This window comes from Streptomyces spiramyceticus, assembly GCF_028807635.1.
Lineage (GTDB): Bacteria > Actinomycetota > Actinomycetes > Streptomycetales > Streptomycetaceae > Streptomyces > Streptomyces spiramyceticus.
The window spans coordinates 3,278,228-3,502,838 of record NZ_JARBAX010000001.1; the positions used below are offsets into that span (position 1 = coordinate 3,278,228).

Annotated in this window: 216 protein-coding genes, 1 tRNA gene and 8 pseudogenes (2 of these 225 cut by a window edge); 105 read left to right on the forward strand and 120 right to left on the reverse strand. The window is 69.3% G+C overall.

Annotation, left to right across the window (positions count from 1 at the left end; all coding sequences use genetic code 11):
* From PXH83_RS14780 to PXH83_RS14805, 6 genes are all read right to left on the reverse strand, one after another.
* Window positions 1–147: the start of a bacterial proteasome activator family protein gene (locus tag PXH83_RS14780; protein ID WP_274560633.1), read on the reverse strand. 393 nt of this gene lie to the left of the window's left edge; 147 of the gene's 540 nt are visible here — the first part of the coding sequence; the start codon lies at window positions 145–147; its stop codon lies off the left edge, out of view.
* A gap of 101 nt (window positions 148–248) precedes the next feature.
* Entirely contained in the window at window positions 249–3,080 is a 2,832-nt protein-coding gene (locus PXH83_RS14785) for an ABC transporter permease (protein ID WP_274560635.1), read from the reverse strand.
* Window positions 3,077–3,817 carry an ABC transporter ATP-binding protein gene (locus PXH83_RS14790; RefSeq protein WP_274560637.1) on the reverse strand — a complete coding sequence of 247 codons (741 nt, stop codon included), beginning with the start codon at window positions 3,815–3,817 and terminating at the stop codon, window positions 3,077–3,079. The genes PXH83_RS14785 and PXH83_RS14790 overlap by 4 nt, the downstream gene beginning before the upstream one ends.
* Before the next feature lie 41 nt (window positions 3,818–3,858).
* Window positions 3,859–4,566, reverse strand: coding sequence for a PadR family transcriptional regulator (locus PXH83_RS14795; protein ID WP_274560639.1), 708 nt, complete (start codon window positions 4,564–4,566; stop codon window positions 3,859–3,861).
* An 84-nt stretch (window positions 4,567–4,650) separates the two neighbouring features.
* On the reverse strand, window positions 4,651–5,385 hold the full coding sequence (locus PXH83_RS14800) for a hypothetical protein (protein ID WP_274560640.1): 735 nt from the start codon (window positions 5,383–5,385) through the stop codon (window positions 4,651–4,653).
* Window positions 5,386–5,525: 140 nt separating this feature from the next.
* On the reverse strand, window positions 5,526–7,229 hold the full coding sequence (locus tag PXH83_RS14805) for a protein kinase domain-containing protein (protein WP_274560642.1): 1,704 nt from the start codon (window positions 7,227–7,229) through the stop codon (window positions 5,526–5,528).
* A gap of 307 nt (window positions 7,230–7,536) precedes the next feature.
* Here PXH83_RS14805 and PXH83_RS14810 point away from each other — a divergent pair, with 307 nt between their 5' ends.
* Window positions 7,537–9,177 (forward strand): protein kinase domain-containing protein, encoded by a 1,641-nt coding sequence (locus PXH83_RS14810; protein WP_274560644.1) that lies wholly within the window; start codon window positions 7,537–7,539, stop codon window positions 9,175–9,177.
* Window positions 9,178–9,215: 38 nt separating this feature from the next.
* Here the strand turns inward: PXH83_RS14810 and PXH83_RS14815 are convergent, their stop codons facing one another.
* From PXH83_RS14815 to PXH83_RS14825, 3 genes are all read right to left on the reverse strand, one after another.
* Window positions 9,216–10,274, reverse strand: coding sequence for a phosphotransferase (locus PXH83_RS14815; protein ID WP_274560646.1), 1,059 nt, complete (start codon window positions 10,272–10,274; stop codon window positions 9,216–9,218).
* Between the two features lie 15 nt (window positions 10,275–10,289).
* Window positions 10,290–10,706 carry a pyridoxamine 5'-phosphate oxidase family protein gene (locus tag PXH83_RS14820; protein ID WP_274560648.1) on the reverse strand — a complete coding sequence of 139 codons (417 nt, stop codon included), beginning with the start codon at window positions 10,704–10,706 and terminating at the stop codon, window positions 10,290–10,292.
* 130 nt (window positions 10,707–10,836) lie between these two features.
* On the reverse strand, window positions 10,837–11,502 hold the full coding sequence (locus tag PXH83_RS14825; protein ID WP_274560650.1) for a response regulator: 666 nt from the start codon (window positions 11,500–11,502) through the stop codon (window positions 10,837–10,839).
* Between the two features lie 325 nt (window positions 11,503–11,827).
* On the opposite strand from PXH83_RS14825, the gene pdhA reads away from it, so the two are divergent.
* The 3 genes from pdhA to PXH83_RS14840 are packed head-to-tail and all read left to right on the forward strand — an operon-like array spanning window position 11,828 to window position 15,431.
* The gene (pdhA, locus tag PXH83_RS14830) at window positions 11,828–12,991 is read left to right on the forward strand and encodes a pyruvate dehydrogenase (acetyl-transferring) E1 component subunit alpha (protein WP_274560654.1); all 1,164 of its coding nucleotides are present in this window, start codon (window positions 11,828–11,830) and stop codon (window positions 12,989–12,991) included.
* A 2-nt stretch (window positions 12,992–12,993) separates the two neighbouring features.
* Window positions 12,994–13,974 (forward strand): alpha-ketoacid dehydrogenase subunit beta, encoded by a 981-nt coding sequence (locus tag PXH83_RS14835; protein WP_274560656.1) that lies wholly within the window; start codon window positions 12,994–12,996, stop codon window positions 13,972–13,974.
* A gap of 14 nt (window positions 13,975–13,988) precedes the next feature.
* Window positions 13,989–15,431 carry a dihydrolipoamide acetyltransferase family protein gene (locus tag PXH83_RS14840; RefSeq protein ID WP_274560658.1) on the forward strand — a complete coding sequence of 481 codons (1,443 nt, stop codon included), beginning with the start codon at window positions 13,989–13,991 and terminating at the stop codon, window positions 15,429–15,431.
* 88 nt (window positions 15,432–15,519) lie between these two features.
* On the opposite strand, the gene PXH83_RS14845 is transcribed toward PXH83_RS14840, so the two are convergent.
* Complete coding sequence (locus tag PXH83_RS14845) at window positions 15,520–16,440, reverse strand: D-alanyl-D-alanine carboxypeptidase family protein (protein WP_420803170.1); 921 nt, start codon at window positions 16,438–16,440, stop codon at window positions 15,520–15,522.
* Between the two features lie 199 nt (window positions 16,441–16,639).
* Here PXH83_RS14845 and PXH83_RS14850 point away from each other — a divergent pair, with 199 nt between their 5' ends.
* Both PXH83_RS14850 and PXH83_RS14855 read left to right on the forward strand, forming a co-directional pair.
* Entirely contained in the window at window positions 16,640–17,311 is a 672-nt protein-coding gene (locus tag PXH83_RS14850; protein WP_274560663.1) for a GntR family transcriptional regulator, read from the forward strand.
* Complete coding sequence (locus PXH83_RS14855; protein ID WP_274560665.1) at window positions 17,308–18,618, forward strand: MFS transporter; 1,311 nt, start codon at window positions 17,308–17,310, stop codon at window positions 18,616–18,618. Before PXH83_RS14850 ends, PXH83_RS14855 begins: the two co-directional genes overlap by 4 nt.
* A gap of 33 nt (window positions 18,619–18,651) precedes the next feature.
* On the opposite strand, the gene PXH83_RS14860 is transcribed toward PXH83_RS14855, so the two are convergent.
* Complete coding sequence (locus PXH83_RS14860; RefSeq protein ID WP_274560668.1) at window positions 18,652–19,476, reverse strand: maleylpyruvate isomerase family mycothiol-dependent enzyme; 825 nt, start codon at window positions 19,474–19,476, stop codon at window positions 18,652–18,654.
* Between the two features lie 196 nt (window positions 19,477–19,672).
* On the opposite strand from PXH83_RS14860, the gene PXH83_RS14865 reads away from it, so the two are divergent.
* Both PXH83_RS14865 and PXH83_RS14870 read left to right on the forward strand, forming a co-directional pair.
* Complete coding sequence (locus tag PXH83_RS14865) at window positions 19,673–20,470, forward strand: carbon-nitrogen family hydrolase (RefSeq protein WP_214920630.1); 798 nt, start codon at window positions 19,673–19,675, stop codon at window positions 20,468–20,470.
* 62 nt (window positions 20,471–20,532) lie between these two features.
* On the forward strand, window positions 20,533–22,332 hold the full coding sequence (locus PXH83_RS14870; RefSeq protein ID WP_274560671.1) for an NHL domain-containing thioredoxin family protein: 1,800 nt from the start codon (window positions 20,533–20,535) through the stop codon (window positions 22,330–22,332).
* Here the strand turns inward: PXH83_RS14870 and PXH83_RS14875 are convergent.
* The 4 genes from PXH83_RS14875 to PXH83_RS14890 all read right to left on the reverse strand — a co-directional run bounded on the left by PXH83_RS14875 (window position 22,323) and on the right by PXH83_RS14890 (window position 26,663).
* On the reverse strand, window positions 22,323–22,550 hold the full coding sequence (locus tag PXH83_RS14875; RefSeq protein ID WP_214920628.1) for a DUF6458 family protein: 228 nt from the start codon (window positions 22,548–22,550) through the stop codon (window positions 22,323–22,325). The two genes, PXH83_RS14870 and PXH83_RS14875, sit on opposite strands and share 10 nt — an antisense overlap.
* A 106-nt stretch (window positions 22,551–22,656) precedes the next feature.
* Window positions 22,657–23,955, reverse strand: coding sequence for a M18 family aminopeptidase (locus PXH83_RS14880; RefSeq protein ID WP_274560676.1), 1,299 nt, complete (start codon window positions 23,953–23,955; stop codon window positions 22,657–22,659).
* 69 nt (window positions 23,956–24,024) lie between these two features.
* Window positions 24,025–24,738 (reverse strand): hypothetical protein, encoded by a 714-nt coding sequence (locus PXH83_RS14885; RefSeq protein WP_274560679.1) that lies wholly within the window; start codon window positions 24,736–24,738, stop codon window positions 24,025–24,027.
* Window positions 24,739–24,836: 98 nt separating this feature from the next.
* Window positions 24,837–26,663: an acyl-CoA dehydrogenase gene (locus PXH83_RS14890; RefSeq protein ID WP_274560681.1), complete on the reverse strand. Its 1,827-nt coding sequence runs from the start codon at window positions 26,661–26,663 to the stop codon at window positions 24,837–24,839.
* A 160-nt stretch (window positions 26,664–26,823) separates the two neighbouring features.
* On the opposite strand from PXH83_RS14890, the gene PXH83_RS14895 reads away from it, so the two are divergent.
* From PXH83_RS14895 to traJ, 4 genes and pseudogenes are all read left to right on the forward strand, one after another.
* On the forward strand, window positions 26,824–27,558 hold the full coding sequence (locus tag PXH83_RS14895; RefSeq protein WP_274560683.1) for a nucleoside/nucleotide kinase family protein: 735 nt from the start codon (window positions 26,824–26,826) through the stop codon (window positions 27,556–27,558).
* Window positions 27,559–27,675: 117 nt separating this feature from the next.
* A complete protein-coding gene (locus tag PXH83_RS14900; RefSeq protein ID WP_214920623.1) occupies window positions 27,676–28,137 on the forward strand; it encodes an SseB family protein in 462 nt (153 codons plus the stop codon).
* Between the two features lie 120 nt (window positions 28,138–28,257).
* A pseudogene (locus PXH83_RS14905) lies at window positions 28,258–28,491 on the forward strand (cupin domain-containing protein); the annotation flags it as partial.
* A gap of 500 nt (window positions 28,492–28,991) precedes the next feature.
* Window positions 28,992–29,363: a conjugal transfer transcriptional regulator TraJ gene (gene traJ, locus PXH83_RS14910; RefSeq protein ID WP_008832110.1), complete on the forward strand. Its 372-nt coding sequence runs from the start codon at window positions 28,992–28,994 to the stop codon at window positions 29,361–29,363.
* A 430-nt stretch (window positions 29,364–29,793) separates the two neighbouring features.
* On the opposite strand, the gene aac(3)-IVa is transcribed toward traJ, so the two are convergent.
* The 5 genes and pseudogenes from aac(3)-IVa to PXH83_RS14940 form a co-directional block, all read right to left on the reverse strand.
* Window positions 29,794–30,570, reverse strand: coding sequence for an aminoglycoside N-acetyltransferase AAC(3)-IVa (gene aac(3)-IVa / locus PXH83_RS14915; protein WP_001199192.1), 777 nt, complete (start codon window positions 30,568–30,570; stop codon window positions 29,794–29,796).
* A 1,267-nt stretch (window positions 30,571–31,837) separates the two neighbouring features.
* A complete protein-coding gene (locus PXH83_RS14925) occupies window positions 31,838–32,632 on the reverse strand; it encodes an APH(3')-II family aminoglycoside O-phosphotransferase (RefSeq protein ID WP_274560690.1) in 795 nt (264 codons plus the stop codon).
* Window positions 32,633–32,676: 44 nt separating this feature from the next.
* Window positions 32,677–33,600, reverse strand: a complete 924-nt coding sequence (locus tag PXH83_RS14930; protein ID WP_011005909.1) for a catechol 2,3-dioxygenase — start codon at window positions 33,598–33,600, stop codon at window positions 32,677–32,679.
* A 905-nt stretch (window positions 33,601–34,505) separates the two neighbouring features.
* A pseudogene (locus PXH83_RS14935) lies at window positions 34,506–34,712 on the reverse strand (hypothetical protein); the annotation flags it as partial.
* 42 nt (window positions 34,713–34,754) lie between these two features.
* Window positions 34,755–36,596 carry a recombinase family protein gene (locus tag PXH83_RS14940; protein ID WP_107426086.1) on the reverse strand — a complete coding sequence of 614 codons (1,842 nt, stop codon included), beginning with the start codon at window positions 36,594–36,596 and terminating at the stop codon, window positions 34,755–34,757.
* A 28-nt stretch (window positions 36,597–36,624) separates the two neighbouring features.
* Here PXH83_RS14940 and PXH83_RS14945 point away from each other — a divergent pair.
* A pseudogene (locus PXH83_RS14945) lies at window positions 36,625–37,362 on the forward strand (pirin family protein); the annotation flags it as partial.
* A 102-nt stretch (window positions 37,363–37,464) separates the two neighbouring features.
* Window positions 37,465–37,655, forward strand: a pseudogene (locus PXH83_RS14950) (DDE-type integrase/transposase/recombinase); the annotation flags it as partial.
* 222 nt (window positions 37,656–37,877) lie between these two features.
* On the opposite strand, the gene PXH83_RS14955 reads toward PXH83_RS14950, so the two are convergent.
* On the reverse strand, window positions 37,878–38,156 hold the full coding sequence (locus tag PXH83_RS14955) for a hypothetical protein (protein ID WP_274560706.1): 279 nt from the start codon (window positions 38,154–38,156) through the stop codon (window positions 37,878–37,880).
* 74 nt (window positions 38,157–38,230) lie between these two features.
* Entirely contained in the window at window positions 38,231–39,046 is an 816-nt protein-coding gene (locus PXH83_RS14960; protein ID WP_274560707.1) for a hypothetical protein, read from the reverse strand.
* A gap of 548 nt (window positions 39,047–39,594) precedes the next feature.
* Between PXH83_RS14960 and PXH83_RS14965 the strand changes: the two genes are divergently transcribed.
* The 4 genes from PXH83_RS14965 to PXH83_RS14980 all read left to right on the forward strand — a co-directional run bounded on the left by PXH83_RS14965 (window position 39,595) and on the right by PXH83_RS14980 (window position 41,822).
* Window positions 39,595–40,077: a hypothetical protein gene (locus PXH83_RS14965; RefSeq protein ID WP_274560709.1), complete on the forward strand. Its 483-nt coding sequence runs from the start codon at window positions 39,595–39,597 to the stop codon at window positions 40,075–40,077.
* Between the two features lie 221 nt (window positions 40,078–40,298).
* Window positions 40,299–40,589: a hypothetical protein gene (locus tag PXH83_RS14970; RefSeq protein WP_274560711.1), complete on the forward strand. Its 291-nt coding sequence runs from the start codon at window positions 40,299–40,301 to the stop codon at window positions 40,587–40,589.
* Between the two features lie 318 nt (window positions 40,590–40,907).
* Entirely contained in the window at window positions 40,908–41,204 is a 297-nt protein-coding gene (locus PXH83_RS14975) for a hypothetical protein (RefSeq protein ID WP_274560713.1), read from the forward strand.
* A gap of 318 nt (window positions 41,205–41,522) precedes the next feature.
* Window positions 41,523–41,822, forward strand: coding sequence for a hypothetical protein (locus tag PXH83_RS14980; protein ID WP_274560715.1), 300 nt, complete (start codon window positions 41,523–41,525; stop codon window positions 41,820–41,822).
* A gap of 173 nt (window positions 41,823–41,995) precedes the next feature.
* Here PXH83_RS14980 and PXH83_RS14985 read toward each other — a convergent pair whose 3' ends face one another.
* From PXH83_RS14985 to PXH83_RS15000, 4 genes are all read right to left on the reverse strand, one after another.
* On the reverse strand, window positions 41,996–42,337 hold the full coding sequence (locus tag PXH83_RS14985; protein WP_274560717.1) for a hypothetical protein: 342 nt from the start codon (window positions 42,335–42,337) through the stop codon (window positions 41,996–41,998).
* 503 nt (window positions 42,338–42,840) lie between these two features.
* Complete coding sequence (locus tag PXH83_RS14990) at window positions 42,841–43,122, reverse strand: hypothetical protein (RefSeq protein ID WP_274560718.1); 282 nt, start codon at window positions 43,120–43,122, stop codon at window positions 42,841–42,843.
* A gap of 499 nt (window positions 43,123–43,621) precedes the next feature.
* Window positions 43,622–43,972: a hypothetical protein gene (locus PXH83_RS14995; protein ID WP_274560719.1), complete on the reverse strand. Its 351-nt coding sequence runs from the start codon at window positions 43,970–43,972 to the stop codon at window positions 43,622–43,624.
* A gap of 493 nt (window positions 43,973–44,465) precedes the next feature.
* Window positions 44,466–44,708: a hypothetical protein gene (locus PXH83_RS15000; protein ID WP_274560720.1), complete on the reverse strand. Its 243-nt coding sequence runs from the start codon at window positions 44,706–44,708 to the stop codon at window positions 44,466–44,468.
* A gap of 98 nt (window positions 44,709–44,806) precedes the next feature.
* Between PXH83_RS15000 and PXH83_RS15005 the strand changes: the two are divergent.
* Window positions 44,807–45,136: pseudogene (locus PXH83_RS15005) on the forward strand (pirin family protein); the annotation flags it as partial.
* A gap of 101 nt (window positions 45,137–45,237) precedes the next feature.
* On the forward strand, window positions 45,238–46,344 hold the full coding sequence (locus PXH83_RS15010) for an AI-2E family transporter (protein ID WP_274560721.1): 1,107 nt from the start codon (window positions 45,238–45,240) through the stop codon (window positions 46,342–46,344).
* Here the strand turns inward: PXH83_RS15010 and PXH83_RS15015 are convergent.
* Window positions 46,269–48,467, reverse strand: a complete 2,199-nt coding sequence (locus PXH83_RS15015; RefSeq protein ID WP_274560722.1) for an ATP-binding SpoIIE family protein phosphatase — start codon at window positions 48,465–48,467, stop codon at window positions 46,269–46,271. The genes PXH83_RS15010 and PXH83_RS15015 overlap by 76 nt on opposite strands.
* 156 nt (window positions 48,468–48,623) lie before the next feature.
* Between PXH83_RS15015 and aspS the strand changes: the two genes are divergently transcribed.
* The gene (aspS, locus tag PXH83_RS15020) at window positions 48,624–50,399 is read left to right on the forward strand and encodes an aspartate--tRNA ligase (RefSeq protein ID WP_274560723.1); all 1,776 of its coding nucleotides are present in this window, start codon (window positions 48,624–48,626) and stop codon (window positions 50,397–50,399) included.
* 76 nt (window positions 50,400–50,475) lie between these two features.
* On the opposite strand, the gene PXH83_RS15025 is transcribed toward aspS, so the two are convergent.
* The gene (locus PXH83_RS15025; RefSeq protein ID WP_274560724.1) at window positions 50,476–52,545 is read right to left on the reverse strand and encodes a hypothetical protein; all 2,070 of its coding nucleotides are present in this window, start codon (window positions 52,543–52,545) and stop codon (window positions 50,476–50,478) included.
* Window positions 52,546–52,824: 279 nt separating this feature from the next.
* Window positions 52,825–54,429, reverse strand: coding sequence for a methionine--tRNA ligase (gene metG / locus PXH83_RS15030; protein WP_214920609.1), 1,605 nt, complete (start codon window positions 54,427–54,429; stop codon window positions 52,825–52,827).
* A 114-nt stretch (window positions 54,430–54,543) separates the two neighbouring features.
* On the opposite strand from metG, the pseudogene PXH83_RS15035 reads away from it, so the two are divergent.
* Window positions 54,544–54,897, forward strand: a pseudogene (locus PXH83_RS15035) (response regulator transcription factor); the annotation flags it as partial.
* Window positions 54,898–55,032: 135 nt separating this feature from the next.
* On the opposite strand, the gene PXH83_RS15040 reads toward PXH83_RS15035, so the two are convergent.
* Both PXH83_RS15040 and PXH83_RS15045 read right to left on the reverse strand, forming a co-directional pair.
* Window positions 55,033–56,973 carry a VWA domain-containing protein gene (locus PXH83_RS15040; RefSeq protein ID WP_274560725.1) on the reverse strand — a complete coding sequence of 647 codons (1,941 nt, stop codon included), beginning with the start codon at window positions 56,971–56,973 and terminating at the stop codon, window positions 55,033–55,035.
* Between the two features lie 113 nt (window positions 56,974–57,086).
* The gene (locus PXH83_RS15045) at window positions 57,087–57,425 is read right to left on the reverse strand and encodes a barstar family protein (protein ID WP_274560726.1); all 339 of its coding nucleotides are present in this window, start codon (window positions 57,423–57,425) and stop codon (window positions 57,087–57,089) included.
* Between the two features lie 181 nt (window positions 57,426–57,606).
* On the opposite strand from PXH83_RS15045, the gene PXH83_RS15050 reads away from it, so the two are divergent.
* The gene (locus PXH83_RS15050; RefSeq protein WP_274560727.1) at window positions 57,607–59,667 is read left to right on the forward strand and encodes a PhoX family protein; all 2,061 of its coding nucleotides are present in this window, start codon (window positions 57,607–57,609) and stop codon (window positions 59,665–59,667) included.
* A gap of 24 nt (window positions 59,668–59,691) precedes the next feature.
* On the opposite strand, the gene PXH83_RS15055 is transcribed toward PXH83_RS15050, so the two are convergent.
* Together PXH83_RS15055 and PXH83_RS15060 are read right to left on the reverse strand one after the other, a co-directional pair.
* A complete protein-coding gene (locus PXH83_RS15055; RefSeq protein WP_274560728.1) occupies window positions 59,692–60,669 on the reverse strand; it encodes a hypothetical protein in 978 nt (325 codons plus the stop codon).
* A 74-nt stretch (window positions 60,670–60,743) separates the two neighbouring features.
* Window positions 60,744–62,219 (reverse strand): APC family permease, encoded by a 1,476-nt coding sequence (locus PXH83_RS15060; protein ID WP_274560729.1) that lies wholly within the window; start codon window positions 62,217–62,219, stop codon window positions 60,744–60,746.
* A gap of 185 nt (window positions 62,220–62,404) precedes the next feature.
* On the opposite strand from PXH83_RS15060, the gene PXH83_RS15065 reads away from it, so the two are divergent.
* Complete coding sequence (locus PXH83_RS15065; protein ID WP_274560730.1) at window positions 62,405–62,848, forward strand: RNA-binding S4 domain-containing protein; 444 nt, start codon at window positions 62,405–62,407, stop codon at window positions 62,846–62,848.
* A gap of 435 nt (window positions 62,849–63,283) precedes the next feature.
* Here the strand turns inward: PXH83_RS15065 and PXH83_RS15075 are convergent, their stop codons facing one another.
* The 4 genes and pseudogenes from PXH83_RS15075 to PXH83_RS15090 all read right to left on the reverse strand — a co-directional run.
* On the reverse strand, window positions 63,284–63,649 hold the full coding sequence (locus PXH83_RS15075; RefSeq protein ID WP_274560732.1) for a cupin domain-containing protein: 366 nt from the start codon (window positions 63,647–63,649) through the stop codon (window positions 63,284–63,286).
* Between the two features lie 76 nt (window positions 63,650–63,725).
* A complete protein-coding gene (locus PXH83_RS15080) occupies window positions 63,726–63,977 on the reverse strand; it encodes a DUF2630 family protein (RefSeq protein WP_274560733.1) in 252 nt (83 codons plus the stop codon).
* Between the two features lie 87 nt (window positions 63,978–64,064).
* On the reverse strand, window positions 64,065–65,087 hold the full coding sequence (locus tag PXH83_RS15085; protein ID WP_274560734.1) for an endonuclease/exonuclease/phosphatase family protein: 1,023 nt from the start codon (window positions 65,085–65,087) through the stop codon (window positions 64,065–64,067).
* A 168-nt stretch (window positions 65,088–65,255) separates the two neighbouring features.
* A pseudogene (locus tag PXH83_RS15090) lies at window positions 65,256–66,005 on the reverse strand (alpha/beta fold hydrolase); the annotation flags it as partial.
* 287 nt (window positions 66,006–66,292) lie between these two features.
* On the opposite strand from PXH83_RS15090, the gene PXH83_RS15095 reads away from it, so the two are divergent.
* Window positions 66,293–67,690, forward strand: a complete 1,398-nt coding sequence (locus PXH83_RS15095; protein WP_274560735.1) for an aminotransferase-like domain-containing protein — start codon at window positions 66,293–66,295, stop codon at window positions 67,688–67,690.
* Here PXH83_RS15095 and PXH83_RS15100 read toward each other — a convergent pair.
* On the reverse strand, window positions 67,593–68,501 hold the full coding sequence (locus tag PXH83_RS15100; RefSeq protein WP_274560736.1) for a hypothetical protein: 909 nt from the start codon (window positions 68,499–68,501) through the stop codon (window positions 67,593–67,595). The two genes, PXH83_RS15095 and PXH83_RS15100, sit on opposite strands and share 98 nt — an antisense overlap.
* 55 nt (window positions 68,502–68,556) lie before the next feature.
* Window positions 68,557–68,718, reverse strand: a complete 162-nt coding sequence (locus tag PXH83_RS15105; protein ID WP_274560737.1) for a hypothetical protein — start codon at window positions 68,716–68,718, stop codon at window positions 68,557–68,559.
* On the opposite strand from PXH83_RS15105, the gene PXH83_RS15110 reads away from it, so the two are divergent.
* The 3 genes from PXH83_RS15110 (at window position 68,717) to PXH83_RS15120 (ending at window position 71,152) form a co-directional block, all read left to right on the forward strand.
* Complete coding sequence (locus PXH83_RS15110; RefSeq protein WP_274560738.1) at window positions 68,717–69,136, forward strand: hypothetical protein; 420 nt, start codon at window positions 68,717–68,719, stop codon at window positions 69,134–69,136. The two genes, PXH83_RS15105 and PXH83_RS15110, sit on opposite strands and share 2 nt — an antisense overlap.
* A 142-nt stretch (window positions 69,137–69,278) precedes the next feature.
* Entirely contained in the window at window positions 69,279–70,289 is a 1,011-nt protein-coding gene (locus tag PXH83_RS15115) for an ATP-binding cassette domain-containing protein (protein ID WP_274560739.1), read from the forward strand.
* A 41-nt stretch (window positions 70,290–70,330) separates the two neighbouring features.
* Window positions 70,331–71,152: an ABC transporter permease gene (locus tag PXH83_RS15120; protein ID WP_420803224.1), complete on the forward strand. Its 822-nt coding sequence runs from the start codon at window positions 70,331–70,333 to the stop codon at window positions 71,150–71,152.
* 1,054 nt (window positions 71,153–72,206) lie between these two features.
* On the opposite strand, the gene PXH83_RS15125 is transcribed toward PXH83_RS15120, so the two are convergent.
* Complete coding sequence (locus PXH83_RS15125; protein WP_274560741.1) at window positions 72,207–73,388, reverse strand: methyltransferase domain-containing protein; 1,182 nt, start codon at window positions 73,386–73,388, stop codon at window positions 72,207–72,209.
* Window positions 73,389–73,639: 251 nt separating this feature from the next.
* On the reverse strand, window positions 73,640–73,840 hold the full coding sequence (locus PXH83_RS15130) for a hypothetical protein (protein WP_274560742.1): 201 nt from the start codon (window positions 73,838–73,840) through the stop codon (window positions 73,640–73,642).
* Window positions 73,841–74,596: 756 nt separating this feature from the next.
* On the opposite strand from PXH83_RS15130, the gene PXH83_RS15135 reads away from it, so the two are divergent.
* The 3 genes from PXH83_RS15135 (at window position 74,597) to PXH83_RS15145 (ending at window position 77,841) form a co-directional block, all read left to right on the forward strand.
* Window positions 74,597–75,853 carry an NsdA family TPR-like regulatory protein gene (locus PXH83_RS15135; RefSeq protein ID WP_274560743.1) on the forward strand — a complete coding sequence of 419 codons (1,257 nt, stop codon included), beginning with the start codon at window positions 74,597–74,599 and terminating at the stop codon, window positions 75,851–75,853.
* Window positions 75,854–75,868: 15 nt separating this feature from the next.
* Window positions 75,869–76,234, forward strand: a complete 366-nt coding sequence (locus PXH83_RS15140) for a hypothetical protein (RefSeq protein WP_274560744.1) — start codon at window positions 75,869–75,871, stop codon at window positions 76,232–76,234.
* Between the two features lie 662 nt (window positions 76,235–76,896).
* Window positions 76,897–77,841, forward strand: a complete 945-nt coding sequence (locus tag PXH83_RS15145; protein ID WP_274560745.1) for a hypothetical protein — start codon at window positions 76,897–76,899, stop codon at window positions 77,839–77,841.
* A 108-nt stretch (window positions 77,842–77,949) separates the two neighbouring features.
* Here PXH83_RS15145 and PXH83_RS15150 read toward each other — a convergent pair whose 3' ends face one another.
* From PXH83_RS15150 to PXH83_RS15160, 3 genes are all read right to left on the reverse strand, one after another.
* Window positions 77,950–78,405 carry a tellurite resistance TerB family protein gene (locus PXH83_RS15150; protein ID WP_214920587.1) on the reverse strand — a complete coding sequence of 152 codons (456 nt, stop codon included), beginning with the start codon at window positions 78,403–78,405 and terminating at the stop codon, window positions 77,950–77,952.
* Window positions 78,406–78,468: 63 nt separating this feature from the next.
* Window positions 78,469–78,633 (reverse strand): hypothetical protein, encoded by a 165-nt coding sequence (locus PXH83_RS15155; protein WP_274560746.1) that lies wholly within the window; start codon window positions 78,631–78,633, stop codon window positions 78,469–78,471.
* Between the two features lie 51 nt (window positions 78,634–78,684).
* Window positions 78,685–79,071, reverse strand: a complete 387-nt coding sequence (locus PXH83_RS15160; RefSeq protein ID WP_274560747.1) for a hypothetical protein — start codon at window positions 79,069–79,071, stop codon at window positions 78,685–78,687.
* A 156-nt stretch (window positions 79,072–79,227) separates the two neighbouring features.
* Between PXH83_RS15160 and PXH83_RS15165 the strand changes: the two genes are divergently transcribed.
* Complete coding sequence (locus PXH83_RS15165; RefSeq protein ID WP_274560748.1) at window positions 79,228–79,794, forward strand: DM13 domain-containing protein; 567 nt, start codon at window positions 79,228–79,230, stop codon at window positions 79,792–79,794.
* A 51-nt stretch (window positions 79,795–79,845) separates the two neighbouring features.
* Here the strand turns inward: PXH83_RS15165 and PXH83_RS15170 are convergent, their stop codons facing one another.
* On the reverse strand, window positions 79,846–80,199 hold the full coding sequence (locus PXH83_RS15170) for a VOC family protein (protein ID WP_274560749.1): 354 nt from the start codon (window positions 80,197–80,199) through the stop codon (window positions 79,846–79,848).
* Between the two features lie 146 nt (window positions 80,200–80,345).
* On the opposite strand from PXH83_RS15170, the gene PXH83_RS15175 reads away from it, so the two are divergent.
* Entirely contained in the window at window positions 80,346–81,770 is a 1,425-nt protein-coding gene (locus PXH83_RS15175; RefSeq protein ID WP_274560750.1) for a DUF1254 domain-containing protein, read from the forward strand.
* Between the two features lie 88 nt (window positions 81,771–81,858).
* Here the strand turns inward: PXH83_RS15175 and PXH83_RS15180 are convergent, their stop codons facing one another.
* Entirely contained in the window at window positions 81,859–82,506 is a 648-nt protein-coding gene (locus tag PXH83_RS15180; protein WP_274560751.1) for a TetR/AcrR family transcriptional regulator, read from the reverse strand.
* 113 nt (window positions 82,507–82,619) lie between these two features.
* On the opposite strand from PXH83_RS15180, the gene PXH83_RS15185 reads away from it, so the two are divergent.
* The 8 genes from PXH83_RS15185 to PXH83_RS15220 all read left to right on the forward strand — a co-directional run bounded on the left by PXH83_RS15185 (window position 82,620) and on the right by PXH83_RS15220 (window position 89,643).
* Complete coding sequence (locus tag PXH83_RS15185) at window positions 82,620–84,065, forward strand: MFS transporter (RefSeq protein WP_274560752.1); 1,446 nt, start codon at window positions 82,620–82,622, stop codon at window positions 84,063–84,065.
* A gap of 188 nt (window positions 84,066–84,253) precedes the next feature.
* The gene (locus PXH83_RS15190; RefSeq protein WP_274560753.1) at window positions 84,254–84,472 is read left to right on the forward strand and encodes an acyl carrier protein; all 219 of its coding nucleotides are present in this window, start codon (window positions 84,254–84,256) and stop codon (window positions 84,470–84,472) included.
* Window positions 84,472–85,713, forward strand: coding sequence for a beta-ketoacyl-[acyl-carrier-protein] synthase family protein (locus PXH83_RS15195; protein WP_274560754.1), 1,242 nt, complete (start codon window positions 84,472–84,474; stop codon window positions 85,711–85,713). The genes PXH83_RS15190 and PXH83_RS15195 overlap by 1 nt, the downstream gene beginning before the upstream one ends.
* Window positions 85,714–85,733: 20 nt before the next feature.
* Entirely contained in the window at window positions 85,734–86,630 is an 897-nt protein-coding gene (locus PXH83_RS15200) for an alpha/beta fold hydrolase (protein WP_274560755.1), read from the forward strand.
* Window positions 86,631–86,919: 289 nt separating this feature from the next.
* A complete protein-coding gene (locus tag PXH83_RS15205; RefSeq protein WP_274560756.1) occupies window positions 86,920–87,261 on the forward strand; it encodes a hypothetical protein in 342 nt (113 codons plus the stop codon).
* Between the two features lie 290 nt (window positions 87,262–87,551).
* Window positions 87,552–87,959, forward strand: a complete 408-nt coding sequence (locus PXH83_RS15210; protein ID WP_274560757.1) for a hypothetical protein — start codon at window positions 87,552–87,554, stop codon at window positions 87,957–87,959.
* A gap of 335 nt (window positions 87,960–88,294) precedes the next feature.
* Complete coding sequence (locus tag PXH83_RS15215; RefSeq protein WP_274560758.1) at window positions 88,295–89,056, forward strand: chaplin family protein; 762 nt, start codon at window positions 88,295–88,297, stop codon at window positions 89,054–89,056.
* A gap of 254 nt (window positions 89,057–89,310) precedes the next feature.
* Window positions 89,311–89,643, forward strand: coding sequence for a hypothetical protein (locus tag PXH83_RS15220; protein ID WP_274560759.1), 333 nt, complete (start codon window positions 89,311–89,313; stop codon window positions 89,641–89,643).
* 446 nt (window positions 89,644–90,089) lie between these two features.
* Here the strand turns inward: PXH83_RS15220 and PXH83_RS15225 are convergent, their stop codons facing one another.
* A complete protein-coding gene (locus PXH83_RS15225) occupies window positions 90,090–90,590 on the reverse strand; it encodes a DUF5949 family protein (RefSeq protein ID WP_274560760.1) in 501 nt (166 codons plus the stop codon).
* A 186-nt stretch (window positions 90,591–90,776) separates the two neighbouring features.
* On the opposite strand from PXH83_RS15225, the gene PXH83_RS15230 reads away from it, so the two are divergent.
* Entirely contained in the window at window positions 90,777–91,571 is a 795-nt protein-coding gene (locus PXH83_RS15230) for a VOC family protein (protein ID WP_274560761.1), read from the forward strand.
* A 135-nt stretch (window positions 91,572–91,706) separates the two neighbouring features.
* Window positions 91,707–91,928, forward strand: coding sequence for a LuxR C-terminal-related transcriptional regulator (locus tag PXH83_RS15235; RefSeq protein ID WP_274560762.1), 222 nt, complete (start codon window positions 91,707–91,709; stop codon window positions 91,926–91,928).
* 9 nt (window positions 91,929–91,937) lie between these two features.
* Here the strand turns inward: PXH83_RS15235 and PXH83_RS15240 are convergent, their stop codons facing one another.
* Window positions 91,938–93,326 carry a hypothetical protein gene (locus PXH83_RS15240; protein WP_274562836.1) on the reverse strand — a complete coding sequence of 463 codons (1,389 nt, stop codon included), beginning with the start codon at window positions 93,324–93,326 and terminating at the stop codon, window positions 91,938–91,940.
* A 116-nt stretch (window positions 93,327–93,442) separates the two neighbouring features.
* Here PXH83_RS15240 and PXH83_RS15245 point away from each other — a divergent pair, with 116 nt between their 5' ends.
* Together PXH83_RS15245 and PXH83_RS15250 are read left to right on the forward strand one after the other, a co-directional pair.
* Window positions 93,443–94,717: a molybdopterin-dependent oxidoreductase gene (locus PXH83_RS15245; protein WP_274560764.1), complete on the forward strand. Its 1,275-nt coding sequence runs from the start codon at window positions 93,443–93,445 to the stop codon at window positions 94,715–94,717.
* Complete coding sequence (locus PXH83_RS15250; protein ID WP_420803171.1) at window positions 94,714–95,181, forward strand: hypothetical protein; 468 nt, start codon at window positions 94,714–94,716, stop codon at window positions 95,179–95,181. The genes PXH83_RS15245 and PXH83_RS15250 overlap by 4 nt, the downstream gene beginning before the upstream one ends.
* Here the strand turns inward: PXH83_RS15250 and PXH83_RS15255 are convergent.
* The 4 genes from PXH83_RS15255 to PXH83_RS15270 form a co-directional block, all read right to left on the reverse strand.
* Window positions 95,090–95,887 carry a class I SAM-dependent methyltransferase gene (locus PXH83_RS15255; RefSeq protein ID WP_274560766.1) on the reverse strand — a complete coding sequence of 266 codons (798 nt, stop codon included), beginning with the start codon at window positions 95,885–95,887 and terminating at the stop codon, window positions 95,090–95,092. The genes PXH83_RS15250 and PXH83_RS15255 overlap by 92 nt on opposite strands.
* Window positions 95,884–96,558, reverse strand: coding sequence for a TIGR04282 family arsenosugar biosynthesis glycosyltransferase (locus PXH83_RS15260; protein ID WP_274560767.1), 675 nt, complete (start codon window positions 96,556–96,558; stop codon window positions 95,884–95,886). Before PXH83_RS15260 ends, PXH83_RS15255 begins: the two co-directional genes overlap by 4 nt.
* The gene (locus PXH83_RS15265) at window positions 96,555–97,253 is read right to left on the reverse strand and encodes a glycosyltransferase family 2 protein (RefSeq protein ID WP_274560768.1); all 699 of its coding nucleotides are present in this window, start codon (window positions 97,251–97,253) and stop codon (window positions 96,555–96,557) included. Before PXH83_RS15265 ends, PXH83_RS15260 begins: the two co-directional genes overlap by 4 nt.
* Before the next feature lie 65 nt (window positions 97,254–97,318).
* Window positions 97,319–98,419, reverse strand: coding sequence for an NAD-dependent epimerase/dehydratase family protein (locus PXH83_RS15270; RefSeq protein ID WP_274560769.1), 1,101 nt, complete (start codon window positions 98,417–98,419; stop codon window positions 97,319–97,321).
* Window positions 98,420–98,626: 207 nt separating this feature from the next.
* On the opposite strand from PXH83_RS15270, the gene PXH83_RS15275 reads away from it, so the two are divergent.
* Window positions 98,627–100,714, forward strand: a complete 2,088-nt coding sequence (locus tag PXH83_RS15275; RefSeq protein ID WP_274560770.1) for a SpoIIE family protein phosphatase — start codon at window positions 98,627–98,629, stop codon at window positions 100,712–100,714.
* Between the two features lie 170 nt (window positions 100,715–100,884).
* Here PXH83_RS15275 and PXH83_RS15280 read toward each other — a convergent pair whose 3' ends face one another.
* The 9 genes from PXH83_RS15280 to PXH83_RS15320 form a co-directional block, all read right to left on the reverse strand.
* Window positions 100,885–101,565: a fused DSP-PTPase phosphatase/NAD kinase-like protein gene (locus PXH83_RS15280; RefSeq protein ID WP_274560771.1), complete on the reverse strand. Its 681-nt coding sequence runs from the start codon at window positions 101,563–101,565 to the stop codon at window positions 100,885–100,887.
* 174 nt (window positions 101,566–101,739) lie between these two features.
* The gene (locus tag PXH83_RS15285; RefSeq protein ID WP_274560772.1) at window positions 101,740–102,657 is read right to left on the reverse strand and encodes a hypothetical protein; all 918 of its coding nucleotides are present in this window, start codon (window positions 102,655–102,657) and stop codon (window positions 101,740–101,742) included.
* Window positions 102,654–104,765, reverse strand: coding sequence for a PEP/pyruvate-binding domain-containing protein (locus tag PXH83_RS15290; RefSeq protein WP_274560773.1), 2,112 nt, complete (start codon window positions 104,763–104,765; stop codon window positions 102,654–102,656). Before PXH83_RS15290 ends, PXH83_RS15285 begins: the two co-directional genes overlap by 4 nt.
* Window positions 104,766–104,947: 182 nt before the next feature.
* Entirely contained in the window at window positions 104,948–105,679 is a 732-nt protein-coding gene (locus PXH83_RS15295; RefSeq protein WP_274560774.1) for a flavodoxin family protein, read from the reverse strand.
* 113 nt (window positions 105,680–105,792) lie between these two features.
* Window positions 105,793–107,742: an ABC transporter permease gene (locus PXH83_RS15300; RefSeq protein WP_274560775.1), complete on the reverse strand. Its 1,950-nt coding sequence runs from the start codon at window positions 107,740–107,742 to the stop codon at window positions 105,793–105,795.
* On the reverse strand, window positions 107,739–108,524 hold the full coding sequence (modA, locus tag PXH83_RS15305; protein ID WP_274560776.1) for a molybdate ABC transporter substrate-binding protein: 786 nt from the start codon (window positions 108,522–108,524) through the stop codon (window positions 107,739–107,741). The genes PXH83_RS15300 and modA overlap by 4 nt, the downstream gene beginning before the upstream one ends.
* Window positions 108,525–108,554: 30 nt before the next feature.
* The gene (locus tag PXH83_RS15310) at window positions 108,555–108,950 is read right to left on the reverse strand and encodes a TOBE domain-containing protein (protein WP_274560777.1); all 396 of its coding nucleotides are present in this window, start codon (window positions 108,948–108,950) and stop codon (window positions 108,555–108,557) included.
* Between the two features lie 70 nt (window positions 108,951–109,020).
* On the reverse strand, window positions 109,021–110,391 hold the full coding sequence (locus tag PXH83_RS15315; protein ID WP_274560778.1) for an FAD-dependent oxidoreductase: 1,371 nt from the start codon (window positions 110,389–110,391) through the stop codon (window positions 109,021–109,023).
* A gap of 28 nt (window positions 110,392–110,419) precedes the next feature.
* Window positions 110,420–111,214 carry a DUF72 domain-containing protein gene (locus tag PXH83_RS15320; RefSeq protein WP_274560779.1) on the reverse strand — a complete coding sequence of 265 codons (795 nt, stop codon included), beginning with the start codon at window positions 111,212–111,214 and terminating at the stop codon, window positions 110,420–110,422.
* A gap of 329 nt (window positions 111,215–111,543) precedes the next feature.
* Between PXH83_RS15320 and PXH83_RS15325 the strand changes: the two genes are divergently transcribed.
* From PXH83_RS15325 to PXH83_RS15345, 5 genes are all read left to right on the forward strand, one after another.
* Window positions 111,544–112,293, forward strand: coding sequence for a PP2C family protein-serine/threonine phosphatase (locus tag PXH83_RS15325; RefSeq protein WP_274560781.1), 750 nt, complete (start codon window positions 111,544–111,546; stop codon window positions 112,291–112,293).
* A 99-nt stretch (window positions 112,294–112,392) separates the two neighbouring features.
* A complete protein-coding gene (locus tag PXH83_RS15330) occupies window positions 112,393–112,932 on the forward strand; it encodes a hypothetical protein (protein ID WP_274560782.1) in 540 nt (179 codons plus the stop codon).
* 90 nt (window positions 112,933–113,022) lie between these two features.
* Window positions 113,023–113,859: a DUF4097 family beta strand repeat-containing protein gene (locus tag PXH83_RS15335; RefSeq protein WP_274560783.1), complete on the forward strand. Its 837-nt coding sequence runs from the start codon at window positions 113,023–113,025 to the stop codon at window positions 113,857–113,859.
* A gap of 91 nt (window positions 113,860–113,950) precedes the next feature.
* The gene (locus PXH83_RS15340) at window positions 113,951–114,919 is read left to right on the forward strand and encodes an ATP-binding cassette domain-containing protein (RefSeq protein WP_274560784.1); all 969 of its coding nucleotides are present in this window, start codon (window positions 113,951–113,953) and stop codon (window positions 114,917–114,919) included.
* Window positions 114,916–115,707 (forward strand): ABC transporter permease, encoded by a 792-nt coding sequence (locus PXH83_RS15345; RefSeq protein WP_274560785.1) that lies wholly within the window; start codon window positions 114,916–114,918, stop codon window positions 115,705–115,707. Before PXH83_RS15340 ends, PXH83_RS15345 begins: the two co-directional genes overlap by 4 nt.
* Before the next feature lie 102 nt (window positions 115,708–115,809).
* Here the strand turns inward: PXH83_RS15345 and PXH83_RS15350 are convergent, their stop codons facing one another.
* The 19 genes from PXH83_RS15350 to PXH83_RS15440 all read right to left on the reverse strand — a co-directional run bounded on the left by PXH83_RS15350 (window position 115,810) and on the right by PXH83_RS15440 (window position 132,588).
* Window positions 115,810–116,523, reverse strand: coding sequence for a nucleotidyl transferase AbiEii/AbiGii toxin family protein (locus PXH83_RS15350; RefSeq protein ID WP_274560786.1), 714 nt, complete (start codon window positions 116,521–116,523; stop codon window positions 115,810–115,812).
* On the reverse strand, window positions 116,490–116,660 hold the full coding sequence (locus PXH83_RS15355) for a hypothetical protein (RefSeq protein WP_274560787.1): 171 nt from the start codon (window positions 116,658–116,660) through the stop codon (window positions 116,490–116,492). Before PXH83_RS15355 ends, PXH83_RS15350 begins: the two co-directional genes overlap by 34 nt.
* 18 nt (window positions 116,661–116,678) lie before the next feature.
* Window positions 116,679–117,035, reverse strand: coding sequence for a PRC-barrel domain-containing protein (locus tag PXH83_RS15360; protein ID WP_274560788.1), 357 nt, complete (start codon window positions 117,033–117,035; stop codon window positions 116,679–116,681).
* Between the two features lie 288 nt (window positions 117,036–117,323).
* Window positions 117,324–117,596, reverse strand: coding sequence for a hypothetical protein (locus tag PXH83_RS15365; protein ID WP_274560789.1), 273 nt, complete (start codon window positions 117,594–117,596; stop codon window positions 117,324–117,326).
* 208 nt (window positions 117,597–117,804) lie between these two features.
* Window positions 117,805–118,350 (reverse strand): hypothetical protein, encoded by a 546-nt coding sequence (locus PXH83_RS15370; protein ID WP_274560790.1) that lies wholly within the window; start codon window positions 118,348–118,350, stop codon window positions 117,805–117,807.
* A gap of 53 nt (window positions 118,351–118,403) precedes the next feature.
* Window positions 118,404–119,273, reverse strand: a complete 870-nt coding sequence (locus tag PXH83_RS15375; RefSeq protein WP_274560791.1) for an SCO2400 family protein — start codon at window positions 119,271–119,273, stop codon at window positions 118,404–118,406.
* 174 nt (window positions 119,274–119,447) lie between these two features.
* Window positions 119,448–121,052 (reverse strand): sodium/solute symporter, encoded by a 1,605-nt coding sequence (locus PXH83_RS15380; protein ID WP_274560792.1) that lies wholly within the window; start codon window positions 121,050–121,052, stop codon window positions 119,448–119,450.
* On the reverse strand, window positions 121,049–121,309 hold the full coding sequence (locus PXH83_RS15385; RefSeq protein ID WP_274560793.1) for a hypothetical protein: 261 nt from the start codon (window positions 121,307–121,309) through the stop codon (window positions 121,049–121,051). Before PXH83_RS15385 ends, PXH83_RS15380 begins: the two co-directional genes overlap by 4 nt.
* A 225-nt stretch (window positions 121,310–121,534) precedes the next feature.
* Complete coding sequence (locus tag PXH83_RS15390) at window positions 121,535–122,875, reverse strand: PucR family transcriptional regulator (RefSeq protein WP_274560794.1); 1,341 nt, start codon at window positions 122,873–122,875, stop codon at window positions 121,535–121,537.
* A gap of 227 nt (window positions 122,876–123,102) precedes the next feature.
* The gene (locus PXH83_RS15395) at window positions 123,103–123,978 is read right to left on the reverse strand and encodes a class I SAM-dependent methyltransferase (protein WP_274560795.1); all 876 of its coding nucleotides are present in this window, start codon (window positions 123,976–123,978) and stop codon (window positions 123,103–123,105) included.
* A gap of 52 nt (window positions 123,979–124,030) precedes the next feature.
* Window positions 124,031–124,534, reverse strand: a complete 504-nt coding sequence (locus tag PXH83_RS15400) for an FBP domain-containing protein (RefSeq protein WP_274560796.1) — start codon at window positions 124,532–124,534, stop codon at window positions 124,031–124,033.
* Window positions 124,535–124,819: 285 nt separating this feature from the next.
* Entirely contained in the window at window positions 124,820–125,302 is a 483-nt protein-coding gene (locus tag PXH83_RS15405; RefSeq protein ID WP_274560797.1) for a pyridoxamine 5'-phosphate oxidase family protein, read from the reverse strand.
* A 62-nt stretch (window positions 125,303–125,364) separates the two neighbouring features.
* The gene (locus PXH83_RS15410) at window positions 125,365–127,257 is read right to left on the reverse strand and encodes a serine/threonine protein kinase (RefSeq protein ID WP_274560799.1); all 1,893 of its coding nucleotides are present in this window, start codon (window positions 127,255–127,257) and stop codon (window positions 125,365–125,367) included.
* Window positions 127,258–127,376: 119 nt separating this feature from the next.
* A complete protein-coding gene (locus tag PXH83_RS15415) occupies window positions 127,377–128,219 on the reverse strand; it encodes a Crp/Fnr family transcriptional regulator (protein WP_274560800.1) in 843 nt (280 codons plus the stop codon).
* Window positions 128,220–128,254: 35 nt separating this feature from the next.
* A complete protein-coding gene (locus PXH83_RS15420; protein ID WP_274560801.1) occupies window positions 128,255–128,743 on the reverse strand; it encodes a hypothetical protein in 489 nt (162 codons plus the stop codon).
* Between the two features lie 116 nt (window positions 128,744–128,859).
* Window positions 128,860–129,651: a class I SAM-dependent methyltransferase gene (locus PXH83_RS15425; protein ID WP_274560802.1), complete on the reverse strand. Its 792-nt coding sequence runs from the start codon at window positions 129,649–129,651 to the stop codon at window positions 128,860–128,862.
* Window positions 129,648–131,264 carry a radical SAM protein gene (locus PXH83_RS15430; protein ID WP_274560803.1) on the reverse strand — a complete coding sequence of 539 codons (1,617 nt, stop codon included), beginning with the start codon at window positions 131,262–131,264 and terminating at the stop codon, window positions 129,648–129,650. Before PXH83_RS15430 ends, PXH83_RS15425 begins: the two co-directional genes overlap by 4 nt.
* A gap of 133 nt (window positions 131,265–131,397) precedes the next feature.
* Window positions 131,398–131,862, reverse strand: a complete 465-nt coding sequence (locus PXH83_RS15435; protein ID WP_274560805.1) for a MauE/DoxX family redox-associated membrane protein — start codon at window positions 131,860–131,862, stop codon at window positions 131,398–131,400.
* A gap of 117 nt (window positions 131,863–131,979) precedes the next feature.
* Entirely contained in the window at window positions 131,980–132,588 is a 609-nt protein-coding gene (locus PXH83_RS15440) for an SRPBCC family protein (RefSeq protein WP_274560807.1), read from the reverse strand.
* A 137-nt stretch (window positions 132,589–132,725) separates the two neighbouring features.
* On the opposite strand from PXH83_RS15440, the gene PXH83_RS15445 reads away from it, so the two are divergent.
* Window positions 132,726–133,388, forward strand: coding sequence for a CDP-alcohol phosphatidyltransferase family protein (locus tag PXH83_RS15445; RefSeq protein ID WP_274560809.1), 663 nt, complete (start codon window positions 132,726–132,728; stop codon window positions 133,386–133,388).
* 31 nt (window positions 133,389–133,419) lie between these two features.
* Here the strand turns inward: PXH83_RS15445 and PXH83_RS15450 are convergent, their stop codons facing one another.
* Window positions 133,420–133,953 carry a hypothetical protein gene (locus PXH83_RS15450; RefSeq protein WP_274560812.1) on the reverse strand — a complete coding sequence of 178 codons (534 nt, stop codon included), beginning with the start codon at window positions 133,951–133,953 and terminating at the stop codon, window positions 133,420–133,422.
* On the reverse strand, window positions 133,950–134,168 hold the full coding sequence (locus PXH83_RS15455; RefSeq protein ID WP_274560814.1) for a hypothetical protein: 219 nt from the start codon (window positions 134,166–134,168) through the stop codon (window positions 133,950–133,952). The genes PXH83_RS15450 and PXH83_RS15455 overlap by 4 nt, the downstream gene beginning before the upstream one ends.
* A 78-nt stretch (window positions 134,169–134,246) precedes the next feature.
* Here PXH83_RS15455 and PXH83_RS15460 point away from each other — a divergent pair, with 78 nt between their 5' ends.
* Entirely contained in the window at window positions 134,247–134,870 is a 624-nt protein-coding gene (locus PXH83_RS15460) for a TetR/AcrR family transcriptional regulator (RefSeq protein ID WP_338054714.1), read from the forward strand.
* 290 nt (window positions 134,871–135,160) lie between these two features.
* On the opposite strand, the gene PXH83_RS15465 is transcribed toward PXH83_RS15460, so the two are convergent.
* From PXH83_RS15465 to PXH83_RS15475, 3 genes are all read right to left on the reverse strand, one after another.
* Entirely contained in the window at window positions 135,161–135,790 is a 630-nt protein-coding gene (locus tag PXH83_RS15465; protein WP_274560816.1) for a DUF305 domain-containing protein, read from the reverse strand.
* 88 nt (window positions 135,791–135,878) lie between these two features.
* Window positions 135,879–136,304, reverse strand: a complete 426-nt coding sequence (locus PXH83_RS15470) for a DUF6153 family protein (RefSeq protein ID WP_274560819.1) — start codon at window positions 136,302–136,304, stop codon at window positions 135,879–135,881.
* Between the two features lie 118 nt (window positions 136,305–136,422).
* Window positions 136,423–136,953 (reverse strand): hypothetical protein, encoded by a 531-nt coding sequence (locus PXH83_RS15475; protein ID WP_274560821.1) that lies wholly within the window; start codon window positions 136,951–136,953, stop codon window positions 136,423–136,425.
* Window positions 136,954–137,151: 198 nt separating this feature from the next.
* Between PXH83_RS15475 and PXH83_RS15480 the strand changes: the two genes are divergently transcribed.
* Window positions 137,152–139,527: an LAETG motif-containing sortase-dependent surface protein gene (locus PXH83_RS15480; RefSeq protein WP_274560823.1), complete on the forward strand. Its 2,376-nt coding sequence runs from the start codon at window positions 137,152–137,154 to the stop codon at window positions 139,525–139,527.
* 769 nt (window positions 139,528–140,296) lie between these two features.
* Window positions 140,297–140,578: a hypothetical protein gene (locus tag PXH83_RS15485; RefSeq protein WP_274560826.1), complete on the forward strand. Its 282-nt coding sequence runs from the start codon at window positions 140,297–140,299 to the stop codon at window positions 140,576–140,578.
* Between the two features lie 388 nt (window positions 140,579–140,966).
* Here PXH83_RS15485 and PXH83_RS15490 read toward each other — a convergent pair whose 3' ends face one another.
* Together PXH83_RS15490 and PXH83_RS15495 are read right to left on the reverse strand one after the other, a co-directional pair.
* Window positions 140,967–141,194: a hypothetical protein gene (locus PXH83_RS15490; RefSeq protein ID WP_274560827.1), complete on the reverse strand. Its 228-nt coding sequence runs from the start codon at window positions 141,192–141,194 to the stop codon at window positions 140,967–140,969.
* Window positions 141,195–141,252: 58 nt separating this feature from the next.
* Window positions 141,253–141,399: a hypothetical protein gene (locus PXH83_RS15495; protein ID WP_198944102.1), complete on the reverse strand. Its 147-nt coding sequence runs from the start codon at window positions 141,397–141,399 to the stop codon at window positions 141,253–141,255.
* A 724-nt stretch (window positions 141,400–142,123) separates the two neighbouring features.
* Between PXH83_RS15495 and PXH83_RS15500 the strand changes: the two genes are divergently transcribed.
* From PXH83_RS15500 to PXH83_RS15510, 3 genes are all read left to right on the forward strand, one after another.
* Window positions 142,124–143,275 (forward strand): urease accessory protein UreH domain-containing protein, encoded by a 1,152-nt coding sequence (locus tag PXH83_RS15500; protein WP_274560831.1) that lies wholly within the window; start codon window positions 142,124–142,126, stop codon window positions 143,273–143,275.
* A complete protein-coding gene (locus PXH83_RS15505; RefSeq protein ID WP_274560833.1) occupies window positions 143,272–143,541 on the forward strand; it encodes a heavy-metal-associated domain-containing protein in 270 nt (89 codons plus the stop codon). Before PXH83_RS15500 ends, PXH83_RS15505 begins: the two co-directional genes overlap by 4 nt.
* Before the next feature lie 135 nt (window positions 143,542–143,676).
* Window positions 143,677–143,901, forward strand: coding sequence for a hypothetical protein (locus PXH83_RS15510; protein ID WP_274560834.1), 225 nt, complete (start codon window positions 143,677–143,679; stop codon window positions 143,899–143,901).
* A gap of 83 nt (window positions 143,902–143,984) precedes the next feature.
* On the opposite strand, the gene PXH83_RS15515 is transcribed toward PXH83_RS15510, so the two are convergent.
* Both PXH83_RS15515 and PXH83_RS15520 read right to left on the reverse strand, forming a co-directional pair.
* Window positions 143,985–146,198, reverse strand: coding sequence for a heavy metal translocating P-type ATPase (locus tag PXH83_RS15515; RefSeq protein WP_274560835.1), 2,214 nt, complete (start codon window positions 146,196–146,198; stop codon window positions 143,985–143,987).
* A 19-nt stretch (window positions 146,199–146,217) separates the two neighbouring features.
* On the reverse strand, window positions 146,218–146,928 hold the full coding sequence (locus PXH83_RS15520; RefSeq protein ID WP_274560836.1) for a tRNA-dependent cyclodipeptide synthase: 711 nt from the start codon (window positions 146,926–146,928) through the stop codon (window positions 146,218–146,220).
* A gap of 77 nt (window positions 146,929–147,005) precedes the next feature.
* Here PXH83_RS15520 and PXH83_RS15525 point away from each other — a divergent pair, with 77 nt between their 5' ends.
* Together PXH83_RS15525 and PXH83_RS15530 are read left to right on the forward strand one after the other, a co-directional pair.
* Window positions 147,006–147,419: a heavy metal-responsive transcriptional regulator gene (locus PXH83_RS15525; RefSeq protein WP_274560837.1), complete on the forward strand. Its 414-nt coding sequence runs from the start codon at window positions 147,006–147,008 to the stop codon at window positions 147,417–147,419.
* A gap of 108 nt (window positions 147,420–147,527) precedes the next feature.
* Entirely contained in the window at window positions 147,528–148,391 is an 864-nt protein-coding gene (locus PXH83_RS15530; protein ID WP_274560838.1) for a F510_1955 family glycosylhydrolase, read from the forward strand.
* 482 nt (window positions 148,392–148,873) lie between these two features.
* Here the strand turns inward: PXH83_RS15530 and PXH83_RS15535 are convergent, their stop codons facing one another.
* Together PXH83_RS15535 and PXH83_RS32470 are read right to left on the reverse strand one after the other, a co-directional pair.
* A complete protein-coding gene (locus PXH83_RS15535) occupies window positions 148,874–149,455 on the reverse strand; it encodes a TerD family protein (RefSeq protein ID WP_138906042.1) in 582 nt (193 codons plus the stop codon).
* Window positions 149,456–149,645: 190 nt separating this feature from the next.
* Complete coding sequence (locus PXH83_RS32470) at window positions 149,646–149,777, reverse strand: Sec-independent protein translocase subunit TatA/TatB (protein ID WP_420803172.1); 132 nt, start codon at window positions 149,775–149,777, stop codon at window positions 149,646–149,648.
* Window positions 149,778–149,794: 17 nt separating this feature from the next.
* Between PXH83_RS32470 and PXH83_RS32475 the strand changes: the two genes are divergently transcribed.
* A complete protein-coding gene (locus PXH83_RS32475; RefSeq protein WP_420803173.1) occupies window positions 149,795–150,019 on the forward strand; it encodes a DUF6256 family protein in 225 nt (74 codons plus the stop codon).
* A gap of 346 nt (window positions 150,020–150,365) precedes the next feature.
* Here the strand turns inward: PXH83_RS32475 and PXH83_RS15545 are convergent, their stop codons facing one another.
* Window positions 150,366–152,411 carry a PA14 domain-containing protein gene (locus tag PXH83_RS15545; RefSeq protein WP_274560840.1) on the reverse strand — a complete coding sequence of 682 codons (2,046 nt, stop codon included), beginning with the start codon at window positions 152,409–152,411 and terminating at the stop codon, window positions 150,366–150,368.
* Window positions 152,412–152,459: 48 nt separating this feature from the next.
* Window positions 152,460–152,783, reverse strand: a complete 324-nt coding sequence (locus tag PXH83_RS15550; RefSeq protein WP_274560841.1) for a helix-turn-helix domain-containing protein — start codon at window positions 152,781–152,783, stop codon at window positions 152,460–152,462.
* A 131-nt stretch (window positions 152,784–152,914) separates the two neighbouring features.
* Between PXH83_RS15550 and PXH83_RS15555 the strand changes: the two genes are divergently transcribed.
* A complete protein-coding gene (locus tag PXH83_RS15555) occupies window positions 152,915–153,415 on the forward strand; it encodes a DoxX family protein (RefSeq protein ID WP_274560842.1) in 501 nt (166 codons plus the stop codon).
* Window positions 153,416–154,196: 781 nt separating this feature from the next.
* Here PXH83_RS15555 and PXH83_RS15560 read toward each other — a convergent pair.
* Complete coding sequence (locus tag PXH83_RS15560) at window positions 154,197–154,355, reverse strand: hypothetical protein (protein WP_274560843.1); 159 nt, start codon at window positions 154,353–154,355, stop codon at window positions 154,197–154,199.
* Between the two features lie 788 nt (window positions 154,356–155,143).
* Here PXH83_RS15560 and PXH83_RS15570 point away from each other — a divergent pair.
* The 7 genes from PXH83_RS15570 to PXH83_RS15600 all read left to right on the forward strand — a co-directional run bounded on the left by PXH83_RS15570 (window position 155,144) and on the right by PXH83_RS15600 (window position 160,187).
* Window positions 155,144–155,494 carry an ANTAR domain-containing protein gene (locus PXH83_RS15570; protein ID WP_274560846.1) on the forward strand — a complete coding sequence of 117 codons (351 nt, stop codon included), beginning with the start codon at window positions 155,144–155,146 and terminating at the stop codon, window positions 155,492–155,494.
* A gap of 421 nt (window positions 155,495–155,915) precedes the next feature.
* Window positions 155,916–156,359, forward strand: coding sequence for an STAS domain-containing protein (locus PXH83_RS15575; RefSeq protein WP_274560847.1), 444 nt, complete (start codon window positions 155,916–155,918; stop codon window positions 156,357–156,359).
* Window positions 156,349–157,080 (forward strand): ANTAR domain-containing protein, encoded by a 732-nt coding sequence (locus PXH83_RS15580; protein WP_274560849.1) that lies wholly within the window; start codon window positions 156,349–156,351, stop codon window positions 157,078–157,080. The genes PXH83_RS15575 and PXH83_RS15580 overlap by 11 nt, the downstream gene beginning before the upstream one ends.
* A gap of 5 nt (window positions 157,081–157,085) precedes the next feature.
* Window positions 157,086–157,835 (forward strand): GAF and ANTAR domain-containing protein, encoded by a 750-nt coding sequence (locus tag PXH83_RS15585; protein ID WP_274560850.1) that lies wholly within the window; start codon window positions 157,086–157,088, stop codon window positions 157,833–157,835.
* Between the two features lie 66 nt (window positions 157,836–157,901).
* Window positions 157,902–158,036, forward strand: a complete 135-nt coding sequence (locus tag PXH83_RS15590; RefSeq protein WP_274560851.1) for a hypothetical protein — start codon at window positions 157,902–157,904, stop codon at window positions 158,034–158,036.
* 219 nt (window positions 158,037–158,255) lie between these two features.
* Window positions 158,256–159,242 (forward strand): YihY/virulence factor BrkB family protein, encoded by a 987-nt coding sequence (locus PXH83_RS15595; protein WP_274562841.1) that lies wholly within the window; start codon window positions 158,256–158,258, stop codon window positions 159,240–159,242.
* Window positions 159,243–159,698: 456 nt separating this feature from the next.
* Entirely contained in the window at window positions 159,699–160,187 is a 489-nt protein-coding gene (locus tag PXH83_RS15600) for an Asp23/Gls24 family envelope stress response protein (protein ID WP_274560853.1), read from the forward strand.
* Between the two features lie 305 nt (window positions 160,188–160,492).
* On the opposite strand, the gene PXH83_RS15605 is transcribed toward PXH83_RS15600, so the two are convergent.
* On the reverse strand, window positions 160,493–161,893 hold the full coding sequence (locus PXH83_RS15605) for a diacylglycerol kinase family protein (RefSeq protein ID WP_274560855.1): 1,401 nt from the start codon (window positions 161,891–161,893) through the stop codon (window positions 160,493–160,495).
* Window positions 161,894–162,257: 364 nt separating this feature from the next.
* Here PXH83_RS15605 and PXH83_RS15610 point away from each other — a divergent pair, with 364 nt between their 5' ends.
* Window positions 162,258–163,061, forward strand: coding sequence for a SigB/SigF/SigG family RNA polymerase sigma factor (locus PXH83_RS15610; protein WP_274560857.1), 804 nt, complete (start codon window positions 162,258–162,260; stop codon window positions 163,059–163,061).
* A gap of 91 nt (window positions 163,062–163,152) precedes the next feature.
* On the opposite strand, the gene PXH83_RS15615 is transcribed toward PXH83_RS15610, so the two are convergent.
* From PXH83_RS15615 to PXH83_RS15640, 5 genes are all read right to left on the reverse strand, one after another.
* Window positions 163,153–163,869, reverse strand: coding sequence for a GAF and ANTAR domain-containing protein (locus tag PXH83_RS15615; protein WP_274560859.1), 717 nt, complete (start codon window positions 163,867–163,869; stop codon window positions 163,153–163,155).
* Window positions 163,870–163,953: 84 nt separating this feature from the next.
* On the reverse strand, window positions 163,954–164,712 hold the full coding sequence (locus PXH83_RS15620; protein WP_420803225.1) for an ANTAR domain-containing protein: 759 nt from the start codon (window positions 164,710–164,712) through the stop codon (window positions 163,954–163,956).
* Window positions 164,712–165,317 (reverse strand): hypothetical protein, encoded by a 606-nt coding sequence (locus PXH83_RS15625; protein WP_274560864.1) that lies wholly within the window; start codon window positions 165,315–165,317, stop codon window positions 164,712–164,714. Before PXH83_RS15625 ends, PXH83_RS15620 begins: the two co-directional genes overlap by 1 nt.
* A 56-nt stretch (window positions 165,318–165,373) precedes the next feature.
* On the reverse strand, window positions 165,374–165,799 hold the full coding sequence (locus tag PXH83_RS15630) for an STAS domain-containing protein (RefSeq protein WP_274560866.1): 426 nt from the start codon (window positions 165,797–165,799) through the stop codon (window positions 165,374–165,376).
* A 625-nt stretch (window positions 165,800–166,424) separates the two neighbouring features.
* On the reverse strand, window positions 166,425–166,607 hold the full coding sequence (locus PXH83_RS15640) for a hypothetical protein (protein ID WP_274560868.1): 183 nt from the start codon (window positions 166,605–166,607) through the stop codon (window positions 166,425–166,427).
* 74 nt (window positions 166,608–166,681) lie between these two features.
* Between PXH83_RS15640 and PXH83_RS15645 the strand changes: the two genes are divergently transcribed.
* Entirely contained in the window at window positions 166,682–166,981 is a 300-nt protein-coding gene (locus tag PXH83_RS15645; protein ID WP_274560870.1) for a hypothetical protein, read from the forward strand.
* Here the strand turns inward: PXH83_RS15645 and PXH83_RS15650 are convergent.
* From PXH83_RS15650 to PXH83_RS15660, 3 genes are all read right to left on the reverse strand, one after another.
* On the reverse strand, window positions 166,957–167,160 hold the full coding sequence (locus PXH83_RS15650; protein ID WP_274560872.1) for a hypothetical protein: 204 nt from the start codon (window positions 167,158–167,160) through the stop codon (window positions 166,957–166,959). The genes PXH83_RS15645 and PXH83_RS15650 overlap by 25 nt on opposite strands.
* Window positions 167,161–167,293: 133 nt before the next feature.
* A complete protein-coding gene (locus PXH83_RS15655; protein WP_274560874.1) occupies window positions 167,294–167,467 on the reverse strand; it encodes a CsbD family protein in 174 nt (57 codons plus the stop codon).
* A 92-nt stretch (window positions 167,468–167,559) separates the two neighbouring features.
* Complete coding sequence (locus PXH83_RS15660) at window positions 167,560–167,739, reverse strand: hydrophobic protein (protein ID WP_274562842.1); 180 nt, start codon at window positions 167,737–167,739, stop codon at window positions 167,560–167,562.
* A gap of 949 nt (window positions 167,740–168,688) precedes the next feature.
* On the opposite strand from PXH83_RS15660, the gene PXH83_RS15665 reads away from it, so the two are divergent.
* The 3 genes and pseudogenes from PXH83_RS15665 to PXH83_RS15675 all read left to right on the forward strand — a co-directional run.
* Window positions 168,689–169,045, forward strand: coding sequence for a PRC-barrel domain-containing protein (locus tag PXH83_RS15665; protein ID WP_274560876.1), 357 nt, complete (start codon window positions 168,689–168,691; stop codon window positions 169,043–169,045).
* Window positions 169,046–169,104: 59 nt separating this feature from the next.
* Complete coding sequence (locus tag PXH83_RS15670) at window positions 169,105–169,248, forward strand: hypothetical protein (protein WP_338054715.1); 144 nt, start codon at window positions 169,105–169,107, stop codon at window positions 169,246–169,248.
* Between the two features lie 222 nt (window positions 169,249–169,470).
* A pseudogene (locus PXH83_RS15675) lies at window positions 169,471–169,953 on the forward strand (tyrosine-type recombinase/integrase); the annotation flags it as partial.
* A gap of 51 nt (window positions 169,954–170,004) precedes the next feature.
* Here the strand turns inward: PXH83_RS15675 and PXH83_RS15680 are convergent.
* Window positions 170,005–170,078, reverse strand: a tRNA-Gly gene (locus PXH83_RS15680).
* A 444-nt stretch (window positions 170,079–170,522) separates the two neighbouring features.
* Between PXH83_RS15680 and dcd the strand changes: the two genes are divergently transcribed.
* Window positions 170,523–171,098 (forward strand): dCTP deaminase, encoded by a 576-nt coding sequence (dcd, locus tag PXH83_RS15685; protein ID WP_214921527.1) that lies wholly within the window; start codon window positions 170,523–170,525, stop codon window positions 171,096–171,098.
* Window positions 171,099–171,105: 7 nt separating this feature from the next.
* A complete protein-coding gene (locus PXH83_RS15690) occupies window positions 171,106–171,603 on the forward strand; it encodes a phosphoribosyltransferase (protein ID WP_274560880.1) in 498 nt (165 codons plus the stop codon).
* A gap of 97 nt (window positions 171,604–171,700) precedes the next feature.
* Here PXH83_RS15690 and PXH83_RS15695 read toward each other — a convergent pair whose 3' ends face one another.
* From PXH83_RS15695 to PXH83_RS15715, 5 genes are all read right to left on the reverse strand, one after another.
* Window positions 171,701–172,615, reverse strand: a complete 915-nt coding sequence (locus PXH83_RS15695; protein WP_274560882.1) for a Yip1 family protein — start codon at window positions 172,613–172,615, stop codon at window positions 171,701–171,703.
* Window positions 172,616–173,091: 476 nt separating this feature from the next.
* The gene (locus PXH83_RS15700; protein WP_274560884.1) at window positions 173,092–174,567 is read right to left on the reverse strand and encodes a VCBS repeat-containing protein; all 1,476 of its coding nucleotides are present in this window, start codon (window positions 174,565–174,567) and stop codon (window positions 173,092–173,094) included.
* 166 nt (window positions 174,568–174,733) lie between these two features.
* On the reverse strand, window positions 174,734–175,843 hold the full coding sequence (locus PXH83_RS15705) for an FG-GAP repeat domain-containing protein (RefSeq protein WP_274560887.1): 1,110 nt from the start codon (window positions 175,841–175,843) through the stop codon (window positions 174,734–174,736).
* Window positions 175,844–176,024: 181 nt separating this feature from the next.
* The gene (locus PXH83_RS15710; RefSeq protein ID WP_274560889.1) at window positions 176,025–178,295 is read right to left on the reverse strand and encodes a (Fe-S)-binding protein; all 2,271 of its coding nucleotides are present in this window, start codon (window positions 178,293–178,295) and stop codon (window positions 176,025–176,027) included.
* 140 nt (window positions 178,296–178,435) lie between these two features.
* Window positions 178,436–178,927 (reverse strand): sugar transferase, encoded by a 492-nt coding sequence (locus PXH83_RS15715; protein ID WP_274560891.1) that lies wholly within the window; start codon window positions 178,925–178,927, stop codon window positions 178,436–178,438.
* 215 nt (window positions 178,928–179,142) lie between these two features.
* Here PXH83_RS15715 and dnaK point away from each other — a divergent pair, with 215 nt between their 5' ends.
* The 4 genes from dnaK to PXH83_RS15735 are packed head-to-tail and all read left to right on the forward strand — an operon-like array spanning window position 179,143 to window position 183,384.
* Entirely contained in the window at window positions 179,143–180,996 is a 1,854-nt protein-coding gene (gene dnaK, locus PXH83_RS15720; protein WP_274560893.1) for a molecular chaperone DnaK, read from the forward strand.
* A complete protein-coding gene (gene grpE, locus PXH83_RS15725; protein ID WP_274560895.1) occupies window positions 180,993–181,679 on the forward strand; it encodes a nucleotide exchange factor GrpE in 687 nt (228 codons plus the stop codon). The genes dnaK and grpE overlap by 4 nt, the downstream gene beginning before the upstream one ends.
* A gap of 54 nt (window positions 181,680–181,733) precedes the next feature.
* Window positions 181,734–182,936 carry a molecular chaperone DnaJ gene (gene dnaJ, locus PXH83_RS15730; protein WP_274560896.1) on the forward strand — a complete coding sequence of 401 codons (1,203 nt, stop codon included), beginning with the start codon at window positions 181,734–181,736 and terminating at the stop codon, window positions 182,934–182,936.
* Window position 182,937: 1 nt separating this feature from the next.
* Window positions 182,938–183,384, forward strand: a complete 447-nt coding sequence (locus PXH83_RS15735) for a heat shock protein transcriptional repressor HspR (RefSeq protein ID WP_274560898.1) — start codon at window positions 182,938–182,940, stop codon at window positions 183,382–183,384.
* A 93-nt stretch (window positions 183,385–183,477) separates the two neighbouring features.
* On the opposite strand, the gene PXH83_RS15740 is transcribed toward PXH83_RS15735, so the two are convergent.
* Window positions 183,478–185,502: a PA14 domain-containing protein gene (locus PXH83_RS15740; protein WP_274560901.1), complete on the reverse strand. Its 2,025-nt coding sequence runs from the start codon at window positions 185,500–185,502 to the stop codon at window positions 183,478–183,480.
* 112 nt (window positions 185,503–185,614) lie between these two features.
* Window positions 185,615–186,598 carry a helix-turn-helix transcriptional regulator gene (locus tag PXH83_RS15745; protein ID WP_214921539.1) on the reverse strand — a complete coding sequence of 328 codons (984 nt, stop codon included), beginning with the start codon at window positions 186,596–186,598 and terminating at the stop codon, window positions 185,615–185,617.
* Window positions 186,599–186,728: 130 nt separating this feature from the next.
* Between PXH83_RS15745 and PXH83_RS15750 the strand changes: the two genes are divergently transcribed.
* Entirely contained in the window at window positions 186,729–186,959 is a 231-nt protein-coding gene (locus tag PXH83_RS15750) for a hypothetical protein (protein WP_274560907.1), read from the forward strand.
* Window positions 186,956–187,276, forward strand: a complete 321-nt coding sequence (locus PXH83_RS15755; RefSeq protein ID WP_214921540.1) for a Rieske (2Fe-2S) protein — start codon at window positions 186,956–186,958, stop codon at window positions 187,274–187,276. Before PXH83_RS15750 ends, PXH83_RS15755 begins: the two co-directional genes overlap by 4 nt.
* 161 nt (window positions 187,277–187,437) lie before the next feature.
* On the opposite strand, the gene PXH83_RS15760 is transcribed toward PXH83_RS15755, so the two are convergent.
* The gene (locus PXH83_RS15760) at window positions 187,438–187,854 is read right to left on the reverse strand and encodes a pyridoxamine 5'-phosphate oxidase family protein (protein WP_274560909.1); all 417 of its coding nucleotides are present in this window, start codon (window positions 187,852–187,854) and stop codon (window positions 187,438–187,440) included.
* Window positions 187,855–188,010: 156 nt separating this feature from the next.
* Between PXH83_RS15760 and clpB the strand changes: the two genes are divergently transcribed.
* Both clpB and PXH83_RS15770 read left to right on the forward strand, forming a co-directional pair.
* A complete protein-coding gene (gene clpB, locus PXH83_RS15765; RefSeq protein ID WP_274560912.1) occupies window positions 188,011–190,662 on the forward strand; it encodes an ATP-dependent chaperone ClpB in 2,652 nt (883 codons plus the stop codon).
* Window positions 190,663–190,777: 115 nt separating this feature from the next.
* Complete coding sequence (locus PXH83_RS15770; protein WP_274560914.1) at window positions 190,778–191,320, forward strand: type III secretion system chaperone family protein; 543 nt, start codon at window positions 190,778–190,780, stop codon at window positions 191,318–191,320.
* A 70-nt stretch (window positions 191,321–191,390) separates the two neighbouring features.
* Here PXH83_RS15770 and PXH83_RS15775 read toward each other — a convergent pair whose 3' ends face one another.
* On the reverse strand, window positions 191,391–192,581 hold the full coding sequence (locus tag PXH83_RS15775; protein WP_420803174.1) for a hypothetical protein: 1,191 nt from the start codon (window positions 192,579–192,581) through the stop codon (window positions 191,391–191,393).
* A gap of 287 nt (window positions 192,582–192,868) precedes the next feature.
* Complete coding sequence (locus tag PXH83_RS15780) at window positions 192,869–194,059, reverse strand: pyridoxal phosphate-dependent aminotransferase (protein ID WP_274560917.1); 1,191 nt, start codon at window positions 194,057–194,059, stop codon at window positions 192,869–192,871.
* A 126-nt stretch (window positions 194,060–194,185) separates the two neighbouring features.
* Between PXH83_RS15780 and PXH83_RS15785 the strand changes: the two genes are divergently transcribed.
* From PXH83_RS15785 to PXH83_RS15855, 15 genes are all read left to right on the forward strand, one after another.
* Complete coding sequence (locus tag PXH83_RS15785) at window positions 194,186–194,377, forward strand: hypothetical protein (protein WP_274560919.1); 192 nt, start codon at window positions 194,186–194,188, stop codon at window positions 194,375–194,377.
* 344 nt (window positions 194,378–194,721) lie between these two features.
* A complete protein-coding gene (locus tag PXH83_RS15790; RefSeq protein WP_274560922.1) occupies window positions 194,722–195,240 on the forward strand; it encodes a DUF2617 family protein in 519 nt (172 codons plus the stop codon).
* 63 nt (window positions 195,241–195,303) lie between these two features.
* Entirely contained in the window at window positions 195,304–196,914 is a 1,611-nt protein-coding gene (locus tag PXH83_RS15795) for a polyamine aminopropyltransferase (RefSeq protein ID WP_274560924.1), read from the forward strand.
* Between the two features lie 128 nt (window positions 196,915–197,042).
* The gene (locus PXH83_RS15800) at window positions 197,043–197,921 is read left to right on the forward strand and encodes an SRPBCC domain-containing protein (protein WP_274560926.1); all 879 of its coding nucleotides are present in this window, start codon (window positions 197,043–197,045) and stop codon (window positions 197,919–197,921) included.
* Between the two features lie 67 nt (window positions 197,922–197,988).
* Window positions 197,989–198,771, forward strand: coding sequence for an aldose epimerase family protein (locus PXH83_RS15805; RefSeq protein ID WP_274562845.1), 783 nt, complete (start codon window positions 197,989–197,991; stop codon window positions 198,769–198,771).
* Window positions 198,772–198,795: 24 nt separating this feature from the next.
* Window positions 198,796–199,335, forward strand: a complete 540-nt coding sequence (pyrE, locus tag PXH83_RS15810; RefSeq protein WP_274560929.1) for an orotate phosphoribosyltransferase — start codon at window positions 198,796–198,798, stop codon at window positions 199,333–199,335.
* 197 nt (window positions 199,336–199,532) lie between these two features.
* A complete protein-coding gene (gene fbaA, locus PXH83_RS15815; protein WP_214921550.1) occupies window positions 199,533–200,555 on the forward strand; it encodes a class II fructose-bisphosphate aldolase in 1,023 nt (340 codons plus the stop codon).
* A 110-nt stretch (window positions 200,556–200,665) separates the two neighbouring features.
* Entirely contained in the window at window positions 200,666–202,159 is a 1,494-nt protein-coding gene (locus PXH83_RS15820) for an MFS transporter (protein ID WP_274560933.1), read from the forward strand.
* A 19-nt stretch (window positions 202,160–202,178) separates the two neighbouring features.
* Complete coding sequence (locus tag PXH83_RS15825) at window positions 202,179–202,592, forward strand: DUF3151 domain-containing protein (RefSeq protein ID WP_274560936.1); 414 nt, start codon at window positions 202,179–202,181, stop codon at window positions 202,590–202,592.
* 252 nt (window positions 202,593–202,844) lie between these two features.
* Window positions 202,845–203,687 carry a tryptophan 2,3-dioxygenase family protein gene (locus PXH83_RS15830; protein ID WP_274560938.1) on the forward strand — a complete coding sequence of 281 codons (843 nt, stop codon included), beginning with the start codon at window positions 202,845–202,847 and terminating at the stop codon, window positions 203,685–203,687.
* Window positions 203,680–204,912 (forward strand): kynureninase, encoded by a 1,233-nt coding sequence (kynU, locus tag PXH83_RS15835; RefSeq protein WP_274560940.1) that lies wholly within the window; start codon window positions 203,680–203,682, stop codon window positions 204,910–204,912. The genes PXH83_RS15830 and kynU overlap by 8 nt, the downstream gene beginning before the upstream one ends.
* A gap of 62 nt (window positions 204,913–204,974) precedes the next feature.
* Window positions 204,975–205,847 carry an alpha/beta hydrolase gene (locus PXH83_RS15840; RefSeq protein WP_274560943.1) on the forward strand — a complete coding sequence of 291 codons (873 nt, stop codon included), beginning with the start codon at window positions 204,975–204,977 and terminating at the stop codon, window positions 205,845–205,847.
* A 150-nt stretch (window positions 205,848–205,997) separates the two neighbouring features.
* Window positions 205,998–207,290, forward strand: coding sequence for a sensor histidine kinase (locus PXH83_RS15845; RefSeq protein WP_274562846.1), 1,293 nt, complete (start codon window positions 205,998–206,000; stop codon window positions 207,288–207,290).
* Window positions 207,287–207,946, forward strand: a complete 660-nt coding sequence (locus PXH83_RS15850; protein WP_274560945.1) for a response regulator — start codon at window positions 207,287–207,289, stop codon at window positions 207,944–207,946. Before PXH83_RS15845 ends, PXH83_RS15850 begins: the two co-directional genes overlap by 4 nt.
* A 43-nt stretch (window positions 207,947–207,989) precedes the next feature.
* Window positions 207,990–209,198 (forward strand): cytochrome P450, encoded by a 1,209-nt coding sequence (locus PXH83_RS15855; RefSeq protein WP_274560947.1) that lies wholly within the window; start codon window positions 207,990–207,992, stop codon window positions 209,196–209,198.
* A 375-nt stretch (window positions 209,199–209,573) separates the two neighbouring features.
* Here the strand turns inward: PXH83_RS15855 and PXH83_RS15860 are convergent, their stop codons facing one another.
* The gene (locus tag PXH83_RS15860) at window positions 209,574–211,199 is read right to left on the reverse strand and encodes an ABC transporter permease (RefSeq protein WP_274560949.1); all 1,626 of its coding nucleotides are present in this window, start codon (window positions 211,197–211,199) and stop codon (window positions 209,574–209,576) included.
* Complete coding sequence (locus PXH83_RS15865; RefSeq protein WP_274560952.1) at window positions 211,196–212,095, reverse strand: ABC transporter ATP-binding protein; 900 nt, start codon at window positions 212,093–212,095, stop codon at window positions 211,196–211,198. The genes PXH83_RS15860 and PXH83_RS15865 overlap by 4 nt, the downstream gene beginning before the upstream one ends.
* A gap of 92 nt (window positions 212,096–212,187) precedes the next feature.
* Here PXH83_RS15865 and PXH83_RS15870 point away from each other — a divergent pair, with 92 nt between their 5' ends.
* The gene (locus PXH83_RS15870) at window positions 212,188–212,760 is read left to right on the forward strand and encodes a GbsR/MarR family transcriptional regulator (RefSeq protein ID WP_274560954.1); all 573 of its coding nucleotides are present in this window, start codon (window positions 212,188–212,190) and stop codon (window positions 212,758–212,760) included.
* A gap of 5 nt (window positions 212,761–212,765) precedes the next feature.
* Here PXH83_RS15870 and PXH83_RS15875 read toward each other — a convergent pair whose 3' ends face one another.
* Window positions 212,766–213,602 (reverse strand): diacylglycerol kinase family protein, encoded by an 837-nt coding sequence (locus PXH83_RS15875; RefSeq protein ID WP_274560957.1) that lies wholly within the window; start codon window positions 213,600–213,602, stop codon window positions 212,766–212,768.
* Between the two features lie 165 nt (window positions 213,603–213,767).
* Here PXH83_RS15875 and PXH83_RS15880 point away from each other — a divergent pair, with 165 nt between their 5' ends.
* Window positions 213,768–215,051 carry an adenylosuccinate synthase gene (locus PXH83_RS15880; RefSeq protein ID WP_274560959.1) on the forward strand — a complete coding sequence of 428 codons (1,284 nt, stop codon included), beginning with the start codon at window positions 213,768–213,770 and terminating at the stop codon, window positions 215,049–215,051.
* Between the two features lie 179 nt (window positions 215,052–215,230).
* Here PXH83_RS15880 and PXH83_RS15885 read toward each other — a convergent pair whose 3' ends face one another.
* The 3 genes from PXH83_RS15885 to PXH83_RS15895 all read right to left on the reverse strand — a co-directional run bounded on the left by PXH83_RS15885 (window position 215,231) and on the right by PXH83_RS15895 (window position 218,969).
* Window positions 215,231–217,732, reverse strand: coding sequence for a serine/threonine-protein kinase (locus PXH83_RS15885; protein ID WP_274560961.1), 2,502 nt, complete (start codon window positions 217,730–217,732; stop codon window positions 215,231–215,233).
* Window positions 217,733–217,908: 176 nt separating this feature from the next.
* On the reverse strand, window positions 217,909–218,373 hold the full coding sequence (locus PXH83_RS15890; protein ID WP_274560963.1) for a MarR family winged helix-turn-helix transcriptional regulator: 465 nt from the start codon (window positions 218,371–218,373) through the stop codon (window positions 217,909–217,911).
* A complete protein-coding gene (locus PXH83_RS15895; RefSeq protein WP_274560966.1) occupies window positions 218,370–218,969 on the reverse strand; it encodes a DJ-1/PfpI family protein in 600 nt (199 codons plus the stop codon). The genes PXH83_RS15890 and PXH83_RS15895 overlap by 4 nt, the downstream gene beginning before the upstream one ends.
* A 184-nt stretch (window positions 218,970–219,153) precedes the next feature.
* Between PXH83_RS15895 and PXH83_RS15900 the strand changes: the two genes are divergently transcribed.
* The 4 genes from PXH83_RS15900 to PXH83_RS15915 all read left to right on the forward strand — a co-directional run.
* Window positions 219,154–220,554, forward strand: a complete 1,401-nt coding sequence (locus tag PXH83_RS15900) for an aspartate aminotransferase family protein (protein ID WP_274560968.1) — start codon at window positions 219,154–219,156, stop codon at window positions 220,552–220,554.
* Between the two features lie 127 nt (window positions 220,555–220,681).
* Window positions 220,682–221,398, forward strand: a complete 717-nt coding sequence (locus PXH83_RS15905) for a GntR family transcriptional regulator (protein WP_274560971.1) — start codon at window positions 220,682–220,684, stop codon at window positions 221,396–221,398.
* The gene (locus PXH83_RS15910; protein ID WP_274560973.1) at window positions 221,395–223,857 is read left to right on the forward strand and encodes a dolichyl-phosphate beta-glucosyltransferase; all 2,463 of its coding nucleotides are present in this window, start codon (window positions 221,395–221,397) and stop codon (window positions 223,855–223,857) included. The genes PXH83_RS15905 and PXH83_RS15910 overlap by 4 nt, the downstream gene beginning before the upstream one ends.
* 118 nt (window positions 223,858–223,975) lie before the next feature.
* Window positions 223,976–224,611, forward strand: the 5' portion of a protein-coding gene (locus tag PXH83_RS15915) for a hypothetical protein (protein WP_214921588.1). 15 nt of this gene lie beyond the right edge of the window; only the first 636 of its 651 coding nucleotides appear in the window; it begins with the start codon at window positions 223,976–223,978; its stop codon lies beyond the right edge, outside the window.

Here is a 224,611-nt window from a genome sequence, read left to right on the forward strand (position 1 = left end):
GCGCATGACCTTTGCGGGCTGTTCGACCATGTCCGTCACTGGCACCTCGCGCGACTCGTCGTCACCGCCGCCGAGAGCCATTCCGTCCTGTCCCACGACAAGAATCTGGGGGTTCTCCTGCGACCGTTCACTCCTCGGCATCTCCATGCCGCCATTCTCTCGTACACCGGCGTCACAACACGGTGTGCCCCCGTACAGAGGTGATCCACCCTGTACGGGGGCACGGGAACCAGTCGCTCAGATGAGCGCTATCCCGCCGCGCGCCGGGCCACCGCGGTACGGGACCTGGTGACCAGCGCCGCCAGCAGCGCCGCGCCCACGGGTACGGCGACGAGCAGGGCCGCGAGGGTCTCCCAGGGAATGACGATCGGGACGTACGGCAGGTCTCTCACGCCTATGCCCTGGTCCAGGGCCTCCTCGTACCACTTCAGCTGTGCCCGCTCCTCGGTCAGCCGCAGTCCGACCGCGGGCAGGACGCCCGCCGCCGAGCCGAGGACCACGCCCATCGCGGCAACCACTCCGCACTGGAAACCGCTCAGTGTCCTGCGCACCCGCGGAGGTGCGCCGACCGCCGCGAGGGTCTTCAGGTCGGGCTCGGCGTCGGTCTGGGCGAGGCCCGTCGCGATGCCGGCCGCGCCGATGGTGACCAGTCCGGCGAAGACGGTGAGGGCCAGCAGGACGATGCTGTTTTCGCTGGTGTAGCCCTTTTCGAGGTACAGACCGCCCTCGGCGCCCAGCGCGTCGAGCGCCCCGTCGAGCTCCTGGCGCTGCGTGTCGCTCGGCAGCTTGTCGGTCGAGAAGTACGCACCGTACGGGGCGGTGGTGAGTCCGGCGGCCTTCGCGGCCTCGCGGGGCAGGATGACCTTCACGCCGTACGCCTTGACCGATGCGGCGGTCTGGTGGACGGCGAACGACTTGACCGCGCCTGGTGCGTCCTTGCCGTCCTGGGCGAGGAGATCCGCCTTCTCGACGTCGGTGATCACCTTGATGCCGATCTTCCCCTTCACGACATTGCGCCGGTCGAAGGAGACGGCCTTGCCGCTCTTGAGGGCATTGACGGCCCCCGGATCGTCGATGGCGAGGACCGCGAGCAGCTTCTCGTCGGCGATGAGGGTGTCCTGCTCGGCGTAGTGCCCGGTCTCCTCGCAGCGCCAGTCCTTGGCCAGCTTGCGGCGCTCCGCCGCCGAGAAGTCGTCCATGCCGGTCGACGTCCACAGGGGGCAGCGGTTGGCCTTGGGCGTGAAGATCTCGTACCGCCCGCAGCTCTTTCTGCTGCTGTACGGCTCGCAGTTGGCGTCGCCCACGACGATCCTGTCCACATCGGCGCGTACGTCGACGGGAAAGTGTTTCTGGACGGCCGCGCGCACGGCCGGGACATCGCGGCCGCCGCCCTCGGTGTTCAGGATGGTCACCGCCCCGTGCGGCAGCGCCGCCTGGTACTCGGTGCGCCGCTGGAGATCGTCGCTCGCGGCGTACGTCGCCACCGCGACCGTGCCCGCGACGGCGGCCAGCACCGCGGCGACGGCGGGGGCCGTACGGCCCCGGTTGCGTACGGCGTCGCGCAGGGCGAGGCGCGGGGACAGCGGCAGATGGCCGCCCAGCCGGCCGAAGAGGCCGACCAGCGCGGGGGTGAGCGCGACGACGCCCAGTTCGGCGAGGGCGCTGCCGCCCGCGACGATGGTGACGCTGTCGGTGGCCGTGGCTCCGTACAGGACGATGGCGACGCCCAGGCCGGTGGCGATCAGGCCGATGACGGGCAGGACGCGGCTGGAGCGGCGTACACCACGACGGCCGGTCAGCGAGGCCAGCACGGTCTGCCGGGACGAGGTGATGGCCGGGACGATCGCGGCAAGCAGGCCGGTGAGAACGGCGAGCAGGCCGATGCCGAGCAGTTCCAGCGGGCGGATGTCGAAGCTGCCGAACCGCTTGCCCATGTAGTCCTCGAGCAGCGGCCGCAGCGCGAAGGTGAGGACCACGCCGAGCAGCGTTCCGACAACGGCCGCGGCGACGCCGATGACCAGGCCGCCGGAGAGCACGATGGCGCGGATGTGGCGGCGGTCGCCGCCGTTGGCGCCGACCAGGCCGAGCTGGCGGCGGGAGCGCCGGGCGCCGACCGCGAAAGCGGGTCCGGCCAGCAGGCAGATCTCCAGCATGGCGAGGCCCACGACGGTGCCTACGGCGGCGAGCGCCGCGGCCTTGGAGGCCGCGCTCTCCTCGTAGTCACCCCAGCCCTCCAGCTCGTAGAGCGGCACCTCGGAGTCGGCGGGCGGGTTGAGGGCCACGGTCCGCGAAACAACGGCGATGCCACGGGTGTTGGCCTTCTTGACCATGTTCCACGTGAAACCGTCGCCGCCGACCGAGACCAGGTAAGTGGTGCTGGTCTCCGTGCCGTTGAGGCCGTCGGCCTTCAGCGCCTTGTCGAGCGGTGCCAGGAATGTGCCGGGCAGCGCATTGACCTCGTCGGCCTTCAGCGAGTCGGGGAGTTCGTACGCGCCGACGATCCGGAATTCGGTGTCGAGCCCGCGAGCGGCGAGCGTGGAGCCGACCTTCAGGCCGCTGGATTCCAGGAAGTGGGTGGTCGCCGCGACTTCGCCGGCCTTCTCGGGGAAGCGGCCCTGGTCGAGGGTCATGATGCCCCTGGCCATGGGGTTGTTCGCGTCCAGCTCACGGATCGTGGTGTTGAGCAGGCCGTGCTCGGTACGGAGCTTGCCGCTGCCGTTGGAATCCTTGAGCGTCTTCGCACCGGCGGGGATTGCTGCCGGGATGTCACCGCTCCCGCTCGGCCAGACCTGGTCCTCGAAGTCCTTCACCGGCGCGTTGTTGATGCCGTCGGGGGCCTGGTAGATCGGCTCGCCGCCCATGCCGGGGTCGGTCATCCGGGCGTCAGCCGCGCCCAGTTGGCGCTCCAGCTGCTGCTCGGTGGAGAGCTCGGCGCTGCGCAACGTCAGATCGGCGGCGCTCACACCGAGGATCGGCAGGGCGATCATGGCGAGTACGAGGGAACTGCGTCCCTTGAAGCGCCAGGCGTCGCGGCGGGCGATGCGCACCGCCGCCACCCATGAGTTGTACCAACGGTTCACTGTGCGGCCGCCTGCCCCGAGAGCAGCGAGTCGGCCTGGCTGCGCAGGGTCTCGTCGACGACGGAGCCGTCGCGCAGGAAGACGACCCGGTCGGCCCAGGCCGCGAAGCGCGGTTCGTGGGTGACGAGGATGCCCGCCGCGCCCGCGTCGCAACGGGCGCGCAGCAGGGCGAGCACGGACTCGCCCGTCTCGGAGTCCAGGGCGCCGGTCGGTTCGTCGGCGAGGACGAGGCGGCGGTCGCCCACCAGGGCGCGGGCGATGGCGACGCGCTGCTGCTGACCGCCGGACATCTCGTCCGGGAAGCGGTCGGCGAGCTCGCCGAGGCCCATCTCCTCCAGCGCTGCGACGGCCGTGATGCGGGCCTTGCGCGCGGATATGCCGTCCAGCTCGCGCGGCAGGGCGACGTTCTCGGCGGCGGTCAGGGCCGGGATGAGGTTGTAGTCCTGGAAGACGTAGCCGATGCTGCGGCGGCGCAGCGTGGCGAGCTCCTTGCGGCCCGCGGTCGTGATGTCCGTACCTTCGACGACGACCCGCCCGGAGGTGGGGCTGTCGAGGCCGCCCGCGATGGTGAGCAGCGTGGACTTGCCGGAGCCCGACGGGCCCATGACGGCCACGAGTTCACCGGGGAACACGGAGAGGTTGACGCCGCGCAGGGCGTGTACTTCGGTGGCGCCGCTGCCGTGGACACGGGTCAGCTGCTCAAGTTGCAGCACAGGCTGCTGTGACTGGTCGGGCATGGAGAAGGTCCCCCCTGGGATGGGTGGTTCGTGCGCCGCGCTTATCGCCGTGCGCTGCGAGCGGTTGAGGCAGTACGTGCGGTACGTGATGCGGTACCGCCGGCAAGGTCTGCCGGGTCTGTGGGTGCACCAGGTGCGGGAGATGCAGCAGGTGCAGCAGGTGCGGACGGAGCGTCCACGGCCCTGCGCGCGGCCGCCGCGGAGAGCCGGGCCAGCCGGGATTCGGAGTGGTCGAGCCAGCGTGCCTCGGCCTCCGTCTGGAAGATCAGCTGCTCCAGTACGAGCAGCCAGGCGACGTCGTCTCGCCCCTCGTCGCCGCTGCCATCACCGCTTTCGACGGCGACCAGGGCCTGGGCCTTGAGGCGCGTGTAGTCCTGCATCGCCTTGAGGGTGGCGTGGCGCTGCGCCTGGATGACGGCCCGGATGTCGACGCCGGGGGCACCGACGGCCATGGCGAGCTTGATGGCCAGCTCGTCACGGGGCGGACTGGTGCGGTCGACGGGCCTCTCGAACCAGCTCCTCAGCTCGCTCCGGCCCACCTCCGTGATCGCGTACAGAGCGTGTCCCGCGTCGTCCTCGCCATCCTGGGCGACCATGCCGTCGCGCTCCAGGCGGCTGAGGGTCGTATAGACCTGGCCGACGTTGAGCGGCCAGGTCGCGCCGGTGCGCGACTCGAACTCGGTACGGAGCTGGGAGCCGTAACGGGGGCCGTGCTCAAGGAGGGCGAGTAGCCCGTGGCGGATCGACATACTGAGTATGTATACCGAGTATGCCGCCGAGGGCAACCGACCTGAGATGGACGTCGCGCGTAGGTCTTGAGGGGGACGGGCGCTTCAGTTACGCCGCAACCTCAGCCCCAGAAACCCCACCCCGAGCCCCACCAGCACCACCCCCGCGCCCAGCGGCAGCACATGGATGCCCAGCGGGTCGGTCTCCCCCATGGCCTGGTCGGAGGCCTGGGGCGCGGCGTCGTCCGAGGGTGGGGAGGACGAGGCGACCGGCCCCTGTACGTGCTCCTCCCCGGCCTCTTCGTGTACGGGCGGAGGCTTGGTCGCGTACGACTTACGGGGGGCGGCCGAGGCGCTCCCGGACGCCGACGCGGAGGCAGAAGCAGAGGCGGACACCGATGGCCCGGCCGTATCGCCCGGACTGCCCGAAGGGCTCGCGCTCGCACTGGGCGATTCCGGCTCCTCAGTCGCCGACCCGCTCCTGCCCGGCGTCGCCGACCCGGGCGCACTGTCCCCCGGCTCCCTCCCCGGCCGCGTACGCCCCTCCCCGGCAGGCCGCCCCGCCAGGCTGCCCGTAGGAGCCGGTGCGGACACGAAGGGGTGTTCAGGGGCGCTGAACACCGGCTGCGGCTGGTCGCTGGGCCTGGGCTCGGCCGCGTACTCCCCGCCGGGCGTGGGCTCGACGGCGTACTTCCCACCGGGCGTGGGCTCGACGCCTTGGGTCCCGCCGGGCGTGGGCTCGGCGGCGTACGCCCCGCACGGCGGCAACATCAGCACGCCCATCACCCCCACTGCCACCACCTGGACCGCCCCACGCCGTGGGCGGAGCCTAGGAGCCATGGGATGCCGCCTCCCGTACTCGCCGAGATACCAGGATCAGGTTCACATAGCGGCATATTTCCGGCACGCCGAGTCACACGAAAGGGGGCCCGCCGCGCGATACGCGCAGCGGGCCCCGATCCTCGGGCTCAAAACGTGTTCTAGTCCTGCGGCGCGTCGCCCGTGGAGATCTCCACTTCGAGCGTGAAGTCGTCCGGGTCGATGTCCGAGCCGCTCTTCGGATACTGGTTGACCACGAGGTCCTCGCCCCAGGTGGGGTCGTCGACCTTGGTCTCCTTGATCTTCCAGCCCGCCGCCTGGAGACACTCCTTCACGGAGAGGAGGTCCTTGTAGAGGAAGCTCGGCACCACGACCTTCTCCGGGTCCGTGGAGGACTCGCGACCCGGGGAGCACTCGGTGGTCTTCATCGTCCTGGAGCGGTCCGGACCCTTGTGGTCCTCGGAATCGGCGCCGGTCTCGGTCTGACTGGTCTCACCGGTGCCGCCGGCCTCGGTGTCGTTGTCGTCAGGGTCCTTGTTCATCGAGATCGCCGCGATCAGACCGCCGAGCGCCAGCAGCACGACCGCGATCGCGCCCACGACCACCGGCATGTTGGTCCGGCTGCCACCGCCGCCCCCGCCGTGACCGGCCGAAGTGGGCGACATCGTGTACGGCGGCGGAGTCTGCGCACCCTGCATGCCAGAACCCTGCATGCCGGAGCCCTGCATGCCGCCCTGCACGCCGCCGCCCTGCATCCCGTGCGTCGCGTACGGCATCGGCGCCGGAGTCGGGTAGCCGTACCCCTGCGAAGGAGACGGAGCCGGCGTCGGCGGACCGTACGGGCCCGGCGTCGGCTGGTACGGGCTCTGGACGGCGCCCGGCTGGGGGTGGCCCGTCTGGTCGACCGGCGGGAAGACCGCCGAGCCGACCCCGGAGCCGCTCTGCGCAGGGCCCCCGGCGACGATCATCGGCGCCGCGCCCGTCTGGCCCGACCCGGACACCCGCGCGCACTCGTCGCGCATCGCCGCAGCGTTCGGAAAACGCTCGTTCGGGTTCTTCTTCAGGGCCCGCGCGACCAGCGCGTCGACCGCCGGCGGAATCGACCGGTTGATCGACGAAGGAGCCACCGGCTCCTCCTGGACGTGCGCATAAGCGATGGCGAGCGGCGAATCCGCGTCGAACGGCAGCCGTCCCGTGACCAGTTGGAAGAGCATGATGCCGACCGAGTAGAGGTCGGAACGCGCGTCCACGCCGCGCCCCAGCGCCTGCTCGGGGGAGAGGTACTGCGGCGTACCGACGACCATGCCGGTCTGTGTCATCGACGTGACACCGGACTGCATGGCGCGCGCGATGCCGAAGTCCATGACCTTGACGACGTTGCGCTTGTTCATCATGACGTTGCCGGGCTTGATGTCGCGGTGGACCAGGCCCATCTCGTGGCTGGTCTCCAGCGCCGCCAGCACGTCCGCCGTGATCTTCAGCGCCTTGTCGGCCGGCATCGCGCCGTACTGCGCGATGTCCGCCTGGAGTACGGAGCCGAGCGGCTGCCCCTCGACGTACTCCATGACGATGTACGGCATCAGCGCGCCGTCAAGCTCGTCCTCGCCGGTGTCGAAGACGGAGACGATATTGGTGTGGGAGAGCTTGGCGACCGCCTGCGCCTCGCGCCGGAACCGTTCGCGGAACGACTGCTCCCGCCCCAGCTCCGTGTGCAGCGTCTTGATGGCCACCTGGCGGTCCAGCGCGGAGTCGTACGCGAGGTACACCGACGCCATTCCGCCTTCACCGAGCAGGTCGCGCAGCTGGTACCGCCCGCCCGCGACCGAGCCGCCCGCGTAGCGGCCCTGTCCGCCGTCCTGGCTCATTACTGTGCTTCCCCCTCAGCGCAAGATTTACGGGCCAAGTCTGCCCGAGGGCACTGACACGTCAAGCGCGGTGCCCGTTCCGTGACCGTACGCGCAAGAAGCGTCGCGGAAGCGTTACAGCACGGGTCCGGAATTTGCATGGGTACATCGGCAACGGGTTTGATGGCCGGTCCATCTCGAACCGGAGCGTCGCGCGGAGGCTGTAGCGTGGCGTGGCGGAGCACCTAGGCCCACCAATTGGCCCAACAGGACCGACTGGGGCCCCCAGGACCACCGCAGACGCGGACAGAAACGACGGCGAGGACTGATGGCACCCGAACCCGAACCCGAGGGAAACGGCGGCGGTGTGTCGGACGCGCCTGAAGCGTGGGGTAAGGGCGGATTGGTCGGTGATGGCCGCTACCGGCTGACGCACCGTCTCGGCCGCGGCGGCATGGCGGAGGTCTTCGCCGCCGAAGACGTACGGCTCGGCCGTACCGTGGCCGTGAAGCTGCTGCGCTCCGACCTCGCCGAGGACCCGGTCTCCAAGGCCCGCTTCACTCGTGAGGCACAGTCGGTCGCCGGCCTCAACCACCACGCCGTCGTCGCCGTGTACGACTCCGGCGAGGACCAGGTCGGCCCGAGCGTTGTCCCCTACATCGTGATGGAGCTCGTCGAGGGCCGCACGATCCGCGAGCTGCTGCAGAACGCGGAGGCCCCCGGCCCCGAGCAGGCGCTGATCATCGTCTCCGGCGTCCTTGAGGCGCTCGCGTACAGCCACCAGCACGGCATCGTGCACCGGGACATCAAGCCCGCGAACGTGATCATCACGCACAGCGGCGCCGTCAAGGTCATGGACTTCGGCATCGCCCGCGCCCTGCACGGCGCGCAGTCGACGATGACGCAGACCGGCATGGTCATGGGCACGCCCCAGTACCTCTCCCCGGAGCAGGCGCTGGGCAAGGCCGTCGACCACCGTTCCGACCTGTACGCGACCGGCTGCCTGCTGTACGAGCTGCTTGCCCTGCGGCCGCCTTTCACCGGTGAGACACCGTTGTCGGTGGTCTACCAGCACGTCCAGGACATCCCCGTACCGCCGTCCGAGATGTCGGACGTGGCGCCGCCCGAGCTCGACGGGCTCGTCATGCGCTCTCTCGCCAAGGACCCGGACGACCGGTTCCAGAGCGCCGAGGAGATGCGCGGACTGGTCCAGTACGGCCTGTCGATGCTCCAGGAGCAGGGCAGCCACACCGGCGTGTGGAACACCGGCCCCGTCGAGATGCACGAGGGCGGCGCCACCCCCGCCGGCGGCACGTACCCGACCACGGCCCTCGGCCACCCGAACCACGGCGAGACCTCCCAGATGCGGGCGGGCGGCGCGATGCTGCCGCCGATGAACCCGGACGACGGGGCGTACGACGGCGGGCGCGGCGGCGGCAGGGGCGGGCGCGGCAAGATGTGGATCTTCGCGGTGCTCGCGATCATCGCGATCGCCGCCGGTGTCGCTTTCGCGCTGGACCGGGCGGGCACCGGAACGAAGAACGACAAGGACGACACCCCGACGGTCTCCCCCAGCCCGACCAAGTCGGACAAGGAGACCCCGACGCCCTCGGACGACGAGACCTCCGCGGACACCGACCCGGGCACCTCCATCGGCGGCCACGAGCAGTCGCCGAGCTACCCCCCGTCGTACCCGCCGTCGAACACCCCCAGCAGTACGCCGTCCCACACGCCCAGCGACACACCGTCGACGCCGACGGAGACCGACCCGGGCACCACCGACGGTGGCAGCACCACCGACGGCGGCACGGACACGGGTGGTACGGACACGGGTGGTACGGACACCGGTGGTACGGACACGGGTGGCACGGACACCGGTGGTACGGACACGGGTGGCACGGACACCGGTGGTACGGACACGGGTGGCACGGACACCGGCGGTACGGACGCGGGCGGCACCGCGCCCTGACGCCGAGAGGGACACCAGGCCGGGCCACCGGGAGGCGGTCACCCCGCGAACGCCTCGCACACCGCCTCGTACTCCCTCGTCCACCAGACCGCCAGGGCCGACGCCGCAGGAAACTGCGGGTCGGCCCTTCGGTCGTGCAGCTGGTAGCGCCAGCGCAGTATCCAGAAGTCGTTGAGCCGCTCCCACCACACCCGGTGCACCGCGGCGGCCAGCTCCTCCGCCCCCGCCCCGGCCGCGCGCCGGTACGCGCCCGCGTACGCCCGTACCTTCGCCAGCTCCAGCTCCCCGTCCGGCCGTACGAAAAAGATGGCCGCGGCCCGTACCGCCTCCTCCGCGCGCGGCTGCACGGCGAGCCGGTCCCAGTCGACGATCGCGGCGGGCTCGGCGCCCCGGTACAGCAGGTTCAGCGGGTGGAAGTCGCCGTGCACCCACCCCGTGGCGGGCTCGTCGACGGGCGGGGGCCGCCGGTGGGCGTGCCGCTCCAGCAGGGTGCGCCGCTCCAGGAGCCGGTGTTCCGCCAGTACGTCGAAGGTGTCCCGGGGCCGCCGTCCGCGTGCCAGCGTCAGCAGCTCGTCGATCAGCGCGTAGGTGTCCGCGGGGTTGGCCGAATCGGTGGGTCCGGCCGCGTCGGCGGGGTCGGTGAGGTCGGTGAGGTCGGTCGCGCGGTCGACCATCACGCGGTCGAGGCAGGTGTGCACGCGCCCCAGTAGTGCCCCGAGCCGCCGGGATTCCGCGGTCGTGAGCTGCGCGCCGTCCCGGTGCCGGCCCTCGATCCAGGGGTGCAGGGCGTAGCAGCGGCCGCCGATGACCGTGACCGTGCCGCCGTCCGCGTCCTCGACGGGAGGGGCGACGGGCACGCCGAAAGCCTGGAGGTGGCGGGTGGCGCGGTGCTGGCGCCTGATCGTTTCGCGGTCGCTGTCGAGGTGGTGCTTGAGGAAGAAATCGCCGCGGGTGGTGACGAGGCGGTAGCCGTGGTTGAGCAGGCCCTGGGTCACGGGCTCGCAGGAGAGCGGTTCGCCCTTGTTCGCATAGCGGCGCAGAAGGGCGCCGACGGGCGGCGGGGGTGCGGGGGCGGAGGCCGCAGATGAGCGTGGCACCCGCCAGATGTTAGATCACAGGGCGTACTCGAACCGTCGCTCGGGGGCGCCATTCAGTGAGTGCACGGTGACGAACTGCGGCTCGATGCGCATGTGGACGGGCTCGAAGGGCTCGCCGTCGACAGAATGCGGACCCCGTCCGAACAGCTCCAGCTCGGCATGGGAGGGCTCGAAGACCTCGGCGGTGCCGGTGAACTGCACGGACCACATGTCGGCGGCACCGGAGTTGAAGTTGTCCGCCCCGTACGCCACCACGCTGCCGTTGCAGGCCTGGTGGTGGTTGAAGCCGGCGTGCGTACGCAGCAGCACGCGGCCGTTCACCACGATGTGCCGGGCGACGGCCAGGAAGGGCAGGGCCCGCATGCTCGTCGCGACCCGGCCGTACGGGACGCGGCGCAGGAGTTCGATGGCGCGGAGTTCCTCGGAGGACATGCGTCTTACCTTCGGCCACCGGCAGGTGGCAGAAAAGGGACGGAAGTCCCGAATAAGGTCCCGGTTCGGTCAAGGCGGGCCGTGGATCGGCAAGGCGGTTCCGCGGCCCGGCGGTCGTCGGTGCCGTTCGTCAGCGCCGCTCCTCCGCCTGCTTGCGCGCGACGTACGCCGCGGCCTGCGAGCGGCGCTCCATGCCCAGCTTGGACAGCAGACTGGAGACGTAATTCTTGATCGTCTTCTCCGCGAGGTGCAGCCGCTCGCCGATGACCCGGTTTGTCAGGCCCTCGCCGATCAGGTCGAGGATCTTGCGCTCCTGGTGGGTGAGGTTTGCGAGCCTGCTGTCGCCCTCCTTGGAACTGTCGCCCGAGCGCAGCCGCTCCAGGACGCTCGCCGTCGCCACCGGGTCGAGCAGCGACTTGCCCGCGGCTACGTCGCGTACGGCCGCCAGCAGCTCATTTCCGCGGATCGCTTTGAGTACGTAACCCGAGGCACCGGCCATGATCGCGTCGAAAAGTGCCTCGTCGTCGGCGAACGAGGTCAGCATGAGGCATTTGATGTCCTCATTCTGTGATCTGACCTCGCGGCACACCTCCACACCGCTTCCGTCCGGCAGCCGTACGTCGAGCACGGCGACGTCGGGACGCGTCGCAACGATCCTGACCTGGGCATCTTCGGCCGTACCGGCTTCGCCGACCACCTCGATGTCGTCCTCGACGGAGAGGAGCTCATGGACACCGCGTCGGACCACCTCGTGGTCGTCAACGAGAAATACAGTGATTTTTCCGTCTTCGTGCACGCCGTTATCGTCACACAAGAACTCTTCCCGTGCCGTAGGTCGCCGGGATAACGTGCCGTTGTTCCGGCGGCCTGCAAGGCTGTGACCAGTGGTTGTTCCCGAATTCTTCGATTTACTTGGAAATCCAAGCAAAATCGCAGGTCAAATGGGGTTTCGCAGTTATGCGAAGCACTGGGTAACGTGCCTTTGTCAGGGCGTTCGCCGGGGCACCTGACACGCCTGTTCCAGGCCGAGTCGCACCCACCCCGTGCACGAGGACGCAAACAGGTGAGCCGCACTGGCCACCGGCAGACCCCGGGGGCCGGACAGACGGAGGAGCACGCACGTGACCGTGGAGAGCACTGCCGCGCGTAAGCCGCGACGCAGCAGCACCAAGCGCGTCAGCGCCAAGAAAGCCCAGCCTTCCGAGCCGGAGCTCGTACAGCTGCTCACCCCCGAGGGCGAGCGTGTCGAGCACCCGGACTACGCGATCGACCTGACCCCGGACGAAATGCTCGGCCTGTACCGGGACATGGTTCTGACCCGTCGCTTCGACGCCGAGGCCACCTCACTCCAGCGCCAGGGCGAGCTGGGCCTGTGGGCCTCGCTGCTCGGCCAGGAGGCGGCCCAGATCGGCTCCGGCCGCGCCCTCCGTGACGACGACTACGTCTTCCCGACGTACCGCGAGCACGGTGTCGCCTGGTGCCGGGGCGTCGACCCGACCAATCTGCTGGGAATGTTCCGTGGCGTGAACCACGGTGGCTGGGACCCCAACACCAACAATTTCCATCTGTACACGATCGTCATCGGCTCACAGACGCTGCATGCGACCGGTTACGCGATGGGTGTCGCCAAGGACGGCGCGGATTCCGCGGTCATCGCGTACTTCGGCGACGGTGCCTCCAGCCAGGGCGATGTCGCTGAATCGTTCACCTTCTCCGCGGTCTACAACGCCCCGGTCGTCTTCTTCTGCCAGAACAACCAGTGGGCGATCTCCGAGCCCACCGAGCGGCAGACCCGCGTCCCGCTTTACCAGCGCGCGCAGGGCTTCGGCTTCCCCGGCGTCCGCGTCGACGGCAACGACGTGCTGGCCTGCCTGGCCGTGACCCGTTCCGCACTGGAGCGGGCCCGCCGGGGCGAGGGCCCGACGCTGGTCGAGGCCTTCACGTACCGGATGGGCGCCCACACCACCTCCGACGACCCGACCAAGTACCGGGCCGACGAGGAGCGCGAGGCGTGGGAGGCGAAGGACCCGATCCTGCGCCTTCGTACGTACCTTGAGAACGAGGGCTTCGCCGACGAGGCGTTCTTCACCGAGCTCGAAGCCGAGAGCGAGACCCTCGGCAAGCGGGTCCGCGAGGCGGTGCGCGCGATGCCCGACCCGGACCAGATGGCGATCTTCGAGAACGTCTACGCGGACGGCCACGCCCTCGTCGACGAGGAGCGCGCACAGTTCGCCGAGTACCAGGCGTCCTTCGCCGAAGCCGCTTCGTCCGAGAAGGGCAACTAGTCATGTCCGTACAGAAGTTGCCGCTCGCGAAGGCGATCAACGAGTCGCTGCGCAAGGCCCTCGAAACCGACCCCAAGGTCCTCATCATGGGCGAGGACGTCGGCAAGCTCGGCGGAGTCTTCCGTGTGACGGACGGCCTCCAGAAGGACTTCGGCGAGGAGCGGGTCATCGACACCCCGCTCGCCGAGTCCGGCATCGTCGGCACGGCGATCGGTCTCGCGCTGCGCGGCTACCGGCCGGTCGTGGAGATCCAGTTCGACGGTTTCGTCTTCCCCGCGTACGACCAGATCGTCACGCAGCTCGCGAAGATGCACGCCCGCTCGCTCGGCAAGATCAAGCTGCCGGTCGTCATCCGCATTCCGTACGGCGGCGGGATCGGCGCGGTCGAGCACCACAGCGAATCCCCGGAGGCGCTGTTCGCGCACGTCGCCGGCCTCAAGGTGGTCTCGCCGTCCAACTCGTCCGACGCGTACTGGATGATGCAGCAGGCCATCCAGAGCGACGACCCGGTGATCTTCTTCGAGCCGAAGAGGCGCTACTGGGACAAGGCCGAAGTCGACGTGGAAGCCATCCCGGGCCCGCTCCACAAGGCCCGCGTCGCGCGGGCCGGGTCCGACCTGACCCTTGCGGCGTACGGTCCGATGGTGAAGGTCTGCCAGGAGGCGGCAGCGGCGGCGGAGGAGGAGGGCAAGTCCCTCGAAGTCCTCGACCTGCGGTCGATGTCCCCGATCGACTTCGACACGATCCAGACGTCGGTCGAGAAGACCGGCCGCCTGGTCGTCGTCCACGAAGCGCCGGTCTTCTACGGTTCGGGCGCGGAGATCGCCGCTCGCATCACGGAGCGGTGCTTCTACCACCTTGAGGCGCCGGTTCTGAGGGTCGGTGGCTTCCATGCGCCGTATCCGCCCGCGCGCCTGGAGGAGGAGTACTTGCCGGGACTCGACCGGGTACTCGACGCCGTCGACCGCTCGCTTGCGTACTGAGGAGAGCCGTGACGATGACTGATTCTGCGACTTCCCAGCGTTTTCGCGAGTTCAAGATGCCCGATGTGGGCGAGGGGCTCACCGAGGCCGAGATCCTCAAGTGGTACGTCCAGCCGGGCGACACCGTCACCGACGGCCAGGTGGTGTGCGAGGTCGAGACGGCGAAAGCCGCCGTCGAACTGCCCATCCCCTTCGACGGTGTCGTGCACGAGCTTCGCTTCGGCGAGGGCGTGACGGTCGATGTCGGCCAGGTGATCATTACGGTCGATGTGGCGCCGGGCACGGAAGCGCCGGCCCCCGCACCGGCGGCGGCGCCGGAGCCCGCCCCTGCACCCTCCGCCCCTGCACCCTCCGCCCCCGCTGAGGAAGCCAAGCCCGCGGCCCGCCAGCCCGTGCTGGTCGGCTACGGCGTGTCCGAAGCGAGCACGAAGCGTCGTGCGCGCAAGGGCGCGGCGGCGTCCCCGGAAGCCGCCAAGGCGGCGGCCGCGGTGCAGGTGGAACTCAACGGCCACGGCGAGACGGCGGCCGTACCCGAGTTCCGCCCGCTGGCCAAGCCCCCGGTCCGCAAGCTCGCCAAGGACCTGGGCATCGACCTGGCCACGGTCACGCCGACCGGCCGTGACGGGATCATCACCCGCGAGGACGTCCACGCGGCGGCAGCCTCCGTACAGCCGGAGCCGGTCGCGGCACCCGCCCCGGAGCCCGCCCCCGTTGCTGCGGCCGCTGCGCCGGAGCCGGCCGCCGTGACCCCGGGCGACCGGGAGATCCGTACACCCATCAAGGGCGTACGGAAGGCGATCGCGTCGGCCATGGTGAACAGTGCGTTCACCGCGCCGCACGTCACGGAATTCATCACCTTCGACATCACGCGCACGATGAAGCTCGTCGAAGAGCTGAAGTCCGACAAGGACATGGCGGGCCTGCGGGTCAACCCGCTCCTCCTGATCGCCAAGGCGCTCCTCGTGGCGATCAAGCGCAACCCGGCCGTCAACGCGGCCTGGGACGAGGCGAACCAGGAGATCGTGCAGAAGGAGTACGTGAACCTGGGCATCGCCGCCGCCACCCCGCGCGGCCTGATCGTCCCGAACATCAAGGACGCCCAGGCCAAGACCCTGCCGGAACTGGCCGCCGCGCTCGGCGAGTTGGTGGCGACGGCCCGCGAGGGCAAGACGTCGCCGGCGGCGATGCAGGGCGGCACGGTGACGATCACCAACGTCGGCGTCTTCGGTGTCGACACGGGTACGCCGATCCTCAACCCGGGCGAGTCCGCGATCCTCGCGGTCGGCGCGATCAAGCTCCAGCCGTGGGTCCACAAGGGCAAGGTCAAGCCCCGCCAGGTCACCACCCTCGCCCTCTCCTTCGACCACCGGCTGGTCGACGGCGAACTGGGCTCCAGGGTCCTGGCGGACACGGCGGCCGTACTGGAACAGCCGAGGCGCCTGATCACCTGGGCCTGATCACCTGGGCCTGATCCGGCCTTACGTATGACAGTGCCCCGCCGGGATCCCCCGGCGGGGCACTGTCATTACGTCATCAGTCCTGTGATCAGTCCTGCTGTGCGCCCGAGGGCAGGGTGCGCAGCTTCATGGTCGTCGTGGTGCTGGTGCCGAAGCCGTAGTTCAGCATCTTGCCGGCGTCGTTGTAGCGGTCGGTGACCGTGGTGCTGTTCAGGACGACACCGACGAGGGTCTTCGTACCGCGGGTGGCGGCGAAGACCAGGCAGGGGCCGGCCGACGTGCCGGTGCCGGTCTTGATGCCGATGGCGCCGCTGTAGGAGCCCAGCAGCTTGTTGGTGTTGTACCAGGTGTACGTGCGGGTGCCGCCGGTGCTGGTCGTCGCGGTGCTCTTGTACGACGTCGCCTTGACGACGGCGCGGAAGTTGCTGTTCTTCATCGCGTAGCGGGCGATCTTCGCCAGGTCGCGCGGGGTCGTGTAGTTGTTGCCCGTCGTCGAGATGCCGTCGAAGGAGTCGAACTTGGTGTTCGTCAGGCCGAGGGACTTGGCCTTCGCGTTCATCTTGGAGATGAAGGACGTCTTGCGTGCCGAGACGGTGGTGCCGGTGCCGAAGGCGTCGGCCAGGGCGTACGCCGCGTCGCAGCCGGACGGCAGCATCGTCCCGTACAGCAGCTGACGGACTGTCACCTTGTCGCCGGTCTTCAGGTCGGCGGTGCTCGCGCCCTGCGCGGTGACGTAGTCGCGGTAGGCCTGCTTGACCGTCACCTTGCGGTTGAGGTCGACGCCGCTCGTGCTGAGGACCACGGCGGCCGTCATGATCTTCGTCGTGCTGGCCATCTGGCGCTTGGTGTCCGCGCCCTTGCTGTAGACCGTGGCACCGGTCGCGTTGTTGAGCATGAACGCGCCCTTGGCGGTGACGGACGGCGCGGTGGCCGCCTGCGCAGGCGCGGCCAGGGGCGAGACGGTCAGCAGTGCGCCGGTGGTGACGAGGACCGCGGTGGCTCTGCGCACGCCCGAGAGGCTGGTTATCAAGGAAACGCTCCGAGTTCGCGAATGCGTTGAAAGGGGGCCACCCAGGAAAGGGCGCCCCGATACCAGACTCATGAGTACGCGAAAGGGTTGTACGTATCTGCGCGCCCTGCACAAGTGCGCCGTTTCGCGATGCGGACGCCGCTTTCTGTTGCACCTCTGTTGTATCTATGCTGTGCGCATGCCTGCCGCGCCCACCGCCTCCGCCGCCCCCGTGAAGATCCCCGCCGCCGCCGAGCGCGTCTACGCGCACATCAAGAAGGCCGTCCTCGACCGGCGTTACGAAGGCGGCACCCTCCTCACCGAGGGCGACCTCGCCGAGGCCGTCGGCGTGTCCAGGACTCCCGTGCGCGAAGCGCTGCTGCGGCTGGAGGTCGAGGGGCTCATCAAGCTCTACCCGAAGAAGGGCGCCCTCGTCCTCGCCGTCTCCGCGCAGGAGATCGCCGACGTCGTCGAGACCCGGCTGCTGGTCGAGGAGTTCGCGGTACGCCGCGCCGTACCTGCAGCCCCCGCCCTGATCGCCCGCCTCGAAGAGCTCCTGGAGGAGCAGAAACAGCGCGCGGAGGAAGGCGACCTCGCCGAAGTCGCCGTCACCGACCGGTGCTTCCACGCCGAGATCGTCCGGAACGCCGGCAACCAGATCCTCTCCCGGCTGTACGACCAGCTCCGCGACCGCCAGCTGCGCATGGGCGTGACCATCATGGAGGCACACCCCGACCGCATCGCCAAGAACATCACCGAGCACGCCGAGATGCTCGACGCCATCAGGGCGGGCGACGTGGAAGCCGCCGCGCAGTGCGTACGCCGCCACGTCAGCCGGGTCAAGGTGCTGGTCAGGGGTGAGGAGCGGTGAGGGATCCCGCCGCGCCCGCCGCCTCCCTGCCCGGCGATCCACCGGGCGGCCGCCGGGCCGCCGCCGTCTGGGGCATCGGTGTCGCCGTCTACTTCGTCGCCGTCATCTTCCGTACGAGCCTGGGTGTGGCGGGCCTCGACGCCGCCGACCGGTTCGACGTCAACGCGTCCGCACTGTCGACGTTCTCGATCCTCCAGCTCCTCGTGTACGCCGGGATGCAGATACCCGTCGGCCTCATGGTCGACCGCTGGGGCACGAAGAAGGTCCTGACCCTGGGCGTCGTGCTGTTCACGCTCGGGCAGCTCGGCTTCGCCTTCTCCCCCTCGTACGGCATGGCTCTCGCCGCCCGCGCCCTTCTCGGCTGCGGCGACGCGATGACCTTCATCGCCGTACTGCGGCTCGGCGCCCGGTGGTTCCCCGCCCGGCGCGGCCCGCTGATCGCGCAGGTCGCGGCGTTGTGCGGGATGGCGGGCAACCTCGTCTCGACGCTGGTGATCGCGCGGCTGCTGCACGGCGTCGGCTGGACAGCGACCTTCGGCGGCAGCGCGGCCGCCGGAGTCCTGGTCCTCGTACTGCTCCTGCTCTTCCTCAAGGACCACCCCGAAGGGCACGAGCCCGCGCCCGCCGAGCACGCCGGCACGTCGTATGTCCGCAAGCAGATCGCCGCCTCGTGGCGCGAGCCCGGGACGCGGCTGGGTATGTGGGTCCACTTCACGACGCAGTTCCCGGCGATGGTGTTCCTGCTGCTGTGGGGGATGCCGTTCCTGGTGGAGGCGCAGGGGCTGTCGCGCGGGACCGCGGGGGAGCTGCTGACCCTGGTCGTCGTGTCGAACATGGCGCTGGGCCTGGTCTTCGGGCAGGTCGTCGCCCGCCACGGCGCGGCCCGCGCGCCGCTCGCCCTCGGCACGGTCGGCGCGACCGCCCTGCTGTGGGCGACGACCATCGCGTACCCGGGCGACCACGCCCCGATGTGGCTGCTGATCACGCTGTGCGCCGTGCTCGGGGCCTGTGGCCCGGCGTCCATGATCGGCTTCGACTTCGCCCGCCCCGCGAACCCGCCGGAGCGCCAGGGCACGGCGTCCGGGATCGTCAACATGGGCGGCTTCACCGCCTCGATGACGACGCTGCTCGCGGTGGGCGTCCTGCTCGACGCCACCGGCGACAACTACCGGATCGCGTTCGCCTCCGTCTTCGTGCTGGAGACGCTCGGCGTCGTACAGATCCTGCGTCTGCGCACGCGGACGGCCCGCCGCGAGCGGGACCACCTGGTCGCCAGCCGCGTCGAGGCGGTGCACGTCCCCGCCTGACGGCGCTGAATTACCACGGCGTGATGCGAACTACTAGGGCGTGACGGCGAAGTTGCGCAGGATCGCGTCCGCCAGGTCGCGGTCGCCCTCGACCTTGACGCGGTCGGCGACCGTCTCGTAGCGCACCCGCCCGCAGGCCAGGCGCAGATACGTCTCCCAGTCCAGGGCGACCGTCGCCAGCGGGCCCAGCGAGGGCGTGCCGTCGACGGTGCCGCGGCCTTCCCCGTCCACCCGGACCGTACGCATGAATTCGAGCGGGCCGTGAACGTCGAAGACGACAGCGGAGTTGACCGGTGCGCCCGCGTTCTTCGCGACGACCTTCGGCAGGCCCTGGACGAGAACGTCGCGGGCGACGTGCGCGCCGGGGGAGTCCAGGTTGCCGGGCACGCCGAAGGTGGCTCGCAGGTCCTGCTCGTGCACCCAGGTGTCGAACGCCCGCATGCGCAGTGCCAGTTCCAGGGTCTGCTCGGCGCCGAGCGGGGCGCGGACCATGGTGTCGGGGGCGCGGTTCTCGTTACGGAGCTGACGTGCGCGGCGGATGATCGTGTATTCGAGCTCGGAGGTCATCTCCGGCGCCGTGTGGTGGCGCCGTACGTCGACCTGCATCTCCATGTACCGGGCGAACTCCGAGGTCACGTGGTAGAGATCGCGCGGCAGCGTGTGGATCGGCCGCGGGTCGCCGAGCATCTCGCACTCCATGCCGATGATGTGCGAGACGATGTCGCGCACCGACCAGCCGGGGCAGGGCGTACGGCGGTTCCACTCGCCTTCGACGAGCGGCGTCACCAGCTCGGATATGGCTTCGATGGAGTGGGTCCAGGCGTCGGCGTAGGTCTGGAGGCTGGGATGGACGGTCACGGGACCCCTCGTGCGGTTCAGTGGCGGTGGAGCTGGAGCTGGGCTTGGCTGGCTTTGGCTTGGCTGCGCGGGCTTACTACTGGGCTGCGTGGGAGGTTCGCACGCTAAGTTACGCTGCCCCGTGGCACCCTGGCAGTGCTTTGGTGTGACGATCGTAGGCCCGTGTTGACGACTCGAATGCCAGGACGGTGGTAGTGTGCGCGCCTCCCTCATCCAGATCGCAGTAGACCCGGACGAACCGGTCAATTCCCGCCGCCAACGCGTGGCTTCACTCGTACGCGACCAGCGCGACGTCGGCGCCGATCTGGTGATCCTCCCCGAGCTCTGGCCCGTCGGGGCTTTCGCCTACGAGTCCTTCGCGGACGAGGCCGAGCCCGTCGAGGGCCCGACGTACGACGCGATGTCGAAGGCGGCGAGCGACGCGGGGGTGTGGCTGCACGCGGGGTCGATCGTCGAGCGTGACGACCTGGACCCGGACGGCCCCCTCTACAACACCTCCCTGGTCTTCTCCCCCTCCGGCGACCTCGTCCGCACGTACCGCAAGATCCACCGCTTCGGCTTCGACAAGGGCGAGGCCGTGATGATGAGCGCGGGCGAGGACCTGGTCACGGTCAGGGCCGCGGGCCTGACCTTCGGCCTCGGCACGTGCTACGACCTGCGCTTCCCGGAGCTCTTCCGCGGCCTCGTCGACGCCGGGGCGGAAGCCTTCGTGATCCCGGCCGGCTGGCCCGCCCGCCGCCGCGCCCACTGGACGCTGCTGGCGCAGGCCCGCGCCGTCGAGAACCAGGCGTACGTCCTGGCCTGCGGCACCGCGGGCACGCACGCCGGCGTGGAGCAGGCGGGGCACAGCATCGTCGTGGACCCGTGGGGCGAGGTGCTCGCCGAGGCGGGCGCGGCGGAGGAAGTCCTGACGGTCGAACTCGACCCGGCGAAGGTGACGGAGACGCGGGAACAGTTCCCGGCCCTGAAGGACCGCCGCCTGCGCCTGCCTTGACGACGGCCGCCGGACGCGCCCTGGTGGAGCCCTGCCATGAACAGGGGTGGCACCCTGGGTCCATGAACGATGCGTCCCCCGCTCAGCGTCATGCCCGTGTCCGCGGCCCCGAGCTCGTCGGCAAGGGCGGCTGGCTGAATACAGGTGGCACCGACTACACCCTCGCTGACCTGCGAGGGCGCATCGTGATCCTGGATTTCTGGACCTTCTGCTGCATCAACTGCCTGCATGTCCTCGACGAGCTCCGCGAGCTGGAGGAGAAGCACCGCGACACCGTGGTGATCATCGGCGTCCACTCCCCGAAGTTCGTGCACGAGGCCGAGCACCAGGCCGTCGTCGACGCCGTCGAGCGCTATGAGGTGCACCACCCGGTCCTCGACGACCCGGAGCTCGCCACCTGGAAGCAGTACGCCGTACGGGCCTGGCCCACGCTCGTCGTGATCGACCCCGAGGGTTACGTCGTCGCCCAGCACGCGGGCGAGGGGCACGCGCACGCCATCGAGAAGCTCGTCGAGGAGCTGGAGGCGGCGCACGAAGCCAAGGGCACACTGCGGCGCGGTGACGGGCCGTATGTCGCGCCCGAGCCGGTCGCCACCGATCTGCGCTTCCCCGGCAAGGCGGTGGTGCTGCCCGGCAGCGGGAACTTCCTGGTCTCGGACTCGACGCGGCACGAGCTGGTCGAGCTGGACCCGGACGGCGAGACAGTCGTACGGCGCATCGGCGGCCCCGGTGTCCTCAAGGAGCCGCAGGGGCTCGCGCTGCTCCCCGACGGCAGGGTCGTCGTCGCCGACACCGTCAACCACCAGCTCCGTACCTTCGACCCGGCCACCGGCGCGATCGAGACCGTCGCCGGCACGGGAAAGCAGTGGTGGCAGGGCGAGCCGACCGCCGGACCGGCCCGCGAGGTGTCGCTCTCCTCGCCGTGGGACGTCGCCTGGTGGCAGGGCAAGGTGTGGATCGCGATGGCCGGCGTGCACCAGCTGTGGACGTACGACCCGGAGAGCGGCACCGTCGAGGTCGCCGCCGGGACGACCAACGAGGGGCTGGTGGACGGCCTTGCGGCCGAGGCGTGGTTCGCCCAGCCCTCGGGGCTCGCGGCGGACGGCGACCGGCTGTGGGTGGCCGACTCCGAGACGAGTGCGCTGCGGTACGTCGACAAGGAGATGGTGGTGCACACCGCCGTCGGGACCGGTCTCTTCGACTTCGGGCACCGGGACGGAGCCGCCGGGCAGGCGCTGCTTCAGCACCCGCTCGGTGTGACCGCGCTGCCGGACGGGTCGGTGGCCGTGAGCGACACGTACAACCACGCGCTGCGGCGATTCGATCCGGCCACGGACGAAGTGACCACCCTGGCAACGGACTTGAGGGAGCCCAGCGGCGCCGTACTCGTCGGCGAGGACATCGTCGTCGTCGAATCCGGCCGCCACCGGCTGACCCGGCTGCGACTGCCGGACGAAGCGGTACGGGTGGAGGCCCGCGCCCACCGCACCCAGCGGGCGGCGACCGACGTGGCCCCCGGGGAGCTTCGGCTGGACGTCATCTTCCAGGCGCCGGCCGGGCAGAAGCTGGACCTCAGGTACGGGCCGTCCACCAGGCTGCTGGTGTCGTCGACCCCGCCGGAGCTGCTGGTTTCGGGTGAGGGCGCGGGGACCGACCTGAGCCGGGACCTGGTGCTGGCCGACGGCGTGACCGAGGGCGTCCTGCATGTCTCGGCCATGGCGGCGTCCTGCGACGACGACCCGGCGAACGAATACCCGGCCTGCCATGTGCACCAGCAGGACTGGGGCGTCCCCGTCCGCGTCACTGCGGAGGGAACGGCCCGGCTGGGTCTGGTACTTGCCGGTATGGACGATCAGTCGTAGTGCCGGTAGCGCTCTTCGACCAGCGGCGCGTCGGCAGGTGGCAGATGTGTGGTGCGGCGCCGCTTGAGGACGCTCGTGTACACCGCGATGCCGATGATGCCGACGAGCATCATGATGAGACCGACCAGGTCGAGGTTGACGCTTTCCATCTCCCAGTCGGTGGCGAATGTGAGGATCGCCCCCACTGCGACGAGGACGATGCAGCCGCCCATGCCCATGGATCTCGCCTCCGGAGTATTGGCTGTTCCGGGCTGGTAGGTACGCGAGTACCCGGACCCGGAACAGCCATGCTTCAAGGCGCAGTTGGCGGTTCGGCCGACCCGCTCAGCTCTCCAGGAACGCCTTCATCGCGTTCGCCAGCATGTGAGGGTCGTCCGCCCCGCACAGCTCACGCGCACTGTGCATGGAGAGGATCGCGACGCCGATGTCGACGGTCTGGATGCCGTGCCTTGCCGAGGTGATCGGCCCGATCGTCGTGCCGCACGGCATCGAGTTGTTCGACACGAAGTTCTGCCACGGTACGTCCGCCTTCTCGCACGCTGCCGCGAACACGGCCTGCCCGCTGCCGTCCGTCGCGTACCGCATGTTGACGTTGACCTTGAGGATCGGGCCGCCGTTGGCGCGCGGCTGATGCGTCGGGTCGTGGCGCTCCGTGTAGTTGGGGTGGACGGCGTGCCCGGTGTCGGAGGACAGGCAGATGGTCCCGGCGAAGGCGCGCGCCCTGTCCTCGTAACTGCCGCCGCGCGCGAACACCGAGCGCTCCAGGACGGTGCCGAGCAGCGGCCCGTCGGCGCCCGTGTCCGACTGCGAGCCGTTCTCCTCGTGGTCGAAGGCGGCGAGCACCGGGATGTACGGGAGGGAGGCATCGTCCGCCGCGCTGACGGCCGCCAGCGCCGCCACGCCCGCGTGCACGGACAGCAGGTTGTCCATGCGCGGCCCGGCCAGCAGTTCGCGGTCACGGCCCAGGTAGGACGGGCGCTCGATGCTGTGGGCCATCAGGTCCCAGCCGGCGACCTCGCCCTCCGCCAGGCCCTCTTCCTCCTCCAGGAACCGGATCAGGTCCCCTTCGTTGACGTCGCCGAGGCCCCAGATGGGCTGCATGTGGCGCTGCCGGTCGAGCTTGAGGCCGTCGGTGTTCACCGACCGGTCCAGGTGCACGGCAAGCTGCGGCACGCGCAGCAGCGCCCGGTCGATGTTGACCAGCCGGTACGAGCCGTCGCGCAGCGTCAGCCGCCCGGCGATGCCCAGGTCCCGGTCGAGCCAGGTGTTGAGCAGTGTCCCGCCGTAGATCTCGATGGCGATCTGGCGCCAGCCCTCCGCGCCCATGTCGGGCAGCGGCTTCACATGCAGATGCGGTGAGTCGGTGTGCGCGCCGACGATCCGGAACGGGGTGTGCGCCCCGGCACCCTCCGGCACGTACCAGGCGACGATCGCACCGCCGCGCAGCACGAACTTGCCGCCTGCTGTGCCGTCCCAGGTGTCGGTCTCCGCGACCTGCCGGAAGCCGGCCTTCTCCAGCCGCTCGGCGGCGTTCGCCACCGCGTGATACGGCGACGGGCTGGCCGCCAGGAAGGACATCAGGTCGTCGGTGTGGCCGCGGTCGAAGCGGGGGGGTGCGCTCATGGGGTTCACCCTAACGACGCGCTTGTACGGAGCGCCTCATGGTTGCGGAGGTCAGACCGGATGCGGGCATTACAGCCCGGGCGGCCGTTCGAAGCGCCGCTGTATCGTCCGGCGCTCGCCCCTGCGCACCTGCGGAAGCATCTGCGGGGCGCCCGGCGGACGCTGCTGCTGACGGCGCCTGCCCACACAGAACAGGCAGCCCTCGCCGGGCGGAGCGGTCGGGTCGATGGGCGAGCCGGGGTGGTCGGCGCAGCCCGACGCGTTGCGCGGACGGGACAGCTCGCGGGCCACGATGAAGGCGCGGTGCAGGGTGTCTGCGAGCTCCACGAACTCCTCGGCGGGGGAGGAGACGGTGACGGAGAACGCGCGGTCGTTGACTCCCTGGAGGTAACCCTTGAGCACATCCAGCGTGTACGGCGGGTCCGGCACGGGATAGCCCAGGCGCCGCTGCTCGGCCGGCGCGGGCACGCTGCGCTCGCCACGGCGGCGGCGGTCGTTGCACAGGAGACAGCGGCCCCAGCCCGTCGGGGCCTCGGGGTCGATGGCGCCGTTGGGGTGCAGGGGGCAGCCGGTGTAGCTCTTGACGGGGGCGAGGTCGGCGGCCGTCTTGAAGGCGACGTACAGCGAGTCGGCGACCGGTTCGTACTCCAGCGGGTGGGAGCCGTCGTACAGGTCGCCGATCCGGTCGCCCAGCGAGCCGAGCTTTCCGCGCAGCTCATTGAGCGCGTACGGCCGGCCGGCCGGGACGGAGTAGCCCCCCCTGCGGGGTTCCATGGAACTCATGCCAACAGAGTCGCACGGTGCACTGACAACGGGCCGGGCACCAAGTGCCCGGCCCGTCGCCAGAGGGTTTTCCAGAGGTGGAAAGTGGGTCGGACCGCCTAGAAGGCAGCCTCGTCCAGCTCCATCAGGGACTGGTCGACCGACTCGGCCAGCGCACGCTGGACGCCCACACCCGGCAGCACGTTCGCGGCGAAGAACTTCGCGGCCGCGATCTTGCCCGTGTAGAAGGGGACGTCCTTCGCGGAGGCGTTCGGCAGCTTCTCGGCCGCCACGGCCGCGCCCTTGAGCAGCAGGTACGCGACGACGACGTCACCGGAGGCCATCAGCAGGCGGGTGGTGTTCAGGCCGACCTTGTAGATCGACTTGACGTCCTTCTCGGTGGCCGCGAGGTCGGTCAGCATCGCGCCGACGATCGCCTCCAGGTCCACGGCCGCCTTGGCGAGCGTGTCGCGGGCCTCGGCCAGCTCCTCGCCGCCGGTGCCGACCGCGAGGAACTTCTTGATGTCCTCTGCCAGCGAGTTCAGCGCCGCGCCCTGGTTGCGGACGATCTTGCGGAAGAAGTAGTCCTGGCCCTGGATGGCGGTGGTGCCCTCGTAGAGGGTGTCGATCTTCGCGTCGCGGATGTACTGCTCGATCGGGTACTCCTGGAGGTACCCGGAGCCGCCGAACGTCTGGAGCGACTGCGCCAGCTGCTCGTACGACTTCTCGGAGCCGTAGCCCTTGACGATCGGCAGCAGCAGGTCGTTCATGGCGTGCAGCGCCTTGACGTCCTCGCCCGCGGCCTCCTTGACGGCGATCTCGTCCTGGACGGACGCGGTGTACAGCACGAGGGCGCGCATGCCCTCGGCGTACGACTTCTGCGTCATCAGGGAGCGGCGTACGTCGGGGTGGTGCGTGATGGTGACCTTGGGCGCGGTCTTGTCCATGAAGTTCGCCAGGTCGGGGCCCTGGACGCGCTCCTTGGCGTACTCAAGGGCGTTCAGGTAACCCGTCGAGAGCGTCGCGATGGCCTTCGTGCCGACCATCATGCGGGCGAACTCGATGATGCGGAACATCTGGCGGATGCCGTCGTGCTTGTCACCGATCAGCCAGCCCTTGGCGGGGTGCTGGTCGCCGAAGGTCATCTCGCACGTGTTGGAGGCCTTGAGGCCCATCTTGTGCTCGACGTTCGTGGCGTAGGCGCCGTTGCGCGCGCCCAGCTCGCCGGTCTCCCAGTCGAACTCGTACTTCGGGACGAGGAAGAGAGACAGGCCCTTGGTGCCGGGTCCCGCACCCTCCGGCCGCGCCAGCACGTAGTGAAGGATGTTCTCCGACATGTCGTGCTCGCCGGACGTGATGAAGCGCTTCACGCCCTCGATGTGCCAGGAGCCGTCCTCCTGCTGGATGGCCTTCGCACGGCCCGCGCCCACGTCCGAGCCGGCGTCCGGCTCGGTGAGCACCATGGTGGAGCCCCACTGCTTGTCGACCGCTATCTGCGCGATCTTCTTCTGCGCCTCGTTGCCCTCGTTGAAGAGGACACCGGCGAAGGCCGGGCCCGAGGAGTACATCCAGACGGCCGGGTTCGACCCGAGGATGAGCTCGGCGTACGACCAGATCAGCGTCGCGGGGGCGGTGGTGCCGCCGATGCCCTCGGGGATGCCCAGGCGCCAGTACTCGGAGTCCATGAAGGCCTGGTAGCTCTTCTTGAACGTGGCCGGGATCGGCGCGGTGTTGGTCTCCGGGTCGAAGACCGGCGGGTTGCGGTCGATGTCGGTGAAGGAGGCGGCGAGGTCGTTCTCCGCGAGGCGGTTGAGCTCGTCGAGGATGCTCTTGGCGGTCTCGACGTCCATCTCCGCGAACGGGCCGGTGCCGTACAGCTTGTCGCGGCCGAGGACCTCGAAGAGGTTGAACTCGATGTCGCGGAGGTTCGACTTGTAGTGACCCATGGCAACGGCTCCGTTAAGGATCGGGAGGCAGGTTCCTCGTACATCTACTACTAGCAAGTAGCTAAGATGATGCTACCCGCCGGTAATAAGAGCAACCCCTATCGGGCGATCTGTGACGCGTGCAATGCTCCGGCGGCTGTCGAGGGGACGGGTGAACGCAGTGGGTACAGAGCGTGCAGGCGTACGGCATTCGGCTTCCACCTGGCACCAGCCGCACCCGCCGGCGGCCTCCCCCGAGCGGGACGCGCTGGTCGACGACACCGTGAAACGCATCCTGGCCCTGGGCGGCGGCCGGCTCATGGTCGGCATCGACGGCTTCACCGCCGCCGGGAAGACCAGCTTCGGGCACGAGCTGGCCGAGCGGATCAGCGCCGAGGGGCGGCCGGTGCTGCGGGCCACACTCGACGACTTCAAGAAGCCGTGGAAGGACCGCCACCTGTACGACCGCGAGTCGGGCGAGGGCTACTACCGCAACGCGTACGACTACGAGGCGGTCAGGCGCCTGCTGCTGGACCCCTGCCGGTCGCCGGAGGCCGCGAGCTGTGCGCTGTGCGGCATCGACCCGCTGACGCAGCGGGACCACTCGTCCGAGGCGACCCCTCTCGCGCACGACTCCGTCCTGATCGTCGACGGCGTCTTCGCCTTCCGGCCGGAGATCGACGCGTACTGGGACTTCCGCGTCTGGCTGTGGGTGGATGCGGAACTGTCCGTCCTGCGGGGCGCGGAACGGGATCAGAACTGGGCGGGCTCCGACGCGGAGTCGATCCACCGGGACCGCTATCTGGTGGCGGAGCGCCTCTACCTGCGGGAGGTCGATCCTCTCCCGAGGATGGACCTGGTGATCGACAACTCGACGTTCGCGGCCCCGCGCGTCGTGGGCCGGCTCCAGGGCTGACCGGCGGCCCTGCCCGGGGTCCCGGTCAATCGGCGTCCCAGCCCCTCCCGCGATCCAGGACGCCGGTGATCGGGTGGGCGGCCCACGAGGGGGGTCGTACTCAGTACGCTGTTGGCCATGTACGGGTACGAGCAGAATCAGGGCGCCCAGCAGCAGTACGCCCCGCCGCAGCCCCCGCCCCAGGGCGGCTACGGGGAGCAGCCGCTCTACCCCGAGCCGTCGCCGCCCTCGCTCGCCGACGCGGTGCGCGCCTTCACCACCGGGTCGCTGTCCGCCGAGGACTTCCAGCAGATCTTCGCCACGTCGAAGGTCTACTGCCCGCGCGGCGACAACCCCGGATTCCTCGCGCTGCACAACACCCAGCAGCCGGTCATCCCGATGTTCACCTCGCTGAAGGAACTGCGCAGGTACGCGGGCAAGGAGTCCAAGTACTTCGTGATCACCGGCGCCGAGGTGATCGACCTGCTGCCCACCGGGTACGGCTTCGTCCTCGACATGGAGGGCGAGCACCGGATGGTCTTCGACGCGAAAGCGGTGGAGCAGATGGTCGACTTCGCGATGCGCCGGATGTATGGCTAGCCGCCACTGCTTCGCAGGCGGCTGACGGAAGCCGCTCGGACCAATCGGGGAATATCGCCCGCCTTGCAGGAAGTTCACCCTTCAACTAAGTTGAATGATGAACAACCCGAGGAGGCTGTCGTGCCCGCAGTGACCGTCGAGAACCCGCTGACCCTTCCCAGGGTCGCCGCACCCGGTGACGCCGTGGCGCGTCCCGTGCTGGCTGTCACGACCGCGCCGGGCGGTCTCGAAGGGGAGGGCTTCCCGGTACGCCGTGCCTTCGCCGGCATCAACTACCAGTACCTCGACCCGTTCATCATGATGGACCAGATGGGTGAGGTGGAGTACGCCCCCGGGGAGCCCAAAGGTTACCCCAGTTGGGGCACTACTCCCGAAAACCGCTTCTGACCTGGGAAAACGTGAAGCCCCGGGGCATCCGCTGAGGGTTGCCGCCGGGGCTTCGGTGTGTCCGTCAGTACGGGCCATAGAGGGGCGTCGTGTAACCCACCCAGGGCGATTGCTCCGGCACGGGGAAGCCGCGCCACGCCTTCGGGACGTCTGGAATCGCTAGAGCTTGCATGCCTGCAGGTCGACGGATCTTTTCCGCTGCATAACCCTGCTTCGGGGTCATTATAGCGATTTTTTCGGTATATCCATCCTTTTTCGCACGATATACAGGATTTTGCCAAAGGGTTCGTGTAGACTTTCCTTGGTGTATCCAACGGCGTCAGCCGGGCAGGATAGGTGAAGTAGGCCCACCCGCGAGCGGGTGTTCCTTCTTCACTGTCCCTTATTCGCACCTGGCGGTGCTCAACGGGAATCCTGCTCTGCGAGGCTGGCCGGCTACCGCCGGCGTAACAGATGAGGGCAAGCGGATGGCTGATGAAACCAAGCCAACCAGGAAGGGCAGCCCACCTATCAAGGTGTACTGCCTTCCAGACGAACGAAGAGCGATTGAGGAAAAGGCGGCGGCGGCCGGCATGAGCCTGTCGGCCTACCTGCTGGCCGTCGGCCAGGGCTACAAAATCACGGGCGTCGTGGACTATGAGCACGTCCGCGAGCTGGCCCGCATCAATGGCGACCTGGGCCGCCTGGGCGGCCTGCTGAAACTCTGGCTCACCGACGACCCGCGCACGGCGCGGTTCGGTGATGCCACGATCCTCGCCCTGCTGGCGAAGATCGAAGAGAAGCAGGACGAGCTTGGCAAGGTCATGATGGGCGTGGTCCGCCCGAGGGCAGAGCCATGACTTTTTTAGCCGCTAAAACGGCCGGGGGGTGCGCGTGATTGCCAAGCACGTCCCCATGCGCTCCATCAAGAAGAGCGACTTCGCGGAGCTGGTGAAGTACATCACCGACGAGCAAGGCAAGACCGATCCCCGGGGACCTGCAGGTCGACTCTAGCTAGCTGGCCAGGGCCCGATACGTCGCGGTGAGTTCAGGCTTTTTCATATCTCATTGCCCCCGGACGAGCGTCTGCTCCGCCATTCGCCGTCCGCCGTGCCAATCGGATCAGCCGTCCAAATGCGGGATTTTCGTTAGTCGGAGGCCAAACGGCATTGAGCGTCAGCATATCATCAGCGAGCTGAAGAAAGACAATCCCCGATCCGCTCCACGTGTTGCCCCAGCAATCAGCGCGACCTTGCCCCTCCAACGTCATCTCGTTCTCCGCTCATGAGCTCAGCCAATCGACTGGCGAGCGGCATCGCATTCTTCGCATCCCGCCTCTGGCGGATGCAGGAAGATCAACGGATCTCGGCCCAGTTGACCCAGGGCTGTCGCCACAATGTCGCGGGAGCGGATCAACCGAGCAAAGGCATGACCGACTGGACCTTCCTTCTGAAGGCTCTTCTCCTTGAGCCACCTGTCCGCCAAGGCAAAGCGCTCACAGCAGTGGTCATTCTCGAGATAATCGACGCGTACCAACTTGCCATCCTGAAGAATGGTGCAGTGTCTCGGCACCCCATAGGGAACCTTTGCCATCAACTCGGCAAGATGCAGCGTCGTGTTGGCATCGTGTCCCACGCCGAGGAGAAGTACCTGCCCATCGAGTTCATGGACACGGGCGACCGGGCTTGCAGGCGAGTGAGGTGGCAGGGGCAATGGATCAGAGATGATCTGCTCTGCCTGTGGCCCCGCTGCCGCAAAGGCAAATGGATGGGCGCTGCGCTTTACATTTGGCAGGCGCCAGAATGTGTCAGAGACAACTCCAAGGTCCGGTGTAACGGGCGACGTGGCAGGATCGAACGGCTCGTCGTCCAGACCTGACCACGAGGGCATGACGAGCGTCCCTCCCGGACCCAGCGCAGCACGCAGGGCCTCGATCAGTCCAAGTGGCCCATCTTCGAGGGGCCGGACGCTACGGAAGGAGCTGTGGACCAGCAGCACACCGCCGGGGGTAACCCCAAGGTTGAGAAGCTGACCGATGAGCTCGGCTTTTCGCCATTCGTATTGCACGACATTGCACTCCACCGCTGATGACATCAGTCGATCATAGCACGATCAACGGCACTGTTGCAAATAGTCGGTGGTGATAAACTTATCATCCCCTTTTGCTGATGGAGCTGCACATGAACCAAAAGGATCTAGGTGAAGATCCTTTTTGATAATCTCATGACCAAAATCCCTTAACGTGAGTTTTCGTTCCACTGAGCGTCAGACCCCGTAGAAAAGATCAAAGGATCTTCTTGAGATCCTTTTTTTCTGCGCGTAATCTGCTGCTTGCAAACAAAAAAACCACCGCTACCAGCGGTGGTTTGTTTGCCGGATCAAGAGCTACCAACTCTTTTTCCGAAGGTAACTGGCTTCAGCAGAGCGCAGATACCAAATACTGTTCTTCTAGTGTAGCCGTAGTTAGGCCACCACTTCAAGAACTCTGTAGCACCGCCTACATACCTCGCTCTGCTAATCCTGTTACCAGTGGCTGCTGCCAGTGGCGATAAGTCGTGTCTTACCGGGTTGGACTCAAGACGATAGTTACCGGATAAGGCGCAGCGGTCGGGCTGAACGGGGGGTTCGTGCACACAGCCCAGCTTGGAGCGAACGACCTACACCGAACTGAGATACCTACAGCGTGAGCTATGAGAAAGCGCCACGCTTCCCGAAGGGAGAAAGGCGGACAGGTATCCGGTAAGCGGCAGGGTCGGAACAGGAGAGCGCACGAGGGAGCTTCCAGGGGGAAACGCCTGGTATCTTTATAGTCCTGTCGGGTTTCGCCACCTCTGACTTGAGCGTCGATTTTTGTGATGCTCGTCAGGGGGGCGGAGCCTATGGAAAAACGCCAGCAACGCGGCCTTTTTACGGTTCCTGGCCTTTTGCTGGCCTTTTGCTCACATGTTCTTTCCTGCGTTATCCCCTGATTCTGTGGATAACCGTATTACCGCCTTTGAGTGAGCTGATACCGCTCGCCGCAGCCGAACGACCGAGCGCAGCGAGTCAGTGAGCGAGGAAGCGGAAGAGCGCCCAATACGCAAACCGCCTCTCCCCGCGCGTTGGCCGATTCATTAATGCAGCTGGCACGACAGGTTTCCCGACTGGAAAGCGGGCAGTGAGCGCAACGCAATTAATGTGAGTTAGCTCACTCATTAGGCACCCCAGGCTTTACACTTTATGCTTCCGGCTCGTATGTTGTGTGGAATTGTGAGCGGATAACAATTTCACACAGGAAACAGCTATGACATGATTACGAATTCGAGCTCGGTACCCCCGAACCCCAGAGTCCCGCTCAGAAGAACTCGTCAAGAAGGCGATAGAAGGCGATGCGCTGCGAATCGGGAGCGGCGATACCGTAAAGCACGAGGAAGCGGTCAGCCCATTCGCCGCCAAGCTCTTCAGCAATATCACGGGTAGCCAACGCTATGTCCTGATAGCGGTCCGCCACACCCAGCCGGCCACAGTCGATGAATCCAGAAAAGCGGCCATTTTCCACCATGATATTCGGCAAGCAGGCATCGCCATGGGTCACGACGAGATCCTCGCCGTCGGGTATGTGCGCCTTGAGCCTGGCGAACAGTTCGGCTGGCGCGAGCCCCTGATGCTCTTCGTCCAGATCATCCTGATCGACAAGACCGGCTTCCATCCGAGTACGTGCTCGCTCGATGCGATGTTTCGCTTGGTGGTCGAATGGGCAGGTAGCCGGATCAAGCGTATGCAGCCGCCGCATTGCATCAGCCATGATGGATACTTTCTCGGCAGGAGCAAGGTGAGATGACAGGAGATCCTGCCCCGGCACTTCGCCCAATAGCAGCCAGTCCCTTCCCGCTTCAGTGACAACGTCGAGCACAGCTGCGCAAGGAACGCCCGTCGTGGCCAGCCACGATAGCCGCGCTGCCTCGTCTTGCAGTTCATTCAGGGCACCGGACAGGTCGGTCTTGACAAAAAGAACCGGGCGCCCCTGCGCTGACAGCCGGAACACGGCGGCATCAGAGCAGCCGATTGTCTGTTGTGCCCAGTCATAGCCGAATAGCCTCTCCACCCAAGCGGCCGGAGAACCTGCGTGCAATCCATCTTGTTCAATCATGCGAAACGATCCTCATCCTGTCTCTTGTCAGCTACTTAGAATTCTCAGGTCAGCACGGTCATGAATCGTTCGTTGAGAATGCGGTCGTGGTAAAAGATCGCCTTGCCCAGCTGGTCGGTGGTCCAGGTCACCGGTTTGTGGTCCGGGTAGTTGTAATCTCCCCCGCAGAACACTTCGTTGCGGTTACCGGACGGGTCGAAGAAGTAGATGGTCTTGCCGTGAGTGAGGCCGTGGCGGGTTGGGCCGATATCGATAGATGTGTCGGTCATGGAGATCAGGTCGGCGGCGCGAAGCAAGTCTTCCCAGGTTTCGAGGTGGAAGGACACATGATGGAGGCGGCCTTTTTCCGGATGGTGAATGAAGGCCACGTCGTGGGCCTTGGTCGACAGACTGAGAAACTGGGCGACGCGCGTGCCATTTTCGTCCAGCACCTGTTCGGCCAGATAGAAACCGAGCACCTTGGTGAACAGGTCATAGGTCGCCGGCAATTCGTCGCCATACATGAGGGCGTGGTCGAAACGCACAGCCGCCATACCTTTCAGATCGCGCGGCCATGCCTCGGGATTGACGTCATTCAAACCCCACTTTCCAGTATATTCCTTGTCTGCATACAACTCGAAGTGATGCCCGGAGGGGGCCTGGAAGCGCACGCGCCGGCCACAACTGTTCAGTTCACCTGCGGGTAGCTGCTCAACGGCACAGCCATATGCCATCAGATCCCGCTCCAGTTGCCGGAGAGCATCCTCATCCACAACCTTGAAACCCATAAAATCCATGCCCGGCTCGTCAGCCTCGCGTAGCACCAGGGAAAACTTATCCACTTCGGTCCAAGCCTTCAGATAGACACGGCCCTGGTCGTCACGGTCCATCTCGATCAGGCCCAGCAACTCGACGTAGTGTTCCAGGGCCTTGCTCATGTCCAGTACACGCAGCTGCACATGGCCCGGTCGCATTACACCTTTGTTCATGACGTCACCTCTTCAACTCAGATATCATCGCGCGCGGCCGCTCGTCATTCCTGCGAGTGGACTCGGACCAGCATCGCGAATTCACCCCGACCGCCCCAGGTACACCGGGCACACTCATTCCGCTTCGCTCCCCCACCGACGCACCCTCGGCGCGGACCGCTCCCACCGCTCCGAAACGTGAGGGGAAACCCACCACGAGCGCCCCACGAGTGGTGCCGGGGCACCACGACCGACCACTCCACGAGATCGCTCCACAACGCGACGTGATCACCTCACCGCCGATCACCCCCAGAAGGTGACATGCCATCAGAAACACGTCGCGCCGGCCGCGTCCGCACAGCCCCCGGAACACCCCGCGGGACGCACCATCGCCACGGCTGTGTGGGCCGACGCCCCCTTGACGGACACGAACCCAAATGGCCTACCTGCCAAGGGAGAGTTTGCGGTCGGCGGGCGCATCCGAGGGACCTGCCGCCTGCCGGACACCGCGGCGGGTATACGGCACCACGCGAAAACTCCCCCTGACCTTTCCAGGGCTTCTACGGCACTGCCCAGGCGGCCGCGGATATAGTTCCTCCTTTCAGCAAAAAACCCCTCAAGACCCGTTTAGAGGCCCCAAGGGGTTATGCTAGTTATTGCTCAGCGGTGGCAGCAGCCAACTCAGCTCTAGAGTCGACCTGCAGCCCAAGCTTGGCACTGGCCGTCGTTTTACAACGTCGTGACTGGGAAAACCCTGGCGTTACCCAACTTAATCGCCTTGCAGCACATCCCCCTTTCGCCAGCTGGCGTAATAGCGAAGAGGCCCGCACCGATCGCCCTTCCCAACAGTTGCGCAGCCTGAATGGCGAATGGCGCCTGATGCGGTATTTTCTCCTTACGCATCTGTGCGGTATTTCACACCGCATAAATTCCCCAATGTCAAGCACTTCCGGAATCGGGAGCGCGGCCGATGCAAAGTGCCGATAAACATAACGATCTTTGTAGAAACCATCGGCGCAGCTATTTACCCGCAGGACATATCCACGCCCTCCTACATCGAAGCTGAAAGCACGAGATTCTTCGCCCTCCGAGAGCTGCATCAGGTCGGAGACGCTGTCGAACTTTTCGATCAGAAACTTCTCGACAGACGTAGATCAGGCTTCCCGGGTGTCTCGCTACGCCGCTACGTCTTCCGTGCCGTCCTGGGCGTCGTCTTCGTCGTCGTCGGTCGGCGGCTTCGCCCACGTGATCGAAGCGCGCTTCTCGATGGGCGTTCCCTGCCCCCTGCCCGTAGTCGACTTCGTGACAACGATCTTGTCTACGAAGAGCCCGACGAACACGCGCTTGTCGTCTACTGACGCGCGCCCCCACCACGACTTAGGGCCGGTCGGGTCAGCGTCGGCGTCTTCGGGGAACCATTGGTCAAGGGGAAGCTTCGGGGCTTCGGCGGCTTCAAGTTCGGCAAGCCGCTCTTCCGCCCCTTGCTGCCGGAGCGTCAGCGCTGCCTGTTGCTTCCGGAAGTGCTTCCTGCCAACGGGTCCGTCGTACGCGCCTGCCGCGCGGTCTTCGTACAGCTCTTCAAGGGCGTTCAGGGCGTCGGCGCGCTCCGCAACAAGGTTCGCCCGTTCGCCGCTCTTCTCAGGCGCCTCAGTGAGCTTGCCGAAGCGTCGGGCGGCTTCCCACAGAAGCGCCAACGTCTCTTCGTCGCCTTCGGCGTGCCTGATCTTGTTGAAGATGCGTTCCGCAACGAACTTGTCGAGTGCCGCCATGCTGACGTTGCACGTGCCTTCGTGCTGCCCAGGTGCGGACGGGTCGACCACCTTCCGGCGACGGCAGCGGTAAGAGTCCTTGATCGATTCTTCCCCGCGCTTCGAAGTCATGACGGCGCCACACTCGCAGTACAGCTTGTCCATGGCGGACAGAATGGCTTGCCCCCGGGAAAGCCCCTTGCCGCGCCCCCTGCCGTCCAACCACGCCTGAAGCTCATACCACTCAGCGGGCTCGATGATCGGTCCGCAATCAAGCTCGACCGGCCGGAGCGTGATCGGGTCGCGCTGAATGCGGTAACCCTCAATCTTCGTGGTCGGCGTGCCGTCCGGCTTCTTCTTGTAGATCACCTCAGCGGCGAAGCCCGCAATACGCGGGTCCCGAAGGATTCGCATAACGGTTGCCGGGTCCCAGGCGCTTGAAGCGGTCTTCTTCCCAATCGTCTCGCCCCGGGTCGGCACGGCGTCAGCGTCCATGCGCTTACAAAGCCCCGTGATGCTGCCCGGGTGAATGGCGGCTTGACTGCCCGGCTTGAAGGGAAGGTGTTTGTGCGTCTTGATCTCACGCCACCACCACCGGATTACGTCGGGCTCGAACTCGAAGGGTCCGGTAAGGGGAGTGGTCGAGTGCGCAAGCTTGTTGATGACGACATTGACCATTCGGCCGTTGCGCGTGATCTCCTTCGTCTCCGAAACAAGCTCGAAGCCGTAAGGCGCCTTCCCGCCGACGTACCCGCCCAATTCGCGCTGAAGGTTCTTCGTGTCGAGAATCTTCGCCGACTTCAGCGAAGATTCTTTGTGCGACGCGTCGAGCCGCATAATCAGGTGAATCAGGTCCATGACGTTTCCCTGCCGGAAGACGCCTTCCTGAGTGGAAACAATCGTCACGCCCAGGGCGAGCAATTCCGAGACAATCGGAATCGCGTCCATGACCTTCAGGCGCGAGAAGCGCGACACGTCATAGACAATGATCATGTTGAGCCGCCCGGCGCGGCATTCGTTCAGGATGCGTTCGAACTCCGGGCGCTCCGCCGTCCCGAACGCCGACGTGCCCGGCGCTTCGCTGAAATGCCCGACGAACCTGAACCGGCCCCCGTCGCGCTCGACTTCGCGCTGAAGGTCGGCCGCCTTGTCTTCGTTGGCGCTACGCTGTGTCGCTGGGCTTGCTGCGCTCGAATTTTCGCGCTCGCGCGACTGACGGTCGTAAGCACCCGCGTACGTGTCCACCCCGGTCACAACCCCTTGTGTCATGTCGGCGACCCTACGCCCCCAACTGAGAGAACTCAAGGGCACCCCCTGGCACCCCCACCGCGGCTTCGAGACGGTCACGTACCTGATCGACGGCACCTTCGTCCACCAGGACAGCAACGGTGGCGGCGGCACCATCCAGAACGGCGACACCCAGTGGATGACCGCCGGGTCCGGCATCCTCCACATCGAGGCGCCGCCGGAGGCGCTGGTCACGTCCGGCGGGCTCTTCCACGGCCTCCAGCTGTGGGTGAACCTTCCCGCCAGCGACAAGATGATGGACCCCCGCTACCAGGACATCCGTGGCGGCCAGGTCCAGCTGCTCACCTCCCCCGACGGCGGAGCGCTGCTCCGGGTCATCGCCGGTGAGCTGGACGGCCACGAGGGCCCCGGCATCACCCACACCCCGATCACGATGATCCACGCCACGCTGGCCCCCGGGGCCGAGGTCACCCTGCCCTGGCGCGAGGACTTCAATGGTCTCGCGTACGTGCTGGCCGGGCGCGGCAGTGTCGGTGCGGAGCGCCGGCCCGTGCACACCGGTCAGACGGCCGTCTTCGGTGCCGGCTCCTCGCTGACCGTCCGCGCGGACGAGCGGCAGGACTCCAACACCCCGGCCCTGGAGGTGGTCATCCTGGGCGGGCAGCCGATCCGCGAGCCGATGGCGCACTACGGGCCGTTCGTGATGAACAGCCACGCCGAACTGGTCCAGGCTTTTGACGACTTCAAGGCGGGGCGGCTGGGAGAGGTGCCCGCAGACGAGTCCTAGGGGGACCGTACCCCGTTCCCGGCAAGGGGCTCTCGGCCAGGCACCTCGGCCCCTAGGGTCAGGTGATGCTGCTCAGACAAGAGGGCGGCGCCCGCGCCGGTCCTGATGAACAGGGACTCCACCGCGTCGGCGCTCAACACCAAGTGTGCGGCGACATCACGTACATAGCCGTCGGACCGACGTGGCTGTCTCTGGCCACGGTCATCGACATCTGCTCGCGCCGGATCGTGGGCTGGTCGATTGCCGACCACATGCGCGCCGAACTCCTCACCGATGCCAACGAGATGGCCGTCGGCTACGACAACGCCCTGGCTGAGTCGTTCTTGACGGCGGCACCGGTCGGACCTCTCATCACGTGTCCACGGAACCTCTCGGGCCCGGTGACACCACCCCCGGCCATCCGATCGCCAGGGGGAGCAGTCATGCCGGGCCCGAGAGGTCAGCGGCCCTCTTGCAGGACCGCGAAGAACATGAAGACGGGAGGGACTTGGGGGAGCAGCGTGTAGCGCGGCTGCTCAGAACGCCTGACTGTTGCAGCCCATGTCCGAACCGAGGTGGTTGGGCTGTGCACCCGGGTGGCCCTCGCCGTTGAGCGCGCCGCCCAGCAGGCCGTTGACGGCGCCGATGCTGCCGAGCACGTCGATGTTCATGTCGTGCGAACGACACTCGATGCCCTGCCTGACGTCGAAACCGTCGTGCCCCCGCTCGCCGTGTGCGAGGGCGGTGCCGGCGCCGAAGGATCCGACACCGCCGAGGACGGCGCCCACGATGACGGCCTTCTGAAGCTTGCGCATTTTTTCTCCGTTGATCGAGCGGACGTGATCTGCAGCAGATCGAGTTGGGACGGTGGACAACTGCGGGGAGGCCATCAGCCGAGTCGGGGCAGACCGAGTTGGCCCACGGGAGGCGACGCGACCTGTCCGAGGCCGAGCCCCGGTACCTGCGGCGGGCCGGCCGGCGTGATCAGCGGGTTGACGAGCGGGTTCACCTGAGGGTTCACCTGCGGGTTCACCTGAGGGGCGACACGCGGCGCGGGCTCCGGGTTGAAGACCTGAGGTGCGGCGACCTGCGGGGCGACCTGCGGCATGACCTGCGGCGACGTCTGCGGGGTGACCTGCGGCATGACCTGCGCCGGCGGTTGGGGGGCGGGCTGCTGCGGGGCGGAGTGCTGTGGGGCGTGTGGCGAGTTGGAGGCCTGCGCGAAGCCCCCCGACGAGGCCGAGGCGGAGGCGTAACCGCTCTGCTGCGGGGCGGGCGCCGGGGGAGCGGCCGGCTGCGGGGCGGGCGCCGGGGGAGCGGCCGGCTGCGGGGCGGGCGCCGGGGGAGCGGCCGGCTGCACCGGCTGGGGGTAGGACTGCGGATGGGCGACCTGTGCGGCGCCCGCCGAACCGGACGCTGCCGTGGCCTGCGGACCACTCGGCTGGGGCGCCGGGTACTGGGGAGCAGGTGCGGGGGCTGCGGCCTGGGGCGCCGGATAATAGGGAGCAGGTGCCGGGGCTGCGGCCTGGGGCGCTGGGTACTGGGGAGCAGGCACTGGGGCTGCGGCCTGGGGCGCCGGATAATAGGGAGCAGGCGCCGGAGCACCGCTGTACCCGGGAGAGTCGGCATGGCTGACGCCGACGCCGATGGCGGACAGACCGCCGGCCGCTGCTACGACGAGCGCGGCCTTGTGAAGCTTTCGCATGGAACCCTCGGCCCTTCAATACCTTGCAGGGAAATCCGTTGTATTCAGTGCAGTCTTGCGTGCGCCCAGCTGATATTCGTATTGCGCCCTAACAGGGGCAATCCTGGGCTGTCACGTGGACTTCACGCCGGAGCCGACAGCCCCTCTCTCAATTCATGATCGCTGCCCTCTCCCAGTTGGCAACGACATTTCCTCCGGCTCGGTCACGGGATCCAAAATTCCGTCACCCATTTGCCATCGATCGGATTACCGGTTTTTATTCCCGTCCGATGTGGCCCCGGTTGACCGGCAACCGCGGGTGAGTGAGGAATTGTCGCCCCGTCAAGAACGAGTGCGAGGCCCGCACTCCTCCGTTGATTCACGCCCTCTGGCAAATGGGTGACCAGGCCCCGGATCCCGTGACTGGGCCCGTACTTATCTCGTTCCCCACTGGGCTAGAACGATGGTCCATCACAGCCGCACAAGGAAGCAAAAACAGCAACAACTGCACTGGCTCATCAGCATTTCAGTACGTTCCATGCACAGGTCAATGAAGGGCCGAGGGTTCTATGCGCAAGTTTCAGCAGGTCGCGCTCGTCTTCGCAGCTGCCGGCGGTCTGTCCGCCATCGGCGCCGGTCCCGGTGTCGCCGCTCCCGCTGCATACAACGGTGCTGTTCCGCCACCCATTGGGCAGCAGGACGCCCAGGCCGCCTCGTGGACCAACTCGCAGGCCACCGCGCACACCAACGGCTTGCCTGCCGCGCAGCGGCAGGCAGCACCACAGCAGGGCGCCGACGTCAGCCCGCAGGTCAACCCCCAGCTGAGCCCCCAGATCAGCCCACAGGTCTCCCCCCAGCCGGCCCCGGCGCAGGGTGGTACCGGTGGTACCCCGCCGAACCAGAACAACCTCTTCCGTCCGGACCAGGAGTGCAGCCCGCAGTCCCTGCTCAACGCCAATGCCCCGGTTGCCCTACTCGCCGCCTCCGAGACCCGGGGCATCAACTGCACCCAGGCCAACAGCCAGTCGAACGCCCTCGCGAGCGCCCGCTAGGGCCGCCGGACGGCCGGACATCGACGCCCAGCACCGGCCCTTCGAGGATCGCCCCCAAGGGCCCGTTCGTATGCGATGGGGCTTCAGGATGCTTCCGGAACAAGATCACGAAATTCCGGCGTGCCGCAGGGTTTTTTGAGGGTATTTCGTACTAATCTTCCGTAACTGCACGAAGTCGATCTATTGCAGATCGCATTCAGCTCACTTCCACCGGAGATGACATGTACAAGCTTCGCAAGGCTGCCGTCCTGGTCGCTGCCCTCACCAGCGTCGGACTCCTGAGTGCCGGCACTGCCCAAGCCGACGGGGGTGGGCGCGGCGGCAAGGGTGGCGACCGCTTCAACATCCAGCAGAGCACCAACTGCAAGTCGCACGACCTGAACCTCGACATCCTCGGCCAGGTCGGGCTGCTCGGCGGCCTGCTGGGCAGCGCGCTCAACGGCGAGGGCGACCCGGGCAAGCAGGACACCCACATCGGTTCGACCATGGGCTGCAACAACACCGCCTTCTAGGCGCGTGACGGTCGCATAGACGGCCGAGAGCGGGAAAGTGGTCCCGGCACCGAGCCCCAGGCCCGGCGCCGGGGCCGTCTTTTGTATCGAAATGGCTATCCGATCGGCATCGTCGGCGGCGGCCGAGCCGCCGGGGCCAGGCGCCGATGTCGCGATTCGCTCACGCACGGTATTCCCCGACCATCGGCCAAGGTGGTGAGGATTCCCCGAATTCGGCGCGCCGCAGGGTGTTGTCGGGATATTTCTTATTAGCCTCCCGTAACTGTAGGAAGTCGATCTATTGCAGATCGCATTCACCTCACTTCCACCGGAGATGACATGTACAAGCTTCGCAAGGCTGCCGTCCTGGTCGCTGCCCTCACCAGCGTCGGACTCCTGAGTGCCGGCACTGCCCAAGCCGACCAGGGTGGGCACGGCCGCGGCGGCAAGGGTGGCGACCGCTTCAACATCAATCAGAGCTCCACCTGCAGGTCGCACGACCTGAACCTCGACATCCTCGGCCAGGTCGGGCTGCTCAACGGCGCGCTGGGCAGCGCGCTCAACGGCGAGGGCAACTCGGGCGCACAGGACACCCACATGGGTTCGACCATGGGCTGCAACAACAGCGCCTTCTAGGCGCGTGACGGTCGCATAGACGGCCGAGAGCGGGAAAGTGGTCCCGGCACCGAGCCCCAGGCCCGGCGCCGGGGCCGTCTTTTGTATCGAAATGGCTGTCCGAACGGCATCGTCGGCGGCGGCCGAGCCGCCGGGGCCAGGCGCCGATGTCGCGATTCGCTCACGGGGCACGGTATTTCCCGACCATCGGCCAGAGTGGTGAGGATTCCCGAATTCGGCGCGCCGCAGGGTGTTGTGGGGATATTTCTTATTAGCCTCCGTAATCGTAGGAAGTCGATCTATTGCAGATCGCATTCACCTCACTCCACCGGAGATGAAATGCACAAGCTCCGCAAGGCTGCCGTCCTGGTCGCTGCCCTCACCAGCGTCGGACTCCTGAGTGCCGGCACTGCCCACGCCGGGGGTTCGGGCGGCTGGGGTTCGGGCAAAGGCGGCAGTAGTTTCAACATCATGCAGAGCAGCACCTGCAGGTCGCACGACGCCAACATCGACGTCCTCGGTCAGGTCGGCATCCTCGGCGGCCTGGGCGGCAACCTGCTGAACGGCGAGGGCAACGCGGGCGCACAGCAGACCCACATGGGCTCGACCATGGGCTGCAACAACAGCGTCGGCAAGTAAGACAGAACCTTCCTCGGTGCCCCGGCCAGAGGCCGGGGCACCGAGGCCTTTATGTCGCCGGAAAGCCCTGTCCGATACGTCGAGGTACGGGACAGTTCCGGTCGAACGTCACCCCAGAAAGCCGAAATGCCGGACCGGGAGCGGATCCCGGTCCGGCATTCGCCGATCGCGCCTCAGAACTCGAAGTGTGGCCGCTTGAAGCCCTTGGGCAGCTGCGCTTTGTTGGAGCAGTCCAGAGCCGGCCCGACCTTCTTGGACCCCGTGCTCAGCGCGTTGTCCCTGGGCAAGCGCGGCCGGAAGGTCGTCGAGCATTCCTGCGTCTGCTTGATGACATACCTGCCGTGCTTGTCGGTGTGGACGATCTCGCTCTTGCTGATGCAGGTGGTTTCACCCACGGCGGAGGTCTTGCAATCGCCCGGGCGTTCACCGGCGTACGCCGGCGCGGCGCCGACGTAGATGACGGCGAGACTTCCGAGGAGCCCCGAGACGGTTGCGATCTTCTGCCGACTGAACATGTGCTGCGTTCCTTTGCAATCGAGGTCCGGGCGCCTGTGCCGTTGGGCGGCGTGCGCCCGAGCCTTGGAGAAGTCCGAACTACGGGACCCAGCGCCTGACGCGTCTTCAGCTGCGTCCGGCGACGGCATTGATGCAGCCCGGGCGCGCACCCTGGTGGGTTTGCTGCGCGTCCGGGCTGCCTTGCCGTTGAGGGTGTTGTCCAGCACACCGTTGAGCAGCCCGAGCTGATCCAGGACATGGGTTCAGATCGTGCGACTTGCATACGGTGCATACGACGACGGATGTTGATGCGCCTGTTGTGGTGCTTCGAGGCGATGTGCGACGCGATGGTCCGCGAGGCGGCAGGTTGCTGGGCCGACCAGTGTGCGGGCTGCGGCGCGACCACCTGCGAAGCGGCCTATGGGGCCCACCGCGGCGTGGAGTACGGAGCCACTCGCCCCGCGACCGCTGCGGCTACGACCGCAGCCCGCTGAAGCGTGCGCATCGAGCCATCGGCGCTTCTTTACATGTGGCCCTCCGGACCACCGTGACCGTGCGGACCACCGTGACCGTGCTCCGGCGTGAAGCTGACACCGTTCTGCGGAGCGAACCACGGAGCCCCGTGCGGGCCGCCGTGCGGGTGACCGTGCGGGGCGCCCCAGTTGGCCACGGCGTTGGCCTGCGAGGAAGCAATCGCGGTGACCCCACCGTCGTAGCCGTCGTTGGCGAAGCTGACGCCGGCGCCCAGAGTGGACAGCCCCGCGATCGCTGCGGCTACAACTGCGGCCCGCTGAAACTTGCGCATAGTTTGACCCTTTCTTAGCTGGGCGTGATGCCCTTGCTTGACTACTTAATGTGAGCATATACACACGAAACGTAGTCATTTGGGATCTTGGGCCCTTCTATGCGCCGTGTCGGCTTATGGCGAGGCACCCTTCCTCCGCTCCTCCACGGACTTGAAGGGGGATGAGGGGGCTGGTAATGCGGTTGATCGTGGGCTCACCGTTCTCTCCTTGAAACGACGCTTCCCCGGGGCCGAGTCACGGGCGGTGAGGGGCCGTCACCCGTTTGCCCGCCGACGCGCGCCATGCGCGGTCCTGGAATGCACGGTGTCAGGGCGGCCGCACATGGTGTCAGGTCGGCCGGTCGGAGGGACTGACGTTCCGCCCTTCTTTGGCCGTATGAGCTGCGCGAGCGTGCACTCGCGTAGACGCGGAAGCAGCGGATGGCCGGCCCAGGTTGCCCCGGTCCGGCCATCCGCTGCTTGAAAGGTGAGGAAGGTGTCGGAAGGTCCCGCCCGGGGCTCAGGTCAGCAGGCCAGGCAGGTCCAGACCGTTGTCACTGTTGTCGGGTGCCGACGTCGTGTTGGGGGCACAGGTGACCTCGGGCCCGATCCGCTTCTTCCCCTTGTTCACAATGCCGATGACGGGAAGCGACAAGGGCTGCAGTGGCACACAGCTCTGCGTCTGGCGGACGACGAACCCGTCACCCTCGGGCGTGCCGACGGTCCGTTGGATGCAGGTGGTGTTGCCCTGACTGTCGACAGTGCAGGTGCCCTGGGTGCCTGCGGCATACGCCTGGATGCCGCAGGTGCAGGTCACGACGAGGCTGCCAAGAAGCCCCGAGACGGCCACGATCTTCTTCCTACTGAACATGTGATGCGTTTCCTTTGTGGGGGGTGCCCCAGGCGCCGTGCGCCGCGAACCGGCCACGCCGGGCCCTGGGGATGTCGGAGAGACGGGCTCCGGCGTCCGACCCATGTCCCGGACGTTCGGGTCCGTTTCGCTTACGAAGTGAAGGGCTGACGTGCTGAAGGCACTGTTGCCGCAGGCGGTACCGGCGCCGAGGAATGCGACGCTGCCGAGGGCGACTGCCGCGACGTCCACCGTGCGAAGCATGTGCGCATCGTCTTCAGCGATTTGAACGAACGGATGCGATCTGTGATTGACCGGCTCCTTATGGCTACGGGCAAGCCAATCCGAAATGCCGGCAACCGACCATCGACGCGCCGGATTTCAAAGCCGTCGCGAACGCATGCAGGCCGGAGGAGCAGCCTCGCGCTCCGGGCGGCCACACGTGAACGGGCCCCTTCGGGGGGTGACCCCGAGGGGCTCGCGGAAAGCATCGTGCACGATTACGCCGCCGACCTCAGTGAGTGAAGGCCTTGTTGTACTGGCCGCAGGTGGTGTCGAAGGTCTCGGCGAGACCGAGCGCGGCGATCGGGAGGTCGCTCTGGGCCACCGTCTGCGGACTGCACTCCTGGTAGGGGCGGTAGAGGTCGGTCACCCGCGGCCCGCCGTCATGGGCGTAGGCGGTACCGGCGGCGGCGCCGACGGCGGACAGACCGCCGGCCGCCACCGCTGCGATCATGGCCTGCTGAAACTTACGCATGGAACCCCGGTCCTTCATTTCCTGTACGTTGAGGCTGATTGCCTACCGTGACGGAACGAACACTAGCAGTAGTCGTCCGGGGGATTCCATGCTGGTGGATGCAGGTGTGGGTGAACCTGTCGGCCAAGGGCAAGAAGATGGCGCCGAAGTGCCAGGACATCCGCGACGGCAACATGCAGCTGCTGACGTTTCCGGACGGCGGTGCGCTCCTGCGTGTCATCGCCGGCGAGCTGGACGGCCGCCAGGGTCCCGGCATGACCCACACCCCGATCACCATGATCCACGCGACGCCGGCGCCGGATGCGGAGATCACGCTGCCGTGGCGTGAGGACTTCAACCGCGTCGCGTACGTGCTGGCGGGGCGGGGCTCGGTGGGAGCGGAGCGCCGCCCGGTCCACCTGGTCCAGACGGCGGTCTTCGGCGCCGGTGAACAGCCACGCCGGCGCCCAAAGCGCCCCACGGGCTGGACTCTCACTCGGGCGGGTCCCCACCAAGGGCCCCGCCCCGGCGGGCGTGGTCGGGTGGGGACGTGGTCCCGACCCGAACACCCCTCCTGCCCGACTTCGCCCGGCGCATCGCCGCCTGGTGCGCCGTCGTGCTGCTCGTCAGCGGGGTCATCGCCGTGGGGGTCGCGCTGTGCGTCACTTTCCAGGCCGCCGTGACGCCCGTACTCATCGCCATCCTCGGCGCCGCGCTCCTCGGACCCCTCCACCGCCGCCTCATCAAGATGAAGGTCCAGCGGTCGCTCGCGGCCGGGCTGACCTGTGTCGCCGTGGTCGCCGCCGTCGGCGGGGCCGCATACATCATCGTCCGCGCGCTGATCGACAGCGGCGACCAGATCATCGCCTCCGTCAAGCGAGCGGCCACCGATGTCGTCGAACGCTTCGGCGCCAGGGGGACCTCCCTGGACGACATGTCGTCCAGCCTCAAGGAACTCGTCTCCAAGTTCGGCGGAACCGCCGCCTCCGGCGTGATCACGGGGATCGGCATTGTCGGCGGCGTCATCGGCACCGCCGTTCTCGCGCTGCTGCTGATCTTCTTCTTCCTGCGGGACTCGGACCGCGCCGCCGACGCTCTGCGCTCGCTCGGGCCGCCCTCCGCCGGTGACACCGTCGAGGCGGTGGCCCGGCGGGCGTACCAGGCGGTCGAGGGCTTCATGCGCGGGACCACGTTCATCGCGCTCATCGACGCCGTCTGCATCACCGTCGGGCTGCTCGTGCTGCGCGTGCCCGGCGCGGTCGGGCTCGGCGCGCTGGTCTTCATGGGGGCGTACATCCCCTACCTCGGCGCGTTCCTCTCCGGCGCCGTCGCCGTCCTCGTCGCGTTCGCCGACCGGGGGTTCGCGATCGCGGTGTGGGTGCTGGCGGTGGTCCTCGCCGTACAGGTGCTGGAGGGGCACGTCCTCCAGCCGGTGATCCAGAGCCGTACGGTCCAGATGCACCCGGCGGTGGTGATGCTGGCCATCACGGCGGGGGCGTCCGTCGCCGGGATTCTCGGCATGCTGCTCGCCGTACCGGCCACCGCGGCCGCCTTCGGGGTGATCGCCGAGATCCGGTCGCGCTACGAAGCCGGGCCTGCGGAGCCGCCTCCGAACCCCGCAGAAACTCCCGAACCCCCGGAAGCGCCCGCCTCGTAGAGCTCGAACCAGATGCACTTGCCGTCGCCCCTGGGGTCCACCCCCCACGTGTCCGCGAGCATCTCCATCAGCACCAGGCCACGCCCGCTGGACGCCATCTCGCCGGGGCGCCGCTTGTGCGGCAGTTCGTCGCTGGCGTCCGCCACCTCGACCCTGAGCCGGCGCTCGCCCGGCTCGCCCGTCGCCTCGACGACGAGCAGCGCGTCCCCGTCGGTGTGGACCAGGACGTTGGTGACCATCTCGGAGACCATGAGCACGCCCGCGTCGACCTGCTCCTCGTCCGCCCAGTCGTGCAGCAGGTCCCGCAGCTGCTGCCGGGCGACCGCGATACGTTCCGGCTCGGCCTGGGCCACGGTCATCGCGGTACGCCGGGCGGGCGCGAGCAGCGTCGTCGACGAGCCCGCCCCGCAGCCGCATCCCGCGCCTTCGCGGCAGAGCAGCAGCAGTGCGATGTCGTCCTCGCGGCGGTCCACGAGGGGGCCGGTGGTGTGGTGCGAGGAGGGGCCGTGGACGGCGGCGACCAGGGCGTCGGCGAGCTTCTCCAGGTTGTCGCCCGAGTGCTCCTCCATGATCCTGCGGAGCCTGGCCCATCCCGTGTCGAGATCATGGCCGCCGGTCTCTATGAGCCCGTCCGTACAGATCATGATCGTCTCGCCGGGTTCGAGGACGAGCCGCGTCGTCGGATAGTCCGTGTCCGGGTCGATGCCCAGCGGCAGCCCGCCCGCGGTGGGCCGAACCAGCACCGTCCCGTCGCTCATCCGTACCGCCGGGTCGGGGTGGCCGGCGCGGGCGATGTCGAGGAGGCCGGTCGCGGGGTCGGCTTCGATGTAGAGGCAGGTCGCGAAGCGCGGACTGGAGTGGTCGCCGGGGCTGTAGGTGTCCGCCCCGGGAAGATCGTGCAGCCCGTGCAGGAAGCGGGAGGCGCGGGACAGGACGGCGTCGGGACGGTGCCCCTCGGAGGCGTACGCCCGCAGCGCGATCCGCAGCTGGCCCATCAGCCCGGCCGCCCGTACGTCGTGCCCCTGTACGTCGCCGATGACCAGCGCGATGCGCCCGCTGGGCAGCGGGATCATGTCGTACCAGTCGCCGCCGACCTGGAGCCCGCCGCCGGTCGGGACGTACCGCGCGGCGACCGTCATTCCGGGGATCTCCGGGCCCAGCGTCGGCATCATCGACCGCTGGAGGCCCTGCGACAGCTCGCGCTCGGTCTCGGCCACTCCGGCCCGCGCGAGGGCCTGCGCGACCATCCTGGCGACCGTGGTCAGGACGGAGCGCTCGTCGGGGGTGAAGGCCACGGGGTGCGCGAAGCCCGCCATCCAGGCGCCCAGGGTGCTGCCGGCCACGGTCAGCGGGACAAAGGCCCACGACCGGGGTGACCGGGGAGCGCGCGGTGTGCGGGGTTCTGTGTCCGCGGCGAGGGGGCGGCCCGCGGGGTAGCGGCGGCTGTACTCCTCGGGTGACGGGAGGTAGATGGCCCGCCCGGTACGTACGACCTCGGCCGCCGGATGGTCCGTACCCAGCAGCATGTCGGCGAACGGAGGGTCTTCCTCGGGGCTGTAACCGTGCTGCCCTATGACCGTGATCCGGCCGCCCGACGAGCCGAAGACCGCGAGGCTGTCCGGCGAGAATCCCGGCATCGACAGGGACGCGGCGACCCGCAGCACCTCGGCGGTGGACCGGGCCTCGGCCAGCGCGCGGCCCGCGTCGAGCAGGAACGCCTCGCGGGAGCGGCGCCAGTCGCCGGTGACGGGGGTGTGGGCGGCGGTGCCGGGCTGGGGTTCGGCGACCTCCTGGATGGTGCCGAACAGCTGGTAGTCGCTGCCGTCGACGACCGGCTTGGAGCGGCTGCGTACGGTCCTGAGCAGCCGCCCTTCCACATCCATGATGCGGAGCCTGGCCTCGGCGAGGGTGCCTTCGGCGACCGCGAGATTCACGACCCCGTTGATCTCGTTCCAGTCGACGGGATGAAAACGGGAGCGTACGGCCGCCTCGGGCAGGCACACCTTCTCGGCGGGCAGCCCGAGCAGCCGGGCGGCCTCCGCGTCGAGCGTGACCGTCCCGGATGCGTTGTCCCAGCGCCACAGGCCGGTCGCGACGGCGGCCAGGATGTCCTCGGTACGCATTGGTTCATCTTTACAGGTCGCGGCCGGTCCGGCCTCTGCGGGCCTTGGAGGGCCTTGGAGAGCCTCCGAAGGCCTTGCAAAGAAAAGGGTGTGCGCCTGGGCGGTAACCTGGGGTGGCTGTGACAACCCCGAATCCCGAAGGCTGGATGAACGACGATGCATCGGTACAGGTCCCACACCTGCGGCGAACTCCGCGCCTTTGACGTCGCCGCAGACGTCCGGCTGAGCGGCTGGCTGCACAATCGCCGAGACCTGGGCGGCATCCTCTTCATCGATCTGCGCGATCACTACGGCATCACGCAGCTCGTCGCCCGGCCCGGCACCCCCGCGTACGAGGCCCTCGACAAGGTGAACAAGGAGTCGGTCGTCCGCGTCGACGGCAAGGTCGTCTCGCGCGGCGCCGACAACGTGAACCCCGAGCTGCCCACCGGCGAGATCGAGGTCGAGGTCTCCACGGTCGAGCTGCTGGGCGCCGCGCAGCAGCTGCCGTTCCAGATCAACACCGACGACGGGGTGGGCGAGGAGCGGCGTCTTGAGTACCGCTTCCTCGACCTGCGCCGCGAGCGCATGCACCGCAACATCATGCTGCGTACGGCCGTCATCTCGGCCATCCGGCACAAGATGACGGCGCTGGGCTTCAACGAGATGGCGACCCCGATCCTGACGGCGACGTCCCCCGAGGGCGCCCGCGACTTCGTGGTGCCGTCCCGCCTGAACCCGGGCAAGTTCTACGCGCTGCCGCAGGCGCCGCAGCAGTTCAAGCAGCTGCTGATGATCTCGGGCTTCGACCGCTACTTCCAGATCGCGCCGTGCTTCCGCGACGAGGACGCCCGCGCCGACCGCTCGCCGGGCGAGTTCTACCAGCTCGACGTGGAGATGAGCTTCGTCGAGCAGGAGGACGTCTTCCAGCCGATCGAGAAGCTGATGACCGAGCTCTTCGAGGAGTTCGGCAACGGCCGCCACGTCACGTCGCCGTTCCCGCGGATCCCGTTCCGCGAGGCGATCATGAAGTACGGAAACGACAAGCCGGACCTGCGCGCCCAGCTCGAACTCGTCGACATCTCGGACGTGTTCGAGGGCTCGGAGTTCAAGGCCTTCGCAGGCAAGCACGTCCGCGCGCTGCCCGTGCCGGACACGGCGGGCCAGTCGCGGAAGTTCTTCGACGGCCTCGGCGACTACGCCGTCGAGCACGGCGCGAAGGGCCTGGCCTGGGTGCGCGTCGGCGAGAAGGGCGAACTGACCGGCCCGATCGCCAAGTTCCTCACCGAGGAGAACGTCAAGGTTCTCACCGAGCGTCTGTCGCTGGCCCCCGGCCACGCGATCTTCTTCGGCGCGGGCGAGTTCGACGAGGTCTCCAAGATCATGTCGGCGGTCCGTGTCGAGGCCGCCAAGCGCGCCGGCCACTTCGAGGAGGGCGTCTTCCGGTTCTGCTGGATCGTCGACTTCCCGATGTACGAGGCGGACGAGGACACCGGGAAGATCGACTTCTCGCACAACCCGTTCTCCATGCCGCAGGGCGGCCTGGAGGCCCTTGAGACCCAGGACCCGCTGGACATTCTTGGCTGGCAGTACGACATCGTCTGCAACGGGGTCGAGCTGTCCTCCGGTGCCATCCGGAACCACGAGCCCGAGATCATGTTCAAGGCGTTCGAGATCGCGGGCTACTCGAAGGAGACCGTCGAGCGCGAGTTCGCGGGCATGCTCCGCGCCTTCCAGTTCGGCGCCCCGCCGCACGGCGGCATCGCCCCGGGCATCGACCGCATCGTGATGCTGCTGGCCGACGAGCCGAACATCCGCGAGACGATCGCCTTCCCGCTCAACGGCAACGCGCAGGACCTGATGATGGGTGCGCCGACCGTGCTGGAGGAGGCGCGTCTGCGGGAGCTGAACATCTCGCTGCGCAAGCCGCCGGCCGCCAAGTCCGGCGAGTAGTTACGAGCTGTGCTTGAAAGAAGGCCCCCGTACCGCGCGCGGTACGGGGGCCTTCTCGTCCCGGATTCGCTCCGGTTCAGCCGATCGATTCGGCTTCTGCCTCGGTCTCGGTCTCGGCCTCGAACCCGGTCCGGCGCTGGCCCGGGATGCCCGGGAGGAGGCGGCGCGTCATGTGATCGCGGCGGTCGTCGGCCTTGGCGCACAGGGCGAGGGCGGCCGCGTTGAAGCGGACCAGGGAGGGCGGATCGGACGGGCCGAGGAGGTGCTCCTTCAGCTCGGCGCGGGCCTGCTTGTACGGGTCCTTCTCCGGGGCGCGTACGGACTCCAGGAGCTCCGGGATGCCGGACGCGTCCGGGGTGAGGACGGCGGCGGCCCGTACGGTCGGGAAGGCGGCACGGAACTCCTCCTCCGGCATGCCGGAGGTGTTGGCCACGGCGTACGGCTTCTCGCTGTGCAGGTAGTCCGAGACGACGCTCGACACATCGCTGATCAGCAGGTCGGCCTGGTTGAAGCAGCTGTAGATGCCGGGGCGCGCGGTGACGACGATCTGGTGCTCCCACTCGGGGAACGACGCCCAGTAGGCCGCCTCCCAGGCCTCCGTGGCCGCCGCGACGACCGCCGCGCGGTCCTCCTCGGGCGTGCCCTGCCGCATCATCCGCTCCAGCTCGTCCGCGCCGGTGCGGAAGTCGCTGCTGGTGAGCCGGTCGAGCTCGGCCGTGCGGCGGGCGAGTTCGGCAACGGCCCCGAGGTCGGGGCGGGGGCCTGAGCGCCCGGCGGCGGCCTCGGCGATCATCGCCCGGATGCGCCGGTCGGCGGCGCCGGCCTCGGGGTCGACGGAGCCGGTCATCGGGTGCGGCTTGTACAGCAGCCGTACGCCGTCGTCGTCCAGGAGCGCGCGGACGAGGTTCTCGCCGGCCAGGACGACCGAGGTGTTGCCGGGGTTGCCGTCCCAGCCTTCCCAGGTGGGCGCGTACAGCACAGTCGTGTACGTGCCCTCGGGGGCGCCCGTCCAGGGCTGGATCGGGGCCAGCTGGGGGCGGCCCACCTCCACCACGTCCTTGTCCGCGACGCCTATCTCGGCGAGCTGGTAGCGCTCGCGCGCGGCCGGGCCGGCCACCCAGACCTCGTCGTACGCCTTGGCATACGGGTTGCAGCTGGAGAGCTTGTCGCTCTCGCCGTGGTTGGTGAAGGCGTGCTTGATGGAGGGGATGCGCAGGACCTGGGACGTCTTGCCGGAGTTCGCCGGGTGCAGCATCATCCGCAGCGTCGAGTCCTCGAGGGCGAACATGTGCGCGACTTTGGGGATGCAGATGATCGGCACGTCCGTGGCCTGGATTTTCTGCACCATGAAGCGCTCACGCAGCACGATGAGCGGCTTGCCGTCCAGCGCGGACAGCGTGGAGAGCCACATGTTCGCCTGGTACGCGGAGGTGGTGCCGCCGGAGAAGTACATGGCCACCGTCGGCCGGTACTCCGCCAGCCAGCCGTCCAGCCACTCCAGGGCCTGCTCATTGTTCGCGGGCCGCTTCTTCGGCAGCAGCCAGGTGGCCAGACGGGCGGTGCCGACGGCCATCAGCACGATGGAGACACCGACGCCGACAGCGCCGGCGTACACGTCACCGGTGACCGCCGTGACCAGCAGGCCCGTGGTGGCGGGCACCGAGAAGGTCAGCAGCCGGTGGCCCGGGCGGCGGGCCAGGATCCGCGGCGGAGCGGCGGAGGGCCGCAGCGCCGAGGCGTCGATGTTGCGGGTGACGAGAGGCAGCGTGCGGGTGCGCCGGACCAGTACGGCGACCGCCTGGCAGGCGAAATGCAGTCCGTAGACGCAGAGCAGCGCGCTCGTCAGCGGGGCTTGCTCACGCAACGGGTGGACGTCGTCGATGCGCAGCAGGCCGACCACGATCAGCATGTCGCGCAGCAGCTGCCGGACGGTGACGTCGAAGCGGACCTTGTTCAGCATCGAGAGCAGCAGGGGCTGTCTGTGCTGCAGATACAGATCGAGTGCGAGGCCTGCGGCGGAGGCGACGACGAACATCGGAAGCCAGGCCAGCAGCGCGCTGACCAGCTGGGCTGTGAATGCCGCGAACATCGCGAGCAGCGCGGACAGCTGCATGATGCGGCGTGGGATGCGTCCGGCAAAGGGCACGGTTGCGGGGCTCCTGGCGGGGAGGGGCGATCGGCTCGGGGGAAGCCGTCTTGGGGACGCCGGTCTCGTCGCTCCGCGTGGGGGTGTGCGACGGCGAAGAGGCTCGGCGGCTGACCGTATGACGTGAGCCGCCTCCACCGCAATCGGTCGTGACATGAAACTCTGTAAAAAGCGCATATGACGGCGGTATGTGGCACCTGATGCGAGGACTTGAACGACGAAGGGCCGGGACCTGCCCAGGTCCGGCCCTTCGTCGTCCGTACGGTCAAGGTCCGTACGTCAGGCCTTCGGCTCCTCCAGGCGCGGGAACAGCACCGCGCCCTTCGTCACCGTCGCGCCCGCCGGGAGCTGCCCCCACGTGCCCGCGTCCTGGACCCGCTGGTCGGCGAGGGCGCCCAGCGGGGCCTCCGCGCCGAGGGAGTCCCACAGCTTCTGGGAGGTCTCCGGCATGACGGGGTTGAGCAGGACGGCCATGGCGCGCAGCGACTCGGCGGCCGTGTAGAGGATCGTCGCGAGGCGGGCCTGGCCCTCCGGCGAGTCGTCCTTGGCGACCTTCCACGGCTCCTGCTCCGTGATGTAGCCGTTGACCTGCTTCACGAAGTCGAAGACCGCCAGGATGCCGCCCTGGTAGTCCAGCTCCTCGCCGATCTTCCGGTCGGCCTCGGCAACCGCCTTGGCGAGCCCGTCGTGGACCGCCTTCTCCGCGTCACCGGCCGCCGTCGCCGCGGGCAGCGCGCCGCCGAAGTACTTGCCGACCATGGCGGCCACGCGCGAGGCGAGGTTGCCGTAGTCGTTGGCGAGCTCGGAGGTGTAGCGGGCGGTGAAGTCCTCCCACGAGAAGGAGCCGTCCTGGCCGAAGGCGATGGCGCGCAGGAAGTACCAGCGGTAGGCGTCGACGCCGAAGTGCGACGTGAGGTCCTGCGGCTTGATGCCGGTCAGGTTCGACTTCGACATCTTCTCGCCGCCGACCATCAGCCAGCCGTTGGCCGCGACCCGGCCGGGGACCGGCAGGCCCTGCGCCATCAGCATGGCGGGCCAGATGATCGCGTGGAAGCGCAGGATGTCCTTGCCGATGAGGTGCACGTCGGCCGGGAACGTCTCGTCGAACTTCGCCGGGTTCTCGTTGTAGCCGACGGCCGTCGCGTAATTGAGGAGCGCGTCGACCCACACGTAGATGACGTGCTTCTCGTCCCACGGGATCGGGATGCCCCAGTCGAACGTGGAGCGCGAGATCGAGAGGTCCTGCATGCCCTGCTTGACGAAGTTCACGACCTCGTTGCGGGCGGACTCGGGCTGGATGAAGCCGGGGTTCTGCTCGTAGAACTCCAGCAGCTTCGGGCCGTACTCGCTGAGCTTGAAGAAGTAGTTCTCCTCCTTGAGGATCTCCACCGGCTTCTTGTGGACCGGGCAGAGCTTCACGCCCTGCTCGTCCTCGATCAGATCGCCGGGGAGCTTGTACTCCTCGCAGCCCACGCAGTACGGGCCTTCGTACCCGCCCTTGTAGATCTCGCCCTTGTCGTACAGGTCCTGCACGAACTCCTGCACACGGTCCGTGTGCCGCTTCTCCGTCGTACGGATGAAGTCGTCGTTCGCGATGTTGAGGTGCTCCCAGAGGGGCTTCCAGGCCTCCTCGACGAGCTTGTCGCACCACTCCTGCGGGCTGACGCCGTTCGCTTCGGCAGTGCGCATGATCTTCTGACCGTGCTCGTCCGTGCCGGTGAGGTACCACACCTTCTCGCCGCGCTGACGGTGCCAGCGCGTGAGCACGTCCCCTGCAACGGTCGTGTAGGCGTGGCCCAGGTGAGGAGCGTCGTTGACGTAGTAAATCGGGGTCGTGACGTAGAACGCCTTCGTCCCCTGCTTCTCGGATCCAGTGGCCGCCATGGGCGAAATCCTAACGGCCCGCGGGTGATCCACTCACACGCATAAATCCCGAGGAGACCTTTGCGAAACCTGTGATCGCGTAGCAAGGACAGATCCTGGGAGGAGTCGGTCAAGATGCGGGTACTGGTTGCCGAGGACGAAGAGGTACTGGCCGAGGCGGTGGCCACCGGACTGCGGCGGGCTGGTTTCACCGTCGACACCGTCTACAGCGGAGACGCCGCCCTTGCCTACCTGGCGCTGCACGACTACGAGGTGATCGTCCTCGACCGCGATCTGCCGCGCGTCCACGGGGACGACGTCGCGCGCAAGCTGGTCGCCGGGGCCTCCCGGACTCGGATCCTGATGCTGACCGCCGCCAGTGCCATGGAGGACCGGGTGGCGGGGCTGGACCTGGGGGCCGACGACTATCTGGGCAAGCCGTTCGGGTTTCCCGAGCTGGTCTCGCGGGTCCGGGCGCTCGGCCGCCGTTGCGGTGAGCGGGGCTGAGGGGCGAGAGGCGAGATGACAGTGACGGCGGTGCCCGCCCGGAGGGGGGCACCGCCGTCACTGTGAAGCTGCCGACCGGCTGATGTGCGTTTGTGCGTTTGCGGGTGCGGGTTTGCGTTAGCTGGTCAGACCGGTGACGAGCTGTGCGTACAGCTCGTCGTCCGCGACCTCGCGGGGGGCCGGTCCCGCGTGGAAGAACGCGGCGTTCGGGACGTCCAACTTCCTGAGGAAGTCGAAGCCCTTCGCGTCGTGCTCGCCGAACGCGACGAACTGCCAGAACAGCGGCTTGTCGGCGACCTCGGCGAGCGCCTGCTTGGCGGGCTGCTTGGCGTCGGGAGGGCCGTCCGTCTGGAAGACGACGAGGGCGGGCCTGTCGCTGCCGGACTTCTCGTAGTGCGTGACGACTTCCTCGACGGCACGGTGGTAGCTCGTACGCCCCATGTGCCCGAGCTCGGCGTGGACGGCGTCGATGCGGCCCTCGTGGTCGGTGAGGCTTACGTCGGCGGTGCCGTCGATGTCGGTCGAGAAGAAGACGACGTGCACGGCGGCGTCCTCGGTGAGGTGCGCGGCGAGTGCGACCGTCTGGTCGGCGAGGTGTTGGGCGCTGCCGTCCTTGTAGAACGACCGCATGGATCCGGAGCGGTCGAGCACGAGGTAGACGTCGGCCCGGACGCCGTCCAGCTCCTTGGCCTTGAGGGCGGCCCCGGCGGCCTCGTAGTGAGCAACGAGCCGAGGCGCACGCGCTGCGACGTCACCTTGCGCGGCAGCGACCCCGGGCCCGCCCGGGGCGGTCGCGGCTTCGCCGACGGTGACCGGCTGGGGCTGTGCGGTGGCGTCGACCTCCGCCACGACGACCGGCTTGGCGGTGTCTACTGCGGCGGCTACCGGCTCGACCTCGGCCTCGGTTTCTGCCGCAGCGACCGGCTCCGCCTGGGCGGTGACTTCGGCGGCGACCGGCTCGGGCTCGGCTTCGACGATCGGCTCGGGCTCGGCGGGGGCAGCGGCAGCGACCGGCTCGACCTCGACGGTCGACTCGACTTCTGCTTCTGTCGCGGCGGCTACGGCGTCGACCTCCGCCACGGCGACGGGCTCGGTCTTGCCCTCAGGCTCGGCTTCGCCTGCCGCGGCGACCGGCTCGGCGGTGACTACCGCGGCGGGTACCAGCTCGACCTCGGCCTCGTTCTCCGCCGCAGCGACCCGCTTCGTCTCGGCGGGCGCCTCGGCGGCAAGCGGCTCGGGCTCTACGTCAGAGGTCGGCTCGGCCTCGTCTTGCCCCTCCGACTCGCCGTCGGTGGCGGCTACGGGCTCGGCCTCGGCCTTCGGCTCGGCGTCGCCTGCTACCGGGGCTGTCTCGGGCGCGGCTTCGGCGGCGACCGGCTCGGTGTGGGCCTTCGGCTCGGCAACCGGCTCCGCCTTGGCCTCCGGCTCCCCAACGGAGGCGGCTACGAGCTCTGCCTCGGTCTCGCCTGCGGCGGCGACCGGCTCGGTGGTCGCAACCGTTTCTGCGGCGGCGACCGGCTCCGCCTCCGCCCTCGGGGCCGTCTCAGGCGTGGCTTCGGCCGCGGTCGGTTCCGGCTTCGCCGTCGGTTCCGGGTGGGGGTCGTCCCTTGTCGGGGTTGCCTGGGCCGGGACCACCGGGGTTGGCGGTGGGGTGACCGGGGTGGACTGGGCCGGGACGTTCGGGGTTGAGGGGGGTGTCTGTGCGCGGGGCGGGGTCGGGTTGTCGAAGGCCGCCGCCACCAGGTCCGATGCGATGCCCGGCTTCGAGGAGTTCGTCACCCGCTCCGGTGACTTGTCCGTGGAAGTCGGGTTCTCGGGCGCCGGCGAGTCCTTGTCGGCCGCCGTTTCGTCCTTCTTGGCCGGAGCCGGGACCGAAGCCACCGTCTCCTTGGTCCGTTCCGGCGCAGATTCCGCTTCCGGCGCGGAGGCCGGTTCCGGCGTACGTTCGGCCTGGGACGGAACGGAAGCTGCCGCCGAGGTCTCCCGTGCCGGCGGCTGCTCGTTGCTCTCCGCTCGATCGCGTCCGAACACCTTGCGCAGCAAGCTCCGAATGCCCATGGGCGAGGCCTTTCGCATGAGTTGGGTGCGATGCACGTCCGCACCCGGGGGATGATCCCTGGCCAGGGCGGACACGTAAGGTTAGCGGCCGCTCCCGCTGATCTTCGGGAGGGTCAGGCGTGCCGCGCCAGTTCCAGGCGCGCGCGGCTCGCGTCGGCGAACACCGATGCCAGATGCGCCCCCTCAGGGCGCCCCGGCGCGAAGATACCGGCCGCGTCAGCGCGTACCACCAACATGGCATGTGCGTCGATCACTTCCGAGACGCCACGCGACTCGATCGTGTCCCACCAGGCGTCCAGATTCCGGCCGAACCACTCGGGCAGCCCGCACGGCCCGGCCACCGCGTCCCAGAAGTCGTCCAGTGAGTCGAGCGGCACGCCGCGCAGATCCACTGTGAGGGAGTTGGGAGGGAGGGGGTCCGGTGGGTCCACGTCGTTCGCAGCGTCGCGCATGGATGTGGAGCCTAACTGGCCGGTCAACTCCCGCTCGGCCCTCGCGCATTCACCCCGCGTTAACCCATTGTCCGCCGGATCGCGGGCGTACGCCCCTAACGTCTCGCCCGTACACATTCCGACACGATGTCGGCGCAGGGCGCGCCGAGAAACAGCCCGTACAGCACCTTTGGAGGGGTCCGTGCGCAATCTGCTGCCGCTGCTCAACTCGCCGCACTCGGGTGGGCGCTCCGCGCTGACCTGTCGTTACCGCTGCGGAGACGCCTGCTTCCAGGAGGTCCCGAACACCAGCGACAACGAGTACGTCGGCGACGTCATAGCCGGCGCGCTGTCAAGACGCTCGATGATGCGCGCCGCCGCCGTCGTGACCGTCGCCGCTGCCGCCGGCACCGCGGCAGTCGCCGGCCCCGGAGCCCCGAAGGCCGTGGCCGCCGAAGCCGACCTCCGCAGCAGGCCCCAGGCCGGCGCGACCTCCACCTCCGCCCGCGGGCTGCGCTTCGCCGCCGTCGCGCCCAACACCACCGACGCCGTGACCGTCCCCGACGGCTACGCGCAGAACGTCGTCATCCGCTGGGGCGAACCGATCCTGCGCGGGGCGCCCGCCTTCGACGCGGACAACCAGACCGCCAAGGCGCAGGCCGGCCAGTTCGGCTACAACAACGACTTCCTCTCCCTGCTCCCGCTGCACAGCGAGCACGGCCGCCAGGTACTCGTCGCCAACCACGAGTACACGGACGAAATCCTGATGTTCAAGGGATACGACCCGGCCAAGCCGACCCGCGAGCAGGTCGAGATCGCCTGGGCCGCGCACGGCCTGTCCGTCGTGGTCGTCCAGGAGGAGCGCAAGTCCGGCAAGCTCACGCCGGTCACCTGCCACCACCTGAACCGCCGCCTCACCGCGACGTCCGAGTTCAAGCTGACGGGCCCCGCCGCGGGCAGCGCGCTGCTCAAGACGTCCGCCGACCCGACCGGCACCAAGGTCCTCGGCACGCTCAACAACTGCGCCGGCGGCACCACCCCGTGGGGCACGACCCTGCACGGCGAGGAGAACTTCAACCAGTACTTCGCCAACGGCTCCAGCGCCACCGACAAGCGGTACGGCATCTCCACCGGCGCCACCGAGCGCAAGTGGGAGCTGTTCGACAAGCGCTTCGACGTCAAGCAGGAGCCGAACGAGCCGCACCGCCAGGGCTGGGTCGTCGAGCTCGACCCGTACGACCCGGACGCGGTGCCGCGCAAGCACACCGCGCTCGGCCGCTTCAAGCACGAGGCCGCGCAGCCCCGCCTGACCGCTGACGGCCGCCCGGTCGTCTACATGGGCGACGACGAGCGCTTCGACTACTTCTACAAGTTCGTCTCGTCGAAGCGGATGAAGAAGGGCAGCTCGCGGGCCGCTCGCGAGCACAACCTGACCCTCCTCGACGAGGGCACGCTGTACGTCGCCAAGATCACCGGCGACTCCCCCGGCGAGATCGACGGCACCGGCAAGCTCCCGAACGACGGCGAGTTCGACGGCAGCGGCGTCTGGATCCCGCTCGCCACCGGCACCACCTCGCACGTCCCCGGCATGACCGCCGAAGAGGTGTACGTCTTCACCCGCCTGGCCGGGGACAAGGTCGGCGCCACCAAGATGGACCGCCCCGAGGACGTCGAGCCGAGCCCCCGCACGGGACGCGTGTACGTCGCGCTGACGAACAACACCGACCGCGGCAAGCCCGGCAAGGCGGGCGCCGACGAGGCCAACCCGCGCAACCTCAACAAGCACGGCCAGATCCTGGAGCTCGCCGAGCACTGGGACGACCCCGCCTCGGACGGCTTCGCCTGGCGGCTCTTCCTGGTCGCGGGCGACCCGGAGGACCCGGCGACGTACTTCGCGGGCTTCCCCAAGGAGAAGGTCAGCCCCATCTCCTGCCCGGACAATGTCGCGTTCGACCCGCACGGCAACCTGTGGATCTCGACGGACGGCAACCAGCTCGGCTCGCACGACGGCCTGTTCGGCGTGGCGACGCGGGGCGAGCGGCGCGGTGAGCTGAAGCAGTTCCTGACGGTGCCGAAGGGCGCGGAGACCTGCGGCCCGATCGTCCAGGACCGCCGGGTGCTCGTCGCGGTGCAGCACCCGGGCGAGATCGACGGCGCGTCCGTCGAGAAGCCGGCGTCGGCGTGGCCGGACGGACCGGGCAAGCTCGTGCGCCCGTCGGTCGTCGCGGTCTACCGCAAGGACGGCCGCAACATCGGCGTCTGATCCCAGCTGTCCTTCAGCAGGTCATCAAGAGGTGGCGCCCGTCTGCCGGCGCCACCTCTTGAACTGTTCCGCCGCATCCCCCGTGTACGACCACGGAACCCGCGCCGCCCGCCGGCCCAGCAGCGTGAAGACCTCCCGCGCCTCGTCCGGCAGGCCCGCGTAACAGGCGGCATGGGCAAGGTAGTTGAGCTCGCCGACCTCCTCGGGGGCGACGGGGCTGCCCGGTGTGCGGCCGCCCAGCCAGCGCTCCCGCGTCCGGCGCACCTCCGTCACCGCGAGTTCGTGGTGCCAGTGCTGGTCGAAGCCGCGCACCGGGCGTCCGCGCGCCGCCGCGGCGACGTACCGGTACTCCTCCACCCGCGCGATCTGCACCAGCACCGGCAGCGGCGACCCGGCCGGGGCCGCGCCCGCCGCGTCGCGGGCGAAGTCGTACATACGGCCGTGCGTGCCGTGCCAGCGCGCCGAGTGGTAGCGCAGGAGCTGCACATGGGCCTCGATGTTGTACGGGTCGCGGCGTCGCAACTCCTCCCACCAGTCCCGCAGTTCGGCCCGCCCCACCCCCTCCCCGTACAGCCGAGCCACGGTCAGCAGTGACACCCACGGCATCGGGTCGGCGGGGCGCGCGTCCGCCGCGCTCAGGCAGGCCATGACGGCAACGTCGATACGGGCGCGGTCGACGCCGGCGCCGCGGCCCGCGTCGATGGCCTGGTTGAAGACACGTACGACCTCGGTCGCGGCCCGTAGCACCGCCGCGTCCGGATTGTCCGACTCGGCGGCCCGCCAGGCCTCCGCCACCGTGCTGCCCGCGGCCACGTGCGAGAGGAGGCGCAGGCGGTGCGTGCGCAGGGGCCAGTTGTCGCCCGTCGCGTGCAGCAGATCGCGCACGCCCTGCCAGCGGCCGATAACGATGTCATGGCGGGCCTCGGTCAGCGGGCGGTCGCCGAAGTCCGGGTCGAAGTCGGGCTCGGAGCCGGACGATGAGAAGCGGCGGCGTACAGCCATCGGAGCGTCTCCTGCTCAGAGTGCGGTGAGAAGTCGGTTCAAACGTCGGTTCAACCGTCGGTTCAAACGTCGGTTCAGAAGTCGGTGGGGAGTCCGGCGTCGGCGTAATCCTTGCGTTCCGAACCGGAGTTGACGTGCGCGTCGTCGACGTGGATGGCTTGGGTGGCGTCGAGTCTGGCGGGGCTGTAGTACGCGCTGCCGCGGCGCCAGTACCAGAGCATCGGGAAGATTCCGGCCGCCAGGCCGCCGAGGCCGATCGCGATGGCCGCCGCGTTGAGCTCGGTGAGGGAGGCGGCGAAGACGCAGAACATGAAGAGCGAGCCGAGCAGCGGCCAGGCGCCGCCGAGGACGAAGTCCTTGACGGAGGTCAGCAGCGTCTTGCGGTACGCGACGACTGCGGCGAGGCCGGCCAGCCCGTAATAGAGGGTCGTCTGGAGGCCGATCGCGGCGAGGGCGTCGGCCATGATCTCCTCGGTCGAGCCGAGCGCGTTCGAGGCGACGAAGAGGAGGAGCGCGACCGTACCGACGACGGCGATCGCCACCCAGGGCGTGTTCCAGCGGCGGTGTACGACGCCGAGTGCGGCCGGCATCGTGCGGTCGCGGCCCATCGCGAAGAGTGAGCGTGTGACCTGGAGCAGGGTGGTTTCGAGGGTGGCGATGGTGGAGAGCACCACGGCCAGGACCATCAGCTTGCCGCCGACACCGGGCCAGATCGCACTGCCGAGGAGGGCCAGCACGTTCGTGTCGTGCGCCGAGATCTGCTTGCTGGTGAGGATGACATTGACGGCGATCGTGAAGACGACGAAGAGCAGGAAGACGACGCCGACGCCGACGAGCGAGGCGAGTCCGGCGGTCCTGCGGCTGTTGCGGGTCTCTTCGCTGAGGTTGCTGGTGACGTCCCAGCCCCAGTAGTAGAACGCGGCGATCAGCGTGCCGGCGGCGAAGCCGGAGAAGCCGTCGAAGTGGCTGAAGCCGAGCCAGGACCAGTCGAAGGTGGTCGCGGCGCCCTTGTGGAGGAGCGCGCCGAACGCGAAGAGGACGAGGATCGCGAGCTCGACGCCGGAGATGATCAGCTGGGCGCGGGCGGAGAGCCGTGCGCCGCCGAGCACGACGCCGAGCATCAGCAGGAACCATCCGGCGCCGGCGGCGGTGGCGAGCGCGGTGTTCGACGCGAGGTCCGGGTCGAAGAGGGAAAGCGTCATCTGACCCGCGGGAAGCGATCCGGCGACCATGAAGATCGTCGCGGCGACGACGAGGGCCCAGCCGCTGATGAAGCCGAGGAAGGGGTGCAGGGTGCGGCCGACCCAGGAGTAGGTGGCGCCCGCATTGACGTCGATACGGCCGAGGCGGCCGAAGGCCAGGACGATGCCGAGCATGGGTATCGCGCAGTAGAGGAGGGCGGCCGGGCCGGCCAGGCCGACGGCGCCGACGAGAACAGCGGTGGTGGCGGCGAGCGAGTAGGCGGGGGCGCTGCCCGCCACGGCCATCACGATCGTTTCGAAGGTGCCGAGGACATTGGGCTGGAGCCCTCTGCCGGAGTTGTTGTTCATGCCTGTTTCTCAACTGCTTCCGGAGGTGTGCCGCACACAATTGGAGCCCCCGACTCCCCTTGTGTGGCACGACATTTGGCGACAATCAGAGACGATTCCCGGTCCGGAGGTGGTCACTCCGTACGGGAAGAACGTGCGCATAGTAAGGCGGGCGTGGAGCGGCGGCACGTTCTACCCTCGGGGGTATGGCTTCAGCACACGAGGGGACACGCGGGGGGACGCGCGAAGGGACGGCCACGGCCGGGACCGGGACCGTACGGATCGACGTCTGGATCTGGTCCGTACGCCTCACCAAGACCCGCGCGCAGGCTGCGGCGGCCTGCAAGGCGGGGCATGTACGGGTGGGAGGGGAACGGGTCAAGCCGGCGCACGCGCTCAAGGCGGGCGACGAGGTACGGCTGTTCCACGCGGGGCGCGAGCGGATCGTGGTCGTCTCGCGGATCATCCGCAAGCGGGTGGGGGCTCCGGCGGCGGCCGAGTGCTACGTGGACAAGAGTCCGCCGCCTCCGCCGCGCGAGTTCGTCGCACCGGTCGCGGTGCGTGACCGGGGCGCGGGGCGTCCGACGAAGCGGGACCGGCGGGAGATGGAGCGGCTGCAGGGGCCGAGGCCGGGGGCGGGGCCGGGCTGAGGCGGTGGCAGAGTGAGCGCATGCCATCGATCTCGCCGCGCCGTCCCTGCCCGATGTGCGGCCGTGAGGTCGCGGTCGTGGCGGGCAAGTTCGTGCGCCACGACCCGCGCACGAGGGCGTCTACGGAGCTGACCCTCTGCGCGGGCTCGAAGCGGACGGCACCGCGGGCGGCTTCGCAGCGGACGCTGGACGGGTATGAAGTGGCGCCGTTTCCTGGGCAGTTGCCGCTGTTTTAGGTGGGTTGGGGTGGAGGCTTTTCTTTCCCCTCACCCGCCCCTTTCCCGGCTATGACATTTGCGGCTGCCGGCGCGTGGGGGCTCCGCCCCAGACCCCGCTCCTCAATCGCCGGAGGGGCTCCATTGGACTGATCCGGCGAGTAGTAGGGCCTGTTGTTGACGGAGTCCCTGGTCCGCCGGACCGGGGCCGGGGGCTTCGTCAGCTCATCTGTGCCTTGATGTGGTCGAGGACCTTGTTGAACTCCTCCATCGGCGCGAATTCGACGAACTCGACGTCTTCGAGCGCTTCCGGGACGTGACCGGGCGACCAGTAGTAGGCGTCCCCGGCGGAGTAGACCGATTCGCCGTCCTGTGTCCGCATCTTCACCCGGCCCTTGAGTACGTACCCCCAGTGCGGACACTGGCAGCTGTCCTCGGGAAGACCCTTCAGGGCAGGTCCCATGTCCGTGCCCTCGGGCAGCCGCACGAATGCGACGGCCATGTCTCCGCCGATGTCCCGCAGGCGCAGTTCCACGCCGCCGCCTTCCATCGCGACAGGTGTGTCGTCCCACGTCGTGGCTTTCATGGTGCCTCGCTCCTGGTCCCGGGGAATTGTTGTCCACAGCCTGTGGACAAAGTTTGCGGTCAGGTGTGCGGTCGGGTCAGCTCTGGTAGTTCTCGACCTCGTCGGCCGGACGCACCCGCGCCTCGCCCGGGTCCTCGCCGTACTCCGTCTTCGCGCGCCGCCGGCGCAGCAGGTCCCAGCACTGGTCCAGCCGGACCTCCACGGCTTTCAGCCGGGCGCGCTCGCTGTCGCTGAGTCCCATCCGGCGGGTGGAGCGCTCGCGCAGCTCCCGCTCCTCGCCGACCAGAGCGGTGATGTTGTCGAGTATGTCCTGGTTGGCGTCTTCCATGGCCGCCTCCACCGCCTCGGAACGTCACCGTCACTGTCACCGTCGTCGCCACCGTCACCGTCACCGTCACTCCAGCGCAACACACCTCTAGCCGCTGTGCAGCTCCAGCTCGACGAGCAGCGCCCGGTGGTCGGTGTTTCTGAGCGTGAGGAAGCGGGCCGACCGTACGGCGAAGTCGTCGGACGCCAGCACATGGTCGATCTGGGCGCCGATACCGTCGATGTCGGCGGGCCAGGACGGCGTACGGAACGCCCCGCCGAGGGCCGCCGTGTCCCGCAGGCCGCCCGCGTCCAGGACGCGCCGGAAAACGGCATGGTCCTGGGAGGAGTTGAAGTCGCCCGCCACGAGCGTCGGCCGGTCCTTGCCCCGGGCGGCGTAGTCACGGATCGCGCCCAGCTCGGTGCGCCAGTCGGGGATATGGCCGGGGACGGGCGGCTGCGGATGCACGAGCTGGATGCGTACGGGACGGTCGTGCACCAGCGCGACGGCGCCCGGCATGGCGAACGTGCCGTCGATGCCGGACGCGGGCCGCAGCGGGTACTTGCTGAGGATGGCGGACCCCGCGGCGCCGCTCGCCTCGACGGCTTTCCGATACGGGTACATCGCGTCCGGCCCTTGGGCGCCGAGGGCCGCCGAGCAGTCGTACTCGCACTCCTGGACGAAGATCAAATCGGGCTTCTCGCGCCGGATCGCGGCGATCAAGTCCTCTGTCCCGCCACCGAATTCGACGTTGGCGGTGAGGACGCGGACGGGGGCGATCAGGTGCCCTTCGGCACCGGCGGTGCCCGGCCCGTACGGCTGGGCGTACCAGCTGGTGGCGGCGATCAGGGCGGCGGCCCAGGCCGTGCCGATGCGCCAGCGGGCGACGAGGGCGAGGACGAGCCCCAGGCCGGCCGGTACGAGCAGCCAGGGCAGAAACGCGAGGAGCTGGGGGACCGGCGTACGGCCGTCGACGTCGAGGACGCGGCAGCCGACGACGACGCTGAGGCCGGCGAGGCCGAGCCCGTCCGCCCACGCGAGGAGCCGCCGCCAGGCGGGGCGGCGGCCGTACGGGGGCGGAGGCGACGCGGACGGGCCGGTCGCCGTCGGCGTGGCTCTGGCACTCCCCAAGGAACGGCCTCCCCGTCAGCCTGCTTGACGCCAATGGGCGCCGACCCCGGCGCCAATGACGTGCCAATAACGCGCCTATGACGCGCATGGCGCTTGAACCGCATCTTCTCTCAGAGACGGCGTGGGGCGGCGGTTGGTTGTCGCGTGGCGAGTCAGCGTGTGTCGTGATCAGGTGCCCTTGGCGTCGCGGGGGACGCGGGCCAGGTGGGCCCGCAGCGCCGCGTTGAAGTCGGCCGGGCGTTCCAGGTTGGGGAGGTGGGCCGACGACTCGATGACGGCGAGCGTCGATCCGGGGATCGCGGCGTGCATCGCTTCCGCGTCCGCGACCGGTGTGTACGTGTCCTCGCGGCCCACCGCGACCAGCGTCGGCACGGTGATGCGGGTGAGCAGGCCGCGGTAGTCGGGGCGTTCGGCCCGGCCGCGCAGGGCGGCTGCCGCGCCCTCCGGGGAGGCGGCGGTCATCATGCGGTGGACGTGGGCCGATGCGTGGGTGTTGTACGGGGCGACCATCTTGTCCCGCACCTCGTCGGCGTAACCCTTCATGCCCTCCCGGAGAAGGCGGTCGGCGGCGGCGTTGCGCGACAGCTTTCCGGCCTCCGTCTCGGCGGCGGGGAAGGTGTCGGCCAGGATCAGGCCCGCGATGCGCCCGGGGAAGCGGCTGTAGCACTCCATGACGATCTGGCCGCCCATGGAGAGGCCGCCGAGTACGGCGCGCTCGATGCCCAGGTGGTCGAGCAGGGAGGCGATGTCGGCGGCGAAGGCCGGGAGCGGGGCGATGCCGGGGGTCACGTCGGTCTCGCCGTAGCCGCGCAGGTCGGGGGCGATTACGCGGTGGGTGGGGGAGAAGGCGGCAATCTGCGGGGCCCACATGGTGCGGTCGAAGGGGTGGCCGTGGATGAGGACGAGAGGGGGGTTGGGGTTGCTGGTGGCCGTGTCGGTCCCAGTCCCAGTCCCAGTCCCAGTCCCAGTCCCAGTCCCAGTCCCAGTCCCAGTCCCAGTCCCAGTCCCAGTCCCAGTCCCAGTCCCAGTCCCAGTCCCAGTCCCAGTCCCAGTCCCAGTTCCGGGTCCCTCGTCGGTGTAGCCGATGGTGATGCCGTTGACGTGTGCCGTAGCCATGCTCAGGAGGCTAGATGCGCACAACTGCTCGGTGCAATAGGCTCTTTGCTCTCGGTGCAATGTGGGGAAGCGGGGAGGAGCGCGCAGTGGTGGACGACTTCCGACGCGTGGCCGATCAAGTGGCCGCCGAGATCGCCGCCGGACGGCTCCGGCCCGGCGACCGGCTCCCCACCCAGCGCGCCTTCGCCCGCAGTCGCCGGATCGCGAACTCCACCGCGATCCGGGTGTACGGCGAACTGGTGCGGCGCGGCCTCGCGGTGGGCGAGGTCGGTCGCGGAACGTTCGTACGGGCCGCCCCGCCGTCGCCCGGCCACGCGCTCGCGGAGGAGGCACGGACGGACGCCCCTTCCCCGAACGACGCCCCTTCCCTGAACGGCGCCCCCTCGGTGAACGCCCCCTCCGTGAACCTGGAGCTCAACTACCCCGTGTCCGAAGGCCAGTCGGAGCTCATGGCCCGCGCACTCGGCGCCCTCCTGCGCCCCGATGTCCTCGGCGCCGCCACCCGCCCCGCCGCCGCCGACGGCACCCCCGAGGCGCGGGAAGCCGCCGTGTCGCTGCTGGCCCGGGGAGGCTGGCGGCCGGATGCCGGGCAGTTGCTCTTCGCGGGCAACGGGCGGCAGGCCATCGCCGCCGCCATCGCCTCGTTCGTACGCCCCGGGGGGCGGCTCGGCGTGGACACGCTCACGTATCCGCTGGTCAAGGCCGTGGCGGAGCGGCTCGGCGTGACCCTGGTGCCGATCGCGGGCGCCGTCGGCGGTGGGCTGTCCCCCGACGCGCTGCGCGCCGCCCACCGGAGCGCGCCGCTCGGCGCCGTGTACGTACAGCCGACCCTGCACAATCCGACGTCGGTGACGATGGACGAGGCGCACAGGGCTGAACTGGCCGCAGTCGTCGGCGACTTGGGCATCGGCGCCGTCGAGGACACCACCTGGGCCTTCCTCGCGCCCGACGCGCCCGCCCCCCTCGCCGCCCACGCGCCCCACCGCACGGTCCTCGTCGACAGCCTCTCCAAGCGCCTCGCCCCCGGCCTGACCGTCGGCTTCCTCGCCGCCCCGGCCGCGCACACCCCCGCCGTCGCGGACGCCCTGCGCTCCGGCGCATGGACCGCGGGCCGCTTCAACCTGGAGGCCGCCACCCGCTGGATCACCGACGGCACGGCCGCTACGGTCGCCGCCGCCAAGCGCGCCGACGCCGCCGCCCGCCATCGCCTCGTCCGGCGCCACCTCGGCGGCTTCCGTATCCGTACCGACCCCCGCGCGTACTACTGCTGGTGGGAGCTGCCCGCCCGCTGGCGTACGGACACCTTCGTCGCGGCGGCAGCGGCCCGGGGCGTCGCGGTCACGCCCGGCTCGGCCTTCGCCGTACCCCCGCACACCGCCCCGGACGCGATCAGGGTCGCCCTGGCGTCCCCGCCGGCGGAGGTGCTGTCGTACGCCCTAGGGGTGCTCGCCGAGGTCGCGTCGTCGTCGCCCGGAACACCCCCGTGAGCCCCGCCGACACCACCGGCACCAGCCCGAGCCCCACGCTCAGCACCACCCACGCCGTCGTACGCAGCGAGCCGGTCAGCGCGTCGTAGACCGCACCGGCCGCCGCGCGGTCCATGTCCGGGGGCAGGCCGGCGAGCGCCACGCTGCGCGCGACGACGACCGTGACGGCGAGCAGGACTGCGCCTGCGGCCAGCGCCGCGCCGACGAGGGTGAGCGCGCGGAGTCGCCGTACGGCCACCAGGAGGGCGGCGGCCGCCGCCACCAGGGTCGCGGCCGGGAGCCAGGTCCCGGCGGCCCGGAGCAGCCGGAAGGCGTCGCGCCAGGCACCGAGGTTGTCGGACTCCAGCACCGTGACCAACGCGCGCCGTACGGGGATCAGGTCGGCGAGCGGGACGCCGTCGTCGGTCAGCTGCCCCTTGACCTGCTGGGCAACGGGGGCGAGATCGAGCGTCACCGCGCCGCTGCTGCCGCTGCCGTTCTCCAGCGAGTGGAGTACGGCCCGGTGGGTGGCCCGGTTGACCGTGTCCCAGGCGTTCCGGAAGGCGGGCGTACCGGTGAAGGAAAGGACGGCTTCGTCGAGGAGCTCGGTGGCGCTCCCCTGGAGCGGACCGAGGTCGATCTCCTTCGTGATCTCGGCGGTGATCCGGTCGGCGACAGCGCTGCGTACGTCCACGTGGGAGGCGAGCGGCGCCACCATCGGCACATAACGGTCGGTGTTCCCGACCTCGCGGCCGGTCCAGACGGCGAGCGCGCTCAGCGGGACGAGGACCGCCACGAGGACGAGCAGTGCCGCCGAGAGGTAGCTGCGCATCCCTCCAAGGAACGGCGGGCGCGGGGCGGGCGCCAGCGAAGCTGCTGCACCTGGCTCAGCCGCACGCCCGTACGGGGCACGGCTGGATCCACGTGATCCGCCTGATCCACTTCATCCGCATGATCTGCTTGATCCACTTGATCCACTTGCCGAACACCACCCAGGGGTGTGCCCTGGTGGGGTGGGCGGGGCGCGTGCGGCGGAAGGAGCTCTTCATGTCTTCACATGCTGCGATGCCGACCGGGCGGTTCCGGCGGCAAAGGCGGGCCCAGCCGACTCGTCCGGTCCGGCCGGCGCACCGGGTCCAAGGCGTCGTACCGGTGACTCTCGGTCTGCTGTACGGAATCTACGTGGCCTTCGCCGACCGCGACCACGAGCCCCTGACCGGCGGGAACATCCTGCTCGGAGTGGTCTGCGGCGTGGTCCTGGCGGGACTGTGCTTCCTTCTCGGACGCTCCCAGGCCCGGCTGGTGCGCGAGCTGCGGGCCGCCGCCTACGGAAGCCTCTTCGGTGTCGCGACGGGTTTCCTCATCAGCCTGAGCCACGCCAGCGTCCTCAAGGCTTCGGCCCTGGGGGCTGTGCTCGGCTCCGCGATGATGCTCGTGACCTTCTACATCTTCTACACGCGCGAGTAGCCGGGTCAGCAGGGTCAGCCGGGCAGCTGAGTAACTGGGCAGTCGAGCACCGATGACTTCCGGAGTCCGGGACGGTCAATACTCGGAAGGTCGACACGGTCGACATTCGGACGGTCAACCTCGACCCCGGAGGGGCGGAAGAATGAGTGCACAACGCGGCCCGGACCTAGCCATCGAGACGTCGGGCCTGGTGAAAGTGTTCGGCCAGAACCGGGCCGTGGACGGTATAGATCTGGCCGTGCCCGCCGGCACGGTCTACGGCCTGCTCGGACCGAACGGCGCGGGCAAGACGACCGCCGTGCGGATGCTCGCCACCCTGCTGCGGCCGGACGGCGGCCAGGCCCACGTCTTCGGCAAGGACGTGGTGCGCGAGGCCGACGCCGTACGGTCGAGGGTCAGCCTCACCGGCCAGTACGCGTCCGTCGACGAGGACCTCACAGGTACGGAGAACCTGGTCCTCCTCGGCCGCCTGCTCGGCCACTCCAAGCCCGCCGCCCGCGCCAGGTCGGCCCAGCTCCTGGAGGCCTTCGGGCTCGCGGATGCGGCCGACCGCCAGGTCAAGAACTTCTCCGGCGGCATGAGGCGGCGTATCGACATCGCCGCGAGCATCCTCAATACGCCCGACCTGCTCTTCCTCGACGAGCCGACGACCGGCCTCGACCCGCGCAGCCGCAACCAGGTGTGGGACATCATCAGGGCGGTCGTGGCGCAGGGCACGACGGTGCTGCTGACCACGCAATACCTGGACGAGGCCGACCACTTGGCGTCCCGTATCGCAGTGATCGACCACGGCAAGGTCATCGCCGAGGGTACGAAGGGCGAGCTCAAGGCGTCGGTCGGCTCCGGCTCCGTACACCTGCGCCTGCGCGATGCCGCACAGCGGCCGGAGGCCGAGAAGGTGCTGACGCGCTCCCTGAACGCCACCGTCCAGCTGGACCCCGACCCGGTCGCCCTGACCGCCACGGTCAACGGGCACGCGAGCGACCTGGGCGCGGCGGAACAGGCGGCACGGGCACTGTCCGAGCTCGCCAGGTCCGGGATCACCGTGGACAACTTCGCGCTGGGCCAGCCCAGTCTGGACGAGGTCTTCCTCGCCCTGACGGACAAAAGGCCTGATCAGAAGGACAAGGACATGGAGGGGGCGACGGCGTGAGCACGGTAACCACAACGGACAAGGGCAAGGGCCTCGACCAACTGGCCCTGGAAGCGCCGAAGGCCGAGGAACTGGCCGCGCTGCTCCTGAGCAAGGACCGCCCGCCGCGCCCGAGCGCGCTCTCCGCCTCACTCACCTTCGGCTGGCGGGCCATGCTCAAGATCAAGCACGTGCCCGAGCAGCTCTTCGACGTGACCGCGTTCCCGATCATGATGGTGCTGATGTACGCATACCTCTTCGGAGGGGCACTGGCCGGATCGGTGGACGAGTACATCCAGTTCCTGCTGCCCGGCATCCTCACCATGAGCATCGTGATGATCACGATGTACACGGGCGTCGCGGTCAACAACGACATCACCAAAGGTGTCTTCGACCGCTTCCGCACGCTCCCGATCTGGCGCCCGGCGCCAATGGTCGGCTACCTGCTCGGCGATGTGATCCGCTACCTGATCGCGTCCGCCGTGATGCTGTCGGTCGGCATGATCATCGGCTACCGCGCGGACGGCGGAGTGGTCGGGATCCTCGCCGGAGTGGCGCTGCTGATGGTCTTCTCGTTCTCGTTCTCCTGGGTCTGGACGATGTTCGGACTGCTGCTGCGCACAGAGAAGTCGGTGATGGGCGTCAGCATGATGGTGATCTTCCCGCTGACGTTCCTGAGCAACGTCTTCGTCGACCCGAAGACGATGCCGGGCTGGCTCCAGGCGTTCGTCAACAACAGCCCGGTGACCCATGTGTCCACGGCGGTCCGCGAATTGATGGCCGGAAACTGGCCGACGGCAGACATCGCCTGGTCACTCGGCTGGTCGGCGGCACTGCTGCTGGTCTTCGGCACGGTCACGATGCGGCTCTACAACCGCAAGTGAGTCGGGGCGCGTCGTCGCCGCGCCCGACGACGACGCGCCCCCGCAAGGTAGGTCAGTAGGGGCGTCTCCCACTGGGAGACGCCCCTACTGCGTTCATTCTGTCTCACCCTGGATCGCCGGTGTCCCGCTGTTGACCAGTGTGTGCGGCGAGCTCGTGGCCCCCAGTCGGCCATCGGAGCCGTGGGCCCGGCTCTCCCGAGGTCTGATCTTCTTAAGAATGAGGGTGGTACTTCATTAAGCGAGGGCTGGCGAACGCTGGCGAAGCTCCGCTGCTCGGCATGGCGCACGATACGTTTTGGAGAGTTCGGCTCTGTCCTACCTAGACGCCTGCTCAGCATGAGCGAGGCTCCCGACGCGTCGGGAATGACTAGAGATGGGGTTCTGAACCGAATGGTGCGACCAAGGAAGCCTGGGAAGCGTCGACAGTGCAGGCAGCCGCGAGACTGGCTGCAGTTGGCGACAATCACCGTTACTGCGGTCACTGCCATCGTGGGCACTGTTGACCAGTTCGTGAGCTAGAGGAATAGCCGTGCTGAGGATGCCTCCGGACGATGGGTTGGGCGGAAGTGAGCCCGACCGCTGAGTAGTCGGCCGGGCTCACAACAGTCCCGCGCACGAGGGTCTGGCTTCGGATGCTGCCGGAGCCAGACCTTCGTGTTTTGCGCGGGAGTTCCTGTGCTCCGCACGTCAGTGTCGGAGGCTGTCTACAGCGCTGAGACCTCACGGATACCCCACTTTGCGCGAGGCTCTGACTGCGGTTCCCACTGTACCGAGGGCCTCCCCGACATAGCGCTTCGCGGCGTCAGGATCGACTCCTACGACATGGCGCTTGGGGCATTGCGACGCCTGGCGACAGGTGGCGGATTTCACGGTCTTCCCATTATCTATGCAGGTCAGCGGCCTCGAACCCTGGCGCAAAAGTATGGCGCGGGGTGGCGTTTCCTTGCGAGTCGAACGGAAGGATCAGAACGCTGCTTATCGCGGGTTTCGAGGGCGCCTAGATCCATCCGGGTCGTCAGCGCTCCGTAGTCGGTGACAGGCTCCCCCAAGGTGATCACCCCATGGCAGGCACCGGCTGGCTGGGCGAAGTGAGCCATGGGGTGTGAGCGCCGTCAGCTCTCACTGTCATGCCGAAGCATTCCGGACCGGGTCCACCAACGCTCCGCCACCACTTGTACGCCGCTTCCACCTCGCTCCACAGCCGCCGAGGCCCGTACTCCCACACTGTGAACCGCTCTTCGGTCTGCCCGTCCCAGTCGACGGCTGCCCAAGAGGTGGCGTCGGTGGTGGCAAGCCACAGACGGGACGCCGTGCCGTCGACGTTGGGGTTGTCGTGCCAGGTGCGCCAGACGTCGCGGAGCTGGAGACCGATGGCGAATTGGGCGGCCCAGCCATCCCCCGTCACCGCCCACGGTGACAGCTGCGTGAGCGACTCGTCCGGTACGTGCTCTTCCCGGACGACGTCACGGAAGATCCGCAGGTCCATGCGCTGGTTCCGCATCAGCATGAACGCCGAATGCGGGGAGAAACGCCCCGACGCCGTTCCCGTACTGTCCACGACGAGCCGCAGCAGGCCGTAGCAGAACCAGGGCGTCTCCCACGGAGTCAAGATCACCCCACCGGGCCGCGTTTGCTCCAGCCACGCGCGAGGCACCTCCCGGACCGAGCACGTGGCAATGATCCGGTCGTACGGAGCCCCGGCAGCGTGACCGGCTGCGCCGTCGCCACCGATCACCCTCGGCTCCAGGCCTGAGTTCTTCAGGTTTTGTGCGGCTTGCAGGGCCAGAACCGGATCCACCTCGACGGTGGTCACGTTCTGCGCCCCGAGCCGGTGAGCGAGGAGACCGGCGTTCCATCCGGTGCCCGTCCCGATCTCCAACACCTGGTGACCGTGCTCCACATCGAGCATGTTGAGCATGCGGAGGACGATGGACGGGGCTGACGCCGACGAGGAAGGCCAGCGTTCGCCGTCGCCGGGGTCTTTACCGTCGTTGATCTGAGTCACCACGGGATCGTCCGCATACGCCGTGCGGAGCCAGTTTTCCGGCGCTGCCGTGCGGGTGCAGGCCGTCAGGTCCTCACCCACCCAGACCTGCTCGGGCAAGAACGCATGCCGGGGCACCGCCCACAAGGTGCGCTCCCATTCGGGCGACAGGGGCGAGGGCAAGGTGTTGTTGAGGGCGCCGAGCAGACCCCGCAGGGCGATCTCCTCAGCCGCTCCCATGCTCTTCGTCATCGAGTCCTCGCTACTTTCCGTGCTTCGGTTCAGGCTTCGGCTTCGCCGTGTCCGGCGACGGCTTGGAGGTGCCTGGGTCCTTGCCGCCCGAGTGTTTTCCGTCGCCACCGCCGCCGCCTTTGCCGGTTCCCCATCCCATGACTGCTCCCTCGTGTTGTGGCTGTTGATGCGGTGGTCATTGAGTGGCCGCGCAGGCCAGGAACGGACCGACGTATCGGCCCGCTAACCAGCAGACCGCGTGGCGTAAGACCTCATACGCGCCCCCAGGCCGCAGCAGCGCGTGCCCAGTCGCGGTAGATCCGCACGCGGCCTGTGACCGTGAGCGGCCGCACATCTGCGAAGGACAGCCGGCGGTGACGCTGGCCGGGGCCCACGGCGCGCATGTCGACGATCGGACGCCCCCTGCGGTCGCTGAAAGGAACCCAGTCATCGACCTGGATCTCATGGGGCATCAGGTCCAAGGTCAGACAGTTGACCGGCGGCCGAGGCAAGCTGTCCGCGATGACGAGAGGGCGCTGCGACTCGCCGTGCAGGGGAGCCGGAGGCAAGATCCACGGCCGCTTCACGATGACCGCACGACTCTCGGCGCAGGCTTCAGCGACCGGGGCGCCATCATGCGCCGACCAGCGCAATGCGGGCACTGGCATGCCGGGTACCTGATCGAGCCGGTCAGGATCTGCACTGGGTCACCCTCACGGACGGACGACAATTGCACCCACGTCCTTCCAGAGTTCCAGGACACCTGGATCGTCATTAACGTGCGCTTCTCCGCGCCGAGATCGCTGGTTCTCATCTTGAGTGGCCGCCCTCGGCATGTGCCCTGATCTCCGCATTGCTTGTCGCCACGAGTAAGCCGTTACGAGCCAGCTTCCCCTCAGCTCGCTGCCTGGCCAGGCTCGCGCATACGGCACACCCGTTGACCGGCCGTGCCTCCCTGGTGGGCAACGGCCCGTGCTCAACAGCCGGAGCCGGAGCCGGACCGTTCCCCATGTCGATCGGCGGCCGCTCGTGCTCAGGTGCTCTGATGCTCTGCGTCTCCATTGCCTGCACCCCTCGTGCCGTCGACCGTCTCGGTATTGCTGACACCTTCAAGGGAACCGTCATGAGGGCCAGCACTCCACGGCATCGATGCGGCAGTCTTGAGGCACATCCGGTGCACGGGGTGCACGGTCCCCGTACGGCGGGCCGTGTCGAGGAGGGAGCCGCGCGTGGGGCTTGCTGAGCGGCGAAAGGTGCTGGGCTACAGTCAAGAAACGTTCGCCCAGGCGCTCGGAGTGGACCGCACAACGGTCGGCCGCTGGGAGAGCGGAAAGAACTCACCTCAGCCGCCGTTACGGCCGAAGCTCGCCGAGGTGATGCAAGTGGACCTTGCCGAACTGGACGCCCTGGTGGCGCAGTCACAAACCTCAGCCCAGGAGTCCGCAGGGTCGCCACCCAGCCACGACTACGGCCCGAGGGATACCGAGGACATGATCCGACGCGAATTCCTGCGTGCGATAGCGGTAACCGGCGCATTCGCGGCGCTGCCCGCCGACGAGGCCGAAGCACTGGGCGACGGGACCGGTCGAGGGACCGCATCGGACTTCTTGCGGATGAACGGGCACCTGTGGCAGGTGTACCAGCTCGCACGCTCCAAGGGGTCGGTGCTCCCCATCGTGCAGGAACAACTCACCACGCTGACCAGAACTCTCACCGGCCGATCCGACGCCGAAGTGCAGCCTCTGTGCGGCGCAGCGGCCGACCTCTTCCAACTCGCCGGGGAACTCGCCTTCGACAGCAACCGCTACACGGACGCCGCCGTCTCCTACGCCCTCGCGGCTTCAGCGAGCAAGGAGGCCGGTGCATTCGATCTGTGGGCTTGTGCGCTCGTCCGGCACGCGTACGTCGACGTGTACGAGCGCCGTTTCAGGGAAGCCGCAGATCTGTTGTCGGCGGCCGAAAGGGTCGCCAGACGGGGGGACAGCTCGCTGTCGACGCGGCATTGGGTTGCTTCCGTGCAGGCCGAAGCCCATGCCGGACTGGGCGACTTGGCAGCCTGCGAGCGTGCACTTGATGAGGCGGAGAAGGTCACGCATCTGGTCGGCCTCGGCCACACCGGCGGCTGGCTGAGGTTCGACGGTTCGCGACTGGCGGAGGAGCGAGGAGCCCGTTACGTACAGCTCGGCCGTCTCGATCTCGCCGAGAGAGCGCTGAGGACAGCATTGGATCAAGGCGCCTTGTCCCAGGGGCAGTCGCTGCGCCGACGAGGAGCCGTCCTTGCGGATCTGGCCGCCATCGGAGCAAAGCGCCGCGATCCTGACCAGCTCCTTGCCTTCGGGCGCGAGGCTCTGGAACTCGCGCGAGAATCCTCCTCCGGCTATGTCGCCCGTAGACTCCAAACGCTACGAGCTGAGTTCGGCCCCTTGATCCGCGACGGCCGCGTAGCCGAGCTGGGGGCAGAGATCGGCGCACTGAGCGGGACGTGACGAAGAGGGGTAGGCATGTCGCAGATCGAGGGCGCACGGGTGTTCCGGGAGGCGTGGATCGCCGGTGTGCAGGAGCACTTCCCCGGCGAACCGAAGTCGAGCTACGTCACTTCTTGGGAGGACACTCCCGAGTGGGAGCGTCGAGCCGCTGGGGCTGTGTATCAGCAGGTTCACCAGTTCCTCGATCTGAGTGGTGGACATGCGTCGCGGCTGTCGCGTGAGCAGAAGGGCCGGTTCGTCGCGACCTGCTGGACCGCGCAGATGTACAAGCACTTCGAGGACCCGAAGCCCGGATACGTGGCGGACTGGCGGGAACTGCCCGACTGGCAGAAGGAGACCGACGCGGACATCTTCGACGCGATCGAGAAGTCTCTGAACTGAGTCGTGCGGAGCTTGTCTGGGGCGCGGGCGTGGGCGGGGGCGTTGGTTGCTTCTGGTGTGGGGCCGCCCATTGCGCAAGTTTCGCGGCTCCGGGGCGGGTGTAAAGGGCGCTCCCTGCGGTCGCGTCGCTGCGCGATGACCCTTCGGGCCACCCTTGACACCCGCCCCTCCACCGCTGGTTCTTTACGGGGGCGGCCCCTGGGGGCGGGGCCCCGGCCAAGGCCCGGGGAGTGGCTGCTCGTCGTTGCCGGGCGGCGGGTTTGGTGGGTGGGGACGGACGGCGCCGCCCCGTGGTCCGTAGGGAGTCCTTAGCCCCTTGTGTGTGGAAGAGGACACTTGCACGCCTGGGCATGGGGACCCTTGGGGTGTCTCGTTCCGATCACAAGACGCGGGTGCAGACGCCCACCAGACTGCCACCCGCCAAAGGTCGAAGACCAGCGGATCGGCCTGAGAGTCGGGCGTAGCGTAGGTGTGCCTCGTCCGGCCGCGGGGCTGATCGTCGCGATCCCCAAAGCTGTGCGCACGGAGCGTAGTTGGTGCGGTACCGTGATCGCGTAATCACTCTCTGCGTACATCTTGTCGCGCGGAGCGGCCCCCGGCGGTGCTACCAACACCAATCCGAGGGCCTTCACCACCGAGGCTTACGACAAGGAGCCCCCGGGATGATGCGCCATGTTAACGCGCCCACCAGCCGCTTCACGAAGGTTTCCAACGACCTCGTCCGGCATCCGCGCCTGACCCCGGAAGCGAAACTCCTGCTCATCTACGTGCAGGGCCTTCCACAGAGCGAGGCGTCCAAATCCCTCAGCGAGCACGCGGCCAAGCTGAACATCACCGGCCGTGCCTACCAGCGAGCCAAGGAACTCCTCCTGGCCTGCGGGTTCTTCCACCACTGGCGTGAACAAGGCACGGGCGGACGCTGGTTCACCGATCAGCTCCTCGCGAACGTCACCCTCACGAGCGAGGAGGCGTCGCGCATCCGGCACGGGATCCCGCCGAGTACGCAGTCTCCGACCGCCGGAGCACCGAAGCGTCCGATGGTCGGTGGCTCTCCTACGGAACGTAAGACGGGAGAGAAGAACACTCCCCATCCCCCACCCAAAGACGCCGAGGCGGCCGAGGTGGCCGAAGTGGGTGACGCCGACACGGCATCCGAACTCGTCGAGGCGGAACGCGTACTGCTCGGGTTGCGCCACCAGCACCGCGACCTGTACCTCGGCCCCCGCGAGGCCCGCACCCTTGCCACCGCCGCCGCGGAATGGCTGCGCCGGGGAATCACCTCCGCCGAGCTGTGCCGCGCCCTCACCGCAGGCCTGCCCGCCGGAGGCATCCAGTCGGCGGTGGGCTTCCTCCGGCACCGCCTCACCACCAAGCTCCCGGCCCCGGCGCCCCCGAAGCCGCGCGTCTCGTACGACGAACTGCCCCCGTCCCGCATCCCGAGCCCTCTGATCACCTGCGCAGGCCCAGGTCCGGATCACGCCTTCCGCCCCGTGGCCGACGAAACGCAATGCGCCCCTTGCCGCACCGACCACGCCACACCGGTACCGGCACCACGCCGCCGTGCCGCCTGGCGGGACATCGTCCCCTCTGCCACCGCCACGCATTGACGCTCCCAGCCGACGGTGGGTTGTGCTGCCAAAGAAGGCGGCGGCTACCCCGGCCGTCTGGCCGGGGCGCCGCCGCCTTCGGTGATGCGTCGCTCGGTGCCCTCGGTGCTACAGGTCGAACTCGTGCGGCGGCAGGTCGAGTGTGAAGCACGCCTCCCGTACGAGGGCCTGCTCGTCCTTGTCGAAGTCGCCGTCGGCGCCGCCGATGACGATGCCGATCTGGATGACGGCGCGAGCCTCGGCGGGCTTCTTCTTCGCCTTGGCGACCTCCTGGAGCACGCTCACCTTGCCGAAGGCGAAGTCGGTGGTGAGCTTGTTCAGGTAGTCGTCGAAGCGACGCTGGAGGTCGTCGGCAGGGAAGTTCTTCAGTACCTCGTTGGTGGCGATGAGTTGGGCCACCCGCTGGCGCTCGGCCGGGTCGATGGAGCCGTCGGCGGCGGCGACGAGTGCGCACATCGCCATGCTCGCGTCGCGGAACGAGCCGCTCTTCAGGTCGTTCTTCTTCGCCTCCAGCTGGGTTTGCATCGTCTGGGCGGACTCCTTGATGCGATCCCACAGGGCCATGAGGACTTCAACTCCGTCTGTGTCGGTGCCGGCTGGTCTACCTCTACAACGATGTAGAAGCTATCAGGGGCGTTGAGCAGCCGCCTTGTCATCGCCTGTGCTGCGGCATTCGCCGCCCTCGCTCTGCTCGTGGTCGCGCTGCTCGTGGTCGTAGTCGTGCTCGTCGGACGAGCGGGCTACCTCGGCGCGGATCATGGCGTTCACTGCGGCGTACGGGTCGATGGGCATGTCGGACTTCCTTACGGTGGAGGGTGGTTGAGCGTTTGGCCGAAGCCCCCCTCAGCAGCGCAGAACCACGCACCGGACGGTCGAAGATCCGAGTGCCGTCGCCGGATGCGGCAAGGGCCGCTCGGGCGGGGACGGGTTTGGCGTGCGCGTACTCCGGTACGGGACCACCGGGCCGGCCGCGTGCCCCTTCCGGCTCCGGCCCCTCGCGCTCTCGCCGGCCCCCGGCCGCGCCTCACTGTCGGCGGCGTCCGACGGCTGGCCCTCCGCCCCTGCCCCGTTGCCGCTCTCGGCGGCGGAGACAGGGCGTCCCTCGGGTGCCGAGACCGCGCCGAAACCGCCGCCCGCCCCCAGCACCATGGCGAAGACGGCGGTGAGCACCAGCAGCGCCATGAGCGCGCCCTGGCGCACCGCGCGCGGGACGAAGCGAGAGACACGCATGTGCCTCTCGTCCCACGGACGCGTGCCTCTCGTCCCACGGACGCGCCGGTTTATACCCGTACGCCGGAGAAGTCCCCTCTACCGGACTAGTGCCGTAAGACTTCCGTCATCGGATCGGGCGAGGTCGACGCACCCTTTCTGGCGTTGAATGAGCGCATGAGACACATACTCGGCAAGCCGGTGGTCATCGGGGTGCTGCTCGTCGGAATGCTGGCGGTCGGCGTGGGCCTGTACTGGTTCCAGCCGTGGAAGCTGTGGCAGGACGAGACGGTGAAGGACGAACTCCCCGTGGCGGCCCCCGTTTCGGAACCCTCTTCGAAACCCTCGGACGAGGCCGCGCCGGAGAAGCCCTCCACCGCCCCGCCCGCCCTGCGCACACTCGCCTCCGGCACCCTGATCAGCCACGAACACGCCACCAGCGGCACGGCGAAAATCCTCCAGCACCCCGACGGCACCCGCACCCTCCGCCTGGAGAACCTCGACACCAGCAACGGTCCCGACCTGCGCGTCTGGCTCACGGACGCGCCGGTGAAGGAGGGCAAGGCCGGCTGGCACGTCTTCGACGACGGCAAGTACGTCAGCCTCGGCAAGCTCAAGGGCAACAAGGGCGACCAGAATTACGCCCTGCCCGCCGACGCCGACCTGGGCGCCCTCACCAGCCTGACCATCTGGTGCGACCGTTTCGACGTCTCCTTCGGCGCGGCGAAACTCGCGCGGGCCTGACCGGCGCGGGCCTGACCGGCGCGGGCCTGACCGGCGTACGTCTCCGGCGCCTCAGCCGAGGTCGTACGCCACCGGGTGCTTGGGCTCGTACAGCGGCAGCTCGGTCCCGCTCGGCAGCCTTACGGCGGCGAGCAGCCCCCAGCCCTGGTCGCGCACGGGTCCTGAGATCTCCGCCCCGCGCTGGGCGAGGTCCGCGAGCGTCTGCTCGATGTCGTCGCACATCAGGTAGAACTCGTGCTTGGGGCGCCCGCCCGTGGGGTGTACGGCGACCTCGGCCGGCGGCAGCTTGAAGATCAGCCAGCCGCCGCCCGAGTCCACCCCGGGAAAGCCGAGGACGTCGCGGATGAAGGACCGGTCCGCGTCGGCGGCGGTGCTGTAGAGGATGACGTGGGCGCCGTTGATCATGTCTGTCTGCCTCGCTCGGGAGTCGATGTGCGCATCCGAGCACCGATGCCCGCCCCCGGCCCCGCACTGAACCGGCCGGGGGTACCGGTCACCCGTCCGGCTCGGCCCAGGTCGCCCGTACGGCCCCCGGACCGGATCCTCGAAACATGTCTGGGCAGAACCCAACCGCTGAGTCGGCAGCCGATGCCTTTGTGTACGGCTACCCGCTGGTCTCCGGCCTGTCGGCGGTCGATGCCGCCCTGCACAAGGGCTTCGGCACCCTGGGCCCCGCCCCCTTCAACCACTTCTCGCACGCCGGCCGACTGGCCTCTCCCGACGACCACTTCCTGTCCGTCAACAACGACACGGTGTACTCGGTCGCACAGCTCGACCTCTCCGGCGGGCCGCTGCTGCTCGATGTGCCGGACACCGGCGGGGCGTACTGCGTGCTGCAGTTCGTCGACGCGTGGACCAACAACTTCGCGTACCTCGGCAGCCGCTCGACCGGCACGGCGAAGAGCCGCTGGCTGATCGCGCCGCCCGGCTGGCCGGGCAGCGAACCGGACGACGTGACCGGCGTGATCGACGCCCCGACGTCCGTTGTCACGCTCGTCGGCCGCAACGCGTGCGACGGCCCGGACGACATGCCGCGTGTTGCGGCGATCCAGCAGGGTCTCGTACTGACGCCGCAGGATGGGGCCGAACACCGGACCGGGTTGCCCGCCGTCGACCCCGATGTGCCCGACGAGCTGCGCTTCTTCGAGCGGCTGCGGGTATGGATGGCGGACTTCCCGCCGTCCGCGGCGGACCAGGCGTACCAGGACCGTTTCCAGCCGCTGGGTCTCCTGGAGGAGGGCCCTTCGCCGTACGTGAACGCGGAACCCGCGCTTGTACGGGCGCTCAGGGAGGGGCTGGCCGCGGGCAAGGAGCGCATCGAGAGCGCGTCCAAGGCGGCGTCCTCGGAAGCTCAGTCCCCCGAAGCTCAGCCCTCGCAAGCTCAGTCCTCGGAGGCCCAGTCCTCGGAAGCTCAGGTGCGGCCGGGCGAATGGGAGATGAGCCCCCACCTCTTCGACTACAACCTCGACCACCTCGGCATCGGCACGATCGACTCCATGCAGTGGCGCATCGACGACCGCGAGGCCTCGTACCTGACCCGCGCGGTCGCGGCGAGCACCGCCCTGTGGGGCAGCCACGGCTACGAGGCGGTGTCCGCGTCCACCTCCACGGACGCGGAAGGCAGGCCGCTCACGGGCGCCACGTCGTACACCGTGCGCTTCGAACAGCCGCCACCGGTCGGGTCGTTCTGGTCGATGACCATGTACGACACCCCGGACCAGTACCTCGTCGACAACCCGATCGGCCGCTACTCGATCGGGGACCGCACACCGGGTCTGGTGTACGCCGACGACGGCTCGCTGACGATCCGTATCGGCAGGGAGCGTCCGTCCGACCCGATCGAGGCGGCGAACTGGCTTCCGGCGCCGGAGGGTGGATTCCGTCCGATGATCCGCCTCTATACGCCCAACGAGGCGGTGACCGACGGCAGTTACCGCCTGCCGACGATCCGGCCGCGCGCCGCACAACCGGGGTGACACTCCGGCGAACGCGACCTGGGATCACCGCACGGCATCGCGTGCTGGTCACCGCCCGGGTGAGGCATGGAGGTGCCCGCGCTCGTGATCAATACACCTGAGCGCCGTAGCGGCTCAGGAACATGTCCACGCCGCCCGTGACAAGGCGGTCGGTGAGGTCGTCGTCGATGTGGGTTCCGTAGGCGCCGAAGACCAGGTGCGGGAAGATCAGGAGCGCGTACAGCTGGATGATCGCGACCTCCAGGTCGGGGATCACCAGGCGGCCCTGGTCGGCGAGTGCGCGCAGCGCGCCCGCGATCGCGGGGTGGTGGCCCTCGGGTCCGTGGCCCTTCCATGCCTGCCCGAGCTCGGGGAAGCGGTGCAGCTCGGCGGCGACGAGGTTGCGCAGGGCGATGACGTCCTGGTTGCCGGTGACCGCGCTCACCCAGGTGCGGGCGGCGTCGATGAGTGCCGTACGCAGGTCGTCGGTCTCGGCGAGGCCTTCGAGCGCCGTCATTGAGGCGGTGCCGAGGGGCTCGTCGAGTGCCTCGGTGATGACCGCGGTGAACAGCGCTTCCTTGCTGCCGAAGTGGTTGTAGACGGTCACCTTGGACACCCCCGCCTCGGCGGCGATGGCGTCCATGCCGACGCCGAAGCCGTCCCGCAGGAAGAGTTCGCGGGCCGCCCGGACGATGGCCTGCCGCTTGAGTTCGGCCCGGGGGCCGCTGGGGGGCTGCTTGACGCTGTCCACGCTCATGGCCCGATCCTAGCAGTTCAACTGAACTGAACAGTTGAGTTCAAGTGTACTGGGCCGTACAGTTCAGTTGAAGGAACTGACCGCTGCTCCTCACGCTGCCCTGGAAGTGATCCATGTCTTCGACAACTCATCCGGCGGAACACCACCACCACGACCACCCACCCGCCACACCGCGCCGCTGGGCGATGCTCGTACTCGTCTGCGTCGCGCAGTTCATGCTCATCCTCGACGTCACCGTCGTGAACGTCGCTCTGCCCGACATGGCGGCCGACCTCGACCTCGGACGCGCGACCCTGACCTGGGTCGTCACGGCGTACACCCTCTGCTTCGGCGGGCTCATGCTCCTCGGCGGCCGGCTCGCCGACGCGCTCGGTGCCCGACGCACGCTCGTCGCCGGGCTCGCGGTCTTCACCGCCGCCTCGCTCGCCACCGGGCTCGCCGAAACGGCCCCCATGCTGCTCGGCGGCCGTATCGCCCAGGGCGTCGGCGCCGCGCTGCTGTCTCCGGCCGCCCTCTCCCTCGTCACCACCACCTTCCACGGCGCCGAGCGCAACAAGGCCCTCGGCGCATGGGCCGCGATCGGCGGCATCGGTTCGGCGGCAGGCGTACTGCTCGGCGGCGCGCTGACCGACGGGCCCGGCTGGCAGTGGGTCTTCTACGTCAACGTGCCGGTCGGCGTCCTGCTTCTGGCCGCCGTCCCCACCCTCGTCCCGGCGCGCACCCCGCAGCCCGCCCGCCTCGACTTCCCCGGCGCACTCCTGGTCACCGCGGGCACCGCATCGCTCATCTACGGGCTGGTCGAGGCGGGCGACGACGGCTGGGGCGCCGGCGCGACCCTGCTGCCCCTCGTCGGCGCGGTGGCGCTGTACGCGGCCTTCGCGGCGGTCGAACGGGCAAGCAGCGCACCGCTGATGGACCTGCGGATGTTCACCCGGCGGCCGGTCCTGGCGGGCGCGTTCCTGATGCTGATCGCCACGGCGCTGCTGATCGCGTTCTTCTTCCTCGGGTCGGTCTACCTGCAGCACGCACGCGGCTTCAGCCCCCTGCGGACCGGCCTGGTGTTCCTGCCGGTGGCCGTGGCCGTCGGCATCGGCGCGCATCTCGGGTCGCAGCTCGTCGGGCGGATCGGCAGCCGTACGACCGCCGTCGGCGGCATGGTGATCGCGGCCGCCGGAACCGTCCCCCTGACCCGGCTCTCCGCCGACAGCAGCGTGTACGCCGGGCTGCTCCCCGGATTCGTCGTCGCGTCCCTGGGCATCGGCGCGGTGTTCGTCACGGCCACCACGACCGCGCTCGGCATGATCGACCCCCATGAGTCGGGCCTCGCCTCCGGAGTCGTCAACACCTTCCACGAGGTGGGCGGTTCGATCGGCGTGGCGGTCGTGTCCACGGTCGCCGCGTCCGGCATCGAGGGCGGGTTCGGGGGCGGCGGATCCGGTGGCGGCTTCACCGACGCATTCACCGTCTGCGCCGTCGCCGCGGCCGCAAGCGCGCTGGTCGCCCTCGCGCTCGTACCCCGTGGCACACCACAGATGAGCGGCGGTCCGCACGTGCATTGATCGCATGAGCCGACTGAATGCACGGAACGCGCCGAACACGCTCATTCCCGTACGCACACGCTATACCTCATTACATTGAGCGAACGTTGTAAGGGCCCTTCCGGGCGGGCGCGTATAAAGGTGGGCGACATCGTGTACGAACTCGGAGGCGACACGTGGCGAGTACGGCGAGTACGAGCGCGACAGAAGTGGTCAGCGCGCTGATGGTGAAGAAATTCGGGGTTGATCCTGCTGCCGTTCGCCCCGAAATCCCACTCTATGAATTGCGTATGGATTCGCTCGCCCTGGAAGAATTCCGCATCCTCATCGAGGATCAACTGGAAATCGACCTGGAGGACGCCGCGCTGACCTCGCGGAACACCGTCGGCCAGCTCGTGGATCTCGTACACAGCAAGATTCTCGGGTGATGCGGCCGACGCAGACGCCCTTCACCGCAGCGGTGACGGGCCTCGGCCTGGTCACCGCCGCAGGTGTCGGAGCCGCCGAGGCGTGGCGCGGAGTCACCGAGAGCGCCGCCGCCACATCTGTGCGTCGCCAGCCGGAACTCGACGGTCTGGCCTGCGACTTCATGTACTCCATCGACGGTCTGGACACCGCGCTTCTCCTTGGGGTGGCGACCCAGCGGCTGATGGACCGGTTCTCCCAACTCGCCGTGCTGGCCGCCCGCGAAGCTGTCGCGGACGCGGGCCTCGACACTTCGGTCTGGGACGGCAGCAGGGTCGCCGTCATCATCGGGTCCGCCCATGGAGGCCTGCCCTTCTACGACGAGCAGCACGCTGTCCTGGCGGCGAAGGGCCCGCGCCGGGTCTCCCCCAAACTCGCCCCGCTGACCGTCGTCAACGGCGCGGCCAGCAGCGTCTGCATGGACCTCGGCGCCCGCGGACCGAGCTTCGCGGTCTCCACTGCGTGTTCGTCGGGCACCCTCGCCATCGGCACCGCACATCAGTTGCTGCGAGCCGGGGTCTGCGACATCGCCATCGCCGGCGGCGCCGAGTCGGTCTGTTCGAGGCTGATCATCGCCAGCGCCTGCCAGATGAGGGCGGTGTCCACGCGCAGGGAGAACCCCGCCGCGGCCTGCCGCCCGTTCGACGCGGACCGGGACGGCTTCGTCGTGGGCGAAGGCTCGGGCCTCCTCGTCATGGAGCGGCCGGAGCACGCCAGGGCGCGCGGCGCCCGCATCCGGGCGGGCATCGCGGGCTACGGGGCGTCCAGCGACGCGTACGCCCCCGTCGCACCCGACCCCGAGGGCAGGGGCATCGAGAGCGCGCTGCGTACCGCGATGTCGGACGCGGACGTCAGCGCGTCCGACATCGGCCACGTCAACGCACATGGCACATCCACCGTGGTCAACGACCTGATCGAGGCAACGGTCCTGCACAGGACGCTCGGCTCCCACCCCCTCGTCACGTCGACCAAGGCGATGACGGGCCACACCCTGGGTGCGGCCGGGGGAATCGAGACAGCCCTCACCGTTCTCGCCCTCCAGCACCAACTTGTCCCACCGACAGCCAACTTGGACTCGCTCGACCCGCAGATCCCGGTCGAGGTGGTCAGCAAGGCCGCGCGGCCTGCGACGTTCGACTGCGCTGTCAAGACATCGCTCGGCTTCGGCGGCCACAACGCGGCTCTCGTCCTCACCCGTACGTAGCTAGCGAGAAGGAATGGCGCATGCCTGAGGAAACCATCCGATCCCTGTCGGTGCACGGGTTGCGCTACGCCTATCGGGTGTTGCGGAGTACCGACCCCGTCACCGAACCGGTCGTGGTCCTCGGCGGCGCCCTGCAAGGAATGCTCGGCTGGCCCCAGGTGGAGGGCCGGCTGGGCCCCGTGGCGGCCGTCGTGACCGCGGACCTGCCGGGCATGGGCAGCGGGGCGCCGCTGCCGCCGGGCCCGAGCGCGGAGATCCTGTGCGACGCCGTCACCCGGATCATCGACGATCTCGACGTACCGCGCGTCAACCTCTTCGGCTTCTCGTACGGCGCCGCGCTCGCCTTCCACTGCGCCCAGAACGCCCCCCGGCGGATCGCCCGGCTGGTCCTCGGCGGCGTACCCACGCACATCTCGGACGAGCAGCGGGCCCACTGGCAGCGGGCCACCGACCGGCTGGCCGCCGGTGACACCGACGGCTTCGCGACGATGGTGACGGACGCGCTGATGTGCCTCGATCCGAAGCGGTACGTGGCCCGGAGGGACCTCGCCTACCGGTACGTCAAGCGGTCCATGGCCCACGCGGTCGTGCACTCGCCGCACGCCGCGGACTCCGTGTACCGCTCGCTCGGCGACCGGCCGGACTTCTCCGGCGGGCTGTCCGGGGTGCCGGCGCTGGTCTTCACCGGGGAGCACGACACGGTGACGTCGGCGGAGCGGCAACGGGCCTTCGCGGCGACCATCGAGGGGAGCCGCTTCACCACCATCCGGGACGCCGACCACTGGGTCGTGCTGGAAAAGGCCGAGGAGGTGGCCGACCTGGCTCTGCGGTTCTTCACCGACCGGCCGCTGACTCCGGCCGACTACCTGAGCCCGGTTCCGCATCAGACCCAGGCGCTCACCGCACCCTTCGACTGATTCACCTGATTCACCTGATTCACCGTCGGCGGCTGCCCGGACGGCGTGACCAGTGTCGGAGCCGCCTCGTTGCGTCTTTGTCGGTCACATTTCACCCAAAGGCTGGAGAAACTTGCGCAACCGCCGCTTCGGCGGACCTGACCGGCCGGGTCGGCGGACTCCCCATCGGCTGAGCCCGAGCCCCGGCGACGTAGCGCACGAGGTGCTCCTGCGATCCCGCAGGAGCACTTCCCATCTCCCTCATTCACTCCATTCACTTCATTCACTACTTCTACGGACGGAGCAGTCCATGCCGAGGCAGAAGCGCCGTAAGCAAAAAGGCCGACGGCACCGCCAGGTCAACCGCACTCCGCGCCCGGTCACCAGGTCGGTTACGGCCCAGGCCGCCGCCGTACCCGACACCGGGACCGCATTCAGGTCCGTCTCCGAGGGTGGCATCGGCCGCCCCGCCGAACGCACGTGGCAGCAGCTCAAATCCCGTGCGGACACCGGCATGAGCATCGACGAGCTGAGCGCCGTCGTGGGCTACCAGCCGGCCACCATCTCCCGGCACGTGGACGGGCTGGCCGCCCACCGTCTGGCGCACCAGCGCGACGGCCGCTGGTACCCCGAGCCGGCCGGGGCCCGCTGAGGCTGACGCGCACCGCGCGCGTGACGGTACGTGGTGGAAAAGTTGCGGAGGGTGGGCAGCGGCGGCACGGTGGCCGTGTACCACTCCCCTCAGGACCCTCACGTAAGGATCTTCGTATGCGTGTTTCCCGGTCAGTCGGCCTCGTCGTTTCCTCGGTGATATGCGGGGCCCTGGCGTTCGGCCCGACCAGTGCCGCTGCGGCGGCACCGGCAGCGCCTCACCCGGAAGGCTCTTCCGCGGAAGAGGCTCCGATTCCGAACGCCGATGCGCTCAATTCCCTGACGGGCGCTGTGCAGAGCATCGTCACGGTGCTGAAGCCGGTCACGGGCCTGCTCAAGGCCGTCCTGGGGCACGGCGAGAAGCTGCCGGAGGCCGATGCCGCCACCCACAAGAAGGCGATAGACGAGGCCCTGAAGAGCCTGGAGAAGGCCGCGCCGGCCGACAGTTCCGCGGACGCGGGTGCGGACCTCAAGGCGAAGGCGATCACCGACCTGAAGGTCAGGGCCGACGGGCTGCTGAAGTCGGCGACAGCCGGTGAGCCGGCGGTCGTGGCGTCGGACATCAAGTCCGTGCTCACCGGCCTCGTCAACGTGATCTCCAGCATCCTCGTGGGCAGCGGCCTCCCGCCTGCGGACCTCGACGGCCTGCCCAAGATGCCGAAGCAGCCCCCGGTGCAGCCCAAGCTGCCGGACGCGTAGCCGCCCGCGGTGTGCGCGTGGCCTGTCTGACAAGACGACAGAAGAATTGCCCGGTCCTCCCAATAGGCGAGGACCGGGCATATTTACTTGAATTCCCCTAGGGCATTCGGGTGATGGTGAAAAGGCAACCTCATTTCCCTCGTTTCCTCGGTGGAATCAGATCGTTACCGATTCCGACGCCGACGCTATGGGTGTGGAGAACGGACTCGTGCAGCGCGAAGGACGTGGCTGTTCCCAGTCTGAACCGCTCAGCAATGGGACCCCATTGGACCCCAGTTGGCGCTGGGCGCACGCCATGCGCATTCCTCCGAGCATGAAAGACAGGGAACGGCAAGATGCGACAGGTTTTGAACAGAAGCGTGCTCGCTGCGGCGGCTGCATCCGGGATCCTCGCCCTGACCGGCGGTTACGCCCACGCGGATGCCGGGACCGCCGGTGAGGCCTCGACCGCGCCTGTGGGCCTGCTGCCCGGCGACGAGGTCAAGGTTCCGGTCGAGGTGCCGGTGAACGGCTGCGGCCCCCTCGACCTGGGTGGCAACAACTGCGCCGTCGGCCACGACGACCCCAAGGCGAAGCCCGAGAAGCAGCCGCCGGCCGGCCAGAAGCCTGTGGCCAAGCCCGAGAAGCAGCCGACGCCCGGCCAGAAGCCTGTGGCCAAGCCGGGGAAGGAGCAGCCGAAGGGGGGAACTCCGGGCCGCGAGCGGCCTGCGGACGAGCTGCCGACCGCCGAGTGGCCGGACGCGGAGTGGCCGACCGACGACTGGATGGGCGACGACTGGATGAGCGACGAGGAGCCGAAGGACAACAAGAAGGACAACAAGAACAAAGAAAAGCCGTGTGACGAGACCAAGCCGCCCAAGGACAAGGCCAAGCCGAAGCCGGTAAAGCCCAAGACCGAGATGCCCGCGGAGGTCCCGGCCGCGAAGCCGGTCGCGGAGGTCCCGGCCGAGGCGCCTCGGGCCGCCCAGCCGCCCGCGCCCCAGCCCCAGATGGCGGACACCGGTTCCGACGAGCTCGCTGCCGCCGGTGCGGTCAGTGTGGCCCTCGTGGCCGGTGGTGTGCTGATGGCCCGTCGCGGCCGGTCGAAGCGGACCTGAGCGACCGGGGCCGGCTGACGCATTTCGATGGAGCGGGGTCTTCGGATCCCGCTCCATCGGTGCTGCGACGAGCCCTGAATTTAAACCCGGCATCCGAGTGAATCGCCAAGAAGGGCGTACGGTCTCAGTTTCCCTGCGCCCAGGTTTTCGTTAGGCCTGATGTCGGTGACATCGAAGAACAGCGCCAAAGTGTCACGGAATTCGTCGGTCGAGGATTACGCCCAGCCTGAAGAGGGATTATTAGGATGAAGTACATGAACGCAGCCTCAACCCTTGCCGTTTCGATGATTGCTGCGGGTGCGGCCGCGGGGGCGGTGTCTCCGGCCGTGGCTTCCGGCGACTCCGTCAGCCTGAGCACGCAGGGCGTCAAGCAACTGGCCGGCGACCTGAGCGCTCAGCCCCTCAACAGCCCCGTCGCGGACCCGCTCCTGCACACCGCGACCGGAACCACCCAGAACTTCGATCAAGCCAAGGGCAAGCCGACGAAGGGCAAGTCGACGAAGGGCAAGTCGACGAAGCCCGTGAAAGGCACTGTAGGCGCCAGCAAGGTCGTTCCGATGGTCGGCGGGATGCCCATCGGACGCTGAGGGAGCCGGCCCGGCAGGGCGCCCGCAGTACGGTCGGGAGGCCGGTGTGCACGCAACGCGGCGTGCACACCGGCCTCCCGCATGTGCATTCCGGCTTCGCACCACGAAGATCAGCTCTTCCTGCGCCCCGTGCACCCGGATGGATAGACCGGAAAGCTTTCTAATGCCTGCCGATCTGTTTCCGGCGCCAAATGGGTGAGGCGGGATAACCAACGCCGCGGCGAGAAGTTGTTCATAGCGGCTGACACAGTCTCGGCGGCCTCTCGGATCACCGCAGTTCCTCCTGGCGTTGACCCCGGGCCCGCTCGCCGATCAGCCGGGGAGACCAGCCGCTCCCGCGCATGTGAAACCCTCAGGCCCCGCAGAAGGAAGTCATTCTGCGGGGCCTGAGGGTTGGGGCCTGCGGGTTGTTGCCGGTGCCGCGGGCGGTCGCTGAAGCGACGTGGTCACGTACGCGGAGTGCTCACCGGCAGCAGGCAGTGCGCGGAGGCGGCGATGGTCGCCTCGTCGCAGAGGAAGGCCTTCAGATCCTCTTCGGCGACGGCCACACCCGGCGCCCCCTGCGGCCACGGGCGGGTCGTGAACATGAAGTACACGTGATCGCGCTTGCGCGCCGCGGTGGTCCACTGCTCGGGGACGAGGCACCGCGCATTGAGGTACGGCGTGGAGAGGGACGCGCTGCCGTCCTCGATGAGGACCGTCATCGGCAGGCTGGACCGGGAGCCGTCGACCACGCCGCCGCCGATGGGCAGGCCGGACTGTGTGAGGAGGTGACGGACCGCTTCCCCGGCGGCCTCGGGGCCGGCCGCTCCGTCGCCGAGGGAATAGGCGAGCAGGAAAGCCATGTCGCGTCCGTCATCGACGTGTTCGCCGACCCAGGCCATCACGGAAATGGTGCCCAAGTTGCTTTGATCAAGACGATTTTCGCGGCTCTGGGGTGAGGTCATAGACCGGGACCTTAATTGCCAGGAGATTGCGCGCGGCCGAGCAGTCACCCGGTCGGCCCAATCGGGAGACTCGTCAATAGCCCTTACGTGGACAGCCCATTGGGGCGTGCTTCCCGCGCGGGGCGGCCGGTGACTGGCTAGCGTGACAAACCGGACCAATCGTCGAGCAGGAGAGAGAGCGAAGCCATGGCCGTGCAACCAGAGGGCACACCGTGCTGGGCCGACGCGATGTTCACCGATGTGGAGAGGGCCAAGAGCTTCTACGGCGACGTGCTCGGCTGGACCTTCGGTGAGAGCGCGCCGGAGTACGGCAACTACACACAGGCGTACTCGGGCGGCAAGGCGGTGGCCGCCGTCACCCCGCCGATGCCGGGGCAGGACGCCCCGGCGGCGTGGTGCCTGTACTTCGCCTCGCCGGACGCCGCCGCCACGGCCGCGAAGATCCGTGACAACGGGGGGCAGGTGCTGATGGATCCGATGCAGGTCGGCGACTTCGGCTCCATGCTGCTCGCGAAGGACCCGGGCGGTGCCACATTCGGCGTCTGGCAGGCCGCGCAGCACGAGGGCTTCGAGAAGCGCGGCGAGCCGGGCGCGTTCGCCTGGGCGGAGGTCTTCACTCGCGACCCGGACAAGGTGGACAGGTTCCTCCCCGCTGTCTTCCCGTACCGCGCGCAGCGGATGGCGGACGACGTGATCGACTTCAAGGTCTTCAACGTCGGCGACAAGCCCGTCCTGGGGCGGATGACGATGACGGACGAATTCCCGCCGGAGATCCCGTCGTACATCCAGATCTACTTCACCGTCGACAACTGCGACGACGCGGTGGCCAAGGCGACCCAGCGCGGCGGGGCGCTGCAGTTCGGGCCGATGGACAGCCCGTTCGGCCGGTTCGCGGCGCTCACGGACCCGGAGGGCGCCGCGTTCGCGGTGATCGACATGAAGACGACGGTGGGCGAGATGCCCGAGATGGCCGACGCCTGACGCCTACGGGGGCGCGCAGGACGGGAGGGCGGCGGTCAGGGCCGGGCCGCCGCCCTCCCGCTGCCGGGTCAGGACAGGCGTTGCGCCCGCTGCCGCGTCGACTTCCGTTGACCGCCGTTGTGGCCGACCGCAGAATTGGCCGAATTCCGGCGCACGCGTCCGCCCGTACTCAACGAACAGGCCCGCGAGATCCTGCGGATGCTCAGCGCCGGACACACCGACGAGACGGCGTCGCGGCAGCTCGGCATGTCGCTGCGCACCTACCGCAGGCGGGTCGCCGAGCTGATGACGATGCTCGGGGCCACGTCGCGCTTCCAGGCCGGGATACGCGCCCGCGAGTTCGGCATCGGTGTCTGACGCGGGCTTTCACCAGCCTGTGTGCAGCAGGTGGTTGGTCAGGAGGGCCACGGCGGCCTGCGCCGTCAGCCAGCCCCGGCGGCTGTCCGTGGGCAGCAGCGCCGCGGCAGGGAGCAGCCAGAGGGTGAAGGGCAGCCAGATCCGTTCCGTCTCGGCCTTGCTCATCCCGGACAGGTCGGCGACGGCCACGGCCAGGAGTGCGGCCAGGGTGAGGACGACCAGGCGGTGCGTGGGCGACGCCGCTGTGGTGCGCAGTCCGCGTACGGCGGCGGGCGCGGCGGCCAGGGCGCGGCGCAGGCCGGCGACCGTGGCGAGGCCGACGGCGAACGTGGTGGCGGCGAGGTTCGCCCAGATCCAGTAGGAGTACGGGCGTACGCCGCCCGCGCCTTGGTGGTAGCGCTCGACCAGCAGCCGGTACGCCTCCCACCAGTTGAACCCCGCGAGCGTGAAGGCCACCGGCACGACGAGGGCGCCCGCCAGCAGCAGCGGGAGCGGGCGGGCGGTGCGGGCGATCAGGAGTACGGCGAGGAGCGGGACCGCGACGAGGGTCAGACCGTACGAGAGGTAGCAGGCGAGGCCGAAGAGGAGCCCGGCGATGAAGGCGGCGGGGGGCCGCGCCGTCCGGGTCGCCGCCACGGCCAGGAACGCGACGGACCAGGCGGCGACCGCGGCGAAGTAGCCGTCCGCCGACGTGCCGGTCCACACCGCGGCCGGGGCCAGGACGAGGAAGGGGGCGGCGCGGCGCGCTGTGTGTCCGTCGGCGAGTGTCCGGAGGGTGACCAGGACGGCGGCCACGGCGGAGGCGCCGAGCACGATGCACCACACGCCCGCCCAGGCGCCGCCGCCCAGGCCGATGCGGTCGAGGCCGACGAAGGTGAGGACGGCGCCCGGCGGGTGGCCCGCGACGTGGGCGGGCCAGTTGTCCGGTGAGTCGATCAGGATGTGCTGGTCGAAGCCGGTCAGGGCCGCGCCGATGTCGTCGAATCTGTCGATGACCCGGAGGTACTCGTGCCGGGTGGCGAGCCTGCCCGCGACGCCCCGCTGCCAGCCGTCGACGAGCGCCAGCGAGAAGGTCCAGGTGAGGGACGCCCCCCATGCGGTGAGCAGCAGCGCCCGCCAGGGCAGGCGCGTGGCGAGGACCGGTCCGTACGCGACGACGGCGACGGCGACGGCGAGCGCGGCCGGGGTCCCGGGGCCGAGGTGGGGGTCCCAGGAGGCGAGCAGCGGCGGCCAGTTGACGAAGAGGGTGTGGTCGGCGTTCTGGATCGCGCGGCCTACGAGCACCGCCGCCGTGACGAACAGGACAGCGATGGCGGCCGCGGCCAGATCCCGGCGGCGGCCGGTGCGTTGTCCGTCGGATTCTCGGGGGTCCGGGGGTCGGACCCCGGGGAAACTCAGCACGCGGGCACGGTATGCAGGCGGGAGGTGTTTCGGGCTGTCCGGCGGTACGACGTCAGCGTTTCGTCATGAGTCGTACGCCGTTCCGGCCGGTGGTGCGGGCATAACGTCGGGCCATGGGCGACAGACGCTTCCTGGAACACCTCCCCTCCGCACCCGGTTTCTGGCGCAGCCCTGTGCGCGGCACCCGGTTCACGGCCGTGCTCGGCATCGTCCTGCTGGTCGGGCTCACGCTCATGTTCGTGACCGGCCTGCTCTCGTACGCCGCGTACAACCCGGACCTCTCACCCGCCAACGACAAGACCCCCGACAAGGGCCTGCTGGGCTTCTACCTCTTCGCCTGGCCGACCGACCCCCACTGGCTGTACCGCCTGACGCAGGGCCTGCACGTCACCGTCGGCATCGCGCTCGTGCCTGTGCTGCTGGCGAAGCTGTGGTCGGTGATCCCGAAGCTGTACGTGCTGCCTCCCGCGCGGTCCGTGGGGCGCGCGCTGGAGCGGGTGTCGTTGCTGCTGCTGGTGGGCGGCGCGCTGTTCCAGTTCATTACGGGCCTGCTCAACATCCAGCTGGAGTACATCTTCCCCGGCTCCTTCTACCGGTTGCATTTCTACGGGGCCTGGGTGTTCTTCGCCGCGGTCATCACCCATGTGGGTCTGCGCCTGCCGAAGGCCGTACGGGTCCTGCGCGAACGCGGCATCACCAAGGACGACGAGAAAGACGACGACGAGAAAGACGACGAGCTCGCGTCCCCGGCCCCCGACGCCCCGACCATCTCCCGGCGCGGCGCACTCGCCGTCGTGGGCGCCGGGTCGCTCCTCCTGCTGGCCACATCGGCCGGACGGAGCTTCGACGGGCCGCTGCGCCGGACCGCGCTGCTCACGCCGCACGGCGGTGGCGATCCCGCGTCCGGGCCCAACGGGTTCCAGATCAACAAGACGGCCGCCGCCGTGGGCATCTCATCGGCCGACCTGGGCGACGACTGGCGGCTGACCGTCACCGGACCCGCCGGTACCGTCCGCCTCTCCCGGGCGCAGCTCCTCGCAATGGCCCAGCACAGCGCGGCGCTGCCGATCGCGTGCGTCGAGGGCTGGTCGACCTCGGACCAGTGGTGGCGCGGTGTGCGCCTGAAGGACCTCGCCGCGCTCGCGGGATACCCCGAGGACCGGCCGCCCGGTGTCCTGGTGGAGTCCTTTCAGCGCCGTGGGGCCTTCCGCGTGGGGGCACTGCGCGACAACCAGGTGCGCGATCCGCGGTCGTTGCTGGCGCTCGCGGTCAACGGCGAGGATCTGTCGCCCGACCACGGGTATCCGGCGCGGATCATCGTCCCGGCCGCGCCCGGGGTGCTCAACACCAAGTGGGTCGAGCGTCTGGGCTTCGGAGAAGTGTCATGAGGCTGATGAGGCGCATGAGGCGCTGGTACGGGGAAGGGCCGCTGCAATTCCTGCTGCTGGTCATCACCTTCGCGCTGGCCGCGCACGCGGGCGTACGGCTGCTGGAGGGCGACACGCTCGCGATCGCCGCGTGGTTCGTCGGTGCGGCGCTGGTGCACGACGTGGTGCTGCTGCCGCTGTACGCGTCGGTGGATCTGGCCGTACGCAGGTCCCTGGGGGCGGAGCCGCACCTGATCAACTTCGTTCGCGTACCGGCCCTGCTGTCCGGGCTGCTCCTGCTGGTGTGGTTCCCCCTGATCACTCGTCAGGCGGAGCGCTACCGGCCCGCGGCCGGACTGTCCGCCGATCCGTTCCTGGGGCACTGGCTGCTCATCACGGCCGCGTTGTTCGCGGTGTCGGCCGTGTGGCTGTTCGGCAGGGCGCTGAGGTCTCGGCGCAGAGCTGGGCGCTCAGCTGGGCGCTGAGGTTTCGGCGCAGTGCCACGAAGGGCCGCCCGCCCGCCTCCCACTGATCGACCGGGTGCCAGCCGAGCGGACGGGCGTACCGCAGCAGCGCACGGGTGCCCAGGCGGGCCCAGGGGAAGGGTGCCGCGGTGGCTGTGCCGTTCGCCGTGCCGTCGGCCGTCACGCGTCCGTCGTCCACCTGGACCCGTACGCGCTCGTCGATGTCCAGCGGTGCGCTCTCCGCGATGAGCAGCCCGCCGGGGGCGAGCAGGGCCGTGGTCCGCAGGAGGAGTGCGCGCGGGTCGCCGCCTATGCCGATGTTGCCGTCGACGAGCAGCGCCGTACCCCAACTGCCCTCTCCGGGCAGCGGATCGAAGACGGAACGCCGCAGGGCAGCGCCGCCGAGCCGCCGTGTCCGCTCTACGGCCGCGTCGCTGACGTCGATGCCGAGCGCGCGCTGCCCCCGGGCGGCCAGCGCGGCGACCAGCCGGCCCGGGCCGCACCCGATGTCCAGAACGGCTCCTTCGCAGCGGCGCAGCGCCGACAGGTCGGCGGCGTCGGCGCCCGCGCACCAGCGCTCGACGTCCAGGGGCAGCAGCCAGCCGTCCGTACGGCGCAGGAACAGCGGGCCGTGGCCGTTGCGCAGGGCGTTGGCGTACGGGCCGTACGGGCCCGTGCCCCAGGCGGCGGCGTTGCCCCCGGCGGGCGGCGGCAGGGTCGTACTCACAGGTCCGCCCGGTCGGCCGCGGTCCGGGTCAGCCGGGCGTAGGTCGCGGCGAACCGCCCGTGCGGCGCGGCGGCGGCGACGTACGCGGCATCGGCCGCCGTGTCCACGTCGCGCAGCGTCGGCAGGTCGCGCACGGTCAGTCCGGCGTCGACCAGGCGCCCGCGCTGTACGGCGCCGGTCTCGGGCACGGACATGGGTACGCCGCGCAGGAGGCCGGGGTCCGGCGCTGCCAGGCCGAGTGCCCAGAACCCGCCGTCGTCGGCGGGGCCGAACCACGCGTCGCAGCCGTGCCAGGCGAACGGGGCGAGGGCGGCGGCGAGGAGGGCGTGGCTGACCTGCGGAGTGTCCATGCCGATGAGGAGTACGGGGCCTTCGCAGGCGCCGAACGCCGCGGCGAGCCGTTCGTCGAGGCCGCCCGCGCTCTGCCGTACGACGTCGATGCCGGGCGGCAGCCAGGGACCCGGCTGCCCGTCGAGTACGACGGCGCGGCGCAGGGCGGGCAGGGTGAGCACGGTCCGCAGTGTGTCGCTGAGCGCGGCTTCGGCGAGGAGCGCGGCCTGGGCGGGGGTGAAGGGCGGGGTCAGCCGGGTCTTGACCCGGCCGGGGACCGGTTCCTTGGCGATGACCAGCAGGGTCGTCGGCCCGTCGGGGGAGCTGCGGGCGGCGGTCATCGGGGCACCCGCGTCCGCGGCGCCGGGGGCTGCCGCAGTATCGCCCGCATGTCGCGCACGGCGTGCCAGGTGCCCTGCCAGGTGCCGGTGACCTTGGACTTTCCGGTACGCGGCCGGTACGGGACGTCGGTTTCCGTGACCCGCAGTCCGGCGTCCGCCGCGCGGACGACCATCTCCAGCGGGTAGCCGCTGCGGCGGTCGGTGAGGCCGAGTGCCAGCAGGTCCGCGCGGCGTGCGGCCCGCATCGGGCCGAGGTCGTGCAGGCGCAGTCCGGTGCGGTGGCGCAGCATGCGCGCGAGGGCGAGATTCCCGGCCCGGGCGTGCAGCGGCCAGGCGCCGCGTCCCTGTGGGCGGCGTCGGCCGAGCGCCAAGTCGCTCTGCCCGTCGGCGACTTGGCGTACGAGATCGGGAAGCTGCGCCGGGTCGAGGGAGCCGTCGCAGTCGCAGAAACATACGTACTCGGCGTCGGCGGCGAGCAGCCCCGCGTGACAGGCCGCCCCGAATCCCCGCCGGGGCTCGTGGACGACGGTGGCTCCGAGCGAGCGGGCGAGCTCCGCCGATCCGTCCGTGGAGCCGTTGTCGACGACGATCGCGCGCCAGCCGTCCGGGATGCGGGCCAGCACGCTGGGCAGCGCCGCGACCTCGTCCAGGCAGGGGAGGACGACGTCGGCGCGAGGGCCGTGGGTTGGTGTCACGCCGTTCACCCTACGGAGCAGAATCCGGCATTTCGGACTTCCAATCCTTACGAAACGTGGACGCCTCACGAAACCTGGACATCGCCCTGCCCTCCGGTGGTGGCGGGGCGGGACCGGTCTCGCAGCGGTGCCGTGGCGAACTCCGCCATGCCTTCGGCGAATCCGACTTCCGGCTGCCAGCCCAGCTCGTTGCGCAGCCTGCGGGAGTCCGCCGTCACGTGCCGTACGTCCCCGAGCCGGTACTCGCCGGTGACCACCGGCGCCGGGCCCCCGTGCGCGGCGGCCAGTGCGGCGGCCATCTCGCCGATGGTGTGGGGCTCGCCGCTCCCGGTGTTGTACGCCGCGAAGCTGCCGGGTCCGCGCCCCGGCAGCGCCTCCAGAACCGCCGCATTGGCCGCCGCCACGTCCCGTACGTGTACGAAGTCCCGCCGCTGGCCCCCGTCTTCGAAGACCTGGGGCGCCTCGCCGCGGGCCAGGGCGGAGCGGAAGAAGGAGGCGACGCCGGCGTACGGGGTGTCGCGGGGCATCCCGGGGCCGTACACGTTGTGGTAGCGCAGCGACACCGCGCGCCCGCCCGTGGCACGTGCCCAGGCGGAGGCGAGATGCTCCTGGGCGAGTTTGGTGGCGGCGTAGACATTACGAGGGTCGGCGGGCGCGTCCTCGGCAACGAGAACCGGCGTCAACTCGGCGCCGCAGGACGGACATTGCGGCTCGAACCGGCCCGCGTCCAGATCGGCCACCGCGCGGGGGCCCGGCCGGACCCGCCCGTGACGGGGGCAGTCGTAGCGGCCCTCGCCGTAGACCACCATCGAACCGGCGAGCGCCAGCTCGCGCACCCCGGCGTCGGCCATCGCGGCGAGGAGCACCGCGGTCCCGAGGTCGTTGCAGCCGACGTACTCCGGCGCGTCCGCGAAGTCCTTGCCGAGGCCGACCATCGCCGCCTGGTGGCAGACGGCGTCGACGCCGCGCAGGACCGCGGCGACCGCATCCCGGTCCCGTACGTCCGCCACGATCAGCTGTGCGCCCGCCGGGGGCGGGGGGCGGTCCCCGCCGTGGGCCGAGGGCAGCAGCGCGTCGAGCACAACCGCTTCGTGGCCGCGCGAGGTGAGTGCGTCGACGATGTGTGACCCGATGAACCCGGCTCCGCCGGTGACCAGTACGCGCATGGGCGTCACGCTAAGTGCTGGGGGAGGGGGCGGGCCCGCTGCCGGGGTGTCACGTCACAGGAACGTAAGGCCTGCGCGGCGCGTCACGGGACGGCTGGCAAGCGCGACACGTCAGGGGGCCGTAAGGCAAGCGCGACCCGGAGGGCTGAGAGACCATGGGAGGCACCGGGCATCAAGCGGTGGGGGCGCGCGGAAGGAGGTCCTGGGATGGGTGCTGGCGAACCCGCCGCGACCGACCCCGAGCAGCCCAGGGGCAGCAGCGCGTCCGAGCCGGGTGGCCTGTTGGACGTACTCAACGTGGCCGCTGTGGTGCTGGACGCGGACGGGCGGATCGTGCTGTGGAGCCCGCAGGCCGAGCAGTTGTTCGGTTACGCCGCCGAGGAGGCCCTCGGCCAGTACGCGGGGCGGGTTCTCGTACACGAACAGCACCTCGATCTGGTGCGCCGGATGTTCGCTCAGGTCATGGCCGGGCAGGACGGCAACTGGGCGGGGGTCTTTCCCGCGCGCCACAAGGACGGCAGCACGCTGCTGGTGGAATTCCGCAACATGCGGCTGGAGGACGACCGGAGGGACCTCTACGCCCTGGGGCTGGCCACCGACCGGGCGACTCTGCGGCGGGTGGAGCGGGACCTCGCCCTGTCCACCCGGCTGATCTCGCAGTCCCCGATCGGGCTGGCGGTCGTCGACACCGACCTGCGGTTCGTCACCGTGAATCCGGCGCTGGAGCGCATCAACGGCCTGCCCGCCCGCGAGCATGTCGGACGGCGTGTCCGGGACGCTCTGCCGTTCCTGGACACCGAGGCCATCGAGGCGGCGATGGGCGAGGTACTGGCCACCGGCACTCCGATCGTCGACAGGGAGTCCGTCGGGCGCACCCCGGCCGACCCGGACCGGGAGCGCGCCTGGTCGGTGTCCTTCTACCGGCTGGAGGCGCCGAACGGGAAGGTGCTCGGGGTGGCCACGTCGGTCGTGGACATCACCGAGCGGTACCGCGCCGCGACGGAGGCCGCCCAGGCCCGGCAACGCCTCGCGCTCGTCGCCGACGCCTCCATCCGCATCGGCACCACGCTCGACCTCGACACGACAGCCCGCGAACTGGCCGACGTGTCCGTACCGGAGCTGGCCGACGTGGCCGCGGTGGACGTGCTCGACAGCATCCTGAACGGCCGCTCGGGCGCCACGACCCATGAGGGGCCCGGAGTGTTCCGCGCGCTGGCCGTGGCCGCCGCGTACCCCACGGACGCCGTACGGGCGGCAGATCCGCCCGGTGAGGTCGCCATGTACGACGCCGACCGGCTGGTCACCCAGTGTGTGAACACCGGCCGCCCGGTCCGGGTGTCCCGTGTGAGCGACGACGACCTGCAGTGCATCGCCCGCAGCCCAGCGGCGGCCGAACTGCTGGCTGCCGCGGGCGTGCACTCGTACCTGGCCGTACCGCTGATCGCGCGCGGCGAGGTCCTCGGCGCCCTGGACCTCAAACGCACCCGCAACCCGGAGCCCTTCAACGCCGACGACGAGCTCCTGGCCGGCGAGCTGGCCGCGCGGGCGGCCGTATGCATCGACAACGCCCGCTGGTACCAGCAGGTGCGCAGCACCGCCCTCACGCTCCAGCGCAGCCTGCTCCCCCAGCACCCGCCGGTCCGGCCCGGCCTGGAGGTCGCCTACCGCTATCTCCCCGCCCAGGCGGCCAGCGAGGTGGGCGGCGACTGGTTCGACGTCGTCTCCCTGACCGGCGACAAGACCGCGCTCGTCGTCGGCGACGTCATGGGCAGCGGCATCGGCGCCGCCGCGACGATGGGGCAGTTGCGCACCGCCACCCGCACGCTGGCCGGACTCGACCTCGACCCCGCCAAGGTCCTCCACCAGCTCGACCGCATCGCCGACCGTATGGGTCAGACCATCACCACCTGCATCTACGCCGTGTACGACCCCAGCCGCGGCCAGTGCCGCATCTCCAGCGCCGGACACCTGCCCCCCGCCCTTGTACGCCCCGGCCTGCCCCCCGTGCTGCTGGAACTGCCCACCGGCGCCCCTCTCGGTGTCGGCGACGTCTCCTTCCACACCAGCACCTTCAGGTTGCGCCACGGCGACCAGCTGGTCTTCTACACCGATGGCCTCGTCGAAACCCGCGACCAGGCCATCGACGAACGCCTGGCCGAGCTCCTGGCCCTCCTCGTGGAGCCCCGGGAATCGCTGGAAGAGACCTGTGACGTGCTGCTGCACTCCCTGCGCCACCCCGGGGACCACGACGACGTGGCGCTGCTCATCGCCCGCGCCGGGGCGACGGATTCCTGACCGGGCCGTCGTACGGACGCCCACGGCGCACCGCCTCACCGGCGCGGCCGGGCCCGACCGCGCGGCCTGGCACGAGCTGCGCGTTGCGTGCAGAACACGCCCGCATGCAGCCGATCCGCCGGCGGGTGGCCGGCGGATCGGGGAGTGCGGGGTACGTCAGGCGGGGTATGTCAGAACGAGGCCTTGATCCGGCGCGGGGCGTCGAAGATGCGGCTGATCGCCTCGACGGCGGCGGGCGGCTGGGTCATCTCGGCCTTGCCGGACGAGAGGACGTACCAGACCTGCTCCATGGACGGCGGGCCCACCGCGAGGGTGTTCAGCGCGGCCTGCATGGAGGTCGCTTCTCCGGTGCGCACCGCGTATGCGGCGGTGATGGAGCCGGTACGTCCGACGCCCGCGCCGCAGTGCACGAACACCGGGCCGTCCGCCGTCTTCACGGTGTTGGTGAAGGCGGCGACCTGCTCGTTGGTGGGCGTCTGCCCGTCCCGGATCGGCATGCGTACGACCTTCAGGCCGGCCTTCTGCGGGACGGCCAGCTGCTCGGCGGTCATCTTCTCCGCACGCAGGTCGACGACCGTCTTCACACCACGGGCCGCGAGCTCGCGGTACCCGTCCTCACCAGGGGCGGAACCCCGCCACAGCCGCTCGTCGACGGCCTTGAAGTGCTTGATCCCGGACATCTGGATGCCGGACGACTCCTTCTGGGATGCCAGCGCGTGAGCGCCGATCATGCCGAGTGTGGAGACGAGCCACAACGCCACGTAGCCGAGTACGGAGACGATCACGATCTTCGCCGTCCTGCGAATCAGCGGGCTGGTACGGGAGAGGGGGGAGATCGGGGCAAGCAACACGGAGGAAGGCAACACCTTGGGTGGGGGAAATGGGCGAGATGTCCCTATGACGGTACCCCGCGCTCACCTGCCCTGACTTCTCTTTGTGACCTATCGCACAAAGCTAACAAATCGGTCGTTATGGGTGTGTGTCGCTGGGGGCTCGACGGGTGTCGACGGGTGTCGACGGCGGTATTAGGGCACGGGAGGTGCCTGGCCCTCGCCGAGGACCTCGGCCTGCGCCCGGTTCGCGCTGGCGTCCATCAGGCAGCCGCGCAGCCGCAGCAGGTCGTGGTCGGGCAGCGCGGGCCTGACCACGCCCGCGTACACCCCGTGTTCCAGCTTGGTCAGCTGCGCGTGCTCCGGTTCGGCCGCAGTGGACCGGCGGCACGTCTCCCAGAAGTCGCGTGCGGCCAGGTCCCTGGCGACCCCGGTGTCGGCGCTGCGCACCTCGACGCGGAAGACGACCATGCTGGCCGCGGAGTCGGGCAGCGGCGCCCGCCGCGTCTGGACCGCGTCCGCCAGGACGAAGGTGAGCAGGGTGACCATGACCGCGACGGCCAGCGCCAGGGCCGTCCTCATGAGCGTGCGCACCGGCCGGCTTGGCGGAACGGCGGGGCGCTCGTCGATGCCGCGGATGTCTGCCTGTACACCGCCGGGCGGGGCGGCGAGCCGGGCGAGGCGGCCCGCCAGCCGCCGCTCGGCCCCGGCCCGGCCTGTCGCGCCCGCGATCTTCTGGATGAGCAGCGCGGCGGCGGAGAGAGCGACACCCGTCGCCATCAGGACGGGTACGAAGACGAAGGTGTCGTTGGCGTTGCTCCTGTCGCCGAGGTGCCGGGTGTCCAGCCAGCGGAACCGCTCGGGGGCGCCCTCGCGGGCCTGCTCCAGCCGCCGCTGCACCTCCTCGGCACGTTTCTCGGTCTCGTCGAGCCGCCTTTCCAGGCGGCTGAGGCGGGACAGCAGGACGGTGGTCACCAGGAAGATCTCGACGATGAGCAGCAGCAGTCCGCAGACCACGGCGCGCTGCCACTCCCAGCGGTAGAGGTAGACGAAGAGGTAGGCGCCGGCCCCTACCGCGGCCGCGCCGCCCAGGAGATAACTGACGTACTTCATGCCGCGTCCTTCGCGTCCTGTTCCGCTCCCGCGCGCACAGGCTCGACGGAGCCGTTCGTACCGTCCACCGTCAGCTCGGTGCCCTGCGGGAACCGCTCGACCGCGTCCGGCACGCCGACGACGGTGGGCACCTTGTGCTCGCGGGCGAGCACCGCGAGGTGGGACAGCACGCTGCCGGTCTCGGCAACCAGCCCGGCCAGGTCGGGGAGCTCGGTGGCCAGCGCGGGATCGAGGGCCCGTACGACCAGGACCGGGTGTTCGGGCCGGGGGCCGTGGCCGTGCCAGGCGGTGCCGTAGCCGTACCCGCCGCCCGCGCCCTGGCCGCCGCCGCGACCGCGGTGGCGACCGCGGCTGACGAGACGCTCGGCGATCGGGCGGCCCTCCGGCGAGAGCCGGAAGGCGGCGGGCAGCGGCGGCGAGTCGGGCCGGGGCAGGCGCGCGTCGAGATCGGCCGGCGCCGGGGCCCCGTCCAGTACGGCGGTCAGCTCGTGCCAGCGCATCATGGACAGCTTCCGCAGCGCGTCGGGCCGGCCGGCGGCCTCCATCCGGGCCGCCAGTTCGCGGACCAGGCTCGCCTGCATCTCCTGGACCCAGCGAATGCGCAGCCGCAGCCCTTCACGGACCGGCAGAGCCGCGACGCCGCGCGGTGCCCCGGTCCAGCCGGTACGTTCCGGCGGCTGGGCGGGGCGTGCCAGGGACGGCGGCAGAAGGGACAGCAGGACGGGGTGGCGGGCCAACAGCTCCGCGTCCGGGGTGCCGTTGGTGCGCCCCTCGGCGAGCACGGCCAGCGCCTCGCCGACCGCAGTGGCCCCGCTGCCCTGGCCCAGCAGCGACCCGGCGAGCGACTCCTGGGCGTGCAGCGACGACAGGACGTTACGGCCCCAGGTCAGGGCGGTCATGATCTGGCCGGAGAGCATCGCGCGCGGCGCCGGCAGCTGCGCCAGCTCGCGGTCGACATCGGCCATCAGGTCCACCGCGAGCAGCGGCAGTGCCGTGCCGAGGCGCCCCACCCGCCAGGCCGCGGACGCCCGCCTGGCCCCGGGGACGGGGTTGATGAAGTCGAGGACGGGATGGGCGGAGGGGATGGCGCCCAGCAGCCGCAGATCGGCCGCCGCCCGTCCGTCGACCGTCGTGACCACGGGCAGCTCCCGCAGACGGCGGCGCGACGCGGTGCCCGCGATGTCCAGGGCGAGCGTCAGGCCGTGGGACATCGGCGCCACCCACAGGTCCTCCTCCAGCGGCTGGAGCACCTCGGGGAAGGTCTCGGCGACCGGGCCGGGCCCGAGCAGCCGGGTGCCGCGCGCGGCGCGCAGGGTCATGGCGGTGATGGGGCGGGCCTGGAAGAGCCACAGACGGTTGTCGGTGTCGAAGCCGAACTCCATGTCCTGAGGACCGCCGAACACCCGCTCCGCGCGCCGGGCCAGCCGCACCAGGTGGGAGATCCGGCGGCGTCCGAGGAGCCGGTCGCGGCGGGGTTCGCGCGGTTCGGCGCCGGCCAGTCTGCCGTGGCGCGTCAGCTGGTACCGCACGCCCTGCGCCGAACCGGCCAGCAGCTGATCGGGCCCGCCCTGGACCACGCTCACGAGCATCCGGTCCTCGCGGCCCGCCACCGGGTCCGCACCGAACATCACTCCGCCCACGGCCGTGCGCAGCATGGGCTGGACCAGTACGGCCATGCCGCCGGCCGGTTCACCCACGCTGCCGGCTTCCGCGGGCTCACCGCTCCGCCTGGCGGCGGAGTCCAGGACCGTGCTCACCGCGGCCGTGAAGTTCTCCCAGCCGTGCACATCCAGTACCGAGGCGAAAAGGCCGGCCATGGAGGAGTCGGCGGCGTCCTCGTGCGCCGAGGAGGATCGTACGACCAGGGCCCGCCCCTCCTCGCCGGTCAGCTCCCGCCACGCCGCGTGCAGCGCGCTCTCGCCGTGCGGCACCCCGGCCGCCGACTGTGCCGCCGAGGCTGCGGGGACGATGGCGAACCCGGGCAGCACGGGCAGCCCGGCAGCGGCGGCGCGGGCGAGGTTGGCTGCCTTGGCGCCGGTCAGCGCCGGGTTCCGGGCCTCTGCGGCCTCCAGCGGGATGACCGCCAGCCGCTCCAGGCCGCTGACCACGGCGGATCTCCTTCGGTCACTCCGGAAAACGTCCTGTGCACCCACTTTGTATGCCTCGCCCCCACTGCGCGATCGCAGAAAAGCCGCATATCTGATCTTCTGTCCCAATGGTAGGCAATTCAAGCAACCGTGGAACTGCTCCGGGCATGCCAAGGCCAGGCAGATCGAGCGGATCGGCTGATTCAGCGGTGTTCGGGGTTGGGGAAGTCGAAGCGGCAGCCCGCGTCCCACTGCGAGCGCTGATTGCCGTGGGCGGGGATGCCGCCGGAGCGCTTGATCATGGCTGCCAGGTGCATCAGGTTCCACGCCATGAAGGTGCTGTTGCGGTTGGTGAAGTCGTTCTCCGGGCCGCCCGAGCCGGCGTCCAGGTAGGACGGACCGGGCCCGGCCTCGCCGATCCAGCCCGCGTCGGCCTGCGGGGGGATGGTGTAGCCGAGGTGCTGGAGGCTGTAGAGGACGTTCATCGCGCAGTGCTTGACGCCGTCCTCGTTGCCGGTGATCAGACAGCCGCCGACCCGCCCGTAATAGGCGTACTGCCCCTGCTCGTTGAGGAGTGACGAGCACGCGTACAGCCGCTCGACGACCTGCTTCATCACGGAGCTGTTGTCGCCCAGCCAGATGGGCCCGGCGAGGACGAGGATGTCGGCCGTCATCACCTTCTCGTAGAGCGCGGGCCAGGCGTCGGTGCTCCAGCCGTGCTCGGTCATGTCCGGCCAGACGCCGGTGGCGATGTCGTGGTCGACGGCGCGGACGAGCTCGGTCGTGACGCCGTTCGCCTCCATGACCGCGCGGCTCTTGTCGATCAGGCCCTGGGTGTTGCTGACCTCCGGGGAGCGCTTGAGCGTGCAGTTGACGAACATGGCGCGCAGGTCGTCGTAGCGCGGGCCGTTGTGCGAGGCGGGGGCAGCCGTCATGCGAGCGCTCCAGGGTGCGGATCTGGCCGGGAGCCTACTGCCGGTGACGGGTGCGGGGCGGGAGGACGATGCGCAAGCGCGGGTGGTGTCGGCGCTGTCGGCGGCGTCGGCCCTTACAGGGGTACGACGGTGGTTTCGGTCGCCTTCACGCTCGTCCAGACGTCCGTCCCGTCGGCGAGGCCCAGTTCGGCCGCGGCCTGCGGCGTGATCTCCGCGACGAGATCCGGTGCCCGGGCGGAGGTGATCAGGAGGCGCAGGCGGCTGCCGCTGGCGGTGATCTCGCGGACCGTGCCGGGCCAGACGTTGCGGGGGCTGCCGGTGGGCCTGTCCCGGTGTACGGAGACGGCTTCCGGGGCGATGATCGCCAGCGCATCGGTGCCGGTGGGCAGCGGGAGCGGGTCCGCGACGACGAGCCTCTCGCCGCCGGGGAGTTGGAGACCGTACGCCGTGGACGTGCCGGGCCAGGCGTTGCGGCCGAGCATCCGGGCGACCCAGGGCGAACGCGGGTGGCGGGTGACCTCGGTGGGCGGGGCGTCCTGGATCGCGCGGCCGTCGTCGAGTACGAGCACGCGGTCGGCCAACGACACTGCCTCGACGGGGTCGTGAGTGACGATCAGGCAGACGCCGCCGAAGCCGGCGAGGTGCGTGCGCAGGGTGTGGCGTACATGCGCGCGGGTGGTCTGGTCGAGCGCGGCCAGCGGTTCGTCGAGCAGCAGGAGGCGGGGCCGGGCGGCCAGGGCGCGGGCGAGGGCGACGCGCTGCGCCTGGCCGCCGGACACCTGGGCGGGCTTGCGGTGGGCCAGGTGTCCGACGCCGAGCCGGTCGAGCCACTGCTGGGCGCTGCGGCGTGCCTCGGAGCGGGGCACGCCGTGGGCGCGCAGGCCGTACGCGGTGTTGGCGAGGGCGGTCAGATGCGGGAACAGCGCCCCGTCCTGCGGAACCCAGGCGACGCCGCGCCGGTGCGGTGGCAGGCCGGTGACGTCGGTGTCGCCGAGGCGGAGCGTGGCGTGGGCGCGCGGGGTGAGGCCGAGGAGGGCGCGCAGCAGGGTGGTCTTCCCGGCGCCGTTGGGGCCGACGACGGCGATGGTGGTGCCCGGTGCGGCGTCCAGGGTGAGCCGGTTGAAGCCGGTGACGTCGGCGTGCAGGGCCCAGCGTTCCTGCACGTTCGTGGGAACGGTGGCCGGGGCGGCCGGGGCGGCCACCGGTCCCACGGGGGCCGCATCGCCCGCCGGGGGCCGGGGAGCGTACGGGCGACCGGCCGGGGCGCCCGTCCAGCGGCCGCGCAGTGCGACGAGGACGACCATGGCGATGGCGAGCAGCAGCAGCGAGACGGACGTGGCCGCCTCCGGCTGCTCCTGGAGCAGCAGGTACACCTGCAGGGGCAGCGTCTGCGTGGTTCCGGGGAGATTGCCCGCGAAGGTGATGGTCGCGCCGAACTCGCCCAGCGCCCGCGCCCAGGTGAGGGCGGCCCCGGCGACGAGACCCGGGGCGACCATCGGCATCGTCACGGTGAAGAAGACCCGTACCGGGGACGCCCCGAGAGAGGCGGCCGTCTCCTCGTAACTCGGCCGCAGTCCGCCGAGCGCCCCTTCGAGGCTGACGACGAGGAACGGCATCGAGACGAATGTCGCCGCGAGCACCGCCCCCGAGGTGTGGAACGGCAGAGTGACACCGAAGGTGTTCTCCAGCCACGGGCCGAGCAGTCCCCGGCGGCCGAACGCCAGTAGCAGCGCCACGCCGCCGACGGTCGGCGGCAGCACCATCGGCAGCAGGACGAGCGAGCGTACGAGCGCCTTGCCGGGGAAGTCCACGCGGGCCAGCACCCAGGCGAGCGGCACCCCGAGCAGCAGTGAAAGACCCAGCGCCCAGAAGGAGACGACGAGCGAGAGCCTCAGCGCCTCGGTGGTGCCGGGGCTGGTCAGATGGCCGCCGAGGCCGGCCCATGACGTGCGGGCGAGGACACCGATCAGCGGGAGCAGCAGAAACGCGACGGCGAGCAGCGCGGGGATCGCCAGAGCGATGGGAGGGCGCGGTCCCGGTGCGCGGCTGCGGAGGCGTTTCACCGTCGGATTCCTGGCTGCTGGAAGTCCGCGTCCCGGAGGATCTTCTGGGCCTCGGGCGAGGACAGCCACTTCACGAACGCCTCGGCCGCCGCCGCGTTCTCGGAGGTCTTCAGCGTCGCCGCCGGGTACTCGGCGATCGCGTTCTGCGCGTCGGGGATGTCGATGGCGTCGACCTTGCCGGTCGCGGTGGCCGCGTCCGTCCTGTAGACGAGCCCGGCGTCGGCCTCGCCCAGCTCGACCTTGCTGAGAACGGCGCGGACGTTCGGCTCCTGAGAAACCGACTTCACGGTGATCTTCTGAGCGTCCAGAATCTGCCGGCTGTAGCGGCCGACGGGCACCTCCGGTGCGGCAAGCACCACCTTGAGCGCGGGGTCCGCGAGGTCCTTCAGTCCGTCGATCTTCTTCGGGTTGCCCTCGGGGGTGGCGATGACCAGCCGGTTCCTGGCGATGACGGTCGGGGTGCCGGTGTCGGCCGACAGCTCGTCCATCGTCCTGGCATCGGCCGTGACCAGGGCGTCGGCGGGGGCGCCCTGCTTGACCTGCGCGGCGAGTTCCTGCGATCCGGCGAAGGAGAAGGTGATCTTCGTACCCGGGTGGGACTTCTCGTACGCCGCGCCTGCCGTCTTGAAGACGTCGGTCAGCGAGGCGGCGGCCAGCACGGTCAGCCCGGCCTTCGGCGCACCCTTGCTCCCGCTGTCGCTGCCACAGGCGGCGAGCGGTACGAGCAGCGCGACGGTCGCGATACCGGCGGCGGCGCGACGTGCGGCGAAGGTGGGGGACATGCGGCTGGGCTCCTCGGGGCTTGCTGGTCGTCAGGCGCGGTCGATGTGGACGTTGGTGGACTTCACGCGGGCGGTGGCCTGCATGCCGACCTCCAGCCCCAGTTCCTCGACGGCCTCCCGGGTCAGCAGGGACACGAGCCGGTGCGGACCGGCCTGGATCTCCACCTGGGCCGCGACGTCGCCGAGCTTCACGGCGGTGACGATGCCCGGGAAGGCGTTCCGGGCCGACGTGTACGGGGCGTCTTCCTCACCGGCGCCGCTCTGGCCGACCTCGATGGAGAACGCGGCCAGGTCACGGCCGTCGATGAGGCGCCGCCCGCTCTCGTCGCGATGGGTCGCGACACGGCCGGCGTCCGCCCAGCGGCGCGCGGTGTCGGGGCTGACGCCGAGCAGACGTGCCGCCTGTCCGATGGTGTAGGACTGCATACGCGTGAGGATAGGCGCCTTTTCCTGGCACCTGCAATGCTTTGGGCGATGCTCCATGGCAGATGCGAGGCTACGTGGAGGAAGGTCCAATCGGTCCGCGGCGCGCAAAGCGCAGGACCCGGAACATGTACGCAGGCGTAAGCAGCGACTCCGGTCGTCGTACGAGTCCGGCCACCGCGTTGAAGCGGATGCCGACCGAGTCGTCGTGCTGCGCGGCGACGGCCACCCGCTCCATGTAGCGGTTGAGGAGGTCTGTCCCGGCGGGCTTCTCTCCCGTTGTGCCGTCGTACGCGAAGTCCCCGCCCACCGCGATCGACCACGGCACACTCACCGACCGGCCGGCCGCCCGCAGGTAGTGGTGGCTGAAGGAGCGGTTGGTGGCGCCCGTCCGGTCGAGGCACGTGCCGAGGATCGCGGCCTGCTGCGCGGCGGTCGTCATGCCCTGGCCGTAGATGGGGTTGAAGCTGCAGACGGCGTCGCCGACCGGCACCCACCCGAGGGGGAAGCGGCGCATCCGCTCCATGTGGCGGCGCTGGTTGGCGGCGAACCGGTAGGCGACCGTTTCGCCGATCGGCTCCGACACCGCCATGATCTCGGCGATCACCGGTGACTCGAAGGACTCGGCGTACGCCAGTCTCCCGGCCTCGTCGGTCGGCGGTGATTCGCCGCCCAGCCCCACCAGCGTCACGATCCACCGCTCGCCCTCCATCGGAAGCGCCATCGCCAGACGCTTCGAGTCGGGGCTGCCGATCACCGCCGCCGCCTTCCAGTCGCGCACGGGCAGCTCGGTGCGGCGGTAGACGCGGGTCGCGTACCGGGTGTCGACCATGACGACGGACTTCGACGGCGCTTCGTAGCCCAGGGTTTTCAGCCAGCCCAGGCTCCGGGCCTGGCGGCCCGTGGCGTCGACCAACAGCCCGCTCCCGATCGTGGAGCCGTCGTCGAGCCGGACCCCGGTGATGCGTGTGCCGGACGCGTCGGTTTCGAGTCCCTCGGCCACGGTCTCGTCGTAAAGGGTGACGTTGGGCAGCTTTTCGACCCGCCGCCGTACCGTCGCTTCGAGGAACGGGCGCGACATCGCCGGGCCGCGCAGCTCCGACGCGGGTCTGCGCATCACGCCGCCGCTCTGGTACCAGTACAGGTCGCGGCAGACATCGACGTCGACGGCTCCGCCCGCTTCGAGCTCCTCGACGATGCCGGGAAACCACCACTCCAGGTGCTGGGCGCCGGCGCGCAGGAGGAGATGGGGGTGCCTGCCCTGTGGCACCTGGTGGCGCCACTCGGGGCCGTCCGGCAGTTTGTCGCGGTCGATGACGACGACGTGGTCGAACCGCTCCGACAGAACCCGGGCGGCGCACAGCCCGGCCATGCTCGCACCGACCACGACCGAGGGCCCGCCGACCGGGCGGACGTGGGTCCGGCCCAGGTGGTGATGGCTCATGGCCGCACTGTGCCCTGTACAGGCGTTTTCATGTCGTATCGGACGCCGGGGTGGGCGGCAGGGCGCGAGGCGTACGGCTCACCGTCCGGCCCAGCGCGGCCGCCGCCCGCGCGAACTTCATGGCGTCCACGACGGCCGCGCCGCCCAGGTCGTTGTTGAAGTAGACGTACACCTCGGCCTCGTCCGGCCAGGCGTCGGCGATGCGCCCGGCCCAGGACTTCAGCGCCTGGCGGCCGTAGCGCGGCGGCGGCTCGGCGATGCCGCCGTGGAACCGTACGTACCCCCAGGACGCCGTACGCCACAGGGGCGTCACCGGGCGGGACCACCGGTCGGCCCAGCACAGCGCGCTGCCGTGCCGCTCCAGCACCGTCCGAAGCTCGCTCTCCGCCTCCCACCACGAGGGGTGGCGCAGTTCGACGGCGACCCGGACCGTGCCGGGAAAGCAGCGAAGGCAGGCGTCCAGGCTGTCGGTGTCCTGCCGGAAGTTCGGCGGCAGTTGCAGCAGGACGGGCCCCAGCCGGTCGGCGAGGCCCTCGGTGCGGCCCATCAACCGGCCGACCGGCTCCTCGGGGTCGCGCAGCCGCTTGAGGTGGGTGAGGTAGCGGCTGGCTTTGACGGCCATGACGAAACCCTCCGGCGTCCGCTGCCGCCAGGAGGCGAAGACCTCCGTGCTGGGGAGGCGGTAGAAGGCGTTGTTGTTCTCCACAGTGACGAACTGCCGGGAGTACTCCTCCAGCCAGAGCCGCTGCGGTTGCTTGGGGGGATAGAGGACGCCGCGCCAGTCCTTGTACTGCCACCCCGAGGTTCCGACGAGCATGGGCATGGTCGGATCCTTGCCCCAAAAAGGTAAAAAATGCCACAAAAGGTCTTCCATCTGGCGTCTGGAGCGTTATGCTCATATCAGACCTGCGGGATGAGCGAGGGAGTTCAACCGGAGTAGCCGACTTTGGCGGAAGCAGTTGAGCCGCTGGGGCCGACGTCGACGGTCGGGCTGAGAGGCCGGAAGGTCGCAAGACTGGAAGGCGACCCCCACTACCTGATCCGGGTAATGCCGGCGCAGGGAGCCCGTCTCGTAGGTCGTTTGTGTGCAGCCCCAGGTCCGTGACCTGGGGCTTTTGCGTTGGTGCGGGCAAGGAGAGGCGAGGCGCTTCGATGGCGTACGTAACGGTGACCGCCCTGAGCCATCCCGGCCTGATCCGCGACCACAACGAGGACAGCCTGGTGGCCGGTCCGTGGACGCTGTGCGCCACTGTGACCGAGAACCCGCAGACGCTTGTGTTCCCTCTCGGCACACCGCTCGTCGTGGCGGTGGCGGACGGCATGGGCGGGCAGCCGGCCGGCGAGGTGGCCAGTGCGCTGGTCGTCCGGGAACTGGCGTTGCTCGGCCCCTCGCTGGACGGCGAGGAAGCCGTTCGTGACGCGCTCAAGCTGTGCAACCAGGCGGTGTACGCGTCCGCCGACCGCGATACGGCGCTGAGGACCATGGGCACCACGGTCGCGGGTGTCGTCGTACTGACGGACTTGCTGGTCGTGTTCAACGTGGGCGACAGCAGGGTGCTCAACGCGACTCCGGACGGACTCCGCCGGGTGAGCGAGGACGACAGTCCGCCTCTGCCGCCGGGGCAGCGCACCACGTCGATCGTCACCCAGGCGCTCGGCGGCTCCCACCGGTTCAGCGCCATCACGCCGCACGTCACGACAGCGCCGCTTTACCCGGGCGACCGCTACCTGGTGTGCACCGACGGCCTGACCGATCCTGTGCCGGAGGACGCAATCGACGACCTGCTGAGCCTCCACGACGAGGACGCCAGGGCCGCTTTCGAGCTCTGGAAGTCCGCGATCGAGGCAGGAGGGCCCGACAACGTCACGCTCGCGCTGATCGGCGTCGGCGACAGCGAATGACGCAGGTCGGCGCCATGTGGCGCCACTGTGGCGACGTGCGACGCCATGCCTGCGCCACGAGTGCTTGCGGTGGCGCCAGAGTGGTGCCATGATGGCGTCATGGACCTCACGCCGTATGTCGACAACCTCCGGCACGAGCTCGCCGTCGCCGCAGACGCGGGCGGAGACGAAGCCCGCGCCCTGGCCGAGCGACTCACCGCCCCCCTGGAGTCGGCCGCCAGGCTCACTCTGCTGAACGCGCTGTCCGCCGCCATGGACGAAGTCACCCAGGACCTCGCACCGGGCTCGGTCGACGTACGGCTGCGCGGGCTCGACCCCGAGTTCGTGGTGACGCCGCCGCCGGCCCAGGAGCCGTACGGGGAAGCCGAACAGCACGACGGTGCACTGAGCGATGTACGTACGCCCGCGCCACCCGCCCTCCCTTCGGACGGCGACGAGGGCGGCACCGCGCGCATCAACTTCCGTCTTCCCGCCCACCTCAAGACCCGCGTCGAAGACGCCGCAGGACAAGAAGGCCTCTCGGTCAACGCCTGGCTGGTACGGGCCGTAAGCACCGCTCTGGAACCCGGCGAGGCCGGCCACGCACCGGGTCGCAGTCGCCATCGGGGCCAGCAGGGCTACACGGGCTGGGTCCGCTAGCCCGCACCACCACCGGCGTACCGCACCACATCTCATCCGACCCGCCCCACCGGCGGGAACGCACACCACAGCCATGAGGACGGGACAGCCATGCCTGATTTCGACACCCCCGAACCGATCTGCGTCACCCTCGAATTCGACACCGGGTCCGCCAGGATCGTCGCGAGCAAGCGCACCGACACCGTCGTCGAGGTGCTGCCGAGCGACGGCGCCGACGAGGCCGATGTGCGGGCCGCGCAGCAGACCAAAGTGAGCTTCTCCGGCGGCAAGTTGGTGATCAGGGGCCCCAAGAAGCGTTCCCTGTTCGGCAAGAGCGGATCGCTGGACGTGAGCATCGAGCTGCCGGCCGGATCGGATGTTCAAGGCACCTCGCCCATGGCGGACTTCATCTGCGAAGGGCGTCTCGGGGACTGCAGGCTGAAGACCTCGCTCGGCGACATCCAGGTCGACGAGGCAGGGTCCGTGCACCTGAAGACCGGCCACGGCGGCATCCGCGTGGACCGTGTGACGGGGGACGCCGAGATCGCCGGCGCGGGCCGGGTCGACGCAGGCGAGATCGCGGGCACGGCAACGGTCAGGAACGGCAACGGCGAGACCGCGATCGGCGAGGTCACCGGCGACCTGCGGGCGAACTCGTCCAACGGCCGCATCTCCGTCGGCGTCGCCCACTCCGGGGTCGACGCCAAGTCCGCCAACGGCGGCATCCGGATCGGCGAAGTGGCGCGCGGCCAGGTGGTCCTCCAGATCGCCTCCGGTGACGTCGAGGTCGGCATTCGTGAGTCCACCGCCGCCTGGCTCGACGTGAGCACCCGCGTCGGCAGTGTGCGCAACTCCCTCGGCCCTTCGGAGGGTCCGGGAGCGTCCGAAGAGACGGTCGAGGTGCGCGCCCGCACGGGTGTCGGCGACATCGTGATCCGCCGCTCCTGACCGTCCACGACACCGAAGCACGGCAAAGAAGCACGGCGAAGAAGCACGGCGAAGAAGCAACAACACGGAAGCACGAGAGACAAGGACTGTCATGACCATGTCCACCGCCGCCCGGGCTGCGACCGCGCTCCGGCCGGCCATCACAGCCACCGGGCTGTCCAAGTCGTACGGCGACAAGGTGGTGCTCGACGGCATCGACCTGCACATCCCCGAGGGCACGATCTTCGCGCTGCTCGGCCCCAACGGCGCAGGCAAGACCACCACCGTGCAGATCCTGTCCACCCTCATCACCGCCAACGCCGGCGAGGCGCACGTAGCGGGCCACGATCTGGTCCGCGACGCCGATGACGTACGCCGCGCGATCGGCGTCACCGGCCAGTTCTCGGCGGTGGACAACCTGCTCACCGCCGAGGAGAACCTGATCCTCATGGCGGACCTGCACCATCTGTCCCGCCGCGAAGGCCGCAGGCGCACCGCCGATCTGCTGGGCCGCTTCGACCTCACCGAGGCGGCCACCAAGCCCGTCGTCACCTTCTCGGGCGGTATGCGGCGCAAGCTCGACCTGGCGATGACCCTGGTCGGCAACCCGCGCATCATCTTCCTCGACGAGCCGACCACCGGACTCGACCCGCGCAGCCGCCGCACCATGTGGGAGATCATCCGCAGCCTGGTCGCCGACGACGGCGTCACGATCTTCCTGACGACCCAGTACCTGGAAGAAGCGGACCAACTCGCCGACAGCATCGCCGTACTGGACCACGGGAAGCTGGTCGCCGAAGGCACCGCGGAAGAGCTGAAGCGCCGTATCCCGGGCGGCCACATCCGCCTCCAGTTCGCCGACGCGACCGGCCTCGCATCGGCCGCCGCCCTCTTCGACACCGCCGGGCGCGACAGCGAAGCACTCACCCTGCACATCCCGAGCGACGGCAGCATTCCCACCCTGCGGGCGGTCCTCGACGTACTCGACAACGCGTCCGTCGAGGCCGAGGCACTCACCGTGCACACCCCGGACCTCGACGACGTATTCCTCACACTCACCGGCAAGGGGAACGCCCGATGACCACCATGTCCTACGCCGTCCGCGATTCCAGGACAATGCTGCGCCGCAACCTCAAGCACGCACTGCGCTACCCCTCCATGACGGTCTCCGTCGTCGCGATGCCCGTCCTGATGCTGCTCCTCTTCAACTACGTCTTCGGCGGCGCCCTGGGTACCGGCATCGGCGGCACGGCCACCGGCAGCACCGAGTACATCGACTACGTCGCCCCGGGCATCATCCTGATGGCCGCGACCTCCGGAGCCCTGGCCACGGCGGTCGGCGTCTGCGTCGACATGACCGAAGGCATCGTGAACCGGTTCCGTACGATGGCGATTTCCCGCGCGTCGTTCCTGACCGGCCATGTGGTCGGCAGCGTGATCCAGACAATGATCAGCATCGCGCTTGTCGTCGGCGTAGCGCTGCTCATGGGCTTCAGGCCCAATGCCACGGTCGTCGAGTGGGCCGCCGCCGTCGGCGTGCTGGCGCTGCTCACCCTGGCGCTGACCTGGCTGGCGGCGGGGATCGGCCTGGTGGCCAAGAACCCCGAGACCGCCAGCAACATCCCGATGCCGATGACGTTCCTCCCCTTCATCGGCAGCGCCATCGTCCCGCCGGAGTCGATGCCCACCGGCCTGCGCTGGTTCGCCGAGTACCAGCCCTTCACGCCGGTCATCGAGACGCTGCGCGGCCTGCTGATGGGCACGGAGATCGGCACCAACGGGCTCGTCGCGCTCGCCTGGTGCGTCGGCCTCACCCTGGTCGGCTACCTGTGGGCGCGGTCGGCCTTCAACCGCGGCAGCGCCCGCTGATCAGCCACGTCGTACGCCACATGCATCTCTTCCAGCTCGACATCGACCGAGAGACCTCTGCGCCGGCGCCGCGATGTGCGCACTCACGGCCACCGGAGGCGATCAGTCCTCATCGGGGCCTTTCAGCTCCTGGAGCCGTTCGGCGATGTCGTCGGCCCACTCCTGGGCCCAGCGGCGGAGCCCGGTGACGGCGCGTTCGTCGAGTCCGTACGCGGCGAACTCTCTGTCGTCGATCCACTCGGCCCCGGTGAGGCGGGCCTGAAGGTCCGTGAGGTCGAACGTATCGATGGCGTGGCGGCGGCCCAGCTCTTCGAGTTCGGTACGGCTCCAGCGGTCCGCGACGGCACGTACGTCGATCAGGTCGCGGGCGAGTCCCCGGTCGTACAGAGCGCGGACCGTGGTGCCGATGACGTCCTCAAGGGAAAGGGCCAGCCCGTGCTCGGTCTGTACGGGCGGCCGCCAGAGCGCTTCCTTGAGGACGTCGACCAGGTATTCCTCACCGCTGTCGGCGCTGCCGGGATCGGTGACGATCAGCCGGGCGGACAGCGGATCAGCCTCCACTGCCTTCACCTGCCAACCGCGCGCCTCCAGGCCGGCGCGCACGGTGGCGGCGATGTTCTCCATCCGTTCCGGGTGCTCGGTGGCAACTTCGAGGTCGTGGCCGACCCGGTCCACCAGGCCGTGGGCGTAGACGGCGTACTCGCCTGCGAGCGCCAGTGGGTAGGAAGCGCCCACGGCGAGAACGTCGGCGAGCAGCCGCCGGTGCGGTTCGGCTGCCACGGTCAGCGGATGGGCCGGCCGGAACGCCGGGACCATCGCACGGTGGCGAAGGCCACATCGACCACGAAGAGCACGATGCCGATGATCAGCAGATAGGCCATGCCCTTTGCCACCGCGCCGATGATTCCCAGTACGACGGCGACCAGGATGAGCGCCAGGAATAGTGCTACCACCCGAAAGCCTCCTTCGTGTCAGCGGCGGGCGAGTTGCCGTTCGCCGTTGGGCCCCGGCCGGTAGGTCATGCCGTAGTGCTGGAAGATCGATTCCTCCTGCTCGGCAGGCAGGACGTCGTCCGTGCCGATCGAGGGGGCCTTTTTCACCAGTGCCTTGGCGTAGGCGACTTTGACGTAGCCCGGCCCGAGGATTGCCTCGCCGACAGGTACGAAGGTCAGGTGCTGCCGGGTGAGCAGCCCGCTCCGGACGGTGGCCATGGCCGGCTCATCGGTGGTGGTGTCCACATAGACCGCTTCGAGTACGCCGATCTTGTGGCCCTTCTGGTCGACGACATCGTGGTTGCGCCACTCGCGGATATCGGCTGCCTGGATCATGCCCTCTCCCTCTTGAGCGCCCTCGGCGTTTCAAGTGTGCCCCCGCCGACCGCAGACGTCGCGGTCAGTCACCCGGACGGGGCCGCGCGCCTGGGTGTCCCAGTCCCTGTGCGACTGCTTGGCGGGCGAACCCCGGCCTCACTCTTGGTTGTGGCACCGGCGGCTGTGACAACGGCCCCGGCGTATACACACCGGGGCCGCCCTTCCGGGCGGTTGCACGTGAGAGTGAACCAACCCAAATCAATGCTACTGCCCATGGTGCGCCTCGGACGTGGCCCGAGCATCGCGTCAACCGCGCTTTTCTTCCTCGGCCTCCATGCGCCGAATGCCTTGGTGTGTCAGCGTGACCATGGCGGGCGTATTGCCCGTGGCCCAGTCGACCGAGATCAGGTCCTCGCCCACAAGATAAGTGCAGGCGGCAGCCAGATCCTCTTGGCGGATCCCGAGATCGTGAAGCAGCTGGGCGCCCGTGACACCCAGAAGGCGGTTGCCTTCAGTGGCCTCGTAAAGAGCCTGCATGATCTTCTCGCGGTACGCCTTCCGCTCCGCCAGTGATGCCATGACTACCCCCTCTGGGGAGAATTTCGCATTGCTCAATGCGGCGGTGAGATGCCGTGCGTCGAATGGAGCCCGCATTGATTATCGCGGACGCCGCCGTGTTCTACCGCGCCGGCATTGCTCCGCGACTCCGCGCGATTCCGGGGGCCTGGGGGTGACGGGGTAGCCCTGGGCCTCGGTGATTGCCTCCCCTTTTAGGCGTCATCCTCTTTTAGGCGTCATCCTCGGCAATCGCCCAGCCCGGGCGGCTGGGTGAAGCCTGTCGGTGCCGTTTCGGGCGCGTCATGCTGCTGTCGGATGTTCCAATGGCGGGTCGCTGATGCTTCGGTGGGCTCGGCATGGACAGGGGGCCGAGGCGCCATGGGCGTGGGTCGGCGGAGCCGCGTGGGGCTGTCGAGAACTGAGACACCTCTTGGTGGGACACACCGAGCAGTCGGCAGGCGTCGCCCTGGCTTACGCGCAAATCCTCGACCAGCGTGCGAGCCGCATCCGCGACTGCCTGCTGTTCGGCGGCATCGGCCGCCGCACGGCGGCTCCTTGCCTCCGACACGGACTGCAGCACTGATGCGAATTCCGGAACCACCAGCTCCACGGCGATCGTGTCCGCCTGAACGCCACGCGCTTCGGCGATGGCGTCGCGCGCCAGGTCCTCGGCCTCGTCGAGGGTGCGGCACTGGGTGTGGAGGGCGGCATCCGGAATGTCGACGGCCCACCACCGGCCGATTCTGTGCAGGTGGGCCTCGTAGCCATGGCTCACGGGGGCTCGGCCTCCTTGATGTCTCAAAACTCGACAGCCTGCGAACGGAGCGATCAGCCGACGCACACACCGATCAGGCACACCTGCACCGGCGATGTCGGCTCGGCCTCCGGCGTACCGGGGAACAGGTCCGCAAGCGGTGTTTCCGCGTCGCCGGGACGTTCGGTGGAAGCGGGCGGCGCGGTGGTCTCGGGGGCCGGGACCGGAGCCGCAGCCGGGGCGTCGGCGTTGGTGTTGTCAGTTGCGGTCCCCTTCGCCGACTCCGGCGTGGTGTCCGGCTTCGCGCTCAGGGGCGCTGAGGGCCGGGCCGTGGCGGCGGTCTTCGGCTGCCGGTTCGTCGTCGCGGCCGGTTCGTCGGCGGTGTCCTGCTGCTTGTTCGTTGTCACGGGTGGGCGAGTGCCGGGATGCCGCGAACCCCGGGTGTCCGGCTGCTCCGTCGACGAGTCGGTGTTCGCCGTACGGGGCGTGGACGTGGACGTGTTCACCGGTTCCGGCGGCGAGCCCGCCTGCGTGTGGCTGGTGGACGGCCTGGTGGTCGGCAGCGCGGCAACGGTCAGGGCGCCACCGATCATCGCAACCGCCGTTGCCGCAACGGCCCGACGCCGGTGCTTCTTCCAACGCGCCAGCTGCCGACGCCGCGCCGCCCGGCCCTGCCCGGTGGCGGAGGCGCCCTCGAAGCCGTCGGACGAAGCGCTGCCGGACGCATCCGCCGTCGCGTCTGTCGTGTCTGTCGCGTCTGCGGATGCGCCGCTGCCGACCGGTGCGGCCTCCTCCGGGAACCACGTCTCCGCCGTCGTTTCGGCAGAAGCGACCGCGCCGTCGGGGCGATGGACAGGCGGGGCTATGTCGGGAGCGTAGGCGCCGCAGCCGGGACACACGAGCGCCCCGTTGAGAGTCCGGCGGCACGAGGAGCAGTAGTCCATATGCGATCTTTCTGCTGACTGCGCCGCCAGGGACGCCGGCGACCTCTTCAAGTTCGCACGCGGGATCGAGCGGCCGTAACGCTAACCGCCCTCGCCGAAGGTGCTGCGCAGCCCTTGTGACGCTGTTGCAAAGATTTGCTGACGCCTCCGTACGTCACGATGCCCAGCCGTACGTCATGCCCAGCCGTGCTCCGCGACCTCCCGCGCGCGCCGCTTTCCCGGGGCGCTGCCCAGCCGGCCGAGCAGGAAAGCAGCGGGCATGGACACGAGGACTACCGTCTGGAGCGGGAACCAGTCCAGGTGCCAGTCGGGGAAGAGTGCCATGGGCGTGCCGGAGAAGACCGGGCCGGAGATCTGCAGGCCGACGGCGCAGCCCAGGCCTCCGTACAGCGTCCAGAGCAGCCCTCTTCGGGTGTATCCGCTCCAGAAGAGGGAGTACAGCAGCGCCGGAAGCAGGCAGGAGGCCGCCACCGCCAGGGCGAGGGCGGACAGGAACCCGACGTTCCAGCCCTGGACCCAGACCGCCAGCGCGATGCTCAGTACGCCGACCCCGGCGGACGCCATACGTGCGGCGGCCACCTCGCGGCCCTCGCTCGTGCGCCCGCGGCGCACCACATGCGTGACCAGGTCGTGGGCGACTGCCCCCGCGGCCGCCAGGGTGACGCTCGCCACGACCGCCAGCGTGGTGAGGAACACCGCGGAGGAAACCAGGACGACGAGCCATGCATCGCCAGTGGAGGAGCCGCTCGCCAGTTCGCCAGTGAGCATCAGCAGGGTGCTGGTGGCTCCCGGATCCGCGCCCAGGATCTTAGGGGCGCCGACCACAGCGGCGGCTCCGAGGCCCAGCACAGCTGTGGCGAGGCAGAAGGTGCCGACGATGCCGATGGTGTGGCGCACGGTACGACGTGCGGCGGCCGCGTCAGGAGCGGCGTTGAGCTGCATGGCCACGTGGGGCAGGCATGCCACACCGAGCACGATGGTGACCATCAGGCCGATGTAGTCGAGTGTGCCTTCGGCTCCGTCGCTGTCGGCGAACCGGAGACCGGGCTCCATATAGGCGGCGGGACGGCCGCTGCCCATTCCTGCGGCGTTGATCAGGGAGTCGGTGCTCCAGTCGAAACGATGGAGCACCACCGCTGCCACAGCCAGCGCCATGCCGAGCAGCAGCACCGTTTTGAGCACCTGAAGCGTGATCATGCCGCGCATCCCGCCGAACGCGGTGGCGCAGACGACGAGGAGGCCGATCATGACGATGGCCGTCTGTTCGGCGCCCGGACCGGACAGCCCCAGCAGCATTGTGGTGGTCACTCCCGCACCGGAGAGCTGCACGACCAGATAGGGGATGCATGCGCTCAAGGTCACGACGGCGACCGCGATCCTTACCGCGGGCCCTGGAGCGTTCAGGGCGAATATGTCGCCGAAGGTGTAGCAGCCGCGCTCGCGCAGGGGGCCTGCCAGCAGGAGGAGCACACCGAGCGACAGCACGGTGCACAGGGCGATGAACAGACCGTCATAGCCGAATATCGCGATGCTTCCCGTCGTACCGAGCACCGTGGCCGCGGACAGGTAGACGCCGGACAGAACGAGAGCGCCCCGCACGGGCCGCAACGAGCGCTGTGCCGTGTAGAAGTCGTTGACCCGGTCCCGCCCGGGGCCGCTGAGAACGCAGATCAACAGGATGGGCACGATGAACGCAAGAAAGCCCACCAGAACTATGCCGCGTGTGTCCGAGTCCAGAAGACGCGGCGGCGCGGCGAGCAAGATCTCAGGAGTCGTCATCGCTGCTCCAGGCCCTGCTCGTACGGGCCATAGGGACCGTACGGAGTGTCCAGAGCGTACGGAGCATCCGGAGCGGGCTCGTCGGCACGGCGGTCGTACCGCACCGCCCCCCACAGCAGGAGGGAACCCTGGACCAGGAGCGCCAGCACGCCGATGCTCGTTTCTCCCCAGACACGGGTAGCCATGAAATCGGCGGCGGTGAGGGCGAGCAGCAGATGCAGGCCGAAGGCCAGTCCGTTGGCCACGGCGAAGGACATGCCCGGGCGATGAGGCCGGGGGCGATGATGCAGCCGAGGGGCGTGCGGGTGGGACATAACGTCTCCTGGCGGGCGTGGATGCGGACGTATCGCCGCTGATGCGAGGCTCACCAGAGCACCAGCGCCCCGGCCCGTCCAGGCGGTGCGCCCACGTCCGTTGTCCGCTCCCAACGCCTCTTGCGTATGACTGTGCTGATGCCTAATCAGCCGTGTCGGCGGCGACCATCAGCCATCAGCCGCGCCCCGTTCCCGCGGCGGAGCCGTGCGTCCTCCAGAGGCTGACGGGTAATTGCCTTCGTCGGTGGTGGTGCCCAGGGCCGCGGCCGGTCCGAGCAGGCGGTGGGCGTCGAGTGCGAGGGTGAGTTGCACCAGATCGCGCGGGCGGGTCAGCGCGAGGCCGGTGATCTGTTCGAGGCGGCGCAGACGGTTCAGCACGGTGTTGCGATGGCAGAACATGCGCCGTGCGGCCTGGACGGCGGAGCCATCGTTCTCGATCCAGATGCCGATGGTGTCGAGCAGCGTGTCTCGGTCGGCGGGTTCCAGGTCGTACAGGGGCCGGAGCACCCCGTGGGCCAGTTCGGCGGACAGGTCGGGCCGCGAGATGAGGAGACCGTCCGGCAGGCGGGAGTCGAGCCGGGCGATCTCGCCGTCGGCCCGGCATGTACGAAGGGCCAGCCCGGCCATGTCGTGTGCTCGGGCCAGGCTTCCCAGACCCTGTACGACCGGACTGATCCCGATGCGGAACCCGGGACCGGCGTTCAGGCCGGAGACGAGCGCGTCCAGAGGGCGGTCGCCCAGGTGGGCGACGAGCACATCACGGGGCCCGCAGGCGTGCCGCAGGATCCGGATGCCGTGAACCTCCGGAGCGGTACGGGGCGCGCGGCCGTACGGCGGTGTCGCTCCGACCACCGCGACCGCGTAACGCCCGTCGAGCGGCAGATCGAGGATCGCTGCCGCGCTCCTGGCGAACCCGGGTTCGTTACGGGTCTCCAGCAGCGCGGCGAGGACCAGGCGGACGCGTTCACCGTGGCGGCTGGCGACGCCTTCGACGGCCTGCCGGTAGGCATCGGCGACCAGGACGGCGTCGCGGTCGTTGCTCTTCCACACCAGCTCGGCGACGCGTACCAGCTGGCGCGTGTCGCCGAGTCCGTCCGCCTCCACCACGCTGATGATCCCGCTCCAGACCTCCGAGCCGGCGACACGGAACGCGTGCAGCACTTCGTCGAGGGGGCGGCCCTGTTCCGCGCGCCTGATGCCCAGCTCTCTCGTGTACCGCTCGACGTCCACGATTCTGCTCGGATCGACGCCGGCTTCCAGCCCGTGACGGATGCCGGTGCTCACGGTTTGCCGCACGTCGGGCGGCGCGAGCACCGGGTCGGCGTAGTACGGCACCTCGGCGCGGATCTTCGCCACGACGGTGTCGGTGAATTCCGTGAATTTGGGGCCCTGCCCAAGAAGGCGTCGGCAGGCGCGGTCGAAGAGCTGGAGGGGAGTGGGATCTGGGGCGCCGACGGCTATGCCGTGAGCGCGGGGGCGAACGCTGCCGGGGACGGAACTGTTGTGCATGGACCCTCCAGCTGGACGGGACGTGCGAGATCACCACGCGAGTTGCCATGTCGTACGTGCGCGGAGCGCGGCGAAGTTCCTCGACCGCCATGCTAAGCAGTTGCTTATGCAAGGGCGAGGTTTCAGTCAAACCGTGATGTTTCCGCCATGTAGGGGATGGGCCCTGTGAACGAACAAGGCCCTGTTCACCGGCCTGGGGAAGATCGGCCCGGCCAGGGAAGCACGCCCTAGGGAAGATCGGCAGTGATGAGCCAGGCGGCCGATTCGTACAGCACGCCGCTCGGCGTCTCATGCGCATCGAGGGTCGCACGCAGATCCGTCAGGGCGCGGTGGCGGCCGCTTTCGTCGAGGCCGTCGAGCATCCAGCCGCGGAGCCCGGAGACGAACGCGTACGCCTGCTCGGCGTCCGGCCCGAAGTGCATGGGGGCGGACAGGTCTTCGAAGCGCGGCTCGTTGAAGGCCGCCGCCGTGAGCCGGGCCCGTACCTCGTCGGGGTCGGCCATGGAGAACGGCCCCGGCGCACCGGGCGGCGGTGCGGGCAGGGTCCGGCCGGCGGCCAGAGCCGTGGTGAAGGCCAGGAACCATTCGTTGCGGGACAGCGCCTGCCACACCAGCAGCACCAGGCGGCCGCCGGGTCGCAGAGCCCGTGCGATGTTGCGGAAGGCGGTCACCGGTTCGGCGAAGAACATCGCCCCACTGCGACTGATCGCCGCGTCGAACTTCCCTTCGGGGAATGGATACGTCTGGGCGTCGGCCTGCTCGAAGCGGACGTTGCCCAGCCCTTCCTCGGCGGCCTTCTGCCGTGCCACTCGTAGCATCTCGCCAGACAGATCGACGCCGAGCACCGAGCCGCCGACCGCCAGGCGTGCGGCGGCACGAGCCGATTCGCCGGTGCCGCAGCCGATGTCGAGCACCCGCTCGCCGGCGCCGATGGCCGCGGCCTCAAGGAAACGTGGCTGGTAGCCGCGGACAGCACGGTCGAACTGGTCGGCGTGGGCGGCCCAGTAGGCCCCTTCCTCGCCGTCCCAGGCCCGCACCTGCTCGGCGTTCGAGGGATCGGCCCGCAAGTTCTCGCCGCTCACCGTGACCACCCACCCGCTCATACTCCCAAAGGGACTATTTCCTCCCGGTTTACCACCTGGCCACCGGCCCGCCCTAGCCCTGCGTCACCTTCGCCAGGAAGGCGTCCAGGTTGCCGAGGGTGCGGGCGATCCGCTCCTCCACGCCCAGGCTCTCCTCGTAGCGGCCGCTGCGCAGCTTGGGCTGCCGCTTGCCCCGTACGTACAGGGAGCAGGCGAGGTCGGCGCACACATAGATGCCGACGGTATTGCCCGCGCGCCCACGGGCCCCCGCCAGCGGGGCCACGAGAAGCGTGACGCCGGACGAGGCGTGCCCGGTGAGGCAGAGCTGGCAGAGGCTGGACTTCACCGCGCTGGTACGGGACGCGCCGGGCACCCGCAGCGTGATCCCGAGCGGCCCGTCCGGCCGCGCCAGCACGAGGTGCGCCCGCAGCGGTGCGCCCGGATCGACCCAGCCGAGGAAGTCCAGGTCCTGCCAGGGGAGTTCGGCGAAGTCGAGGGGGAGTTTCAGGCGGGACGCCTCGCCCTTGGTGCAGTTCACGAAGGACGAGCGGATCTGTTTCTCACTGAGCGCTTCCACGGGCGTCGACCGTACGGGCCGTACACCGTCGCCCGCATCCGATTATTCGCCCGGTTCGTCGCGTTCGGCCGACGGCCTTCTCCGGCCAATGAATGCCGCCAGGCGAAGGAACAAGCCATGTGCCTTCCGCACACCTGCCTTCTCGCGCTGCGGCGGCAGCATGGTCTGGCCACTCAAAGGATGCGTCGCGCCGCAGCGTGAGACCTTGAGAGACACACATCAATCCGGTCATGGCCGCCGGGCTGCCGATGGGATTCTCACCCTGGACCGCCGCTCCCAGCTCCTCTACGTGCTGGGAAACCGCCACCGTGTAGGGGCCCGCATGTCGGAGTCCCAGCCGAAGACCAGCCGGGGCCGGACCCGGAATGCAGGCCCGGCGGCCCCGGAGCCGTCGGCGACGCCGTCATCGGTCGCAGCGATGTCCCAGTCGTACTTGGGGTTGTACGCGGCGACGAACCGGGCCAGCGCCCGCACTTCCGAGACCGCCTCCGCTGTGCCTTCCACGATCACCGGCCGGTCACCGTCGTCGAGATGCACGGAGATCTCCGGATTGCGGGGCAGGCTGAGCCGGGCGACGGATCCCGTGCTGAACCAGAACCCGTCCTCCAGCCAGACTCCCCAGACGGGACGCGTGTGCGGCCGGCCGTCGGGGCGCGTCGTGGCAATCCAGTACGTGCGGGCCGCGGCCAGCCGCTCGACCGCCCATGTCCAGGGCAGCAGCTCCCCCGACTGCATCTGCACACCGAACATGACCGGTGCCTCGGCCACGGGAGCAGGCAAAGCTTCCACGTGGCCAACCGTACGCCGGAGCGGTCGGTCGGCTGCTTGGCTCAGCGTGCCGTCTTGGACCACTTCTCGTCCGCTGCGCCGTTGCAGGTCCACTGGATCAGCTGGGATCCCTTGGTCGCGTTGGAGCCGAGGCCGAGGCACTTGCCGGAGTAGACGTTGCGCAGTTCGTGCGTGCCCGGGTCGTACCACCACTTCTGATCGACCGCGCCGTTGCACGTGTACTGGATGACGCCCGCCCCATTGGCGAGGCTCGACGCGGGGCCCATGCACTTGGCCGAGTACGCGTTCTGGAGGAAGTAGGCGCGTTTGCCGTTGGAGTCGGTGGTGTCCTTGAACACCCACCGTTCGTCCTGGGCGTTGGTGCATCCCCACTGGATGACCTTCGAACCGTTGGTGGTCTTGTTGCCTGCACCGGCGCAGAGGGCGCTGTAGTCGTTGCTGAGGTAGACGGCGCTGGGGTTGGCCGTCGGAGAGGCCGACGAGTGCGGGGCCGCGCCGCCACCATCGCTGCTCGGCGTCGTCGTGGGGCCTGCCTCGCCGTCCTCGCCGTCCTTGCCGTCGTCGTCCCCGCCCCGGGCCGGCCGCTGAGAGGGCGTACCGGACGGCTTCGCGTGGGAGCTCGCGGACGACGAGGCGCTCGGGGAGTTCATGCCGGTGATCGCGTTGCCCCCCGGGGAGCTGACCCCGAGCGGCGCCGCCTGCGCCTCGTCATCGCTCGTACCGCCGTGGTCGCCTGTCAAGGCGTACGTGATGCCGCCTCCGGCGAGCACAACGGCGGCGGCCGCCGCCGCGACGACGGTACGGCTGCGGCGCCGCGCACTGCCGGCCGCGGAGCGGCGGTTGCCGCGAGCGCGGCCCGCGACGGGTGCGCCGGAATGCGGAACGGTGTGCGGCTGGCCGGGCGGCGCACAGCCGGTGTGCGGAGGCTGCGGGGAAGCCTGGTGGAGAGCCGGCGCGGCACCGAACCCGGGCGGCGGCGTCGGGACGACGGCCTCCGTCGGCGTAGGTATGAGGGCCGGCGGCGCGAGGTTCACCGTGCTGCCCGCGGCCACTCGCTCCAGCATCTCGCGCGCCTGGTCGGCGGTGGGCCGGCTCTCCGGCTCCTTCGCCATCAGTGCCTGCAGCACCGGCGTGAGCGGTCCCGCCCGCCGGGGCTCCGGCAGCGGCTCGGTGACGATCGCCGCCAACGTGGACCACGCGGACGTGCGGCGGAACGGCGAAGTGCCCTCCACCGCCGCGTACAGCGTCATGCCGAGCGACCAGATGTCCGACGCGGGACCGGGCTCCCGGCCCTGCGCGCGCTCCGGCGGCAGATAGTCGAGGGAGCCGACGATCTGACCGCTCTGGGTCAGCTTGGCCATGGCGTCGTCGTCGGAGGCTTCCATGCTGGCGATGCCGAAATCGGTGAGCACGACCCTCCCCCAGCCTCCGGCCGGGGGGACCCCCATCTCGCTTCGCTCGCCGCGCTCCAGCAGCACGTTTCCCGGCTTGACGTCCCGGTGCAGTACACCGGCCCGGTGCGCGGCGTCGAGCGCGTCCATCAGCTTGGCGCCGATCGCCGCGGCCTCGCGCGGCTCCAGCGTGCCGCGCTCCGTCAGCACATCGTCGAGCGAGGGGCCGTCGACAAGTTCCATGACGATGACCGGCAGGCCCTGCTCCTCGGTCACGTCGTGCACGGTGACCACGCCGCTGTGCCGTATTCGGGCGGCGGCCTGTGCCTCCCGTTGCATCCGGGTCCGCAGGTCGGCCAGTTCGGGCGCGGAGGCGTCGGTGTAGGCCCGCAGGATCTTGACGGCGACCTCTCGGTTGAGCAGTTCGTCCACCGCCCGGGCGACCACGCCCATACCGCCGCGCCCGACCGTCGCGGTCACCCGGTAACGCCCCCCGAGTACCTTCCCGATCAGCTCGCCGCCGTTCGCTTCCCCCGCCGTCACCGCAGTCCCCGTTCCCGTAACTGTTCGTCAATTCGCAATCTGGCGGGCACAAGCGTAGAGGTACGAGAAGCGGGGGAGCCCGGCGGCCGGTGCGCATGATCTGTCGCTTCAGGCGTGGTTCAGCCCGCCCGATCATTCAGACGCTCGGTGTCGAGGACGGTGATGCGGCCTCTGGCGAGGCGGATCAGGCCTTGGCCCGCGTAGTCGCGCAGCACTTTGGTGGTGGTCTCGCGGGACGTGCCGGCCAGGGCGGCGATCTGCTGGTGGGTGAGGGCGATCTGCGGGCCGCGGGCGCCGAGTACGCGAGGACGGGTCTCGGCGGCGAGGGTGAGCAGCGTGGTGGCGATGCGCTGGGGTACGGACTTGAAGACGCTGTCGGACAGTCGCTGTTCGAGGTCGGTGAGGCGGCGGCCGAGGATTTCGGTGATCCGGGAGGAGATCCGCGCGTCGGAGAGCAGGAAGCGGTGGACGTCGGCCCGGCTCATGACGCATACGGTGACTTCGTCGAGGGCCTCGGCGAAGTTGTCGTACATGCGCTGCCCGAGCAGGACCATCTCGCCGAAGATGGTGCCCGGGGTAATGATCGCGGTGGTCAGCGCGCGGCCGTCGGCGGAGACGCGGAAGATGCGCACCCGCCCGCGTTTGAGGATGAACAGCACCTCGCTCGACTGGGTGGGAGAGTGCAGCAGCTCGCCCGCGGCGTACGTCTTCATCGGCGCCGCGGCGGCGATGGCCTCCATTTCCCGCTCGCTGAGGTCGCGGAAGATGTCGACCTCGGAGATGCACCACGTCCTTTCGGCGTCTTCACCGGCGTCGGTCATGCGGTGCATCTCCTCGCGTCGTCCCGGTGCCCACGGCGGGGGCGCGGCGCCCCACGCCGGGCCGGCCAGCGCCTCGGCGCTGTCGGCCAGACAGTAGCCGCCCTGGGTGCCGGCGCGCGGTTCGGCACCCAGGGGCGGCATGCCCGGGCCTCCGGTTGACGCGGGCGGTTTCGGCCTCATCCTCGGGCCTGGCCTGTCCGCTGCCTGTCCATCGCCTGGGCGATCGCGCCGAAGGTCAGTCCGGCGAGGAGACCGAACACGAGGTGGGCGCCGAGGCTGGAGCTGGTGACGTCGTTCCACTCGAAGACCGGCATACCCAAGCTCGCGGGCATGATCCACAGGGCGCCGATGGTCCACCACACGCCGCCGTAGACCAGGCCGAGGACGGCGGCAGGCGCGAGGCGCTGGGCGAACTGCCCCAGCAGGGCGCCGAAGACGGTGCCTGCGAAGAGTGCGATGGACAGGTGGATCAGCCAGCCCGCGAAGGCGTTGCTGGAGCCGAGGAGTCCGGCGACCATGGTGATCATCGAGGTGTCGGCCATCGGAGTGGATACGGACATCCAGATACCCATCCCGATGCCGCCCACCAAGCCGGCCGCGGCGCCCCATACGGCGTGGACCGGAATCGCGGCCGTTCTGGGTGAGAGCTGCACGGCTGTTGTCATGATTGACGTCCTCCCGATCGCGCTGATGGGTGCCTTCCGTTCAAGACGCTAGGTCCGGGGCCTGCACAGGTATGTGAGGGCGCTTACGTACCGGGCGGTAGTCCGGGGCGTTTGCTTCAGGGCGACTTCACCGCGACGAGCAGGGCGTAGCCGAGCGCGTCGTCGGCCACGGCTGCACGGGCCGCGGCGAAGACGGGAGGGGCTGCTTCGAGGTCGACGCCGGCGGCGGTGAGCTTCTCCGGGGCCGTCATGCGCAGCAGGTTCAGCCTCGCCTCGATCTGGTCGATCATGCGCAGCATCGCGTGGTTGTGGTCCTCGGTGGTGAGCGTGCGCAGTCCGGCGGTGGCCAGGATTTCCGCGTACTCGCTCAGCGGCCGGGCGTCTGCGATGCAGGCGATACGGGCGCCGAGTCCCGTCAGTTCGGGTGGGAGCCCGTCGGCGTCGGCGGTGACGTCGGTGATGCCGAGCCGTCCGCCGGGGCGCAGGACGCGGGCGAACTCGGCAGCCGCTTTCGCCTTGTCGGGGAACGTGCACAGAGCGCACTCGCACACAATGACGTCGAAGGCTGCGGCCGGGTACGGCAGTTGCTCGGCGTCCCCGGTGGTGAAGTGGACCCTGTCGGCGAATCCTGCCGCCTGCGCCGCGCCCCGGGCGAGAGCGGTGTTGGCGGAGGCGTAGTCCACGCCGTCCACCCGTGCGCCGTAGAGGTCGGCGAGAACCAGCGCGGTGGTGCCGCGGCCCGAGGCGACATCCAGTACCCGCTCGTCCGGGCTGAGGGCGAGGGCCCCGGCGAGGCGGCGGGTGAGCAGGGTGCCGCCGGGGTGGTACGAGTCGCCGAGCAGCAGGGTGACGACGTCGGAGGAGTACGCGGCGGCGCAGCACGCCTTGAGATCGTCGTCGGCGGTCATCGCGTGCCCCCTTGCTCGCCTGCGGTCTTGGTGCCGTGCTCGCGTGCGGTCTTGGAGCCGTACGGCGTGTCCATGAGGAGGGGTGCCAGGGGCAGGGCATTGGGCACCACGGGGGCGACGGGGACGCCGGACATCTGCGCGCGGATCTGTTCGCGGTAGCCGACGGAGTTGTACGCGCAGAAGGGGATGAGGCGTCCGTCGGGGGTGATTTCCTCGACGCAGCACTTCATCAGCTGTTTGACGTTGAGGGTGTACGGGTCCTGGAAGTCCTGCACCACGATCATGAACGCCTTGTCGCTGAGATCCTTGACGACCTCGGGCAGGTCGATACCGCAGCTGTCGGCGCGGTCCAGCGCTTCGGCGGTGGCGCGCAGCTTCTCCTCGGTCGTCTCGGTGCCCATGAACGCCGAGGCGGACCACAGCTTCTCCAGAGCCTCGCGGATGCCGGCGTCGGGCATCACCCGGTTGGAGATGTAGTCGAGGTAGTCCTCGACCTGGAGCAGCCTCGGAATCGGCAGGACGGCGCGGGATCCCGGCTCGCCGTCCACCAGCAGGTAGGTGACCGACCGGCAGGTGGGGAAGCAGCACGGTACGGGGAAGAAGTCGCCCTTCTGGAACCAGTCCGGCCGCTGCGCGTTGATCAGTTTGATGACATCGGGGTTGGTGAGCCGGTTCAGCGGATCGAACTCCACGTGCCGACCGGAGTGGGTGACCGGCTGGAAGGCCACCGACCGTACGGCCGGATGGTCGATGCCGTACTCGATGATCGCGCCGAGCTCGTGCTCGTTCAGGCCGCGCTCGACGGCTGCGACCAGGGTGACGGTCAGCCCCGCGTCCGCGCAGTTGTCCAGCGCCTTTTGCTTGAATTTCCGCAGGTCGCGGCCGCGGATCTCCAGGTGGGTGCGCTCGTCGAAGCCGTCGAACTGGAGGTAGATGTTCACCGACCTGCCGGGCATCCGGTTGCGTTTGCCGAGCTCGGCGACGAAATTCCGGTCGGAGGCGAGGCGGATGCCGTTGGTGTTGAGGTTGACGTTCTTGATCGGGCGGGCCTGGGCGAGGTCGATGAAGTCGAGGATGTGCTGGTGGATGGTCGGTTCCCCGCCGGAGAACATCACGACCTCCGCCTCGCCCTCCGACTCCACGAACACGTCGAGCATCCGCTCGCACTGGGCGCGGGTGATGGCGTACCCTCCCCCACTCTCGGCTGAGCGGGGGGACCCCCGTCCCTGGTGGCCGGAGTCGGCGAAGCAGATCGGGCAGTCCAGGTTGCAGCCGGTGTTGACCTCGATGATGCCGAGGCAGGCGTGCTGCTTGTGCTCCGGGCACAGCCCGCAGTCGGAGGGGCAGCCGTCCTTCACCTCGGTCTGGAAGACCAGCGGGATCGTGCCGGGCTTGTTGAACCGCGCCGAGGCCATGTACTCCTCGGCGTCGCCGTAGACGAGGGCCTCGAACCCGCCGTGCTCCTTGCACCGTTTGCGCAGGTAGACCTTGTTCTCGCGGATGTTGACCTGGGCGTCGACGGTGGTCTTGCAGATCGGGCAGATGGACTTGGTGAACTCGACGAACACCTCGTCGCGATCCACTTTGCGTTGTGGCACGGGTGCTTGGGTCATCCGGGACTCCTTCACTCGTATCGCTCATATCACTCATATCGCGACCGGGCTCGCACGCCTGGCCCGGGCCGCCGCCGCATCCCACTGCGGCTGTCTGGGTGAACGGCGGAAGAGCCCGGCCGGTCACCGGATGTCATGAACGGTGTCCGGCGACGGCCGCACCGCCGGGCGACGAGGAGCGGGGCCGTGCAGCAGCAGCCCGGCGCAGCAGCAGCCCCGCATAGAGCAGGGCCAAGCCGTCCTGCACGAGTACGACCCAGCTGAGCCGCTGAGGCAGGTAGATCCCGAAGCAGCCGCAGTTGGTCACGGTGAGCTCGCGTGCGTACGCCTGCACGGCAAGGAACGACCACACCACCGAGACGGCCGTGAACACCCACACCGGCGCGAGTGCCTTCGAGCGCGGGCGAGCCAGGAACCAGACCCCGCACACCAGCTCGCCCGCGATCAGTGCCACGGCCAGAGCCACGGCCAGTGCGGTCGCGGCACCGCCGGTCAGCAGCCCGTACTCGGCCAGAATCCCGGGCATGTGCCCGAAGGAGGCGAGCTGGCCGACCGCCATCGCCGTGTACACCGCACCCAGCACAATCCGCAGCACCATGATCTGAACGCTAGGCGCGGAGGAAGCCGAGAACTGTAAGCGCGCTCACCGAACGGGCACCCGATCCGCCGCAACGGCATGGCGGACCTGCTCGTCCGCGGTGTGCAAGTCCCCGGCTCACTGGAGGGCAGAGCGCCGCTCCGCCTCCTTCTTGACCGACGTCAGCGAGGCCGCGACCCTCTCCTCCCAGCGTGCGGCCACCAGTTGCCCCCAGCGTTGCCCGAGCCCCCACAGGTCGGTGCCCAGCTCCCCGTCGTACTCCAGTCGGGTGCCAGACTCGTACCCGAACTCGCACTCGTACTCGTACAGGCAGAACGCCTCCACGACGGCCGGTACGGGACCTCGTACCAGGCGGAAGTCGATCCGCTCCGGGCGGGTGAACCGCACCGTCTCCACCGTCTTCGCCGTCAACCGCCCGTCCGCAACCGGGGTGAAGTGCGCGGCGAGCACCATGTCGCTGCCACGCTCCAGCACCCGCACCTTCTCCCGCATCGCCCGAGTGGGCCGGCCGAGATAGGGCTGAGCAATTACGTCGAAGACCACGTCCCGAGGGGCCCGGATGTCGACGACCTGTGGCCCGAGCTGGCGGGTCCGCCGACCGACGCCCATGTCCAGCGACAGCGCCCCACTCACAAGACCCAGATATCCGGCGGCTGCGGTGCCGGCGCCCGCCGCCGCCACGACCGCCAGCCGCCCCGCCCACACCATGTCCGCACGCTTTCTCACCACAACGACGCTACGGCCGGCGGGCGTGCGGATCGGTGAGCGCGCTCACCTTTCAGCTGCGGGTCGGCCGTCTACGGTGAGCGGAGCCCATCGCGCGTGGAAAATCGCGCGTGGAAAGTGGAGAAAGGCCGGCCGACGTGTCCGTATCCGATCTCGCCGACAGTCGCGCCGCGACCAATGCGCTGCTGGGGATGCTGAAACAGGACCGCTGGAGACCTCTCGCCGTCGCACGCTTCCTGTGGCAGGCCACCGACCGCTCGGCGCGGCAAGCGGCCCGCCGCCCCCGGGCACTGGCCCAGGTCACCGCCCTGCACTGCCTGCTGCTCGCGCTCGCCCGGCGCCGCGGACGGGGGTGGCTGGCGACAAGCTGGACCCTCAGTGCCCTTCACCTGGGCTTGCTGGAGCAACGTGACCGGCTCTCGGCAGCCGATGTGCTCACCCTGGTCCGCGGCAACCTTCCCGTCACGGCCGTGGGGTCGAGCCGCTGGTCGGGCGTGCTGGCGATCACCCTTGACCTGGCTGACGGCCGCCTGGCCCGGCAACGGGCCACCGTGTCCCCGTTCGGCGAGTACGCCGACACCTTCGCCGACGCCGCGTTCTGGACCTGGCTGACCCTTCGGCACGAACCCGACCGCACGGTACGGGCGGCGGCGATCGCCGCCTGGGCGGTACCGGTCGTCACGGTCACCGCCGTCGCCGTCAGCCGCGGCACCATGCCGGAGCGGCCCCGCCCCGCGCTGCTGCGCCCGGCTGCCGCGATGCAGGGCATCGTCGCCCTGCGCCACCTGCTGCGCCGCTGACTCGGCCGGCCTGGCGCTCAGCCGGCTGCCATTACCCCACGGGTTCCGTACGCGCGGCTCGCTCGTTACGCCGCTGCTCGTCCTGCTTACGCCACCCGTACCGGGTCACGCCCCGCGGCTTGAACACCGAGAGGACCAGGATGATGAGCAGCACCACCAGGCCGCCGACGGAGTGGAGCAGAGTGCCGGGCAGCTCGCGGGGATCGGCGCTGGACGCTGCTGCCTCTGCCAGGCGGCTCACGGTCTGTGTCTCTGTCAGCAACACGGTGGCTGCGAAGATCGTGAGCAGGAGTTTCACCAGCACCCAGTAGTGCCGGAACAAGCCCCACGGGGTGCCCAGCGCGTTGATGATCCCGACGAGCACCGACGCGAGGGCCAGCGGGACGATGGCATACAGAACCGTCACCTCCATCGCGGTGTACGCGCCCCGGACCGTCGACACGTCCCCGCTGGTCACGGCGGTGACATCGAGAGCGAGATACGCACAGACCGCGCCGAGCCAGCCGACCGAAGTGGCGACGTGAGCAGTGAGCACGATCTTGCGGAGGCGCGGCGGCATGATCATCGGTAGCTGTCCTCCGGCGGCGCGTATGCCTGGATCGCTGCGACGCCGACCGGCGCTGCGCCGCCTGTACCCATGTGGCGGCCGGGGCCGTGATCCCCGCCCAGGCCGGTGAGCTTCGCGATCACCACGAGGAGGATCAGGACCCCGACGATGATCGCGAACACCTTCACCCACCGGGGGGCCGCGGGTGGTGCGGGTGGGGGTGAGTCGGCCATGAGGTTCCTCCATTGCGACGCATGGGTCGGCAGGCTCTGCCGTACTGCCGAGACCAGTTTACGAGACACTCTGTCTGGATGGCATCAAAGCGTCACGGCTTCATCGCCACGTATGATGCACTGGTGCCGAAGCTGTGGAACGAGACGATCGAGACGCACCGCCAAGCCGTGCGCGAGGCGATCCTGGAAACCACGTGGGAGCTGGTGGCCGAGCACGGGCTGATGTCGGTGACCATGACGCAGATCGCAGAGAAGGCCGGGATCGGACGCGCGACGCTGTACAAGTACTTCCCGGACGTCGAGGCGATCCTGGCCGCCCACCACGAGCGTCACGTCGCCGGCCACCTCGAACAGCTCGCCGAACTCCGGGACCAGCCCGGCGACGCCGACGAACGGCTCGCAGCGGTACTCGAGCGGTATGCGCTCATCTCTCACTACCGCGGGCGACACGGCAACGACGAGCTCGCGGCACTCCTGCACCGAGGCGAGCATGTCGCCCATGCGCAGCAGCAGCTCATCGACCTGTTCCGGGACCTGCTGGCCGAGGCCGCGACGAGCGGCCACCTCCGGGACGATGTCACACCGGACGAGCTGGCGCGGTACTGCCTCCACGCCCTGGGCGCAGCCGGCACTCTGCCGTCCGAAGCCGCGGTGCGCCGACTCGTCGCGGTCACCCTGGCCGGGCTGCGCCCACCGCGCTGAGCCTGTCGACGCCGCTGGAGCGAAGCCCTCAGTGGCGTGCGCAGACCCGGCCCGACGGCCCGACGGCTCGATCCGAGGATCCTGCGGCACTTGCTGAAGGCGGGACTGCTCTCCAAGCGGTCAGGACCCTTCTTCCCGCGTAGGGCAGAAGGCGGGACGGCGAGGAGGAACTGGGCCGTTGAGGACTCAGCACCCCGGGGACAGTCCTTGAACATCCCCGGGGTGCCTTCGACTCGTAGAACGTGTCGCTGGTGTCGACGGCCGGCAGATGAGCGGGGCCGCCGCAGCGATCAGCTCTTGCCGAGCAGCTTGTTCATGCGGGTGATCTCGGCGCTCTGCGAGGCGATGATGTCGCCGGCCATGTCCTTGGCGGGCTTGTACGCCCCGTCGGCCTGCTCGGTCTCGGCCATCTCGATCGCGCCCTCATGGTGCTTGATCATCATTTCCATGAATGCGGTGTCGAACGCCTTGCCGGACGACTCCTCCAGCTCGTCCATCTCTTCGGGCGTCATCATCCCGGTCATGGAGTGTCCGCCGTGCTCCGCGCTCTCGTCCGCCTTGGGCACGTCCTCGCCCCAGGAGGTGAGCCAACCGGACAGGGTCTTGATCTCCGGGTCCTGCGCCTTCTTGATCTCTCCGGCCAGCTTCTTGACCTCGGCGGACTGGGCCCGGGTCTCCGCCAGCTCGGCCATCTCGACCGCCTGCCGGTGGTGCGGGATCATGCCCTTCGCGAAGGTGACGTCGGCAGCATTGTGCTCACCCTGCTCGACAGAGGGCGACGCGGTCGGCGAGGAGGTCTTGTGGCCGTCGTGGCCGGCCGAGCTGTCGTTGTTTCCGCCGCAGGCGGCGAGTACGACGGCGGCGGTGGCCGCGGCCGCGACAGCGGTGGCGCGGCGGATCAGGGAACGGTGTGCGGTCATGGTGATGCGACTCCTGTGTGCGCTGAATTCAGGCATGGCTCTCAGCGGCGGCTCCGGCCAAAGGGGACCGGGGCACACCGGGGCTGCCCTATATGCGCAGGAGTTGGAGTTCGCTCAATGAGGGCGGGGCACGTCCGCCCAGCGTTGCCGCGGGAACGGCGGCGGGCACGTCTGACGCCGGGCAGGTGACCAGTCCGGCCGGAGACAGGGCAGGCAGTGCGGGCGCCCCACTCGTGCCACTGGCCGCGCATGTGGCGTCGGCGTGCTCTGGGTGTCCGCCGGTACTGCCGCCGCCGTGATCGACGTGTACGCAGTCGTCACAGCCCATCGCGTCAGCGTGCGACTCGGCCGCCGACGCGACGGCATGGCGTGCTTCCGGCATGGCATGGGTCGGCGCCGGGACGGCGGGCCCCAGGCCGTGCATGGCCACCACGCCCGCCAAAACGGCCAGCACAAGCAGCGCATACGCCCGCACCCCACCGGGCCGGGCCGCGCGCCACGTCTGCTGACTCATGCCCCGCATCCTAATCGGAGCCTTTCCCCTGCCGCCGGTTTGCGGTGCGGGCGGTGTGCGCCCCCGTGACATGACACCCGTGGCCGCGGCCTGCTTCGGCGCAGAGCAGTAACCGGCGTCAGCCCGCCACGCTGTGGCGCCACGCCGTGAACCGGGCGTACCAGTCGAGTACGTCGGTCAGGTGCCTGTTGGGGTTGGCGCACAGGGAGCGGATCTTGGCCGCGGGATCGATGAGCGGCACGGAGGGGACGTCGTCATCGTCCTCGGAGTCGTCGGCGTCGAGCAGGTCGCGTTCGGTGTCGGTCAGGTGCTCGCGGGCGATGGTCACGAGCGGGTAGCCGCCCGCCACAGGTGGCTCGTCGGGTTCGTCCGGGACGCACCGCCATGAGGCGCCGCAGTGGCGTACCGGGACTTCGCCCAGGTACCAGGCTGCTACCGACATGAGGACGGTGTCGCGTGCCCGGTCGGCTTCCTCCCAGGTCGTGAACCGGCTGCGGATCAGCTTTTCGAGCCGTGTCAGCGATTCGGGGCTGAAGTCCCATCCGCCTCCGTGGTCGGCGGCCCACTGGGGGAAGGCACCCTGCTGGGTGGCCAACCATGCGTTCAGGCGGGGGTTGTCCGCCCATGCGGGAGTGTCGATGGCATCCATTGAATCACCCTAAAAGCAGGCGCTCACAGGACCGTGACGATCCTGTGAGCGAAGCGAGTTGATCCGGCAACGCACGGCCGATACCACGCTGCGCTGCCCCAACAGGGCGTTACCGTAAGGCAGTTGCGGCGCCACACGTGTCACGGGGGCCCCTGGTGCCGCACGCCTTCTGTACTCAGGGCTCCCGATGGAGAACCCGTGACCAATCGAATACCGCTGCGCCCGCGGCGTATGTGGACGCGCGCCGTGCTCGCGCTGTCCTGCGCCGGGGTGCTGACCTTCACCGGCCTGCCCGGGATCGACGGCCTGTCCGGCACCGCGTACGCGGCGAAGGGCAAGCGCTGTGACGACACGTTCAAGCTGACCGGCCGGCCGGGCTCGAACTTCCCGTGGGACCAGAACATCCACGTCCGCGACCCCAGGTTCTGGGACTCGTACAACTTCGATGCCCCGCGTCAGTCCCTGGACGGCCTGAGCCTCAAGGGCACTCCCCAGGAGCAGCGTGCGTTCCTGGAAAACCTCGACGACGACTACAAGACGTACCCCAAGAACAGCCCCAACCGGGTCTACGCCCAGTACCGGGACTACCTGGCACGTAACGACTGGAAAGACACCCGCTACGGCGGCTTTGAGAAGTGGCTCAAGGACGCCTGGATCCTTCCGAACAACAACAACCGCAAGGGTTGGTTCTTCGAGCGGAAGGTCGTCAAGGACATGGGGCTCCTGGGCCCCGACTGGCTGTGCCAGGAAGAAGTTCAGGTCCTGGACAAGAACGGCAAGCCGGTTCTGGACAAGGACGGCAAGCCGGTGGTCCGCAAGTTCGACGCGGTGAACTACAAGACCAACCAGTTCATGGAGTTCAAGGCCGGGCCCACGAGGGACACCAAGCAGGACTTCGCCAACAAGGCGTTCCTGGAGGACCCCAAGCGCAGCAACGCCCGCATCACCTACGTCAACGGCGAGTCCAAGGACAGGGCCACCAGCCGCTACCTGGGCGATCTCGCCAAGTCGGCCGGGACGGACAACACGGGCCGTCCCCGGGTGACCGCCTATGAGCACCGCTCCAACAGCAACCCGGACTACACGCGCGGGAAGTATTCCAAGCCCGACACCAACCTCTCCCCGGGTGGCAACAACCGGGCCTCCGGCGGCGCCTCCCGCGTCATCGACGGCTCTGCGGCCACCCCGAAGGACATGAAGGAGCGGATGGACCGTATCCGCGCCAACGACCCCATGGGCAACCGCGGCCGGGGAGCCGGCGGTGTGGACTTCTCCACCCTCGAACTCTCCTACGTCGGCACGCCCGTCAAGGGCAAGGGGCTGCCGTACGCCTTCTCCGCGAAGAAGGTGGACGAGGAAGAGGGGCTGGGCTACGGCGGGAAGGCGAAGTCCCAGCTCATCTCCGACTCCTTCCTGACCTGGCTCGCCCTGACCCCTGACAAGTTCTGGGTCAACCTCAACCCGGACGAGCCCGACCGGATCATGGACAAGAAGTTCGGCACCACCGACGCAGGCCGCGTCCTGCTCGAAGCCGACCTGGAGATGAAGCACGACTACGCCAAGCTCATGGACCCGCGCAAGCAGCCCGGCAAGCGCTACTGGGACGCCATGACCGCCCGGGGCATCCCCTGCGGCACCGTCGTGCGCAACTGGATCGTCCCCGAACCGGCGAAGGTCCGTGAGGAGGACGGCGGCCTCTACATCCTTGATGCCCCGCTGAAGGTCAACTCCGTAGCCTCCAGCGTCGACACCCCCAGCCCCAACGGCGACTGCGAACTCACGGACGCCCAGCGCAAGACCTCACAGCGCCTGGTCAACCGGCACATCATCCCCGAGGTGGAGAAGAAGGTGAACACCGGCGCGGCCTACGCCGACCTGCGCCGCACCTACACCGCCCGGGTCGCCGCCGAGTGGATCCGCACCCAGGACCGGAAGACGGCCACCGACTACCGGCCCGTGATCAACAGCAACAACGTCACCAAGTGGCCCCTGCGCGGCGCCAACAGGGACTGGAAGCCCAAGCAGACCTTCGACGCCTACGTGAAGTCCTTCACCGAAGGCGACTACTCCTATCCCTGCGAGGTCGACGGACAGAACAAGACCTGCGTCATGGGCGGCGTCGACTTCTCCAAGGCCCCCAAGCGCAACACCACCAAGATCGAGTTCACCGCCCGGCACCGCCACCTGCCGCGCACCGCGAAGTTCGCCGCCGACTCCATGGCCGACGACGCCGAGAGGGAGAACCTCCTGCTCCTGGGAGGCGGCGCAGACACCCGCACCGGCGGCGGAGGGGACGACGACGGGCCCATGCCCACGCCGACCCCGACCGACAACCCGTCGACCCCGGGACCGGACCCGACGGACAACCCGTCGACCCCGGGACCGGACCCCACCAACACCAGCAACCCGGGCGGGACGAAGCCGGACGACAACCAGCCCGACCCGGACGGCGACCTGGCAGACACCGGTTCCGACACACCGGTCGGCCTGATCACGGGCCTCGCCGCCGCCCTCCTCGCCGCGGGCGGCACCGCCGTGTGGTGGATGCGCCGACGCAAGGCACTCCAGGACTGAGTTGCCCGCACATGCGACAGCGGCCCCGCCGGTCATCCGGCGGGGCCGCGTCAGGTGAGCTGCTTGCCGAGGTCGGCGTGCAGGGGCGTTCACCTGCGTTCATGGGCAACTGGCGGCTGGTAGCTGGCTGCTGGGGAGGGGGCTTGTGGCCGGGATCTCTCTGGACGTCCGTGAACGCGGCTGAATGAGACGGAAACTGAGACGGAGCGCGTGCTACTGCGTGACGGCCGACCCCCGTTGGGGTCAGCGTGCGGCGGTGATCAGTGAGGCCTGCCGGTCAATGTGCCTCCCGAGGAGGGGCAGACGTGGTCCATGCCCTGGCCGGAGTGGCGCGGGCGAGCGGCGCCATCTGGCGGAGGCGCCGGTGCTGATGCCCGGCTACGCCCATCGGTACCTTCCCGCCGGGGAAGCTTCGGGCATCCGGTGCTCTCGATGTGGCAGACCGTCGACGAGAGTTGGGACCCGAGAGCAACCGGCCCCTTCTGGCGGGACCTTTTCTGAGCCCTGGGGCAGGGCTGATGCGTTCTCGCTCGGCGAGATGAGTTGATCACGTGTGTAGGCGCCAGGATGGGCAGGTTGTACCTGCTGAAGACGGTGAACGCAACCCCTGACTTGTGCCGGCCTCGGAAGAAGTCTCCGTGACCGGTTGAGCCTCAGGGCCCCCGGATGGCAGCTCCGATGAGCGCTTTGGGAGATATCGGATTAGCCTCCGAACTGAGCGCCAAGTGGATCTTTCGGTGGTGCGCTCTACTCATCCCAAGGAGGAGAAATGCGCAAGCTTCAGAAGGCCGCTGTTGCGGCCGCCATGCTCGGTAGCTTCAGCTTCATAGCCGTCGGCACCGCCACCGCCCAAGGCGCGGACAGCATGCGTGGCGGCGGGTGCAAGTCCCACGACCTCAACGTCGACGTCCTCGGCCAGGTCGGGGTGCTCAACGGCGTGGCCGGCAACCTGCTGAACGGCGAGGGCAATCCAGGCGCGCAGTGGAACCATGTCGGTTCCGAAATGGGCTGCGAACACGGCCATGGCCACCATCACGGTCACGGTCACTGATAACAGGGAATCGCGTAACGCAGCTCACCGAAAGGGGCCCGGCGCCCGGGCCAGAAGCCCGGCGCCGGGCCCTACCTGCGCCCGTGGGGCGCGTGCCAGCCGGGTGCGTGGGTCTTGAAGTCGTCTGCGCAGGCTGGGAGTTCGGCCCCTTGGCGGTGCGCGAGCGGCAGGAAGAGCGCGGGCCGGATCGTGATTCCCCGCACTACCGGATCAGGATGCAACGGGGGCAGGAAGTACACGACTTCGCCGACGGGGCCGTGCATACAAGGGACTTCCTGGGACGCGGCCACTCCGCGCGAGTGTCCGCAGCTACGCATGGGGCGGATGCAGCACATGTAGGTCAGGGCCGCGGTGAGAACGGTGGCTGCCAGGGGGAGCCGGAGACTGGTCACGCCGGTGAGTCCTTGTGGAGGCTGGGCTTCGTGTCGAGCTCACCGCGCAGGGCGTCGACTTCCCTGCGGAGGCGCCGGAGCTCCTGATCCTGCTCGGTGGTGGGGGCCGTGTGCGGCGGCTGGGCGGTGGTCGACGGGCGCTTGGAGCGCATCATGAACCACATCATCAGTCCCATGCCGACGGGGCAGGCAAGTACGGGGAGTATGTACAGCAGCTGGCTCATCACAGGTCCTTCGGGCGTTCTTGCGCTTGGTCGCGAGGGGGCAGTGCAGCAGGACGGCTCAGCGGACCTTCTCCATGGGGAGTCCGCAGCAGCAGGTGGGGGCTTCGTCCCCGCCGTGGCCTGGAGCAGCGCCCTTGGTCACGGTGATCTCACAGCCGCAGTCGGGGTCCGGGCACCGGTACACCTCGCCTTCAACGAATGCCATGAGGTGACCTCCTTCCCACTTGGTGCCTACGGCGACGCTAAAACCTTCTCCCTGGGGCAAGGTCAAGCCCGTTCATCGCCCTCATCTACGGACCGACGGGCGGAAAGCCGACGCTCCCAGGGGCTACGAGCCCGCACGTCCATGGTCGGCGGGGCGGTTCTGGGGATGGCCTAGCATGGCGCGCATGTCGCGACGCATGTTGGTGCCGCTCCGGACGTGGTCCGGGGCGCTGCTGGTGTGCGCGCTCTTTGTCTGTTTGACGGGCCTGGCTCGTCCTGCGATGGCGATGCCGGGGCCGATGGGGATGCCCGTCGCGGTCAGCGGCCATGCCGGGACTGTCTTCCATGCCGCGGCTTCGGCCATGGCTGAGTCACCGAATCACAGTCCACAATGCCCGGCGGCCGATGAGCAGTGCGAGACTCCGAAGGGGACCCTGGCCCCGGACGGCCCGTCGGGGCAGGTGCACGCAGGCGCCGAGCGCGCGATGGCATGCTCGCCTGCCCTGCTGATGATGCAGCCCAATGCCCCGCCTCCAGTCGTGGCTCCTCCTGATCTGCACCGGTTGTGCGTGTCGCGGACGTGACCGCTCGCCGCCCGCGAGGTTGATGCCTTGCGGGACGTCGCGTTCCTCACGTCCGCCTCGGCACGCCCGGATTCCGTACGCGAATTCCGTACCCGGATTCCATGTGCGCGTGCCGTCGTCGCAGAACAGGAGTAACGACGCATGCCGTCGTCAGTCGCTTTGCTGATCACCGGTGCGAGTACCGGTCTGCTCGCCGGTGGGGCTTCGTGCGCCGCCGTTCAGGGGGGTCTCCTCGCCGGCGCGGTGACCCGCCGCCGTAGCCCCGCTTCTCCCAAGAAATCGGTCACCAAGAAGTCCCTTCGGCCGTCCCACGCCCCGCAGCCCGTGGAAGAAGCCGCAACGCCGCTGGCTCCGGTCGGGGCCTTCTTGGCCGGGAAGCTGGTATCCCACGTCCTGCTCGGCGCCCTGCTGGGTGTCTTCGGTGGCGCGCTGCAGCCCAGTCCCCGTACTCAGGCAGTACTGCTGCTGGCCGCCGGGCTGCTCATGGTGCTGTTCGCGCTGGACCTGTTCGGCGTCAAGGGGGTGGGGCGGTTGCTGCCCCGGCCCCCGGCGGCGTTCGGCCGGCTGATGCGGCGCAGTGCCCGGACCGATTCGGTCGCCACTCCCGCCCTGATCGGCTTTGCCACCGTGCTCGTGCCGTGCGGGGTGACCCTGTCGATGGAGCTGCTGGCCATCACCTCCGGATCCGCGGTGGCGGGGGCAGCGGTGATGGGCGGGTTCGTCCTGGGCACGGCACCGCTGTTCGCCGCCCTCGGCTACCTCTTCCGCCGTACCAGCCAGGCAATGTCCGGTCGGCTGGCCGCTCTCACGGGCGTCGTGGTGCTGAGCGTCGCCGTCTGGACGATGGCTTCCGCGCTGCAGGCCGGCGGCTGGGTCTCGTTCAGCACCCCTGACAAGCAGGCCGCGGCGAGTGGACCATTCATCGTCGAGGGTGGTGAAGGGAGCGGATCAGTGGGCGGATCCGGTACCGGAGAGGAAACTACGGGGGCTGAGAACCCCGTACGCATCGACGCCTCCGGGAAGCAGATCGTCACCCTCACCGTGACGGACTTCTATGTTCCGACCCAGTTCACCGCGAAGGCCGGCGTGCCCACCACGCTCGTGCTGCACGGCAAGGATTCCGGCGGCTGCGCCCGCGCCTTCACCATCCCCGAACTCGGGGTCCAGGAGATCGTCAAGCGCGACGGTGACACCAAGGTCGATCTGGGCACCCGTAAGCCCGGCACGCTCCGCTTCTCCTGCGCCATGGGTATGCAGACCGGCACCATCGAGTTCCAGGGAGACACCAAGTGAAGCTCTTCAGCCGCAAGAAGGACACCGCCGCCGCGCCCGGGGCCGGTCCGCAGGTGGTGCTTCTCGTCGAGGGCATGCACTGCTCCAGCTGCGGCCTGCTCATCGACGACGAGCTGGAGGATGTCCCCGGCGTCCGCTCATCCACCACCGACGTGAAGGCCGGACGTACCACCGTCCGCCTGGAGGAAGGCGCCGACGTGGACACCGCCGTACTCGTTGCGGCGGTTCAGCAGGCCGGTGACTACAAGGCCCGGCCGGCCGACTGACGCCGACAACGCCCAACAGGTGCGGGCAGAAGATCCGAAGGTGCGCCGGATGGCCCGGCCGGGAACTCTCCGGCCGGGCCATCCGGCGTACCAAGGCGGAGTACGGGACAGGCCGGTAGCGGACAGGATGACCCTGTGTCCGAGTCGCCGCAGACCTGCGCGATCCCTGACGACCGGCGCGCGATCCAGCAGCTCAGCGAACTCGTCACCGTTCCGCTCGGCGGGGAGCACTTCATGCGCCGACTCCTGCGGCATGTCCAGGCGGAAGGGCTGGAGATCGACCAGCGGGACAGGTTCAAGCTCGGCATCGTCGAACGCCTCGCCGCCCGCAAGCCCGCCCCCAGGTCCACCGACGGGTGAAGCACGGTCTGCGCGGGCGATCTGCTGAGTACGCCAAAGGCGGCGCCGGAGCCTTGGCCCCTGGCGCCCCCTTCGCACATGGCTCAGCGCAGAGACTGGAAGCGGCGCAGCCGCAGGCTGTTGGAGACCACGAACACCGAGGAGAAGGCCATCGCACCTCCGGCGATCATCGGGTTGAGCAGGCCGAGCGCGGCCAGTGGTAGCGCGGCCACGTTGTAGGCGAAGGCCCAGAAAAGATTGGCCTTGATCGTACGAAGGGTGCGGCGGGCCAGCCGGATCGCGTCCGCCGCCGCCCGCAAGTCGCCCCGTACCAGCGTGAGATCGGAGGCGGCTATCGCCGCGTCGGTGCCGGTGCCCATGGCCAGGCCGAGGTCGGCCTGGGCGAGGGCGGCCGCGTCGTTGACGCCGTCGCCGACCATCGCCACCACCCGGCCTGCCTGTTGGAGGCGCTGGACTTCGGCGACCTTGTCCTCGGGATGGACCTCGGCGACGACCTGGTCGATGCCGACCTCGGCCGCCACCGCGTGGGCCGCGGCGGTGTTGTCACCGGTCAACAACACGGGTGTGAGGCCGAGCCGCTTGAGGTCGGCCACCGCCTCGGCACTGGTCGCCTTGACGGTGTCGGCAACCACCAGCGCGCCGCGAACACGCCCGTCCCAGGCGGCGAAGACCACCGTACGGCCCTCCGCCTCGGCCGACTGACGGGCGCGGGTCAGCTCGCCCGGCAAGGGCAGTGCCTGCTCGTCCAGCCACGTGGCGCGTCCCGCCTGCACGGTACGGTCCTTGACCTGTCCGGTCACGCCGCGGCCCTGGGTGTTGGCGAAGCCGGTCACCGGAGCCAGGGCCCCGAACTGCTCGCGGGCGGCGGCGGAGATGGCGGCGGCGATGGGATGCTCGCTGGCATCCTCCAGCGCACCGGCCAGCCGCAGGACCTCGTCCGCGTCCTCGCCCTCGGCGGCCACCACCTCGACCAGGCGCATCTTCCCCTCGGTTACGGTGCCGGTCTTGTCCAGTACGACGGTGTCGATCCGCCGGGTGGACTCCAGGACCTCCGGCCCGCGGATCAGCAGCCCGAGCTGGGCGCCGCGCCCGGTGCCGACCATCAGCGCGGTGGGCGTGGCCAGCCCCAGGGCACACGGGCAGGCGATGATCACTACGGCGATGGCGGCGGTCAGCGCGGTTGCGGCCGGGGCGCCGGCCAGCAGCCAAGCCGCGAAGGTGATTGCGGCCAGGGCGATGACGACCGGTACGAAAACCGCCGAGATCCGGTCGGCCAGCCGCTGCACCGCCGCCTTGCCGGTCTGGGCACGCTCCACCAGGGCGGCAATCTGCGCCAGCTTGGTGTCCGCGCCGATCCGGGTGGCCCGTACGGTCAGCCGTCCGTGGCTGTTGACCGTGGCGCCGGTGACCTGCGAGCCCGGCTCGACCTCCACCGGCACGCTCTCTCCGGTCAGCAGCGACTCGTCGATCGCCGAGGCGCCGTCGGTGACCTCGCCGTCCGTGGCGATCTTCTCCCCGGGCCGTACGACGAACAGGTCGCCGACCGCCAGCTCCTCGACGGGGATGCGTACTTCGCTGCCGTTCCGCAGTACGGCGACGTCCTTGGCGCCCAGGTGCATGAGCGCCCGGATCGCGTCCCCGGCCCGACGCTTGGCCCGGGCCTCGAAGAAGCGGCCCGCCAGCAGGAACGCCGTCAGCACGACGGCGACCTCCAGATACAGATGGTCCCCGCCCAAGGCGAGAGTCCCGGCGCTCCACAGGTAGGCGGCCAGCACACCCAGCGAGACCAGGGTGTCCATCGTCGCCGACCCGTGCCGCAGGTTCAGGGCGGCCGCCCGGTGGAACGGCCACGCACCCCACGCCACCACGGGGGTGGCCAGCAGCAGTGCCACCCATTGCCAGCCGGGGAAGTGCAGCGCGGAGATCATCGACACGACGACCACCGGCAGCCCGAGCAGTGTCGAGGCGATCAGACGGCGGCGCAGTCCGGCGATGTGCGCGCCCTCGGCGTCGACCTCCTCTTCCTCTGCGGCCGGGGCCTCCGTGCGCGGCACCTCGGCGCCGTAACCGATGGCCTCGACGGCAGCGATCATCTCCTCAACGCCGACATCGGGGCTCTGCCGCGTCACGTGCGCGGTCGCGGTCGCCAGGTTCACCGTCGCGCTCACGCCGGGCAGCTTGCCGAGCTTCCGTTCCACCCGCGCCACGCACGAGGCACAGGTCATGCCGGTGATGGCCAGTTCTATGGACTGCTGGGCATCGGACTGCTCGGCATCGGGCCGCGTGCTGGTTGCCATGGACGGTTCCTTTTCTCTTTCAGTCTCGTACGGCCGGTGCCACAACGGCGAAGCCCTGCCCAGCGGCGGGTCGCCAGCTCAGCTCGCGCCCGTACAGGCGGCGCAGGACAGCAGGCGGCTGGTGATAGCAGAACACGGATGTGCCGGCACCGACGATGGCCGGGGTGTCGATGAAGAGCGGTAACTCGGCCAGGAAGTAGCGCACCGCGTGCTCGACCTGCTCCGCGTCCGGCGCCTGCCCGGCGGGCAGCTTCCCGGCCAGCACCCACCCGGTGGCCTCCCGGCAGGCATCCCGGAAGTCCGCGTCCTCGGCGTACCGGCGCACCCCGCTCCCGTGGAGCCGCTCGAATGCCGCATTGCCTTCCAGCTCCGCCCACCCGAGCACGCGCTTGTCCGCGTCGGCCAGGCCGAGCGAACCCAGCGCGGTGACGATCTTGTTGCGGGTGTACTGGCCCTGCCTGCGCGCCTTCCACGCGGCCTTCTCGGGTGCGTACCCCAGCGCTTCGAAGGTGTACGCGCTCGGTGCGTCCGGCACGAAGAAGTCCACCCGCTCGAAGCGCTCCAGCCCCCATGCCGCCAGCTCACGGATCCGGGCGGTGGAGAAGTAGCTGTTGAACGGGCTGATTCCGAAACAGGCGTGCTCGGCCCGCTCCATCGCCTCGGCGCACCGGCCGCTCAACAGGGTCACTGCCATCGCCGCCGTACAGCCGTCGCCGTCATCTGTACTCATGACCGGACGGTAAAACCTTGCCCTTAGGGCAAGGTCAAGCGCAGACTGGAACCATTCGCAGAACGGAGCCCCCCATCATGCTCACCGTCGGCCGCATCGCCGCCCAGACCGGGCTGAGCCCCAAGGCCGTTCGCCTCTACGAGGCCAACGGCCTTATCGACCCGCCGGAGCGCACCCCGGCCGGGTATCGCACCTACACCGAGAGCGCCCTGCCGGAGCTGCACTTCATTCGCCAGGCCCAGTCCCTCGGCCTCAGTCTGAAGGAGATCAAGCGCATCCTGGACCTGCAACGCCAGGGGCAGCAGCCCTGCGAGCTGGTCACCAGCCTTCTCGACGAACACGTCGCCGAAATCGACCGGCGCATCGCCGACCTGCGGGCGCTGCGGGAAACTCTGCAGACTGCCCGAGACCGGGCGGACCAGGCCGCTGGGCGCGGCGAGGCGGGCGTGATCTGCCACATCATCGAGTCCGCCCCTTCGCATTCGGCTTGACCTTTCCCCAGGGGCAGGGTTCTAGCGTCGAAAGCGTCACGGGCAAGGTGCTCCATCGCTTGCCCGCCCGCACCGCGCCGCTCGATGTGCACCTCGCAGGGATCCCACATGAACGTACGCCCACCGGCTCTCGCCCTCGCCGCAGCGCTCCTCGCAACAGGACTGGCCGCCTGCACCGCCGACTCCGACTCCGAACGCGACTCCGACTCGGCACAAGCCGCCGTGAGCCACGTCCACGGCCTCGGCATCGATCCGTCGGACGGGCGGCTCTACGTCGCCACTCACGAGGGGCTCTTCACACCGGACGACGAGGGCGACCCTCAGCGGGTAGGTGACAGCCAGGACGACTTCATGGGATTCACGGTGACCGGGCCGAAGACCTTCCTGGCGAGCGGCCACCCGGCCACCGGCGACGAGCCGCCCCACCGGGGCCTGATCGAGAGCAAGGATGCCGGGAAGACGTGGAAGACGCGGTCTCTGGAGGGCCAGGCCGACTTCCACGCTCTCGACTTCGTACACAACAAGATCTACGGCTACGACAGCGTCAGCGGGGCACTGCGGGTCAGCAAGGACGGCACCACCTGGGACGACGGGGCCGCCGTTCAGATGCTGGACTTCGCCGTCAGTCCTGACAACGCCAATACGGTGCTGGCCACCACCCAGGACGGCATCGCCACGAGCACCGATGGCGGCGAGACCTTCCGCCCGGGCGCCGAGCCGGTGATGGCCTTGCTCTCGTGGCCCAAGACGGACGCCTTGTACGGAGTGGATCCGAGCGGCGAGCTGAACCGCAGCACCGACGGCGGCGCCACCTGGAAGTCCTCCGGCGATGTCCCTGGTGGAGGACCGCAGGCCCTTACCGCGGTCGACTCGAACCGCGTCATCGTCGCCACGCAGGACGGCATCTACGAGACGCGGGACGCGGGCAAGACCTTCACCAAGCGCCTCCCGGTTTCCAGCTCGGGCCACTGACGCCGCGTACGTGGAGGTCTGGAGAGCAAGCAGGCCCCGGTGATTGACCAGGGTCTTTCGTGGTGGAGCGGGTGACGAGAATCGAACTCGCGCTCTGAGCTTGGGAATCACCCGGGACTTAAGCGCCCAATGGCCATCTGACCTGCGGAGACGTCTCTGGGGTACGTCACCGCTGGGTGGTCGGAAAGGGCCTCTGATGACCGCTGTTTACCCCCTCGACTGGCACTAGTGGCACGCGCCGCCCAGGTCGTCGTTTCGTAGGGCATGCGGGGATGTTGCAGCCGAGGATGCGTCGGTGCGATTGGACGCTGTCTGGCGGCTTCGCGGGAGCGATCGTGCGTGCGTTCTGCCGATGATGTGTCTGTTGGGCCGCTGGTTCGTTTGTCGGGCTCAGCTCTCAGCGCTCTGGCGGGCGAGCGCCCTTCGCCCTCCCTTGACAGGCGCTGGGCCGAAGGGCCACCCGTTTGTCCGCTGTCGTACGTCTACAGGTGAGTGGCGATGGCCGGCATGAGGTCCTGGAAGGTGCGTCCGTCGGCGGGGCTGCCGATCGCTGCCATCTGCCAGCCAGTGCCGCTCCGCTGCACCTTCGCCATGACCTGTGCGGTGTGGCGGCCGCCGCCGGTGAGGGTGTAGCGGGCCAGCTCCTGACCGGTGGTCTCGTCGAGGAGGCGGCAGAAGGCGTTGTCGACTTCCTCGAAGGTCTGGCCGGTGAAGGAGTTCACGGTGAAGACGATCTGGTCGACGTGTACGGGCACGCGCTGCAGATCCACGATGACCGACTCGTCGTCGCCGCCCTGACCCGCGCCGCCGACGCGGTTGTCGCCGGTGTGACGGACGGAGCCGTCGTCGCTGACGAGGTGCTGGAAGAACACGACGTCCACCGGCTTCTTGTCGGCGAAGAGCACCGCCGAGGCGTCCAGGTCGATCTCCCGGGCGGTGAGCTTGGCAAGGAATCCCTTGCGCTGGGCGGCCTTCCAGCCGAGTCCCATTCGTACGACGGTGAGTGCCCCGCCGTCGGACTTGCTCAGGCTGATCTGCTGGCCCTTGGTCAGGTTTACGGACATGTGCTGCCTCTTCGTTGTGGTCGTGGTGGTGGCTGTGCGGGCTAATGGGATGCACTGAGTGGCTGAGGTCAGGTCCGTACCGGGCCGTTGCTGGTCCCTGTCCCATTGTCGGGCCACTCGCCGGTCCTGTCGCCAGGCCGCACCTGGATGATGTGAGGGTCCTGTTGCTGCTCGGCAGACCCTTCCGCCTTCATCGCCTTGCTCTCGCTCTTGAGGACGCGTGCGCCTTGCCGGCGTTGCGGGCCAGCTCGGGGAGCTTCTTGGCGCCGAAGAAGACAATGACGGCGATCAGGAGTATCGCGAGTTCGCTGAGTCCGAACACCGGTGTCCGCTCTCTCGATGTGGTGGGTGAGCCGGGCATGGGGTGCGGGTCTTGCCCGCACCCCAGTGGCGCAGGTGTCAGACGTTGACGCCGAAGTCGGTGGCAATGCCCGCCAGCCCGCTGGCCGATTCCTGTCGAGCGCGTTCACCGGGGCCGCGGTGCTGGTGGGGATCTCGCTCCCGGTCTTCTTCGTCGCGTCCTGGCTGGTCGAATGGTTGCGGCGGGGACGGCGGAGTCGGTGACGTGTCATGGGATCTCGGACACTGGATGCGACCGGGTTCGGCCGCATCCTCGACCGCCAAGTCCCGCAGCAGCGCCGCCGCCACGTCTGACCTTCCGCCGTCCCCGAATTGCGGCGCCCTATTACCCGCCTCAACCGGACAACAGACCACAGTGTCAAGCGCATCCTGCACTGGTCCAACTGGCGCCGCCGGACGACAACGCCAAAGCCGCCGCAGCTACTACAAACGTTGAGGCCACAGCCCGCAGAGCTGTGGCCTCGTCATCACAAACGGAGTTGCAGCATTAATGGAGACTGAAAGCTCAGCTTCCAGTCCCCTTGATGGAGTTCGCCCCGCGCGGGTGCGCTCAGTAGCTCACGGTGACGGCCTCGGTCGCGCCTGACTCGGTGCCGTCCGTGTAGAGGACGCTGACGCGGTAGTACACCGTGGTGGCGGCCGGCATGTCGGTGTCGTACCAGCTTCTGGTGCCGCTGCCGCTGGGCTCTGTTCCGATCAGCTCGAACGCCTTCGTCTGCGGGTTCCAGCGGCGGATGTTGAAGCCGGAGACCTTGCTGCCGTCCTCCTCCACGGACAGCCACCAGGACAGCCGGCCACTCCGGTCTGCGCCGAGGTGGCCCAGTGATGAGCCGGTCGCCGCCGGTGCGGTCGGGCGAAGGTCCAGCTCGGTGGCATCGACGACGGTCGCGCCGGTGTCAGGGGTGAGCTGGTTGCCGTACTGGTCGATGGCGACGACGCTGTAGCGCACCTGCTGCCCGTCAGCGGGTACAGCGTCGTGGAACGCCGTCTCCGTGATCTCCCAGGGCTTGAAGTGCCAGGGGTGAATCACCGGGGCGTACGTCCACTGGCCGTCGGCGAGGGTGCCGCGCAGCACACGGTAGTGGTCGAGGCCGGGGTCCTTGCTCGCGTCCCAGGAGAGGGTGAGGCCGTTCTCCTTCGGGACGGCGGTCACGCCGGTCAGCGCGGCCGGTGCGGTCGTGTTGCCGGCGACGCTGACGGCGACCTCGTTGGACACGGGGCCGCCGTTTCCTGCGTGGTCCACGGCGACCACCCAGTAGTAGTACGTGACGCCGGGCGACGGGGACGCGTCCGTGAAGGAGGTGCCCTTCAATCCCTTGCCGACGTCCTCACGTGGGGCCTTGGCGTCGCGCGGCTTGAGCGATCGGAAGACCGAGTAGCCCGCGAAGTCGTCGCTGGTCCGCTCCGAGGCATCCCAGGTCAGCGTGACGCCTGCCTCGCCTTCCGTGGCCCTCGCGTTGAGGGCGGTGTCCACCGGGCCGGTCAGGTCGCGGGTGTAGTACATCGCCGTGCCCGAGGCCACCGACTCGTTGCCGTGCGTGTCGACGGCGGTGACGACGTAGTAGTACTTGTCACCGGTCTGCGGCAGGGGCCCGGTGTAACCGCCGCCCGACAGCGTGTCGCCCGTCATCCGGTTCTCGGCGGTGAGGGCGACCGTCGAGGACGTCGAGCGGTACACGCGGTAGCCGGCGAGGTCGGACTCCCCGTTGCCGTCCCAGTAGAGGGTGACCTTGTCCGGGTAGCCCATGGCCCAGTTGTCCTCGACGCCCTTCGGGGCGGCGGGGGCGGTGCGGTCGACGGTGGTGATGCCGAGGTCGGCGGTGCCCGAGGAGGTATTGCCGGCCTTGTCGTACGCGCGGACCTCGTAGTAGTAGACGTTGCCGTCCTTCGGGACGGTCGTGTCGGTGTACGAGGTGGACGTCGTGGTCGCGATCGGCTTCGCGGGGTAGGAGGTGCCCTTCAGCCGCCGGTACACGCGGTACCCGGCGAGGTCCATCTCCTTGTTCTTGGCCCAGCTGACCTTCGTGGACGTCGTCGCCGTGCTGTAGGTAACGGTGGTCCCGGTCGGGACGAGCGGCTTGACCTTGTCGATGGTCGCCGACGTACGGGGGGCGTAGGCGAACTTGACGTTGGCGGCGCCGGTCCAGTTGACGAAGTCGACGCGGAGGCTGTGCTTGCCCGACGGGATGGTCACGTTGATGGTTTTGGAGACGGTGGTGGAGACGTTCTTCCACAGGTCGACCTTGCGGACGCCGTCGAGGTAGACGCGGATGCCGTCGCGGGAGGAGGCGGTGAACGTGAAGGGCCCGCCGGAGCCGAAGTCGCGGGTTACGGACCAGCGGACGCCGAAGTTGTTGGTGGGCATGCCGCTGTAGCGCGGTGCGCCGGTGCCCCAGTTCTCGTCGATCACGGAGTCACAGTCCGTGCCCTTGGGGGTCCCGGAGAAGGTGGTGTTCGCGTAGAACGTCCGCTTGAAGACGGGCGACGCGCAGGTCACGGCGGCTGAGGCGGGGGTGGCCGCGGCGAGCAGGCCGCCGGCGGTGGCGAGCACGACGGCGCTCGCAGTGGCGACCGTTGTGCCTCTGGGTCGGTTCATGCATTCCTTCGGTCTTGATCGTCTGCGGCGGGATGTGACCGCCGACGATCAAGACTCGCGAGGAACGCGCTTGGTTGTAGACCCGGGAATCCGATTCGGGCCCACTGTCCCTTTGCCTTGACGCACCGGAGCAGTGCGGCGAGGCCGGTCCGGTCTGAGGTCAGGTGATTTGGGGGGGGTGTCGCTCTCGCGAAGGAGGACCGCTCCGTCGGGCCCGGCGGCGGGACTCGACCGGTTACGCGCGGGACCGTTGCGATTGTCCCCGCCTCGTCCGCGCGGGGTGGCGCCGGCTTCTGTGAGGAGGCGGTGGATGGAGCCGTACGAACGTCCGTGCTGCCACCTACGGGGGTACGCCGCGCGGTCACCGCCCACCGCACCCCCTGATCCGGGCGGGGCTGTCGCCCGTGCGAGGGAACGGCCGGGTTCCGCGCAGCGCCACCCACCGGTAACGCCGGACGATATCCGTACTCGACACTCGGTACCGTTCAGGCGAGGAGCCGTTGATGGCGCAAATCCGTACCTGGCAGGCCCGGCTGGCCGCCACGAACGCGCCGGGCGCCGTGATCCTCATCCGCCTGTACGTCGGATCCGTCTTCTTCTTCGAGGGCATCCAGAAGTTCCTCTACCCGAACGCGCTGGGAAGTGGCCGGTTCGACAAGGCAGGCATCCCCGCGCCCGGCTTCTTCGCCCCACTGGACGGGGTCTTCGAGATCGCCTGCGGTCTGCTGATCCTGGCCGGTCTGCTGACCCGGCTCGCCGCCATCCCGATGGTGGTCAACATGCTCGGCGCCTTACTGATCACCAAGCTGCCGATCCTGTGGGGCGACGCCCCGCTCTTCGACGGAGAAGCGGGCTGGTGGGACTTCGCGCACGAGTCCCGCACCGACCTCGCGCAGCTGTGCGGCAGCCTATTCCTGCTGATGGTCGGCGCGGGCACCTACTCGGCCGATGCCCGACTGTCCCGCGCCACCGCCTCGGCCGAAGCTCCCGTGCCCCGCGGCTGAGCCGGCCCGTGCCCGCCCAACTCCTCGGTCATCCACGCACCGTGGATCCCACCCTCGGCCGCGTGATGCAGGATGCGCAGCCGCACCGCACCCCGCTGGCACTCCCGCACCTGCCACCTCCACACCCGACCGCCGACAGTGATCGTCGAAGGTGGCGCGGGCGCCTTCGGGGTCGATGTACTGCATGGCGAGCAGGGCGGCGATGACGGCGCCTCCAAGGTCGTTCTGGACCGACCAGCCGTCTTCGTCGCTACAGGTGGTCAGACAGGCGAAAATGCTCCTCGGAAGTTCTCATTGGGCCGCAACGTTTCCCTCGGTCATGTGCCCTGGGGGAAGGATGCTGCGGGTCGCATCGAGAGCCCTACTGCATGGTGATGGCCCGGGTCGCTGAGCAGTTGCGCAGGCCATCTCCGACTCGGTCCGGCGCGACGCGACTCGCCTCATACAAGGGGGCCCGTGGAGATACTGCGCTGCTCCCCGACTTGGTCCCACTCTCTCTCGACGGCAAGGTTGTTCCTAGGGCGTACTGCCAACCGCCGCCCGTGTGCGGCTCTGACCAGCAGATTCTGATCATAGGATGCTTTACCAACTTTGCCCTCTCGCTAGAGTGTATTTACTCAGCGGTTCGCGGGAGCACTTTGCGGAGGTTGGCCAGCCAAGGCGAGGGGCAGGCTGCGGTCGGATCTTGGCACCACGCAGTGCTTCGGGACGGCCGCGGAGCGAGGCTTGGTGTCGTGGGCCGCGGCGAGAACGGTGGCTGCCAGGGGGAGTCAGAGGCTGGTCACGCCGGTGAGTCCTTGTGGAGGCTGGGCTTCGTGTCGAGCTCACCGCGCAGGGCGTCGACTTCCTTGCTGAGGCGCCGGAGCTCCTGATCCTGCTCGGTGGTGGGGGCCGTGTGTGGCGGCTGGGCGGTGGTCGACGGGCGCTTGGAGCGCATCATGAACCACATCATCAGTCCCATGCCGACGGGGCAGGCGAGTGCGGGGAGTATGTAGAGCAGCTGGCATGGGCGAACTGCACCGGGCCGAGGCAACGCGCTCTTGCGGCACTGGCTCGATTCGGCCGCAGCGATCGACGGACCTGATGGCATCGAGGGCGACATCGGCGACTCGATTTGTGACGAGGCAGGTCCGGCACCGGCGCAAGGTGTGCTCCCGACGGAGCGCCGTTGCTTTTCGATGCTACCCCGGGGGGGGCGGCGCCCGGGGGCTGCACCGCGCACGGAAGTCGTCGCCGCAGTTCCTGAAGAGACGTCAAGTCTTCATCCAGGCAAGGTGGTCTGGCCGGCCTGGGGCGCTATCCGCAACCCTTGGTCAGGACTATGCTGTTGAGTGAGGCCCCGGTCCCCGGCAGCGATGTCTTGTTGCGCTCCGGGAAGGGTCGCCGTGTTCGTCTTGCTTCTCATCCTCATCGTGGTCCTGCTCGGACTCGGATTCCTCAGCCCCGTCTGGTGGGTGGCCGCAGCCGTTCTCATCTTCGGTCTCGTGCACTACGGCCGCGGTGGCGCCAGGAGCGGGGCCCGTGGCGGTGGTTCCGGTTACCGGGATTATCGGGATTACAGGGACCGTCAGGACCGCTGGGATCGCCGGTACAGGCGGCAGCGCCGGGGCGGCCGGAATCGCCGGGACAGCGAATATCACAGGTGACCGATGGGGCGGACTGGCATCCAGGCGTGCCAACGGCTTTCGCCCAGGCCGGACGCGCTGACTGTGCTGCGAGGTACACACCATGCGTCAGACGATCACGATTCATGAAGAGCAGCGGGCTGTGACGACTGTGGGCGTGGTGGCAGACGCCGCTCTGGTCGCGGAAATTCTTGCACTGCGTGCCGAGAACAAGCAGTTGGGGCAGGCGCTGGTCAGCCACGCGGTGATCGACCAGGCGCGCGGCATGGTGATGGCCCTGGTGTCCTGTTCCAGTGAGGAGGCCTGGAATCTCCTGGTGGACGTATCGCAGCACTGCAACGTCAAACTCAGGGACGTAGCTGCGGCCCTGGTCGCCACCACGGAGGGCAAGAAGCTCCCGCAGGAGATGCAACACGAGTGGCGTCGTGCGTTGCGGCGCCTTCGTGCGGCGTAGTGGCGGTGACTGCTCGCGCGTCCACGGGTGGCACCGGTCAGTGTGTGAGCCCGTGGGGCCGTACGCCGGAGAGGGTGCCGCAAGGTCGCTGGAAGGCTGCGGCCGAGGAACGGCTGCCAGGGGGTGGGCGCGAGGGCTATGCTGCGATGGACGTCCCAGACCCCGGCGTGGCCCAATGCTGTTGTCGTGCTGGTGCCTGCGGGGAGTGGACAGGACGTCTGGATCACCACAGGCCCACCTTCGAGGCGAAGCCGGTCGGGTTCACGGCCCTGCAACAGGGTTGCCATCCGTCGCTCTTGCCTGACCTGTAAAGGCGTCCGACCACGCGGAATACGTGCCAGGCGTAGCCGAAATTCCAGGCCCGCCCAGCGCTGCACCAGGTGGTCACAAGAACTGAGGCACTATGCCTGTTCTCTCAAGCTTGAACATCCACCGGCGCGACCGGGGAAGCCACGCGACCATCACCCTGGCGGGTGAACTCGACCTGGAGACGGCACACTCCGTGCGCGTGGTGATCGAAGACTGCCTGGGGGACGGAATCCGTACGGTCGACATCGACCTGACCCTCCTCACCTTCTGCGACGTCATCGGCCTCAATGCCTTCCTGGTCGCATCTCGGCTCACCACCACGGCCGGGGGATCGCTGTGTCTGCGCCACCCGAGTCCGCTGCTGACCCGCCTCCTGGATCTGACCGCCACCGGTTTCCTTCTTTACGACCGGCCCCAGGTCCCCGCGCCGCGCGTCGCTGTCACGGACGACGTGGCGGCCGTGTGTCCCACGTTGTTGGCCTCGCGACCGGGCCCGAGAGCATGGCCATGGGCCCGCCCGGCGGCACGGGGCGAGGTGGTGGTGGGTGATCAGTGACCGCATGGTCGGGGTTCTGCGTCTGCTGCAGTCCGACGACGGCTCCGGCCAGGTCGCCGATGTCACCGCGGCCGGCGCCGCCGCGTTGGGCGTGGACGGCCTCGCGGTCTCCCTGGTCACCGAGGGCGACCTCACCGAGCTCCTGTGGTGCTCGGACGCCGCGACGCGCCGCTTCGAGGACCTTCAGCTCACCCTCGGAGAGGGCCCCGGGCCCGACGCGGCCCGTAGTGGCGCGATGGTGTGGGTGCCCGACCTGGTCGGCGTTCGCCTTGCGCGCTGGCCCGCGCTGGCCATGGAGGCCCCCGCCCTGTCGGCCCGGGCGGTCTTCTGTTTCCCCATGGGGATCGGCGCGATCCGCACCGGTGTCCTGACCGCCGTACGCCGCACCCCGGGCCCGCTGACCGCAGAGCAGGCCGACGACGCGCTGATCCTGGCCGACGCGCTTACCGCCCGGTGCCTGGGCAGTGGCGAGCCTCGCGTGGACGGGCCGTCCCCCGCCGGCTCCCCGCGCACCCTGCAGCACGCCGTGATCCACCAGGCGACGGGCATGGTCAGCGTCCAACTCTCCCTGCCCCTGCCCCAAGCCCTGCTCCGGCTGCGCGCGCATGCTTATAGCAGTGGGCGTTCCATCACCGACATCTCCCAGGACGTGGTGGACCGGCGGCTCCGCCTGGACCACAACGGCAACGGCACGCCCCCGACCGTCGTAGACAAGGACTGATCGACATGCCCCGCGAACAACGGCTCACCGAGGTCTTCGTGGAAGTCGCCGACTCCCTGACCGACGACTTCGACCTCATCGACTTTCTCCAGCAGCTCTCGGTGCGCTGCATGGAACTGCTGGACGTGGCGGCGGTCGGCATCCTGCTGGCCGACCAGCACGACACCCTGCAGACCATCGCCGCCTCCGACGAACACACCCGGCTGCTGGAGCTCTTCGCCCTGCAGCACGACCAAGGCCCCTGCGTGGAGTGCTACAAGAGCGGCCAGGCCCGCACCAACATCAACCTCACCGATCCGAAAGCCACGGAGAGCTGGCCACAGTTCGCCACCCGCGCCCACGAGACCGGGTTCGTGGCCACCAACGCCCTTCCGCTGCGGCTACGCGGCCGTGTGATCGGCGCGCTCTCCCTGTTCCAGACCGACCCCGACCCCCTCGGTGATCAGGACATCACCCTCGCCCAGGCCCTGGCAGACATCGCGACCATCGCCATCCTGCAGCAGCGCACCCTCGACCACAGCCACATCGAGCGTGCCCAACTCCAGTACGCCCTCACCAGCCGCATCGTCCTGGAACAGGTCAAGGGCATCCTCGCGGAACGCTGGCAGATCTCGCTGGACGATGCGTTCACCGCCTTCCGCTCGTACGCCCGCGCCCACCAACGTCAGCTCGCACAGCTCGCTCGCGAGATCGCCGACGGCGACTTCGACACCAACCTGATCCCCCACCCGGCAACCGCACCCCCGCGGCGCTGAGCGGCGCGTCATGTGCGCGCTTCGTTGCAACGGCATGACGGATGCGAGCACTCGTACGACGAGCTTGTGGTTAACCATGCGCGGAACGGCCTGCTGAATTCCGACGACGAGTGGCAGCAGGAGGTCGCCGAGGGCATCGACACGAGGGTACGGGCCGCCCGCCAGAAGGCGACCGAGCAACGGCTCGCGCGGGCGGCCTGACCACCGCGGGCGGGGGCGACACGGCGTCGTCCCCGCTGTCGGGCGTCGCCCCCAGTGCTTCGCCGCTCGTCGGTGTTCGGCGTCGATGGTGAAGTCGTCCTGTCCACCGAAGGTGGCCCTTCTCGCGGCTTCGCATCTGTCGGCCTGAGCGCGTCTCGGCTTCCCTGCCCTGGTGAGCTCATTCGTCTCGGCGCGTACCCTTGCGGGTGGGTGTCCACCATGGAATGGCTGACCAGGTTGCCCGGGATTGGGCCCATGGTTGCGCGGCTGATGCGTACACACGCGTGGCGCGCGTACGCGCGGCTGGCCACGGTCCACTGGGCCCGGCTCGCCGCCGCCGTCACCTTCACCAGTTTCGTCGCACTCTTTCCGCTGGTCACCGTGGGTGCGGCGATCAGCGCCAAGCTGCTGAGCGAGGAGCAGCTCGGGAAACTCCAGGACAAGATCGCCGACCAGGCGCCGGGGCTTTCCGACCTGCTGGACCTGGACAGTCTCGTCGCGCACGCCGGGGCCGTCGGGCTCATCGCCGGCGCGCTGCTGCTCGTGATCGGCATCAACTGGGTCGGCGCCCTGCGCGGGTGCCTGCGTGCGGTGTGGGAGAAGGAGCAAGACCCTGGAAATCCGATCCTGCTCAGGATCAAGGACACCGGGGTGCTGGTCGGTCTCGGCGTGGTCGGGCTGGTCGCGCTCGGCAGTTCGGTGTTCGCGAACAGCGCGGTTGGCTGGGCCGCCGACAGGGTCGGGATCGAGGGCGGGGCGGGACGGGCGCTGCTGTTCTTCGCGGGTCTGGCCATCGCCCTGCTCGTCGATTTCCTGCTGCTGGTCTACGTGCTCACCCGGCTGGCGCGCGTGCATCCCGGTCGGCGCGCGGTCGTGGTGGCCGGTCTGATCGGAGCGGTGGGCTTCGAGCTGCTCAAGCTGTTGCTGACCGGCTATCTGCAGGGCGTCGCGGGGAAAAGCATGTACGGCGCCTTCGCTGTGCCGGTCGCCGTCGTTCTGTGGATCAACCTCATGGCCAGGCTGCTGCTGTTCTGCGCCGCTTGGACGGCGACGGCGACGGCGGTGCAGGCCGGCGAAGCAGCCGCAGGCGAGGGCCCGGATCCCGGGGTCAGCTCCGCAGCCGACGACGCACCACAGGGGGCGGCGGCCAACAGCGGCGCATCAGCAGCACCGCGCCGCACGGCGCCTCCAGCGCGCGGCCCGTAATGCTGAGCGCGGTAGCGGGTCAAAGCCGCTGATTCGCGTGTTTGCCTTGCCGTTCAGGCTGGTCGGCCCCTGGCGGGTTCCACCGCCGTCACAAGAACGGCGACCGTCACCGTGCCGGGGCGTCATCTCTGGTGCCGCTGCTGCAGCGGTCCCGGCGGCATTGCGCTCCAAGGCGCAGGAACAGTCGACTCCGGCACTGATTCCGGGTCGGCCAGGCGGATCCGCACAGCGCCCGGCCGGACCCCGGACACTCCAGAGGCCGCGCGGCTCGGTACCCCGGAGGCCGCGCGCTCGGTGATCCAAGCTGCCGGAACCTCCCCGATCCGGCCGCTCACGGCGCTCACGTGGCAACCCCCGGTCTCACGCCTCCCGCATGCCTGGAGCATTGCCAAACAAACGAACCTAATGTGGAAAAACAGGCCGCAGGCTCCTCTGCTTGGAAAGGGACGACCGGCCATGACCGAAACCGGACAGCAGAACCGGCCCGATAACTCCAGCACGGAGTCCAAGGGTGACAGCGCCAGGAAGAACGTCGGTGCGAAGCGCGGCGGCGACCCCGGCACCCGGGGCCGGACCACCATCGCCGACGGCGTGGTCGAGAAGATTGCTGGAATGGCGGCCCGCGACGTGGTCGGCGTCCATGCGATGGGCAGCGGAGTCTCCCGGGCCTTCGGCGCCGTACGGGAACGTGTGCCCGGCACCACCAAGTCCGTCTCGCGCGGAGTCAAGGTCGAAGTCGGCGAGACGCAGACGGCGATTGATCTGGAGATCGTCATCGACTACGGCGTCTCGATCACAGATGTGGCGGGCGCCGTGCGGGAAAACGTCATCTCCGGCGTCGAGTGGATGACGGGCCTGGAAGTCGTCGAAGTGAACATCGCCGTCAGCGACGTGTATCTGCCCGACGAAGAGGACGAGGAGGAAGACCAGGCACGGCTCCGGTAGCCGGCCTGGTGGTCACGAAGGAGCGCAATGAGCTTGACCGTGGTGGGTTTGTTTGCCGGGATGGCGCTGGGCGGTGATGGCTTGCGCGCCCAAGGGGCGGCACCGGGAGCTGTGACCCCAACCCTCCGGTGCCTTCGTCCTGGCCGGCCGTCGGACGCCTACCCCGAGTAGCCCGCCGCGTGGATCTCAAACACCGGCTTGGCAGCTCCTTGGCTCCCCGGCCGTGGCCCCAACCGGCCGGCCGGGCCGCTGCCATGTGTGTTGCCGGCCCGAGCGGAGCGCGGCACAACCTGATGGCACAGGGGTCAATGAGGTACCGGTAGGTAGACGGTGAGCGCGCGCGGTGATTTGTCGAGGATGAGCGTGTCGGCGGCCGGGCTTACTTCCCCGTCGCGGGCGTAGTCCCCTTTCTCTCCCATGCCGCCGATGCGCAGCCGCGTCACGGTGGTGGCTTGGTAGACGCGGGAGCGGGCGAGGGTACCGGTGAGGAAGGCGGTGACGAGGCGGGTGCGGGCGAAGGGGTGGTTGCCGTCGACGGCACGGATGTCGAGCAGCCCGTCATCGAGGCTGCGGCGGTAGGAGGGGGCGAAGCCGGGCGGGTCGTAGCGGCCGTTGCCGGCGAAGAGCAGCCACAGCCGCCGGTGTTGTCCGTCGATGGTGACTTTGCTGGGGGTGCCGTCGGCGAGAACGCGGAGCAGGCCGACGCAGAGTGCTGGCCACTTGCCGAGGTACGTCTGCCGGGCTTCGCGGGCCCGGACGAGTTCGGGGTAGGCGCCGATGCTGAACGTGTTGAGGAAGTACGTGCTGGGACTGGCCGCGCCCGCACTGCCACCGACGGTGATGCGGCCAAGGTCGACGGTTCCGCCGCAGCCTGCCTCCACGGAGTCCGCGGTGGATTTGAGGGTCGGTAATCCGAGGTCGGTGGCGAAGTGGTTGAGGGTGCCGGCGGGGAACACCGCCAATGGCAGACCGCCTTCAGCGGCCAGGACTGCTGCCGCGTTGACAGTGCCGTCGCCACCGGCGATGCCGAGCGCGCCACCGCGGGCGCCGACGTCCTTGGCGGCCTGGCCGAGCACGAGTTGTAGGTCGTCCCCTCCCTCGCAGAGCCGTATGTCCGCCTCTGGCAGGAGGGTCCGCAGTTCGATTTCGGCGGGGACGTCGCTGCCCGCGCCGCTGTTGACGACTGCGATCAGTCCCTGTCCTGCGGAAAGCGCGGGGACGGGTACGTTCGGCCTGGCGGTCTCGGCGGGCTCGTCCAGGTGCAGTGGCCACCAGCGGCAGGTCGCTGCCGCGATGCCGATGCCGACAGCGACACCCGCGAGTACTTCACCGGGGGAGTGCCCATCGGTGTGAGCGCGGGAGGCCGCGACTCCTGCGGCGATGGGAATGAGGGCAGCGCCCAGCCACGGCGACTCCAGGATGACAGCGGTCGCGAAAGCGGCAGCGGAGGCCGCATGCCAGGACGGGAACGCCCTGGTGATGGGCTGTCGGAGAAACCGGAGGATGGACGGCACCGAGTCGGCGGAGAGCGACTGTGCGGTGATGTTGACCGCGGCGGAGGCGAGGACCACTGAGCCGGTGCCGCGCAGGGCGGCGCGACGTGCGCTGCGTTTGCCGGACAGGCCCATTACGGTCGCCCCGGCCAGCCACAGCACGCCGTGATCGGCCCGGCCCAGGCGCGGCACTACGCGTTCGATGAATCGCACGTCGCATTCACGGAGGTGTCCCATCCCGGCCGAGTACCCGCTGCGGTGGCGAACAAGCGGGCGCCCGGGGGTGAGGACGCGTACCGCGCGCCGTGTCGGAGATCCTCAGCGAGGCCGCACCGGCCTGTTCGGCCATCACGCGCCTGGTGGACGAGCGCCGCCGATCAGTACTCGTTCATGGCGTCTCGGACGGCCGCTGATTCCTGGAGAAACTCTGTTTGGGGGTGTGTCGTCCGGGAAGGCGACCTGTGTGCTTCGGACCGGAGGCACGCCCGTGGGAGCAACTCTCGCTGCTCCCCAGCGTGCTGCGGTCTGTCGGCTCCCACGGTGAGTGATGACCACCGATCCAGGGAGGCGCGTGCCCATGACGCACGTACGTATGCACAGCACCCGGACCAAGCACCCTCATGACGACGCCCCGGACACCGCAGCCGCGTTCCGCCGTATCGCATCTCTGCCCGACGGTCCCGAGAAGTCCGCGCTTCAGCAGGAGGTGGTGTGTGCCTGGATGCCGATGGCCGTACGGCTCGCACGGCGGTTCCGCAACCGCGGAGAGTCCTTCGAAGACCTCAGGCAGGTCGCCCAACTGGGCTTGGTCAAGGCGGTTTCCCGCTTCGACCCGGATTTCGGCACCGCCTTCGCGAACTTTGCCGTACCGACGATCGTCGGTGAGGTGAAGCGGCATTTCCGCGACTGCCTGTGGGCGGTGCATGTGCCGCGACGCGTCCAGGAGCTGCGGATGGAGGTCCGCTCCGCCGGCAATGAGCTGTGCCGTTCGCTCAACGACCACGGGCCCCCGGTATCCGAGATCGCCGCGCACACCGGCCTGACCGAGCAGGAAGTGCGGCTGGGCCAGGCGGCTCTGGGGAGCTTCACCACCCTGTCACTGGACGCTCCGCAGGTCCCCTGCGAGGATGACTACTCACTGGCCGAAACCCTCGGCTGTGCGGAACCCGGCTTCGACCGGGTCGTGGACCGCGAGGCGCTCCGGCCGCTACTGCGGGCGCTGCCCGAGCGTGAACAGCGGATCCTCTACCTGAGGTTCTTCTGCGAGATGACGCAGATCCGCATCGCCGAACAGCTCGGTATCTCCCAGATGCACGTCTCCCGTCTGATCATTCGCACTTGCGCGCAGCTGCGCGACCAGGTAACGGCCGGCGCCGCCTGAAAGAGCTGCCCGCGCCGGGCGTGCGAGCGCGGGGCACAGCCTCGCTCAGCGGGAAAGGCGCCGTGTGGTTGTGCATCCGCCGTGGCGAGGGTCAGGTGCCCAGGCCGGTGAGGGGTTCGGAGTCGTTGATGAAGGCGCGGGCGAGGTCGGACAGGCGGCGGTTGTGTGCGCGGGCGTAGCCGCGCAGTGCGGTGAAGGCTTGTTCCATGTCGATGCCCTGGCGTTCGGCGAGTTTGCCTTTGGCCTGTTCGATCAGTACGCGGCTGTTCAGCGCGGTCTGCAGCTGTTCGTTGAGGACGTTGCTGCGGTGGGTGGAGCGTTGTTGCAGGAGGCTGATGGTGGCGACGTCGGCCAGGGCTTGGGCGATGGGTGTGTCGACCGGGTCGAAGGGGCCGGGGTGGGTGCGGAAGAGGTTGAGGGCGCCGACGACCTCGTCCCGCAGGCGCATCGGCACGGCTTGGACTGCCGCGAACCCGCTGTGCTGGGCCTGCGCGACGAAACGGGGCCAGCGGTCGGCCTGCGTGCGCAGGTCGGGGACGATCACCGGTGCGCCGGTGTGGAAGCATTCCAGGCAGGGGCCTTCGTCGTTCTGGAGCTGGAAGAGCTCGAGCAGGCGTACTTGTTCGTCGGAGGCGGCCATGACGCGGAGTTCGCCGTCCCGGTCTGCGAGTAGCACTCCGGCCGCGCTTGCACCGAGCATGCCGACGCACCGGTCGGTCAGCAGGCGCAGGAAGTCGATCAGGTCGAAGTCGGCGACCAGGTTGTCCGCCAACTCGACAAATGTCTTGGCGAGGAGCTGCTCATTCATTTTGTACACCCTCTGTTGAGACTAGTCCCGCCGGGGAGGGGCGGGAAGTGCAGAGCAGTGCATCCATCGGCCCGTGCGGGAGTGTCAGGCATCGTCATCGCCTTGATCTGGATCAGTGTTCGGGGAGAAGCTGAGACGGCGGGCGACCACGTCGGCGGCCACCTCAGCGAGCCGGCGCCCTTGGGCATAGGCATAGGCGCGGAGCCGGACGAAGGCTTCTTCGATTCCGACGCCGAGTTGTACGGTGAGGATGCCGGTGGCCTGGTCGATCTCGGCCCGGTACGCGCCCAGGTCCTCGAAGCGCCCGTCCAGCAACATTCCGTCGGCCGTCGCGCCTGTCTCGTCGATCTGCGTATCGAGCAGGACCAGAGTCGCGATATCGGCGAAAGCCAACGCGTCGGCCAGTTCCTCCGCATCCAACTGGACCGGCACTCGGGAGTACATGTCCAGAACTCCAGGACTGATCGCCCCCATTTGCAGGGGGAGCGCGAAGACGGCCAGTGCTCCGGCTCCCAAGGCCGCATCGGCGAACACGGGCCAGCGGTCCTGCAGTTCATCGGTCCGCAGATCCGGCGTCAGAACGGCTGAGCTTTGAGTGAAGGCATCCACGCACGACCCCTCGCCGAGGGTGAGTTGCAGCTCCTCCAGCTGCTGGCTGATGTCGTCGGTGCTGCACAACGGATGGCTGGCCGCGGTCCCGGACATCGCGGACACCCCGGCCCCGCCGACCGGCAGCGCGGCCACCGCCGCGGTACACACATCCACCACGCCGACCCGGGCACCACGCAGGGCCGCCTGCTCGGCGACCAGCGCCTGGATCCGCACCGATCGGCTTTGAGGCATCACCCGGGCCACCGAGTCCAGGCATGGCGGGTAAGCCCGTCCAGTCTCAGGGCCGTTCGCTCCCCGACGGGAAGAACCAGCGCACGGAACAGGGTGGGGCCGGGCGGCTTACGGATCTCTCCGATGTCCCGCCAGCCCCAGGACCTGAAGGCAGCGAGGGACGGATGGTCGGCCTCATCGACCAGGGTGACACCGAGCGACGCCTGGTGGTCGGTCAGCAGCCGCTGCTGCAGTCGGCGGGCGATGTCATCGTCCTGCTCGTGCGGAGCGATCAAGATCTTGTTTACCGCGAAGACATTGTCGGACTCGGTGAGTTGCTCGATGCTGGGCGGGAGTGCGCCGTCGAACCCGAGCCACCAGAAGCTGTCGCTCCTCACGGGGAATCCGAAAGCACATCCCACCAAGGCAGTTGACTCCGCGATCGCCATGGCGAACCCCGGCCTCCGGATGTCGCCACTGAGGCGGTGCAGGAACTCTTCCCGGCTGTGGCTGCGGTGTCCCTCACTCGGCGACAGGTCCGAGGACTCCAGGTAAAGATCTGCCAGATCCTCACACAGCTCCTCGGCCTGCCAGCGGTTCACCCGGCGCAGCCGCACCGCGTCCATGGCAGACGAATCGGGACCATCATGGTTCCGCGGCTGCCGCCGCCGGGACCAGGCCATCACAGCACACCGCCCGAGAGGGCAGGCATGATCGGAGCAGGCCGACGCGGCGAGGCTGGAGCGGTCGGGAGGAGTCGGCCCTGGAGAGGAGCGAGCAGGTGTCCGAGCGGAGGGCCGCGGAGCAGGAAGCCGGAGTCGGTGAGTTCGACGAGCCGAGCCACCAGCGGCCGTGGGTGGTGCAGTTGGAGTGATCCACCGGCTGCGGTGGTCTGTTGTGACGCGTGGAGGAAAGTGTTGAGGCCGCGGCAGTCGCAGAAGGCGACAGCTGTGAGGTCGATGTCGATGGTGCGGATGCCGTCGCGCAGGCAGTGCTCCAGCGATTCGCGCACCAGCGGGGCTGTGTCGGTGTCGATTTCACCGGCCAGGGTGAGCAGCGCTCGGCTTTCTCTGTCGTGCCGGTAGACGTTCAGCTGCGGAATGGGCATGACGCCTCGGTTCAGGAGACCATCCGGGCAGCGGATGCGGCGATGCCGGACTTCCGGCTCCTCGTGGCGCGCTCCCGGTAGGGGCATACTTTCGGCGGAGGCAGGCGAATGACCGGTCCAGCCGGCCTGTGTACCAGGACATGGACCCACCCAGTTCCCTCCAGGGGGATGCGCCGGGTGTACGGACGAAGGATCCGCTCCCCGCAGCCATCTGTGTTGAGCAACAACATGCCGCCGGGGTCTGGGACGTCCACGTTGCAGCATAGTCCTCAGTTGGGTCCCGTGGGCGGCCGAAAGCCCTTGTTCTCATGGCCTGGACACTGCCCTGGAGGCGGCAACGCGTGCACATATCCGTTGCACCGCACGGGTGGCTTCGTATGACGGGAGCATCACCGACATCGCCGCACGTCCGCGGGAATGTGATCGGAGCGGTGACCGGAGCGGGTCTCGAAGTCGTCGAGGTCAACACCTCCCTCAACGACGTTCACTTGCCGGACGGCAGGCGGAAGAGACCACCGAGAGCCGGGTGCACTGGCGCCACGCTCCGACGGGGGGCCGCGCCCGGTCGGCACCCAGCGGCCCTGTGGCCGGAGCTGCCTACGAAGGGTGCAAGCTGTCGCCTCGCTCAGCGCCGGCGTCCGCGCCCCCTGGGGGGCCATGCGGACCCCACGCCGCCCGAGTGCACAGCGAGGAGGGCAAGCCCGACAAGCATCAGACTCGTCGGGCTGAAGATCGCCTCGGTCGCCGTCTCGGTGACGTGAATGACGAAGGCGATGACGAAGAGCACGGCCGCCGCGAATGCCAGCATCTGACTTCTCCTGCCAATGGACGGCGAACCACACGTGATCCCGGTGGCTGCGCCGCTATCGGTCGTCTTCCCTGTTGAAGGCCGAGCATTCGATTGGCGACGAACGTGTGCCCGCGGTGCCCGGCTGCGGGGGCCTTACTACGCCCGACCGCTCGGCGCAGAACATCGCAGGGAATGCCGTCCCGAAGATCGACAACGCTCTTCGGATCACGAACCTCTATGGCGACGTCTACCCCGGCGACTTGGTGAATGGTCAAGGGATGATCCACATCGTGTTCCGCTCCTCGGAGGCGTACGACTTCGCGCGCTGGGTGCGCAGACACGCCACCCAGGATGAGGCTGCCCGAGGTCACCAGGACGCGGCAAAGTCATGACGCAACAGGCGCTGATCCCTTCCGGCCCCTTCGGGACAGGTGGCGTTGCAGCCCAGATCGCTGCCATCGGGTCCGAAGCGCCGCTTCAACCCGCGGCCGCCACCGCCCCGGCCGAGTCCGGCGAAGAGGGCGGCGGCCACGACAATGACGGCCACGGCAATGATCACGGCCGTGAACATGGCAGCCCTCTCTGGCTCTTGTGTTGCAATTTGCTCTGCTGCATTCCCATCAACCCCTGTCGGCTCGTGCCCCGCATCGGTGCCTGCCGGGTGATGCCCCACGCGACGTGACCACCACCCGGGGCGGTGGTGGTCAGCGCCTGAAGGCGTCCTTGGCCTTCCCGCCGGACTGCTTCAGGTTGCCGGCGACTCGGTCGGTCTTCCCTTGCCTCTTCAGCCGCGGGTTGCGGGTGGCTCGGCCAATGCCCTCCGTGATCCGGCCCTTGAGTTCCTGTGCCTTGTTCCTGATCTTCTGTTCGAAGCTCATGACTGTCCTCTGATCGTTACTTGGGTGGGGCTCCCGCGCGGGATTGCCGTACAACTGGCCATTCCCGCGGGCGGGACGGGGCTTGGTACGGGCTACCCGCGGCTTCGGCCGTATCGGCGCCCGCCTCGACTGCGACCACCACGGTGGCCGCGCATGGCGAACCCGGCGATCCAGACGACCAGCAGTACAGCCGCGACGTACCAGAGGATTTGCATGGTGAAGCCGAACCCGAACAGAACCAGGATCAGCAGAAGGAGAAGAATCCAGAGCAGCACGGCTGCGCCTCCACGCGGTCACAGGGACATGTCCTGCGTTCCGCGGGGGCTGGGCGAAGCGAAGGTGAAGGCTTTGCCCGGGGAATCCGGAGCACCACAGCCCTACGCCGTCGGTGTCAGTCAACGCCCGTCGGCGACCCCTGTCAACCTGCCCTAGTTGCTGGGGAGTTGTGCTGGGGCGGGTTGGGGCCGCTGGTGTCGACGGAGCCTCGGCAGGGGCTTCAGGCGGCTCGGCCGGTGGGAGGACATGGTCCTCCCACCGGGACAGGCCCATCACGGTGCCGAGCAGGATGAGGGGGAGTGCAGCCGGAACGATCAGCGCGTACATGTGTACCGCCAGTTGTCGGATACGTGCGACGTGGCGGGCAGCGGAAGAGGTGCCCACATGGGGCGCATCGAGGCGGCGCCGGGATCGCATAGCGACGGCGACTTCGGAACGGCCACGCTCGTGACGAGGCGGGGCTCCTGCATCGATGCGCGAGGTGCGCCCCCGAGGGAGCGCGGTAACTTCTCGACGCTGCCGGGGGCCCGGGCCGCACCACACAAGCTAGTCGTCGACGCACTCCCTGAACATGCGTCAGGGGCATTTGGTGACGGGCAGGGCTGTCCCACGCATGGCTGTCTACGGCGTACGGGCAGGACTGCGCTGGTCAGAGAGTCCCGAGCCCCCGGCAGCGATGACCTATTCCGCTCCGAGGAGCTCGCGGCGCACAGGGGGGCGGTTCCTCCCATCGCCCTGGCTGCTCTCCACTTGGGGGAGGCTGCGCAGAGATCAAAGTCGCGAGCGCGATGCGAAGCCCACGCGCGTTCGCAGAGTGCGTGCGCTGGTTCGGGCGAGCAGGCAGGGGCACACTGAGGAGTAGGTAGGCCACAGGCCCGAGGCCAGGTGCTGCTGCCAGTTGAACGCGCACGCCCCGGGCGTCGGGGCCTCGCGAAGGGACCCAGGATGATCCAGGTGGGCGATATCCGCGACTGGCGCGACCACGACGTCGTCGACCGCGACGGACACAAGATCGGCAGGCTGGAAGCGATCTATGTGGACACCAGCACCGACGAGCCGGCCATGGCGACCGTCCAGGTCGGTCTGCCCACCCGTCACCGCCTGGTCTTCGTACCGCTGGACGGCGCGACCGTAGGGCCGGGTCACGTCAGGGTCGCCCACGACAAGGCGTTGGTGAAGGAGTGCCCCTCGATCGGCACGGACGACGTCCTGCCCGCTGAGGAGGAGGAACCGATCTTCCGGCACTACGGCCTGACCTACCAGTCGGGCACCGACGGTGAGCGGCAGCTCGCCCGGCGCTGAGCGCCCGCTCCTACGAAGGAGGCATCCGCCTCAGGGTCCTGTTCCTTCTCGTGCTCGTCGTGGCCATCGTGCTGGGCATCATCGGAGTGGCCGTCGAGGGCATGCTCTATCTGCTCTCCATCGGCGTCGTGCTCCTCGTCGCCGGTGTGGCGTACCTCGCTGTTCGCTCCGCATTGGGCTCACGCCGACGCCCGGTCCGCTGACGCGTCGGCTCTCTGTCCGCCGAGCGCCGAACGTCGCCCGAGAGCACCGCCGGGTGGCCGCACGCCTGTTGCGCGTGCCGACGCCACGGGAGGGTGGTCGTGCCGACGTGCGGCAGGGCGAAGACCGGTCCGGATGCCGGGTCGTGCTGCCAGGAACGGATTGGGATGCTGCGCGGGGTGAATCCCCCTGCCTCGCTGGCCCTCGCCCGCTTTCGGGACAAACCGGAACTGACCACCGGCCGGCGTGCCCCTGGTGATACGAAGTCTGTGGCGGGGAAGCGATTCCTCGTCCTGCCCGGCTTCAGGGAGCAAGACCTGCGGCGGCATCTTGCCTGGTACGCGGAGAAGGAGCCGAACGGTCTGCTGTTCGTGGGGGAGAGGGGCAAGCCGTTCCGCCGCTCCACCTTCGGGCGAAAGTGGCGCAAGGCTCGCGCCAAGGTCGGGTTGCCGGACACCTTCCGCTTTTACGATCTTCGTCACACGGGCCACACGCTCTCGACGCAGTCGGGTGCCACGCTCAAGGACACGATGGTGCGCGCCGGACAGTCGTCCGAGAAGGCAGCGATGATCTATCAGCACTCGAACCTGGAGCGCCAGAGGGAAGTCGCCGCCGGGATCGATGGCCGGGTGAGGGCTGAGCGGAAGAAGGCTGCTGAGAAGCCGGATGATCAAGCATCGGGCACGCAACGGGCACAAGGCGCTTGATCTGGTCTAGACAACAAAGAAGCCCCGGGCTGCTGGCCTGGGGCTTTTGCTTGGAGCGGGTGACGAGAATCGAACTCGCGCTCTGAGCTTGGGAAGCTCATGTTCTACCATTAAACTACACCCGCGCGGGGGGCCGTTGGTTCGGCACCGCATCGTCGCACACTGTACCCCATGTCCCGCTCTTCGTGCATTTGCCGAGGTGTTTTCGTGGCGGGGTTCGGGCGTACCTTTGGGGGCGGAGTGCCGTCTGGAGTGGCGTCCTGTTCATCCCCTAATGTGGCTTTCTCGTCCACGCTTGGGGAAGGGACTTGATGGACTTGATGGAGCCCACCGTCGTCCGTTGTGCCGAAGGGCACGTGTTCAGCACCACATCGTTCCCGCTGCAGCAGCTCGGCGCCGGCCGTATCGGGCCGGGGCGGCTCATCCGGTGTCCGCGGTGTGCGCGGCTCAGGCATGCGGTGCCCGTGGTGCTGGAGCAGCAGCGTTAGTGAGTGGTTGAGACGTCCGTGAGAGAGCGCGTGGGGCCGTCCGATTGGGGCGGGCCCGCGCGCTCTGCGTATCCTCGGGGCGTGCTTCTCTCAGACAAGGACATCCGGGCCGAGATCGACGCCGGACGCGTGCGCATTGATCCGTACGACGAATCCATGGTGCAGCCCTCGAGCATCGACGTGCGGCTCGACCGCTACTTCCGGGTGTTCGAGAACCACCGCTACCCGCATATTGATCCGGCCGTCGAGCAGGCCGATCTGACGCGGCTGGTCGAGCCGGACGGGGACGAGGCGTTCATCCTGCACCCCGGTGAGTTCGTTCTCGCTTCTACGTACGAAACGATCACTCTGCCGGACAATCTTGCTTCCCGGCTGGAGGGGAAGAGCTCGCTCGGGCGGCTCGGGCTTGTTACCCACTCGACTGCCGGGTTCATTGATCCCGGGTTCTCCGGACATGTCACGCTTGAGCTGTCCAATCTCGCTACGCTGCCGATCAAGCTGTGGCCGGGCATGAAGATCGGGCAGCTGTGCATGTTCCAGCTGAGCTCGCCGACCGAGTTCCCGTACGGTTCCGAGCGGTACGGGTCGCGTTATCAGGGGCAGCGCGGGCCGACGGCCTCGCGGTCCTTCCTCAATTTTCATCGGACGCAGGTGTGACGCGGGTATGAGTGACGTACGGGAGAACCTGACCTACGACGGGTTCGGTAAAGCGATTCGTGAGCTCGCGCAGACCATTGCCGACGACGGGTACGAGCCCGACATCGTGCTCAGCATCGCCCGCGGCGGCGTTTTCGTCGCGGGTGGGCTTGCTTATGCGTTGGATGTGAAGAATATCCATCTCGTGAATGTCGAGTTTTATACCGGGGTCGGTACGACCCTGGAGATGCCGGTCATGCTGGCGCCCGTCCCCGACGCGATCGACTTCAGCAATAAAAAGGTGCTGATCACGGACGACGTCGCCGACACCGGCAAGACGCTCAAGCTCGTGCACGATTTCTGCCTCGATCACGTCGCCGAGGTGCGCAGCGCCGTTGTTTATGAGAAGTCGCACTCGTTGGTGAAGTGCGAGTACGTCTGGAAGCGCACCGACGAGTGGATCAACTTCCCGTGGAGTGTCGAGAAGCCGGTCGTGCGTCGTGCTGGGCAAGTCCTCGATGCATAGGCGTTGAATTCGTTTGAGTTTGGATGCCAGAAGGCCCCGGTGCGGTTTCGCATCGGGGCCCTTTGCCGTTGAGGTGTTGAGGTGTTGAGTTTGTGGGTTAGATCGTGCCCAGCTTGATCAAGGACAGCAGGGCGATCAGCTGGATCGCCGACGCCCCCAGTGCCTTCGGCCACGGCAGGTCGTGCGACTTGCTCACCATCGAGGTGAAGAGCGCCGCCGCCCCCAGCCAGGTGACCCAGCCCAGCACCTGGACCAGGGAGTTCTCGCCGCCCAGGAAGAGCGCGAAGACCAGGCGCGGGGCGTCCGTCAGCGACATGATCAGCATGGAGAGGCCGACGGTCGGCTGCCAGGAACCGTTGCCGCCCAGCTGGCGCGCGAGCGTGTGCGTCACGCCGCCCAGGATCAGGCCGCAGACAATCATCGCGATGCCTGTGGTCAGGACGTACGGGATGGCGTTGGAGAGCGTCGCGTTGATCGCCTCGTCGCGCGCCTTGTCGAAGCCGAAGATCGCCAGCAGTCCGTAGAGGAACGTCACGATCAGCGCCGGGCCCCACACCGCGTAGTCGCGCATCTGCCAGAACGTCGGGCCCGGGCGCAGCACGATGCCGCTCAGCAGCTGCTTCCAGTGCAGGCGCGGGCCGGCGGGCTGGGCGGGGGTGTTGCCGGCGGGGTACGGGGTGCCGTCGCCGTAGGGGTCCTCGCCGATGCTGAATGCCTGCGTGTGGCCCGGGTTGTTGTTGCTGTTGGCGTACGGGTCACCACCCCCTTGGCCGCCGTACGGGGGCTGTCGGCCCTGGTGTCCCTGGCCATGCCCATGCCCCTGGTACGGGTCGCCGAAGTACTCGGGCTCGCCGTGCTGCCCGCCGTACTGCGGCGCCTGCGGCCACTGCTGCTGGCCGTACGGGGGTTGAGGCGATGCCTGTTGCCCGTACGGCTGTTGCTGCGGGTGCCGCTGCGGTTGTTGTTGCGGGGTGCGGTTGTCCCGGCCGCGTCCGATCCTGAATCCAGCCACGTAATCGAACGTACCTGGTCCGGATGGGCCGAGTGCCGGGCCTGCCCCAACAGGCCCGGCTTTGCGGCCGAGCTGTGACATCCCTTAGGGGGTCCCTGACGGGTTGTCCCCAGGAGGGCTGTCGCGTGCGGTGCCTGCTGTCAGTTGGCCAGCGCCGCGCTGAACGAGGCGCTTCCCGCCAGGCCCGCGTCGCGCGCCGTCAGCGACACCGAGCGGGTGGTCGTGGTGCCGGTGGTGCCGGTGGGATCGTGCGGGGGCGTGCGGGGGCGTGCCGCTCCGGGGCGGCATTCGGGACTGCATGATTCAGCCGCCGAGCGGGGGCTGCGTTGCGAGGCGAGTAATCAGCGCACACATCACGCTCTACGTCCCGAACACCGCCCCCTCCGCGACCCGCCCCCTTGCGCCGGTGGGTGGTGGGTGGTGGGCGGGCCCGTGGGGTGTGGGCCCGCCCGTACGGTCGGTCGGTCGTACGACGGTCAGTCGGCGAAGTTGACGCCGAAGCTGGGCCGGCCGGTCGTCGAGACGCCGGACGCGCTCGGCGAGATGGTGCGGCTGCCGGTCGTGGTGATCTTCGCGCCGTTGGACGGCAGGTAGAGAACCGCGCCGTTGCCGTCGTTCTCGTACGAGCCCGCCAGCAGGTCGGCCCTGCCGTCGCCGGTGACGTCGTCGAGCTTCACGTCCGAGCCCAGTGCGTCGTACGTCTCGTCGTTGCCGGGGACGCCCGCGGTGCTCTGGGCGAAGGTCTGGGCGCCCGAGGTGGTGTTGAGGCCGCTCGCGGAGCCGTAGAGGACGGTGACCATGCCGGTGTCGGTGTAGCCGCCGATGTTCTCGCCGGCGACGCCGACCACGAGGTCCTGGTAACCGTCGCCGTTGATGTCGCCGAGGTCCAGCTCGTAGCCGAAGTAGTCGTTCTTCTCGGCGGTGCCGGGGACGTTGCCGGTGTTCTGGGTGATGCCGGTGGTGGAGCCGACGCCGGCCGCGGCGCCGTAGGTGATCCACACCTTGCCGCCGTCCGAGGCCTCGGGGAACGATACGTCGCCGTTGGTCCTGTTCCAGTACATGCCGGTGACGATGTCGCCGTAGCCGTCGGCGTCGATGTCGCCGATCGCGGTGATCACGCCCGCCTTGAGGGGGCGGGCGTCGCCGGCGGACAGGCCGCCGTCGGTGCCGGGCACGAGGTAGTTGGTGTTCCAGCCGTACTCGGTGTCGGTCTCGAAGCCGTCGACGACCAGGTCTGTGCGGCGGTCGCCGTTGACGTCGCCGGCGGTGACGTTGAGGGGGCCGCGGGCCGTGCCGCCCGACCTGATCGGGGGCTTGACCGTGTATCGGCCGCCGATCGCCTTGCCGGTGGCGCTGATGCCGCCCTTGAAGACCTGGATGGTGCTGGAGGTGTTGCCGACGGCCAGGTCGGCCGTGCCGTCGCCGTCGAAGTCGCCGGCGGCCAGGTTCTTGCCCCACCGGTCGTGCTGGGAGGGGGCCGGGTCGGCGATCGTGACGCCCGTGCCGGTGATGCCGCTGGCGGAGCCCCACAGTACGGCGACGGTGCCGCCGTCGGCGTCGCTCCCGACGTCCTCGCCGTAGGCGGAGACGGCGATGTCGTCGTAGCCGTCGCCGTTGAAGTCGGCGTACGCGGTCTCCGCGCCGAAGTAGTCGCCGGCCTCGGCTGCGCCGGGAGTGCCGGTGGTGTTCTGGCTGATCACGGAGCGCTTGGCGGACGACACGCCGGTGGCGGTGCCGAACAGGACGACCAGTTGGCCGGCTTCCTTCTTCCCGCTGACGTAGGCGCCGGCGGCGGAGAAGGCGACGTCGCCGATGCCGTCGCCGTTGAAGTCGGCCTGCGGGACGTGTGTGGAGTCCGCGGCCGTCGCCGTGGCGGCCGAGAACGTGAGCAGACCGCCGGTGAGGGCGGCCGCCGTGGCGGTGGCGAGGGTGGTGCGGAGGCTTCTGTGCATGCGGAGTTCTCCTGCTGCATGCCGGGACGCATGGTGCGCGTCCGAGTCAATGGGGTGCGGATCGCACGTGTTTGCCAGGAGTTGATCTCTGGTACACGTGGTGATCGGCGCACAGGAGACTGCTGATGGGGCCGAAGGGTTGTACGGGTCAGCGGTGTTTTTGGTGTCAGCGGTGGTCGGTGGAGAACAGCGCCGTGGAGAAGGCTGCGCCCTTCTTGCCGGTCCCCCAGTGGACGGCCACCAGGTCGGTCGTCTCGCCCCGGTGCGTACGCACCACCGTGTCCGGCCGCCTGTCGCCGTCGAAGTCGGCGTACCGGAGTACGTCGGTGACCGCCGTCCCCTCGCCCGCCGGGAGTTCGCCCGCAGGCAGCGCCTTCACGGCCTTGTAGGTATACGTGCCGCCCGGGCGCCCGGGGCCCGTCGGGCCGCCGAGCAGCAGCTTGGCGCGGGCGGCCGCGCCGGGCTCGCGCGCGCGGGTGGCGGAGACGAAGTCGTCGTAACCGTCGGCGTTGACGTCCGCCTTCGGCTCGGGGGAGGAGAGGACGGGGCCAACGCCCGGGACCGCCCCGCCGGCCGCGCGCGGGGCTCCCTTGCGGGTGAACGGGCCGCGCAGGTAGCTGAACCGGCCGCCGCTGGCGGTCACCGCGAGGTCCTGGCTGCCGTCGCCGTCGAAGTCGCCGCAGACGGGGTGGTCGGGCCATTCGTTGCCGAAGCGGGCCGCCTCGGGGATGCGGAGCTTGACCGCTTTGCCGGTGAGGCCGTCCGGGCTGCCGAAGAGGATCTGGAGCGGTACGGGCGGCCGGCCTGTGCCGTTGAACGGCGGGTCGGTGGTGACCACCAGGTCGGCGAAGCCGTCCTGGTCGAGGTCGCAGGCCGCCTCGGCGTCGAAGGCGGCCGGGAGGGTGCCCTCGGTGGGGGCGGCATTGCGGGTGGGGGTGAGGAGCCGGCGTACGGCCGGGTCGGGGCCGCGCCCGGATCCGTACACGACGCCGATGCCCGCGTCGTCGCCCAGCCGGTCCTCCGGGCCCTTGACCAGGTCATTGAGTACGAGGTCGCGGTGGCCGTCACCGTTGAAGTCGTACGGGACGCGGCTGCCCCTGCCGTGCGGTACCGGGCGCGTGGGCGGGGCGTCGGCCTTGTTCGCGAGGGCGGCGGTTGAGGGCTTGCCGCCTCCCTTCGCGCCGTCTCCCGAGGCGGAGGGGCTGTCGGCGGAGGCGCTGCAGCCCGTCAGGAATACCGCGCAGCCCACTGCTGCCGCTGCGATTCCTCTTCGCACGACCCACCTCGTCCGTATCGCATGTTGTCAGTTGCAACATGATGCTCCCGTTTGACCGTTGCGTTAAGGCAACGGACCGATCCCGATCGCCGCATACGAGAAGCGGCCGGCCCTGCCCCCGAGGCAGGTCCGGCCGCTTCTTCGTTTACGTACGTGGCCTACATACGTGGCCGTACGTCGGCTACTTCACCGGCTCCGGCTCCTCCGGCGCATCCTCGGTCTCCGCCTCACCGGCAGGCTCCGCAGGCGTACGCACCGAGTCGAGCAGCAGCTGCGCCACGTCCACGACCTGGAGCGATTCCTTCGCCTTGCCGTCGTTCTTCTTGCCGTTCACGGAGTCCGTGAGCATCACGAGGCAGAAGGGGCAGGCGGTGGAGACGATGTCCGGGTTGAGGGACAGGGCCTCGTCGACGCGCTCGGTGTTGATGCGCTTGCCGATCCGCTCCTCCATCCACATCCGCGCACCACCGGCGCCACAGCAGAAGCCGCGCTCCTTGTGACGGTGCATCTCCTGCTGGCGCAGGCCCGGGACGGCGGACATGATCTCGCGCGGCGGCGTGTAGACCTTGTTGTGACGGCCCAGGTAGCAGGGGTCGTGGTACGTGATCAGACCCTCGACCGGCGTCACCGGGATCAGCTTGCCCTCGTCGATGAGGTGCTGGAGCAGCTGCGTGTGGTGGATGACCTCGAACTCGCCGCCCAGCTGCGGGTATTCGTTCGCGATCGTGTTGAAGCAGTGCGGGCAGGTCGCGACGATCTTCTTCGACGCCTTGGGCTTCTTCGTCGCCGGGTCGTCGTCATCCTCGCCGTACGCCATGTTCAGCATCGCCACGTTCTCCTGGCCGAGCTGCTGGAACAGCGGCTCGTTGCCCAGGCGGCGGGCCGAGTCACCCGTGCACTTCTCGTCGCCGCCCATGATCGCGAACTTGACGCCCGCCATGTGCAGCAGCTCCGCGAAGGCCTTGGTGGTCTTCTTCGCCCGGTCTTCGAGCGCACCCGCGCAGCCGACCCAGTAGAGGTACTCGACCTCGGTCAGGTCGTCGATGGTCTTGCCGACAATGGGGACCTCGAAGTCGACCTCCTTGGTCCACTCCACCCGCTGCTTCTTGGCGAGACCCCAGGGGTTGCCCTTCTTCTCCAGGTTCTTGAGCATCGTCCCGGCCTCGGACGGGAACGCGCTCTCGATCATCACCTGGTAGCGGCGCATGTCGACGATGTGGTCGATGTGCTCGATGTCGACCGGGCACTGCTCGACGCACGCACCGCAGGTGGTGCAGGACCACAGCACGTCCGGGTCGATGACGCCGTTCTCTTCGAGCGTCCCGATCAGCGGGCGCTCGGCCTCGGCGAGTGCCGAAGCGGGTACGTCCTTGAGCTGCTCCTCGGTGGCCTTCTCGTTGCCCTCCATGTCCTTGCCGCCGCCCGCGAGCAGGTACGGCGCCTTGGCGTGCGCGTGGTCGCGCAGGGACATGATCAGGAGCTTCGGGGAGAGGGGCTTGCCCGTGTTCCAGGCGGGGCACTGCGACTGGCAGCGGCCGCACTCCGTACACGTGGAGAAGTCGAGGATGCCCTTCCAGGAGAACTGCTCGACCTGCGAGACACCGAAGACGTCGTCCTCGCCCGGGTCCTCGAAGTTGATCTCCTTGCCGCCGCTGGTCATCGGCTGGAGCGCACCGAGCGCGACTCCGCCGTCCGACTCGCGCTTGAACCAGATGTTCGGGAAGCCGAGGAAGCGGTGCCAGGCCACACCCATGTTGGTGTTGAGCGAGACCGTGATCATCCAGATCAGCGACGTGCCGATCTTGATCATCGCGGTGAAGTAGATCAGCGTCTGGAGGGTGGGGACGCTCAGCCCGTCGAAGGCGAGCACCAGCGGGTACGACACGAAGTACGCGGCGTCGTAACCCTCGACGTGGTGGATCGCGCCTTCCAGGCCGCGCAGGGCCAGGATCGCCAGGCCGATCGTCAGGATGATGTATTCGACGAAGTACGCCTGCCAGGCCTTGGAGCCCGCGAACCGCGACTTGCGGCCGGCCCGCGAGGGCAGGCTCATCAGCCGGATCGCCATCAGGACGACGATGCCCACCACCGTCATCAGGCCGATGAACTCGATGTACATCTCGAACGGCAGGAAGCCGCCGATGACCGGCAGCACCCAGTCGGCCTGGAACAGCTGGCCGTACGCCTGCGCGAGGGTCGGCGGCAGCGTCAGGAAGCCGATCGCGACGAACCAGTGCGCCACGCCCACGATCCCCCACCGGTTCATCCGGCTGTGGCCGAGGAATTCCTTGGCGAGGGTGATCGTGCGCTGCTTCGGGTTGCCGGTGCGGCTGCCCGCGGGGACGGGCTGGCCCAGCTTGACGAACCGGTAGATCTGCGCGACGGCTCGGGCGATGAGCGCAACGCCGACCACGGTCAAGACCAGCGACACGATGATCGCGGCGAGTTGCATTTGGGGGCTCCTCGGGCCTGCGAGGGTGGAAATCCAGTGGGCTTACTAAGCGGTAACTTATGTAGTTCGTGCTGAGCGTACCCACTTATGCGGCCGCACTGTAGCCGCGCCTGCGGTGATCTGCGTCGCTGAGGCGAGCCTCAGCCCCGGGTGGCGAAGACCGCGGGCACGGTGCGGACCAGAATCAGCAGGTCGAGGCCGAGCCAGTGCTGGTCGACGTAGTGCAGATCCAGGACGCCCATCTCCTCCCACGGTAGGTCGGAGCGCCTCCCAATCTGCCACAGACCGGTCAGACCGGGTCGTACGAGCTGCCGCGCCGCCGTGGACTCCGGATGGCCGGGCGGCAGCGCGCAGGGGCCCACCAGGGACATCTCGCCGCGCAGTACGTGGATCAGCCGCGGGAGTGCGTCCAGACGCCACCGCCGGAGCAGCCGGCCGGTCGTCGTCCCGGGCCTGGTGCGGAGCGTCAGCATCTGGAAGGGGCGTCCCGCGAGGCCCGCCCTGGTCGTCCGTGCGAGAACCGGGCCCGGCGAGGTTGCGGCGACGGCCGCGGCGGCCAGGAGCATCAAGGGGGCGGCGATCAGCAGCAGGATCGGGCCGGCCGTCAGGTCGAAGATCCGCTTGGCGAACATGTGGCGTACCTTTTCATGGCATTCGTCATGAAACCCGCTCTGTGGATCAGCGGCGTGCCGCCCCTGTGGCGCCCGTTCGGGTTACCGCTGCCCAGCTGCCACTGCACATAAGGGCCGCATAAGAGTTGAGCCTCCTCGACTCATGTCTGTTGACGACTTTTGATCCGTCGTGCATCCTTGAGTCTGTTCCACTCAAGTCAGCTGGAGGAATTGAAATGGCACGTGCGGTCGGCATCGACCTGGGCACTACTAACTCCGTCGTCAGCGTTCTGGAGGGCGGCGAGCCCACCGTCATCACCAACGCCGAAGGCGCCAGGACCACGCCGTCCGTCGTCGCCTTCGCGAAGAACGGTGAGGTGCTGGTCGGCGAGGTTGCCAAGCGTCAGGCGGTCACCAACGTCGACAGGACCATCCGGTCGGTCAAGCGCCACATGGGCACCGACTGGAGCATCGAGCTCGACGGGAAGAACTTCAACCCGCAGCAGATGAGCGCCTTCATCCTGCAGAAGCTCAAGCGCGACGCGGAGGCCTACCTGGGCGAGAAGGTGGCCGACGCGGTCATCACCGTCCCGGCGTACTTCAACGACTCCGAGCGCCAGGCGACGAAGGAGGCCGGCGAGATCGCGGGCCTCAACGTCCTGCGCATCGTCAACGAGCCGACCGCCGCCGCCCTGGCGTACGGCCTCGACAAGGACGACCAGACCATCCTCGTCTTCGACCTCGGTGGCGGCACCTTCGACGTCTCGCTGCTGGAGATCGGCGACGGCGTCGTCGAGGTGAAGGCCACCAACGGTGACAACCACCTCGGTGGTGACGACTGGGACCAGCGCGTCGTCGACTACCTCGTGAAGCAGTTCCACTCCGGTCACGGCGTGGACCTCTCCAAGGACAAGATGGCGCTCCAGCGCCTGCGCGAGGCGGCCGAGAAGGCCAAGATCGAGCTGTCCTCCTCCACCGAGACCTCGATCAACCTGCCGTACATCACGGCGTCGGCCGAGGGCCCGCTGCACCTGGACGAGAAGCTCACGCGCTCGCAGTTCCAGCAGCTGACCGCCGACCTGCTGGAGCGGTGCAAGACGCCGTTCCACAACGTCATCAAGGACGCGGGCATCCAGCTCTCCGAGATCGACCACGTCGTTCTCGTCGGTGGCTCGACCCGTATGCCGGCCGTCGCCGAGCTCGTCAAGGAGCTCACGGGCGGTCAGGACGCCAACAAGGGTGTGAACCCGGACGAGGTCGTCGCCATCGGCGCCTCGCTCCAGGCCGGTGTCCTCAAGGGCGAGGTCAAGGACGTTCTGCTCCTCGACGTCACGCCGCTGTCGCTTGGTATCGAGACCAAGGGCGGCATCATGACGAAGCTCATCGAGCGCAACACGACGATCCCGACCAAGCGTTCCGAGATCTTCACGACGGCCGAGGACAACCAGCCGTCCGTGCAGATCCAGGTCTACCAGGGCGAGCGCGAGATCGCGGCGTACAACAAGAAGCTCGGTATGTTCGAGCTGACCGGTCTGCCGCCGGCCCCGCGCGGTGTCCCGCAGATCGAGGTCGCCTTCGACATCGACGCCAACGGCATCATGCACGTCGCTGCCAAGGACCTCGGCACCGGCAAGGAGCAGAAGATGACCGTCACCGGTGGCTCCTCGCTGCCGAAGGACGAGGTCAACCGGATGCGCGAAGAGGCCGAGAAGTACGCGGACGAGGACCACAAGCGCCGCGAGGCCGCCGAGGCCCGCAACCAGGCCGAGCAGCTCGTCTACCAGACGGAGAAGTTCCTCAAGGACAACGAGGACAAGGTTCCGGGTGACGTGAAGACCGAGGTCGAGACGTCCATCACCGAGCTGAAGGAAAAGCTCAAGGGTGAGGACACGGCGGAGATCCGCACGGCGACGGAGAAGGTCGCGGCCGTGTCGCAGAAGCTGGGCCAGGCCATGTACGCGGACGCCCAGGCCTCGCAGGCCGCGGGCGACGCCGGCGCCGGCGAGCAGCCCAAGGCGGAGGACGACGTCGTCGACGCCGAGATCGTCGACGACGAGAAGGACGCCGGACGTCAGGGAGGCGCCGCATGACGGAGGAGACTCCGGGCTTCGAGGAGAAGCCCGACGTCCCTTCCGGCGCCGGCACAGAAGACGCCGAGCCGCAGGCCGCCACGCCTGACCAGGCAGGGGCCGACTCCCTCAAGGGGTCGGGCCCGGCGGCCGCCGGCGGGGACGTGGACGTAAAGGAAGCGGCTCTGACCGCGCAGCTGGACCAGGTCCGTATGGCGCTCAACGAGCGCACCGCGGATCTCCAGAGGCTGCAGGCGGAGTACCAGAACTACCGCCGCCGGGTGGAGCGGGACCGGGTCACGGTCAAGGAGATCGCCGTCGCGAACCTCCTGACCGAGCTCCTCCCGACCCTCGACGACGTCGGCCGGGCGCGTGAACACGGCGAGCTGCTCGGCGGGTTCAAGTCGGTGGGCGAATCGCTGGAGACGGTCGCCGCCAAGATGGGTCTGCAGCAGTTCGGCAAGGAGGGTGAGCCCTTCGACCCGACGATCCACGAAGCCCTGATGCACTCGTACGCACCGGACGTCGAAGAGACCACGTGCGTTGCGATCCTGCAGCCGGGCTACCGGATCGGCGAGCGGACCATCCGGCCCGCCCGCGTCGCGGTCGCCGAGCCCCAGCCCGGTGCCACGCCGCCCGCCAAGGCGGACGAGGCGTCGGCCCCGGCATCGGACGAGGAGAGCGGTGGCCCGGACGAGGGCTGACGTCGGCGGAAAGCGCAGTAACGAGAACGGGAACGGGAAGGAGGGACGTCGGGGATGAGCACCAAGGACTTCGTCGAGAAGGACTACTACAAGGTTCTCGGCGTCCCGAAGGACGCCACCGAGGCCGAGATCAAGAAGGCGTACCGGAAGCTCGCACGCGAGTTCCACCCGGACGCCAACAAGGGTGACGCCAGGGCCGAAGAGCGCTTCAAGGAGATCTCCGAGGCGAACGACGTCCTCGGCGACACCAAGCGGCGCAAGGAGTACGACGAAGCGCGTGCTCTCTTCGGCAACGGTGCCCTCTTTGACAGGCAGGGTCGGCCCGGCCCCGGTGCCGGCGGCGGCTCATTCAACTTCGACCTGGGCGACCTCTTCGGAGGTGCCCAGGGCGGGGGAGCCCAGACCGGCGCCGGCGGCTTCGGCGGTGGCCTCGGGGACGTGTTCGGGGGCCTCTTCAACCGGGGCGGCCCGGGCGCACGTACGGAAACACAGCCGCGCCGCGGCCAGGACATCGAGTCCGAGGTGACGCTCAGCTTCACCGAGGCGGTCGACGGGGCCACGGTCCCGCTGCGGATGTCCAGCCAGGCACCCTGCAAGGCGTGTTCGGGTACGGGCGACAAGAACGGCACACCCCGCGTGTGCCCGACCTGCGTCGGTACGGGGCAGGTGTCGCGCGGCGGCGGGGGCGGCTTCTCGCTCACCGACCCGTGCGTCGACTGCCGGGGCCGCGGGCTGATCGCCCAGGACCCCTGCGACGTGTGCAGGGGCAGCGGCCGCGCCAAGTCGTCGCGCACCATGCAGGTCCGTATCCCGCCGGGCGTCTCCGACAGCCAGCGGATCCGGCTGCGCGGCAAGGGATCTCCGGGTGAACGGGGCGGTCCTGCGGGCGACCTGTACGTCGTCGTCCACGTGGACGCCCACCCGGTCTTCGGCCGCAAGGGCGACAACCTCACCGTCACCGTGCCCGTCACCTTCGTGGAGGCGGCACTCGGCGGCGAGGTGAAGGTGCCTACCCTCGGCGGGCCCCCCGTCACCCTCAAACTGCCGGCCGGTACGCCCAACGGCCGGACGATGCGCGCCCGAGGCAAGGGCGCGGTCCGCAAGGACGGCACCCGCGGCGACCTTCTGGTCACCGTGGAGGTCGAGGTGCCCAAGGGCCTTGACGCCAAGGCCCGTGAGGCGCTGGAGTCCTACCGTGAGGCGACCGCGGGGGAGGACCCGCGAGCGGAGCTGTTCCAGGCCGCGAAGGGAGCATGAGATGGACCCGCGCATGCGACGTAATCCATACCAGCTGACCGACGAGACACCCGTGTACGTCATCTCGGTCGCGGCACAGCTCTCCGGCCTGCACCCGCAGACCCTGCGGCAGTACGACCGCCTCGGCCTGGTCTCCCCCGACCGCACGGCCGGGCGCGGGCGCCGCTACTCGGCCCGCGACATCGAACTGCTCCGACAGGTGCAGCAGTTGTCGCAGGACGAGGGCATCAACCTGGCCGGCATCAAGCGCATCATCGAACTGGAGAACCAGGTCGCGGCGCTGCAGTCACGGGTCGCGGAACTCTCCGCGGCGGTGGAGGGTGCGGCGGTCGCGCTCCAGCAGCGCGAGGCGCAGGTGCACGCGTCGTACCGGCGCGACCTTGTCCGGTACGAGGACGTGCAGCAGGCGAGCGCGCTGGTGGTGTGGCGGCCGAAGCGGGACGGCTGAGTGGTCGTAAGGACACACGAAGGGGCCGGGAGGTGTGAACCTCCCGGCCCCTTCGCCGTGTGCCAGTGCCTGCGGTCAGGTCAGTGCCTGCGGTCAGGCTGCGGGCCGCAGTGAGGCCCAGTCCGTGGCGGGAACGGACTCCGTGCCGTCGGCGTGGACGGCCGTCACGCGGTAGAAGTACGTGCTGCCCGCCGGTGCGGCCGTGTCCGTGAAGGCGCGGTCGTCGGCCGCCAGTGAGGAGCCGGTGAGCTCGGTGTACGTACCGGATGCGCGGTCCCAGCGGTGGACCCGGAACCCGGTGATGTCGCCGCACCCGGTGGTGCACGTCCAGGAGAGCGCCACTCCCGGGCCCGGGTCGGCCGCAGTGGCGGTCAGGTCGAGCGGGGAGCCGTCCGGGGTCTCGACGGTGGGCGTCAGATCGGCCTCGGTCGCCGTGACGTAACCGCCGGGGACGCTGCGCGGGTCGAGCTTGTTGCCGTACTTGTCGACCGCGACGACGTAGAAGGCCCAGGTGTCGCCGTCCGGCCGGCCCTGGTAGAGGAACTCCGAGGTGTCCGCGCCGAGATACTCGGTGTTGGCCACCATGATCACGGTGTCCTCGCCGTCCTGGTGCAGCTCACCGCGGTAGAGCTCGTAGCGCAGCAGGTCGGGTTCGGGGCTGTCGTTCCAGTCCACCTTGATGCCGTACTCGGTGGCGGTCGCGGTGAGTCCGGTGACGGCGGCGGGCGGGGTCGAGTCGCCGGGACGGGTGTAGGTCACCTCGTTGGAGGGCGCCGACTGCACGCCGTCCACGTTCACCTGGGTGACGACGTAGTGGTAGGTCACGCCGCGCTGCAGGTTGCCGCTGTCGGTGCAGGAAGAGGTCCCGTAGTGCATGAAGCACGACGTAATGGGCGTGCCGGACGTGGACACGGGCGAGGTGGTGGAGCGGTATACGCGGATACTCGTGCCGCTGTCCTGCGGGGTGGTCCAGGCGAGCTTCACGCCGTAGTCGCCAGCGGGAGTGGCCGTCAGCCCCGTCGGTGCGCCCGGCACGCGGTGGTCGGCGCGCGTGATGCCCACAGAGGAGGAGGCGGCGGACACGTTGCCGTACCCGTCGTGTGCCATCACCTGGTACGTGTAACGGGTGTTGTCCTTGGCCGTGGTGTCGGTCAACGACGCAGTGGTGGGCGTACCGGCGGACACCCAGCCGAGGTTGTCCCCCTCCCGCCGCGCCACGCTGTACCGCACGGCGCCGGCGGACGGCGTCCAGCTGAGCGCGATGCCCTTCGCGGTGTCGGTCGCCTTGAGGCCGGTGGGTACGGCGGGGTCGGGCAGGTCGGTGGTGACGACGTACTTGGCGCCGCCCAGCGGCGACTCGTTGCCCGCCTTGTCGACGGCCGCGACGGCGTAGTGGTAGAGCTGCCCGTTCGCCAGCGGCACGTCGGTGAAGGACGTGCCGGTCAGCAGGGTGCTGCCGTTCACGGTCTTCCAGGTGCACTGGTCCGAGCAGCGCTTGACCCGGTAACCGGCGAGGTCCATCTCCTTGTTGCGCGCCCACTTGACGGTCGCCCGGTAGGTGGAGGTCGAGTACGTGGACGAACCTCCGGTCGGGGCGAGGGGCTTGACGGTGTCGACAGCCGCCGAGGTCCTGGGCGCGTACGCGAACTTGACGTTGGCGTAGCCGGTCCAGGCGACGAAGTCGACGCGGATCGTGTGACGGCCCTTGGGGATGGTGAGGTTGACGGTCTTGTTCTGGGTGGTGGAGACGTTCTTCCAGACGTCGACCTTGCGTACCCCGTCGACGTACACGCGTATGCCGTCACGTACCTCGGTGCTGAAGGCGAAGGGGCCGCCGGAGCCGAAGTCGCGGGTCGTGGACCAGCGGACGGTGAAGTCGTCGTTGGGGAGGGTGACTCCGGCGGGGTCGCCGGTGCCGTAGTTCTCGTTGATCGACGTGTCGCAGGCGGTGAGCTTCGGCGTACCGGAGAAGGACGTGTTGGGGTAGTACGTCGCCTTCCACACGCCGTCGGCGCAAGTGACCGCGGCCTGCGCGGCGGTGGTGGGCAGGGCGATGCCGGCGACGGCTGTGCCGAGCACGGCAGCGGTCGCGAAGGCAGCGCGGAGACGCTGAGGCATGGAGTTGGGGATCGCTCTCGGTCCGGTCTGAGGGCACCAGGAGTGTGGGGGGAGCGCCGGGCGTGATCATGCCATGGGGTCGGCGCCCGGGCAACGGAGGGCTGTGGTGCTTTCAGTGATCTTGGTCGAGGATTTCCGACTGTGCGATGAGGAAGCCGAGTTGAGCGCGGCTGCCGCTGCCGAGGGTGGCCGCGAGCTTGGCTATGTGGGCCCGGCAGGTGCGGACGTTCATGCCGAGGCGGCGGGCGATGGCCTCGTCCACGTAACCCTCCACGAGCAGTTTGGCTATTGAGCGCTGTACGCCGGATATGCCGTCGGGGGTGTGGCTGTACGAGACCTGCTCCTGGAGGGGGACCGCGCGCTGCCAGAACTGCTCGAAGACTGCGGCGAGGTAGTCGACCAGGCCCGGGTGGCGCAGTTCCAGGGCGACTTGGCGGTCGTCGCGCGCGGGTATGAAGGCGACCGTGCGGTCGAAGATGATCAGGCGGCCGAAGAGCTCTTCGAGCGTACGTATCTCCAGCTTGCCGTCGGCCAGGCGCTCCGCGTAGGCGAGCGTGCCCTGGCTGTGCCGGACGGTGTGCTGGTAAAGGGTGCGAATGCGAACGCCGCGTTCTATCAGCGGCCGGTCGCGTTCCAGCGCTTGCGTCAGCACATTCGCGCTCCGGCCGCCGCCGGGCTGAACCGTGAGCATCTCGCTGTGGCACTCGGCGGTCGCGAGGTTGAGCGCACCGTTGATCCGGTCGAACCCCTCCAGCACGGTGATGGCATGAGTGGGCGCCGGACTCTGGGCACTGATGGCCATGAACGGCTCGAAAGCATCGGTGAGCTCGACCGAGAGCCGTCTACGCTCCTGGATCTCGCGTTCCAGGGGGTGAAGGCGCTGTGCGAGAACGGCGGAGGGCGGAACAGGGCGGAGCCAGTTCGGGTCGTCCGGGTCGGGATGAAGCAGGGCGAACTCCAGGAGGCAGGGGGCAGGTTCCACCTCCGCGCGGGGGATGCGTCCGGTCCCCAATGCACTGGCGTAAAGTCGCGCCCCCTCGTCGCACAATTCAGTCACGGCATGGGCATGTGTCGGGTTTGAGCTGAATACTGGCAAATCTCCACCCCCCAGGGTCCTGAACGTGCAGGAACATGATGCATCGTTCCTGTGGCACTGACGTGCCTGAATGAGCCATCGTCTTGTGACGCGGGGGAGAGGAATCCATCAAGTGAGGACGAAGCCGACTATGTACAAGAGAATGCTTCGCTCGGTGCTTGCCGGTCTTTTCTCCGCGGCCGTGGCCTTCGGGGCGATGAGTGGCGCCGGCCTTGTTTCGGGCAACGCCCGAGCGGAAAGCCCGCCGGACTCCGGCTGGGATGTGGTCCAGGCCGGGTCGTTGGACTCGGGCTGGGATGTGGTCCAGGCCGGGTCGTTGGACTCGGGCTGGGACACCACACCGGCCAAGTCGGACGCATGACCGTTCCACCGGACGACCGTACCTTCAGGCGCGAAATGGCCACTGCCTACCGCTCGGGCTGGCACTTCATCGACCTTGTCACGGCCATTCCCCACCGTGGCGATTCGCTGATGGTCACCCTGTTCGGCGAACCGATCCTGGTCGCGCGCGAAGAGGACGAGGACGTCCGTGCCTATCGGTGCCTCCGCAAGCCCCGGGGGGCTCCACAACCCGTTCGCTGTGCCGTGCGCTACGGCATGGTTTTCGTCAATCTCGACCAGCGGGACCACCAGCTGATCGAGCCAAATGCCAGCACCGCCACCCCCCGCAGCGCCTGACGCGATTCCCCCGTCGTTAAAAATCGCCCAGGCGCTCCCCCACACAACGGCGCCATCGTGGACCTGAACACGATGGCGCCGTTGTGCTGCGCCCGGCCGATCCCCGCCGACCTCGGCCGAGCTCAGCCGATCCGGTCGGTCTCAGCTGCGCCCAGGTGTTTTCATTCGGGAAGTGGCGCGCGGCCCAGTGCCCTCTCCAGGGCGATCTCGATCAGTACGCGGTCCGGGTTCGGGGACGGCATCCGCTCGTACCGCTCCGCGTAGCGGCGTACCGCGTCCGCGATCACGTCCGGCTCCGTACGGACCACCGCGCGCCCTTCGAGCGTCGCCCAGTACCCGCCCTGCACCTGGCAGACGGCGACCTGCGCGCCCAGCTCGCCCGCTGCCTGCACATTGGCGACCTTCGTGCTGTTCTTGTTGGTGATGACGCGGGCGAGCCCCGCCTCCGGGTCGTACGTCACTCCGACCGGCACGACGTGCGGTGAGCCGTTCGGGCGCAGGGTCGTGAGCGTGCAGAGGTGGCGCTCGCGCCAGAAGGCCAGGTACTCCGGGCTGGGGTTGCGTACGTCGATGGGCATGCCTGGAAGCGTAGCCCCGGGGGTCCGGGGTCCGGTCACTACCGTCTCAAGCTTGAGTGGAATAGACTCAACTTTGTGCACGCTGAATGAGTCATAGCTGGTGATTGGCCTGCTTCGCAAGGGTTCACCAGGGTTCGCAAGGAGGAGAGAGCGCACGTGGACGCAGAGCTGACCAACAAGAGCCGGGATGCGATCCAGGCGGCGAGCAATCGCGCCGTAAAGGACGGACATGCGGACCTGACCCCCGGGCATCTGCTGCTGGCCCTGCTCGCGGGCGAGGACAACGCGAACATCATCGACCTGCTGGCCGCCGTGGACGCGGACCAGGCGGCCGTACGCGGCGGAGCCGAGCGGCTGCTCGCCGCGCTGCCCAGCGTCACCGGGGCCACCGTCGCCCCGCCCCAGCCCAATCGCGAGCTGCTGGCCGTCATCGCCGACGCCAACCAGCGGGCGAAGGAGCTCGGCGACGACTACCTCTCCACCGAGCACCTGCTCATCGGCATCGCGGCCAAGGGCGGCAAGGCCGGGGACGTACTCTCCGCGGAGGGGGCTACTGCCAAGAAGCTCCTCGACACGTTCGAAAAGATCAGGGGAGGTCGCCGGGTGACCACACCCGACCCGGAGGGCCAGTACAAGGCCCTGGAGAAGTTCGGCACCGACTTCACGGCCGCCGCGCGCGAAGGCAAGCTCGACCCGGTCATCGGCCGGGACCAGGAGATCCGCCGCGTCGTACAGGTGCTGTCGCGGCGTACGAAGAACAACCCGGTGCTGATCGGTGAGCCGGGCGTCGGCAAGACGGCCGTCGTCGAGGGGCTCGCCCAGCGCATCATCAAGGGCGACGTGCCCGAGTCGCTCAAGAACAAGCGGCTGGTGGCGCTCGACCTCGGCGCGATGGTCGCCGGGGCCAAGTACCGCGGCGAGTTCGAGGAGCGGCTGAAGACCGTCCTCTCCGAGATCAAGGAGAGCGACGGCCAGATCATCACCTTCATCGACGAGCTGCACACCGTCGTCGGCGCGGGCGCGGGCGGCGACTCCGCGATGGACGCGGGCAACATGCTCAAGCCGATGCTGGCCCGCGGCGAGCTCCGCATGGTCGGTGCGACGACCCTCGACGAGTACCGGGAGCGGATCGAGAAAGACGCCGCCCTGGAGCGCCGCTTCCAGCAGGTGCTGGTCGCCGAGCCGACCGTCGAGGACACGATCGCCATTCTGCGGGGGCTCAAGGGGCGGTACGAGGCCCACCACAAGGTGCAGATCGCGGACTCCGCGCTGGTCGCGGCCGCCTCGCTCTCCGACCGGTACATCACGTCGCGCTTCCTCCCCGACAAGGCCATCGACCTCGTCGACGAAGCCGCGTCCCGGCTCCGTATGGAGATCGACTCGTCACCCGTCGAGATCGACGAGCTCCAGCGCGCCGTCGACCGGCTGCGGATGGAGGAGCTCGCGCTCAAGAACGAATCCGACCCGGCGAGCAAGCAGCGCCTGGAGAAGCTCCGCCGCGACCTCGCCGACAAGGAGGAGGAGCTGCGCGGCCTCAACGCCCGCTGGGAGAAGGAGAAGCAGGGCCTCAACCGCGTCGGTGAGCTGAAGGAGAAGCTCGACGAACTGCGCGGCCAGGCCGAGCGCGCCCAGCGCGACGGCGACTTCGACACCGCATCCAAGCTGCTGTACGGGGAGATCCCCGGCCTGGAGCGGGAGCTGGAGGAGGCCGCGGCCGCCGAGGCGGAGGTCCGTACCGACACCATGGTCAAGGAGGAGGTCGGCCCCGACGACATCGCGGACGTGGTCGGCTCCTGGACCGGCATCCCGGCCGGGCGGCTCCTCGAAGGCGAGACGCAGAAACTGCTGCGCATGGAGGACGAGCTGGGCCGGCGGCTCATCGGGCAGCACGAGGCGGTCCGGGCGGTCTCGGACGCGGTACGCCGCACACGCGCCGGAATCGCCGACCCCGACCGCCCGACGGGCTCGTTCCTCTTCCTCGGCCCGACCGGTGTCGGCAAGACCGAGCTGGCGAAGGCGCTCGCGGACTTCCTCTTCGACGACGAGCGGGCCATGGTCCGCATCGACATGAGCGAGTACGGCGAGAAGCACAGCGTGGCCCGGCTGGTGGGCGCTCCTCCCGGCTACGTCGGCTACGAGGAGGGCGGCCAGCTCACGGAGGCGGTGCGCAGGCGCCCGTACAGCGTCGTACTCCTCGACGAGGTCGAGAAGGCGCACCCGGAGGTCTTCGACATCCTGCTCCAGGTCCTCGACGACGGCCGCCTCACCGACGGCCAGGGCCGGACGGTCGACTTCCGCAACACCATCCTCGTCCTGACCTCGAACCTCGGCAGCCAGTTCTTGAGTGGGCACAGCCTTGTCGAGCCTTCCCCAAGCTCTCAACTTCGTTCGAGCAGGGAGATGCCCCAATCCAGCGAGGAAGAGAAGAAGCAGCAGGTCCTGGAGATCGTACGGGCCTCCTTCAAGCCGGAATTCCTCAACCGTCTCGACGACCTGGTCGTCTTCTCGGCGCTGTCGAAGGACGAGCTGGCGCACATCGCCGAGCTCCAGACCGGGCGCCTCGCCAAGCGGCTCGCCGACCGCCGCCTCACCCTCGACATCACCCCGGCCGCACTGGCCTGGCTGGCGGACAAGGGCATGGACCCGGCGTACGGCGCACGGCCCCTGCGCCGCCTCATCCAGACGGCGATCGGGGACCGGCTCGCGAAGGAGATCCTCGCGGGCGAGGTCACGGATGGCGACACGGTGCGGGTGGATGTGGCGGGGGACGGCCTGATCGTGGGCCGGGCGCCGGTCAAGACGCTGTAGTGCGCGGTAAGGGCCGACTCGGGGCCCGGCGGATTCAGGGCGGAGCGTTGCCGGACGGCAATCGGGGCTAGGGTCGATAGAAGTAACGGCATGCCATCCTCAGGAGTACCCAGCGATGTCTATTGACCCCTCCTCGATTCCGAACTTCGGGGGCCAGCCCGAACCGCAGCCGGAAGGGCCGACGGGCCCCGTCGTCCCCGACCAGGACCTCGTCAAGCAGCTGCTCGAGCAGATGGAGCTGAAGTACGTCGTCGACGACGAGGGCGACCTCGCCGCGCCGTGGGAGGAATTCCGTACGTACTTCATGTTCCGCGGCGAGGACGACCAGCAGGTCTTCTCCGTCCGCACCTTCTACGACCGTCCGCATCAGATCGAGGAGAAGATCCAGCTCCTTGAGCTGATCGACGACTGGAACCGCCGCACGCTGTGGCCCAAGGTCTACAGCCACACCCACGACGACGGCACCGTCCGCCTCATCGGTGAGGCGCAGATGCTGATCGGCACCGGCGTCAGCCTTGAGCACTTCGTGTCGTCGACGGTCAGCTGGGTGCGGGCCTCGATCGAGTTCGACAAGTGGCTCGTCGAGCAGCTCGGCCTGGAGAAGGACGTCGACTCCGCCGCGGGCGACGGAGACGGCGACGGCGACAGCGACGCCTGAACGGGCGGCCCCACTACGGGCGGCCCCACTACGGGCGGTCCCACTACGGGCGGTCCTGCAAAGGGCTGTCCTACAAAGGCACCGGGGCGATCGTCACCAGATACGTCCCGTAACTCAGCGAAAGCCCGGCCAGGGCGGCGGTCACCACGACCGCGGCTCGGGGCCGGGCTTTTGCCATGGCGCCCGCGAGGGGGATCAGCAGCGGGAAGGCGGGCAGCAGGAAGCGGGCCTTGGACTCGAAGAAGCCGGAGCCGCCGATCGTGATCAGCACCAGTACGGCCGTGTAGACGAGCAGCGGCAGCGGCGGACGGTCCAGCAGGAACAGCGCAAACAGCACCAGCCCTGCCGCGACGATCACCAGCACCATCGCGAACGACAGCCGCTCGGGGGCGAGCAGCAGGTGGCGTACGAAGCGCAGTGACCCGGCGCCGAAGTCGAAGCGCGAGGTCCAGTCGGCCTGTACCGCGAAATACCCGCCCAGCGGGTCGCCCCGCCCGGCCCCCACCCACAGCACGAAGCCGCACCAGCCGAGCGGCGCGACGGCGGCGCCGGTCCAGATCTGCCAGGGCATACGGCCACGGCGCTTCCACAGTTCGTACGCCGCTGCCGCGCCCACCGCCGCCGCGACGGCGATGCCGTTGGGCCTGGCCAGACCGGCCAGCGCGGCCAGGGTGCCGGCCCAGAGCCAGCGGCCGCTGAGCACGGCGTACAGCGACCAGGCGGCGAAGGCGGCGAGCACCGGCTCCGTGTACGCCATGGTCAGCACGACCGAGTGCGGGAGCAGGGCCCAGAGCAGGACCAGCAGCGTGCCGGTGGGCCGGCCGTACAGGCGCTCGCCGATCAGGTAGATGCCGCAGGCGGCTGCGGCTGCCGCGGCCCAGGCGATCAGGAGTCCGGCGGCGGCCGATGAGAGCGGGACGGGGACGAGGGTGGTGAGTGTCCGGATCAGGGCGGGGTAGAGCGGGAAGAAGGCCAGGTCGCTCTGGACGACGCCGTCGGCGAAGGTGAGGGTGCGGTGGCCGTAGCCGTGGGCGGCGATTGCCGTGTACCACCGCGAGTCCCAGATGTCGCCGAGCCGCGTGAGCGGGTTCTTGCCGACGTGCCAGGAGGTGAGGGCAACGGCGAGGAGCCCGGCCAGCCGGACGGCGGCGAAGAGCGCGAGCGCGGGGGCGGCGCGGCGCAGGGCGGTGCGGATTGCGGGCGCGGGCCGGCCGATGGCTCTCTCCGCGGTGTCGACGCTGTCAACGGTGTCGACGGACACGGTGCACCTACCTCCGGATGCGCGGGTCGGACAACCCGACGATGGGCGGAGGAGGGAGGGGGCGCGAGCGGGGGGCGGCCGAGTGGGCGTACCGGACGCCGGGCGTGCCCTGCGGGGGCTGTTTCCCCTACCCGCCCCTTCCCGAACTGGGGGCAAGCCCCCAGGCCCCCCGGACGGCTGAATCCTTCAGCCGTCCGGCGTTTGAGGACCGGGGTCTGGGGCGGAGCCCCACGCGGCGGCGGCCGCAAAATGTCACAGCCGGGAAGGGGCGGGGTGGGGAAAAGTCACTACCCCGCCAGCCCCTTCAGCCGCGCCACCGCGTCCCGGAGGACGTCGAAGCTCTTGCAGAATGCGAATCGCACGAAGGGCGAGCCCTCCCCCCGATGGTCGTAGAACACCGCATTGGGAATCGCGACCACCCCACACCGCTCCGGCAGCGCGCGGCAGAACGCGAAGCCGTCGTCCTCTCCGAAGGGCCGGATATCGGTCGTGACGAAGTACGTACCGGCAGGCCGGTAAACCTCGAAGCCCGCATCCGCAAGTCCCGCCGACAGCAAGTCGCGCTTGGCCCGCAAGTCGTCGCGCAGGGCGGTGAAGTACGCCTCGGGCAGGCGCAGCGCCTCCGCCACCGCGTACTGGAAAGGCCCTGCGGACACGAACGTCAGGTACTGCTTCGCCGACCGGACCGCCGCCAGCAGCGCCGGCGCTGCGGTGATCCAGCCGACCTTCCACCCCGTGAACGAAAACGTCTTGCCCGCCGACGAGATCGTGACCGTACGCTCGCGCATTCCGGGGAACGAGGCGAGCGGGATGTGCTCGCCCTCGAAGACCAGGTGCTCGTAGACCTCGTCCGTGACGACGATCAGGTCGCGCTCGACGGCGAGCCCGGCGACGGCCGCGAGCTCCTCGCGGGTGAGGACGGTGCCGGTGGGGTTGTGCGGGGTGTTGAGGAGGATGAGGCGAGTGCGGGGCGTCACGGCGGCCCGGAGCTCGTCCAGATCGAGACGGTACGAACCGTCGTGCGGGCGAAGGGTGACCGGGACACGCGTGCCGCCCGCCATCGCGATGCATGCGGCGTACGAGTCGTAGTACGGCTCCAGCGCGATGACCTCGTCGCCCGGCTCCAGCAGGGCGAGCAGGGACGCGGCGATCGCCTCGGTCGCGCCGGCGGTGACGAGGACCTCGGTGTCGGGGTCGTACGTCAGGCCGTAGCGGAGCTGCTGATGGTTCGCGACGGCGGTGCGCAGCTCGGGGATGCCGGGGCCCGGCGGGTACTGGTTGCCGCGGCCTTCGCGCAGCGCGCGGACCGCCGCCTCCCTGACCTCCTCGGGGCCGTCGGTGTCGGGGAAGCCCTGGCCCAGGTTGATCGAGCCCGTTGTCAGGGCCAGCGCCGACATCTCGGCGAAGATCGTCGTACCGAATTCGGCGAGTCGGCGGTTGAGCAGCGGTCGTTCGTTCGGCCTCGTCATGGCGGCCATCCTGGGCCGAACCTCTGGAGTTGCTCAAGTCTGCTTTGGCTGCGGATGGCCGAGGGCATCCCCCTGTCACGCAAGAAGCAAGAAGCGAGTGCCTCGCTTCGGGGGATCGGAAAGTCGGTGAGGGGCATGGAGTTCGCATTGTTCGTACTGGTCGCTGTGGCGGTGGTGATCGTGGCGCTGACCAGGTCCGCGGGACGGCGCGGCGGACGGAACCGGTCCGGCAGTCACAGCGGCGGCGGCAGCTGGTGGGAGGGCGGCGGGGGCCACTCCTGTGGCGGTGGTGGTGGATGCGGCGGTGGCGGTGGTGGTGGCGACTGACGCGGCGCACTGACGTGGCGACTGACACGGGGCAGTTGCCGGTCCGCGTATCCGCGTACCACCCTTCGCATCAGTCATGCACCACATCAGGCGCCCGGCGGTTAACTCCCGCCGGGCGCTTTCTTGTTGAACAGTTGAACTGCTTGGCCCCCGAGGGGGTGGAAACCCTTTCAAGTTGGGTAAAAATGCTATGAGCGGCGCGCGCTTCGTGATTCTCTCGCTGTGCAGAACATCAGCCCTCGGACCTCATGTGGACCCGAGCGGGCGGTCCCCCGAATCCGCTGAACACACCTCCCGGGTGACCCCGGTCCACCCTTCCAAACGCCTGTTTGCGGAGCCCACACATGCTCACGACACTCAAGACCGCCTATACCGACACGCGTGCCGCCGATCTGGCGTGGGCGCTGGGTCGGGAGCCGCTGCCCGCCCTTGCTGTGCTCGATCTCCAACTCGGCTGCGCCACACTCCAGTTGAGACTCCTCGGCGCGTCCCACCAAGTGCTCCTGGACGAGGCCGGAAACGCCTGCTCCGAGACCGTCGCCTGCATGCCGGGCAGCAGTACGCCGCTGCCGCTCGGGGTGGCAAAGAGGTTCGGGGAGTGGGAGTACGAATTCGCGGCGCGCGTCGAGACGCTCTCGCAGGGCCAGTTCGCGGGGCGCGCGCAGGAACTCCTCGCGCTGGTCGCCGACCACCCCAACGGCCTCGCGGGCACATTCCCCGGCAGCCCGCACGCGTTCACCGCGATGCTCGCGCAGCGGCACGAGGGGCAGGTGCGGTGGCGTACGTGGCATGCGTACCCGCAGGAGGGGCGGCTGGTGGCCACGCGGTCACGAGTCGGCGCGCGTATGCCTGTCGCACTGTAGTTGCACCCTTGTGGGTGACGGGCAGTGAGCCAACTGTGACGTAGCGTTCGCATGGTGATCGAAATGCCAGTGCTGCAGACGAAGCCGGTAGCCGCGGCGCCCCTGCCTGTGCGGCCGCGGACCGGCCGATTCCTGGTGCTGGGCGTGGTGTTCATCTGCGCCGCGTGCGGACTCGTCTACGAACTCGAACTGGTCGCTCTCGCCTCCTACTTGATCGGCGACTCCGTCACCCAGGCGTCCGTCGTGCTTTCGGTGATGGTCTTCGCCATGGGGATCGGCTCTCTGCTCGCCAAGCGGCTGCGCTGCCACGCCGCGTTCGGATTCGGGCTGGTCGAGGCGGCGTTGGCGCTGGTCGGCGGGTGTTCGGCGCTGGTGCTCTATGCGACCTTCGCCTGGGTCGGCGGGGCGCGGTATGTGCTGGTCGCCTTCTCGCTGACGATCGGTGTCCTCATCGGCGCCGAGATTCCGCTGCTGATGACACTGATCCAGCGGATGGCCAGGCGCGGCGAGAGCGGGGACGCGAGCGGTGATGTGGCGGATCTCTTCGCCGCCGATTACGTCGGGGCGCTGGCCGGGGGGCTGGCTTTCCCGTTCCTTCTGCTGCCGCTGGCCGGGCAGTTGACCGGTGCGCTGGTGACTGGGGCGGTCAATACGGTGGCGGGCGGGGCCCTGGTCCTGCTGCTGTTCCGGCGGGACTTGACGCCGCGGTCGCGCTGGCTGCTGATCGTCGCGAATGCCGTCGTTCTTGCCCTGCTCGCCACCGCGACCGTCCTCGTCGACGACTTCGAGCGGGCGGCGCGGCGTTCGGTGTACGGGGCGCAGGTGCGCATCGCCGTACAGACCGACGTGCAGGAGGTCGTCGTCACCGGGAGTCCGCGCGGGCCGCTCGGTCTCTTCCTCGACGGGCGGCTGCGGATCAGCGGCCGCGACGAGTACCGGTACCACGAGGCGCTCGTCCACCCCGTGATGCGCGGGCGTCACGCGCGCGTGCTGATCCTGGGCGGCGGTGACGGGCTCGCGGCGCGCGAGGTCCTGCGCTACCCGGACGTCGAGTCGCTGACGATGATCGAACTCGACCCCGGCGTCGTGCGGCTCGCCCGCACCGACCCCGCCCTGTCCGCGCTGAACCGGCACGCCCACCGGGATCCGAGGCTGAGGGTCACCAATGCCGACGCGTTCACCTGGCTTCGGGAGGAGGGGCCGGGGGAGGCGCCGTACGACGTGGTGATCTCGGATCTGCCCGATCCCGGCATTACGCCCAGCACGAAGCTCTACTCCCAGGAGTTCTACGGGCTCGCGTCGCGCGTCCTGGCGGGCGGCGGGCGGCTGGTCGTCCACGCGGGGCCGCTCGCGACGCGGCCGCGCGTCTACTGGACGGTGGATGCGACGCTGCGGGCGGCCGGCCTGCGGACCCGCCCGTACCGTGCGGCCGGCCGCCTCTCCGGTTTCACCGCGGGGCCCGACCGCGCGTCGGGCGCGGCGGCGGCCCCGGACGACTGGGGCTTCGTACTCGCCGCGAGAGGTACGCCCCCTGAGCTCGCCCTCGCGGCGAATGCGCCCCGGCTCCGGTCGCTGACGCCGGAGGCGCTCAGGGCGGGGGAACGGTCGGCGGAGGGGGCTCGGGTGCGGGGGGTGCCGGCTTCGACGCTGGTGCACCCGCGGTACACGGGCTGAGCGGTGCACCGGCTTGGCGGGGCATGGGCCGGGCGGTACGCGGACTGGGCGGTGTATCGGCTGGGCGGCGCGTGCGGATTCCGCGCAGAGGCGGGTGCGGGCGGGTGTGCGTGAGTAGGCTCGGGCCCATGGAGCATGAGGTGTTCGTTCCGGTTCCGGCAGAGGCCCTGCGACAGACGCTGGGGGACCCCGCCCGCGTCGCTCACTGCGTCCCGGGGCTTCAGCAGGACGCCGACACGGCGTCCGGGCCGCTCTCGGGGCGCCTGAAACTCCGCGTCGGCGGCCACACGATCACGTACCGCGGAACCCTGCGCGTCTCCCCCCGGCCCGACGGCCGCTTCGATGTCGAAGGCGAGGGCACGGAAGCGCGCGGCACGGGTGCGGTGAAGCTGGCGTTGACGGTGGGGTTGGCGGAGGGTGATGACGGCGGCGGTGGCGGTAGGGGTACGACCGTGACGTACGCCGGGACGGCCAGTGGCGAGGGCCGCATCGCGGAGCAGGATGCGGAGACGACGCTGGCTGCGGCGCATCGGCTGCTGGACCGGTTCACCGCGAGGCTGGTGGATGAGGCGGGGCGGGAGGCGGTTGCGGATGCGGACGCCAATGCCGACGCGGGGGCCGAGGCCGACGCCGGGGGCGATGCCGACGCGGGGGCCGAGGCGGACTCGGAGGGTGGCCCGGAGGAGGCTGCCCCCGCTTCCCCCGCGGAACCGCGTGAGTCCGTGTTCGACACCGAGGTGCCGCCGCCGGGGCTCGACGCTATGGCGGACGTACCGGGAGTGCCTGCCCCCAGCGAGCCGCCCGCCGAGGCGGCTCATGCGCGGCGCACCATGATCGGGCGCAGCGCGGAAGAGGTCGACCACGCGCCACCGCGCGGGCGTTACGCCCCGGTACCGGCGCCCCAGGCGACGTCGACCAGCGCCACCCTGCGCTGGATCGCACCGGCGGCGGCGATTGCGCTGGCGTCGGCGGTGGTGGTGGGGCGGGTGCTGCGGCGGAGGCGGTAGTGGGGGAGCGCCGCAGGCAACCGCACCACGCACCCCCTCCCCCAGCCCATAGGGTCGGAGCGTGAGCATCCAACAGACGCGACTGACGGCGGGCGACACCGAACTGACCATCGCCCAGGACAACGGCTGCCGCATGACCGGCCTCCGCATCGGCGGCACCGAGCTGTTGCGGCAGGGCGACCGGTACGGCTGCTTCCCCATGGTGCCGTGGTGCGGCCGCACCGAGCACGGGCAGTTCCGCAACGGCGCGACCCTGCACCAACTGCCGCTCAACTCACCGCCCCACGCCATCCACGGCACCGGTCGCGACACCGCCTGGCGCACCGCCCGCGCCGAGAAGAGCGAGGCCGCGTTCACGTACGACCTCGCCGACCCATGGCCGTACCCGGGCCGGGTCACCCAGACCTTCGAGCTGGCCGAGGACTCGCTCACCCTGGCCATGGGGATCGAGACGTACGGCGACTCCTTCCCGGCGCAGGCCGGCTGGCACCCCTGGTTCCTGCGCAACCTCGGCGGCGAGGACGTCCAGGTGGACTTCACACCTGCCTGGCAGGAGGAACGCGGCGACGACCACATCCCGACCGGGCGGCGTATCGACCCCGCGCCCGGCCCGTGGGACGACTGCTTCGGAATGCCGTACGGCGTGGACGTCACCCTCACCTGGCCGGGTCAGCTGGAGCTGAAGGTGGCCAGCCGCGCCGAGTGGGTCGTCATCTACGACAAGCAGCCCGAGGCCGTGTGCGTGGAGCCGCAGTCCGGGCCGCCGAACGGTCTGAATACGACCCCGCAGTTCGTGACACCGATCGAACCGCTGGAGATCGCGACCACCTGGACCTGGCGGCGGCTCTAGTGCGGCGGCTTTAAGCTCATGGGCATGACTGACGTACGTGGTGAGCTGCTCCAGCAGATCAAGGACAAGGCCGTGGTGCACGGCAAGGTGACCCTGTCATCCGGCATCGAGGCCGACTACTACATCGACCTGCGCCGGATCACGCTGGACGGCGAGGCCGCACCGCTGGTCGGCCAGGTGATGCTGGACCTGACCGCGGACCTCGACTTCGACTGCGTCGGCGGCCTCACGCTGGGCGCCGACCCGGTCGCGACGTCGATGTTGCACGCCTCCGCCGCACGCGGCCGGCGCCTGGACGCCTTCGTCGTACGCAAGGCGCAGAAGGCGCACGGCATGCAGCGCCGCATCGAGGGCGCAGACGTCAAGGGCCGCCGCTGCCTGGTCGTCGAGGACACCTCGACCACGGGCGGCTCCCCGCTGACCGCCGTCGAGGCGGTCCGGGAGGCCGGTGGCGAGGTTGTCGCGGTGGCGACGATCGTCGACCGCGGCGCGGCCGGAGCCATCGCGGAGGCCGGGCTTCCGTACCTCACGGGGTACCAGCTGGCGGATCTCGACCTCGGCTGACCGGGGCGTTACCAGGACTGACCTGGGATTTTGTGAGGGGCGGGCTGTTTCACGTGAAACAGCCCGCCCCTCACTCATGTCCGTGCGGTACACCGCGGTGGAGTCCTGGCGAGAGTCTGGAAAGATGGGGGCGACGATGACGTCGCCCCCAGGTCAGGGCCCAGCACCACTACCCGCACATCACAAGGAGCGGACAGATGCCCATCGCAACCCCCGAGGTCTACAACGAGATGCTCGACCGGGCGAAGGCAGGCAAGTTCGCCTACCCGGCCATCAACGTGACCTCGACCCAGACCTTGCACGCGGCGCTGCGCGGATTCGCGGAGGCCGAGAGCGACGGCATCATCCAGATTTCCACCGGCGGCGCCGAGTTCCTGGGCGGCCAGTACTCCAAGGACATGGTGACCGGCGCCGTCGCGCTCGCCGAGTTCGCGCACATCGTCGCCGAAAAGTACCCGGTGACCATCGCGCTGCACACGGACCACTGCCCCAAGGACAAGCTGGACACGTACGTACGTCCGCTGATCGACATCTCCGCCGAGCGCGTCGCCAAGGGCCAGAACCCGCTCTTCCAGTCCCACATGTGGGACGGCTCCGCCGAGACCCTCGCCGACAACCTGGCCATCGGCCAGGAGCTGCTCGCGAAGGCCGCCGCCGCGAAGATCATCCTTGAGGTCGAGATCACCCCGACCGGCGGTGAAGAGGACGGCGTCAGCCACGAGATCAACGACGAGCTCTACACGACCGTCGACGACGCGCTCCGCACCGCCGAGGCGCTCGGCCTGGGTGAGAAGGGCCGCTACCTGCTGGCCGCCTCCTTCGGCAACGTGCACGGCGTCTACAAGCCGGGCAACGTCGTGCTCCGCCCCGAGCTGCTCAAGGACCTCCAGGCGGGCGTCGCCGAGAAGTACGGCAAGGCGTCTCCGTTCGACTTCGTCTTCCACGGCGGCTCCGGCTCCACGGCCGAAGAGATCGCCACCGCGCTGGAGAACGGCGTCGTGAAGATGAACCTCGACACCGACACCCAGTACGCCTTCACCCGCCCGGTCGCGGACCACATGTTCCGCAACTACGACGGCGTCCTGAAGGTCGACGGCGAGGTCGGCTCGAAGAAGACGTACGACCCGCGTACCTGGGGGAAGCTTGCCGAGGCGTCGATGGCCAAGCGCGTCACCGAGGCATGCGCGAACCTGCGCTCCACGGGCACCAAGCTGAAGTAACTCGGGCAATTACGCCAGGCACGTCGGGCCCGGTTCCTCCTCGGAGGTGCCGGGCCCGACGGCTCTCCTGTCCACCTGCGCGCCGCGGCCCGGGCGAGGATGATCCTGCTATGGACATCAGGCTCGGCACCCGTACCGGGCGCTGGGTGGTGCTGACGACCGTCCTCGGCTCCAGCATGGCGATGCTGGACTCCACCGTCGTCAGCGTCGCCCTGCCCCGCATCGGCAAGGACCTGGACGCCGATCTGGCCGCACTCCAGTGGACCGTCAACGCCTACATGCTGGCCCTCGCCGGGCTGATCCTGCTCGGCGGAGCGCTCGGCGACCGGTTCGGGCGGCGGAAGATCTTTGTGATCGGTGTGGTGTGGTTCGCGGTGGCCTCGCTGCTGTGCGGACTGGCGCCGAACGCCGGGATCCTGATCGTCGCACGCGCCCTGCAGGGCGTCGGCGGTGCGCTGCTCACGCCCGGCTCCCTCGCGATCATCCAGGCCTCGTTCCACCCCGACGACCGTGCACGCGCGGTCGGTCTGTGGTCCGGGCTCGGCGGGGTCGGAGCGGCTGTCGGGCCCTTCCTCGGCGGCTGGCTGGTCGACGGTCCCGGCTGGCGCTGGGTGTTCCTGCTCAACGTGCCGCTGGCCGCGCTCTGTGTCCCCGTCGCGCTCAAGCACGTACCGGAGTCGAAGGACCCGCAGGCGCACGGCCGCTTCGACGTGCTGGGTGCCGGGCTCGCCGCGCTGGCTCTCGGGCTCGTGACGTACGCCCTGATCGAGGCGCCGGAGCGGGGCGCGTCGGCGCTGGTGGTCGGTTCCGCGGCCGTCGGGATCGTGCTGGGGGCGGGCTTCCTGTACGTCGAGAAGGAGCGGGCCGCCCCGATGATGCCGCTGACGATCTTCGCGTCGCGGCAGTTCAGCGCCATCAACCTCGTGACGCTGTGCGTATACGCGGCGTTCAGCGGCTTCTTCTTCCTCACCGCCCTCCAGCTCCAGGTCGTCGTCGGCTACTCCGCCCTTCAGGCCGGTACGGCGCTGCTCCCCACCACCGTGCTGATGCTGTTCCTGTCCGCGAAGTCCGGCGAAGTGGCCCAGCGGATCGGCCCGCGCATCCCCCTCACCGTCGGCCCCCTGCTGTGCGCGGCGGGGATGCTGATGATGCTGCGCGTGGGCGAGGGGGCGTCGTACGTCGTCGATGTGCTGCCCGCGATGCTCGTGATGGGCTCGGGCATGGTGACCCTGGTCGCGCCGCTGACCGCGACGGTCCTGGCCTCCGTCAGTACCGGCAGGGCGGGGCTGGCCAGCGGTATCAACAACGCGGCAGCCCGCGCGGCCGGCCTGGTCGCGGTGGCGGCGCTGCCGCTGCTGGCCGGGATGGGCCCGGAGGCGTACCGCTCGGCGGCCGAGTTCGGCGAGACGTTCCGGCGGGCGATGCCGATGTGCGCGGGGCTGCTGGTGCTGGGGGCGGTGATCGCTTGGGCGACGGTGCGGGTGCTGGAGCCGGAGCGGGAGCGCGATGTGCCGGAGTGCAAAGTGCACTGCGGGGTGGCGGCACCGCCGCTTGAGCGTGCGGGTGGCGGCCCTCGCCCCCCGGCGGTGCCGCCCGGCCCCTGAGCCAGGCAGACTGGAGCTCATGGCCATTCACAAAGACCTGCTCGGGGGACCGCCCCCGACCCACCTGCCCGACGACCCGGAGCCGCGCGAACTGCTCGGACACGGATCCGCGCCGACCGATGTCGCCGCGAAGTACCCCGCGTCCTCGCTCGCCTGGGCCCAGCTCGCCGACGAGGCATTCGAGAGCGGACGGGTCGTCGAGTCGTACGCATACGCCCGTACGGGCTACCACCGTGGCCTCGACGCGCTGCGCCGCGCCGGCTGGAAGGGCCACGGTCCCGTGCCGTGGGAGCACGAGCCGAACCGCGGTTTCCTGCGCGCGCTGCACGCCCTCGCCCGCGCCGCGCAGTCGATCGGTGAGCAGGAGGAGTACGAGCGCTGCTCGGCCTTCCTGCGGGACTCCTCCCCGGCGGCGGCCGACACTCTCGGCTGAGCGGTAGCCAGGAGCCAGGAGCGCCTTCTGGAGCCCGCGCCCACGCGTTCACGGACGCGTACGGGCGCGGGCTTCCCCGCGTCTGCGGCGTACTACCAGGCCGTACCACCAGGCCTTGCGCCGCAGACGGGACGCACCTCACAGGGCCGACCGTCGAGCGCTCGTCTTATGATGCCGGGAAGGGACCGGGGCTCCGTAGCCGACAAGGAAGGGGCGGACCGCTACCTGGAAGTTCGTGTCGAGGAGACAGCGATGTCGCAATACCCCGATGCCCCCGGTGCAGGTTCGGAGACCCCGAACCTGGATTTTGCGGGCACTACTCCCTACGAGGACTACGTCCAGGCGGATGTGCTCACCCACCTCCAGCACCCTCGCTCCGACGATCCCGGCGAGATGGTCTTCCTGGTGACGACCCAGGTCATGGAGCTGTGGTTCACCGTCATCGTCCATGAGTGGGAGACCGCGGCCACCGCGCTGCGCGAGGACAATCTGCCGGTCGCGATGGACGCGCTCAAGCGCTCGCTGCGTGAGCTCGAAGCGCTCAACGCCTCCTGGCGACCGCTCGCCCACCTCACCCCTGCGCAGTTCAACTCGTACCGCAGCGCGCTCGGCGAGGGCTCCGGGTTCCAGTCCGCGATGTACCGGCGGATGGAGTTCCTGCTCGGCGACAAGTCCGCTTCGATGCTCGTCCCGCACCGCGGTGCGCCGCGTGTGCACGCCGAGCTGGAGAAGGCGCTGCACCAGCCGGGCCTGTACGACGAGACGCTCCGGCTCCTCGCACGGCGCGGCCTGCGGGTGCCCGCCGGTGTGCTGGACCGCGATCTGGCACAGAAGTACGAGCCTTCGCCCGAGGTCGAGGAGGTCTGGGCCGAGGTCTACCGCGGCGACCAGAACGACGAACTCGTGCGCCTGGGCGAGGTCTTGACCGATGTGGGCGAACTGGTGTGGCGATGGCGCAACGACCATCTCGTTGCGACCCGGCGTGCCATGGGATCCAAGGTCGGCACCGGCGGCTCCGCCGGAGTGGCCTGGCTGGAGAAGCGGGCCACGAAGAACGTGTTCCCCGAGCTGTGGACGGCGCGCAGCCATGTCTGATCTCCGGGACGATCTCCAGCGGCGGGCCGCGGCCCTGGACGCCGCCGACGTACTCGCCAAGCGGCGCGAGCTCTTCGCCCTCGACGACTCCGCCGTCTACCTGGACGGCAATTCGCTGGGCGCGCTGCCCTGCCACGTACCGGCGCGGGTGGCCGACGTCATCAACCGTGAGTGGGGCGACCTGCTCATCCGCTCCTGGGACGAGAGCGGCTGGTGGACCGCGCCCGAGCGCATCGGCGACCGGATAGCGCCGCTCGTCGGCGCCGCGGCCGGTCAGGTCGTGGTGGGCGACTCGACAAGCGTCAATGTCTTCAAGGCGGTTGTGGCTGCGGCCCGGCTGGCGCCGGAGTCCCGGGACGAGATACTCGTCGACGCGACGACCTTCCCCACGGACGGCTACATAGCCGAGTCGGCGGCCAGGATGACGGGCAAGCGGCTCGTCCCCGTCGCCCCCGCCGACCTGCCGGCCGCCCTCGGCCCGCGCACCGCCGCGGTCCTCGTCAACCACGTCGACTACCGCACCGGCCGCCTCCACGACCTGCCCGGACTCACCGCCGCCGCCCACGCGGCCGGGGCCCTGGCCGTCTGGGACCTGTGCCACAGCGCGGGCGCGCTGCCGGTCGGACTCGACGCGCACCACGTCGACTTCGCGGTCGGCTGTACGTACAAGTACCTGAACGGCGGGCCCGGTTCGCCTGCTTATCTGTACGTCGCCGAACGCCACCAGGCCGCATTCGACTCCCCGCTCCCGGGCTGGAACTCGCACACCGACCCGTTCGGCATGACCCCCGGTTATGCCCCGGCGGACGGTGCGGCACGAGGCAGGGTCGGCACGCCCGACATCCTGTCCATGCTGGCGCTGGAGGCCGCGCTCGACGTCTGGGACGGCGTCGCCGTCGAAACCGTGCGCGAAAAGTCACTCGCGCTGACGGACTTCTTCCTGGAGTGCGTGGACGCGTACGTGCCCGAGGGGCGGGTCGTGCCGGTGACCCCGGCGGCGCATGCCGAGCGGGGCAGCCAGGTGTCTCTGCGGTGCGACGGGGGTTTGAGCGCCGGCGAGGTGATGCGGCAGCTGATCGCGCGTGGTGTGGTCGGTGATTTCCGCCGTCCCGACGTCCTGCGGTTCGGATTTACACCGTTGTATGTGGGCTTCGCCGATGCGGAGCGAGCGGCCCGGGTACTGGCGCAAGTCCTGGCGGAAACGCCGGGAGAAGTGCCGGCCTGAGGGCTGGTAGCGTCCCGTCGGCTAGATCAATTGGCTGTACGCACCGAAGGGTTGGTCCCCTCATGCCGGACCCCTCAGCCGAACGGGACGCTGCCGAGGCCGAGTCGGCCTTCGCCCACCCGGCCGTCGTGCCCGACGCAACCGCGGCGTACGGCGAACACCCCGACCAGGTGATCGACTTCTACGCGCCGCGCGACGGCCGGGAGCGGGCCCCGCTGGTCGTCGTCCTGCACGGCGGCGCCTGGCGGGCCCCGTACGACCGGCAGCACATCACGCCGTTCGCGGACTTCCTGGCCCGTCGGGGCTTCGCCGTCGCCAATGTCGAGTACCGGCGGGGCGGGGAACTGCCGCAGCAGCGGGGGACCGATCCGGTCGCCGGTCGCTGGCCGGAGACGTTCGACGACGTGGCGGCGGCGATGGACCTGCTGCCCGGTCTCGTACGGGAGGCACTGCCCGGCGCCGACTCGCGGCGCACCGTCGTCACCGGCCACTCGGCCGGCGGCCACCTCGCGCTGTGGGCGTCCGCCCGGCACGTACTGACCCCGGATTCGCCGTGGTACCTGGCGGACGCGCCGCCCCTGCGCGGGATCGTCGCGCTCGCGCCGATCGCGGACTTCGCGGTCGCGGACGAGCTGGACGTGTGCTCCGGTGCGGCCGTGCAGCTCCTCGGCGGGCGGGCGAGGTTCGACGAGCGGCGGCCGTACGCCGACCCGGCCATGCTGCTGCCGACGGGCATCGCCACGGTCATCGTCCAGGGCCGCACCGACATCGTCGTACCGCAGGCGGTCGCGGAGGCGTACACCGAGGCGGCGGCGAAGGCGGGCGAGACGGTCGGTCTCACGCTGCTGGAGGACGTCGGGCACTTCCCGCTGATCGACCCGGCGGCGGACGCGTGCGCGGTCGCCGCGGAGGAGATCGCGCAATTGGCGTGGTGAGCGCTGCCGGGCATGGTCCGGCTGAGCTGTGTAGTACCTGGGGCGGAGGCGGGAGGATCCCCTTCGGGACTGACGACGGCGGCGGCGCCAGCACCTACCGTTTCGTGCGTGACTGAGACGAAGAACCGCAGCCCCGAGCTCCGCCTGGCGATGGGGGCGCTCAGCGGCCTGCGCCAGGACCTGTTCGAGGGAGTTTTCGCCTACCGCCCGCTGCCGCGGATGCGGAAGGACAGCCCCCTTGTGCGGAAGCTGCCTGCCCGTATGCGGGAGTACGGGGCATGGGCGCCGCACGCGGCAGTGCTGGGCATGGCCCTGTTCACGATTCTGATCGCGACCACGGTGGGGTCGAGCGGCTGGCTCTCCGGCGCCACGATGCTGCTGGTCGGAGCCGTATCGGCCGTGCCGGTGGCGCTGACCCTGTTCCGGCCGGTCCTGGCATGGTGGCTGTCGCTGTTCGCCACCGTGGTGTCGACCGGCCTGGTGGGCGGCGACTCCGGTGCCACGTACCCGTGGACCGAGAGCGCCTTCGTCGGCCACCTCGTGGTGATGGTCGTGGTGGCGGCCAGAACCCGGCCGCGCACGGCCGGGTGGATGTGGGTCCTGACGCTGGGACTCGGCGTCATGATGTCCACCAATGGCTACGGGCAGACGGACGACACCGGGGCAATGGGCCTGGTGTCCATCTTCGCGCTGCTCGTCGTGACCGTGCTGCACATCCGCCGGGAAGCGAACGAGGAAGTCACCGTCCAGCGGACCGTCACCGCCGTCGAGCGCGACCGGCGCACGCTGCTTGAGGAGCGGACGACGATCGCCCGCGAGCTGCACGATGTCGTCGCGCACCACATGTCGGTGGTCGCGATCCAGGCGGAGGCCGCCCCGTACCGGGTGGAGAACCCGCCGCCCGAGCTGGAGCAGGCCTTCGTGACGATCCGCGAGAACGCGGTGGCGGCGCTGACCGAGCTGCGGCGCGTGCTGGGCGTCGTACGGGCGGAGGACTACGCAGCGCCGGACGCGCCGCAGCCGACGCTGGCCGAGCTCGACGGGCTGATGGCGAATGTCCGGGACGCGGGCCTGACGGTGGACAAAACGATCACAGGTTCCGTACGGGAGCTGCCGCAGGGCGTCGAGCTCTCGGCGTACCGGATCATCCAGGAGGCACTGAGCAACGCGCTGCGCCATGCGCCGGGCTCTACGGCGAAGGTCGAGGTGTCGTACGTGCTGGGAGGCCTCGGTCTGCGCATCGTGAACACCGCGCCCCAGGGCCTGGTCAAGCCCTCGCCCGGGGCCGGGCACGGAATCACGGGGATGCGGGAGCGGGTGTCGATGCTGAACGGCGAGATGGCGGCGCAGGCGACGGAGGAGGGCGGGTACGAGGTGGCGGCGTTCATCCCTGTCGCGCCGGCCGAACCGGCGGCCGTGGTGACACCGGAGCCGACCGCATGAGCATCCGCGTGCTGATCGTCGACGATCAGATCATGGTCCGCGAGGGCTTCACGGTCCTCCTGAACGCGATGCCGGAGATCGAGGTCGTCGGCGAGGCGGTGAACGGCCGGGAGGCGATCGCGCAGGTCGCCGCGCTGCGGCCGGACGTCGTACTGATGGACATCCGTATGCCGGAGCTGAACGGCATCGAGGCGACGCGGGAGATCGTCGCGGCCGACGCGGACGCCAAGGTGCTGGTGCTGACGACGTTCGACCTCGACGAGTACGTGTACCAGGCGCTGCGCGCGGGCGCCTCCGGCTTCCTGCTCAAGGACGCGTCGGCGCGGCAGCTGGCCGACGGGGTGCGGGTGGTGGCGTCCGGCGAGGCGCTGCTGGCCCCGACGGTGACGAAGCGCCTCATTTCGGAGTTCTCGAAGCTCGCCGAGGCCCCGCGTCCGCCTGCTCTCGCCCAGATCGGCGACCTCACGGAGCGGGAGACGGAGGTGCTGGTGCTGATCGCCCAGGGCCTGTCGAACGCGGAGATCGCCTCGCATCTGGTGGTCGCCGAGTCCACGATCAAGACGCATGTGAGCCGGATCCTGGTGAAGCTGGGCCTGCGGGACCGTACGCAGGCCGCGGTGTTCGCGTACGAGGCGCGGCTGGTCACGCCGGGGTAGAGGGTCTCTGTCGCGGGCGCCCGGTGTCCGTTAGCGTTTCGTCATGGCAGAGACGTTCGATCCCTGGTCGCCCTCCTTCGTCGCCGACCCGTACCCGGCGTACGCCGAGCTGCGGGCCCGTGGCCGAGTCCACTGGTACGAGCCGACGCGGCAGTGGCTGGTCCCGCACCACGCCGACGTCTCCGCCCTCCTGCGTGATCGCCGGCTCGGCCGTACGTACCTCCATCGCTTCACGCACGAGGAGTTCGGGCGCACGCCGCCGCCGCCCGAGCACGAGCCGTTCCACGTCCTCAACGACAACGGCATGCTGGACCTCGAAGCGCCCGACCACACCCGGATCCGGCGCCTGGTCTCCAAGGCGTTCACGCCGCGCACGGTCGAGCGGCTGGCGCCGACGGTGCGGCGGCTGGCGGGCGAGCTGGTCGGGGCGTTCGTCGCGGAGGGCGGCGGGGACCTGCTGTCGGCGGTGGCCGAACCTCTGCCGGTGGCGGTCATCGCGGAGATGCTCGGCATCCCGGGATCGGACCGGGAGCTGCTCCGGCCCTGGTCGGCGGACATCTGCGGGATGTACGAGCTGAACCCGCCGGAGGAGACGGCCCGCCGCGCGGTCCGGGCGTCGGTCGAATTCTCGGAGTACTTGAGGGAGTTGATCGCCGTACGCCGTAAGGATCCGGCGGACGACCTGATCTCGGCGCTCATTGCCGCGTACGACGAGGGGGACCGGCTCAGCGAGCAGGAGATGATCTCGACGTGCGTGCTGCTGCTGAACGCGGGGCACGAGGCCACGGTCAATACGACGGCCAATGGGTGGTGGACGCTCTTCCGCCACCCGGAGCAGCTGGCGGCGCTGCGGGCGGATCACGGTCTGCTGCCCACCGCTGTGGAGGAGTTGATGCGGTACGACACGCCGCTGCAGCTCTTTGAGCGGTGGGTGCTGGACGACGTGGAGGTCGACGGGGTCACTCTGCCGCGGGGCTCGGAGGTGGCGCTGCTCTTCGGCTCGGCGAATCGGGATCCGGCGGTCTTCGACCGCCCCGACGTCCTCGACCTCGCCCGCACGGACAATCCGCACGTGTCGCTCGGTGCGGGCATCCACTACTGCCTGGGGGCACCGCTGGCGCGTCTCGAACTGGCGGCGTCCTTCGGTGAGTTGCTGCGGCGGGCGCCGAGGATGCGGCTTGCTGGGGCGCCGCCGGAATGGAAGCCGGGTTACGTGATCCGTGGCTTGAGGGGGCTACGGGCCGAGGTCTGAAACTTCCCCACCCCGCCCCTTCCCGGCTGTGACATTCTGCGGCTGCCGCCGCGTGGGGCAATCCCCCAGGCCGCCGGAGCAGCTGATCTTTCAGCCGTCCGGCGTTTGAGGACCGGGGTCTGGGGCGGAGCCCCCCGCGGCGGCAGCCGCAAATGTCACAGCCGGGAAGGGGCGGGGTGGGGAAGAAGCCCGCCGCAGGCGCAAGGCCCGCCCCGCCCCCCGCCCGCCCCGCCCGGCCCCGCCCGCCCCGCCCGGCCCCGCGCGCCCACCGCCGCGCCGCACCCGTGCCCCGCCCCGCCCCCCCCGCCCCGCGCACCCCAATCCCCGCTGCCCGCCCAGCGTGTGGCGTAACGCCGCGTTTGAGGCACTCCGCACTCACGAAAGGACGTCCCGGCGTCGCAGCCCCGCCAACCCCGCCGCCACCAGCGCAAACGCAACCACCGTCATCGCCACCACCGGCGCCCACACGACCTCCGCCCCCGGCAGCTTCGGCAGGTGCCCGAACGGTGAGAGGTTCATCAGCCACTGGGGGATCTCCAGCGCCGGGCCGATCCAGCCGAGGGCCAGCGAAAGGCCCGCCACCGCCCAGGCCGCCGTCGCCGCCTTCGGGAAGGCGCCGTACAGCAGGACCGCGAACCCGCCGAGCACCCAGACCGCCGGGAGCTGGATCAGGGACGCCCCCAGCACCGGGCCGAAGTCCTTGCCATGGCCCAGCGCCAGGCCCAGGCCCCCCGCCGGCATGATCAGCGCGGCGCCGCCGAAGGCGATGACCAGGTGGCCCGAGGCCCACCGGAGTCGGCCGACCGCGTTCGCGAGGACCGGCTCGGCCCGCTGCGAGGTCTCCTCGCTGTTGAGGCGGAGCACGGACTGGACGACGTACAACCCGGCGATCAGGCCGAGGATGCCGACCATCGCGGCGAGGAACGCGTTCGTCAGGCCGCTCTGCCCGCCCATCCGCTCGAAGATCTCACGAGCGTCCTCGTTGTCGCCGACCAGGTCGGCGACCCCGTCCGTCATCCCGCCGAAGACGACGCCCGCCAGGAAGAACCCGACGCTCCAGCTCAGCACACTGCCCCGCTGCAACCGCCACGCGAGCCCGCCCGCCGTGGCGATCCGCCCCTCGGCCGACCCCGGCCGCGACGGCAGGAAGCTCATCCCGACATCGCGGCGCCCGGCGAGGACGTACGCGATGGCCCCCTGCGCGACGACCGCGACCGCGATCAGCAGGAGCACCCACCACCGCTCGGCCGCGAACGGCCGGACGTTCTCGGCCCAGCCGAGTGGCGAGAGCCACGTCAGGACGGAAGAGCCGTCGCTCGTCGAGGCATCGCCCGCCGCCCTCAGGACGAACGCGACACCGAGCACCGCCGCCGTGAGCCCCCGCGCCGGCCGGGCGCTCTCCGTGAACTGGGCCATGATCGCGGCCATCCCGGCGAACATCATGCCGACGCCGCCCACCGCGAGCCCCAGCGCGAGCGCCCCGCCCGCGTCCTGCCCGGACAGTCCGCCGGCGATGATCAGGGCGACGACCGCGTTGGCGACGGCGGCCGCGAGCAGCGCCGCCGTCAGCGGCGCGCGCCGGCCCACCGCCGCCGAGGAGATCAGCTCCTGACGACCGCTCTCCTCCTCGTCCCGCGTGTGCCGGATGACGATCATCAGGCTCATCACAGCGGTGAGTACGGCCGCGAAGACCCCGAACCGCCACGCGACGAGCGCGCCGACCGAGTCGTCGAAGACCGGCCCGTACATCGCGCGCAGCGAGCCGTTGGTCATCAGGGACCGGACCAGGCTGTCCCGCTCGGCCTCGGTGTCGTAGAACTGCTCGATCGACCCGGATCCGCTGGTGACCATGAGGCCGATGACCAGCACCCACACCGGGATCATGACCCGGTCCCGGCGCAGTGCCAGTCTCAACAGGGCGCCGGTCCCCGCCAGTTGACGTGACCCGCCGGTACGCGGAGCGAAACGGGCGCCCGTTGCGCGAGTAGCCGTGGCAGTCATCGCGCCGCCACCTCGTCCGTCGTGTAGTGGCGCAGGAAGAGCTCCTCCAGCGTCGGCGGGGTGCTGGTCAGCGACCGCACGCCCGACTCGCTCAGCGACTTGAGTACGGCGTTCAGCTTGTCCGTGTCGACCTGGAGCTTCACGCGCTTGCCCTGCACGTCGAGGTCGTACACGCCCGGCAGGTGCGAGAGCCCGTTGGGCGCTCCGGCCAGCTCGGCGGTGACGCTCGTACGGGTCAGGTGGCGCAGGTCCGCGAGCGAACCGGTCTCCACCGTCCGGCCCTTGCGGATGATGCTGACGCGGTCGCACAGCGCCTCGACCTCGCTCAGCACGTGGCTGGAGAGCAGGATCGTGCGGCCACGGTCGCGCTCCTCGGCGACGCACTGCTGGAAGATCTCCTCCATCAGCGGGTCGAGGCCGCTCGTGGGCTCGTCGAGGATGAGCACGTCCACGTCGGACGCCAAGGCGGCGACGAGGGCAACCTTCTGCCGGTTGCCCTTGGAGTACGTACGCCCCTTCTTGGTGGGGTCGAGTTCGAACCGCTCGACGAGGTCCGCGCGCCTCGTCCTGTCTAGGCCGCCGCGCAACCGCCCGTACAGGTCGATGACCTCACCGCCGCTGAGGTTGCGCCACAGCGTCACATCGCCCGGTACGTAGCCGATGCGCCGGTGCAGTTCGACGGCGTCTTTCCACGGGTCCTGGCCGAGGATCTGCGCGGCGCCGGAGTCGGCGCGCAGCAGGCCGAGGAGGACCCGGATGGTGGTGGACTTCCCGGAGCCGTTGGGGCCCAGGAAGCCGTGGACCTCACCGGTCTCGACCGCGAGGTCGAGGCCGTCCAGCGCATGCGTCCGCCCGAACGACTTGTGCAGTCCGGCGACGGTGATTGCCTTCGTCATGATTCAGAACATACGCTACTTTCACAAAGTTGTGAAGTTAAGGAAGCGTATAAACTCGCTGAGGCGGGCTGAGCAGGGGAGACGATGAGGCGATGAGCAGCGAGAACGGTGAGAGCAACCAGAACAGTGGTGGCGCCACCGCGACAGGGCCGGACGCAGAAGCTGTATCGCGCTTCGTGGAGCGCTTCGCGTCCGAATTGACCGAAGCCGGCATGCAGCGGACGGCATCACGCGTCTTCGCGGCGCTGCTCGCCTCGGAGACCGCCAGCATGACGTCGGCGGAGCTGTCCGAGCGGTTGCAGATCAGCCCGGCCGCCGTCTCCGGCGCGATCCGCTACCTCTCCCAGGCCAACATGGTCGGCAGGGAGCGCGACCCGGGCTCGCGCCGCGACCGCTATGTCCTGCACAACGAGCTCTGGTACGAGACCTTCACGCGCCGCGACCAGGTCCTGACCCGCTGGGAAAGGGTCCTGCGCGACGGGGCGGAAATGCTCGGCCCCGACACGCCCGCGGGGGCGCGGGCGGCCGAGACCGCGGCGTTCTTCGAGTTCCTCCACAACGAATTGCGAACGATGCTCGACCGGTGGAAGGAACACCGGGCGACCCTCGATCTCGGCCGGTCAGGCGGTCGGGCAGGGCAGTCGGGCGGTCGGGCAGGGCAGTGAGGCGGTCAGGCCGGCAGCATCAGCGACCACGCCCCCGGCCGCACCGTCCACGTCCTCGTCCGGACCGGACCCGCGACCAGCGCGTCCGCCCGGTAACGGAAATCCGCGCCCGACACCGTCACCGCAAGCGCGTCCGCCCGCACCTGATCACCCGACTCCGGGCTGATCACCACCTCCGCGCGGCCGCCGCGCGAGCACAGCCAGACGTCCTCGACCGGCCGGTCCAGGTCGTGCAGCAGCACCCCGTCGGCCTCCACCCGGAGCCTGTGCGTACGTACGGCGGATGGTCCGGACAGCGGCGCGGGCCGCACCAGGGTCCGTACCAGCGAGCGGCAGGTGTCCCAGACGGAAGCCACCGCAGGGCTGCCGACCGCCCGCACTGCCGGAGCCGCGGCCGCAGCCGGGATCCGCAGATCGCCCAGCACCACACCGTCGCTGTCGTCCACCAGCAGATCGAGACGCCGTACGACGCCCTCCAGCACCGCACGGGCCGCGGCCACCGCCGACGTCGGGACGCCGAGCGCACGCGCGAGATCCACGCCGACGCCCACGGGGATCAGTGCGAGCGCCCCGGAACCGAGCTCCCGGTCCCGGTGCAGCAGGGCCACGGCGCGCAGCAGCGCCCGGTCGTCGCCGATGACCACGGGGCGGCGACTGCCCCGGCGGGCCAGGGCCCGCGCGAACTCCTCGGGCCCCTCGGGGAGGCAGATTTTGGCGTTGGCCGCGGCGCACAGCACGTCCTTGGCGATACGCACGGACTCGCCGTCCGTACGCCGGGCGACCGGGTCGATGACCACCAGCAGCGGATGCGCGGTGTGCGCGGCGGGCTCTGGAGCCGACACCTCGGTCCTTCCTCGGGTAGCATCTTTGTGCAAGAGCCCCTTGCGCTATTGCGCCAGGGGCTTCGTCTATTCCGGGGCACCCGGTCCGACGGCTCAGTATCAGGTGTACGCCGTACGTACGCCCCCTGACGTTGGACATGCCCCGCCCGGAAGGGGTGTACGCCTGTGCCCGCACTTGTGCTGCTCGGTGCTCAGTGGGGTGACGAAGGCAAGGGAAAGGCCACCGACCTGCTCGGTGGATCTGTGGACTATGTAGTGCGCTATCAGGGCGGCAACAACGCCGGCCACACGGTTGTCGTTGGCGACCAGAAGTATGCGCTGCATCTCCTCCCTTCCGGAATCCTCACTCCGGAATGCACGCCGGTCATTGGTAACGGTGTCGTAGTCGATCCGGCGGTCCTGCTCTCCGAGCTGAGCGGTCTGAACGAGCGTGGCGTCGACACGTCCAAGTTGCTGATCAGCGGTAACGCGCACTTGATCACGCCGTATCACACGACCGTCGACAAGGTGACGGAACGCTTCCTCGGCAAGCGGAAGATCGGCACGACCGGCCGCGGAATCGGTCCGGCCTATGCCGACAAGATCAACCGCGTCGGCATCCGCGTCCAGGACCTCTACGACGAGTCGATCCTTCAGCAGAAGGTCGAGGCGGCGCTCGACGGCAAGAACCAGATCCTGGCGAAGCTGTACAACCGCCGTGCGATCGATCCCGCCCAGATCGTCGAGGAGCTGCTCGGCTACGGCGAGCAGATCAAGCCGTACGTCGCCGACACGACGCTGATCCTCAACAACGCGCTCGACGAGGACAAGGTCGTCCTCTTCGAGGGCGGCCAGGGCACGCTGCTCGACGTCGACCACGGCACGTACCCCTTCGTCACGTCGTCGAACCCGACCGCGGGCGGCGCCTGCACGGGTACGGGCGTGGGCCCGACGAAGATCAGCCGGGTCATCGGCATCCTCAAGGCGTACACGACGCGTGTCGGCGCCGGTCCGTTCCCGACGGAGCTGTTCGACGAGGACGGCGAGGCACTGCGCCGCATCGGTGGCGAGCGCGGTGTCACCACCGGCCGTGACCGCCGCTGCGGCTGGTTCGACGCGCCGATCGCGCGTTACGCGACGCGGGTCAACGGCCTCACCGACTTCTTCCTCACCAAGCTGGACGTGCTGACCGGCTGGGAGCAGATCCCGGTGTGTGTGGCGTACGAGATCGACGGCAAGCGCGTCGAGGAGCTCCCGTACAACCAGACCGACTTCCACCACGCGAAGCCGGTGTACGAGAACCTCCCGGGCTGGTCCGAGGACATCAGCAAGGCGAAGACCTTCGACGACCTGCCGAAGAACGCGCAGGCGTATGTGAAGGCGCTGGAGGAGATGTCGGGTGCGCCGATCTCGGCGATCGGTGTCGGTCCCGGCCGCACGGAGACGATCGAGATCAACTCGTTCATCTGACGCTCCGTTTCACTGCACGACCTGCACGACCTGCACGACCCGTATGACCTGCAGGACCCGCACGACCTGCGGGACTGCGACGGAGGGCCGTGGCGCGACGATCTGGCGCCACGGCCCTCCGGCCTGTCCGGGACAGGCTTCCCACGCCCTCGCACGCCCCCCCCAACGCTCTCCCGCGCTCACTCCGACTTCGAGTACGTGAGCGCTTCCCCACTGGTCGAGTTCACCCGGCGCAGCCGCCCGTCGGGAAGCAGCGTTACTTCGCTTGCCGCGCCCGGCGTACAGGAGGTCATGGGCTCGCCGACAACGACCTTGGACGGGCCGATACGCAGGGGCGCGTCGCCGCTCGGGGCGGCGGCGAGCTTCGCCTGGAAGACGCAGTGGTAGGTGCCGCCGCCCTTCATCGGCCCGTCCGCGGTGAGCGACAGCACGGTGTCTCCGACCCGGCCCTGCTGGAGGGTGAGACGGCGGGTGCTGTACCCCTCGGAGCTGTCGAGCCCGCCGCTCCAGGTGCCGAGGTATGCCTCTGGTACGGCGTCGTCGCCCTCTTCGGGAGTGGGCGAGGAGCCGGTGGAGGGCGTGGCACTCTCGTCGCCTCCGGACGACGGCGTTGGTGAGCCGTTTCGGTTGTCGGTGCGGCCGTCACCCTCGCTGCCGCCGGAGTTCATGAAGGCGTACACGGAACCGCCCGCGGCGAGCGCGACGACCAGCGCGACGGCGATGAGCGCGACGGTGGAACGCGTGGTGCGGGGCGGCGGTTCGGGGGAGGGCGGCTGGTAGACGTAATGGGGCGCGGGGTAGCCGTACTGCCCGGGCGGCGCGGGAGGCCGCGGCTGAGGCCGCGCAAGGGCAGGGGGAGGCCCGGCCGCACTGACAACGGTAGGCATCGCATGCATGCCCCCGGCTCGGGCTCCTGGGGGCATGCCTCCGGCGGGGGAACCAGCTGTGGGCGTGCCGACACCCGGCCCCACGCCTCCGGGGCCGGGAGCTCCGGCGTGTGGCTGCCGGGGTGTGGTGGCTGCGCCTCTGGTGGCTCCGGGTGCTCCGGGCGTGGTGGTATCAGCCCCGGGCGTGTCCGCCCGGGATCCTGCGTTCCTGGGGGCCCCGGCACCTGCTTGCCTGGGTGTGGCGGCTGCGCCTCCGCCGGCTGCGGGTGGTGGGCTCGTTCGGTCTCCGGGTGGTGCGGCTTCGGCGGAGCCGGTCCGGGGCCCGTCAGCTCCCGGTCCCGTACTCCTGGGGGCTCCGGCTCCCGGGTGCCCAGGCGCGGCGGCTGGTCCGCCGCCATGCCCGCCGACACCCGCTCCGTGACCGCCGTCGGCGGAGCCCCCGGCTCGCGCGCCCTCGGTCGCGGCCGCTGCGCTTCCGCCGCCTCCGGGTGCTGCGCCGGTTCCGCCTGGGGCTGCCGCAGAACCCGAGCCGGGCGTTCCGGCTCCCGCGCCCCCGGGGGCCAAAGATTCGCCGGCTCCGGGCGCCGCTGTTCCCGGTCCGGGGCCTTCGGGCGGGAAGGCTTCGGCTCCTGGGTGCCCGGGCGCAGCGGCTGCGCCTCCGACGGCTCCCGCTGCTCCGCCCCCTGCCGGGGCGCCCGCGCCTCCCGCTGTGTCGCCTCCGGGCCAGGCACTTCCGGCTCTCGCTCCGCCGGGCACGCCTCCGGTGCGCGCGTCCCCGCGCGGGGTGGCACCGGACTGGGGCGTCGCGTTCGCGTTTGCCGTTCCGGTCGCGTCCGGGTTTTCGACCTCCAGCAGTCTTATCGCGTGGCTGCCCAACTGGGCCACCAGTGCTCCCGGCAGCCACGGTTCCCCGTCCCCGCCGCGTGTGCGGGCCACGATCTGGTCCGGGGACGGACGTGCCGCCGGGTTCTTGTGGAGGCAGTCGCGAACCAGGTCCTGGAGGCTCTCCGGTACGCCGTCCAGCGTCGGTGGCTCCGTCGCGATGCGGTACATCAGCGCGTGGACGCCGCTGTCGGCCGTGCCGAACGGCAGCCGGCCGGTCGCCGCGTACGCCAGCACCGCCCCCAGGCAGAAAATGTCGCACGCCGGTGTGAGCCGCTCGCCGCGCACCTGCTCCGGGGCCATGAAACCGGGGGAGCCGATCAGGGCGCCGGTTCTGGTCAGGCCGGGGTCCGCGACCGTCTCCAGCGCACGCGCGATGCCGAAGTCGATGACGCGTGGCCCGTCGATGGTGACCAGGATGTTGGACGGCTTCAGGTCGCGGTGGATGAGACCGGCGGCGTGGATGTCCCGGAGCGCGTGGGCGAGGCCCGCCCCGAGGATGTGGACAGACCGCTCCGGCAGCGGACCGTGGCCGCCGGAGGAGTGGGCCGCGCCGTGGCCGCCGGAGGCTTCAGAACCCCGCGCGCGCCCCGCCGCGGGCGAGACGACCGAGTGGAGACTCGGGCCGGCGACGTAACCCGTCGCGACCCACGGAATCGCCGCCTCCGTGTCCGCGTCCAGGACCGGCGCCGTCCACCGGCCGCCGACGCGCCTCGCAGCCGCGACCTCCTGCCGGAAGCGGGCGCGGAACTCCTCCTGCTCGGCGAGTTCCTGACGTACCAGCTTGACGGCGACCGTACGGCCCCGGCCCGAGCGGGCCAGATATACCTGCCCCATGCCGCCCGCCCCGAGCCGCGCCAACAGCCGGTAGGCGCCGATCTGTTGGGGATCGGCCGGTCCCAGCTTCTCCATGGCAGCGCCACTCTCCCCGCGGTGTCCCCCGACGAACCGACAATAGTGCGCCGGTACGACAATGACGGGCGGGAAGCCGCCTGCGGTTCCCCTGCGGTTCGTGGGCGGTCCTACCGGTTTAGTACCAGTCCTACCGGTTCGTACCGGTCCTACCCGTCCTACCCGTCCTACCGTTCCTACCGGCCCTGCGGTTCCCGTACGTCCGCCACCGCGTCCAGCGCCTTCGACAGCCGCTCCAGCACCCGTACCGTCTCGGCGAACCCCTCCTCGCCCAGCTCCGCCGCGAGCCGCGCGGCCAGCGCCGCGTGCCCCGGATCGATCTTGCGCACGGCGTCCCGGCCCGCCTCCGTCGGACGCAGCAGCTTCGCGCGACGGTGGGCGGGATTCGTGGCGTACTCCGCCAGGCCCTTCGTCACCAGCAGATCGGCGATGCGCTGCACGCTCTGCCGGGTGATTCCCATGGTGCGGGCGATCCCGGCGACGGTGAGCGGTTCGCGCAGTACGGCGCCGATGACCTGCCACCACGCGGCGGTGAGGCCCGCCGGGCGGGCCAATTCCTCCGAAATGGCGAGGAACTGGCCGTTGAGGCGGAAGGTGCCCAGCGCCGTACGGCTGAGCAGGTCCTGCTCCTCCCGGCTCACGACTCCAGTACCTCGAAGGCGGAGGCGTCCGAGTCGTGGAACAGCCGGTACCACGCGTCGAGCTTTTCGTCCTCGTACACCCCGAGGCGTGCGAAGACCTCGCGGGCGAACGCGACAGGCTCGGTCGGCCCGGCAGTGATCAGGAGGCCGTCGTCGTCGGTGACGGCGTCCGCCTCCCGGTAGTGCTCGCCGCCCTTGTACCCGGTCGCGGCGAGGTAGAAGGAAACGGCGCTGGTGTGCGCGCGGTCGTCGAGCAGCCCCTCGCGCGCCAGCCCCGCCGTCGCCCCGCAGATCGCGGCGACCGGCACGCCCGCTTCGAGGAATGCGCGCGCCTTGCGGGCGAAGGGCGCGAGCTCGTCGCCTGTGTCCCACAGGTTCGCGCCGGTGAGGATCAGCAGCGCGCTGTCCTGCGGCTGTACGTCGTCGAGCGTGAAGTCGGGCTGGATGCGCACGCCGCCCATGGTCGTGACGGGATCGGAGGTCGCGGCGACGGTCTTGACGGTGTAGCCGTGCTGGGTGAGGTGGGCGGTGGTGTGGCCCGTCTCCCAGTCGGCGTAGGTGTCGTAAACGGCGAGGTGCACGGTCTTACCAGCCATGACGGTCTCCCTCGGCTCGAAGCCCCGTTGCTCGAAGCTTGATGACAACATCCTGTCGTAATGACAGCATGTTGTCAATGGCGGCCAGTGGGCCGGACTCGATCGACACCCTGCCCACGAAAGTGGCGCAGTCCATACAAGGTGGCCATGTCACCCCCCACCTGCGCGTCTTTACGCTGGCCCCATGACCCCTCATGTCGATCCTTCCCCAAGCTCTCAACTCCGTTCGAGCAGGGGAGGCCCCAAGGCCGGCGCGGCCGTGAAGGCAGCAGACCGTGCGCACGTGTTCCACTCCTGGTCCGCCCAGGGCCTGATCGATCCGCTCGCCGTCGCCGGCGCCGAGGGTTCGTACTTCTGGGACTACGACGGCAACCGCTACCTCGACTTCACCAGCGGCCTCGTCTTCACCAACATCGGCTACCAGCACCCCACGGTCGTCGCCGCGATCCAGGAGCAGGCGGCGAAGATGACGACCTTCGCGCCGGCCTTCGCCGTCGAGGCGCGCTCCGAGGCCGCACGCCTCATCGCCGAGCGCACCCCCGGCGACCTCGACAAGATCTTCTTCACCAACGGCGGCGCCGAGGCCGTCGAGAACGCCGTCCGCATGGCCCGTCTGCACACGGGCCGCCACAAGGTGATGGCCGCCTACCGCTCGTACCACGGCGCCACCTCCACGGCGATCAACCTGACCGGCGACCCGCGCCGCTGGGCCTCCGACAACGGCACGTCGGGCACGGTCCACTTCTGGGCGCCCTTCCTGTACCGCTCGGCGTTCTACGCCCGGACAGAGGCCGAGGAGTGTGCCCGCGCGCTCCAGCACCTGGAAGACACCATCGCCTTCGAGGGCCCGGCCACGATCGCCGCGATCGTGCTCGAAACCATCCCGGGCACCGCGGGCATCATGACGCCGCCGCCCGGCTACCTCGCGGGCGTACGCGAGATCTGCGACCGGCACGGCATCGTCTTCGTCCTCGACGAGGTCATGGCGGGCTTCGGCCGTACGGGCAAGTGGTTCGCGTCCGAGCACTTCGACGTCGTACCGGACCTGATGACCTTCGCGAAGGGCGTCAACTCGGGTTACGTGCCCCTGGGCGGCGTGGCCATCTCCGCCGAGATAGCCGAAACCTTCTCCACCCGCCCCTACCCCGGCGGTCTCACGTACTCGGGCCACCCGCTCGCCTGCGCCGCCGCGGTGGCCACCCTCCAGGTGATGGACGAGGAGCGTGTCGTCGAGAACGCGGCCCACATCGGCGAGACGGTGATCGCCCCGGGCCTGCGCGAGCTGGCCGAGCGCCACCCGAGCATCGGCGAGATCCGCGGTACGGGCATGTTCTGGGCGCTCGACCTGGTCAAGGACCGCGAGACCCGAGAGCCGCTCGTCCCGTACAACGCGGCGGGCGCGGCCAATGCCCCGATGGCGGCGTTCGGCGCGGCCTGCAAGAAGAACGGCCTCTGGCCCTTCATCAACATGAACCGCACCCACGTAGTCCCGCCGTGCAACGTCACCGAGGCGGAGGCGAAGGAGGGCCTGGCGGCCCTCGACGTGGCTCTCGCGGTCGCGGACGAGCACACGACGGCGGCCTGATCGAAGGCGCCCTGCGGCTCCTGACGTGCGTAAACGCGCAGGTCAGGAGCCGCGACCCACGGCCCTCCGGCAGGTCCCGGACAACACCGCCTAAGGTGTCCGGAGCCATACGAAGGGGAAAGACGCCATGCCCGCGACCGGAGCTGTGACCCGCAACACCCTGCGGCAGCAGATCGCGGACGCGCTCCGTGACGAGGTGCTGGCAGGGCGTTTGCGGCCGGGCCAGGAATTCACCGTCAAGCAGATAGCCGAGCAGTACGGCGTCTCCGCGACGCCCGTCAGGGAAGCGCTCGTCGACCTGGCCGCGCAGAGCCTGCTCGACTCCGACCAGCACCGCGGCTTCCGCGTCTGCGAGATCTCCGTCGCCGACTTCCGGGGCATGGTCGAGGCCCGCTCCCTGATCGCCGACGGCGTCTTCCGCAAGATCGCCGAGGGCGGTCTCAGTGGTGCGCACGTCGGCGCGCTGATGGCCGTACGGCGGCGGGCGGACGAGGCCGCGCGGGCGGCCAGGGCCGGCGACCTGGACATCTTCATCGGGTACGACCTGCGCTTCTGGCGTGAGCTCGGTTCGCTCATCGAAAATCCCCATATCTCGGACTTTCTTCACCAGTTGCGGCTGCGCTGCTGGGTCTTCTCCGTCCCGCATCTGCGCGGCGACCCGTGCCTCAAGGAGCGGCTGTGGAGCGGCCACTCGGAGGTCGTGGACGCGGTCACGCGCGGCGACGGCGAGGCGCTGCGGGCGGTGATAGGCGCGTATTACGCGGAGCTGGTCGCGTGGGCGGAGCGCCTGGAGAGCGCGGAAAGCGCAGAGAGCGCAGAGAGCCTGGAGCGTTCTCAACAGTGAGTGTCGATCTGACGGTCGTCGTCCCCGCGTACAACGAGGAACGGCGACTGGGCCCCACGCTGGACGCCATCTCCGCCCACCTGCGAGCCGATCCGGGCCGCTGGGACAGCTGGGAGCTGATCGTCGTCGACGACGGCTCGACGGACGGTACGGCCGATGCCGTACGGGCCGCCGCCGCCCGGGAGCCGCGCATCCAGCTGGTCGAGGCGGGCGCCGAAGGGAACCGCGGCAAGGGCAACGCCCTGCGCCGGGGAGTAGCCGCCTCGCACGGCCGCATGGTGCTGGTCACGGACGCCGACCTGGCCACCCCGATCGAGGAGCTCGACCGGCTCGACAAGGAGCTGTCGGACGAGGACGGGCGGCTCAGCGCCACCATCGGCTCACGCGCGCACCCCGACTCGGCCATAGACGTGCACCAGCGGCGCATCCGCGAGTGGCTCGGCCGGATGGGCAACCGCCTCATACGGGCCGTCGCCGTCCCCGGCATACGGGACACGCAGTGCGGCTTCAAACTCTTCGACGGGGACAAGGCGCGTACCGCTTTCGCCGACGCGCGGCTCGACGGGTGGGGCATAGACGTCGAGATACTGCAGTTCTTCCGCCGGCAGGGATGGCCGGTAGCCGAGGTTCCGGTTCGCTGGGCGCACCAGGAGGGCTCCAAGGTCAGGCCCGCCGACTACGGCAAGGTGCTGCTGGAGCTGGTACGCCTGAAGACACGGCCGACGCAGTCGGTACGGCGGCGCCCACGCCCCGTCGACCTCGCCGTCGCAGGTCTCTTCCTCCTCGCCTCAGTGATCCTCTACAAGGGGCTGTGGGCAGACCTGGATCACCGCTACCTCGCCGACTCGGGCCAGGACCAGAACCAGTGGGAATGGTTCTTCGCGGTCACCGCCGACAACGTCGCGCATCTGAGCAATCCGCTCTTCACGACCGCGCAGAACTTCCCCGACGGCGTGAACCTCATGGCGAACACCGTCATGCTCGGCCTGTCCGTCCCGCTCACACCCGTGACGCTCACCCTCGGGCCGACCGTGACCTGGGCGCTCGTCCTGACCGTGGGCCTGGCCGCGACCGCCGTCGCCTGGTACTGGCTGATCGCGAAGCGGCTCGTACGCAGCCGCTGGGCGGCGGCCGTCGGCGCCGCGCTGTGCGCCTTCGCGCCGCCGATGATCTCGCACGCCACCGCCCACCCCAACTTCGCGGTGCTGTTCATGATCCCGGTGATCGTCGACAGGGCACTGCGGCTCTGCGAAAGGGACGCCCGCGTCGTACGGGACGGGGCCCTGCTCGGCCTTTTCGCGACGTACCAGATCTTCCTCGGCGAGGAGCCGCTGCTCCTCGCCGCCATGGGCATGCTGCTCTTCGCGCTCTCGTACGCCCTCGCGAACCGGGAGACGGCACGGGCGGCATGGCGCCCGCTGCTCAAGGGCGTCGGGGTGGCCGCCGCCGTCTGCCTGCCGCTCGTCGCCTACCCGCTGTACTGGCAGTTCTTCGGGCCGCAGAGCTACCACAGCGTCCTGCACGGCGACAGAGCCGGCAACAGCCCGCTCGCCTTCCTGGAGTTCTCCGGCCGCGCGCTGTTCGGCGACGAGGCGAGGGCCGACCCGCTCGCCATAAACCGCACCGAGCAGAACGCCTTCTACGGCTGGCCGCTCGTCGGCCTGACCTTCGCGATCGTCATCAGCCTGTGGCGCCTCGCCCTGGTCAAGGCGCTCACCTTCACCGCACTCGCGGCGGCGCTGCTCTCCCTCGGCCCCAAGTTCCGCATCCCGTACACGGACATGATCCTTACGGGACCGTGGCGGGCGCTGGCCCACCAGCCGCTCTTCGAGTCGGTCATCGAGTCCCGGGTGGCGATGATCTGCGCCCCGGCACTGGGCATCCTGGTGGCGCTGGCAGCGGACCGCCTGAACGCGTTCCCGGACAGCGTCCCCCGTCTCCACCGGACCCTGGCCACAACAGCGCTCGCCCTCGCACTCGTCCCCATCGTCCCGACGCCGATGCCGACACGGGACCGCCCGGACGTCCCGGCGTTCATCGCGGAGGGCATGTGGAAGTCGTACGTCGCCGAGGGCGAATCGGTGGTGCCCGTCCCGCTCCCGGACCCCGGCAACGCGGAGGCCCTGCACTGGCAGTCCGCCACCGCACCCCACTTCCCGGTGGCCCACGGCTACTTCAACGGTCCCTGGGGCCCGGACCGTATCGGCATTTACGGCGCCTCCCCGCGCCACACTTCCAACCTCCTGCGGGACATCCGTTACGGGGGCCGGATCCCCACAATCGGCCCCAATTGGCAGGCACAGGCACGTGCGGACCTGACGCACTGGCGGGCGGGCGTCGTCGTACTCGCCCCGCAGGACAACGAGGCGGCGCTGTACAGGACGGTGTCGAAGCTGCTGGGGCGGCCGGGAGAGCGGGTGGGCGGAGCCTGGATCTGGGACGTGGGCAGTACCGGTTGAAAAGACGTGGGCAGTACCGGTTGAAAAAGTCCGCCCCCATCCGCCAACTGTGCGCAGCGGGTTCGTAGCACTACGCTGTCCCGACCGTCGCACGAACCCAGTGGAGAGCGAGCCGTACGTGGCCTGTGACCTGTGGCTGGTCCCCCTCGTCGATGTGCTGTGCCACAGCCCCGACAATCCCTTCGCCGAAGAGATCGCGTCGTACGACAAGGCCCTCACCGACGAGGGCCTGCCCACCGTTCCCGTATTCGCCTACATGCCGGGCCTGTCGGGAGACGTCGCCCCGGTGGCCGGCTTCGACTACGACGCCCTGCACTTCCTGCGCCGCGCGTACCTGCTCCAGATCTGCGGCCTCGAAGTGACCCCGGTGGACGCTCTGGGCGGTGACTACGCGCAGCTCCTGGAGATGTTCGAGTCGACGGCCCAGCAGTCGCACCTGGTCTGGCACTACGACCACGCGGGCGCTTATGTCCCGGTGGACTTCGCCGCGCCCCTGTCCAACGAGGAACTCCTGGCCGGCGGCGGCCCATTGGGCTCCACGCAGGGCCTGCTGCGGGAACTGGAATTTGTGGCCGCCTCGATCGGCATCGACGCGGCGAACCCCCCGTCGCCGCCACGGCCGCCCGGCCGCCCCACAACCCTGGAAGAACCGGCCGACCCCCTGCCGTACGACGAAAGTCCCTTCGCCCGCGAACGCCACGTCTGGCTGGGCCTGCACGCAGCAGCAACCCGAAGCCTCGGCCAAGGCTCCATG

Coding starts and splice junctions, on each gene's coding strand:
- PXH83_RS14925 (WP_274560690.1), bottom strand. CDS start 32,632: ATGATTGAACAAGATGGATTGCACGCAGGTTCTCCGGCCGCTTGGGTG.
- PXH83_RS15350 (WP_274560786.1), bottom strand. CDS start 116,523: ATGGTCCCGGCGTTCCGGCCGGCCCATCCGCTGACCGTGGCAGCCGAA.
- PXH83_RS15110 (WP_274560738.1), top strand. CDS start 68,717: ATGTCTTCACATGCTGCGATGCCGACCGGGCGGTTCCGGCGGCAAAGG.
- PXH83_RS15570 (WP_274560846.1), top strand. CDS start 155,144: ATGCGTCAGACGATCACGATTCATGAAGAGCAGCGGGCTGTGACGACT.
- PXH83_RS15735 (WP_274560898.1), top strand. CDS start 182,938: ATGGACCCGCGCATGCGACGTAATCCATACCAGCTGACCGACGAGACA.
- PXH83_RS15205 (WP_274560756.1), top strand. CDS start 86,920: ATGCCGAGGCAGAAGCGCCGTAAGCAAAAAGGCCGACGGCACCGCCAG.
- PXH83_RS15850 (WP_274560945.1), top strand. CDS start 207,287: ATGAGCATCCGCGTGCTGATCGTCGACGATCAGATCATGGTCCGCGAG.
- PXH83_RS14960 (WP_274560707.1), bottom strand. CDS start 39,046: ATGCGAAAGCTTCACAAGGCCGCGCTCGTCGTAGCAGCGGCCGGCGGT.
- PXH83_RS15710 (WP_274560889.1), bottom strand. CDS start 178,295: ATGCAACTCGCCGCGATCATCGTGTCGCTGGTCTTGACCGTGGTCGGC.
- traJ (WP_008832110.1), top strand. CDS start 28,992: ATGGCTGATGAAACCAAGCCAACCAGGAAGGGCAGCCCACCTATCAAG.
- PXH83_RS14995 (WP_274560719.1), bottom strand. CDS start 43,972: ATGTTCAGTAGGAAGAAGATCGTGGCCGTCTCGGGGCTTCTTGGCAGC.
- PXH83_RS15420 (WP_274560801.1), bottom strand. CDS start 128,743: ATGACAACAGCCGTGCAGCTCTCACCCAGAACGGCCGCGATTCCGGTC.
- PXH83_RS15755 (WP_214921540.1), top strand. CDS start 186,956: ATGACCGTTCCACCGGACGACCGTACCTTCAGGCGCGAAATGGCCACT.
- PXH83_RS15500 (WP_274560831.1), top strand. CDS start 142,124: ATGCCGTCGTCAGTCGCTTTGCTGATCACCGGTGCGAGTACCGGTCTG.
- PXH83_RS15585 (WP_274560850.1), top strand. CDS start 157,086: ATGCCCCGCGAACAACGGCTCACCGAGGTCTTCGTGGAAGTCGCCGAC.
- PXH83_RS15160 (WP_274560747.1), bottom strand. CDS start 79,071: ATGCGTGTCTCTCGCTTCGTCCCGCGCGCGGTGCGCCAGGGCGCGCTC.
- PXH83_RS15365 (WP_274560789.1), bottom strand. CDS start 117,596: ATGGCATCACTGGCGGAGCGGAAGGCGTACCGCGAGAAGATCATGCAG.
- PXH83_RS15195 (WP_274560754.1), top strand. CDS start 84,472: ATGCGGCCGACGCAGACGCCCTTCACCGCAGCGGTGACGGGCCTCGGC.
- PXH83_RS15625 (WP_274560864.1), bottom strand. CDS start 165,317: ATGGACGCGGTGCGGCTGCGCCGGGTGAACCGCTGGCAGGCCGAGGAG.
- PXH83_RS15615 (WP_274560859.1), bottom strand. CDS start 163,869: ATGAATGAGCAGCTCCTCGCCAAGACATTTGTCGAGTTGGCGGACAAC.
- PXH83_RS14820 (WP_274560648.1), bottom strand. CDS start 10,706: ATGTCCTCCGAGGAACTCCGCGCCATCGAACTCCTGCGCCGCGTCCCG.
- PXH83_RS15115 (WP_274560739.1), top strand. CDS start 69,279: ATGAGTGCACAACGCGGCCCGGACCTAGCCATCGAGACGTCGGGCCTG.
- modA (WP_274560776.1), bottom strand. CDS start 108,524: ATGTCCCCCACCTTCGCCGCACGTCGCGCCGCCGCCGGTATCGCGACC.
- PXH83_RS15520 (WP_274560836.1), bottom strand. CDS start 146,928: ATGAGTACAGATGACGGCGACGGCTGTACGGCGGCGATGGCAGTGACC.
- PXH83_RS15385 (WP_274560793.1), bottom strand. CDS start 121,309: ATGTCCTTCGCCGTGGCCAACGGACTGGCCTTCGGCCTGCATCTGCTG.
- PXH83_RS15785 (WP_274560919.1), top strand. CDS start 194,186: ATGGAGTTCGCATTGTTCGTACTGGTCGCTGTGGCGGTGGTGATCGTG.
- PXH83_RS15490 (WP_274560827.1), bottom strand. CDS start 141,194: ATGAGCCAGCTGCTGTACATACTCCCCGTACTTGCCTGCCCCGTCGGC.
- kynU (WP_274560940.1), top strand. CDS start 203,680: ATGTCTGATCTCCGGGACGATCTCCAGCGGCGGGCCGCGGCCCTGGAC.
- PXH83_RS15430 (WP_274560803.1), bottom strand. CDS start 131,264: ATGACCCAAGCACCCGTGCCACAACGCAAAGTGGATCGCGACGAGGTG.
- PXH83_RS15845 (WP_274562846.1), top strand. CDS start 205,998: ATGGGGGCGCTCAGCGGCCTGCGCCAGGACCTGTTCGAGGGAGTTTTC.
- PXH83_RS15000 (WP_274560720.1), bottom strand. CDS start 44,708: ATGCGTAAGTTTCAGCAGGCCATGATCGCAGCGGTGGCGGCCGGCGGT.
- PXH83_RS15870 (WP_274560954.1), top strand. CDS start 212,188: ATGAGCAGCGAGAACGGTGAGAGCAACCAGAACAGTGGTGGCGCCACC.
- PXH83_RS15245 (WP_274560764.1), top strand. CDS start 93,443: ATGGGCGACAGACGCTTCCTGGAACACCTCCCCTCCGCACCCGGTTTC.
- PXH83_RS14885 (WP_274560679.1), bottom strand. CDS start 24,738: ATGAGTTCCATGGAACCCCGCAGGGGGGGCTACTCCGTCCCGGCCGGC.
- PXH83_RS15145 (WP_274560745.1), top strand. CDS start 76,897: ATGATGCGCCATGTTAACGCGCCCACCAGCCGCTTCACGAAGGTTTCC.
- dnaK (WP_274560893.1), top strand. CDS start 179,143: ATGGCACGTGCGGTCGGCATCGACCTGGGCACTACTAACTCCGTCGTC.
- PXH83_RS15655 (WP_274560874.1), bottom strand. CDS start 167,467: ATGAGCTTCGAACAGAAGATCAGGAACAAGGCACAGGAACTCAAGGGC.
- PXH83_RS15450 (WP_274560812.1), bottom strand. CDS start 133,953: ATGATCATGCCGCCGCGCCTCCGCAAGATCGTGCTCACTGCTCACGTC.
- PXH83_RS15770 (WP_274560914.1), top strand. CDS start 190,778: ATGTCTATTGACCCCTCCTCGATTCCGAACTTCGGGGGCCAGCCCGAA.
- PXH83_RS15515 (WP_274560835.1), bottom strand. CDS start 146,198: ATGGCAACCAGCACGCGGCCCGATGCCGAGCAGTCCGATGCCCAGCAG.
- PXH83_RS15330 (WP_274560782.1), top strand. CDS start 112,393: ATGGACCTCACGCCGTATGTCGACAACCTCCGGCACGAGCTCGCCGTC.
- PXH83_RS15395 (WP_274560795.1), bottom strand. CDS start 123,978: ATGAGCGGGTGGGTGGTCACGGTGAGCGGCGAGAACTTGCGGGCCGAT.
- PXH83_RS15600 (WP_274560853.1), top strand. CDS start 159,699: ATGACCGAAACCGGACAGCAGAACCGGCCCGATAACTCCAGCACGGAG.
- PXH83_RS15140 (WP_274560744.1), top strand. CDS start 75,869: ATGTCGCAGATCGAGGGCGCACGGGTGTTCCGGGAGGCGTGGATCGCC.
- PXH83_RS15080 (WP_274560733.1), bottom strand. CDS start 63,977: ATGGAAGACGCCAACCAGGACATACTCGACAACATCACCGCTCTGGTC.
- PXH83_RS14940 (WP_107426086.1), bottom strand. CDS start 36,596: ATGACACAAGGGGTTGTGACCGGGGTGGACACGTACGCGGGTGCTTAC.
- metG (WP_214920609.1), bottom strand. CDS start 54,429: ATGGCGGCCACTGGATCCGAGAAGCAGGGGACGAAGGCGTTCTACGTC.
- PXH83_RS15055 (WP_274560728.1), bottom strand. CDS start 60,669: ATGGCTGTACGCCGCCGCTTCTCATCGTCCGGCTCCGAGCCCGACTTC.
- PXH83_RS15525 (WP_274560837.1), top strand. CDS start 147,006: ATGCTCACCGTCGGCCGCATCGCCGCCCAGACCGGGCTGAGCCCCAAG.
- PXH83_RS15630 (WP_274560866.1), bottom strand. CDS start 165,799: ATGCCCATTCCGCAGCTGAACGTCTACCGGCACGACAGAGAAAGCCGA.
- PXH83_RS15560 (WP_274560843.1), bottom strand. CDS start 154,355: ATGATGCGCTCCAAGCGCCCGTCGACCACCGCCCAGCCGCCACACACG.
- PXH83_RS15015 (WP_274560722.1), bottom strand. CDS start 48,467: ATGCGTACCGAGGACATCCTGGCCGCCGTCGCGACCGGCCTGTGGCGC.
- PXH83_RS14795 (WP_274560639.1), bottom strand. CDS start 4,566: ATGTCGATCCGCCACGGGCTACTCGCCCTCCTTGAGCACGGCCCCCGT.
- PXH83_RS15885 (WP_274560961.1), bottom strand. CDS start 217,732: ATGGAGAAGCTGGGACCGGCCGATCCCCAACAGATCGGCGCCTACCGG.
- PXH83_RS15840 (WP_274560943.1), top strand. CDS start 204,975: ATGCCGGACCCCTCAGCCGAACGGGACGCTGCCGAGGCCGAGTCGGCC.
- PXH83_RS15100 (WP_274560736.1), bottom strand. CDS start 68,501: ATGCGCAGCTACCTCTCGGCGGCACTGCTCGTCCTCGTGGCGGTCCTC.
- PXH83_RS15595 (WP_274562841.1), top strand. CDS start 158,256: ATGGAATGGCTGACCAGGTTGCCCGGGATTGGGCCCATGGTTGCGCGG.
- PXH83_RS14840 (WP_274560658.1), top strand. CDS start 13,989: ATGACTGATTCTGCGACTTCCCAGCGTTTTCGCGAGTTCAAGATGCCC.
- PXH83_RS15315 (WP_274560778.1), bottom strand. CDS start 110,391: ATGAGCCATCACCACCTGGGCCGGACCCACGTCCGCCCGGTCGGCGGG.
- PXH83_RS15825 (WP_274560936.1), top strand. CDS start 202,179: ATGGCCATTCACAAAGACCTGCTCGGGGGACCGCCCCCGACCCACCTG.
- PXH83_RS15275 (WP_274560770.1), top strand. CDS start 98,627: ATGGGTGCTGGCGAACCCGCCGCGACCGACCCCGAGCAGCCCAGGGGC.
- PXH83_RS15225 (WP_274560760.1), bottom strand. CDS start 90,590: ATGACCTCACCCCAGAGCCGCGAAAATCGTCTTGATCAAAGCAACTTG.
- PXH83_RS15555 (WP_274560842.1), top strand. CDS start 152,915: ATGGCGCAAATCCGTACCTGGCAGGCCCGGCTGGCCGCCACGAACGCG.
- PXH83_RS15820 (WP_274560933.1), top strand. CDS start 200,666: ATGGACATCAGGCTCGGCACCCGTACCGGGCGCTGGGTGGTGCTGACG.
- PXH83_RS15325 (WP_274560781.1), top strand. CDS start 111,544: ATGGCGTACGTAACGGTGACCGCCCTGAGCCATCCCGGCCTGATCCGC.
- fbaA (WP_214921550.1), top strand. CDS start 199,533: ATGCCCATCGCAACCCCCGAGGTCTACAACGAGATGCTCGACCGGGCG.
- PXH83_RS14930 (WP_011005909.1), bottom strand. CDS start 33,600: ATGAACAAAGGTGTAATGCGACCGGGCCATGTGCAGCTGCGTGTACTG.
- PXH83_RS15250 (WP_420803171.1), top strand. CDS start 94,714: ATGAGGCTGATGAGGCGCATGAGGCGCTGGTACGGGGAAGGGCCGCTG.
- PXH83_RS15320 (WP_274560779.1), bottom strand. CDS start 111,214: ATGCCCATGCTCGTCGGAACCTCGGGGTGGCAGTACAAGGACTGGCGC.
- PXH83_RS14890 (WP_274560681.1), bottom strand. CDS start 26,663: ATGGGTCACTACAAGTCGAACCTCCGCGACATCGAGTTCAACCTCTTC.
- PXH83_RS15700 (WP_274560884.1), bottom strand. CDS start 174,567: ATGCACAGAAGCCTCCGCACCACCCTCGCCACCGCCACGGCGGCCGCC.
- PXH83_RS15780 (WP_274560917.1), bottom strand. CDS start 194,059: ATGGCCGCCATGACGAGGCCGAACGAACGACCGCTGCTCAACCGCCGA.
- PXH83_RS15230 (WP_274560761.1), top strand. CDS start 90,777: ATGGCCGTGCAACCAGAGGGCACACCGTGCTGGGCCGACGCGATGTTC.
- PXH83_RS15610 (WP_274560857.1), top strand. CDS start 162,258: ATGACGCACGTACGTATGCACAGCACCCGGACCAAGCACCCTCATGAC.
- PXH83_RS15155 (WP_274560746.1), bottom strand. CDS start 78,633: ATGCCCATCGACCCGTACGCCGCAGTGAACGCCATGATCCGCGCCGAG.
- PXH83_RS15180 (WP_274560751.1), bottom strand. CDS start 82,506: ATGAGCGTGGACAGCGTCAAGCAGCCCCCCAGCGGCCCCCGGGCCGAA.
- PXH83_RS15535 (WP_138906042.1), bottom strand. CDS start 149,455: ATGTCCGTAAACCTGACCAAGGGCCAGCAGATCAGCCTGAGCAAGTCC.
- PXH83_RS15295 (WP_274560774.1), bottom strand. CDS start 105,679: ATGACGGCTGCCCCCGCCTCGCACAACGGCCCGCGCTACGACGACCTG.
- PXH83_RS15185 (WP_274560752.1), top strand. CDS start 82,620: ATGTCTTCGACAACTCATCCGGCGGAACACCACCACCACGACCACCCA.
- dnaJ (WP_274560896.1), top strand. CDS start 181,734: ATGAGCACCAAGGACTTCGTCGAGAAGGACTACTACAAGGTTCTCGGC.
- PXH83_RS15830 (WP_274560938.1), top strand. CDS start 202,845: ATGTCGCAATACCCCGATGCCCCCGGTGCAGGTTCGGAGACCCCGAAC.
- PXH83_RS15130 (WP_274560742.1), bottom strand. CDS start 73,840: ATGCCCCATGAGATCCAGGTCGATGACTGGGTTCCTTTCAGCGACCGC.
- PXH83_RS15900 (WP_274560968.1), top strand. CDS start 219,154: ATGACCCCTCATGTCGATCCTTCCCCAAGCTCTCAACTCCGTTCGAGC.
- PXH83_RS15220 (WP_274560759.1), top strand. CDS start 89,311: ATGAACGCAGCCTCAACCCTTGCCGTTTCGATGATTGCTGCGGGTGCG.
- PXH83_RS15530 (WP_274560838.1), top strand. CDS start 147,528: ATGAACGTACGCCCACCGGCTCTCGCCCTCGCCGCAGCGCTCCTCGCA.
- PXH83_RS15065 (WP_274560730.1), top strand. CDS start 62,405: ATGGCTTCAGCACACGAGGGGACACGCGGGGGGACGCGCGAAGGGACG.
- PXH83_RS32475 (WP_420803173.1), top strand. CDS start 149,795: ATGTGGTGGGTGAGCCGGGCATGGGGTGCGGGTCTTGCCCGCACCCCA.
- PXH83_RS14980 (WP_274560715.1), top strand. CDS start 41,523: ATGCACAAGCTCCGCAAGGCTGCCGTCCTGGTCGCTGCCCTCACCAGC.
- PXH83_RS15060 (WP_274560729.1), bottom strand. CDS start 62,219: ATGAACAACAACTCCGGCAGAGGGCTCCAGCCCAATGTCCTCGGCACC.
- PXH83_RS15340 (WP_274560784.1), top strand. CDS start 113,951: ATGACCATGTCCACCGCCGCCCGGGCTGCGACCGCGCTCCGGCCGGCC.
- PXH83_RS15865 (WP_274560952.1), bottom strand. CDS start 212,095: ATGACGAAGGCAATCACCGTCGCCGGACTGCACAAGTCGTTCGGGCGG.
- PXH83_RS14985 (WP_274560717.1), bottom strand. CDS start 42,337: ATGTTCAGTCGGCAGAAGATCGCAACCGTCTCGGGGCTCCTCGGAAGT.
- PXH83_RS15715 (WP_274560891.1), bottom strand. CDS start 178,927: ATGTTCGCCAAGCGGATCTTCGACCTGACGGCCGGCCCGATCCTGCTG.
- PXH83_RS15345 (WP_274560785.1), top strand. CDS start 114,916: ATGACCACCATGTCCTACGCCGTCCGCGATTCCAGGACAATGCTGCGC.
- PXH83_RS15105 (WP_274560737.1), bottom strand. CDS start 68,718: ATGAAGAGCTCCTTCCGCCGCACGCGCCCCGCCCACCCCACCAGGGCA.
- PXH83_RS15165 (WP_274560748.1), top strand. CDS start 79,228: ATGAGACACATACTCGGCAAGCCGGTGGTCATCGGGGTGCTGCTCGTC.
- PXH83_RS15620 (WP_420803225.1), bottom strand. CDS start 164,712: ATGCCTCAAAGCCGATCGGTGCGGATCCAGGCGCTGGTCGCCGAGCAG.
- PXH83_RS15895 (WP_274560966.1), bottom strand. CDS start 218,969: ATGGCTGGTAAGACCGTGCACCTCGCCGTTTACGACACCTACGCCGAC.
- PXH83_RS15460 (WP_338054714.1), top strand. CDS start 134,247: ATGGCATCAAAGCGTCACGGCTTCATCGCCACGTATGATGCACTGGTG.
- PXH83_RS14975 (WP_274560713.1), top strand. CDS start 40,908: ATGTACAAGCTTCGCAAGGCTGCCGTCCTGGTCGCTGCCCTCACCAGC.
- PXH83_RS15740 (WP_274560901.1), bottom strand. CDS start 185,502: ATGCCTCAGCGTCTCCGCGCTGCCTTCGCGACCGCTGCCGTGCTCGGC.
- PXH83_RS14870 (WP_274560671.1), top strand. CDS start 20,533: ATGAACGATGCGTCCCCCGCTCAGCGTCATGCCCGTGTCCGCGGCCCC.
- PXH83_RS15375 (WP_274560791.1), bottom strand. CDS start 119,273: ATGGACTACTGCTCCTCGTGCCGCCGGACTCTCAACGGGGCGCTCGTG.
- PXH83_RS14810 (WP_274560644.1), top strand. CDS start 7,537: ATGGCACCCGAACCCGAACCCGAGGGAAACGGCGGCGGTGTGTCGGAC.
- PXH83_RS15040 (WP_274560725.1), bottom strand. CDS start 56,973: ATGGGCATTCGGAGCTTGCTGCGCAAGGTGTTCGGACGCGATCGAGCG.
- PXH83_RS15860 (WP_274560949.1), bottom strand. CDS start 211,199: ATGACTGCCACGGCTACTCGCGCAACGGGCGCCCGTTTCGCTCCGCGT.
- PXH83_RS15285 (WP_274560772.1), bottom strand. CDS start 102,657: ATGAAGTACGTCAGTTATCTCCTGGGCGGCGCGGCCGCGGTAGGGGCC.
- PXH83_RS15470 (WP_274560819.1), bottom strand. CDS start 136,304: ATGAGTCAGCAGACGTGGCGCGCGGCCCGGCCCGGTGGGGTGCGGGCG.
- aspS (WP_274560723.1), top strand. CDS start 48,624: ATGCATCGGTACAGGTCCCACACCTGCGGCGAACTCCGCGCCTTTGAC.
- PXH83_RS14835 (WP_274560656.1), top strand. CDS start 12,994: ATGTCCGTACAGAAGTTGCCGCTCGCGAAGGCGATCAACGAGTCGCTG.
- PXH83_RS14790 (WP_274560637.1), bottom strand. CDS start 3,817: ATGCCCGACCAGTCACAGCAGCCTGTGCTGCAACTTGAGCAGCTGACC.
- PXH83_RS14880 (WP_274560676.1), bottom strand. CDS start 23,955: ATGAGCGCACCCCCCCGCTTCGACCGCGGCCACACCGACGACCTGATG.
- PXH83_RS14955 (WP_274560706.1), bottom strand. CDS start 38,156: ATGCGCAAGCTTCAGAAGGCCGTCATCGTGGGCGCCGTCCTCGGCGGT.
- PXH83_RS14900 (WP_214920623.1), top strand. CDS start 27,676: ATGTACGGGTACGAGCAGAATCAGGGCGCCCAGCAGCAGTACGCCCCG.
- PXH83_RS15475 (WP_274560821.1), bottom strand. CDS start 136,953: ATGGATGCCATCGACACTCCCGCATGGGCGGACAACCCCCGCCTGAAC.
- PXH83_RS15465 (WP_274560816.1), bottom strand. CDS start 135,790: ATGACCGCACACCGTTCCCTGATCCGCCGCGCCACCGCTGTCGCGGCC.
- PXH83_RS15415 (WP_274560800.1), bottom strand. CDS start 128,219: ATGCCGCCCCTGGGTGCCGAACCGCGCGCCGGCACCCAGGGCGGCTAC.
- PXH83_RS15790 (WP_274560922.1), top strand. CDS start 194,722: ATGCTCACGACACTCAAGACCGCCTATACCGACACGCGTGCCGCCGAT.
- PXH83_RS15795 (WP_274560924.1), top strand. CDS start 195,304: ATGCCAGTGCTGCAGACGAAGCCGGTAGCCGCGGCGCCCCTGCCTGTG.
- PXH83_RS15380 (WP_274560792.1), bottom strand. CDS start 121,052: ATGACGACTCCTGAGATCTTGCTCGCCGCGCCGCCGCGTCTTCTGGAC.
- PXH83_RS15760 (WP_274560909.1), bottom strand. CDS start 187,854: ATGCCCATCGACGTACGCAACCCCAGCCCGGAGTACCTGGCCTTCTGG.
- PXH83_RS14990 (WP_274560718.1), bottom strand. CDS start 43,122: ATGCGCAAGTTTCAGCGGGCCGCAGTTGTAGCCGCAGCGATCGCGGGG.
- PXH83_RS15495 (WP_198944102.1), bottom strand. CDS start 141,399: ATGGCATTCGTTGAAGGCGAGGTGTACCGGTGCCCGGACCCCGACTGC.
- PXH83_RS15335 (WP_274560783.1), top strand. CDS start 113,023: ATGCCTGATTTCGACACCCCCGAACCGATCTGCGTCACCCTCGAATTC.
- PXH83_RS15075 (WP_274560732.1), bottom strand. CDS start 63,649: ATGAAAGCCACGACGTGGGACGACACACCTGTCGCGATGGAAGGCGGC.
- PXH83_RS15485 (WP_274560826.1), top strand. CDS start 140,297: ATGCGCAAGCTTCAGAAGGCCGCTGTTGCGGCCGCCATGCTCGGTAGC.
- PXH83_RS15270 (WP_274560769.1), bottom strand. CDS start 98,419: ATGCGCGTACTGGTCACCGGCGGAGCCGGGTTCATCGGGTCACACATC.
- PXH83_RS15310 (WP_274560777.1), bottom strand. CDS start 108,950: ATGCAGTCCTACACCATCGGACAGGCGGCACGTCTGCTCGGCGTCAGC.
- PXH83_RS15800 (WP_274560926.1), top strand. CDS start 197,043: ATGGAGCATGAGGTGTTCGTTCCGGTTCCGGCAGAGGCCCTGCGACAG.
- PXH83_RS15125 (WP_274560741.1), bottom strand. CDS start 73,388: ATGACGAAGAGCATGGGAGCGGCTGAGGAGATCGCCCTGCGGGGTCTG.
- PXH83_RS14850 (WP_274560663.1), top strand. CDS start 16,640: ATGCCTGCCGCGCCCACCGCCTCCGCCGCCCCCGTGAAGATCCCCGCC.
- PXH83_RS15665 (WP_274560876.1), top strand. CDS start 168,689: ATGATCCAGGTGGGCGATATCCGCGACTGGCGCGACCACGACGTCGTC.
- PXH83_RS15855 (WP_274560947.1), top strand. CDS start 207,990: ATGGCAGAGACGTTCGATCCCTGGTCGCCCTCCTTCGTCGCCGACCCG.
- PXH83_RS14970 (WP_274560711.1), top strand. CDS start 40,299: ATGTACAAGCTTCGCAAGGCTGCCGTCCTGGTCGCTGCCCTCACCAGC.
- PXH83_RS14965 (WP_274560709.1), top strand. CDS start 39,595: ATGCGCAAGTTTCAGCAGGTCGCGCTCGTCTTCGCAGCTGCCGGCGGT.
- PXH83_RS15200 (WP_274560755.1), top strand. CDS start 85,734: ATGCCTGAGGAAACCATCCGATCCCTGTCGGTGCACGGGTTGCGCTAC.
- PXH83_RS15260 (WP_274560767.1), bottom strand. CDS start 96,558: ATGACCGCCGCCCGCAGCTCCCCCGACGGGCCGACGACCCTGCTGGTC.
- PXH83_RS15425 (WP_274560802.1), bottom strand. CDS start 129,651: ATGACCGCCGACGACGATCTCAAGGCGTGCTGCGCCGCCGCGTACTCC.
- PXH83_RS15045 (WP_274560726.1), bottom strand. CDS start 57,425: ATGCGCGACGCTGCGAACGACGTGGACCCACCGGACCCCCTCCCTCCC.
- PXH83_RS15650 (WP_274560872.1), bottom strand. CDS start 167,160: ATGTTCACGGCCGTGATCATTGCCGTGGCCGTCATTGTCGTGGCCGCC.
- PXH83_RS15750 (WP_274560907.1), top strand. CDS start 186,729: ATGTACAAGAGAATGCTTCGCTCGGTGCTTGCCGGTCTTTTCTCCGCG.
- PXH83_RS15175 (WP_274560750.1), top strand. CDS start 80,346: ATGTCTGGGCAGAACCCAACCGCTGAGTCGGCAGCCGATGCCTTTGTG.
- PXH83_RS15360 (WP_274560788.1), bottom strand. CDS start 117,035: ATGATCCAGGCAGCCGATATCCGCGAGTGGCGCAACCACGATGTCGTC.
- PXH83_RS15215 (WP_274560758.1), top strand. CDS start 88,295: ATGCGACAGGTTTTGAACAGAAGCGTGCTCGCTGCGGCGGCTGCATCC.
- PXH83_RS15390 (WP_274560794.1), bottom strand. CDS start 122,875: ATGCACAACAGTTCCGTCCCCGGCAGCGTTCGCCCCCGCGCTCACGGC.
- PXH83_RS15435 (WP_274560805.1), bottom strand. CDS start 131,862: ATGGTGCTGCGGATTGTGCTGGGTGCGGTGTACACGGCGATGGCGGTC.
- PXH83_RS14805 (WP_274560642.1), bottom strand. CDS start 7,229: ATGAGCCAGGACGGCGGACAGGGCCGCTACGCGGGCGGCTCGGTCGCG.
- PXH83_RS15455 (WP_274560814.1), bottom strand. CDS start 134,168: ATGGCCGACTCACCCCCACCCGCACCACCCGCGGCCCCCCGGTGGGTG.
- PXH83_RS15640 (WP_274560868.1), bottom strand. CDS start 166,607: ATGCTGGCATTCGCGGCGGCCGTGCTCTTCGTCATCGCCTTCGTCATT.
- PXH83_RS15150 (WP_214920587.1), bottom strand. CDS start 78,405: ATGGCCCTGTGGGATCGCATCAAGGAGTCCGCCCAGACGATGCAAACC.
- pyrE (WP_274560929.1), top strand. CDS start 198,796: ATGACTGACGTACGTGGTGAGCTGCTCCAGCAGATCAAGGACAAGGCC.
- grpE (WP_274560895.1), top strand. CDS start 180,993: ATGACGGAGGAGACTCCGGGCTTCGAGGAGAAGCCCGACGTCCCTTCC.
- PXH83_RS15170 (WP_274560749.1), bottom strand. CDS start 80,199: ATGATCAACGGCGCCCACGTCATCCTCTACAGCACCGCCGCCGACGCG.
- PXH83_RS15545 (WP_274560840.1), bottom strand. CDS start 152,411: ATGAACCGACCCAGAGGCACAACGGTCGCCACTGCGAGCGCCGTCGTG.
- PXH83_RS14800 (WP_274560640.1), bottom strand. CDS start 5,385: ATGGCTCCTAGGCTCCGCCCACGGCGTGGGGCGGTCCAGGTGGTGGCA.
- PXH83_RS15905 (WP_274560971.1), top strand. CDS start 220,682: ATGCCCGCGACCGGAGCTGTGACCCGCAACACCCTGCGGCAGCAGATC.
- PXH83_RS14875 (WP_214920628.1), bottom strand. CDS start 22,550: ATGGGCATGGGCGGCTGCATCGTCCTCGTCGCAGTGGGGGCGATCCTC.
- PXH83_RS15690 (WP_274560880.1), top strand. CDS start 171,106: ATGAGTGACGTACGGGAGAACCTGACCTACGACGGGTTCGGTAAAGCG.